191 protein-coding genes, 1 pseudogene and 2 riboswitches (1 of these 194 cut by a window edge) are annotated in these 217,368 nt (G+C 37.6%); of the genes and pseudogenes, 27 read left to right on the top strand and 165 right to left on the bottom strand.

The genetic code is table 11. The features are described 5' to 3' along the window. The 25 genes from ISU02_RS04085 to ISU02_RS04205 all read right to left on the bottom strand — a co-directional run. Positions 1-600: the 5' end (the start) of a hypothetical protein gene (locus tag ISU02_RS04085; RefSeq protein WP_194700514.1), read on the bottom strand. Its footprint begins 1,416 nt before the window's first position; 600 of the gene's 2,016 nt are visible here — the first part of the coding sequence; it begins with the start codon at positions 598-600; its stop codon lies beyond the left edge, outside the window. A gap of 67 nt (positions 601-667) precedes the next feature. Beyond that, a complete protein-coding gene (locus ISU02_RS04090; protein WP_194700515.1) occupies positions 668-1,249 on the bottom strand; it encodes a hypothetical protein in 582 nt (193 codons plus the stop codon). Next, on the bottom strand, positions 1,246-1,590 hold the full coding sequence (locus ISU02_RS04095; RefSeq protein WP_194700516.1) for a PadR family transcriptional regulator: 345 nt from the start codon (positions 1,588-1,590) through the stop codon (positions 1,246-1,248). Before ISU02_RS04095 ends, ISU02_RS04090 begins: the two co-directional genes overlap by 4 nt. Before the next feature lie 96 nt (positions 1,591-1,686). Next, positions 1,687-2,208 (bottom strand): hypothetical protein, encoded by a 522-nt coding sequence (locus tag ISU02_RS04100; RefSeq protein ID WP_207736178.1) that lies wholly within the window; start codon positions 2,206-2,208, stop codon positions 1,687-1,689. Further along, positions 2,205-2,597 (bottom strand): DUF4320 family protein, encoded by a 393-nt coding sequence (locus ISU02_RS04105; RefSeq protein WP_194700517.1) that lies wholly within the window; start codon positions 2,595-2,597, stop codon positions 2,205-2,207. The genes ISU02_RS04100 and ISU02_RS04105 overlap by 4 nt, the downstream gene beginning before the upstream one ends. Before the next feature lie 11 nt (positions 2,598-2,608). After that, positions 2,609-3,481 carry a secretion protein F gene (locus ISU02_RS04110; RefSeq protein WP_194700518.1) on the bottom strand — a complete coding sequence of 291 codons (873 nt, stop codon included), beginning with the start codon at positions 3,479-3,481 and terminating at the stop codon, positions 2,609-2,611. Positions 3,482-3,496: 15 nt separating this feature from the next. Next, positions 3,497-4,426 carry a type II secretion system F family protein gene (locus ISU02_RS04115; protein ID WP_194700519.1) on the bottom strand — a complete coding sequence of 310 codons (930 nt, stop codon included), beginning with the start codon at positions 4,424-4,426 and terminating at the stop codon, positions 3,497-3,499. Beyond that, positions 4,419-5,762, bottom strand: a complete 1,344-nt coding sequence (locus ISU02_RS04120; protein ID WP_194700520.1) for a CpaF/VirB11 family protein — start codon at positions 5,760-5,762, stop codon at positions 4,419-4,421. The genes ISU02_RS04115 and ISU02_RS04120 overlap by 8 nt, the downstream gene beginning before the upstream one ends. Then, on the bottom strand, positions 5,759-6,589 hold the full coding sequence (locus tag ISU02_RS04125) for an AAA family ATPase (protein WP_194700521.1): 831 nt from the start codon (positions 6,587-6,589) through the stop codon (positions 5,759-5,761). The genes ISU02_RS04120 and ISU02_RS04125 overlap by 4 nt, the downstream gene beginning before the upstream one ends. Then, entirely contained in the window at positions 6,579-7,418 is an 840-nt protein-coding gene (cpaB, locus tag ISU02_RS04130; RefSeq protein WP_194700522.1) for a Flp pilus assembly protein CpaB, read from the bottom strand. Before cpaB ends, ISU02_RS04125 begins: the two co-directional genes overlap by 11 nt. Before the next feature lie 27 nt (positions 7,419-7,445). Next, positions 7,446-7,943, bottom strand: coding sequence for a prepilin peptidase (locus ISU02_RS04135; protein WP_194700523.1), 498 nt, complete (start codon positions 7,941-7,943; stop codon positions 7,446-7,448). Then, complete coding sequence (locus tag ISU02_RS04140; protein WP_194700524.1) at positions 7,924-8,679, bottom strand: hypothetical protein; 756 nt, start codon at positions 8,677-8,679, stop codon at positions 7,924-7,926. The genes ISU02_RS04135 and ISU02_RS04140 overlap by 20 nt, the downstream gene beginning before the upstream one ends. Positions 8,680-8,683: 4 nt before the next feature. Further along, entirely contained in the window at positions 8,684-9,007 is a 324-nt protein-coding gene (locus tag ISU02_RS04145; protein WP_194700525.1) for a hypothetical protein, read from the bottom strand. 11 nt (positions 9,008-9,018) lie between these two features. Continuing rightward, positions 9,019-9,228 carry a mercury transporter gene (locus tag ISU02_RS04150; protein WP_194700526.1) on the bottom strand — a complete coding sequence of 70 codons (210 nt, stop codon included), beginning with the start codon at positions 9,226-9,228 and terminating at the stop codon, positions 9,019-9,021. A 15-nt stretch (positions 9,229-9,243) separates the two neighbouring features. Next, positions 9,244-10,080 (bottom strand): conjugal transfer protein TrbL family protein, encoded by an 837-nt coding sequence (locus ISU02_RS04155; protein ID WP_194700527.1) that lies wholly within the window; start codon positions 10,078-10,080, stop codon positions 9,244-9,246. A 78-nt stretch (positions 10,081-10,158) separates the two neighbouring features. After that, positions 10,159-10,389: a DUF6133 family protein gene (locus ISU02_RS04160; RefSeq protein WP_228727715.1), complete on the bottom strand. Its 231-nt coding sequence runs from the start codon at positions 10,387-10,389 to the stop codon at positions 10,159-10,161. Between the two features lie 71 nt (positions 10,390-10,460). Beyond that, positions 10,461-10,859 (bottom strand): DUF6262 family protein, encoded by a 399-nt coding sequence (locus tag ISU02_RS04165; protein WP_228727716.1) that lies wholly within the window; start codon positions 10,857-10,859, stop codon positions 10,461-10,463. Continuing rightward, positions 10,852-12,387: a tyrosine-type recombinase/integrase gene (locus tag ISU02_RS04170; RefSeq protein WP_194700528.1), complete on the bottom strand. Its 1,536-nt coding sequence runs from the start codon at positions 12,385-12,387 to the stop codon at positions 10,852-10,854. Before ISU02_RS04170 ends, ISU02_RS04165 begins: the two co-directional genes overlap by 8 nt. After that, positions 12,388-14,646, bottom strand: coding sequence for a site-specific integrase (locus ISU02_RS04175; protein ID WP_194700529.1), 2,259 nt, complete (start codon positions 14,644-14,646; stop codon positions 12,388-12,390). It abuts the gene before it with no gap. Further along, entirely contained in the window at positions 14,639-15,799 is a 1,161-nt protein-coding gene (locus tag ISU02_RS04180; RefSeq protein WP_194700530.1) for a tyrosine-type recombinase/integrase, read from the bottom strand. Before ISU02_RS04180 ends, ISU02_RS04175 begins: the two co-directional genes overlap by 8 nt. Before the next feature lie 210 nt (positions 15,800-16,009). Continuing rightward, complete coding sequence (locus ISU02_RS04185) at positions 16,010-17,680, bottom strand: IS1634 family transposase (RefSeq protein WP_194700531.1); 1,671 nt, start codon at positions 17,678-17,680, stop codon at positions 16,010-16,012. Positions 17,681-17,969: 289 nt separating this feature from the next. Next, complete coding sequence (locus ISU02_RS04190) at positions 17,970-19,616, bottom strand: methyl-accepting chemotaxis protein (RefSeq protein ID WP_194700532.1); 1,647 nt, start codon at positions 19,614-19,616, stop codon at positions 17,970-17,972. 45 nt (positions 19,617-19,661) lie between these two features. Beyond that, positions 19,662-20,879 (bottom strand): diguanylate cyclase, encoded by a 1,218-nt coding sequence (locus tag ISU02_RS04195; RefSeq protein WP_194700533.1) that lies wholly within the window; start codon positions 20,877-20,879, stop codon positions 19,662-19,664. A gap of 57 nt (positions 20,880-20,936) precedes the next feature. Next, the gene (gene hcp / locus ISU02_RS04200; protein WP_194700534.1) at positions 20,937-22,562 is read right to left on the bottom strand and encodes a hydroxylamine reductase; all 1,626 of its coding nucleotides are present in this window, start codon (positions 22,560-22,562) and stop codon (positions 20,937-20,939) included. A 21-nt stretch (positions 22,563-22,583) separates the two neighbouring features. Next, positions 22,584-22,898 carry a cupin domain-containing protein gene (locus ISU02_RS04205; protein WP_194700535.1) on the bottom strand — a complete coding sequence of 105 codons (315 nt, stop codon included), beginning with the start codon at positions 22,896-22,898 and terminating at the stop codon, positions 22,584-22,586. A 91-nt stretch (positions 22,899-22,989) separates the two neighbouring features. Between ISU02_RS04205 and ISU02_RS04210 the strand changes: the two genes are divergently transcribed. Continuing rightward, complete coding sequence (locus tag ISU02_RS04210) at positions 22,990-23,652, top strand: Crp/Fnr family transcriptional regulator (protein WP_194700536.1); 663 nt, start codon at positions 22,990-22,992, stop codon at positions 23,650-23,652. A gap of 67 nt (positions 23,653-23,719) precedes the next feature. Here the strand turns inward: ISU02_RS04210 and ISU02_RS24240 are convergent, their stop codons facing one another. Genes ISU02_RS24240 through ISU02_RS04245 form a run of 7 tightly spaced genes read right to left on the bottom strand, consistent with a single transcriptional unit; the run spans position 23,720 to position 28,691 of the window. After that, on the bottom strand, positions 23,720-24,106 hold the full coding sequence (locus ISU02_RS24240; RefSeq protein WP_323985010.1) for a DUF6133 family protein: 387 nt from the start codon (positions 24,104-24,106) through the stop codon (positions 23,720-23,722). Positions 24,107-24,164: 58 nt separating this feature from the next. Then, the gene (locus ISU02_RS04220) at positions 24,165-24,512 is read right to left on the bottom strand and encodes an Mbov_0395 family pilin-like conjugal transfer protein (RefSeq protein WP_194700537.1); all 348 of its coding nucleotides are present in this window, start codon (positions 24,510-24,512) and stop codon (positions 24,165-24,167) included. Next, positions 24,502-26,571: a VirD4-like conjugal transfer protein, CD1115 family gene (locus tag ISU02_RS04225; RefSeq protein ID WP_228727717.1), complete on the bottom strand. Its 2,070-nt coding sequence runs from the start codon at positions 26,569-26,571 to the stop codon at positions 24,502-24,504. Before ISU02_RS04225 ends, ISU02_RS04220 begins: the two co-directional genes overlap by 11 nt. Positions 26,572-26,585: 14 nt before the next feature. Next, the gene (locus tag ISU02_RS04230; RefSeq protein ID WP_194700539.1) at positions 26,586-27,035 is read right to left on the bottom strand and encodes a hypothetical protein; all 450 of its coding nucleotides are present in this window, start codon (positions 27,033-27,035) and stop codon (positions 26,586-26,588) included. A gap of 19 nt (positions 27,036-27,054) precedes the next feature. Next, on the bottom strand, positions 27,055-28,014 hold the full coding sequence (locus tag ISU02_RS04235) for a relaxase/mobilization nuclease domain-containing protein (protein ID WP_194700540.1): 960 nt from the start codon (positions 28,012-28,014) through the stop codon (positions 27,055-27,057). 5 nt (positions 28,015-28,019) lie between these two features. Next, positions 28,020-28,376, bottom strand: a complete 357-nt coding sequence (locus ISU02_RS04240) for a hypothetical protein (RefSeq protein ID WP_194700541.1) — start codon at positions 28,374-28,376, stop codon at positions 28,020-28,022. 6 nt (positions 28,377-28,382) lie between these two features. Further along, on the bottom strand, positions 28,383-28,691 hold the full coding sequence (locus ISU02_RS04245; protein WP_194700542.1) for a MobC family plasmid mobilization relaxosome protein: 309 nt from the start codon (positions 28,689-28,691) through the stop codon (positions 28,383-28,385). A 219-nt stretch (positions 28,692-28,910) separates the two neighbouring features. Between ISU02_RS04245 and ISU02_RS04250 the strand changes: the two genes are divergently transcribed. Both ISU02_RS04250 and ISU02_RS04255 read left to right on the top strand, forming a co-directional pair. Continuing rightward, positions 28,911-29,372 carry a MarR family winged helix-turn-helix transcriptional regulator gene (locus ISU02_RS04250; RefSeq protein ID WP_194700543.1) on the top strand — a complete coding sequence of 154 codons (462 nt, stop codon included), beginning with the start codon at positions 28,911-28,913 and terminating at the stop codon, positions 29,370-29,372. A gap of 88 nt (positions 29,373-29,460) precedes the next feature. Next, on the top strand, positions 29,461-30,792 hold the full coding sequence (locus ISU02_RS04255; protein WP_194700544.1) for an MATE family efflux transporter: 1,332 nt from the start codon (positions 29,461-29,463) through the stop codon (positions 30,790-30,792). A gap of 127 nt (positions 30,793-30,919) precedes the next feature. On the opposite strand, the gene ISU02_RS04260 is transcribed toward ISU02_RS04255, so the two are convergent. The 12 genes from ISU02_RS04260 to ISU02_RS04320 form a co-directional block, all read right to left on the bottom strand. Then, positions 30,920-31,624, bottom strand: coding sequence for a radical SAM protein (locus ISU02_RS04260; RefSeq protein ID WP_194700545.1), 705 nt, complete (start codon positions 31,622-31,624; stop codon positions 30,920-30,922). A 13-nt stretch (positions 31,625-31,637) separates the two neighbouring features. Beyond that, a complete protein-coding gene (locus ISU02_RS04265) occupies positions 31,638-32,342 on the bottom strand; it encodes a B3/B4 domain-containing protein (RefSeq protein WP_194700546.1) in 705 nt (234 codons plus the stop codon). Between the two features lie 12 nt (positions 32,343-32,354). Further along, positions 32,355-32,669 (bottom strand): DMT family transporter, encoded by a 315-nt coding sequence (locus ISU02_RS04270; protein ID WP_194700547.1) that lies wholly within the window; start codon positions 32,667-32,669, stop codon positions 32,355-32,357. 75 nt (positions 32,670-32,744) lie between these two features. Next, positions 32,745-32,837: riboswitch (guanidine-I (ykkC/yxkD leader) on the bottom strand. A gap of 178 nt (positions 32,838-33,015) precedes the next feature. Continuing rightward, positions 33,016-33,720, bottom strand: coding sequence for a hypothetical protein (locus ISU02_RS04275; RefSeq protein WP_207736179.1), 705 nt, complete (start codon positions 33,718-33,720; stop codon positions 33,016-33,018). 57 nt (positions 33,721-33,777) lie between these two features. Continuing rightward, on the bottom strand, positions 33,778-34,191 hold the full coding sequence (locus ISU02_RS04280) for a DUF6075 family protein (RefSeq protein WP_194700549.1): 414 nt from the start codon (positions 34,189-34,191) through the stop codon (positions 33,778-33,780). Between the two features lie 12 nt (positions 34,192-34,203). Further along, positions 34,204-35,166 (bottom strand): DUF3991 and toprim domain-containing protein, encoded by a 963-nt coding sequence (locus ISU02_RS04285; RefSeq protein ID WP_194700550.1) that lies wholly within the window; start codon positions 35,164-35,166, stop codon positions 34,204-34,206. Then, on the bottom strand, positions 35,163-35,429 hold the full coding sequence (locus ISU02_RS04290; RefSeq protein WP_194700551.1) for a hypothetical protein: 267 nt from the start codon (positions 35,427-35,429) through the stop codon (positions 35,163-35,165). The genes ISU02_RS04285 and ISU02_RS04290 overlap by 4 nt, the downstream gene beginning before the upstream one ends. A gap of 12 nt (positions 35,430-35,441) precedes the next feature. After that, on the bottom strand, positions 35,442-36,149 hold the full coding sequence (locus ISU02_RS04295) for a JAB domain-containing protein (protein ID WP_194700552.1): 708 nt from the start codon (positions 36,147-36,149) through the stop codon (positions 35,442-35,444). Position 36,150: 1 nt separating this feature from the next. After that, complete coding sequence (locus ISU02_RS04300) at positions 36,151-36,399, bottom strand: hypothetical protein (protein WP_194700553.1); 249 nt, start codon at positions 36,397-36,399, stop codon at positions 36,151-36,153. A 44-nt stretch (positions 36,400-36,443) separates the two neighbouring features. After that, positions 36,444-43,394: a DUF6908 domain-containing protein gene (locus ISU02_RS04305; protein WP_228727718.1), complete on the bottom strand. Its 6,951-nt coding sequence runs from the start codon at positions 43,392-43,394 to the stop codon at positions 36,444-36,446. Beyond that, positions 43,387-44,409, bottom strand: a complete 1,023-nt coding sequence (locus tag ISU02_RS04315; RefSeq protein WP_194700556.1) for a ParB N-terminal domain-containing protein — start codon at positions 44,407-44,409, stop codon at positions 43,387-43,389. The genes ISU02_RS04305 and ISU02_RS04315 overlap by 8 nt, the downstream gene beginning before the upstream one ends. Continuing rightward, complete coding sequence (locus tag ISU02_RS04320; protein ID WP_194700557.1) at positions 44,402-45,184, bottom strand: ParA family protein; 783 nt, start codon at positions 45,182-45,184, stop codon at positions 44,402-44,404. The genes ISU02_RS04315 and ISU02_RS04320 overlap by 8 nt, the downstream gene beginning before the upstream one ends. Positions 45,185-45,360: 176 nt before the next feature. On the opposite strand from ISU02_RS04320, the gene ISU02_RS04325 reads away from it, so the two are divergent. Further along, complete coding sequence (locus tag ISU02_RS04325) at positions 45,361-45,576, top strand: helix-turn-helix domain-containing protein (RefSeq protein ID WP_194700558.1); 216 nt, start codon at positions 45,361-45,363, stop codon at positions 45,574-45,576. Between the two features lie 22 nt (positions 45,577-45,598). Further along, positions 45,599-47,770 carry a KAP family P-loop NTPase fold protein gene (locus tag ISU02_RS04330; RefSeq protein WP_194700559.1) on the top strand — a complete coding sequence of 724 codons (2,172 nt, stop codon included), beginning with the start codon at positions 45,599-45,601 and terminating at the stop codon, positions 47,768-47,770. A 221-nt stretch (positions 47,771-47,991) separates the two neighbouring features. Here ISU02_RS04330 and rlmD read toward each other — a convergent pair whose 3' ends face one another. Beyond that, the gene (gene rlmD, locus ISU02_RS23840) at positions 47,992-50,070 is read right to left on the bottom strand and encodes a 23S rRNA (uracil(1939)-C(5))-methyltransferase RlmD (protein WP_228727719.1); all 2,079 of its coding nucleotides are present in this window, start codon (positions 50,068-50,070) and stop codon (positions 47,992-47,994) included. A 434-nt stretch (positions 50,071-50,504) separates the two neighbouring features. On the opposite strand from rlmD, the gene ISU02_RS04340 reads away from it, so the two are divergent. Then, positions 50,505-53,873, top strand: coding sequence for an efflux RND transporter permease subunit (locus tag ISU02_RS04340; protein ID WP_194700560.1), 3,369 nt, complete (start codon positions 50,505-50,507; stop codon positions 53,871-53,873). A gap of 9 nt (positions 53,874-53,882) precedes the next feature. Continuing rightward, a complete protein-coding gene (locus ISU02_RS04345) occupies positions 53,883-54,959 on the top strand; it encodes an efflux RND transporter periplasmic adaptor subunit (protein WP_194700561.1) in 1,077 nt (358 codons plus the stop codon). A gap of 183 nt (positions 54,960-55,142) precedes the next feature. Here ISU02_RS04345 and ISU02_RS04350 read toward each other — a convergent pair whose 3' ends face one another. The 5 genes from ISU02_RS04350 to ISU02_RS04370 form a co-directional block, all read right to left on the bottom strand. Further along, positions 55,143-55,943, bottom strand: coding sequence for a M55 family metallopeptidase (locus ISU02_RS04350; RefSeq protein ID WP_194700562.1), 801 nt, complete (start codon positions 55,941-55,943; stop codon positions 55,143-55,145). A 76-nt stretch (positions 55,944-56,019) separates the two neighbouring features. Next, positions 56,020-57,093 carry a mandelate racemase/muconate lactonizing enzyme family protein gene (locus ISU02_RS04355; RefSeq protein ID WP_194700563.1) on the bottom strand — a complete coding sequence of 358 codons (1,074 nt, stop codon included), beginning with the start codon at positions 57,091-57,093 and terminating at the stop codon, positions 56,020-56,022. 11 nt (positions 57,094-57,104) lie between these two features. Further along, the gene (locus tag ISU02_RS04360) at positions 57,105-58,559 is read right to left on the bottom strand and encodes a serine hydrolase (RefSeq protein WP_194700564.1); all 1,455 of its coding nucleotides are present in this window, start codon (positions 58,557-58,559) and stop codon (positions 57,105-57,107) included. A gap of 9 nt (positions 58,560-58,568) precedes the next feature. Next, entirely contained in the window at positions 58,569-60,077 is a 1,509-nt protein-coding gene (locus ISU02_RS04365) for a serine hydrolase (RefSeq protein WP_194700565.1), read from the bottom strand. Positions 60,078-60,187: 110 nt separating this feature from the next. Next, a complete protein-coding gene (locus tag ISU02_RS04370; RefSeq protein ID WP_194700566.1) occupies positions 60,188-61,759 on the bottom strand; it encodes an ABC transporter substrate-binding protein in 1,572 nt (523 codons plus the stop codon). Positions 61,760-61,943: 184 nt separating this feature from the next. Here ISU02_RS04370 and ISU02_RS04375 point away from each other — a divergent pair, with 184 nt between their 5' ends. After that, complete coding sequence (locus ISU02_RS04375; RefSeq protein ID WP_194700567.1) at positions 61,944-62,516, top strand: helix-turn-helix domain-containing protein; 573 nt, start codon at positions 61,944-61,946, stop codon at positions 62,514-62,516. Between the two features lie 97 nt (positions 62,517-62,613). Here ISU02_RS04375 and ISU02_RS04380 read toward each other — a convergent pair whose 3' ends face one another. The 38 genes and pseudogenes from ISU02_RS04380 to ISU02_RS04560 form a co-directional block, all read right to left on the bottom strand. Further along, on the bottom strand, positions 62,614-63,798 hold the full coding sequence (locus ISU02_RS04380) for an amidohydrolase family protein (protein ID WP_194700568.1): 1,185 nt from the start codon (positions 63,796-63,798) through the stop codon (positions 62,614-62,616). A 35-nt stretch (positions 63,799-63,833) separates the two neighbouring features. Continuing rightward, positions 63,834-64,211 carry an oligopeptide/dipeptide ABC transporter ATP-binding protein gene (locus ISU02_RS24445; RefSeq protein ID WP_407646413.1) on the bottom strand — a complete coding sequence of 126 codons (378 nt, stop codon included), beginning with the start codon at positions 64,209-64,211 and terminating at the stop codon, positions 63,834-63,836. 123 nt (positions 64,212-64,334) lie between these two features. Further along, a pseudogene (locus tag ISU02_RS24450) lies at positions 64,335-64,823 on the bottom strand (ATP-binding cassette domain-containing protein); the annotation flags it as partial. Positions 64,824-64,833: 10 nt separating this feature from the next. Then, a complete protein-coding gene (locus ISU02_RS04390) occupies positions 64,834-65,838 on the bottom strand; it encodes an ABC transporter ATP-binding protein (RefSeq protein ID WP_194700570.1) in 1,005 nt (334 codons plus the stop codon). Positions 65,839-65,846: 8 nt separating this feature from the next. After that, entirely contained in the window at positions 65,847-66,734 is an 888-nt protein-coding gene (locus ISU02_RS04395) for an ABC transporter permease (protein ID WP_194700571.1), read from the bottom strand. Positions 66,735-66,746: 12 nt separating this feature from the next. Next, positions 66,747-67,676: an ABC transporter permease gene (locus ISU02_RS04400; RefSeq protein WP_194700572.1), complete on the bottom strand. Its 930-nt coding sequence runs from the start codon at positions 67,674-67,676 to the stop codon at positions 66,747-66,749. A 23-nt stretch (positions 67,677-67,699) separates the two neighbouring features. Beyond that, positions 67,700-68,731: a mandelate racemase/muconate lactonizing enzyme family protein gene (locus ISU02_RS04405; RefSeq protein WP_407646407.1), complete on the bottom strand. Its 1,032-nt coding sequence runs from the start codon at positions 68,729-68,731 to the stop codon at positions 67,700-67,702. A gap of 459 nt (positions 68,732-69,190) precedes the next feature. Then, on the bottom strand, positions 69,191-70,039 hold the full coding sequence (locus tag ISU02_RS04410) for a carbohydrate ABC transporter permease (RefSeq protein ID WP_194700574.1): 849 nt from the start codon (positions 70,037-70,039) through the stop codon (positions 69,191-69,193). Further along, positions 70,039-71,010, bottom strand: coding sequence for a carbohydrate ABC transporter permease (locus tag ISU02_RS04415; RefSeq protein WP_194700575.1), 972 nt, complete (start codon positions 71,008-71,010; stop codon positions 70,039-70,041). The genes ISU02_RS04410 and ISU02_RS04415 overlap by 1 nt, the downstream gene beginning before the upstream one ends. Before the next feature lie 79 nt (positions 71,011-71,089). Continuing rightward, positions 71,090-72,487 (bottom strand): ABC transporter substrate-binding protein, encoded by a 1,398-nt coding sequence (locus ISU02_RS04420; protein ID WP_194700576.1) that lies wholly within the window; start codon positions 72,485-72,487, stop codon positions 71,090-71,092. A 249-nt stretch (positions 72,488-72,736) separates the two neighbouring features. Then, positions 72,737-74,827, bottom strand: a complete 2,091-nt coding sequence (locus ISU02_RS04425) for a glycoside hydrolase family 3 C-terminal domain-containing protein (protein ID WP_194700577.1) — start codon at positions 74,825-74,827, stop codon at positions 72,737-72,739. Between the two features lie 67 nt (positions 74,828-74,894). Further along, positions 74,895-75,896, bottom strand: coding sequence for a LacI family DNA-binding transcriptional regulator (locus tag ISU02_RS04430; protein WP_194700578.1), 1,002 nt, complete (start codon positions 75,894-75,896; stop codon positions 74,895-74,897). A 406-nt stretch (positions 75,897-76,302) separates the two neighbouring features. After that, entirely contained in the window at positions 76,303-76,533 is a 231-nt protein-coding gene (locus ISU02_RS04435; protein WP_194700579.1) for a thioredoxin family protein, read from the bottom strand. Between the two features lie 91 nt (positions 76,534-76,624). Beyond that, a complete protein-coding gene (locus ISU02_RS04440) occupies positions 76,625-77,593 on the bottom strand; it encodes a permease (RefSeq protein ID WP_194700580.1) in 969 nt (322 codons plus the stop codon). Positions 77,594-77,602: 9 nt separating this feature from the next. Continuing rightward, the gene (locus ISU02_RS04445) at positions 77,603-78,016 is read right to left on the bottom strand and encodes an arsenate reductase ArsC (RefSeq protein WP_194700581.1); all 414 of its coding nucleotides are present in this window, start codon (positions 78,014-78,016) and stop codon (positions 77,603-77,605) included. A gap of 123 nt (positions 78,017-78,139) precedes the next feature. Continuing rightward, positions 78,140-79,195, bottom strand: coding sequence for an ACR3 family arsenite efflux transporter (arsB, locus tag ISU02_RS04450; protein WP_407646409.1), 1,056 nt, complete (start codon positions 79,193-79,195; stop codon positions 78,140-78,142). A 4-nt stretch (positions 79,196-79,199) separates the two neighbouring features. After that, a complete protein-coding gene (locus tag ISU02_RS04455) occupies positions 79,200-79,589 on the bottom strand; it encodes an ArsR/SmtB family transcription factor (RefSeq protein ID WP_207736180.1) in 390 nt (129 codons plus the stop codon). Positions 79,590-79,755: 166 nt separating this feature from the next. Beyond that, positions 79,756-80,055 carry a hypothetical protein gene (locus ISU02_RS04460; protein WP_194700583.1) on the bottom strand — a complete coding sequence of 100 codons (300 nt, stop codon included), beginning with the start codon at positions 80,053-80,055 and terminating at the stop codon, positions 79,756-79,758. A gap of 44 nt (positions 80,056-80,099) precedes the next feature. Next, positions 80,100-81,251 carry a DUF2201 family putative metallopeptidase gene (locus ISU02_RS04465; RefSeq protein WP_194700584.1) on the bottom strand — a complete coding sequence of 384 codons (1,152 nt, stop codon included), beginning with the start codon at positions 81,249-81,251 and terminating at the stop codon, positions 80,100-80,102. Between the two features lie 11 nt (positions 81,252-81,262). Next, positions 81,263-82,369 (bottom strand): AAA family ATPase, encoded by a 1,107-nt coding sequence (locus ISU02_RS04470; protein WP_194700585.1) that lies wholly within the window; start codon positions 82,367-82,369, stop codon positions 81,263-81,265. A gap of 76 nt (positions 82,370-82,445) precedes the next feature. Continuing rightward, positions 82,446-83,240, bottom strand: coding sequence for an RNA polymerase sigma factor (locus ISU02_RS04475; RefSeq protein WP_194700586.1), 795 nt, complete (start codon positions 83,238-83,240; stop codon positions 82,446-82,448). Between the two features lie 82 nt (positions 83,241-83,322). Then, positions 83,323-83,556: a hypothetical protein gene (locus tag ISU02_RS04480; RefSeq protein ID WP_194700587.1), complete on the bottom strand. Its 234-nt coding sequence runs from the start codon at positions 83,554-83,556 to the stop codon at positions 83,323-83,325. Positions 83,557-83,662: 106 nt separating this feature from the next. Continuing rightward, a complete protein-coding gene (locus tag ISU02_RS04485; protein ID WP_194700588.1) occupies positions 83,663-84,922 on the bottom strand; it encodes an Nramp family divalent metal transporter in 1,260 nt (419 codons plus the stop codon). 276 nt (positions 84,923-85,198) lie between these two features. After that, a complete protein-coding gene (locus ISU02_RS04490; RefSeq protein WP_194700589.1) occupies positions 85,199-85,450 on the bottom strand; it encodes a hypothetical protein in 252 nt (83 codons plus the stop codon). 150 nt (positions 85,451-85,600) lie between these two features. Next, positions 85,601-85,765: a FeoB-associated Cys-rich membrane protein gene (locus ISU02_RS04495; RefSeq protein ID WP_194700590.1), complete on the bottom strand. Its 165-nt coding sequence runs from the start codon at positions 85,763-85,765 to the stop codon at positions 85,601-85,603. A 1-nt stretch (position 85,766) separates the two neighbouring features. Continuing rightward, on the bottom strand, positions 85,767-87,734 hold the full coding sequence (gene feoB / locus ISU02_RS04500) for a ferrous iron transporter B (protein ID WP_194700591.1): 1,968 nt from the start codon (positions 87,732-87,734) through the stop codon (positions 85,767-85,769). A 252-nt stretch (positions 87,735-87,986) separates the two neighbouring features. Further along, the gene (locus ISU02_RS04505) at positions 87,987-88,199 is read right to left on the bottom strand and encodes a FeoA family protein (RefSeq protein WP_194700592.1); all 213 of its coding nucleotides are present in this window, start codon (positions 88,197-88,199) and stop codon (positions 87,987-87,989) included. Positions 88,200-88,402: 203 nt separating this feature from the next. Continuing rightward, entirely contained in the window at positions 88,403-91,276 is a 2,874-nt protein-coding gene (locus ISU02_RS04510; RefSeq protein ID WP_194700593.1) for a hypothetical protein, read from the bottom strand. Beyond that, positions 91,273-94,173, bottom strand: a complete 2,901-nt coding sequence (locus ISU02_RS04515; RefSeq protein WP_194700594.1) for a glycosyltransferase — start codon at positions 94,171-94,173, stop codon at positions 91,273-91,275. The genes ISU02_RS04510 and ISU02_RS04515 overlap by 4 nt, the downstream gene beginning before the upstream one ends. Continuing rightward, positions 94,170-96,152, bottom strand: coding sequence for an oxygen-binding di-iron domain-containing protein (locus ISU02_RS04520; protein WP_194700595.1), 1,983 nt, complete (start codon positions 96,150-96,152; stop codon positions 94,170-94,172). The genes ISU02_RS04515 and ISU02_RS04520 overlap by 4 nt, the downstream gene beginning before the upstream one ends. 102 nt (positions 96,153-96,254) lie before the next feature. After that, on the bottom strand, positions 96,255-97,139 hold the full coding sequence (locus tag ISU02_RS04525) for a GGDEF domain-containing protein (RefSeq protein ID WP_194700596.1): 885 nt from the start codon (positions 97,137-97,139) through the stop codon (positions 96,255-96,257). Between the two features lie 23 nt (positions 97,140-97,162). Then, positions 97,163-97,516, bottom strand: coding sequence for a Na-translocating system protein MpsC family protein (locus ISU02_RS04530; RefSeq protein ID WP_194700597.1), 354 nt, complete (start codon positions 97,514-97,516; stop codon positions 97,163-97,165). 355 nt (positions 97,517-97,871) lie between these two features. Continuing rightward, positions 97,872-98,366 (bottom strand): flavodoxin domain-containing protein, encoded by a 495-nt coding sequence (locus tag ISU02_RS04535; protein ID WP_194700598.1) that lies wholly within the window; start codon positions 98,364-98,366, stop codon positions 97,872-97,874. 150 nt (positions 98,367-98,516) lie between these two features. After that, positions 98,517-99,683, bottom strand: a complete 1,167-nt coding sequence (locus ISU02_RS04540; protein ID WP_194700599.1) for a PAS domain-containing protein — start codon at positions 99,681-99,683, stop codon at positions 98,517-98,519. A gap of 26 nt (positions 99,684-99,709) precedes the next feature. Then, positions 99,710-100,051 carry a DsrE family protein gene (locus ISU02_RS04545; protein WP_194700600.1) on the bottom strand — a complete coding sequence of 114 codons (342 nt, stop codon included), beginning with the start codon at positions 100,049-100,051 and terminating at the stop codon, positions 99,710-99,712. A 10-nt stretch (positions 100,052-100,061) separates the two neighbouring features. Beyond that, on the bottom strand, positions 100,062-101,105 hold the full coding sequence (locus ISU02_RS04550) for a GNAT family N-acetyltransferase (RefSeq protein ID WP_194700601.1): 1,044 nt from the start codon (positions 101,103-101,105) through the stop codon (positions 100,062-100,064). A gap of 93 nt (positions 101,106-101,198) precedes the next feature. Beyond that, positions 101,199-101,756, bottom strand: a complete 558-nt coding sequence (locus tag ISU02_RS04555; protein WP_194700602.1) for a GNAT family N-acetyltransferase — start codon at positions 101,754-101,756, stop codon at positions 101,199-101,201. Between the two features lie 2 nt (positions 101,757-101,758). Continuing rightward, on the bottom strand, positions 101,759-102,022 hold the full coding sequence (locus ISU02_RS04560; RefSeq protein ID WP_194700603.1) for a DUF2164 domain-containing protein: 264 nt from the start codon (positions 102,020-102,022) through the stop codon (positions 101,759-101,761). Between the two features lie 202 nt (positions 102,023-102,224). Here ISU02_RS04560 and ISU02_RS04565 point away from each other — a divergent pair, with 202 nt between their 5' ends. Further along, the gene (locus ISU02_RS04565) at positions 102,225-103,217 is read left to right on the top strand and encodes a hypothetical protein (RefSeq protein WP_194700604.1); all 993 of its coding nucleotides are present in this window, start codon (positions 102,225-102,227) and stop codon (positions 103,215-103,217) included. Positions 103,218-103,500: 283 nt separating this feature from the next. Here ISU02_RS04565 and ISU02_RS04570 read toward each other — a convergent pair whose 3' ends face one another. The 12 genes from ISU02_RS04570 to ISU02_RS04630 form a co-directional block, all read right to left on the bottom strand. Next, entirely contained in the window at positions 103,501-104,460 is a 960-nt protein-coding gene (locus tag ISU02_RS04570; RefSeq protein ID WP_194700605.1) for a hypothetical protein, read from the bottom strand. Between the two features lie 3 nt (positions 104,461-104,463). Beyond that, positions 104,464-105,555 carry an ABC transporter substrate-binding protein gene (locus ISU02_RS04575; RefSeq protein ID WP_194700606.1) on the bottom strand — a complete coding sequence of 364 codons (1,092 nt, stop codon included), beginning with the start codon at positions 105,553-105,555 and terminating at the stop codon, positions 104,464-104,466. Positions 105,556-105,591: 36 nt separating this feature from the next. Continuing rightward, positions 105,592-106,389, bottom strand: coding sequence for an ABC transporter ATP-binding protein (locus ISU02_RS04580; protein ID WP_194700607.1), 798 nt, complete (start codon positions 106,387-106,389; stop codon positions 105,592-105,594). Continuing rightward, complete coding sequence (locus tag ISU02_RS04585; protein ID WP_194700608.1) at positions 106,389-107,399, bottom strand: FecCD family ABC transporter permease; 1,011 nt, start codon at positions 107,397-107,399, stop codon at positions 106,389-106,391. Before ISU02_RS04585 ends, ISU02_RS04580 begins: the two co-directional genes overlap by 1 nt. Before the next feature lie 31 nt (positions 107,400-107,430). Beyond that, a complete protein-coding gene (locus tag ISU02_RS04590; RefSeq protein ID WP_194700609.1) occupies positions 107,431-108,078 on the bottom strand; it encodes an Ig-like domain-containing domain in 648 nt (215 codons plus the stop codon). A gap of 265 nt (positions 108,079-108,343) precedes the next feature. After that, positions 108,344-108,862, bottom strand: a complete 519-nt coding sequence (locus ISU02_RS04595) for a PDC sensor domain-containing protein (protein ID WP_194700610.1) — start codon at positions 108,860-108,862, stop codon at positions 108,344-108,346. Positions 108,863-109,012: 150 nt separating this feature from the next. Continuing rightward, positions 109,013-109,570 carry a GNAT family N-acetyltransferase gene (locus ISU02_RS04600; protein ID WP_194700611.1) on the bottom strand — a complete coding sequence of 186 codons (558 nt, stop codon included), beginning with the start codon at positions 109,568-109,570 and terminating at the stop codon, positions 109,013-109,015. A 296-nt stretch (positions 109,571-109,866) separates the two neighbouring features. After that, entirely contained in the window at positions 109,867-110,232 is a 366-nt protein-coding gene (locus tag ISU02_RS04605; protein ID WP_194700612.1) for a DUF1304 domain-containing protein, read from the bottom strand. Positions 110,233-110,255: 23 nt separating this feature from the next. Next, entirely contained in the window at positions 110,256-110,969 is a 714-nt protein-coding gene (locus tag ISU02_RS04610; RefSeq protein WP_194700613.1) for a DsbA family oxidoreductase, read from the bottom strand. A gap of 51 nt (positions 110,970-111,020) precedes the next feature. Beyond that, the gene (locus ISU02_RS04615) at positions 111,021-111,461 is read right to left on the bottom strand and encodes a MarR family winged helix-turn-helix transcriptional regulator (protein ID WP_194700614.1); all 441 of its coding nucleotides are present in this window, start codon (positions 111,459-111,461) and stop codon (positions 111,021-111,023) included. A 414-nt stretch (positions 111,462-111,875) separates the two neighbouring features. Beyond that, entirely contained in the window at positions 111,876-112,526 is a 651-nt protein-coding gene (locus ISU02_RS24245; RefSeq protein ID WP_194700616.1) for an alanyl-tRNA editing protein, read from the bottom strand. Between the two features lie 391 nt (positions 112,527-112,917). Next, complete coding sequence (locus tag ISU02_RS04630) at positions 112,918-115,596, bottom strand: metallophosphoesterase (RefSeq protein WP_194700617.1); 2,679 nt, start codon at positions 115,594-115,596, stop codon at positions 112,918-112,920. 152 nt (positions 115,597-115,748) lie between these two features. Between ISU02_RS04630 and ISU02_RS04635 the strand changes: the two genes are divergently transcribed. Further along, positions 115,749-117,092 carry an MATE family efflux transporter gene (locus ISU02_RS04635; protein ID WP_194700618.1) on the top strand — a complete coding sequence of 448 codons (1,344 nt, stop codon included), beginning with the start codon at positions 115,749-115,751 and terminating at the stop codon, positions 117,090-117,092. Between the two features lie 123 nt (positions 117,093-117,215). Here ISU02_RS04635 and ISU02_RS04640 read toward each other — a convergent pair whose 3' ends face one another. From ISU02_RS04640 to ISU02_RS04695, 12 genes are all read right to left on the bottom strand, one after another. Continuing rightward, positions 117,216-118,868, bottom strand: coding sequence for a BCCT family transporter (locus ISU02_RS04640; RefSeq protein ID WP_194700619.1), 1,653 nt, complete (start codon positions 118,866-118,868; stop codon positions 117,216-117,218). Between the two features lie 464 nt (positions 118,869-119,332). Next, entirely contained in the window at positions 119,333-120,133 is an 801-nt protein-coding gene (locus tag ISU02_RS24250; protein ID WP_194700620.1) for a MerR family transcriptional regulator, read from the bottom strand. A gap of 51 nt (positions 120,134-120,184) precedes the next feature. Beyond that, positions 120,185-120,796: a GyrI-like domain-containing protein gene (locus ISU02_RS04650; RefSeq protein ID WP_194700621.1), complete on the bottom strand. Its 612-nt coding sequence runs from the start codon at positions 120,794-120,796 to the stop codon at positions 120,185-120,187. Positions 120,797-121,166: 370 nt separating this feature from the next. Then, positions 121,167-121,751 carry an ANTAR domain-containing response regulator gene (locus ISU02_RS04655; RefSeq protein WP_194700622.1) on the bottom strand — a complete coding sequence of 195 codons (585 nt, stop codon included), beginning with the start codon at positions 121,749-121,751 and terminating at the stop codon, positions 121,167-121,169. A gap of 6 nt (positions 121,752-121,757) precedes the next feature. Continuing rightward, a complete protein-coding gene (gene glnA, locus ISU02_RS04660) occupies positions 121,758-123,095 on the bottom strand; it encodes a type I glutamate--ammonia ligase (RefSeq protein WP_194700623.1) in 1,338 nt (445 codons plus the stop codon). A 32-nt stretch (positions 123,096-123,127) separates the two neighbouring features. Then, positions 123,128-124,384 (bottom strand): ammonium transporter, encoded by a 1,257-nt coding sequence (locus ISU02_RS04665; RefSeq protein ID WP_194700624.1) that lies wholly within the window; start codon positions 124,382-124,384, stop codon positions 123,128-123,130. Positions 124,385-124,678: 294 nt separating this feature from the next. Beyond that, on the bottom strand, positions 124,679-126,472 hold the full coding sequence (locus ISU02_RS04670; RefSeq protein ID WP_194700625.1) for a PAS domain-containing sensor histidine kinase: 1,794 nt from the start codon (positions 126,470-126,472) through the stop codon (positions 124,679-124,681). A gap of 310 nt (positions 126,473-126,782) precedes the next feature. Then, positions 126,783-128,300, bottom strand: coding sequence for an alanine/glycine:cation symporter family protein (locus tag ISU02_RS04675; protein ID WP_194700626.1), 1,518 nt, complete (start codon positions 128,298-128,300; stop codon positions 126,783-126,785). A 178-nt stretch (positions 128,301-128,478) separates the two neighbouring features. Continuing rightward, on the bottom strand, positions 128,479-129,843 hold the full coding sequence (locus ISU02_RS04680) for a sigma-54-dependent transcriptional regulator (RefSeq protein ID WP_194700627.1): 1,365 nt from the start codon (positions 129,841-129,843) through the stop codon (positions 128,479-128,481). A 2-nt stretch (positions 129,844-129,845) separates the two neighbouring features. Next, positions 129,846-131,834 (bottom strand): transporter substrate-binding domain-containing protein, encoded by a 1,989-nt coding sequence (locus tag ISU02_RS04685; protein WP_194700628.1) that lies wholly within the window; start codon positions 131,832-131,834, stop codon positions 129,846-129,848. Positions 131,835-131,861: 27 nt separating this feature from the next. Continuing rightward, positions 131,862-132,644 carry an MBL fold metallo-hydrolase gene (locus ISU02_RS04690; RefSeq protein ID WP_194700629.1) on the bottom strand — a complete coding sequence of 261 codons (783 nt, stop codon included), beginning with the start codon at positions 132,642-132,644 and terminating at the stop codon, positions 131,862-131,864. A 163-nt stretch (positions 132,645-132,807) separates the two neighbouring features. Then, positions 132,808-133,659 (bottom strand): GNAT family N-acetyltransferase, encoded by an 852-nt coding sequence (locus ISU02_RS04695; protein ID WP_194700630.1) that lies wholly within the window; start codon positions 133,657-133,659, stop codon positions 132,808-132,810. 298 nt (positions 133,660-133,957) lie between these two features. Between ISU02_RS04695 and ISU02_RS04700 the strand changes: the two genes are divergently transcribed. Further along, positions 133,958-134,644, top strand: coding sequence for a YjjG family noncanonical pyrimidine nucleotidase (locus ISU02_RS04700; protein ID WP_194700631.1), 687 nt, complete (start codon positions 133,958-133,960; stop codon positions 134,642-134,644). 135 nt (positions 134,645-134,779) lie between these two features. After that, a complete protein-coding gene (locus ISU02_RS04705; RefSeq protein ID WP_194700632.1) occupies positions 134,780-135,610 on the top strand; it encodes a DegV family protein in 831 nt (276 codons plus the stop codon). A gap of 121 nt (positions 135,611-135,731) precedes the next feature. On the opposite strand, the gene ygiD is transcribed toward ISU02_RS04705, so the two are convergent. After that, complete coding sequence (ygiD, locus tag ISU02_RS04710; protein WP_228727721.1) at positions 135,732-136,547, bottom strand: 4,5-DOPA-extradiol-dioxygenase; 816 nt, start codon at positions 136,545-136,547, stop codon at positions 135,732-135,734. Positions 136,548-136,615: 68 nt separating this feature from the next. Then, on the bottom strand, positions 136,616-137,596 hold the full coding sequence (locus tag ISU02_RS04715) for a Gfo/Idh/MocA family protein (RefSeq protein ID WP_194700633.1): 981 nt from the start codon (positions 137,594-137,596) through the stop codon (positions 136,616-136,618). Positions 137,597-137,859: 263 nt separating this feature from the next. Between ISU02_RS04715 and ISU02_RS04720 the strand changes: the two genes are divergently transcribed. From ISU02_RS04720 to sstT, 4 genes are all read left to right on the top strand, one after another. Continuing rightward, positions 137,860-138,858, top strand: a complete 999-nt coding sequence (locus ISU02_RS04720) for a lipoate--protein ligase (protein WP_194700634.1) — start codon at positions 137,860-137,862, stop codon at positions 138,856-138,858. A gap of 541 nt (positions 138,859-139,399) precedes the next feature. Then, positions 139,400-140,755: a short-chain fatty acid transporter gene (locus ISU02_RS04725; protein WP_194700635.1), complete on the top strand. Its 1,356-nt coding sequence runs from the start codon at positions 139,400-139,402 to the stop codon at positions 140,753-140,755. Between the two features lie 289 nt (positions 140,756-141,044). After that, positions 141,045-142,424, top strand: a complete 1,380-nt coding sequence (locus tag ISU02_RS04730) for a sigma-54 interaction domain-containing protein (RefSeq protein WP_194700636.1) — start codon at positions 141,045-141,047, stop codon at positions 142,422-142,424. Between the two features lie 240 nt (positions 142,425-142,664). Next, on the top strand, positions 142,665-143,909 hold the full coding sequence (gene sstT / locus ISU02_RS04735; RefSeq protein WP_194700637.1) for a serine/threonine transporter SstT: 1,245 nt from the start codon (positions 142,665-142,667) through the stop codon (positions 143,907-143,909). Between the two features lie 146 nt (positions 143,910-144,055). On the opposite strand, the gene ISU02_RS04740 is transcribed toward sstT, so the two are convergent. From ISU02_RS04740 to ISU02_RS04750, 3 genes are all read right to left on the bottom strand, one after another. After that, positions 144,056-146,323, bottom strand: a complete 2,268-nt coding sequence (locus tag ISU02_RS04740; protein WP_194700638.1) for a M56 family metallopeptidase — start codon at positions 146,321-146,323, stop codon at positions 144,056-144,058. Between the two features lie 3 nt (positions 146,324-146,326). Beyond that, the gene (locus ISU02_RS04745; RefSeq protein ID WP_194700639.1) at positions 146,327-146,689 is read right to left on the bottom strand and encodes a BlaI/MecI/CopY family transcriptional regulator; all 363 of its coding nucleotides are present in this window, start codon (positions 146,687-146,689) and stop codon (positions 146,327-146,329) included. A 210-nt stretch (positions 146,690-146,899) separates the two neighbouring features. Next, the gene (locus tag ISU02_RS04750) at positions 146,900-148,093 is read right to left on the bottom strand and encodes an aldo/keto reductase (RefSeq protein WP_194700640.1); all 1,194 of its coding nucleotides are present in this window, start codon (positions 148,091-148,093) and stop codon (positions 146,900-146,902) included. A 330-nt stretch (positions 148,094-148,423) separates the two neighbouring features. On the opposite strand from ISU02_RS04750, the gene ISU02_RS04755 reads away from it, so the two are divergent. After that, complete coding sequence (locus tag ISU02_RS04755; RefSeq protein WP_194700641.1) at positions 148,424-149,080, top strand: TetR family transcriptional regulator; 657 nt, start codon at positions 148,424-148,426, stop codon at positions 149,078-149,080. A 122-nt stretch (positions 149,081-149,202) separates the two neighbouring features. Here the strand turns inward: ISU02_RS04755 and ISU02_RS04760 are convergent, their stop codons facing one another. The 3 genes from ISU02_RS04760 to ISU02_RS04770 all read right to left on the bottom strand — a co-directional run bounded on the left by ISU02_RS04760 (position 149,203) and on the right by ISU02_RS04770 (position 154,701). Further along, positions 149,203-150,522: a pyridoxal phosphate-dependent aminotransferase gene (locus ISU02_RS04760; protein WP_194700642.1), complete on the bottom strand. Its 1,320-nt coding sequence runs from the start codon at positions 150,520-150,522 to the stop codon at positions 149,203-149,205. 330 nt (positions 150,523-150,852) lie between these two features. Next, positions 150,853-152,613: a putative bifunctional diguanylate cyclase/phosphodiesterase gene (locus ISU02_RS04765; protein WP_194700643.1), complete on the bottom strand. Its 1,761-nt coding sequence runs from the start codon at positions 152,611-152,613 to the stop codon at positions 150,853-150,855. 12 nt (positions 152,614-152,625) lie between these two features. Next, positions 152,626-154,701 carry a methyl-accepting chemotaxis protein gene (locus ISU02_RS04770; RefSeq protein ID WP_194700644.1) on the bottom strand — a complete coding sequence of 692 codons (2,076 nt, stop codon included), beginning with the start codon at positions 154,699-154,701 and terminating at the stop codon, positions 152,626-152,628. A gap of 272 nt (positions 154,702-154,973) precedes the next feature. On the opposite strand from ISU02_RS04770, the gene ISU02_RS04775 reads away from it, so the two are divergent. After that, entirely contained in the window at positions 154,974-155,297 is a 324-nt protein-coding gene (locus ISU02_RS04775; RefSeq protein ID WP_194700645.1) for a helix-turn-helix domain-containing protein, read from the top strand. An 84-nt stretch (positions 155,298-155,381) separates the two neighbouring features. Here ISU02_RS04775 and ISU02_RS04780 read toward each other — a convergent pair whose 3' ends face one another. From ISU02_RS04780 to ISU02_RS04825, 10 genes are all read right to left on the bottom strand, one after another. After that, a complete protein-coding gene (locus ISU02_RS04780) occupies positions 155,382-156,752 on the bottom strand; it encodes a sodium:solute symporter family protein (protein ID WP_194700646.1) in 1,371 nt (456 codons plus the stop codon). A 73-nt stretch (positions 156,753-156,825) separates the two neighbouring features. Beyond that, positions 156,826-157,506, bottom strand: coding sequence for an MBL fold metallo-hydrolase (locus tag ISU02_RS04785; protein WP_194700647.1), 681 nt, complete (start codon positions 157,504-157,506; stop codon positions 156,826-156,828). A 284-nt stretch (positions 157,507-157,790) separates the two neighbouring features. Beyond that, entirely contained in the window at positions 157,791-158,261 is a 471-nt protein-coding gene (locus ISU02_RS04790; RefSeq protein ID WP_194700648.1) for a YbaK/EbsC family protein, read from the bottom strand. A 92-nt stretch (positions 158,262-158,353) separates the two neighbouring features. Further along, positions 158,354-158,899, bottom strand: a complete 546-nt coding sequence (locus ISU02_RS04795) for an SF0329 family protein (RefSeq protein ID WP_194700649.1) — start codon at positions 158,897-158,899, stop codon at positions 158,354-158,356. A gap of 112 nt (positions 158,900-159,011) precedes the next feature. After that, entirely contained in the window at positions 159,012-160,853 is a 1,842-nt protein-coding gene (locus ISU02_RS04800) for a 6-bladed beta-propeller (RefSeq protein ID WP_194700650.1), read from the bottom strand. A 42-nt stretch (positions 160,854-160,895) separates the two neighbouring features. After that, positions 160,896-161,774: an intracellular short-chain-length polyhydroxyalkanoate depolymerase gene (gene phaZ / locus ISU02_RS04805; protein WP_194700651.1), complete on the bottom strand. Its 879-nt coding sequence runs from the start codon at positions 161,772-161,774 to the stop codon at positions 160,896-160,898. Next, positions 161,771-162,949 (bottom strand): acyl-CoA dehydrogenase family protein, encoded by a 1,179-nt coding sequence (locus tag ISU02_RS04810; protein ID WP_194700652.1) that lies wholly within the window; start codon positions 162,947-162,949, stop codon positions 161,771-161,773. The genes phaZ and ISU02_RS04810 overlap by 4 nt, the downstream gene beginning before the upstream one ends. A gap of 23 nt (positions 162,950-162,972) precedes the next feature. Further along, a complete protein-coding gene (locus ISU02_RS04815) occupies positions 162,973-163,632 on the bottom strand; it encodes a 3-oxoacid CoA-transferase subunit B (protein WP_194700653.1) in 660 nt (219 codons plus the stop codon). After that, complete coding sequence (locus tag ISU02_RS04820) at positions 163,619-164,383, bottom strand: CoA transferase subunit A (RefSeq protein WP_194700654.1); 765 nt, start codon at positions 164,381-164,383, stop codon at positions 163,619-163,621. Before ISU02_RS04820 ends, ISU02_RS04815 begins: the two co-directional genes overlap by 14 nt. Before the next feature lie 287 nt (positions 164,384-164,670). Further along, complete coding sequence (locus tag ISU02_RS04825) at positions 164,671-166,074, bottom strand: sigma-54 interaction domain-containing protein (protein WP_194700655.1); 1,404 nt, start codon at positions 166,072-166,074, stop codon at positions 164,671-164,673. A 251-nt stretch (positions 166,075-166,325) separates the two neighbouring features. Here ISU02_RS04825 and ISU02_RS04830 point away from each other — a divergent pair, with 251 nt between their 5' ends. Further along, a complete protein-coding gene (locus ISU02_RS04830) occupies positions 166,326-167,000 on the top strand; it encodes a YczE/YyaS/YitT family protein (protein WP_207736182.1) in 675 nt (224 codons plus the stop codon). Positions 167,001-167,181: 181 nt separating this feature from the next. Here the strand turns inward: ISU02_RS04830 and ISU02_RS04835 are convergent, their stop codons facing one another. After that, entirely contained in the window at positions 167,182-167,928 is a 747-nt protein-coding gene (locus ISU02_RS04835) for a permease (protein ID WP_194700656.1), read from the bottom strand. Continuing rightward, positions 167,925-168,401 (bottom strand): permease, encoded by a 477-nt coding sequence (locus ISU02_RS04840; RefSeq protein ID WP_194700657.1) that lies wholly within the window; start codon positions 168,399-168,401, stop codon positions 167,925-167,927. Before ISU02_RS04840 ends, ISU02_RS04835 begins: the two co-directional genes overlap by 4 nt. A gap of 105 nt (positions 168,402-168,506) precedes the next feature. Here ISU02_RS04840 and ISU02_RS04845 point away from each other — a divergent pair, with 105 nt between their 5' ends. Further along, positions 168,507-169,163 (top strand): Crp/Fnr family transcriptional regulator, encoded by a 657-nt coding sequence (locus ISU02_RS04845; protein WP_194700658.1) that lies wholly within the window; start codon positions 168,507-168,509, stop codon positions 169,161-169,163. 42 nt (positions 169,164-169,205) lie between these two features. On the opposite strand, the gene ISU02_RS04850 is transcribed toward ISU02_RS04845, so the two are convergent. From ISU02_RS04850 to ISU02_RS04865, 4 genes are all read right to left on the bottom strand, one after another. Further along, positions 169,206-170,036, bottom strand: a complete 831-nt coding sequence (locus ISU02_RS04850) for a 4Fe-4S binding protein (RefSeq protein ID WP_194700659.1) — start codon at positions 170,034-170,036, stop codon at positions 169,206-169,208. A gap of 36 nt (positions 170,037-170,072) precedes the next feature. Further along, positions 170,073-170,420 carry a EutP/PduV family microcompartment system protein gene (locus ISU02_RS04855; protein ID WP_194700660.1) on the bottom strand — a complete coding sequence of 116 codons (348 nt, stop codon included), beginning with the start codon at positions 170,418-170,420 and terminating at the stop codon, positions 170,073-170,075. An 18-nt stretch (positions 170,421-170,438) separates the two neighbouring features. Then, positions 170,439-171,857, bottom strand: a complete 1,419-nt coding sequence (locus ISU02_RS04860; protein WP_194700661.1) for a YfcC family protein — start codon at positions 171,855-171,857, stop codon at positions 170,439-170,441. A gap of 83 nt (positions 171,858-171,940) precedes the next feature. Next, a complete protein-coding gene (locus ISU02_RS04865) occupies positions 171,941-173,146 on the bottom strand; it encodes a M20 family metallopeptidase (RefSeq protein ID WP_194700662.1) in 1,206 nt (401 codons plus the stop codon). Positions 173,147-173,408: 262 nt separating this feature from the next. On the opposite strand from ISU02_RS04865, the gene ISU02_RS04870 reads away from it, so the two are divergent. Beyond that, positions 173,409-174,581 (top strand): PucR family transcriptional regulator, encoded by a 1,173-nt coding sequence (locus ISU02_RS04870; RefSeq protein ID WP_194700663.1) that lies wholly within the window; start codon positions 173,409-173,411, stop codon positions 174,579-174,581. A gap of 161 nt (positions 174,582-174,742) precedes the next feature. Here ISU02_RS04870 and gtfA read toward each other — a convergent pair whose 3' ends face one another. The 12 genes from gtfA to ISU02_RS04930 form a co-directional block, all read right to left on the bottom strand. Beyond that, positions 174,743-176,164 (bottom strand): sucrose phosphorylase, encoded by a 1,422-nt coding sequence (gene gtfA, locus ISU02_RS04875; RefSeq protein ID WP_194700664.1) that lies wholly within the window; start codon positions 176,162-176,164, stop codon positions 174,743-174,745. 292 nt (positions 176,165-176,456) lie between these two features. Beyond that, entirely contained in the window at positions 176,457-177,422 is a 966-nt protein-coding gene (locus ISU02_RS04880) for a tRNA-dihydrouridine synthase family protein (protein ID WP_194700665.1), read from the bottom strand. A gap of 219 nt (positions 177,423-177,641) precedes the next feature. Further along, entirely contained in the window at positions 177,642-179,381 is a 1,740-nt protein-coding gene (locus tag ISU02_RS04885) for a methyl-accepting chemotaxis protein (RefSeq protein WP_194700666.1), read from the bottom strand. Between the two features lie 586 nt (positions 179,382-179,967). Next, a complete protein-coding gene (locus ISU02_RS04890) occupies positions 179,968-180,825 on the bottom strand; it encodes an AraC family transcriptional regulator (RefSeq protein ID WP_194700667.1) in 858 nt (285 codons plus the stop codon). A 178-nt stretch (positions 180,826-181,003) separates the two neighbouring features. After that, positions 181,004-182,053: a 16S rRNA (cytosine(1402)-N(4))-methyltransferase RsmH gene (rsmH, locus tag ISU02_RS04895; RefSeq protein ID WP_194700668.1), complete on the bottom strand. Its 1,050-nt coding sequence runs from the start codon at positions 182,051-182,053 to the stop codon at positions 181,004-181,006. A gap of 121 nt (positions 182,054-182,174) precedes the next feature. Next, positions 182,175-182,699: a hydrolase gene (locus ISU02_RS04900; protein WP_194700669.1), complete on the bottom strand. Its 525-nt coding sequence runs from the start codon at positions 182,697-182,699 to the stop codon at positions 182,175-182,177. 96 nt (positions 182,700-182,795) lie between these two features. Further along, the gene (locus tag ISU02_RS04905) at positions 182,796-184,586 is read right to left on the bottom strand and encodes an ABC transporter ATP-binding protein (protein WP_194700670.1); all 1,791 of its coding nucleotides are present in this window, start codon (positions 184,584-184,586) and stop codon (positions 182,796-182,798) included. Next, on the bottom strand, positions 184,570-186,300 hold the full coding sequence (locus ISU02_RS04910; protein ID WP_194700671.1) for an ABC transporter ATP-binding protein: 1,731 nt from the start codon (positions 186,298-186,300) through the stop codon (positions 184,570-184,572). Before ISU02_RS04910 ends, ISU02_RS04905 begins: the two co-directional genes overlap by 17 nt. 276 nt (positions 186,301-186,576) lie before the next feature. Continuing rightward, entirely contained in the window at positions 186,577-187,854 is a 1,278-nt protein-coding gene (locus ISU02_RS04915) for a M20/M25/M40 family metallo-hydrolase (protein ID WP_194700672.1), read from the bottom strand. Positions 187,855-188,055: 201 nt separating this feature from the next. Further along, the gene (locus ISU02_RS04920) at positions 188,056-188,481 is read right to left on the bottom strand and encodes a Fur family transcriptional regulator (RefSeq protein ID WP_194700673.1); all 426 of its coding nucleotides are present in this window, start codon (positions 188,479-188,481) and stop codon (positions 188,056-188,058) included. A 50-nt stretch (positions 188,482-188,531) separates the two neighbouring features. After that, positions 188,532-189,338 (bottom strand): metal ABC transporter permease, encoded by an 807-nt coding sequence (locus ISU02_RS04925; RefSeq protein ID WP_194700674.1) that lies wholly within the window; start codon positions 189,336-189,338, stop codon positions 188,532-188,534. Then, positions 189,325-190,008: a metal ABC transporter ATP-binding protein gene (locus tag ISU02_RS04930; RefSeq protein WP_194700675.1), complete on the bottom strand. Its 684-nt coding sequence runs from the start codon at positions 190,006-190,008 to the stop codon at positions 189,325-189,327. The genes ISU02_RS04925 and ISU02_RS04930 overlap by 14 nt, the downstream gene beginning before the upstream one ends. Positions 190,009-190,115: 107 nt before the next feature. Between ISU02_RS04930 and ISU02_RS04935 the strand changes: the two genes are divergently transcribed. Beyond that, a complete protein-coding gene (locus ISU02_RS04935; RefSeq protein WP_194700676.1) occupies positions 190,116-191,054 on the top strand; it encodes a metal ABC transporter solute-binding protein, Zn/Mn family in 939 nt (312 codons plus the stop codon). A 291-nt stretch (positions 191,055-191,345) separates the two neighbouring features. Here the strand turns inward: ISU02_RS04935 and ISU02_RS04940 are convergent, their stop codons facing one another. From ISU02_RS04940 to pdxR, 13 genes are all read right to left on the bottom strand, one after another. Beyond that, positions 191,346-192,845 (bottom strand): DEAD/DEAH box helicase, encoded by a 1,500-nt coding sequence (locus ISU02_RS04940; RefSeq protein ID WP_194700677.1) that lies wholly within the window; start codon positions 192,843-192,845, stop codon positions 191,346-191,348. Between the two features lie 120 nt (positions 192,846-192,965). Next, positions 192,966-193,430 carry a hypothetical protein gene (locus ISU02_RS04945; protein ID WP_194700678.1) on the bottom strand — a complete coding sequence of 155 codons (465 nt, stop codon included), beginning with the start codon at positions 193,428-193,430 and terminating at the stop codon, positions 192,966-192,968. Between the two features lie 104 nt (positions 193,431-193,534). Then, a complete protein-coding gene (locus ISU02_RS04950; protein ID WP_194700679.1) occupies positions 193,535-194,455 on the bottom strand; it encodes a C39 family peptidase in 921 nt (306 codons plus the stop codon). A 1,138-nt stretch (positions 194,456-195,593) separates the two neighbouring features. Next, the gene (locus tag ISU02_RS04960) at positions 195,594-196,019 is read right to left on the bottom strand and encodes a triose-phosphate transporter family protein (protein WP_194700681.1); all 426 of its coding nucleotides are present in this window, start codon (positions 196,017-196,019) and stop codon (positions 195,594-195,596) included. Between the two features lie 51 nt (positions 196,020-196,070). After that, positions 196,071-197,195 (bottom strand): aminotransferase, encoded by a 1,125-nt coding sequence (locus ISU02_RS04965; protein ID WP_194700682.1) that lies wholly within the window; start codon positions 197,193-197,195, stop codon positions 196,071-196,073. After that, the gene (locus ISU02_RS04970) at positions 197,195-198,247 is read right to left on the bottom strand and encodes an ornithine cyclodeaminase family protein (protein ID WP_194700683.1); all 1,053 of its coding nucleotides are present in this window, start codon (positions 198,245-198,247) and stop codon (positions 197,195-197,197) included. Before ISU02_RS04970 ends, ISU02_RS04965 begins: the two co-directional genes overlap by 1 nt. A 257-nt stretch (positions 198,248-198,504) precedes the next feature. Continuing rightward, positions 198,505-199,989 (bottom strand): aminotransferase-like domain-containing protein, encoded by a 1,485-nt coding sequence (locus tag ISU02_RS04975; protein ID WP_207736183.1) that lies wholly within the window; start codon positions 199,987-199,989, stop codon positions 198,505-198,507. A gap of 174 nt (positions 199,990-200,163) precedes the next feature. Beyond that, the gene (locus tag ISU02_RS04980; protein ID WP_194700684.1) at positions 200,164-200,751 is read right to left on the bottom strand and encodes a thiamine phosphate synthase; all 588 of its coding nucleotides are present in this window, start codon (positions 200,749-200,751) and stop codon (positions 200,164-200,166) included. Further along, entirely contained in the window at positions 200,748-201,959 is a 1,212-nt protein-coding gene (gene thiH / locus ISU02_RS04985; RefSeq protein ID WP_228727723.1) for a 2-iminoacetate synthase ThiH, read from the bottom strand. The genes ISU02_RS04980 and thiH overlap by 4 nt, the downstream gene beginning before the upstream one ends. Continuing rightward, a complete protein-coding gene (locus ISU02_RS04990; RefSeq protein ID WP_194700685.1) occupies positions 201,956-202,729 on the bottom strand; it encodes a thiazole synthase in 774 nt (257 codons plus the stop codon). Before ISU02_RS04990 ends, thiH begins: the two co-directional genes overlap by 4 nt. 30 nt (positions 202,730-202,759) lie before the next feature. After that, positions 202,760-203,569 carry a sulfur carrier protein ThiS adenylyltransferase ThiF gene (gene thiF / locus ISU02_RS04995; protein WP_194700686.1) on the bottom strand — a complete coding sequence of 270 codons (810 nt, stop codon included), beginning with the start codon at positions 203,567-203,569 and terminating at the stop codon, positions 202,760-202,762. A 4-nt stretch (positions 203,570-203,573) separates the two neighbouring features. Further along, positions 203,574-203,768: a sulfur carrier protein ThiS gene (gene thiS, locus ISU02_RS05000; protein WP_194700733.1), complete on the bottom strand. Its 195-nt coding sequence runs from the start codon at positions 203,766-203,768 to the stop codon at positions 203,574-203,576. A gap of 102 nt (positions 203,769-203,870) precedes the next feature. Next, positions 203,871-203,975: riboswitch (TPP riboswitch) on the bottom strand. Between the two features lie 107 nt (positions 203,976-204,082). After that, a complete protein-coding gene (pdxR, locus tag ISU02_RS05005; RefSeq protein ID WP_194700687.1) occupies positions 204,083-205,477 on the bottom strand; it encodes a MocR-like pyridoxine biosynthesis transcription factor PdxR in 1,395 nt (464 codons plus the stop codon). A gap of 114 nt (positions 205,478-205,591) precedes the next feature. Here pdxR and ISU02_RS05010 point away from each other — a divergent pair, with 114 nt between their 5' ends. The 3 genes from ISU02_RS05010 (at position 205,592) to ISU02_RS05020 (ending at position 207,811) form a co-directional block, all read left to right on the top strand. Next, entirely contained in the window at positions 205,592-206,527 is a 936-nt protein-coding gene (locus ISU02_RS05010; protein ID WP_194700688.1) for a DMT family transporter, read from the top strand. Positions 206,528-206,679: 152 nt separating this feature from the next. Further along, positions 206,680-207,138, top strand: coding sequence for an Lrp/AsnC family transcriptional regulator (locus tag ISU02_RS05015; RefSeq protein ID WP_194700689.1), 459 nt, complete (start codon positions 206,680-206,682; stop codon positions 207,136-207,138). Next, positions 207,128-207,811 (top strand): LysE family translocator, encoded by a 684-nt coding sequence (locus tag ISU02_RS05020; RefSeq protein WP_194700690.1) that lies wholly within the window; start codon positions 207,128-207,130, stop codon positions 207,809-207,811. The genes ISU02_RS05015 and ISU02_RS05020 overlap by 11 nt, the downstream gene beginning before the upstream one ends. 351 nt (positions 207,812-208,162) lie before the next feature. On the opposite strand, the gene gltA is transcribed toward ISU02_RS05020, so the two are convergent. Continuing rightward, positions 208,163-209,542: an NADPH-dependent glutamate synthase gene (gene gltA / locus ISU02_RS05025; protein ID WP_194700691.1), complete on the bottom strand. Its 1,380-nt coding sequence runs from the start codon at positions 209,540-209,542 to the stop codon at positions 208,163-208,165. Beyond that, the gene (locus tag ISU02_RS05030) at positions 209,532-210,386 is read right to left on the bottom strand and encodes a sulfide/dihydroorotate dehydrogenase-like FAD/NAD-binding protein (RefSeq protein ID WP_194700692.1); all 855 of its coding nucleotides are present in this window, start codon (positions 210,384-210,386) and stop codon (positions 209,532-209,534) included. The genes gltA and ISU02_RS05030 overlap by 11 nt, the downstream gene beginning before the upstream one ends. 561 nt (positions 210,387-210,947) lie before the next feature. Between ISU02_RS05030 and ISU02_RS05035 the strand changes: the two genes are divergently transcribed. Beyond that, a complete protein-coding gene (locus ISU02_RS05035) occupies positions 210,948-213,080 on the top strand; it encodes a carboxylesterase family protein (RefSeq protein ID WP_194700693.1) in 2,133 nt (710 codons plus the stop codon). Positions 213,081-213,387: 307 nt separating this feature from the next. Then, entirely contained in the window at positions 213,388-215,514 is a 2,127-nt protein-coding gene (locus tag ISU02_RS05040; RefSeq protein WP_194700694.1) for a methyl-accepting chemotaxis protein, read from the top strand. 85 nt (positions 215,515-215,599) lie between these two features. On the opposite strand, the gene ISU02_RS05045 is transcribed toward ISU02_RS05040, so the two are convergent. Continuing rightward, complete coding sequence (locus ISU02_RS05045; RefSeq protein WP_194700695.1) at positions 215,600-216,598, bottom strand: GGDEF domain-containing protein; 999 nt, start codon at positions 216,596-216,598, stop codon at positions 215,600-215,602. 30 nt (positions 216,599-216,628) lie between these two features. Continuing rightward, positions 216,629-216,889 (bottom strand): hypothetical protein, encoded by a 261-nt coding sequence (locus ISU02_RS05050; RefSeq protein ID WP_194700696.1) that lies wholly within the window; start codon positions 216,887-216,889, stop codon positions 216,629-216,631. Positions 216,890-217,368 lie beyond the last annotated feature (479 nt).

Raw genomic sequence — 217,368 nt, forward strand, 5'->3', positions numbered from 1 at the left:
CACTTTGTTTTGATATTGACCATCTATTTTGATAGGGAGAATTTCTTCAGCAGGATAACTCTTTCTTTCTCCACCAATGGTAAATGTGATGCTTTCGACCAAACCTTCTCGAGTAGTCCCTTTTTGATTTGCAAAAGCATCAATAAAATAGTTCAATGTGGCGGTATCGCCAAAGTAGGACTTCACAGAACCAATATTACCACCATTTGTAATTGGTATTGGCGGAGGATTATCTACTAAAACCATAGGACTGCTGTTTGGTACTAATGCACTTCCACTTTGATAATTGACTTTGTTTTCAACACCATAGAAAACTCCTGCAGATACTGAAAAATTAGATGGTTTAACATATAGAGGTCTATTGCCAATCATCGTCCAATCTGAGCTTATGTTTGAATTCTTATCCGCTTTATCTGTCAGCCCGACATACACAGATACTTTGTACATATATTCACTGCCACGGTAGAAACCTTTCTCATCTAGTGCACTGTTAGTATTACCTGAACCTGTGTCCGCATTATCATCGGCATATGCAGGTAACATAGTAACAAACATTGCTAAAGCAAGGAATATCACTAGCAAATTTTTAGTTTTTTTCATCAGTTTCATCCCTCCATAAAAAAAACAGCCCCTCATTATAAGAGACTGCCTAAGTTATTATATTCAATTAAAATTTATCGCCTGTACCAGGAACAAAATCACTTAAGTCTGATCCATCGATTTCTACAGGCTTCCCTGCATTTTCCGGATTAGCAAAAGGATTTTCTGACGGTGAAACCAGATTGCTTTCGCTTTCTTTTATTGACTCTGTTTCTGTTGTTTCTTGGGATTCATTGACCACAAAAACTTCCTCAGATTCAATTACTAAATCTTCTTCTTCGTACTCTGGCACATTATTCATGTCTTCCAAGTCATCATTGGTTTCCGGCATGTCCTTTGGCGCTTCCAGCTTTGGTTTTTCAGGTGGTTCAGGCATCGGCTCATCAATAGAAACGACGGTGTTATCATCATCTTTTACTTTTGTCTCAGTGTCCTGAATTTTAGGTACTGCAACAACACCCTCAGGTTCAATCACTTCTTCAATCGCCTCTACAACAGGAGCTTTATCTTGATTATCAGATAGTATATTGTCTTTTGTAACGTTCTCTGTATTCAACTTCGAGAAAATCAAAGCACCAAATATCAATGCAGCTATGGTTAAAGATGTACCTGTAAGCAATGCAACTTGTTTTGAATTCCATTTTTTCATATTCCATGACCTCCTTGGGTTTCATTCATAATCAACTTAACTTCTTCTAATTTTTCTTTCAGCATATCAACTTCAATCTGAAGAATATTTTTACCTTCTACAGTTAATTGATATGTCTTCTTGTTTCTCTCTTGACTGCTTCCATCAATCTGTTCTATAAGCATGTTTTCCAATAGCTTTTTAAGTGTTGGATACATGGTTCCAGTTCTTACTTCAAGTCTACCTTTTGTTATATTTAAGATCTCTCTCGTTAGTTCATAGCCACTCATTGGCTCTTTAGATAATGCCAACAAGATATAAAAACTTGGTTCATTTAGATTTATAGATTTTTCATTTTTCAAGTTAACCAACTCCAATAACGATATGTATAATTTATACATGTTTTATATATACATATTATCATTAGGAATTCTATTTGTCTATATATCGCTTGATTTTTAAAACTTAGGACTGTATCCAGCATTGACTTTAAGGCGAATCTTCATTGGTGGTAGGTGTTCCCACCCAAAGGATAAAGGCACTAACAGTGTTACCCAGGCTTCTGATTCAAATCTATTGTCATTATCTCTTGTCGCAAAAGGTGCATTGTTAATCTGAACATCCAAATCGTATAAACGATATTCTAAATATCCACCTGAATATTTAGTTCCATTAATTAATCCTAGTTTATTACTCAATTTCATGAATACCGCACCAGAATCAACGCGTTCTTCCCAACTCCCTGTTTCATTACGTTGATAACCACCTGAATACCCTTCTCTTAACCCATTATAAACTTCATCATAGTTTTCAGTGGCTATAGCGATAACCGAGGATTGCAAAGCATCTCGAACGCCACTTGCTATCATCTGTAATCTAAAATATTCGCTAATCACTGTGAAAAGAAGTATCAGACACAATGCAACGACTATGGCATATAACGCCGCATTGCCTTGTTTGTTTTTTAGGATTTTTATCACTTGTGATATACCTCCGATCTTCCTGTTGCTTTTGCGGTCAAGGTAATGGGGAAGGAACCAAATTCAAAAAATCCAATGTCTACGGGTAAGGTTAGAATCACGCTAAACTCTTCGTTGAGGTCAATATTCCCTGATGCAGACCAACTCACTGTTGGATCAACCCCAAGATTTGCTCTGAGTTCATTTTTCTTAGCCGTGGTTTCTGAGCCAATGCACCCTTCAATTTCAGCTACACGTGCAAGCTCATTTGCAAATGTATTTAGATCATTCTTTACCATAAAAACAGGATAGACCTTAACTGCCATAGCAATAACCATCATGGCTACAAGAACGACAACCACCACATCAATATAACCTTCGCCTTTTTTTGACTTCCAAATTTCTCGCATTCCACCACCACCTAAAATAATTTTCCAAGGGTTTCGATTATTTCAACAAACATCACCGATAAATACATCATTAAAAAGCAAAAGAGCATCGCAAAAGAGTATTTTCTAATCTTTGCAGGTCTTTTCATGGCAATTGTTTTTAAGCGTTGTAATTCCAGCTGTTTCAAATCATGAGCTAGCATTTGAAAGTAAACCACACCATCATCACCTCTTAATACGCCAATAAGTCCACGTATCATTTCTGAGATTGATGAACTATTTAATCGTGCTTCCATTCTTGTAAGAGCTGATTCATAACTTCCTGATTTCATATCTGCCACTGTAATTTCAAGTTCGGTTTTAAAACTAACGCCTGCGTTTTTCTTGTAGATTTCTAAGATATTCAGTACATTTCGATTAGCTTTTAACTCCTGTGATAGTGTTGAAACAAACCTTGGTAATTCAAATTCAATCTCTTCCCTTCTTTGTCTTACTGCTTCATCAGCACTTCGTATTTCCTTAAAATAGACAGCTACTGCTAAAAACAACACGATCGGAAATATCATTGGAAAAATAAATAAAGCAGGGATTATAAGAATCAGCATCATCCCTGCCTTTAACCACGCTCTTACAACAAATGTTTCTGGTGATAGCTTGATATTCGCTGACTTTAAAGTTGCTGTCAGTTTTCTTTTGCTATAGTCTGTAAGACGGACTAGTTTTGATAGTCGAATCGACCATTCATTAACGAGCACCTCAAAATTTTTTGACTTTTTTCTTTCTCTTTTATCTATGACATGAACAGCTTTAATCGTTCTTCCTGAAGGCAAGTTCAATGTGTCCTTCAAAATCAGATACACACCTACAGAAAAGAATATGGAAAACAACAATAATATCTGAATCATCTTATCCCCCTCTTTCTATCTTTTGTATTCCACAGGTTTTGATAATTTCACAACGGCTGCCAATGATATGAATATGACAATACTGCAAATCGCCAGTACAAATTTTCCGATGCCCGTGAACATCAGGGTATGATACCAATTTTTGTTGAGCATATACATGAGCGGTATGTTACCCACTAACAATATAGCCATGGTTACAAATTCCTTAACGGGTTCATAAAGCAGATAATCAAGCTCTGCTGAAACCATTCTCATATCGGATAGTTTAGACACGATTGGGGTTAATGTGATTTTGAGGTTCTTATCTTCTTGGCAATCAATCAGGGCATCCAGCCATTCATGAAATACTGCACTTTCTATCTTAGGTTTTAAGCTTTCAAGAGCCAATTTTATATTGGCATTTATGAATTTAGTTTGTGTTAGAAAAGCATAAAACACGTTCTGAACGGGTGGATTGATGTAATTTACATTTTCTTCAATGGCTGTAATTATGCTCTCACTTCTTAGGTATGATGTAGTAATAACTGACAAAGCTGTTTCAAGTTCACCATTTAGTCCTTTTTTCCATTTTGACGCTATGAATTGAACATACCAAAAAGGAAGGAGTGAAAAACCAATCGCTAGTACCGGCACTAGGAACATATTACTCAAAGTGATAGCCATAAAAAAGCCGACGGTCATAAATACCAGAGATAATATGACAATCAGCATAAACAAATTTTCCTTATTGGTCATTTTTAATATGTGTTTGGTTTCATCAATGAGCTTTTTAAGCCCTCGGCTCTTTTTCTTGCTTGTCAGTGTTTTAATTTTTTCATTTAATGGCAGTTCTTTTGTAATGCTCTTATTAAAAACATCTGATGCCATTTCAAATGGCGAAAGGTCCAGTATTACAAAGAAACCCACAGCCATTATGATGAAAGCAATAAATAATAAACTATTCATGATTTCCACCTCCTCTAAACCGTTCTAAAAGGTTACTTGGCATACCGTTTTCCAGAAGTCGCTTTTCAAGTGATGGTGATATATCATTGATCTTTTCATACTTTCCAACGATCTTAAGTTTGCCATCACTAAAAGCATTATCAGTTACATTAAATTTATACAAGGTTCTAATCTCCCGTGATCCATCTTCCATGATTTCGCATTCAGTAATTTCCATGATATGCCTAGAATTATCTTCTAACTTTTTTGAAAAAGCAATGATAGGAAATGCTTCCGTAACCAGATTATAAAGGGTTCTTTCATCCATATCATAACGTTGTTTACAAAGGGTAACCATTCGATAGTAAGTGGCAATACATGAGCTGGCGTGAATGGTAGTTGTTACACCATGACCTGTTCTAGCCGACTCTTGTGCAAAAAAGGCTTCTTCCGATTTCATCTCTGCAACACAAATATAATCAGGATTCACCGTAAGTCCGGTTTCAAGGAGTTTGACCATGGTAATATTCTGTTTAGGATCATCGCTGTGACGTGTTACAGTGTGTATAACATTGTTGATAACTTCACCTTTTTCATTTTTCTTCACCAAGTTAAATTCTCTTGTGCCATTTTCAATGGTATACAATCTCTTGCCATCTGGTAGTGTAGAAAGTATCCAACTCATGAGTGTCGTCTTCCCACTTGATGTTGCGCCTGTTATGCATAGACTTTCACCATATCGGTGTGCCAATGACAGAAAGTCTAGCATTTCCTCACTTGCTGTATTCTGTTTGATGAAATCCTCTTTAACCAGTTTCTTTGGATTGACAATACGAATCGATACTGCAACACCAATCGCTGGATCAATAACACCTTGTCCTAAAACAGTGATTCTAATGCGTTCCGACAAATGTCCCACTACAATAGGCTGTGATTGGTCAAGAATCATACCGCTTTTATGAAGCAGTCTCCTTATAACGTCAATCGCATGTCCAGGTGAATTAAAGGTTTCTGCGATTGGCAGAATCTCACCACTTGAATAAGTGACCTTAATATCATTCCATGCGTTGATATTGATTTCTTCAATGTCACTGCGAAACAAGTACTTAGTTAGGAATGAGTATTCAGCCATTTCGGAATATAGGGTTTCTACTAAATCATCCAGGCTTAACCCCTCAACTGCTAAGGAATAGTCCATCAAATATTTTGTGATATAGGACTTCATCTGTTCTCTTTGATTTTCACTGTCATGGGATATTAAAATTGCATACTTCCCCGATATATATTCCTGTACCTCATGAAGAATATCAGAAAAATCCCGGATATTCTTTGCTGATTCTAAAAATGATCCGCTCATTTATGCATCACCTCTTTTTTGAAAAAGCCAATTTTTCTTAAATTCTTTTTAAGTGGGTTCTTTTCCTTATTCTCATACACTTCTTCACTAAAGAACAATGCGTCCATAAGGTTTTGAAGCTGTGTATTGTATCCCTCACTCTTTTTATCTGTTAGTGGTTCAAAAAGTCTCGCTTCAAGCATTTGTCGTTGAAGTTCCTCACAGTGGTCGAGTTCCTTTTGAATACCACCAAAACGATTCCCGACACTGTCTTTAGGCATTTCTGATTTTACATCCGATAATACCTTGATATGATTGGCCACATTGTATTTTTTCTCCCCTAATAATGGAAGCGAAGCATCGTAGAAACTAATGGCCTTTAAATCTGGCGAAATCAAGCGAATAACCTGATCTGATAGTTCAAGTGCTCCCCTTGATAAAAGATCATGATGAAACTGGCTGCTGCAATCCACAATAATATGATCCGCAAGATGTTTGAGTAGAATGAAAAAATCAAGCACCCTCTCTTTTCCATAATCTGCGTAGGTTCTAATGTTCTCTCCATGCAGATAACTTAATATACTTAGGTTCTTTGTGTTTGGAACCGGTATGCACTTTTTCAAGATGCTTTCTTGTGAAATTTGGATAGAAGACAACAATGCCCCTAGTGATTGATCTTTTGTCTCTGTAAAAGGAAGCACTGTATGAATCGCTGGCACATAGGAATCTGCCATCACCAATATGACACTTTTATTTTTTTTAATAAGCTCGTTTGCCATCTTGATGCTGAAGGTCGTTTTACCACTATCAGGGTTTCCCCACACGGCAATAATTTTATTATTCTTCATCACTTACCCCCAACTTTCCATCAACGTCCTGATCGCTCTCCATCGTTCTATCTTGATGAATGGCATCCGCACCAATAATCTCTGTTTGGGCTTCTTCACTTTCAGATAAAATCAATCTCTGCTCATCCAAGAACTTATCCGCATTTTCTTTTGTACCACGATACACAAAGATCACATGAATTTTGCCCTTTGCCTCCATTTCGGCAAGGCGCATCGCTTGTTCATTTGTCACCTTTAGGGTTATTGTGGATGGCAATTCCTTGTCTTTTTCAATGGCTTCTTGATCGATCTCATATTCATCCGTATCAAGACCAGTGCCAGCTGTTACCGCTAAAACTTCTACATATTGAAGGTCTACGGGACTTACTGTTTCTCGCATATCACCAAAATCAGAAGCCATGAGGGTTACAATATCACCTTGTTCTAGCTTTCCTGATAAACCAGCTGCAAAGCTTTTAATACTGACCGATATCGCACGCTCACTGCCGTCAAATTCAGACAAATACTCATAATTTTCAAGGGGCTTATTAGAAATTTTAGAATTCAAAATATAATCACCCGCATGTAATTCTGTTAAGGCATATTTTCCTATGATATTCTCATCTTGTCGCAGAACAGAATCTGGCAAATTGTAGCCACCAATTTCAACTGTTTCTACCACTTTCTTTGTGATAAGTTCTCCCTTTTGTATATTTTCTGTGACTCTTACAACTGAAACTTTCTCTGAAATTGCCCGATTGAATAGCGGTGTCAAACCAAAGCAAATAATAAGAGACAGCACAATACTGGCTATCCCTAGAACAGTTCTATTTCTTAATATTTTTTTCATTACTGATATTCCTCCATATCTTCTTTGTTATTTAACTATGAAATGAGCTATCAAGCAGCCTGCTCCAAGATATGGAGCTAGTGGGATGCTTTTATTCAGCATTTTTCCAAAAATCACCCGACAAACAAAATGACCGATAATTGCCAGTACCAAACCCAATATGCTTGCCACACAACCTGCTTGTAAGCCTAAGTAAAAGCCACAAGCACCCATGAGCTTGACATCACCACCACCGATGCTGTTTTCTTTGAGAAATGCCATCATTAAATAAGGGAACGGAACGATCAACAGCCCAGTGAGTGAATCCATCAAGTCAATTCCAATAAACGCAATCATTATAACGAGCACATGAATCCAGTCTGGAATTGTCCTTGTCTTAAAATCAATGAAACCTGCAACAACAAGAACAGCACCAAATAGAACAATCTTGATCGTCGAAACAGATTCACTAAAAGCGATTATTAATGAAATCATACACATAAGTAAGCCGATCAGAATAACTTTTTTAGATTTCCATTTCTTCATCCAACACCTCGCCTATGATTGTTTTCATAGAATCTTGCGACTGCTCATTTCTATCTTCAATCAATGTTTTTTCTGGCATTGCCATATAATTCTGTATAAATTGTAACTTTATTTGGGGTTCTGCTTCATATAGCTTGTCAATCAACTTTCGGGCTGTTAATGCATACAGACTAGCTTCATATACCTTGTATTCTTGTGAAGCATAATCAATCGTATAGGACTCTAGCGCTTCATGCATACTTCCAATAACTTTGTACGTACAGTCTCCGAATGCAGCGATTTCGAGATAGTTCTTTAACTCATGACCATCTGATTCTTCAAACCATCCCATCGTATCCTCAACAATAAACTCTTTATACACATCTAGTTTTAAGATTTCTTGACTGGCTCTATAGATGCACCATCCTTCAGGGTCCATGAATTCAAGTTGTTTAAACCGGACTTGATCATCGTATCCCAACGTCCCACGTATCGCTTCATCAAGCATTTTGTCTACACGCTCAGATATTGTCTGTTTTTGTTCATGTAGCTCCCATTTTGTTGCTTCAACCAAGTAAGCCTCTTCTTGCAGTTCTTGTACCATTTCACTTAATTTGCTATTCCTATTTTTGAGTTCTGAGATTTCCAGCAACTTGATATTGATTTCATCTGATAAATCATCTATAAGCCTCGGATTATTAAAAACCATCATCAGGGCTTCCAATGACTTTTTAACCTTTTCTATCATCTTATCCATAGGTTCATCTCCATTCATCCTGATATTTGTATGGATAGAATTTCTGTGATCGAGCGAACCGAATCATAAATCCAACCTGATCTACAACGGAGATGTTAGAACGATCTTTGGTGAGCATCATGACACTCCCTGCAATGGCTACAAGAATCGTTACAACGCTAACTACTGTATTCTTAGAAATCAGATAGTACAGGACATCAAGAATACCAACGATTATGGTTGTCATAATCGTTTTAAACAGTTCTTCTTTGCCAAAGCCATCAAATATCTCAACCCTGGTTTTAAGTCCTTGTGGAATATACAACGGATTTTTTCTTCTTTCTTCCATACACACCTCCATCACATGTAGTAACTCATGACTAGATCTTTAATCTGCCAGATACTCTCTGCCAAAACATAAAAAACGACTGCGTTTTTCATCTTCTTTTTATAGCTAGCACTTTGTTCTTCATCAATGCCTAGATGAATAAAGCAGAAAACCACTCTTAAAACTGCGCCTACACGAATCAACAGGATAAAGGCATCCGCCATTTCTTTTAATAGCTCCACGGCTTCACCCTCCTTCTATTTTTTAAATACCGCTTTTCCCATTTGATAGATTCGAGCAGTTGAATAAATGCGGTTCATCATGCCGCCACCGTTTCCACCAGAAACAATTAGGAATTCTTGTAGGAACTTCGGCGTCCTTAAGGCTAATAAAAGAGCTGCCAATCCCCAAAACACATGGGCATTGAGCATTAACGCTACGCCTAGCTTTGCCAAAACAATCTGCACTAAAACAGCGATTGTACTTTGAAAAAACTTTTGAATGTAGGTTCTGAACACGCCATTGTCCTGATCCATTAAGCCAACACAGGCAAGTGGTAATCCGATTCGAAGAATCAATATTTCCAGTCCCCGTGTCAGGAACTGGACATAAAGCATAAAGAAGCAGATAAAAAAGATGATGGAAACAATGCCTGTAAATATCCCCGCACTTGTAATCCCTGTAATAATGGAACTAAAATCCGTTGCCATGTCATCAGAAACCGTGGTAATTAATTCGTTGCTCAGATCTTCAACTACTTCAGCTAACCAGCCATATAAGGTCGGAAAACTAACAGCAATAGCAAGAGACTTGAAGAATCCTGTCAGTAGCAAAAGAGGGTCAATCTCAGCATCCCCTTCCGTCCATAAAATATATCGCTCAAAGCCTTTTTTTAGAAATTTTAAGACAATAAGAGAAACTCCAAACGAAAAGAAAATATCAAATATGCTGCTTATGCCACTGGTTCCAAGGAGTGTATCCATATAGTCTTCTGCATGAAGGGCAATGGGAACAAGTCCATCAAGAAGGGTATTCACATATGCCAGACAACCCGATAATATCGCTCCTATCAGCAGCATGATGACGTATTCCATTAATGTGCACCTCCCTCGCGATAAAGTATAAAGGGGCTAAAAGCCCCTCCTACCATCACATAATTCGTATAATAACGATTAGTTCACCGTCACACCACCACTATAGTTGAACATATCTTCAATTCTCTCTTGTAAAGTTGGCAGGATCACATCGCCAAAAAGTGCATACAAACCTGCCAATAGCAAAGCGCCAATAACAATTGAAATCAAAATTTTTACTGCTTTTCTGTACTTTTTCCGATTAACACTATAATGCTCAAGCCACCTAATCCTTGTTGCCAAACCTCTGTTTTTCATTGAAATAATCATACTTACACCTCTTTCTTTTTATTAAAAAAACACGACTATAGTTTTCTATAATCGTGTCAATTTTTTATCTTCTATTTTTCTATGTTTTCTAGCCTTTGCATCAACAAAAATAATCTGCCCCTTAGAAGCTCGCATTCATTTTTATATTCTGCATTTTCTGTTTCTAGTTTCTTAATATACGCCTCTCTATCCTCTGATTTTTTCATTAAATTAGATATTCTAGTCGGCTTATTGGTTTTAATTTTACTTCTTTCCTTTTTTGATTCTACAATTCCCTTGTCAATAAGAATATCCCTAACATGTTGCTTGGCAAAAGTTGATCTAGATAGTCCTGTATATTCAATCAAATCTTTGATTCTGATATTTGCACCTTCATTGGTTAAATCATTTATTGCTCTTAAAACTTTATTCATGGTTTCTTGTCTTTGTAAGGCTTGTTTTTCTTCTATTACTCGTGGCAGTTTATTCAACCAGATCACCACCTGTTACAGCTATTATTTTATTCACGACTCCCTGGAAAAGCTTAGCATTCTTTCTAGCATTTTGACTGACCATGGGCAAGTTTTCAAAATGTTCTATTTTCTTTTCCCAAGAAATAACCTGGCCTTTAAAATAATTAAGGTTTTCATGATCTGGTGCAAAGTGTTTGCAATCTAAACAACTAAACATATCACTTTTACAGCCTATAATATCGGTACAAATACCACCATTTACTCTATGCGCTCTAATATTACGAAGTAATTTTTTCTCTAATGCTTCTTCCATATTTAAAATACGCCCATTAAACACAATGTATTTATCATAATTATCCGTTTCACCCAGCACATCCTTTTGCTTACTTAAAATAACTTCTGGATTTTGATCCATATGTGTATAGGATTCATAAATCATTTTACTACCATGGTGCCCTGTCATTTCTGCTACTTGTGGTATTGTAAACCCTTGAATAAGTCTATCCGTTATTCCATTGTGTCTTAGCATATGTGTCGACAATTTAAATATTTCCCCGTTACTATCTGTAATGTTTTTTTCTCTGCAAATTACTTTTAAAAACTGATTTACAGGACTTATTTTCGTCGTTCGATAATTGTTTTTAAAAAAACACCTACTCTCATCATATCGCACATACTCTTGATAGGAAAAAAGTATATCTTTCTCGCCTTCCTTCATATGCTTTTGAATGCTTTTAGAGCAGGCTTGTTGTTCTTTAATTAAGTCAATCAAATAGGCTGCCATACCTTCATATTCTAATCTGATGGTTCGAATGATAGGCTCTCTATGTCCACCATTTTGCTTCCATGTAGGTATAAACAATTGATAAGCTCCATTAAATGATTTTAGACAATCAATATTCATACCAACAACTTCACCAATCCTTGATGGTATTAACCTTAAAATCCAATAAATACACCTAAACCTCAAATCTATAGTGTCATCCTTAAAGGCAACATCTAATTGTTCAGTAATGTTCTTAGGGATATATTTATCATCATATCGTTTATAATAGCTGTATGGATTGTTATCAAATGGGTTCTTATATTTTTTACCATCAAAGCCTTGCATTGTTCTTAAAAAATTATTCACATTGGACCATTTAGTGCTTTTAGTTGCCATGCTGCTATATTCATTATCAAGATATTCTTTATACCTTATTGCCGTGCTGTGTGTGCATTTTTCTATATGAAAGTTTTTATACTCTACATCGATTATTTTAAAGAATAATCCCAAGTCATAAATATGGGCTCTGATTCCCTTAGGTGACTTCCCGTTTAGCATTCTTATTACCGAAAAAAACTTCACCATCTCTTTATATTTATTAGGAATACCTTCAAATCCCAAAGTATATGAAGAGCTATATTCTGATGCAATTCTTACTAATTTATCACAATTCCAAGAATCAGCTTCAAACTCAATATCAGTGCCAACATTGCTTAAAAAATCTTTATATCGCTCTTTCTTAGCATCATCATAATTTTGAACAACTACCACTGAATTCATTTATTTAACCTCACTTTCTTCAATTTTATTTACAATATTTTTGTAACCAGCTAGTAGGTTCATTTCTTTCTGGTACTCTTTAAAATTCTCATAGTTAGTGATTTGATTTTCATTGTAAATATGAATTAATGTGTCAACAATTGTCTGTTGTTCCTTTAAAAATTCTTTCCAGTAGGGGAGATACCTTTTACCGGTACAAAGCATTTTACAATTTATACAGTTATACAAACTGCTTCTGTTATTACAACCACCATCGGCTAATTTTTTCATGCAATAGCCAAACTCTACACGTCTTTGTTCTAGCCTAAAATCCATATATAAAAGTCTTCTTTCTTCTTCTGTAAATTCTTCAAGTTGTTCATGATCTATCAGCAAATCAAACTGTTTTTTAAAGAACTCCGTATTCATTTCTTCAAGTTTTTTAGCCCTCACTTCGGCATAATATGTCGCTGCTGTATTTCTATTAAGATGTCCTAGCCAGTAGGCTAATTCTTCAATAGTAGCCCCGTTTTCAATGAGTGTAACTGCTAATGTTTTTCTATATTGTCTATTGGTAAAGTTCCAAAGTTCTCCTTCACTTGAGCGGATATCATACATTTCGATCAACTTATTAATCATAGAAATATAATAATTCATATTTATCATATTGGGTTTATATCCCTGTCTTTTAACAAGGAATATATACGGCAACGCACAGGCTCTTCTGAGCTTTTCTGTTTCTTTAGCAAAGGCCACTATCTCATCTGCTAAAGTTTCTGTAATCATAATTTTATGGTAGCTTGGCACCCCTTTCCTTTTCTTGGCTGATAATATTTTGTGTGGTAAATATTTAAGTTGTTTTAATCCTTCATATCGAGAACTTTCAATACAATTTTCTTCTAAAAATAACACCTCTTTTGTTCTTAATCCTGTTTCTGAAAATATTTTATAAATTAACTTGTAGGATGGATTCAACTCTTTAACATGTGGCTCTAGTTTAACAATGATTTCATTAGGTACTATGAGGGTGTTTTGAGTATACTTTTTGGGGTTCACAAATACATAGCTTTTAAAGTGGTTTATATGGGGTCTAGGACTTTTTATGTTCTCATCTCTATGTTCTGACATGAGGTACTCATTAAAGACCTTTAATCGGGAAAAAGTGTTCATAACTCTCGTTGTACCGACTTTGATACCATTATCTTCATACATCATTTTTTCTAAGTTATTGTGTAGTTTTTTTACATCAATTTCATCAAGATCTGCCATAAATTTTATTCTTGGATTATCTTTTGTAAGCATATTAAGAGCTGGTGCAATTTCGGTGATAAATCTATCCTTAATATTCTTTTTAAAGCTTAATCTATGTTTTAGGTACCACTTCACTTCTAATCTTAGGGACGGAGATTCAATAACACTAAAATCCACTTTATTAAAATAAAGGGATGGACCATGTTTTGCATAGATGATCCATATATCCTTATTGATGTTTAACTCTTTATGATTTTCAGCCGGAAATTTATCGTACTGAAATGCAAACTCTTCAGATACAGCATCTTTTAATAGCTTTGTAAATATCATGTCAGCTGTACCTGATCTATATAAATCGGTTGTTGGGTCAAATATTAAGTTCCACATTTGTCTTTGACTAATTCGTTCACGTCTTTTAGTAAAACCCTCTGCAAATATTCTTAGGTATATGTTTAGCGCCTCAAGACCAACTTTTGTAGCATATTTCGTCGTTCTCACAAAACCTATTCTTGAAGCTATTTCTCCTAGCCCTTCGCTAACATTTATTTTTTCTGAAATTTTCGCTATCCAAAAGCTTGAAAACTCATCTTCTAAAACATCGTTAAGAAGTCTCCTCTCCTTTAAATCAGAAAGAATGTGCATAAAATTATACGTTATTTCAATTTCATCATTCTCTAACATGGTTTCAAAAACATGGGCAATTCCAACTTCTTTGCTTAATATTTTTTCATCTAAATAAAACCAATGTTCTGTGTATCTTATAGAAAAATACCTAAACATCTCAACAAAGTCATCTCTGAAAGCATTAAATCCTATTTCTACAAACGACATCCCCCCAAAGTAATCAAACATCCTGCATAAAGGGGTATTATCCAATCGATATGATTTAATCTTTAAAATTTGTTTATATTCCAGTATTTTCGATTTCATATGGTCATCAGAAATTTCACGCTTGTGCCACAAGCTGACCTTCACATCATCTATTTTCCATATGGCTGATGCTGTCGTTAAGCTTAATTTTTTAATCATTTGACTGATCCTCCTTGTGCAGTTTTTGCATAACGCTTCTCGCAATAATTTCATTATTGTGATTTCTGTAGTGCTCTATGCTTTCAGGAGAACGCCAGCCCATTGTTTCTAAGACATGTACATCTGTAAGATTACTTTCTGGATGTGTTGCTTGATATTCTAGTAACTCCATTACCTTGGTGCTTCGACCACTATGTGTTCTTATTTTTTTGCTATCAATTCCAACTTTTTCACAACATCTTTTTAGTATTTTTAGGTAATTCCTATATTTAAGGGCTTCACCTTGATGCTTTCCACTATTTAAGTTGATAAATACGTAATCATTCACATTCATACTTTCATTTTCTGCGACCATTCTTTCTAAAAATAGGTATTGATCAATCAAATCCACTGTTTTCTTTGGAAGGGCAACAATCCTTAAGTGACTTTTATCGCCTTCAATAACGGTTTGTTTCCCTTTAGATCGACTAGGCCGTATTAAACCTTCTAAGGCATCATAATTATCAAGGGTCATACTCAGCACTTCATCTATCCTAAAACCTTCTAATGTTAATCTAAAGATACATTCATCTCTAAGCGTATTGAAACCACGGCATATCAGCTTTTTCTCGTCTTCTGTGTACCATTTTATGTATTCTTTGGATAACTTTAATCGTGGCAAATACCTGTCAATGATGTACTTATAATCATAGTCATATATCTGTCCATATAAATAAGAATGCCTTGCTCTTTGGGTATTTTTCTTTTTAAAAAAGCGCATATTGCTTTCATAATTGTTGTCTAACCATTTGTAAAATTCTGTTACAACCGTCACATAACTATTTAAGGTGCTATAAGATAAACTGCTTTCTAAACTTCTAATCTTTAAGCCCGTTAAATCACCATAAACTAACATGTCCACAAACTTTTTGACATGGCTATTATTGGCTACATCATACGTAATATCATAGGAATCCAACCAATTAAGATAACCAACCAGTTTCTTTGCATATTCCTTGCCGGTGGATACCGCTCTGATGCTTTTGGCTTCAATAAATTGATTGATTTCTAATACAGGCAGCAAGTCTTCAATAACCATGTGTCTTACGACTTCCCCACCATCGCTCCTTTCGAATCTAAACCTTACCACTTTGTACTTTTTCTTTTTTTGCATAAAATTACCTCCTAATTTGTATTTTAGGAGGTAAGCTTACCATCAATTCATGTTAACTACTATAATTAAACGTCTCAATAATCCTTTCTTGGAGCATCAGTAAGATTTCACTCATTAATTGCAAACTTCCTAATAAAGTGGCTAGGGTTTCTAAAACTCATATTCCGCTGAATATATCACATCATTCTAAGAATTAAAATTTAAGTTTTTTTAACGATCGCAAACACCACGAATATAGATGTTTTCAGGGATTTCCAAGTGCCTAAGAACTGTCTTGATGTTATCATCAAGCGGCTTAGTGAAACCACGCTCTGTAACATCAGCCATGGCTATTGCAGCGGTTTGAACACTGTAGAAGATACGATAAATTGCTATCAGTGACGGTTTTGCCATCTTTACTTTACCAGGACCTATAATAATGGCATTCTCTTTTTTTAGTTCGCGTCTGACCACATGCTCCGCTACACTAAGAATCACCATGAGAATCAGCATGAGATAACCGATAGCTTCAACACGATGGATTGAGTCAACATAAAGTGAATTTACGAACTGAGGTGATTTTAAGAACTGAAACTTGCGCTCAACTGCGCTTTGAGACTTGTATTCTTCAAGAATCCTCTGCGCTGACATTCCAAGCTTTGTGGATGCCACAACAAAAACACACTCGCGCGTGATCTGTTCTTCAATCAAGGTTTGATGAACTGATATGCTGCTTTTCACTAAGTAGTTGGACACTGGTGTTTCGTCTTTTCTAGGACGACCTACCGATCGCTTTTGAACCGTTTCAATGGTTTGTTCAATACTGTGGAATTTAAGCTTTCTACCTAATTCTTGATAGCATTTGTCTATTTCAAGGCGTGCATCATCTTCGCATGCAAAAATCCGTTTTTCAAGTTTAGCAAGTGTCTTTTCAAGGGCATCGTATTCTTTTGTCACTTGTTTAAGAACGGTTTTCTCCTTGCTTGGTCGAAGTGCTTCAGAATAGCAACCGCCTAGCGAAAGAGGAATACCTTTGTATTCACAGGTTGCGTCGAGCAGTTTATAGACTGATGGCTTTGTTGTCGTTTCAATCTCGATAATAGGCAAGGTTTTAAGTTGACTTGCTACAGTTTCAATGACTTTTTTAGCTTCGATAGTTTGATCTGTCATACGTGTTATGACATCTATATCCATGGACTTGGCTTTTTTCAAGAATTCCTCGGTAAAGGCAGCACTATCAGCGATGTAGAAAAAATCTTCTTCGATATGTCCAAAATCTTTCCGAAGCTGGCTTGCACGATCAAGGTTATCTTTGTTAAATTGCTTGTCACTGGTATTACCTGAGAGGACTTGTCCTTCAAAGGCGACACCTTGGGTAGTCCCGAGTGAGAACATGATTTGCTTTTTATCAAAACGCTTTTGCTTTGAGTATCCAAACGTGATTTCAACACTTTCAAGTGAGCCATCCTCTACTTTATACTCTCCCCACATCACTTTGGAGGTTGTATCAAAGTTGACATTAGTCAGTTTAATGCCATATCTTTTGAAAGCAGATAAGGACACTTCCGATAGTATTCTTGAGCCACCATATTCATACATGGCATCAAGAAAACCACCAAACCGATCATCATTCAATTTTTGTACATCTATCGGATGTCCTAAAAGTGATTCTAAGTCTGCATTTTGAAAGTATTCACTAAGTCGTGAAAGTGGATGATGCTCATCTGCCATGTTCATAAGCAGTAGCTTTGCAAGTGAGCCATAAGGAATTTCCGCTGGTCTTCCTGATTGCTTTTCTAATGCTGCATTAAAAATTTGATCAACATTTATTTGTTCACATAAGCCTACTATAAAACCGAGTTTTCCATCATGATATGGCGTTATTTGACTAAAATCGAACATACGTTACACCTCGAATTGGTTTGATATTGTATATATTCGAGATTAATTCAGAAAATCCTTTTGAATTATTTGGAAATTCATTATTTTTTCATTTGGTAAATTTAGTTAGGCGGAATATGAGCTAAAACACATTTTATGTACAAAAAAAGTAGGACTCTACGAGTCCTATACTGATAAATACTATAGAAAATATTAAATTAGTCGACAGATTCTCTTCCATAAAAAGTCCTGTTTTTTAAAAATTATTCATTCTAATCTATATTATTAGAAGCTCAAAACACTGAAATTACTATATTTTAAACTTACCAACAATTTTTGTGAGTTCATCTGCCATTTCATTGATTGAACTTATGTTTGCCGAAACTTCTTCAAAAGAAGCCGTTTGCTCTTCCACAGCTGATGCTACATCTTGAGTATTTCCAGAGTTTTGAACAGCAACACCTTGAATATCCTTTGCCGAGTGAGTAATTATATTAAACTCATCATTTACCTTAGTTGAAATCCCCATTATTTCCTGAGATTCATTCAAAGTAATTGTAGATACATTCAAAATCTCTTTAAGTTCAACTTTTAGTGTATCCATAGATTGTTCTTGAATTTTAGTTTTATCTACCAGTTCGTCCATAGATGTTTTTACATTAATGGTTTTATCGCCTATATTCATAACAATTTCACTAATTTTTTTGGCCGAAACCGAAGTTTCTTCAGCTAGTTTCCTTATTTCATCTGCAACCACTGCAAAACCACGTCCAGCTTCTCCAGCTCGCGCAGCCTCAATAGATGCATTAAGGGCTAGTAAATTTGTTTGAGAGGATATGTTATGAATAAAATCCACAATGGCCTTAATTTCTTCTGAAGATTGATTTAAATCTTCAACGGTATTAGATGCTGACTTTATGGAATCTACAAATAATGTGAGTTCATCTGATTGATTTGACACTTGTCGATCACCTTTGAGAACAGACTCTTGAGACTTTTCTGAAGATTTAAGTGTCTGATTTGCCTTGCGAGAAACATTTTCAATATCCATTTTAATTTTTTCAACTAATTCATTCAACTCATCAAGTTTATTATTTTGGAGTACCGATCCTTCTGCCACATCCATAGATGACATTGCAATCATCTCAGTAGATTTTGTAAGTTCTTCTGTTGTATTTGTGATAGCACTCATATTCTCAGATAATACGATTGATATCTTTGAGATTTCTTTTACAATTTCATGAATATTACCTATAAATATGTTGAAATAATGAATCATTTCAGCGGTTTCATCTTTGCTCTTAGTATCAATCCGTTTGGTTAAATCCCCGTTGCCTTCAGAAAGCGCCTTTAGATCTTTAATCAGACCATTAATAGGGCCCCTAATGCCTTTATTTAAGAGTGCAAATGATATTAGACCAACAGCTAATGCAACCATCATCAAAATACTATTGGTAACTTTAGCAGCAGTGACCTTTGAACTTGAATATTCAGAGTAGCCTGTTACCATATCGTTGATAAAATTTACATAACCTGCAACTTCAGAATTGATAACCGTCAGTGCTTCTTTATCCTGACTACTTAAAATACGCCCATATGCGTTTTTATAAGTATCATCCCATTTTTCTACTATTTGTGTTAAGAAATTTTTTGTCTCTTCATGTGTTACGACGGATAAACCTTTTTCAGTATTACCTTCTATAAGATCGTTGGTAATCTCATCAAAAAGATTCATACTCTCTTCAAGAATTTGTTTGCTTTCTTGGTCATTTGTACTCACGACAATATTAGCAAGTTGAGCCATCTTATAACTTGAAGCACGTAACTTTCCTGCATTATTTACAAAATTCGCATCGCTCTCCATGGCTTGATAGGTCATATAATTGATCCCTACGATTGCCATAGTAAAAATTATTAGTAGACCGAATGTAAGTAATAACTTATGCTTTATTTTCATTTTGAATTGCCACCTTTCATGTCTGTTAATTATGTTGTTCTAAATTTAATGCCCTTCTGATTTGATTATTTGAACATTGAGTTCTTCTTTAATGTATTTTTTTTCAGCGTACATTTTATCATCTGCAGATTTAATTAATAATTCCACCTCTGATATTTCATCATTTCCATAATCAACAATGCCATGACTTACACTGATCATATATTTCCTGTTTTCTTCTATGTTAATTTGGTCATATCTGTGTTTAATTCTCATCCATACTTTTTCAGCCGTTTCACAATCTATACCATTAAAGACGACAAGAAATTCATCTCCACCCATTCTAATGATAAAATCTTCTTCACGAATTTCGACTTTTATGCCATCAACCGTGCTTACAATCAGTTCATCTCCAAATTGATGGCCTAATTGATCGTTAACTTCCTTAAGACCGTTGATATCAATAAAACAAAGACTCAGTTTCAAATGTCTTCTATTATCATATTGGGCCATCCGACTAAGTTTGGATAGACCGGCCCTTCTGTTAAATGTCTTTGTGAGCTGATCGTACATCATCTCGTTAAAATACTCACTCATCTCAGATATTTCATCTGTATCCATGTTTTTAAGTCTTTTAGAAACTTCATCATCTACAAGTGATAAAGCCTTCAATTCTCTCATAAGAATCTTTAAGGGTTTTCTTATGCCTTTATAAGTAGAGATAAAAGAGTAAAAGGTAACTACAATTATGACCAATACCAGACCACCATTGATTATAAGGGCTCTTGTTATTTTTTCTCGAGCATATATAGAATAAGATGAAACCATCTCGTTAATATCGTTAACAAAAGCATCAATTTCACCATTGATTTTCTCACAGGACTTGTCTTTTGGCATGCTATTTACAATACTAAAATATGCAGGTTTGAGTAAGACATGCCACTCATCTGATATAGTTTCCAGTCTTACAGAAAAACGTGGATAATTATTTGAATTTGAGTTCATATCTTTTCCATTTAATAAGGTTAAAGTTGTATCAAACTCATCTATTCTCATTTTTAATTTCGAAGCCAGATTATCTTTCTGGATTTGATCATTTTCTAATATAATTTGATTTGATATTTGAGCCATATTATAACTCAGCATTCTCAATCTTCCCGCTTGGTTAATAATATCTGCGTCGTTTTCCATGCTCTTGTATGTCGATATATTTATAAAAACAATGACAAGCGCTAGAACAACTAAAATTCCATGCGTAATCAACAATTGATTTTTAATTTTCATGAAGTCCCCCTACGATTTAGAAAAGCAGCCCCAGACACTGAGGCTGCTTTTTAAAAATTAAGCCATGAAAAGTTTAATATCATCCTCTACAGTTCCAATACCTGCAATGCCAAATTTCTCAACGAGAACTTTCGCAACATTTGGTGATAGAAAACCTGGTAAAGTTGGTCCTAAGTGAATATTTTTAACACCAAGTGACAATAAAGCTAATAATACAATGACAGCTTTTTGCTCATACCAAGCAATATTATAAGCAATCGGGAGTTCATTAACATCTTCTAATTCAAATATTTCTTTTAGTTTAAGTGCAATAATGGCTAATGAATAAGAATCGTTACATTGGCCAGCATCTAGAACTCTTGGAATACCACCAATATCTCCTAGGGGCAGTTTATTATATCTATATTTTGCACATCCTGCTGTAAGAATAACCGTATCCTTTGGTAGTTTTTCAGCAAATTCTGTATAATACTGACGGTCATTCATTCGACCATCACAACCTGCCATTACAAAGAACTTTTTAATGGCTCCAGATTTAACCGCATCCACCACTTTATCAGCTAATGCAAATACTTGATTATGTGCAAATCCACCAACAATACTACCTGTTTCTAATTCTTTAGGTGGTTCAGTTGTTTTTGCTAACTCAATAATCTCAGTAAAATCTTTTTTGCCCTTCTCGTCCCCTATTATGTGTTTTGCCCCTGGCAATCCAGCAGAACCTGTTGTAAAAATTCTTTCTCTATAGCCCTCTTTTCTAGGTGGCACGATACAGTTTGTTGTGAACAATACCGGACCATTAAAAGAGAAAAATTCATCTACTTGATGCCACCAAGATCCACCGTAATTTCCTGCAAAATGATCATATTTCTTAAATGCAGGATAGTAATGTGCGGGTAACATTTCACTGTGAGTGTAAACATCAACACCAGTACCTTGAGTTTGCTCTAATAATTGCTCCAAGTCTGTCAAATCATGACCTGAAATTAAAATACCTGGATTGTTTCTTACACCTATATCAACACTTGTGATTTCTGGATGTCCATATTTTGAAGTATTGGCTTCATCAAGAAGTGCCATAGCCTTTACACCGTTTTCACCAGTCTTTAAAACTAAAGCAACCAACTCGTCTGCTGTCATATCAGTCGTTATTTTATAGAGTGTTTCATACATAAATTGATAAATTTCTATATTCTCTTTATCGCCATTAAGTGCATGTTCAGTATATGCTGCCATACCTTTTAACCCATATACAATCATTTCTTTTAATGATCGTATATCTTCATCTTCCGTAGCCAAAACACCAATTTCTTTTGCTTTTTCTTGCATTGCATCATCATCGGTGTATGTAAATTTCGCTGCATCAGAAAAATCAATTGTTGGAAATTTAGTACGTAAGTCGTCTCTTAAAGAAATTACTTTTTTTATTTGATTAATGAGTGCTTCCCCATCAAAGTTTGCATTTGTAATCGTCATAAACAAACTGTTAAGCAGTTGGTAATTTACTTCTGGAATGTCCTCAACTTTTACATTTCCTTTTACGACAACTTCTGCTAATCCCTTTGTGGCATAAATCAAAAGATCTTGAATTCTTGCAATATCTTCTGTTTTACCACAGACTCCACGGATTGTACACCCGGTTCCTCTGGCTGTTTCTTGACATTGATAACAAAACATACTCATAATTTTCCTCCTTAAATTTTTCTATTTTGTTGGGGCTGGTGCTTTAACTACAATCAGTTCAAGTACTTCAGCATCCAAATTTTTAACATTCATTTTAATGTTAAATGGTATTTTAAGTACTGTTCCCGTATCATAATGGCAAACCTCTTGATCATCTAGCCCGATGGATAATTTACCCCTTAATACAGTCATATAAACAGTAGAATTGGAAAAATGCTCTGGCAATCCTTCATCTTGGTTAAATACCATATGAATATAATGGACATTTTCGTCCTGAATTACTTTTTCAACCAAACGGTCATTTCCCATTGTTATTTTAAATATCTGCTCGATCATTCTAATCACCTTCCTTTTCACAGTTACCTATAGTATACTTTATTTAGCAAGTTAAAACTGTAACAGCTGTTACAAATTATGAGGAGGTCAAATGTTTTTAGATGTAAAACTTTTGTTAAACAATCCATTATTCAAAGACATGGATTCCAGTTTATTATTAAAATTAATTGATTTTGATCACTGCATCATAGGGAACTACAAAAAAGGATCACTTATTGTACAAGAAGGTGATCCTTGCAGTTCTATTGGCTTTGTTCTTTCTGGTGTTCTAGCAATTCAACAGTTTACACCTACAGGAGAAGTTCTGACTATTAAAATGTTCGATACAAACGATGCATTTGGAACAGCTCTATACAGTTCAAAAGCCCCTCAATATCCATTTACGCTTATGACTATGAAAGATAGTAAAGTACTTTATATGCCTTTTGAACAAGTTAGAAAACTTTTAAAAAATAGTCCAATATTCAATGACAATTTTATTGATTTTCTATCGTCTCGAGTTCTAAATTTTAAAGAAAAGATACAAATGCTTCAATACAAAGACGTTCGTTCAAGGCTAATGCTCTACTTATCAAAAGAATATAAAAATAGTGGCTTAACAACCTTCAAATTACAACACTCAAGGTCTTTGATTGCAGATATTATTGGTGTAGCTAGACCTTCTGTTTCACGAGAATTAACGAATATGGCAAACGATTATCTCATACAGGTTTCTGGTCAGAAAATAACACTCTTGAAGCCAGAGTTATTTTAAGCGCCTTCAAGAGTGTTATTTGGCAATAGGTATACTCTATTCAAATACTGTTAATTAGAAAATCAATTTAACTACCATAATTAAACATTTCCATAATTCTCTCTTGAAGTTCAGGTAAGACAACATCGCCTATTAATTTATAAAGACCCATTAGAAGCAAACTTCCCAATACCACAGCTGTTAATATGGTTATTGCTTGCGATACTGTTCCTTCACCTCTTTGATCTAATAACACAACTTTGCTTCTATTCATTAATTCGTTTGCTCTAAATCTAACCCTATTCATTTTATTATTCACCCTCTTTCTTAGCGTAGCAATTCTATCGTAGCAACGAAGTACAGAAAAAACAGCAGAATCGACCATGCCCTCTCCGCTATTTCCAGCAAGAATTGTTCTTCCGTTAACCATCACTTTTACCGTTTCCAAATGTACTCTGTTCATTAACTTTTTCATTTCACGACCTCCATAGATTTAAAATTCATTTTTATTTTTAATCAGGACCTGCCCACGATTAAACGTAATAGCCAATAATTAGATTCAGTGTCGCCGAAGCTAAAACTGCTCCAACAACTGAAACAATCACCGTTACAATACGGTTGTTCCATTTTTTCTGATCGATTTCATCTGCCGCACTTCTTCTAATAAAGAAATAGATAATCAGCAAAACACCGACAATGGGTGCTAAAACCATTAACCAAGTCGTTACGTCTTGAATTAAATTTTCAGTGCCTTTCACAATTTGGCTTTCTTGAACCGTATCTGCCATTACCGGTATGGTTGACAACATCATTGCTGACAATGTTCCAACCATAACCTTTAAAAGTCTTGTTACTTTCTGTCTTAGGGGTTTATGCTTCATCTTTCTCACCGCCTTTCATATTTCGCATATAGACAAAGTTTGATTTTTCTTCTTGGGTGTAATACTCCCAAATATTCCATGTATCAATGGCATTATGGGATTTTCTCTGGTGTCTTTTTCTTTCTCTTTCTTCACGCACCTTTCTGTTATGTTCTTTGTCACCAAGTCCGAATAGGGCATTAAAAAACCACTTCGATAAATCTGGCAATTGCATCATTGCCGGATGATTTCTCGAAGTGATTAATGTGTAAGGTCTATTGATTCGTCTAATTTCATCCACTGTTAAAAGTGCTCGATGCGTTAGATTTACGCTGTGCGAACTCGATGGATTCGAATATTTGCCATGGGATGAACTCAGCGAATAGGTGGATACCGTGTAATTCCCTAGTTTCTTTGATATTTCATCCAGGGTTCCTAGATCATCAGCTTGAAGATAAAGCCAAGTTTCACAATTGGATTTAATTGTACCAGCGACTTCTTTGCCATATTTCTCATCCAGTTGCATAAAGCTTTGAAGGAATAAGTTAAACCGGATACCCCTTCCACCACCAACAGTCAGTTTGTTGGCGAAGTCTGGAATCTTTACAAAGTTTCCGAACTCCTCAAGCATGAAGTTGACTCTTCGCTTTAAGCGTCCCCCTCTCTCATCTGCATTTTTCACCAGTTGCATATAACACTGATTCACAAAGAGACTGGCTAAACTATAGTAAGTTGTCTTTTCATCAGGAAGAATAATGAACAGTACCTGCTTGACTGTTCCCATTTTCCTAAGATCAAAGTCACTGGCTTCTGACATGGAATGGATCAGAGGATTTGTAAACAGCCTTAATGTTGTCAGTGCTGAAGTATAGAATGATCCTCTGGTCTTACTAGGAGCCACTTCACTAATGGCAAGTAATGCTTTAGCCGGATGATTTGCCGGCATATTCTTCATGTATTTGACGATCGGCATTGTGCCGTCCACCACTTTACACATCTCACTGATAAAGAAATAGACATTGCTCATATTCTGGTATCTTCTGTCTTTGCCATTGCGATTATCATAAACCACTGCCATTATGGCACTGGCAATAATACTGGCTTCACCATTAGTCCAGATTTTTTCGTTGTGACTATTCTCTGGTACGAGTGCCGCTGTCAAATCCCATGTAGCATCCACTGCTTTGGGAATATCATTTTCATCAATGGCATCAATAATTGGCTGCAAGAAGTTATAGCGATCACTCTTAAGAGGATTCTTAAAATCAATACAAGTCACCTCATAGCCAAGAGCAACCAAATATGGATAAGTGTAGGTGAAGATTTCACCTTTGGGGTCACTTATGACCAAACTCTCCTCTGAAAGTCCAAGCAGTCCGACGGATTGAAGTACAACTGATCTTGTTTTCCCTGATCGAGTAGCACCAATACAAAGACTATGGGTGTCTTCATCAATATAAAATATCTTTTCTGTATCTCCCTCTTTCTGAAATCCAACTACAATGCCGCCCTGATTTAGCTGGGATATCGGATGTTCCTGTGCATCGGTTTCTGACAAATCTTTTTCATTTGATGCTTCATTCCTTTCTTCTGATTGGTTTTGAATGTTTTTCCCTTCAGATAAGTTTTCTTTTTTTGAACTGTTTTCTTTTTCTTCATCCTGTTTAATCCTTTCCATTAATATTTGTAGATCATACTTCCTAAGCCTAGTCGATTTAAACGCTTTATTCTTTTCACCATCAGTCAGCCATCTTGCTGATCCAAATTGCATTTGTCCCGCTCTGACCGGCGTTGCAATATCTGGTGTGATCGCATCTAAATCTGACTGATAGGGTTTCATATTTGCCAAGTAAAAATATATAGAACATAAAAGAACAAAACCTTGTAAATAAAGAAATAGCGACAAATGTTGATCACTTGCCGCCATACTTTCAAAACAATATTTAATTGGAATAAAGGTGAGCACTTTCATTTTTCCTGACAATAAAAAATGTAGATTCGTGGAAAAGTAAATATTCATCCATAAACCTACAAGAAAAATCAGTGCCGATATCATCAGCTTCAATTGTTTGTATTTCAATTTATCACATCACCTCACAGTTCAATCCCATCATCAGCAACCATCTCAAGATCTTCAAGTTTCTCATGACGCAAAATCTCCGGAACAATCAATTCAATTTTTTCAAGAATTGAACCGATGGCTTTTTCATCCTTGTAATTCAAATTGCCATTAAGCCCAACATAATTCACTAAACTTGAATGGATTAATTTTAAATCCGTTTCACCAAACATACGATTGGCATTAATAAGTCCTGTGCGTTTGGCAAAATCCTCTTTTGCAGTTTCAATACTAGAAAAATAATGCCCCAATGTTACTGATTTACCATCATATGTGTATTGCCAGGTCACAAATTCAAAACCGTCTTGCATCTCTCCCATCGCCAGAACATATCCATCATGTTCTAGTATTTTACGGTATCCATCTTTTAAACCATCCGCCTGCAAGGGTTTAAGTTGATTGTAGAATTCCATTAGTTTTGTCATTCAATCATCCACCTTTCATTTACATACTATTTTCACTTTCTTTGTCCCAGTTAAGCCCTTTGCCTTTCTTTGATTCTTCAATTTTTTCTTTTAGTGCTTCTCTTTCAATCGTTGATAAAGGATAGTTACTCCTGCTCGCATCCAACTGATTATCCATCTTAACAAGTTGAACTGCTGATAGAAGCATTTCCATTTTACTTCGAGATATTCTAGCCTCCATTCTTTGACTGTTCAATTCAAAAGCTTTTAACAGTGCTTCCTTTGTAAAGTGTTCCGGTGGATACAGCTTTCTATTTCTGCATTTTTTCCCTTCCGAATTGGTAAAAGTGATATATTTTCTGGTATCACTCCAATCCACTTGATAGCCTAGTGCGTTCATATTAGCTACGAATTCTTCTTTACTTCTGGCAATCCATTTCACTTTTTTCACTGTTAAATAGAGTTCATACTTCCAACTATGACTGTTTTCTTTAGAACGGTATTCACCTCGATTAACGCGACTTCCTGATTTGCCTTGGGTAAGAATCAGTCCGTATTTTTTGCAAATTTCATCGGAGTTGTCTTTCATCATTTGAAGCTGTTCTGCACTCTGTTTCCATTTCATACCGGTCTCCATATTAACGGTATTTACAACAAAATGCGTATGAAGATGATCTCGATCTGTATGAACTGCATAGGCAACTTGAAAACCTTTGAAAGCTTCCATTTGCACCAGCTCATCAGCAATCTGCTTAACCATTGCAGGTGTCACTTTATCATATGGCGCAAAGCTCTGAGTAAAGTGGATATATTGTCTGCCTTTTAATTTGCTGTATTCTGACTTTGTCATAAAAAACTCGTTATAGGCTGTATTAATACCACAGTTATGACCACCTTTTAAAGTTTCTTCTGTTTTAGCTGGATTGGTAATGTATTTCAGAACTCTTTCAAGGGCAGATAATGTATTGTTTTTTCCGTTAATGAATTCAATAACAGCCATAAGCATTACATCTCATCTAACGCATCTTCTAGTTCATTGGCTAAATCTTTCAATTCCTCAATCATCTTTTGACTGAATTCAGATTTCACACCTACTGCATCATATAGATCAGATAATGCTTTAATCATCTTGTCCGGATTCTCATTGAAAAGTCTTGATTGCCTGATGTCTTCAGATAGAAGAAAGTCTTGACCTTTAGCATATTCTCCCTTAATTACTACATCCACTGCATAAGAACCTTCAGTAATGCCTATGGTTGTATACTTTCCATCTGTCGGCAATTGATTAAAATAATCAGCGGCTTCCTGAAGATCATCTTTCCACTCACAGCCATTCCCATAACGATAAACATGGTATTTCATACGTCATCACCTCTTCCCTTTTACTAATTTGCATAACTCATCCCATAATCCTGTAAAGGCTTCTCTGGCCTTCGTTAGATTAACTTCCTTGATTTTCCCTTGATGGGCTAATACCGTTAACTGGTTTAAGTTGTTGCCGATTTTAGATAACTGATGATTCATTTCTTTAATATCATCAAAAAAAATAATCTCCTTGTCCAGTGCGGACAAGGAGACATATCTGCTGATGCTCAAATTTGCTTTTTTCGCTTTCCTTATTATCTTTTGATATTCTTTTTCTGTAACTCTTAAGTTAATGCGTTTTGTTTTATTCAAAGTACTTCCTCCCAACAAATTTAAATTTTCTTGTTTAGTCTCATTTTAATATCAGAAATTGTATATTCTAGATTACAAACTGAATCTTTGTACCTATCTAATACTATTCCGATTAAAAATTCAATTCAAACTCCATTAATAATCAATTGACATTAATCCGATATCGGACTATAATTGAATTGTCCGATATCGGATTATGAGAATTAGAAAGGATGACTTATGAACAATTTAATATTTGAAAAATCAATTTTATACAATCAACTTTTTAAAGAACTTGATCAATTGTATCGAAATTATGCAAAAGACAGTGGATTATCAGATACTATGTTTTGGATTCTATATTTCATTCAGGAGCAAAATGAAGCCTATACGCAAAAAGAACTCTGTGATATTTGGTTTTATAGCAAGCAAACCGTCAACTCCGCCTTGAAAAATCTTGAAAGCCAAAACCTAATTAAATTAACGCCTTCACCAAATAATCGCAAGAAAAAACAAATATTTTTAACGCCATCTGGTAAAGAACTTGCTACTAAAATAATTGTTCCCTTAATGAAAGCCGAAGAAAGTGCTCTTTCAAAAATGGGCGAAAAGAGCTTTGATGAATTTTTACGACTTACAAAAGAACATATTAATCTACTAAATATTGAAATGCAAAAAATATCAAATACACTATCAAAATAATTCAATCAAGCTGTATATCAAGTGCGCTAGGTTATTTATAACCGAACGCCCTTTTTATTGCATTAAAAAACTACTGGAGGAACAATCATTGAGAATACAATTATCCGATCATTTTACTTATAGAAAATTATTGCGCTTTGTTATATCACCAATTCTTATGATGATGTGTACATCTTTGTATACTATTGTGGATGGTTTTTTCGTATCAAATTTTGTAGGCAAAACATCGTTTGCTGCAGTAAACTTAATTATGCCAATAGTAATGGGAATTGGTTCGATTGGCTTTATGATTGGAACAGGTGGCAGTGCAGTTGTTTCAAAGACTTTGGGAGAAGGTCATTCCAAAAAGGCTAATCAGTACTTTTCCATGTTAGTTTATAGTGCTATAGTTATCGCTATTGCATTTTCAATTCTTGGGATTGTATTCCTCAGACCTATCTCTACTTTGCTCGGAGCTACCGATCAATTACTAGAAGATTGCATCATCTACGGACGAATTATATTTATTGCCATGCCAGCTTTTATTTTGCAGAATATTTTTCAAAACTTTTTTATTACCGCTGAAAAGCCCTCATTAAGCTTGAAAATATCAATTATAGCAGGAATTACAAACGCAGTATTAGATTTCATATTTATGGCCGTTTTTCATTGGGGAATTGTTGGAGCCGCCATTGCTACAGGAATGGGACAACTTGTGGGAGGCATTATTCCAATTTATTATTTTTCTAAAAGAAATGATAGCCTTCTAAAACTTACAAAAACTAGATTTTCTAAAATGATACTTTTAAAATCTTGTACAAACGGTTCCTCAGAAATGGTGACAAACCTCTCCACTTCACTAATAAGCATCCTCTATAACTTTCAACTAATGAAAATTGCTGGCGAAAACGGCATTGCTGCATATGGTATTATTATGTACGTCAATTTTATATTTATGGCGATATTTTTAGGTTTCTCTATTGGTACTGCGCCACTTATCGGTTATCATAACGGAGCAGCCAATTATTCTGAGCTAAAAAGTTTATTTCGTAAAAGTCTTACGTTAATCGTTATATCGGGTCTAGTTCTTACATTTATTGCTGAATTATTCGCTATTCCTCTTGTAAAAATCTTTTCTGGATACGATTTTGAACTATTTAATATGACTTATCACGGTTTCAAGCTATACGCAATCGCATTTATGTTTATGGGGATAAATGTTTGGGGCTCAGCATTTTTTACCGCGCTCAACAACGGCATTGTTTCTGCAACCATTTCTTTTTTAAGAACATTTATATTTCAAGTAATTGGTATTTTCGTATTGCCATTATTATTTGGTGTAAATGGTATTTGGTTGGCCATTATATTTTCTGAATTATCTGCTTTACTTGTTACCATCGCATTTTTTATTAACAACAAATATAGATATTCATATGCATAATCGGGGGATCTCCTTAGATCCCTTTATTAGTGCCAAATAGGTTTTTTTATTCCAATTAATGAAGATAAAAAAGATGCATTGCATACAAACAAAGCACCTTTTCATAGTTCTATATTTTCCGACTAACTTATCTTTTGTACAATCCATTATCATTTACTAACTCATTTTCAATACGTTTCAACACATCGTTCGAGATACCAAGTTTTTTCTCAAAAATTCCATCCAGTGTCATGACAATAATTTCGTCAGGTTTAATCATTCTTATCATCTTAGACATTTTCTCAACAGCTTCAGTGTTATCATTATACCCTTTTATAATTGTTACTTCTAAAATGAACTTGCCTCTATAATTATTATTGAACATGGCCATATTAAAAACGTGGTCTTCCAGAGTATACCCATCTATCGGTCGCTGCAGTTTTTGAAAATCAGCTTCATTAACTACTTTTATTTCTCCAATGACCTCATCACATTTTTCTGCAATAACTTTGTATTTTGAATCATTCAGTAAGTACCCGTTAGATAATAGTTTTACTTTGATACCTTTTGATTTAATACAATCAATAATCTCATCAATCTTAGAATGAACAAGGGCTTCACCAGCAGAATTTATAAACACCAACTCGGGATTTGTAGATTCAATCTTCTGCTCCAGTTCTTGTATACATTCTTTTGTGTTATCAAACTCTTGCACCTCGTCAGTTTGATTCTTTGACCTGCCAATAGGGCAAAATATGCAATCAAAGTTACAATATTTTTCAGGAAGAATATTTACTTCTAATACATTTTTACCGTTCTCAACATAAATATCTTTATACTTAAACTTGTTCATAATATCTCCTTCATTAAAACTCGATGTATCGATTATTAATATCTAATACAAACACTTTGCACTTTGCTACAAGTTTATGTGCAACATTTTCCTGCAAATAAGCAAGTGCTGAATTAAAATCTTCTTCTCTTTCAGAATCAACGGATTCAATGCATAGAAAAGCGTTTTTAGTTTCTTCTGTTAGCATTGTTCGAACGGCTTCTCTCCAGTTCCAACATCTGCAAATAGCGCCTGCATCATCTTTATAAATTAGCTCATCTTCCAACGGTGGCTCACTCTTTTCACTACCAAGTGTAACGAAATCTTCATTACCCTCGGCAAAAGCAAGTCTTACATCGCCATCAAACTTATCAATATCCTCTCCACCATTGGGTAATGCATATCTCATTGAACAGGAATTATATATATCAACTAAAGGATTAATTGTTCCTACTGCATTACTTTTACTAACTCTCTTAAGTAGAGCTTCTATGGATGATCGAGCACCTTTTTTTGTTTTAAACTTCTGAAAAGCCTCTCTCCACACTTTTATGACTCTGTTTCCGCTTAATGTATCAGAATTCAGATGCTTAACAGCTTGTTTTTGTGCATCTATTAGCATCTCTGAATAAGATTGTTTGTTATCGTATACATTGCTTAAATTTTCTGCAATTACTATACCTATCTTAGCTTGAGGAAATAGCTCCCAAAACGAATCTTCAACAATAAATTTTCTCATAATAAACCTCCATTAACTACATATTTTTAAACCTATTACGCCGAATACAATACAAAATATACTCAGCAGTTTGAATCCTGAAATCACTTCTCCAAATAACAAAATACTCAATACCACGGTTCCCATAGTGCCAATTCCTGTCCACATTGCATAAGCCGAACTTAAGGGTATTTTCTCCGATGCTAAAGTAAGAAAATACACGCTTAGTAGCATAAACACTATGGATAGAACGCTAGGTATAAGCTTAGTAAATCCATTTGTATATTTGATTCCAACAGCCCATACAACCTCTGATATACCCGCTAAAAATAGATAAAACCAGTGCATAATAATCTCCTTTCTTTCTGTGGAGATATATTATTGTCCGATAAAAACAAAAAAGCCTAGGAAATATAATAATATATCTCCCAGGCTTTTATCCTTCCGTGTACACATTGCTGTGCGTTTTCTCTCGGACCTGCTAGTAAATACTACGGAACCCTAGAAAACTTTTTACTGTATTAAATTAAGACCATACTACTAAACAATATGGTTTTTGTCAACATTCTAATTGTACAGTGTTGTAATTTCAGGGTTTGGGACATCGTCCCAAGTACTTATAGGGCATGGGAGACTCCCATCGAGCACAATGTCATACATTGTGGAAGCTTGCCCTCATGAAAGCAGAGCTTTCCTATTCGGTCTTTGGGGTATTGAAAAATAAGTCATCACGCTCTGACTCAAACATTAAATATTTGAATTGACCATTTCTCTTGTCATCAAACTTGCTGTAATCATGCCATTTCAGTTTATAACTTCCAGTCAAAACAATAGGTTCTTCTCTATTCTTCATTGTTCCAACACCTGTATGCTCTGCCCATGCCATACTGCCTGTGACAACACCACCATCTGCAATACTAAATTCGGCACAACAGGTATTTTCTCTACTGTCCTTTTTCCAATAACTCGGATCATTTGTAAGCATAATGACATGACCATTCACAAATTTGTCGTGATCATGAAGGACATTTTCTACTCTAAATACATCTTTGAGTACATCATATTTCCCCAAATCTTGAGCCCCATGATTTTTCAGATGAAATTCTTCTGCATCAAATATAACGTTCTTTTTCAAAGTCTTATATTTCAATTCGATTGGGATGTATTGATCTTCACAAATCACTAGCATATCAATATGATAAACCTTATCGTCAATTTTATATGCATATTCAAGGCGAACCTCAACATCAGGATATTCACGTTGTATTTCCCATGCTAAAGCAAACTGAAAATCAGCTTCCGAATGAAATATTTGTCGCTTTGACTTTAACTTGGTCATGATTAGATTCATATCTAGTTTTATTGAAATCGCCCCCTTTGTTAAGTTTAATTCAGCCAATACTATTTTCTCATAAATATAAAACTAATTCATCAACTATTGTAAACTTCTGTAATTTTATATAAATTCAATTTCCATATCTTCATCCAACTCTCCAGAAATTTGTTTTCCAATATCCCCGTTAAATCTCATATCAATTCCACCTTTGGCAATTAGAAAATTCTTTCGATCCAAGTTATAAAACAAATCTCTTGGTGTTGTGTACTCATCTTCATAGCCATTAAAAAGATTATAAGCAAGTCTGACTAATGCCTTACTGCTAGAACACAAGTCCACTTGGTCAGTTGATAGTACTTCTGGATTGATTTCATGATTCTTAAAATCATATATATGCTGCCGTTTTACAAATAGATCTTCGTTACCACCAATGATATAAAAGAGCGACATTCTCTCTAAATCCTTTGGATGGGTTCGATCTTTAAGAATCATATTTTGAAAATTATACGCATGATCTTCATTTAAAAAATACATTGCTGCCTCCTTTCAAAGCCCCATTTCTTCTTCAGTATCCCGTTCTATCTCATAATAAGTCTTCGGTTCTCTTAATTGACTTTGTTGTAAATTGCTTTTTATCATCAACAGATCTTCATTAAAATCCTTACCTGTTGGGCTATGCCTTAGTAGCTTATATTTCTCATGATATTTTTCATTAAACTGCTGACAGGCAAAATGTCCTGCTTCATCATTGTCGAGGCAGAGCATAATTCTATTGATTTCTGGATGTTGCTTTAAGTAATAATCTAGCGCTCGATCGGCAACACCTCCAAGCGATAGCATATGATGTTCAAAAGATTCAATTCCATGATATTGGAGTAAGGTTAAATAGCTCATCAGATCAATAGGTGATTCAAAGACACATACTGTCGTACTGCTTCCCTCATAACAAAAAGGAAATGCCTTATCCGAGTTTTTTACATCTCCTCGATAGGAATTTCCCCTTGTATTAGTACTACGTACACTGGCATACTTAGCCTCATGTCTTTCATCATAACCTATGAAGACACAGCTCTTATGAGCATTTTCATATAACTTATCCTGAATGATAAAATCATAGACGACTTCTTTATCAATTCCTCTTGACTGAATGAGATAAGCTATGACGTGTTTATAGGTATCATTTTTATCCGGCAATACAAATGGTCCTCTTTCTTTACTTAATGGTTTTGGCCTTGGTGTAAAATCACTTTTTTCTACACTAAGAAGTGTATAGACTGCATCGACCCAGTTCTTTCCTTCCACTTCCATAACAAATTGAATTGGACCCCCACCAACATCTCTAGAAAACCAATTCCATTTAGCTCCGGTTGCGTCGATGTAAAGTCCACCATATTTTTTGACTTTATAGGAATTGCCCACCTTTTTAAGTGTAAGTCCTATTTGCTCAGCATAGGCAATGAGATTGATACCGTTAGCTTCATCAATTTCAATTTCTGTATAACGCTTCAAAGGTTAGCACCCCCATCTAAATCACCAAAATTTATTGTTTCAATTTCTCCATCTAAGGCTTTAATGATGCGTTTTAATACCCCTATTCTTTCATGTTCTTCATTAGCAAGTTCCAGTGATTTATGATGTAGCAAAAAATCTTTTGTGCCATAATCTAAAATATAGCTTTTTATCATATACTTTGATCTGCCTTTTGTACCAAGAATCCAGGTAATGGTGTCTGCGTTGTTTTCTCGAATATGTTCTAACCTCTCTTGATTCATCGGTTCCCCCTCCTACAACTCCATTTCTTCATCCAATGATGCAAATTCAACTTGTTTTTCTTCAGCATCTGTCAGCTCAATAGGATCATAATTTGCAACATCCATTTTATCGCCTGGCAACACCCCTTGTTCAGCCATTGAACTATAGCTATAACCACCCACGATAATGTGATCAATTACATTGATATTTAGTGGCTTGAAGATATCGACTATCCGTTGAGTTAATGCAATATCTTCACGGGAGGCTTTTAAACTTCCTCCAGGATGATTATGAGAAAGTAAAATACTACTGCAATCATTCGCAAGAGCCATTTTAAGGATGTCTCTTGGATATACAACTGCCATATTAGTTGATCCTTGCGACACTGTTTTTAATTCGATAATACTGTTGCTGTTGTCTAAAAAAGCAACTAAGAATCTTTCTTTGTCTTTCACTCCACCAAGTAAAGAAGCAAAGTATTTACCAGCATCGTCTGGAGATTTAAAAGTAATTTTCTCATTTTCTTGATTCAGCTTCAGCACATTGTAAGAGGCGATAAATTCGTTAAGCTTATTGATTTTATCAAGCTGCCTTTCACTTGGTTCAACAACACCTGGATGTTCTAATACATTGAATGGGTTATTCTCTTTAGCATAACTTTTCAATTTGCTCATTGGAATTCCGGTCAGTTTATTTAAACTCTGAAAAAAGCTATCCGAATGATTTTCATGAGTTGCCATCTTACAGTCCCCCTTCCATAAGTGCTATTGATTTTGCCTTTGTTTCAATCACTTCTTTGAGTGCTTTAATCCTGTCTTTTTCATCTTCCTCAATTTCCAAAACGTCAACACTATTAAAGAGAGCCTCGATACCTACTTTTTCAATTACTTCAATCACGTTCTGCTCAGATCTATCCGAAAGTTCCAGTACCTCGCACATCAGCTCTATAACTTTTTCTTGTTCTAAATTTGGGATCAATTGTCTAGTCAATAGATTTCACTCCTTCCATCAAAAAAACAGAGGTTACCCCTCTGCTACACTGTCATTTCTTCGTCATCTTCAACGATTATATTTTCACTGAAATCATCTTCACTCACGCCTATACTGTCATCTCCTTTATCCATGTCTAGTTCAGCATTAAGTTCAAATTGCCGCTTTAGCTTCTGTGTTAATGTTTCCTCATACATAAATGGTTTCTCCCATTCTTCTTTGGATTGAGTCATATTCCTTTCATACTCATCAATCTGGTTTTCTGTTTTTTCAATGCGTTTCTCAAGACCGTCTAAAAGGTTTTCAAGTCTCACCATATTCCCGTGGGGACTATCTCCGAATTCAACTTCATATTTCTGCTCTGCATGAAGAATCATCTTATGCTGACCAAAAAAATGATTCTTTAGGATTAAGAGATCAAATCCATTAAATGTGCCCACATGAGCTTCTTTTTCTGGTTCAAGTCTTGATAAAAGCACTTGAAGATACGTACCTGCTTTTTCCCTTTCATCAAAGAATTTGCCATCAATATTGATTTGAAACTCATCTGTCTTATTCATGCCGCGCCTGCTGATATCTTTAATCAATCCTTCAAGACGTTGTTTCGCCTGTTGAATCAGCTTTGGATATTTATAAGTGAAATTATCTTCCATGGCATACCTTCTGCTGTTGTATTCAGATTTTAAAAGACTTAAACGACTGACTTCATTATCAATATCCATCTTTTCTTTAATTAAAGGATTTCCTGTTGCCAGGGCTTTTACTTCTGCAAAAGATAGTACCGTTTCATCAATATCCTCCGCGTTTCTTGCAACAGATTTACTGGTCATAATTTGACTGATGAAGCGTTGTTTGTTCTCAACAATTTGCCATAAATAGCTATCAAATGTTGATTTTGTAACGTATTTATAGATGTTTACAGCTTCATTTTGATTCCCTTGCCTTAAGATTCTTCCTTCCCGTTGTTCCAGATCACTTGGTCGCCATGGGCAATCTAAATGATGTAGGGCAATTAATCGGTCTTGTATATTCGTTCCTGTTCCCATCTTGGCCGTTGAACCCAGAATTATCCGTTTGTTACCACTACGCATATCAGAAAACAAGGTTTCTCTTTGTGCTTCACTATTGGCATCATGTATGAAACAAATTTCCTTTTCAGGAATACCTCTTTTGATCAATTCGTTTTTAATGTAAGGGTAAATAGAAAAACGCCCATCTGAATTAGGCGTTCCTACATCGCAAAATATGATTTGTGTTCCCTTGAAAGGATTGCTCTCCTTGTATTCTTCAAAAACCCTCTCAATACATTGGTTTACTTTGTTATCGGGGTCATTGGCCACATCCTCGTAAAGCAGTCTTGGATCAAGTCCCAAAAGTCTTGCCTCATTGGTTATCTTAAGCATGTTATCGATCCGTGGATCAACCATGCCATTTCGAATGTCACTTGCCCTATCAACGAAGCTCTCCATAATTTCTTTTGTAAATTCACTGGACTCAGCTGAAATCAACTTATGCTTGTCTCCTTTTAATTTTGGAACTGGTAAATTAAGCATATCCGCTGTTTTTACATCCGCCATATTTTTGAAAATTGTCATGAGCTCTGGCAAATTCGTAAACTTAGCAAATCTGCTTTTATACCGATAACCCGTTCCTTCCGGAGCTAGTTCAAGACTGGAAACCACTTCTCCAAACTGAGCTGCCCATGCGTCAAAATGGTGGATGCCTCTTGACTCAAGTTCTTTATTTTGAATATATCGCTGCATCACATACATTTCCGTCATGCTGTTACTGATAGGAGTTCCAGTCGCAAAAATGACCCCACGGCCTTGATTAATTTCTTGGATATACTGAGTTTTCATGAGCATATCCATGGATTTCTTACTTCTCGTATTGGATATCCCTGCAACATTTCTTATTTTTGAAAATACAGCACAGTTCTTAAAATAGTGAGCTTCATCCACATAAACACAATCGATCCCTAGCTCTTCAAAGTTGATGACATCATCCTTGGGACTATCATGAAGCCGTTTGATTTCAGCTGTTAATGACAGTTTGAGCTTTTCCATCTGCTTGATACTCCAATTCTCACCATTGCTCCTTTTTGCATCAGCGATGGCAGCAGAGATATCACTGATCTGCCTATGAATCATTTCTTCCTGCCGTTCTTTAGAAACCGGAATCTTTTCGAACTGCGAGTGCCCCATAATAACAGCATCATAAGCCCCGGTAGCAATCCGACTGACGAAACGTCTACGATTTGATTTTTGAAAATCTTTCTTGGTGGTGACTAGAACATTAGCTGATGGATAAAGCCTTAAAAATTCGCTTCCAATATGCTGTGTTAAATGATTTGGTACAACAAGAACTGCTTTATTAATCAGTCCCAATCGCTTTTGCTCCATACAACTGCCAATCATTTCGAAAGTCTTACCTGCGCCTACTGAATGTGCTAGTAGCGTACTGCCACCATAGATAATTCTTGCAATGGCAGCGGTTTGATGGTCTCTTAATTTAATATCTGGATTCATACCTGGGAAGTTTAAGTGACTGCCATCATATTCTCTCAGGCGGATATTGTTGTAGTGCTGATTATAATAACTCACATACTTTTTACGTCTTTCTGGATCTTTAGATAACCATTCTTTAAAGGCTTGTTTTAGCAGGGATTGCTTTTCTCTCGCCAGCATGGTCTCCTTTTTGTTGATGATATATTTTACTGTATCACCATCTTCAATACGATCCTTAACCGTAGAATTTCTAAGATTTAAACTATCTTCCAGGATGTAGTAGGCATTGATTCTTGAAGTTCCATAGGTTTCTTTGGCTGAAACAGAATATCCATCCAATCCTTTGTTCTCAATACCGAAACTGGCGTTGTAATTATTGTAATGCACTTTTATTTCGTTTCTTCCGCCTGTATTGTGATAATATCTTGGTGTTTTCAAAGTTTCATAGATAAACTGTTCATAATCTGTGGCTTCAATCCATGTGGTTCCTAACCTGACATCAATATCACTGGCCTCAAGATCAATGGGTTGTACTTTTTCTAGGGCAGGGACATTCTTTGAAAAGAGTTCAGGATTCATATCCGCAAAGACCTTGGCAAATTTAAGCTTTTGCCTTACATCCCCAGAGAGATATTCATCAGCAGTTTCCCAACCTCTTAAAGGATCATTTTCATGATACTTTTCAGGGTTTAGATAGATGTCTTGTTTAAGCTCCTTAATGATGATTTCAGGTTCCTCATCATAAATCCCAGCCATAAATGGGATATCCACCATACCTTTTTCATTTAAGGACGCTGTTAATGCTTCAAATGCTGAATCTACATCCGTTATGGATTCATAAGGCTTAATGGTTCTTTTGGTGAACATATCTGCCTTTGTGACATGATGATCTTCATCCTCCACTTCCAGAGAACATAAAAGCGGATAGTCATTGTCATCACGGAATGCGCTGGCATTGGATCTTGAAGTAATATAACCAAAGTCTTTAACAAATGTATCATAAGTTTGATTTAACTGGTCTTGAGCCTTTTCAAGTAATTCTTTTGTGCAGCCTTCGGTTTGAAGTGTAATGATTTCTCTTGTAATCTCCCGAATTGCCATCATGCCTTGAATCCGTTCAAGGGTTTTACCGGTATAATCCATTCGTCTCATCATAGAGTTTTCACGGTAATAAAGTTTGTCATCAATAAAGGCATAACAGTAGTTCTTATACTTAGGATCAGCAGGGATGTCATTGCTATCCTCTTTTTTTGCCTGCTCGTAATAGCCGATTTCAGCTTGAAGATGAGAGACTGCTTCAGATAAAGCTTCTTCCAGATTAAAGTTACTATCTGTATTTACACATGTCGTATAACGACTGTCTCTACCAAACATTCTTTCATCAAATACCATCTCACCAAGCATCATATGGGGATGGTCAATGAAATATTGATTGACGGGGACCCCATTTTCATTATCTGTTACCGATAGCCAAGTTGGTATTTCCACCGACCGACGTTCTCTCTTTTTTAGAAAGAGGATATCTGCTGTTACATCGGTATTGGCATTTTCCTTAAAAGCTGTATTAGGTAATCGTATTGCGCCTATCAGCTCAGCTCTTTCAGCAATATACTTTCTGACAGCTTGATCTTTTTTGTCCATGGTTCCCTTACTGGTAACAAAGGCAATGATGCCACCAGGACGTACTTTATCTAATGTTTTTGCTAAGAAATAGTCATGGATCATGAAGTTATGCTTATCATAAAGTCTGTCATATACTTTATAATTACCAAAAGGGACATTGCCAATGGCTACATCAAAAAAGTTATCTTCAAACTGTGTTTCTTCATAACCTTTAATTTGAATCTGTGCATTCTGATAGAGCTGTCTTGCAATACGTCCTGATATATCATCCAGTTCAACACCAAAGAGTTTTGACTTGTTCATAGAGTCAGGAAGGTGGGAAAAGAAATTACCAACGCCCATGGAAGGTTCCAAGATATTTCCTTTCTTGAATCCAAACTGATCAAGTGCCTGATAAATGCTTTGAATGACAACAGAAGATGTATAGTGAGCATTGGGTGTTGAGGCTTTTGCACTCTCGTATTCTTCTTGTGACAAGAGTTTTTTTAATTCACCGTATTCATTACTCCAACCACTTGCACCGATATCAAAGGCTTGAGGCATCCCACCCCAACCAACATATCTGGCTAAGATGGACTGTTCTTTGTCAATAGCCATACGGTTTTCTACCTCAATAACTTTCAACGTTTTAATGGCTTCAAGATTGGCTCTGAACTTGGTTTTCACTCCTCCAATCCCGATTTCGTCTTCAGGTGAAAATTGATAATTAATTTTTGTAGGACGTTCCTGTTTTTGATTTTCATCTTCAACTAGACCAGTAGGTTCGATTTGAATTATACTTCCCTCACCATCAGATTCTATGTCTGCTTCTAAAGAATGATCATGAATCTCCTTCGGTTCTATGTCCAATAAATCATCTATTTCTGAAAGTGTTTCAATACTGATTTCATGACCTTTATCATCAAATGTTGGTTCTATGTTCTCTTCATCAATATCCTCTGAATAATAGGCCTTATAGACAATGTGGCCTTGACTGACAATATTCGATAACCAATTTTTGAGAAAATTATTTAGTTCATCTTCCAGATCAGGATTAACCAATTCATTCCCCTGGTACGCTTCATGATAGATTGCCATATTATCTTGTTTGAAAGTGGCTGCTGTTAATGTCTTCTGATTCTGATCAACAATGAGTTCCATATCCGGATCACTCATCAAATCTCCATTTTGCTCGTAATAATGAGATAAAGAAATTCGATTCTCATAAAGCGTTTCAATAACAAGATCCATAAATCCAGATGCTTTCAGCTTCATATAACGATAACGTCCGTTTAAAATGCCAGGTGCAATCTTCATTAACTTTTTATAATTTTCATGTCGAATATCTTTTTCAACGTAATTGATATCAAATAATGTTGGTTGATAAATAGATTTTCTAGTTGGTGGTTTATCGTTTTTATAACGGGGTTCAAAGTATTTACCATTCTGCATTAAGGCATCTATCCCGGAAGCAACTCTAGACCATGACAAATGAATTTCTTTATCTGATTTGTATAGCTCAATGGCAATCCCTTTACTATCGTGATTTTCAAAACCACTTAGATCCTCAGAGAATGTAACAGAACTACCGCCAGTACCATATTCATTTTTTAAAAAGTCTGCCTTTTCTTTTGCTGTATGTTCTTCTGAAAAGAAATCAACAATCCGCTGTTTGCCACCTTCAAAGCCAGATCCTCTTAATAGTACCGTTTCAATCAGATCATCATCAGTAAACTCCATTAAAAAAGAGCTACGCTCTGGCAGCTCTAAATCTTTTTCTATCTCTCCTTGTAGATGATTTCCCGAAGAACGATTTCTTCCACGCTCGTTCTGATCATCTCCCTGTGACGATAAGCCTGATAGGTGTTGGTCGGGTCCTGTATCGGTTCTTTTTGTAGCATTTGCTCCTGAAGCATCTCCATCCTCTCCCACGCTTGCTGATTCACTTGATGCATCAGAGGAAGTAGTGTCCCTTCGGTCAATAGATAATTGTACCGATTGATGTGTTCTTCTTTCAGGTAATTCATTGCCATCTGCCCGTATTTCCCTAGCGGTTTCTTGTCGTAGTTTTCCTCCCTCGATAGTTGAATCTGAGGATGATAAATCCCCTGTACTTCCTGATAACTGAGTTCCACGGCTTTCATTAACATTCACACTCCTTTTTTGATTTTTAATGTTTTTTATTTCTCTTTCAATTTCTCTTAAAATCTGTTCTGATATGTTACTGGTCAGATAGCCTAATCTTAGGATTAATGCTTTCGTATCAAAATCTGTTACTGTATTAAATGGGTTTATACTACTTAGATTAGGTTCTTCAATACCAGCTCGAATAGATGTCATATACTCTACACTGTCCATAAGAGACTGCATAAACTGCTTTTTAACGCCTTCAATGGGCAGTCCCAATAATTTGGTCTCAGCCAATTCTTTTTCAAGTTCATGCTGTACATCTGAAGCATAGGCAAGGACCGATTCATAGGTCCGCCTTGCAATCCATTCTGACAAGGTATTCGTTTTAAAGCTTGCCAATAATTGTGATTCTACTGATTCATTTAATTGCCACACGTTTGGAATAGTATGGGGATGGCCATGGGTATCTTCAATATCAAACAGATATTTTAATTTTAAATAAGCACTTTGATCATCGAAGACTGCAATACTCTTAGCACCTCTGTTAATCCACCTGCCAATGCGACGGTTCCAGATTTCCATATCAGCAACTAAAGTAGCTTCAGGTCTTTGGGCATATATAAGTACGGCATTATTAAAACTGTGCTTATATATCCTTGCGTGAAAGGATAGAAAGTCTTTCCAGGACTGCTCATCTTGCATGATTTCTTTCAAGATGTAGTCATAAATTTCCTTAATTTCTGTCAGTCTACTCAATCATCTCCTCCCCCTCCTCAATGTCATGTGATCGGTTTTTCATCTGGCTAAAGTAAAATTCCAGAGCTTTTTCAATTGTTTTTTCAATAGCCTTCTTGTCATCATTTGGATTAAAATACTTAGAAATGATTGTCGGTTGAAGCTTAAAAGGTTTCACTTTACCAGTGCTTTTTAAAACATCACCACTAATGATCTGCTTCGCAGTATTCCAGTTAAGCTTTTCTTCTTTTTCATATCTTCTTAAAAGAGCAGCTTTCTTCATATCTACCTTAAATGTATCTTCTGAGATAATAGCTTCAATCATCTCCTGATTTTCTTGTGATAAGTATGAAAGATCTACACCAGCTCTCATGGCGATTTTGCCTTCGTCAACCAAATTCTTTAATTCTGTATTTAAATAATTTAAACGGATATATCTTGTAATCGAACGAGGAGATAGTCCGTATTCTTCACCCACTTTATCTCTCGTTTTTAACTTGTGGTCCATTGGGCCACAAGTTTCATCCATTGCTAAATCAGGGGCTTGTGACAATTTTTCAATTTCTTCGAGAAGGTCATTCCTTACTCCTTGATTTTTCATCGCATTATGTCTCGTCGCGATTACTGTGGCTCTCTCAGAATGTGCTAAGTCAGTAAATGAACGTTGCATTAGATTGGTTTCTGTAACAATGAGTGTCGCTTCTTCCTCAGTAAGACCCTCTTTAATAACAGTTGGAACCTCAGTTAAACCTGCTTCTTTTGCAGCATTAACTCTGTTGTGTCCAGACAAAATTTCATATTTATCATCTACTTTTCTGACTACAATAGGTACTATTACCCCATAATTTTTTATGCTTTCAACCATATCGTTGAAGCGTTCCCCTTCATAAAGTTTGAAAGGATGATTTCTAAACGGTACAAGATCCGCAAGTTTTAATGCTGTAGTGCCATCCTTTTTTTCTGATGGCTCCTTGTTATAGTCATCTCCAAATATGGAGGCAAAGGTTTCAACTTTTTTCATTTTCGTTTTATCCATGGTTAATCAACTCCTTTGTTAGTTCCTGATAAGCAATAGCGGCTTTATTCGTGGGCATATAATCTACAATACATTTGCTTTGAAGATTGGCTTCCCCAACTTTTACTGATTTGGGAATTCTAATATCAAACACTTTGATATGTTCACCATAGGCTTCGTCCACCATTTCAATCATGTTCTTGGACAAATTGGTTCTTTCATCAAACATCGTGAGAAGAATACCTTCAAACATGATACTTGGATTAATCCTTCTTTTGATCTTCATAATGGTATGAAGCAGCAGTTCAAGACCTTTCACCGACAGGTACTCTGGTGTAGCTGGAATCAATACACTGTCGCAAGCAGCTAAAACATTTAATGTCATCAAACCCAAAGATGGTGCTGAATCTACAATGATGTAATCGTAATCGTCTCGAAGCTGATCTGTAATTGTTTTTAAAACATATTCTCTGCTCATGGTACTGACCAAGTTCATTTCAATCGCAGACATTTCAATACTACTTGGAATAACATCCACGCCATCCCTATTTAGTATGTAGCTCTCTTTTGCCGGAAGATCATCCTCATTCATAACAGCCATCATCAAATGGTATAGTGTCTTATCAAGCGTTTCTGGCTTTTCAATACCGAAACAGTCAGTCATAGATGCCTGGTTGTCAGTATCAATGGCAAGGACTTTGTAACCTTCCTTCGCCAAAATCGTTGCTACGTTCCTGCAAGTCGTGCTTTTTGCTACCCCACCTTTTTGGGATGCTACAGCTATAATTTTACTCATGATATTTTTACTCCTTTCTGATATTCACTTTATAATGTGATAATACATTTTTAAATTAATCCAATCAAGCTTTCAATTATTTTTAATCCATTACATCAAATCATCAACTCATGCTACGATTTAATTGCAGATGTTCACTAATAGGTGTATTATTTAACTTAGGCAGGTGATAATTAATGAAATTAACGATGGGTGAAAAAATCCGTATTTTACTTAAAAGAAAGAATGTAACGATCATAGAACTTAGCAATCGGCTTGGCACCACGAATCAAAACATGGCGAATAAGCTCAAACGAGATAACTTCTCGATGAACGAATTGGATGCTATAGCAGAGGCGTTGAATTGCGAATTTGAGGGGTATTTTGTTGATAAGAATGGAGAAAGGATATGATTTAAAATGAGGAGGTGTTAAAATGTTTAATCCTGAACAACCAATACAATCATCTGAAGAAGATTTGCTTAATCGTCACCATTTTGCAAAAGCACTTAGTCAGTCAATTATTTCCTATAATTCTGATGAAAGCATTGTTGTAGGTTTGTATGGTCCTTGGGGATCTGGAAAAACTTCTTTGATTAATCTAATAACTGAGGAAACCGAAAAATGTAACCAAGAAAAAAGTAAAAACGAACAAACCATAATTATTAGATTCAATCCATGGAACTTTTCTGATCAGAATCAACTTATTGCTCAATTCTTCAAAGAGCTTTCGCTACAACTAAAAAGAAAAAACCATGCTGAAGATGCCATAAAAGCTGGAAATAAACTTGAAACGTATGCACAGTTCTTTTTACCGCTATCTCTAATTCCCCAAGTAACAGCACCCGCATTACTTCTTTCCCAAATTTTTAGTGGTGTTGGAAAATCTGCAGCTAGCTGGGGGAACAGGAATCAAAAAGACTTATTTGAGATTAGGTCTGAATTAAATACTTTGCTTAAACCACTTAAAAGCAAGATACTAATTATTATTGATGATGTTGATCGCCTTAATAACACTGAGATTCGGCAAGTGTTTCAACTAATCAAATCTCTTGGTGATTTTCCAAATACAATATATGTTGTAGCTTTTGATAAAAATATCGTTGTTAATGCACTCAAGAAAGTCCAAGAAGGGTCTGGGGAAGAATATTTGGAGAAGATGATTCAAATACCATTTGAAATACCACCAATTTCACAAAACGATGTAGAAAAACTACTCTTCTCTGAAATCGATAAAATAATTAAAGATATTCCGGAAAACAAATGGAATAGTACATATTGGGGAAATATGTATCATAGTGGTATTAAGTACTTCTTTAAGAATTTGCGTGATGTTACCCGATATATAAATTCACTCAGATTTGGATTTGGTATTGTAAAACACGAAGTTAATCCAATTGATTTTATTGCATTAACTTGCCTGCAAGTATTTACACCAGACCTTTACAATGGCATTCGTTCTAACAAAGATATATTTTCTGGTGTATATTCAGGTTATGGAGATAATTCTCGACAGAAAGAAAGGGATAAACTAACTTGTGATAAATTACTCTCTGAGGTCAATGAAATCTACTCAGGATTTGCACAAGAGTTTTTAACAAGGCTATTTCCAAAGTTAGATGCTATATATGGCAATATGAATTATGGCTATGATTGGATTGGCTCTTGGAGAAAAGAAGGACGTATATGTAGTCCAGATATATTCGATGTATTTTTCAAACTACAAATTCCAATAAGTGATATTTCAATATCAAAGCTTGAAAGAATTTTACTACTTGATTTTAAAAAAGAAAAATTCCACGATGATATTGTAAATCTAATCTCCTCAAATGAGATAGTTCGCTTTCTTGAGAGAACTGAAGATTATACATCAGAGGACATTGACACAAATAGTATTGGACCAATACTGGATGCACTTTATGATTTAGGTGATACAATTCCAGATAATCAAAGTCATCACTTTGGGATGATTGACATTCCATTAAGAATTTTTAGAATAACATTGCAACTTCTAAAACGTATAGAGAATAAAGATAATCGATTTTCACTATTAGAACATGCTTTCTTAGAAGCTAATAACAGTATAAGCGTTATAGTTGAATGTGTGTCTCTACTAGGTCATGATCATGGTAAGTTTACAGACAAACCCGCTAAACCAATAGACGATCAGTTAATTGATTTGAACGCTCTCAATCAACTCGAATTAATAACAGCTAATAAAGTTAAAGATTGGGTGAGCAATTCAGGATTATTTAGGATAAAACGACTTCCTTATGTTTTGTATAGACTTAAAGAGTGGGAACCAGATCTTGACTTAAGAGCATTTGTAAGCGCATTAATACATGACGACCTTGATTTAATCAAATTTATGGAAACTTCATTATATCGTACTACTAGTCAAGGAATGTCTGATTATGTTGCAAGAGTTAATTGGAATATCAGAATCGAATCATTAAAGGATTTCATAGATGTAGAAGATGCCAACAATAGACTAAAAAAATTCAAAATGTCTAATGAATATTGCAAATTAAGTGATAGACATCAACTAGCGCTAGATACTTTTCTAGATACTTTTTCTGGAAAAATCAACGATGATTTCGCTTTCTAGACACTAAAAAACCCTAGATTCTAATCACTGAATCTAGGGCATTTTACTATCTAAATTTCCAATTTTAACTCTCAAAACCGACTACCGGTAGACGTGTTCCCACGTACCATGTCATATAACGACTTTAATTCTGATACTACTTTTTAGGTCTTTTTGATGGTAATTTTCGCTATTTTTACTGAAACTAAAGAACTCATAAAAGTGCTTGAACTCTAGTAAAATCAAGGGTTTCGGCGTTGTAGTTTTACCACCGTCTCTACATGCCACGTCCCCGGGAACATGTCCACAGGCTGAATCTCTTCCACCTTGTAACCACCTGCCACAAGCACTTTTAAGTCCCGTGCTAAAGACAGCGGATTACAAGAAATATAGACCACTTTCTTTGGTGATAGCGTCACCAATGCGTTTAAAAAGCGCTCATCACTGCCGCTTCTCGGTGGGTCCATAAAGACCACATCCAGATGCTCACCTTCTTTGGCCACATCTCTCATAAAATCACCAGCATCGCCATTGTAAAATCTTGCGTTTTTAATGTTATTGCGTTTTGCATTTGAAATGGCATCTCTCACCGCATCATTGTTGAGTTCAATACCCACCACGTGATTGGCTTTGCGACTTGCGATTAGAGAGATCGTACCGATACCACTGTAAGCATCCAGTACCACTTCTTTGTCCCTTAAATCTGCCATTTCAATTGCTTTATTATATAAAATTTCCGTTTGGATTGGATTCACTTGATAAAACGATTTGGATGAAATTCTAAAAACCGTGTCACAGAGCGTATCCTCTATGAAACCTTTGCCAAATAAAACAACTTCTTTATCACCTAAGACCATACTGGTCTTTTTAGGATTCACATTTTGAACGATGGTCTTGATCTCTGGATGTGCCTCAGTAAGCGCTTTGACAAAGTGGTTCTTCTCTGGAAACATCGGACTCACCACGACAAGCACCACCATCACTTCACCACTCACATGACCCGTTCTAATGAGCACATGACGTAAAAAGCCTTTTTCAGCATCTTCATCATAGGGCATCATTTTAAACGATGGCATCAATTTCCTGATGGTCTCAATGATTGCGTTAGCACGCTCATCTTGAATGAGACAATCCTTCACTGAAACCACATTATGTGACTCTTCTTCAAAGATTCCCGATATGATTTTACTTTTAAAACCCAACGAGAAAGTAGAATGCACCTTATTGCGATAATGGGTTGGATTTTCCATACCAATAATTGGCGACACTTCGCCATATTCAGATAAAAGTGCATTCACTTTAGATTGCTTAAAGTGAAGCTGACCCGCATAAGATAAATGTTGAAGCTGACAGCCTCCGCAGTTGGCTGAAATCTCACAAGGAGATTCTACTCTGAAAGCATTGGCTTCTTTGACTTCTAAAAGGTTTACAAAACGTTTTCGACCCCTTGTGATCATTTCCACTAAAACTTCTTCGCCTTCAATTACGTTACTGAGAAAATACTTCTCCCCTTCTATTGTAACGATGCCTTTGCCATCTTGTGTCATATCAGAACACTTAACTATAAATCTTCTGTTTTCATCATCTTGAAAGGATGCGTCAGAGACTTGTGTTGCACCATAACCTTTGGACTTTCTTGGCCCTTTCTTGGATTTACTGCGATTCCATTTTTCTCTTTGAGGTGCCTCTATAGACCGACGAGATTCTGATGTTGAACTCGCATCTGAGCCAGACTTCACCTCTTTGGCTTTATATGGGTTGACTTTCTTAGTATATACATCTTTTGAATATCCTGATTTTTTAAAATCAGAATTCTTTCGATCTGATTTTTGAACATCCGATTTCTGACCTTTAAACGATTTGCCACCCTGTTTTTTAGAGTTTGAGCCAGGTTCTGACTGCCCTGATCTCTTGTCGAAGCCTTTAGCCTTAGATTTATCTGCTGGTTTATCTTCTAATCTGCTTGCTGATTTGCTTGCCGATTTACCTGCTGGTTTGCTTGCCGATTTACCCGATGGTTTCCCATTAGACGTATTCACCCATTTATCCGCAGATTGCTCTGTAGGTTGATTTGATGCTTTCACACCCGTTCTGCCAGCCGAAACTCTTTTTCTACGATGTGGCTTTTCTGATTTTATAAATCCTGATTTTGAACGCTCTGAACGTTCACCGGTTGATTGATCTTTTGACAAGGTTTCTTTTGATGATTTCCCTTTTCCAGATTTAACATTCGATGCTTTGTGCTTACTCGATTTTGGCGTATTAAATCCCATGCCTCTGCTTGAAGGCTTGCCATTTCCTTGTTGTGTTCCATTACTCATATGATTCACCATGATTTTCTCTAGAGAGTTATTTAACGTTACCCTTTAGTATACGCTATTCCTCATGCTTTTACTACATCTTTTGACGCGCATTTTGATTCTCCACAACTTTTATGGCCATAATGGTGCGATTTTGATGTATTTTTTTGATTTTAGTGTATACTCTTTATTATAGTTTTTAATAGGCGCCCAGTACGCCGCCTCTAGGATGCATTTAAAGTATTTGCACTAGATCACGTACATCATAATCACTTTTTTATGGATATTAATTTGTAGATATTAAAGGGACTAATTATGATATTGGATGTCTAAAGGTTAAAAATCGACTAAAGTGAATTTTTCTAACACCATTCTAATCTTTTTTTAATCAATTTGGGGTAATATTATTCATATTATTCATAAAGACTTAATATTTAATGTTTGGGAGGCACTACATGAATCAAAACGAAGAATTACAAAGCATACCCGAGCTTCAACAGCCAAAGAATATTTTAGGAAGGTGGGCTGCTTTTTTTATTGATCGATACAAGATTGTTTACTTGATTTTAGTTGCAATTGTTATCGTTGGCGTGAGCGCTTACTTTGGGCTCCCTAGAGAGTTGAATCCTGAAATTGTCTTGCCCTATGGACAAGTCTTTGTCATGTATCCTGGCGCTGCACCAGAAGAAGTTGAAACACTTATAACAGATGTTTTAGAGACAAAGCTCGAAGAAATTGAAGATGTTAAAATGCTGTCCTCATTTTCCTCCTCAGGCGCATCCAGCGTATGGCTTGAATTTGAACAAGGTGTGGACATGGAAAAGAAGATGAATGAAGTTCGAGAAAAGGCAAATTCTGCCTCTTTGGAATTTCCAGCCGATGCAGAAACACCTGTCGTCTCATCACTCGAATCCAACAACTCACCGATTATGATCATCAATCTCTCAGGAGATTATGATCTCGTCACCCTCAAAAGCATTGCAGAAGATATTAAACTCAGGCTTGAATCCAACAGCGATGTTTCCGAAGTTCTCATCATTGGCGGTCTTGAAAGAGAAATTAAAGTACATGTCAGTCCCCAAAAACTGGCTCTCTATGGCATTTCTCTAAACCAAATTAAGAACAGTATTGCACTTGCCAATTTAAACTATCCAGGGGGAACCGCCAAACTGGATGAAAAAACGTATAACATCAGAACTGTGGGCGAATTGCAATCTGTAGATGCACTAAATGATGTCATCATCGCTTACCACGGTGCAGGGCCTATTCGCATCAAAGATGTTGCCGTTGTGGAAGACGGTTACAAAGAAGTAGAGTCCTATTCAAGAATGTCCATAGGCCTTGATTCCAATCAACCTAGCATGAAGACCGCAGTGGCACTCTCTGTTAAAAAGAAGGAATCTGCAGATATCATTAAAACCAGCAGTATTGTCCGAGAAATTATCGACAGCGAAAAGGGCACTTTGTATCCTGAAGATCTTCAAGTTGAAGTCAGCGGTGACACGGCTGACTTTGTCAGAGACTCTCTTGGCGCAGTTACAAACAATGCGCTTTCGGGATTGTTCCTCGTTATCATCGTATTATTCTTGTTCATCGGTCTTAGAGAAGCGGGCATTGTTTCCATCGTTATACCATTAGCTATTATGATGACGCTCTATTTTCTCAATCTCATTGATATGACCTTGAACACCATTACGCTATTTTCAATGGTTCTCGCCGTGGGCATGCTCGTGGATAACGGTATTGTCATCATGGAAAATATAGACCGGCTTAGAAGCATGGGCATTGATGCTAAACTGGCTGCCGAAGCGGGTACAAATCAAATTGCACCTGCCATTATGGCATCCACGCTGACAACACTTGCGGCATTTTTCCCGATTGCACTGACGCCAGGTATTATGGGAGAATTCATTCGCTCCATACCGATTACAGTTATGTTAGCACTTGGCTCATCTTTTCTATTAGCGGTTACCGTAACGCCAGCCCTTTGTTCTAGGCTACTGTCTAAGCAGCATGAGGTGACTTTGGCTACGCCTAAAACGAGATCTCAGATTTCCAAGGTGCTTTCCGTGCTCCTTATTGTTGTTCTTTCAATGCAAGCTTTTAAAGATGACAACAGTTATGGTTTATTGTCTTTCCTATTTGCAATCCTCTTTGGAGGACTCATGTTTGCAAAAGTTTATCTTGGCAAAAAGAATAAAGGGCATCATCCGATTATAGAAGGTTATGGCGAAAGGCTCTATAAAATCGTCAGTAAAAGGTCTAAGAGATGGACTGTTATCATCGTGCTTATACTTGCATTCGTCACAAGTCTATCTCTAATTCCACTTGGGCTCTTGAAAGTGGAAATGTTCAGTCAAACCGATTATGAACGCCTCTATGTAGATATTAATACGCCAAAAGGTTCGACACTTGAACAAACCAATGCAGTGGTCTATAAAGTGGAAAAAGTATTGTTTGGCTACTCTGAAATTAAGACATTTGTTTCTAATGTAGGTATTACAGGTGCTGATAGCTTTAATTCTTTTGACGCTGCATCCGGCGGCGGCACACCAAATATCGCCAGAGTCACCATTGATCTTTGTAAAGAAGAAGAACGTTCACGGACTTCTATGGCACTTGCTGCGGAGCTCAGAGAAAAACTCAAATCCATTTCAGGTGCAGAGATCACTATTATCGAACTTGAAAGTGGCCCTCCAAGTGGCGGTCCAATTTCAATTGGCCTCATTGGGGAAGATCTCAATGAAATGGAAGGCGTCGCAAATGATTTCCAAAGCGTTCTTGATACCATACCGGGAACACGTGATACTGGAACATCCCTTTCCAGTGGCGGTCCTGAACTTGAAATATTTATTGACAAGGAAAAAGCGGCAAAATTTGGCCTTGATGAATTGACCATTTCATCGACAATCCGAAATACGGTCTCCGGCATTAAAGCCACAACTTATAGAAGCAATCAAGATGATATAGATGTCATGATCTATTCTGGTATGGATGATATCCACACTAAAAGGGATCTTGAATCACTTTACTTTTACAACAACGTTGGACAAGCTATAAAGTTTAGCCAAATCGCTCGTTTCCAAGAGAGTGAAGTTTCAGCCATGATTCGCCACGAGGAAGGAAAACGTCGCGTGAATATTACAGCTGAAACAGAAACAGATGCCAACACAGTGGAAATAATTGATCAGTTCAAAGCCAAGATTGCTGATTACAAATTGCCAAGTGGCGTGACAATCACTTACGGTGGAGAAATTGGCGATATGAAGGATTCATTTTTAGATATGTTTACCAACATGCTTATTGCAGCTATTCTGGTTTATCTGATATTGGCCGTTCAATTCAACTCGCTGACACAGCCTTTTATCATATTATTTGCTGTTCCGCTTGGGTTAATCGGCGTTATGCCGGGTCTATATCTCACTGGAAATAATTTTGGATTTCTCGCGTTCATCGGTGTAGTCGCCTTGGTTGGTATTGCAGTCAATGATGCCATTGTACTGGTGGATTATATCAACTATCTCCGCAGAAATGGCTACGAACTCCTCGATGCGGTTAGAGAAACCGGTAAAACTCGGTTTATGCCAGTACTTGCAACAACTATAACAACAGCTGGAGGTATTTTGCCCCTCACACTTAAACAAGAATTTTTTGAGCAAATGGGATTTGCGCTGATCTTCGGATTAATGATGTCCACTATATTGACATTGGTGGCAATTCCAACACTCTATACGATGTTAGAATCATTTAAACTCAATAGAATGAACAAAAGAGAAAAGAAAAAAGCAAGAAACGATGCAGCTCAAAATGCTGCAACAGTTTAGGAGGTCAATATGAAACGTTTTTTACTCATTGCCACATTAATGATTGCACTGACTGGATGTTCATCACAGCAGTCTGATACTGTCTCTCAGGAACCAGTCGAAAAAACGGTTGAGACCATTACAGTTGAAACAGATATTATAGGAGAAGCAGAAATTGTATCGGATCTGACAGTACCCGGACAGGTCAAAGCAGACAAAATTCAGTCAGTCGTATCCATTGTCAGCGGTCAAATTAACTTTATGGAAGCTGAAGTCGGAGATCGTGTTAAAACTGGAGATACACTTGTAAAACTTGATGATACGCTTCTTCAAATTAAGAAGCGCCAAGCTGAAATTGGGAACAAACTTTATAAGCTCTCTTTGGACTCGGCTCAACGTACTTTTAACAGAACGGATGAACTCTATAAATCTGGCAACGCAACTCAGTCTCAATTTGAAGATGTAAATGACCTTCTGACAAAAGCTCAATTGGATTATGCCAATGGAAAAGTCAATACGGATGAGCTCAATTATAATATGAATCACATGACTGTAAAAGCGCCTATGGATGGCATGATCTCAAAAAAATATCAACAGCTTGGCGTGTCGGTTGGCCCTGGCACACCACTGTACGACATTGTAGATATCACAACGCTCACTGTGGCATTCGGTGTCACGGAAAAAGATATCAATCGGCTTAAATCCGGACAATCCGTATCCGTCAATCTACCCACTCTGGGCATAGAAAAAACAGGGATCATCAAAGGGATCAGCCCCCTCTCCGATTCCGATCAAACTTACCCTGTAAGGGTGGAAATTGAGAATGACGATCTCAGCATAAAACCGGGTATGTTCGCAGAACTTAAAATCGTCACAGATGCACCGCGAAAAGTGATTGCTCTGCCTAAAGTTGCAGTCCTTCATGAAGAGGGTATCGATTACGTCTACCTTGTAAATGGCACAACAGCAACCAAACAAACCATTAAACTCGGCTCACCGTTTGAAGACCAATTCGAAGTACTCAGCGGTTTAAAACCAGGTGATCAAATCGTAACCTCAGGTCAAGCCTACTTAGAAGATGGCAATACCATCACGATCTCGCAATAGCATTGTGAAATCGTTACAGTTGAAATCAATATAAGTCAACACCTTAAAAAAGGATTTTATACTTTAATGAGCTCCCACCAAGCTAGATTTTAAATCTAACTTAGTTGGGAGCTCACCTTTTTTCAAGCACAAAATCCTTTTGGATTTCAGTATCTATTCATTGTTAAAGTCTATTTAATGATATTAAGCCGCAAATAAGAAAAAGCGCATGAGTTCATAAAAATCATTCGTTGTAAAGTTCACAGTGAAATCACTTTTTAATTTTGCGCCTGGAAAATGTGACATTTTCACTGCATCAACCGCCATTTTAAAGGTTATATCCAGCTGAAATTCCGATGGCATATCGGGAATAGAGCCTTTGTAATCTGATTTCAGTACCTTTTCAACCTCACTTTGTATTAGATGCACTGCTTTTCGAGGGGACATGTTAATCGTCGCACCACCCCAGCCATCTTTTACTGCCACAGTGCTGATGTTAGGGACTTGACTCTTAGCTGCCTCACACAAAACTTTATCGCCACTGATAAAAACAGATGGCACACCATAGTAAGCCGCTGTATACATGCACAATGTGAATTCACTAAAAATCTCTCCATTTAACTTTGTCTCTACTATTTTTCTGCCATTTGCCGTATGTGATAAGGGATTGCCTTGCACCATAGCCGCTGAATGATAACCAATGTATATCGCCGCATCAAAGGAATCATCTAAGCCATACATCATAAATTCCGGTGTTCCTGACCATCCTCTAATCAACACAGCATCTTCAATCAAACCATTGGGATCGATATTCGTCCCCAACTCATGTGAATCCTTCACAACAATATGAGTTGCCCCAGCATTTTTTGCCCCAATACAAGCTGCATTCACCTCTTGAGTCATTTGTTTAGTACTCGCTGTATAAGAAAGTTGACCTGAAAGAACTTCTTCTGCTCTTGTTGTGCCGCAAACGCCTTCAATATCTGTACTCAAAAATACTTTCATTGCATGCCTCCTTCTTCTCAAAAATGGATTGGTGTCTAAAAACTTTTCCATTTAATTTGACTCAAAATGGCTTATATTAGAACGATATATCAATACCAAGACCAGGTTTATCAAGAAGTGTAAATTGATCTTTGTCTCGTATAAAGCCACCCGTGATCCCTGTCTTGTCCTCATAAAACATAAAACTATCACAGTCCGCTTCAGTAATATTCTTGCGTGCCGCAATCAGGCTAAGTCCTGCTGTAATACCGATCCTCGTCTCCATCATACAGCCGACCATACACTGAACACCACTTGATTCTGCAATGTCACTGATCTTTAATCCTTGGAACATGCCACCACATTTCATCAATTTAATATTTAAAATGTCCGCACCACCTGCTCTGACAAATCTCTGGGCATCTTTGACGCCGTGAATGGACTCATCTAACATAAGCTTAATACCAGTTACTTTATTTCTCAAAAGTGCAGCACCCTCGCAATCCCAATACGGAAGACACTGTTCCACAGCTTCCACACCACTTTTTTTAAACCCCTCAATGGCCTTCAATGCTTTGGCAACGTCGTAGCCTTGATTCGCATCTACTCTAAGTCTGATATCTCTACCTACTTTACTTCGAATTAATGAAAGCGCATGCACATCTTGATCAGGATCAAGACCTGCTTTTATCTTCAAAATACCGAAACCATTTTCTTTTACATGGCGTTCAGCCATGTCTGCCATGATCTCTGGCTTATCAATACCAATGGTGATATCGTTCTGTATAACCGTCCTAAAACCGCCTAAAAGCTTGTGAATAGGTTTCCCAGTTGCCTTACCCATGATATCGTACATCGCCGTGTCCACTGCACACTTTGCCGATCCATTCCCATAGACAGCTTTATCCATAAAACTGTGAATATAATCTATATCAAAGGGATCCACGCCAATGAGTCCTGGTTTAAGTATCTCCAATACAGATATGACACTTTCAGCAGTTTCTCCAGTAACGGGTAAGAAAGGCGCGGCCTCACCATATCCCACTATCGATTCATCTGTTGTCACTTTGATAATAATATTTTCCATAAAATAACATTCTGTAAAAGCAATTTTAAAGGGCTCATAGAGTTCAAGCAGTTGCTTTTCCCAAATAATATCTGTAATCTTCATGTTTCTCCCTTCTAAAACGCGTCTTTACGCTCGAAATAAATCTTTTCCTCTGTTTCATAATCAAAACTTGCACTGAATCCAGTTACCTCGCCCTGTGGATTCGTATGCAGTTCCATTTCAAAAATAATGCCCTTCAAAAGCTGGGGCAGATCAAAAGTAAATAGTAGATGTGCATAATGCTCTGCTTTAAAAATACAATCATACATCTCAAGTATCAAATTACCCTCTTTTGTATCTACATCCACAACACCATATCCCGGATTGATATAGCGTCCACATGCTTTCTTAAGATCAATAGGACATGCCGAATTTTCTGGTTTTTCAGCTAATTTAGTTTCTATAAAAGCCATTCTTTTTTGCATTTCTTGATCAAAATAGGCCTCAAGGATAGTGCCCCAATCTTCTTTGCCCCCCAATAGATGTTCATAAGCGATAAAGCGCATAATAACCGCTGCCATGGACTGACCGGCATTGGTCAATATGGCACATGCAGCACCATCATCTGGTAAAATGAACTGATAAGACATAAAACCGTCTATATCACCACTATGCCCTACTGCTCTATGACCACGAAACATCTCTGTATTCAGGCCAAGACCATACCCTTTTGCTGCCAAGATGCCTTCCAATGGCTTGGGTACAGGTTGACGAATGACCATTTGAGTTGTCATCATCTCCTGACACATCTCTTCTGATAATATCTGTATGCCATTATAACGCCCTTTATTGAGAAGCATTACGTTCCATTTGGCTAACTCGGAAGTGGACATATAAAGACCTGCTGAGGCCACAGCGCCAAGCATATTCAAGTAAGGCACCATTTCCATTTTTCCCGTTATAGGATCTGGCTTATAGGGCCGAGCGCAATTGCCAAGTGCAATCGCTTCTTCTGTCGAAAAAGCCACTCGAGTAATGTCCAAAGGCTCAAAGATATTCTTTTTCATAATCTCTTGCCAATGTGTCCCAGCAACTCTTGTAATCAGGCAACCTGCCAGCACATACATATGATTGCTGTACTGCCATTTATACCGCAAGGGTTGATTGGGTTTTAGATCAGGCAATATGCCTATGATTTCATCTTCAGTCATCGTCGCAATGCGCGGATAGCAAGACAAATCATGTCGCTGTATGCCACTTCTATGACAAAGTATATCTCTAACCGTTAAATTTTCTGTCACATAATCATCATACATTCTAAATGTAGGCATCAGATCTATCACTTTGTCATCAAGTTTAAGCATCCCCTGATCTACCAAGGTACACAGAGTTCCTGCCACTAAGGATTTAGTACACGAAGCAATTCCGTATAGTGTCTCTTGATCCGCCATTGTACCAGTACATACATCACTCATGCCACTGGAGAAGTGCATATATTCGTTATTTGCGTACAGTGTCATACTGAAAGAAGGGATTTCCATTTTCTCTTTTAATTTCACTAGATGTTGTTCTAATTTTTGCAAATCCATCTGGGTCTCCTACTGTCTCTCAAATCTAATTTTGCTCTCTTTTATACCTTCAAAAGTAATTTCAAATGCAATGACATTGCCTTGAATATCTATATCTAGATTGGTCTCAATATACGTATTTGGGGTCAAATTCGTAGGTTCTAAAAAGAAATGTTGATGGGCATAATGAACGGCACTAAAAGTGTGTGTTCCAAATTGGATTACCAATTTGTCTAGATCCGCTTGAATCTCCATAGTGCCATAACCTGGATGACGATAAGTCCCCTCTGCACGTTTGAGTTCAACTGGACAAGGTGCGTTGTCCGGCTTCGAATGCTTGGCCTGTTCAATCATTTCGAGTTGTTGCTTTGTGACGCCATCTAAGAAAGTCGATATTTTTTCAAGCCAATCTTCGCCGCCACCAAGACAGTATTCTACAATCATATAGCTCATAATCGTAGCTCCACTATGATCGCCAAGGTTAGTGAGGACACTACAAGCAATGTCTTCCTCTGGCACAATCGTTTGATGCGCCGAAAACCCATCGATGTGACCACTGTGATAAACCATTCGTCGCCCTCTAAAAATTTCCATTTCTAAACCGAGTCCATAAGCTCTATTTTGAGTAAAGTCCTTAAGAGGTTCGATAATCGCATTATCACGATACATCTGTGGAGACATCATTTGATCACAAAGTGCTTTAGATATAATTTGCTTGCCTTCATAAACACCACCGTTCAATAACAGTGCATCCCATTTTGCCAAATCTGCAGAAGACATATAAATACATCCTGCCGATCCCATCACGCCAATATCCGCATGCGCAACAGCATCTATTCTATCGCTTTCTTCATTCAATATATATGGTATTGCACAGTTGTCATCCGATATGGCATCAGAGGTTGAAAGCGCCACACGATCTATCCCCAAAGGCATTAGAATATTCTTTCTGAGCACATCTCGCCATGTCTCCCCAGATACCCTCTCTATGAGATAGCCTGCAAGCGCATACATATGATTGCTGTATTGCCATTTATATCGAAAAGGCTGCGTCAAAGGTAAATATCTGAACATCTCAATGACTTCTTTTTCAGTTAAAGTGTCCAATCGAGAATACCATGAGAAATCATGTCCTCCAAGTCCAGAACGATGACACAGTATATCCCTAACCGTGAGATGATCTGTTACATAATAGTCTGCCATTTCAAATTCCGGTATATAGTCTCTCACTCGGTCCTCTAGACTGAGCATGCCCTTGTCTATTAGAGTACACAACGCACCCACAGTCAGCGACTTTGTACATGATCCAATCGCATAAAGCGTATTGTGATCCGTTTCTATTTGTCCGTCTAGGTCACGATAACCATATGATAAATGGGTGTATGTACCCTCTTTATAAAGAGTAACGCTATAGGCAGGGATTTGGAATCTTTCCTGTGCTTTATCCAGTAAAGCCTTAAGCGATTTCATATCTACTTCTGATGCGATTTCATTGCTTTCCATTTCACTAGATGCTGGTATTTCATTCATCTGTAACATTCTTTTTACTCCTTACTTAACCCGAATTATTCAGCATTTTTCCTGAATAATTCGGGTTGAATTCTATTTCACATCACATTCACAGTGTAAAAGCTATAAATCATCTTGGATTATTTCCATTTTAAATTGTATAAGCTATCATCTCTCACACTTGGCTCAAAACTTAAATCACTATTCCAAGCATACATGTTGACTTTGTTGAAGAGGTAAATATAAGCACAATCTTCATCCACAATATCAAGGACCTTCTCATAAATTGCAATCCGCTCTTCACCATCCATACAAACTTTAGCTTCTGCAAGTAAAGCATCGACTTCAGGGTTATTGTACTGTGCCATATTTAAATTGCCAATGAACTTAGAATTATAATAATTGTCTAAATGATCCATGCTGAGATTGTTGTTTTGCCCCATCGTCAACATGTTAAAACCACCTGTAAAAGCGTTTTGAACAACGACATTTCCTTCTAGAGAAGATACTGTACTGGTTATCCCCACATCTGCCAATTGTTGTTGTACAATTACTGCGATGTCTGCAAAATAGCTGCCGGCAATCGCTTGGATTTCACCAATATCCACACCATCTGGATAACCTGCTTCAGCCAATAATGCCTTAGCTCTCTCAGGATCATATGCAAATTCAGAAACGACATCAACATAGTCGTACATTAGTGAAGATGCTGACGAATAAGTTGGAATGCCTTTGCCATCCATAGCCATATTGACAATATCATCTCTATTGATTGCACAAGCAATCGCCTGACGCAAGAGCTTGTTTTTGAAAAGCTCTGATTGTGTATTCATTACCATATAGGATACATGTGCACTGCTGATTTCTGCTGTATCTATTGCCGAGTCAGACTTTAGATCATCCCAGTTCGGGGTATTTACCGATATGGCTAAATCAATTTCACCTGACTTTAATGCCGTGTAAATCGTATTTTCATCGTTAATTGGATATATTTTTATGGTTTTAAGTGCCGCTTCACCTAAACGATAATCTGGGTTCGCCACGAGGGTTACAGATTCATCCAATGTGTACTCTTTTAACATGAACGGTCCTGTACCACAGGTGTTAAAACCAAGCAAGCCATTTTCATCTTGATTTGCTTCAACGAATTTCTTGTTTACAATGAAGAGACTTGAAACCTTATCAATAAGCCCTGGGGTTGGGTCCGTAAAATGGATTGTAATACTACTATTTTCGTCATCTGCATCGATGCTTTTAAAAGTAGGCAATGCTTCTCCTATATAAGGGCTTGCAAGCAAACGGTCAAGAGAGAACTTGACATCTGTTGCCGTAAGTTTATCGCCATTAGTGAAAAACACGTCATCTCTAATGTTAAAAACAGCAGATAACCCATCTTCAGATACTGAATAACTTGTGGCGAGCACAGGTACTTCATTCATATCTTTGTCTATTTTATACAAGGTCTCATAGATTTGAGCACAGATAATGACCTCTGTGGTGAAAGTCGTATTATGAGGATCAACAGATGTAAATGTATCTGACGTACGCATATTTAGATCCGTTCTCTTAGCCTCGCCTTGCTCGTTTGTCTTTGTGTTTGAACCCTTTTGATCTGAATCTGCCCCCTGATCACCCCCACAACCAGCAAGAGAAAATACCAATGCAATAACCAACATAAGGGTTAAAATACGCTTAAACTTTGTTTTTTTCATGATTCGCCTCCATTTACTTTTATTGTATATTTTTTTACTACAAGTTAAATTATATTTATATTACCTCATAACACGCCATTTGTCAGCTGTTTTTTAACTTATAGTTAAATTTAATGTCACAATACTTGACAAAGATAGGATAATACGCAATTATATATATATATTATGAAAAGGCGGAGTATATATGAAATACGACTTGATAAGAAAGCTTAGAAAAGCAAATAAACTTACTTTAGTTGAATTAGGTGAAAAAACAGGCTATACGCCAAGTTTTCTCTCTCAAATTGAAAGGGGCTTAAAGGAACCATCTCTTGAAGCCATGCGCAAAATCGCCAATGCTCTTGACACTACAGTCATTGCTCTTCTTGAAGATGACAATACATCTACAGCAGAAAGAGCAAATGAAAATGGTGCTTATGCCATCATTCGTAGTAATAACCGCCGCAAGTTTACGATTGACGATATTCCTGGCTATGAGTTGATCACACCTCAAACTGCTGATAGCAGTCAGAAGTATGCCATGTACGGTTTGATCAGCACTTTAAAACCCAATGAATGGTCCAATAAACAACTTATTCGCCATGCTTTCGAAGAATGTTGCTACATTATCCGTGGTAAGATGAAAGCCTTTATAGGCGATGAAAGTTGTCTACTGAGCACTGGTGACAGTTTTTATATTAAGGGGTTTGTACCTCACAACTATTTAAATGTAGGCGATGAAGATCTTGTCATCCTTGCATTTCAATCCAAAATGTAGCTTACTCATATTAATTTCTTGATTAAGTCCTTATCTATTCTTGCCTATCCGTTCAATTGCATCTGTTATCCTGCTTGCGTCCGTGATCACATTTGAGTCAGTTGACACGTTTGCCATCTTGATAGACAGCAGATACACGGGTTAGCGCTTCAATATGCTCTAGAGGATTTCCATCAACGACGATAATGTCTGCAATATAGGACTCTTTTATCTGTCCAAGATTTTTAATGCCTAGATAATCTGCGCCATTCTTTGTTGCGCATTCAATTGCTTCTAAAGGTTTAAGACCGCATTTGACCAAATAAGCGCACTCAAGTGAAACCGGTGAGGCCCCCTCAAATTGGATACAATCTGTATCCGTTCCAGTTGCAATTCTCAAACCTGTATCGTATAACTGCTTTAAATTTTTCTGATATATTTCTACGCTCTCTTTTAAATACTTCACTTGACCCTTTAACATCTCATCTGTGACAGCCTCTGGTTTTTCAATCAGCTGATTGTATAGATAATTAAACACAAGAACGGTCGGTACCCATGTGATGTTCTGTTCTTTCATTTGAATGGCCTGTTCTTTAGTGAGATGCGTTCCGTGTTCAATAGAATCAAAACCCGCATCGATGCACATCTGTATAGAATCTCCATATCCAGCATGGGCTGCGATCTTCAGACCAAACCGATGTGATTCTTCTGCAGCGGCATTTAGCTCTTCTTGGCTCAATTCCTGCCCTCTGTATCCTTCACTGGTCAATACTTTTATACAATCTGCACCATTTTTTAAGTTTACTCTGATCGCCTTTCTTATGGCATCTACACCATCCACTTCGAGTACGCTTTCACTGTTGGGATCTGCACCGTGTCCCCCTGTCATACAAATGCCCTGAAGACTTGTAAAGATCCGTGGTGCTCTAATATGTCCATCTGCTGAAGCTTTTTTAAGTGCTGTCCCAAGACCGTAGGAAGATGACACATCTCTAATCGTTGTAACACCTTCTTTAAGTGTTTCGGACATCTTGCCGGCAGCATATAGCGTGCACAGTGAAGCACTATTATATTTTCCAATATACGAAGGATCTTGTGCCCATCCCAGATGCACATGAAGGTCAATCATACCAGGCATGATTGATGATCCGGGAAAATGTTCGATGGGCTCATCTGGATATTTCTTTTCCACATCACAACGCTTACCCACCATTTCAATGACGCCATCAACGATGTACACTGCACCATCCTCTATAACCGTTTTCCGATCGCCTACAATTAATCGATCTGCACTAATAATCATTTTCCCCTCCTGTCTCAGTTCTGATTCAACATTCCTTACTTTTGATTAAACAGCTCTTTTCTATGACACATACAAAAGTGCCCCTCGCCTCTATCTGAAAAGTCAGGTTTTACTTGATCACACTTGTCTATGCGATAGGGACATCTCGTGGCAAATCGGCACCCCTGTGGCATATCGTATGGAGATGGCAAGTCCCCTTCAAGGATGATGCGAGCTTTGTTGGCCTTCTCTGCTCTTGTAAAAGCAGGCGATGCAGATAAAAGTGCCACCGTATACGGATGCATTGGACGATCAAATATCTGTTCTCTCGTGCCATATTCAACAATTTCACCCAAGTACATCACAGCGACTTCGTCACTGATAAACCTTACAATATTCAAATCATGTGAAACAAACAAATAGGTGAGCCCCATCTCATCTTGCAAATCTTTAAGCAAATTTATAATTTGTGCTTGTATAGACACATCTAGAGCGGAGACGGCTTCATCAAGGACAATGAAATCAGGGTTCGTTGCAAGCGCACGGGCAATGCAAATGCGCTGTCTTTGGCCGCCTGAAAACTGATGCGCATAACGATATGCCTGATCGGGGAAAAGACCACATAACGTCATGAGATCATTCACCTTTGCCTCCAATTCATCACGGCTCTTTACCATGTTATAGGCAACCATGCCCTCAGAAATCAGATCATAAACATTCATTCTTGGATCAAGCGATGAAAACGGATCTTGAAACACCATTTGCATCCTCTTGCGCATTTCTCTACGCCTTTCCGATGACGCTGTGGACATACTTTCACCATCGAAGATGACCTCTCCCTGTGTCAATGGATTTAATCCGAGCAGTACTCTGCCCACTGTTGATTTCCCACAGCCTGACTCTCCAACAAGTCCAAGTGTTTTACCCTTTTTTATAGAGAAGCTTACGCCATCCACCGCTTTAACATTGTACATATTGCGGTTAAAAAATCCAGATTTAATAGGATAATATTTTTTTAAATTCTTTACTTCTATAAGTTCACTCATAGTCCACGTCTCATTCCTTTATATATTGCCAACAAGCTACGGTATGTCCCGGAGCATATGTTATCGCCTCAGGGAAACTTTTACGACACTGGTCCATAACGGCCTCACATCTCGGATGAAAAGGACATCCCTGTGGTTTGTTATTCAATGAAGGCACATTTCCTGGAATTACAGGCAACCTGTCTTCAACCATTTCGCCATGAGGGCGAGAAGCAATTAGACCTATTGTATAGGGGTGTTTAGCTTTTTCAAACATCGTATCTGTATCTGCACACTCTACGATCCGTCCACCATACATAACTGCGACGCGATCACTTACTTCACTGATAACGCCCAAATCATGCGTTATAAAAATATAAGAACAGCCAAACTCACCTTGAAGTTCTTTCATCAGATCAAGAATCTGTGCCTGAATGGTCACATCCAGAGCGGTGGTTGGCTCATCGGCTATGATCAACTTGGAGTTGGTGATGAGCGCCATGGCTATCATAACGCGCTGACGCATTCCGCCTGATAGACTAAAGGGATACCGCATCAGAACTTCATTGGGATTTGGAATCTTAACCTTTTCAAGATAATGAGCACATTGTTTAAGCGCTTCCTTCTTACTGATTTTCACATGAAGCCTCAATGCCTCGCTCATTTGATTGCCAATGGTATAAAGTGGATTTAATGCCGTCATGGGCTCTTGAAAGATATAGGCGATTTCCTTGCCTCTAATCTCTTGAAGTGCTTTATCTGACAGTGACAGTGTATTGACATCCTCAAAGCATATTTTGCCATCTTCATAGATGACATTATTCCCTTGAATCAATTTCATAATGGACATACATGTGATGCTCTTGCCACAACCAGATTCCCCAACGATGCCCAAAGTCTCCCCACGATACACTTTAAAAGAGACATCTTCCACGGCATTTAAAATCGCCTTATCCGTCTTAAAGTTAACCCGTAGGTGCTCTACACTGAGCAATACTTCTTTTTGATTGTCATTTTCTTTTCGAATTGTATTCATAACACACCTCAAGTTCTTAATCTGGGATCTAAAGCATCACGAAGGCCATCACCGACTAGATTCAGTGATAAAGCACTAAGAGCAATAGCTGAACCAGGAAATATCAAGAGATAGGGTTGCTTAAACATATAGTCCTTTGCATCATTAAGCATTGCGCCCCATTCTGGCGTTGGCGCCTGAACGCCCATGCCTATAAACGAAAGACCCGCTGCAGCAAGCATCATACTCGCGACATTCATACTCGCTTGAACCAATATTGGTCCCATTGCATTCGGTAGAATATGTCGAAACATAATCACGCCATTTCTACTGCCACACATGCGAGCCGCATAAATGTATTCCTGCTCAACAATGGATAGAATCACCGATCGTACCACACGTATATAACCAGGTATGCTAATTGCTGTAATGGCTATAATGAGATTCGTCATATTGGCACCTAGAGCGGCTACCACTGCCAGAGCAAAAAGCAATGGCGGTATACTCACTGCCACATCACACAGGCGCATCACGATGGTATCGAATTTCCCACCAAAATAGCCACAGCATATGCCAATAAAACCACCAATTAAAACAGAAAAAAACGTTGTCAACACGCCTAAAGATAGTGAGCGTCTACTGCCATGTACAATTCTAGCAAACACATCCCGTCCTAACCTATCTGTTCCAAAAAAATGTTGGCTGCTTGGATTTTGAAGGCGTTCAGCACTGCTTTGATCAATTGCAGCATCATAGGGGATAATCCAATCTGCAAATACCGCCACTAAGACAAAAATCATGAGTATGATCAACCCCAAAACGGCAGCCTTATTTTTCTTATAAAGAGACCAATTTTCAAAGAATCGTTCTCCCTTACTTTTACTTTTAATATATTCCGTCTTTTCAATTTCTTTCATATCCCTCACCTCTTATCCTATTGATCTCTCACGAATTCGAGGATCAATGATCGCACATAGAATATCCACAAGAATCATAATCAGACAGAAAGCTAAAGAAAGCAACACCGTAGACGACATTACAACAGGTATATCCTTAGCTCTAATTGCTGTGAGCATATAAGTGCCCATACCCGGTATTGCAAAGACGCTTTCTATGATAACAGTTCCCCCCATAACGGTTCCAGCACTCATGCCCATAACCGTGATCACAGGCAAAATAGCATTTTTCAATGCGTGTTTCCAGTAAATTCGATTCTTGGAACAACCTTTAGCAGTGGCAGTTCGGATATAATCTTGTCTTATTGCATCGAGCATTGTACTGCGTGTCAGCCTCAATAAGGAAACACTTGTCGCAACGGTTAGAGTTGCCACCGGCATTACAAAATGCTTAAAGGAAGAAGCCCCAAAGGTTGGAAGCCAACCGAGCTTTAACCCAAATACATAGATCAATATCATGCCCAGAAAAAATCCAGGTATAGATGCAAAGAGAATTGCAGTCACTGAACTGAATGTATCCACCAGAGAGTATTGCCTAACAGCGGCTAATATTCCCAGCGAAATGCCAATAATAGAGGATAGTACAAAAGCAGATAAACCAATTTTTAAAGTATTTGGAATTCTGCTGACAAGTTCCTCAGTAAATGGCCTTCTCGTACGATATGAAGTGCCCAGATCACCATGACTCAAATCTATACAGTACTCCCCAAAACGTGTAAAAAAGGGTTTATCATAGCCTAGTTCATGATTCAATTGATCCACTTGTTCCTGTTTTGCGTTCATGCCCAATATTTGACGTCCTGGATCTCCTGGTGTAAGATTCATAATACTAAACACGATGAGGATGCCACCAAGCAAGGTAGGCACAATAAAAAGCAATCGCTTAAAAATGTATTTTAACACTGTTTTTTCAACCCCTTTCAATTTTAGAAAGACAATTCAATACCTAACCCTGGCTTATCCAACAATGTAAATTTGTCCTTTTCTCGTTCAAATCCGCCAGTAATTCCCAACTTTGAATTATCAAAGAACATAAAACTATCACAATCCGCTTCAGTGATATTTTTGCGCGCTGCAACCAGACTTATGCCAGCAGTGAGAGCAATCTTTGTCTCTAGCATACAGCCAACCATGCACGTTACACCACTGGCTTCAGCTATATTGTTTATCTTAAGACCCTGAAGAAGGCCGCCGCATTTCATCAATTTGATGTTGAGGATATCCGCACTGCCTGCGCTTACAAATCTTTGAGCATCTTTAGTGCTATGAATGGACTCATCTACCATCAATTTTATCCCCGATACATTGGATCTTAGAAGAGCAGCGCCGTCGCAATCCCAATATGGCAAACACTGTTCTACCGCCTCAACACCGTATTTTTTAAACCCTTCTATAGCATACAACGCCTGAGCAACATCGTAACCCTGATTCGCATCAACTCTGAGTCGAATATTTTGACCTACTTTTTTTCTAATCAATGCCATTGTGCGAATATCTTCATCCGCATTGATGCCAGCCTTGATCTTAAGAATATGGAATCCCTCTTCTTTGACATATCGCTCTGCTATTGTACTCATTTCTTCTGGGGTACTTATGCCAATGGTGATATCATTCTGTATTGCTCGCCGACTGCCTCCTAAGAGTTTATACACTGGCAAACCTACAAATTTGCCCATAATATCATAAACCGCAATATCTATTGCACATTTGGCCGAGCCATTGCCATAAACTACCTTATCCATATAACTGTGAATGGATTCAATATCAAAAGGATCTTGCCCTATTAGGCCGGGCTTTAGCAATTCTAGTACTGCGATGACACCATCTGCAGTTTCACCCGTTACAGGTAAAAAAGGAGCTGCTTCACCATAGCCAACGATACCTTCATCAGTGGCTATTTTTATGATAATATTGTCCACATAGTCAAACGCCGTAAAAGCAATCTTAAATGAATCCATTAATTTTATCCGCAATTTCTCAAATGTTACATTTGTTATCTTCATATGATCTATTTTTGCCCTCCCCCAAGTTATTTCGGATCATTTGGTAAAACGTCTTTAATGTTGAATTTATTAAACAAATTTATTAAACAAACACAACAATTTAACTATGAGTTAAATTATATTTATAATATACTATGCGCTTTTCATTGTCAACATCGTTTTAACTCACAGTTAAATTGATTACACCTCTCAAATCCAGTCCATGAGCGTTTTTCTTTCAAAAAACACATATTGCAGAAAAAATCTATATTATAGAAGAAAAGACATATGACCTCATAACCTGAAAAAAAACATCACCAACTTTTAAAGCGTCGGTGATGTTTCTTTTTTTTATTTTTGCATATGATTCTTTTTCATATGAATTATTAATCTTTTGAATAGCCTCTAATAAGCTTGTATTATAGACTTTCTGAGTTATCCTTTTACACTGCCGAGTGCTACCCCTTCTACAATGTATTTAGACAATAAGAAGTAAACAATAAATATAGGTAAAACCGTCAGTGCCAATCCAAGATAAACAGCACCATACTCAGTTTTATAGATATCTCCTCTTAAAAGACTTACCATAATAGGCATGGTATATTTTTCACTCTTAGTCAATAAAATCAGAGGTAAAAATAGATTGTTCCAGCTTGAAACAAATGTGAAAATAGCTTGTGTAGCCATTGCCGGTTTCATAATTGGCAAAACGATTTTATTAAAAGTATAGAATTCACCCGCTCCATCAATGCGTGCAGCTTCCACCAATTCCAGTGGCAACGATGCCAACATAAACTGTCTCATAAAGAAAACAGCTGCTGGTGTTGCTATTGTCGGCAAGATTAATGCAAGGAAATTATTCGTCAAACCAATTTTATACATGAACTGATAAAAACCGATACTTGAAACTTGCGCTGGGATCATCATAACTGCCATGATAAAAGTAAAGAATGAACCTCTTAGTTTCCAATTGTATGCTACCAATGCATACGCTGTTAATGCTGAAAAATAAATTGTAAATATTGTCGATGAAGTGGAAATAATAGTCGAATTTATTAGACCCCTTAAAGGATCAAAAGTTTTTCCAAGTAAAATTTGAACATTGCTCCATAAAAATTTGGAAGGTATAAATGAAAGTGCATCTTGTTGTATTTGAAAAGTACTTCTTGTGGCATTGACAATCATAATCCAAAAAGGCAATATACTCAAGACAACTAATATGCCGCATACTGTATAAGCAATAATCTTAAAAAGAATAGATTCACGTTTCTTGTTCTTTTTCATTATCCTCTTGCCTCCTGACTCTTTTTATATTCTTTTCTCATTTTTCTATTTAATTTACGTCTTTCTATTTCATCTTTATCTCGGAGTAAATAGAATAAAATGGCTGAGAAAAAGGCTATGATTAAGAACATAATCATACTTGCTGCAGCGGCCCGATTGTAGAGATAACTGCCACTAAATGCTTGGTTATAGATGAATACGCTTGTTGTTAAAGTCGCATTATCTGGTCCACCTTGCATGAACATTTTCGGAATATCGTACATGTTCAAACCACCGATTAAACTAGTAATCAATACATAGAGTAAGATCGTCTTTAAATTTGGAAGTGTAATATATAAAAAAGCTTGCAATCCTGTAGTACCATCGATTTCTGCAGCTTCGTAGATATCTGGGCTAATTCCTAAAACACCTGAAACGAGAATAATCATCGTATAACCATACCACATCCAAAATTGAATAAAGGAAACAATCGCCCTAGATGTGGATTTACTGATGAGAAAATAAACAGGTTCATCAACGATACCAAGCTTTAACAGTAAACTATTTACTGGACCCACTGGATATCCGAATAGCGAATAGAATAAAATAGCGATACTTGCCGCTGTAATGATGTTAGGCAAATAAAAAATAACTTTAAATAGTCCCTTTCCTCTTAATTTATTACGTCTTGATGTGAACCATGCGGTTAAAACCAATGCCAATAATATCTGAGGAATGAAGTTCGCAGTCCAAATAACAAAAGTATTGTATAGAGACTGTCTGAAAGAGCCATTATTCAAGATCAGTGTAAAGTTATGAAAGGGATTATCGAGAATATGCCACGTCTTTGCGCCAAGACCCTTAAAATCCGTAAAACCTAATAATGCTGTATAAAGAATAGGATATAATGAAAAGATGAGAAATACTGCTGCAAATGGAATACTAAAAATATATCCGTATTTTGCATAGCTGACGCTTTTTTTGCGTTTCAATGACAGGTCACCTCCTTAAAATAATTGGGATAGGTACACCCTATAGGATGTAACCCCTATCCCAACTTGTTCATTTCTATTAGTCTACTATGATATCAAGATTATCGCTAATCATTTGTTTAAGATCTTTAATCGCGTCTTCTCTAGATTTTTCGCCAGCAGTATACGCTCTAACTTGATCTCTCCAATACATATTGATTGTTTCATCATATTGAGTCAAGTTTTTACCATTTGCAAATTGATTTGCTGGGATAAATACCTTAAACATATCTTGGCCACCTAAGAATTCAAGTGCGCCATCTGATTTAGCCATAACTGTACCAGAAGCAACCGTATCTTTTGTACCGCCTGGACCATTTAGTGTGCCATTAGCCCACATATATTGAAGGCCTTCTTCTGTTGTATCCAATGTAATCCAATTGATAATTTGACCAACTGCATCTTTATTTTCTGATGAAGCAGATCCAAGAACCCAAGTACCGCCCCAGAAGAAACCTACTGGAGGATCACACACTGCCCAATCACCAAAAGTATCGCCGCTATTTCCTGCAAGAACATAGTTGATCAACCATGCTGGACCGAAGAAACCAAAGATTTTCTTTTCGCCTGCATCTTTCATATCAGCATACCAAGCATCTTGCCAGTCTTGTGTATCGTTATGGTAGCCTTTGTCTTTAAGTTCTTTAGATAGGTCTAAGAATGCCTCACGCTTTGGATCCATAACGAATTTACCATCTTCTACCCAGCCCTTTTCTGAACTGTTTTCAATTGCATGCCATATATCGCCATCACCTGAAACGATACCATAGCCTTTTGCTTTTAAGTCTGCTGCTGCAGCATAAAATTTATCCCAGCCTGGTCCAATAATTTTTGCAATTTCGTCTGGATCATCTGTTCCCCAAACATCTTTTGCAATTGAACGACGATAGATATAAGCGCCACCAGTTGCTTGGTAACCTAATCCTACTAAATCACCATTTCCATTAGTTCCAATATCCACAGTGTATTGTGCGATATCAGCTTCTTTAAGCGCTTTGTCAACGTCAATTCCTAAATCTTTATAAGGTGCAGCGAATTGTGCAGCATCACCTTTTGCATATTTGAGCACAAACGCAGCCTCTGCTGCATAGATATCTGGTGCATCTTTGCCGCCTGATGCAAGCGCTTGGTCAAGTGCCGGTTGATATGCACCTTCAGTTGTTGCAATAATTGTCGAATTGATTTCGTATTTTGCTGCAAAATCTGGATGCATTTCCATGTACTTGTCAATCATTTTTGGCACTTCATCTGTAAATGACCAGACATTTAATACAACCTTTTCCGTAGATGCTGGTTCTGACGCTGGCTCATTTGCCTCTGGTGCCGGTGTACTTGTCTCACTGTTGTTTGGTTCACTAGTCGGTTGATCGTTAGAGCCACAAGCTACTAAACTGAACATCATCATAACAATCAACAATAAACTTAATGCTCTTTTCATAAGGTCCCCCTTGTCATTTGAGATAAATTTTTTATGTAAATCTGAATCTTTGAGAAATGAAGCCTGCACAAATGATCTTAGCGACTCTTACTTTCGATGAATCCTTTAGATAAAAATCACTAAAATCAACTCTGCCACTCTATTTCTTAAAACTCAGAAATCCACACGCCTTTAATTGTTGAAACTAAACTCTACTAAGCTGACACACTACCTATAATCTATATTGCTCGTCCTGTACAACGCCACTTCTTACAATTCAATTTGGCAAGCTGAGCACTTTCTACCTGTTAGTTTTTCGCTCAGATCATCAGGCTGATTGACGCCAACATAAAGTGTAAACAGATTGCCATCAACAAAACTTACACCTGCATCATTGACAACTTCAAAAGCTTTTTCAGAAATTTGAATTTCTAATTCCAAAACTTCATCTTGCTTTATATGAATCCGTTTGAACCCACATAACTTGTGATTTCTCACCTCATGTTCGGAATTTTCACACCTGATGTAAAGCTGTACCACTTCATCCGTGTCATAGTTGCCTTGATTTACAACAGTGAATGAAGCTGTTTTAGAATCCAAATCAAATTTCAAATCCTTACAAATTACATCCGAATATGTCAATCCATAGCCAAACGGATAAAGGACATTGTTCTCTACATATCTATAAGTCCTATTTTTCATGCTGTAATCTTCAAAATCTGGTAAAAGTTCAGTGCTTTCATAAAAAGTAACTGGCAGCTTTCCAGATGGTGAAACTGTGCCGAAGAGTATATCTGCCAATGCTTTACCACCCATTTGTCCAGGATACCACGTCTGAATGATAGCATCTGCTTGATCACCCAACACATTCATTGCACTTCCAGACGCATTGACGATAACCGTCGGTTTATTTAAAGCCAAAATTTGCTCTACCAGTTTTCTCTGACTCTTAGGCAAATATAAATTCACCTTGTCGCCAGCGGCAAAGGCATTGCCTGTATCGCCCTCTTCACCTTCTATTGTGGCATCCAGCCCTACGCATAAAATCACCACATCCGAATGCTGAGCTGCCGTCACTGCTTCAGAATAGCCATCACCTGGTTGAGCAAGCGGTTGCAATAAAGCGCTGAACAAGTGACTGCCCTCTGAATAATATATTCTACCTTTAAAAGTGTTTCTGATACCGTCTAAGAAAGTCCAATACTCATCTGCAGTACCATAGTAATTGCCTCGCAGCGCTTCAATACTCGAAGCGTTTGGACCAATAACAGCAATTTTGTCAATTTTATTTTGATCCAACGGCAAAAGGCCGTTGTTTTTAAGTAAAACCATAGATTTCTGAGCACATTCTAATGAGTATGCCTTATGTGCCTCAGAACTTACTTGTTCATATCCAATGTCATCAAATGCACAAGTTTCGTCCAGCATGCCTAATCTGATCCTTGTTCGCATCAATCGTTCAGCAGAAGCTGTGACAACCTCTTCGGATACCAAACCTGCTTCAAGTGCCTCAAGCAAGTGTTGATAAGTGTTTCCGCAGTTTAAGTCACAGCCCATATTTAAGGCTAATGCTGCGGACTCCGCTGGTGTACTTGTAATTTTATGATGTGTATGAAAATCCCTTATAGCCCAACAATCTGATATGAAGTGACCATCAAATCCCCAAGCCTTTAATTTGTCCATCAGATAATCACTGGCACATGCGGGTTCATGATTCAAACGATTGTAAGCACCCATAACGCTCTCAACTTGAGCTTCTTTTACAAGTGCTTCAAACGCGGGAAGATAAGTCTCATTTAAATCCTTATCATTGATCTCCGCATCAAACTGATGTCTCACATTTTCAGGGCCACTATGACCTGCATAATGTTTTGCACATGCTGCCACTTTGAGAACAGGTTGATCCCCTTGCAGTCCCTTTGCAAATCGAACCCCTAATCTTGAAGTCAAATACGGACATTCGCCATAGGTTTCTTGACCTCGTCCCCATCGGGGATCTCTAAATATATTGATATTGGGTGACCACATGGTCAAACCCTTGTAAATGCCACAATCGCCCTGTTTCTTACTCGCGTTGTATTTAGCACGCGCTTCTGTTGCACAGATATCTCCCACATTGCCAATGAGGTTTTCATCAAAAGTTGCAGCAAGTCCAATGGCTTGTGGAAACATGGTTGCTGTTCCAGCACGTGCTACACCATGAAGTGACTCATTCCACCAGTTATAAGCTGGCAATCCCAATCGCTCAATCTCAAAAGCGTCATATCTGAGTTGACTTACCTTCTCTTCAAGCGTCATTTTAGAAACAATATCTTCTGCACGTTCTTGTGGTGTTAACTTGGTATTTTGATATTTCTCCATCACTATATCTTTCTCCCTTAAAATTATGGACTTATTGAAATATTGCTGATTATTACTCTGTTCGTCTCTATTTATCCAACTTTCGACAGGTGCCCCCTGCCACAAGTTCAATGCCAACAGTCGTTTCTGTCTTCGTAATCTTTTTGGTTTCAATCATTTTGATACATTTAAGAGCTGCACCTCTGCCAAGACCTCTCATATCTTGTTTAACTGTGGTCAATCTTGGATGAAGCATCTCACCGAGTTCAATCCCATCAAACCCTGCCACCGAAATATCTTCTGGCACTCTTATATGTGCTTCTCTCAATGTTTTTATGCCCCATAATGCACCATAATCATCTGGATATATAATTGCAGTGGGCAAATCACCCGACTCAATAAGTGCTTTAGTAACTGCTATCGTCGTCTTTCGATCATAATATTTCGAATTAATAATGCGTTCACGTAAATTTTCTTTTCGAATAGCGTCTCTATAACCATTGATGCGTTCATATGTTACTGCCGTAAGATGCCCATTCATATAGACAATATCTTTATGTCCTAGCTGAATTAAAAATTGTGTTAGTATGTTCAATCCTTTATAGTTTTCAGAGACCATACTGCTTACATTAGGTGATGAATAATCAATTGCAACCACAGGAATTTCGCTCTTCATGAGTTCTTGAACTTCCTCTGATTCAAAATCAATACAAGCTATAATCACACCATCTGTTTTCTTCATTCGGCAATGTTCCAAGTAAGTTCGCTTTTTATCACCCCATATTCTGGAGATGAAGGTCAAGTCATAACCACTCTTCTCAGCCTGTTCTTTGACAGCTTCCAAAATTTGAGCAAAGAAATAATGCGTTAAACCGCCCTTGCTTTCATCTTGAAATAAAACCCCTATTGTCCATGTTTTTTTTGTACTCAGTGCACGTGCTTGTGTGTTCGGAATGAAGCCCATTTCATTCGCCGTTTTCAAAATGCGTTGTTTCGTCATAATATTGATATCTGCGTAATCATTAAAAGCCTTTGAAACAGTAGCACTGGAACATCCACACGCCTTTGCAATATCGTAAATAGTAACCATAGTTAATTCTCCCAACCCTAATTTTTTTTGAATTTTACCATAATTACAGAGAAAAAGGATACCCTATTCAAACATCTCCGAAATCGCTTTCGGTGATAGTCAAAAAAAAATATGAATTAAGACAAATTCTCTATGCATCGATCTATTTCACATTTTCGAAACCGCTTTCGTTTTTATTATTATACATTCCTATTTTACAATCGTCAAGAGTTTGTTTACATTTCATTCACATAATATTTGCCATTTATCTTCTTATCTCTGTAATGCTTACATCTAAAAAAGCCCATAAAAACAACTCTATACGTTGCAATTATGGGCTCTATGCTGTGCTATCTAAAGCGCTCTGTACAGCCTCGATTCTGTGACTGCAAGCTCTTCTTAAGTCAAATTGCATTGATTTTCTTAATTACTTTAATATTTTGGCAATTTCCTTAACCGTTGCAACTCTCCCCATCACTTTAACCTCTTCATCAATGACCAGTGCAGGGGTTTTCATAACGCCATATGCCATAATTTCTTTAAAATCCTCCACCTTTTCCACAGTTGCCTCAATGCCAGTTTCAGCAAGTGCCGCCTTTGTGTGCTCCTCGAGCTTCTTGCAGTTTTTACATCCTGAACCCAATACTTTAATAATCATTTTTTTACGCCTCCATCTCTTCTTATTTAACTTATTCTTATTTTATCACAAATCGCTAAATGAATAGGATCATTGATTTAGCCATATCTTATCAAATGAGCCAATGCGCCAATTCGTTAAACAGGTACCCCACTAAAATAATGGCTACACCAGTGATGCTCACAAAGGTTATAATGAGTTTCGGTTTAATGACCTTTTTGAGCAAAATCATTTCAGGCAAAGACAATGCCGTGGTTGCCATCATAAAAGCCATAGCTGTGCCAATACCAACACCTTTCATTATAAGCGCTTCAGCAATTGGAATCGTACCCAGTGCATTTGAATAGAGTGGAATACCAAATATAACAGCTACAATGACGGCAAGTGGATTCTCTGGTCCAGCATACTTCGCCAAGAGCTCTGCAGGTGCCCAACCATGAATGAGTGCGCCAATGCCAATACCAATTAACAAATAGATCCAAACACGACCCACAATATCCTTTACATTCTGAATTGAAAAACGAATGCGGTCATTGATCGTCAATGCTTCAAGTTCCACTTCACGCGAACTCATTTCATAGACATAACTTTCCACTTGATTTTCCATCTTCAAGCTACCGATGAATATACCACCTACAACCCCCACAACAACACCAGTAATCACATAGACCAAGGCGATTTTCCATCCAAAGGATGCCAGTAAAATTGCAAAGGCCGCTTCATTGACTATTGGCGAGGTAATGAGAAAAGAAAACGTTACACCCAAGGGAATCCCTGCTTCGACAAATCCAATAAAAATGGGTACAGATGAACAAGAACAAAATGGGGTCACAATTCCCAAGAGAGACGCCATAATATTTCCCGTAATACCACCAAATCGCTCCAATATCTTCTTGGTACGCTCTGGTGGGAAGAAACTTCTTACATAAGAAATTGCAAAGATCATAAGACCCAATAAAATTATAATCTTAATACTATCATATATAAAAAAGTGGATACTGCCTCCAAGTCGAGTTGCCACTGGCACTTTAAAAACATTTTCAACGAGGAGCGTTACCAATTGATCTAACCAATCAAACATAAAGACCTCCTACGCCAATGGTATTTCTCCAGATTTAATTCGAGCCACGAGCTCTAGGACCTTTGCCTTCACAAGGTCTCTTGTTACACGATAATCTTCTATAGGGCCACCTGATGGATCTTCAAGGCCCCAATCTTCTGAATATTGATTGGGCACAAAAGGACAAACCACATTGCACCCCATTGTAATTAAAAGATCCAACTGCTCAGGAATATCACTTAATAATTTGGGATGATGACCACTCATGTCAACTCCGGCTTCTTCCATAACCGCCACAGCAAGTGGTTTTACTTCTGGATACGTTTCTGTTCCAGCGGAATATACCTCAAGCAAATCACTTCCCAATTGTTTGGCCCAGCCTTCTGCCATTTGACTTCTGCATGAATTGTGCACACACACAAATGCAACTTTATATTTTTTCATTTAAAAGATCACCTCTATTTTCTTCAATCGATTTTATTTTTTTATCCCTAAACTTTTAATGCCGATAATATTTTACATTGTTAAATCTTCTAGTTCCAAACACTTTTAACTTTCTAAGGCTTTCTAGCTTTTAAACCAATGTTGTGTATTGTTCGCTATTTTTACTAAGGTCAGCATGACAGGCACCTCCACAAGCACACCGACTACAGTGGCAAGTGTTGCACCAGATTCTAACCCGAACAGAGAAATCGCCACTGCAACAGCTAACTCAAAAAAATTGCTGGCGCCAATCAGAGCCGCAGGTGCTGCAATATCATCTTTAAGTCGCCACGCTTTTGCCCAGAAATATGCAATTCCAAAGATGAAAAAAGTCTGAAGAATAAGCGGTATTGCAATTAGAAAGATATGCACCGGATTATTCAGAATCGTTTCTCCTTGAAATGAAAATATGATAATCAGAGTCAAAAGTAATCCCATGATTGTCGTCTGATCAAATTTTTTAAGAAACACCGTTTGAAAATATGATATGCCTTTGTGCTGGATAATATATTTTCTTGAAAGATACCCGCCTGCAAGTGGAATCACCACAAAGAGCACCACAGACAAAAATAAGGTCTTATAAGGCACCACGACATCTGAAACCCCCAGCAGAAAAGCGACAATAGGCGTAAACGCAAACAGCAGGATGAGATCGTTTATAGCCACTTGAACCACTGTATATGCAGGATCGCCTTTGGTTAGATGGCTCCATACGAATACCATAGCTGTACACGGTGCCGCTCCCAATAAAACAGCTCCAGCCAAATATTCATTTGCAAGTTCCGGTGAAATAAAGACTTTGAAGACAACTTTCAAAAAAAATGCGGCAATCAGATACATTGTAAAAGGTTTTATAAGCCAGTTTGTGACACAGGTTATTGTAAGTCCCTTCGGTTTTTTAGTAGCCTCAACAATGCTGTTAAAGTCAATTTTGAGCATCATCGGATAAATCATCAGCCAAATAAGCAGTGCAACTGGAATAGATACATTTGCATATTCAAAACGGCTTAGAAAGGCCGGAAAAGCAGGCACCCATTTCCCAATGAACACACCTACTAGGATACACAACGTCACCCAAAGCGTTAAGTATCTGCCGAAGAGATCCATTTCTTGTGATACTTTTTCATTCTTCATATGCATGTCCTCACTTCAATTTAGTTGCGCTTAAAACTTTGATGACATTGAGTTTATCTTCTGTGATCATTTGGCAAGTAAGATCACTGTCTTTATAAGTTGAGAGTTTTTCGAGGTCCATCTGATAAACAGATTCCTCTTCAAATTGTGATTTTAAGTACTCCAGAAGCAATCCATGTGATGCTTTAAAGGATTCGTCAATCACATATCTCACCCATTGTGCTTCCTTTGTCGAAACTATAATCCCAGCTGACTTTAATTTGCCCAAATGCCTGGATACGTTGGACTGATTCATGTCCAATAACACTTCCAGCTCGCAAACACAGAGCATTTGATTTGCCAGTAAATTAATGATTCTAAGTCTGTTTTCATCGCTGAGTGCTTTTAAAATATCAATCATCAAGATTGCTCACCTTCCCATTTTTTTTGCTCTTGGCATCACCTTTATTTCATGAGTCTATACCAAAAACAGTGTTACTATATGAGTATATTTGAATATACTCATATAGTAACACCGTTTTTGAATTTAGTAAAGATAAATTTCAAATAAAAGTCAAAATCATTTTTTAAAATTCAATGGTATCATAGAGGTTTGCGTGTGTTGTCGAGCAATTGATGACCAAATTACCTTTGACCTTTTGACCTTGTGCCCTCAAAAGGGATACAAATTTTTCATACATGCCCTCATTGAATTCATAAGTCCTTTTAAAGTTAAAGTCCAGTTTCACCTCCCCAGTTGAAATGGGGTCTGGAATAACGGACATATGCTTCATAATTGTCATCAAGGGATGATTTGGCGTCAAAATCATTTCTCCAAAGGCCCTCTTGTGGATCATCAGAGATCCCCCAGTTATTCGATAAATCATTCGTGCACTCCTGTCTATATAATAGGACCTCATCCTATAGGGGATTATTGCATCTGAATCACATACCCCATATGTTCTGGTATTTTACTCTTCTTCGTAAGAAGCCATAGAACATGCCCGTTGATTTTCTCTGGGAAAATCCCTTCTCCATCTGTAAAAATTATAATGAGCTTATAGCGGTATCTGCATGCGACTTCAAATATTGGCCGATAATCCGTGCTCCCTTGCTTTTGCCTCTCATCATTCTGAATAAACTGTTCCAATGATATAGGCTCTGAACATGTCTGGTCAAAACGACTTGTCCAGAACTTCGCGTTAGTGATATTTTTAAGTAACTTCAATTCGTTTAAAAACGACGTCCATGTCTCCATGGGAATAGAGCCGCTTTCATCTATGGCGACAAAGGCTTCAATGCCCAGTTGTCGACGCTTCCCGGGCATCATATCAAAGCGCCTTGACATTTTTTTATAAGTGTTTCTTTTGGAAATCCTACCCCTGCCAGTGATAAATTTTTTAAGTAAAATACGCCAGTGAATATGATAGGCGTCGAAAATTTCATTTTGTACTTTGCTCAACATTTCAGGCACTTCATCTTGATCTTTCTGCAAATCCATAAACTCGGAGAGTTCACATTCGATGGCGCTCTGCTCAGACGTTGACAATTCTAATGCATTTACCCTGTTGATAACGCGTTTCTCCTTCGTCGGTAATTTTAAGATCAGTTCTTGTTCCAAGTCATCGAACAATAAGGGCTCATCCAATTGAGATAATGCATCATAGTAATACTCCACAGATTTCTTTTCCAGTAAACACAGCTTATAACTCGCATTTAAAAGCCTAACTGTCACGCTGTTTTCAAGTTGCTCTTCTGTATCTATCAGTTCATTCACAGCCAAATCTGCACTCACTGACCAAAGTACTTCGTCACGTTCACCGCGTCTAAAATGATGCAAAAGTATAATATGACCTAGTAGATGTATCCAATTTTTTAATCTGATTTCATCCGACTGTTCTGCATACCATATTGGATTGATCCGGACAACCAAACGCTGATCATATTTAAGCATCATAGATGTTGCTTGTTCACCTATTTGTATCTCTAATTTCATCAACAACAGGCCATAAAATGGATAACGTAAAATCAAAACCATTTGATCCTTTTGGATCTGTTCTGCTATAGGTTCATTCATATGCATAATTCACTCACCTATCCTTCAAATGCCAAATGCATCATTTGATCGCTTATCTTGTCAAACACGCTGGAGTTTTGAGTTAATATCGTATAATTTTGAGGCATATCCTTTATTATCGCCTTAAAAAACATGAGCTGGTATTCATCAGGCAAATCTAAAAGAAACGCATCCAAGTTTGAGATAATGGCTTTTATTTGCACTGGCAATGCACTTACCACTTCCCTTTGAAGCTTTTGGATGCAGCTTTTAATCAAATAATGCAACCATTCTATCTGCCTTTTTTCTATGATGTTTAATATTCCACTGCGCACCGTCTTATAATCTGTAAGAATCGCCTCAGCATTGGGTAAATCTCTCATGCAACTGTTTTGAAAACTATAAAAGCTTGCAGTGGCCTTTGGTCCAATAATGCCAGATATGAGTTCTCTTAACAGGTGACTTTCTAGCCCAGACTGATTTAGAAGCATTTGTACTTGTGTCCAGCCCCTTGGTGTTGGTGACTTGGAAAAAACCGTGCTGTCGCCATTTCTTTGGACAACTAACAGCATTTCAGGCATTTTTTTCAAAAATTCTAAAACAAGCGCATTGGGTGAATTTAATCTAGAATAATTTATATAATCTTCCAAATTAGCGGTTATCTCAATTGCAATAAAGCGATCCAGCATGGCATCATCCAGTGCATTGACCATGTAGTTCAGTGCATCGGGATTCATCGTAACACCAATTGACCAGCCCTCTGCCATCTGATGTCCATTGAGTTTTTTTTCAAGCAAGAGTGGGTAGAGCACTGAGATCGTATCACTTGGCACGCGATTGATTTCTTCAAGGACTAAAATGCCCTTTTCAGCACACTGCCCTGCACGTATCGCTTGTTCTGTGGGTAAAAATCGAGGCGGCAGATACTGAGTCACTTGATGTGCCAAATTTTTATCTGGCAGTCCCATAAAATCTGGCCCTTCAAGTGCAGCCGCATAAAGACCTATATAGCCAATTCCAAGTTCTTCAGCTGCTTGTTGAAAGGCGGATGTCTTGCCTACGCCCCTTTCACTGATCAATGCCGCCACACTGTTCGTATGGAGATACAACGCTTTTATACATGATTTTGCTTCACTTATTCTCATAAAAAAACCTCTTTTCAATTATGTCTCTTTAAGCCTTACACTTAATTAGAGTCTCCAATTGAAAAAAGGTTACATTTTAATCCGCTGTATAATTTAAGAGTTTGTATTTTTTTGAAGCCATTAAGACTTTCACATGTGCCTTAAAGGATTCATAAGGTTTAGGAACGACTTCAGTGTTATAGAGTAACATGACTTTATAGAGCGCCGAAACCTCTTCTTTAAATGCGGCTTTGATAAGCGCTTCTTTCTTTTGAATAATTTTTATATCCGAATTCTCAATTTTAAGACCTGTCTCCAGCGCATATTTAATCCAACTGCTACATTTGCAGGGGTTATCCGGATTAATCAAAGAACATTTTCCCTTTACATTGTCCGTGATAAAAGTTCTCGCTCTGTGCAAGTAAACTTTCACTGTACTCGGTTTTATCTGGAGTATTTCTGCGACTTCTTCAGTTGAAAAATCAAGCACCACACGCAACGTAAAAACCGCACGCAACTTGGAAGAGAGACAACTCATAAAGAGTTGCAAACACGCTTCTTTTGTAGCTGTATACATCACTTCATCCTCCACTGTTCCAAAACTGTTTATATACCCATACACTTCTCTTATGGTCAAGTCATTGCTTTCAGCATACTGATCTACAGGCATTTTATTGATTTTTTTAAAGTAATGCTTGGATTCATTTAATACAATTTGGTAGAGCCAAGTTGCCACATGACTCTCTTCTCTGAATTGATCATAGGCCTTATAGGCATTTAAAAAGGCTGTCTGTAGGACATCCTCAGCATCTTGAAGGTTGCCTGTCATCCTGTAGGCCAAGTTATAGAGTTTCGTATAATTTTGTTCATAGACAGTTTCAAATGCGACCATCACAACCTCCCGATACTAATAATATTCTTTTATTTTCTCAAAAAAAAGCTATGATGTAAACACCATAGCCAGTTGTGAAATACTACATTCTTAGATCGAGTTCAGAAGCATATGCATCCATCCATTGAAGTGCATTGCCCTCCATTGGCTTCTGAATTTGAATGAGAAAGCACGGTTTACCTTTGTCTGTAACTGTGATCCTTTGCAGACCACCATTTCTTTCAAGCAATAGTTTTTTTAATGCGTCTGGATTCCCGCTAGCTAGGTCAACACATTCCACTAAAGCTTCGAAACTGACAGTTTTTAAACCATTCATAGCTTTGCCTCCCTTATTTAACTGAGGTCTACTTTATTTCATTTTAAGACCTATTTCTATTATATCCTTTTTATCTCTCATTAACCAGATGTAACCTAATAAAGCTTCAATTAAAAAAACTCATAAAAAGCATGAAATTCAATACAGCCAAAACAATGCCAATACCCCATAGCAAAATTTGATCTAAAATAGAATTTCTATACTTACCCATTACCTTTTTAGATGAGGTCAGATAAATTTGCAGAAATACCGTAACAGGCAGTTGAACGCTTAAAAGCATTTGACTGTAAATCAGACCTTTAAACGGGTCTGATATTAAGAATATAACCGCTGTGGCCAAACCCAATATAGTGGTCACGCCCACCTTGGTATGCATATCTTTAATATCATAAGGTTCATTGAACATACCTGAAAAAATCGATCCTCCAGCCATACCTGCTGTAATTGTAGAAGCAATCCCTGCAAATAGAAGTGCAATTGCAAAGATTAAACCCGCACCATTCCCCACTAGAGGTGTTAACATCTCCTTCGCCTGTCCGAGTTCCGTTACTTCGGCATGATGTGCATAAAAGGTCGTCGCGGCTAATATGATCATTGCACTGTTAATAGCCCATCCCACCAACATGGAAAGAAAGGTGTCGGTGAATTCATATTTCAGTTGCTTCTTAATGACTGCATCGTCTTCTAAATTCCATTGTCTGCTCTGAATAATTTCTGAATGCAAAAATAAATTATGCGGCATGACAACAGCCCCTAGTACAGACATGACAATTGGCATTGAGCCTTGTGGGATTTGCACATGCGTCCAGCCATAAGCGGCTTCTGACCAGCTCACATGCACCAAACTGAGCTCATATAAAAATGACAACCCTATAATTGAGACAAAACCGATAATCCACTTCTCCAGTTTCATATATGAATTTGAAAAAAGCATATATAGAATCAATGCCAAAATAACCACTGCGCCCATTTTAACAGGCACTTTGAATAAGAGTTCCAGTGCAATTGCGCCGCCCAATATCTCTGCCAAAGCGGTTGAAATAGCGGCAATAATCGCCGTTATCAATATGGGTTTTGCGAGCCATCCCTTTAAATTTTTATTTGCAGATTCAGCAAGACAATCCCCTGTGACGATTCCCAAATGTGCCACATTATGTTGTAGCATAATCAACATTAAAGTGGATAAAGTGACCATCCATAGTAGCTTATAACCGTATTGCGATCCAGCGGCAATATTGGATGCCCAGTTACCGGGATCAATAAACCCCACAGTTACCAAAAGTCCTGGACCGATAAATTTTAAGAGTTCAATAATACCAAAATTAGGTTTATGATCTTTATTTTTGAGTTCTTTAATGATTTTCATATGAGTGCTCCTATTTTTCATTTTGATGTCGTCATAGCGAATACTTTATTAGAGTACGCTATTTTTATTAAAACAACAAGATTTGAGCCGAAAACTGTGAAGAGGAATGTTCAACCTCAAACAGTGTCAGCGAAAATTGTTTTGAGACATCGGGAGATGGCTCAAATGTTGTTACTCTGTAAAGGCTACAAAAAAGCAATCACTACATATTTCTATGCTCGTGATTGCTCAAAATGACTCCATATGGAACCGTTTTAGACTTAGGGGCGCATCAAACTAAAATATCATTTGTTCGACTTTTATAGACTCTAGAGCACTTAGCTCTGTTATCATCGCCTTGATTTCATCTTCTTTATTTTGTATAAATTCCAAAATAATGAGTCCGTTTGAACTGCACTGACCCTCCACAGAAGCCTCGTGAAGCCCCAACCTTGTCTTGATAATACAACCATGCTTTGTCAAAAGCTCTTGTACTTTTACCGCTTCCTGTTCACGATCCCCGACTTGGATGCCCATAATAACTCTCATATAAATACCTCCAAATAATTTTTATGACAGTATTTGAATACCCAACTCATAACCGTTTTAAACTCTGGTCTATAACCGAAAAATACATATGCAATTAAGTCCCCATAATTTTAATTCACTAGAATTTCAAAGTTCTAGAATTCTAATGCTCTATAGTTTTAATTGAACAGGTGCTTCTTCTATGCTGTGACATTGCTTATTTAAACCACAGCCACTACAGCCGCCACATTTACTGTTTTTTAAATCTCTCTGTGTTCTTTTAGCCGCCCATATGAGTAAAGAAGCGATTAAAATCCCGACGATTATGGTTGACATATTATGCCTCCTGTCCTATCTCACTTAATTGAGACAATTCTAATCTCTTGACATCCGCTCTTCTAATGCCCAAATAAACACCGCCAACAACAACTGCAAGGACTATCATTGCTGGGATAAAACCTTGTGCGAACTCTCCGTACACGAGCAATGTTCCCACTTGTGTAACAAGCAGTGCCAAGGTATAGCCAACGCCAAATTGAAAACCGAGTGCTCTCCCCAGCCATTTTTTTGATCCCAGTTCAGAATTCATTGCACCAATTGCCGCAAAGCAAGGGGGTGTGAATAAATTAAAAACAAGAAAAGCATAAGCTGTAACAGGTGTAAAAAATTGTGTGAGCACGCCTCCTGGCATATGCAGCGCATCTGTACTGCCCACTGCCAAGAGCACAGCAAAAGTCGCAACGACGTTTTCTTTGGCAATAAAACCCGTTATAGTTGCCGCCGCCAATTGCCAGCCTGCAAATCCTAATGGGATCAACAATGGTGCAATTATAGAACCAACACCCGCTAAGATACTGGCACTTTGAACATCCACTGCTTGTAGATTCCAGCCGTAAGCCTGCATAAACCAAACCAGAGTATTCATCACAAGAATAATAGTGGACGCTTTATAAATAAAAGCCTTTGCTTTATCAAGCATTTGAGTAAAGGCATATTTAAGGCTAGGCATTTTATATTCTGGCAACTCCATTATAAACTGTGAGGTATTCTCCCAGACGAATAATTTTCGAAGTAAAAGCCCTCCTATGACAATCATAAAGATTGCAATGACATACATGCTTGGCCCCACCCAGCTAGACTCTGGGAAAAAGGCAACCGAAAATAGAGCTATAATTGGCAATTTTGCACTACAAGGTACAAACGGTGTTAAAATTGTTGTAATGCGTTTTTCGTTGAGATCCTCTATAGTCCTGGTTGCCATTATGCCTGGAATCGCACATCCCGATCCAACAATCATCGGAATAATAGATTTACCTGAAAGACCAATCTTTTTGAGATATCGATCCATAACCACTGCAACTCTCGCCATATACCCACTATCTTCAAGAAGTGACAGGCAAAAGAAGAGTACCATAATAAGAGGTAAGAAACCAACAACCGCACCGACACCGCCGATCATCCCATCCACAATAAGCGCCTGCATCAACGGATGGACCCCTATGCCTTCAAGCAATTGATTTGCCGCTGTTGGAATTGTTTCACCAAAGAGAATGTCATTAAAATAACCTGATAAGTAGCCCCCTAAACCTTCAATTGAAAAGGCATAGACTGCCCACATCACCAGAAAGAAGATGGGGAGACCTAGATATTTATGTGCCACTATTCGATCCACTTTATCCGCAAATGTCACTTGGCTGGATGCCACTTTTTTAACGATAAATTTAACGACTAAATCATTGATATACTTTTGACGATCCTGATCATTACTAAAACTCTTTACGCTTTTTCCTCTATTCTCCAAATCGGAGTGCATACTCGCTTCAGAAGCCGCTTCAATCAATTGTTTCAATCCTTTTTCTGAAGTGGCTGTTGTTTCGATAATCTTGCAGTGAAGTGATTCTTGGAGTCCTACAACATCAATATAATCCCCCTTTTTATTGACCAAATCCATCTTGTTGAGTGCAACGACCACTGGAATGCCAATCTCAATCAATTGTGTTGTAAAAAATAAACTTCGACTCAAATTGGTGGCATCAACGATGTTAATGATGACATCAGGCGATGCACTGAGCACAAAATCTCTTGTAATAGCCTCTTCACCTGTAAATGGTGCAATGGAATACGCCCCCGGAAGATCCACCAATTTTATAGAATTATTCTTAATTTGATATTGTGCCTTTAGATCAGACTCTTTCTTATCTACAGTAACACCTGTCCAATTGCCTACATTCTCCCGTTTACCTGTCAAGGCATTGTATAAAGTTGTCTTTCCCGAATTTGGGTTCCCTGCTAATGCGATTTTCATTTTTTCCCTCCTCTTAGCAATGAAGTCAGCATATATTCATAAATTAACTACGAATAATCTCAACTTCATCTGCAAATACTATTTGTGATCAAAATGTTTATACTAGTTTAATAGAACTCACGATTCTAGAATGGGCACTTTCTAGACAAAATAAATTTGCGATAACGATAATCATTATCATTAAAATGGCAAAAAAATATACTTTTACATCCGGTTACATTTTATTGAAGTGCATAAATCCATTATCAGCTCTCAATCTATGATAATGGATTTTGCCAAAGATTCGTCTATGGCGTATCTACCCTCTTTAATATTGATAATATAATTGCCTCCCAAAATAGAAATCAAAGTAATCGACTCCCCCTCAAAACACCCCAAACTAAACAGGAATCTTCGATTTTTTTCCTTGCCTTCAATCTTGACAATATTGACAGTTTGTCCTACTTTTGCTTTCGTTAGAAACATCAAATCACCTCTTTCTAGCCTCTATTAACCGTTTAAATACATGTACTCAATAATATGTTTACCGTTCTACTTGATAAAGATTATCATAATCATTTGCAAGAGTCAATACTTCTCAAGCCTTTTAAAATAAAAAAATGCTATACAAACCATTTTCAAAAGAATTTGTATAGCGTTTTTTCAGATTTACATGAACACATCTCTTTTTATTCAATTTGATCAAAGTATGCGCCAATATTGATAAAGCCACGCTTTAATCGCGTTTTAAAACTAGGCACATCCCAAGTTTCCAGTGGTAAGTTCATATCCACAAGACGCATCTTGTCCTTTTGAACTCTCAATCCAATCATTTCAATTTGAGTGGTTTCTATTTGATCTATTTTGTCTGGTATAAAGACACGTGAATCCCAGAGAATAGATCTCGACGATGGATCAGATATCCCCAAGAGCCCGTATGGAATTCTTATGACAATTCGATGGTCCTCTATCCATATGCTATTTTGTGGTATGGACAAATCGCCTATATTGAGCTGGCTTAAATCCACGGTCAATTCTGGAACATAATTACCCGCTTTATCTGTGTTTTCAGGATTGACAAGCTGATTGAGGTGCTCAAAAGTCTCAAAGTCTTCTGGAATAGATTTATAATGTCCTTTAAGCCAGTTGTAACTCGGCGCAACTGATAAAGTGGGAGATGTATTAATCTCTATGAGATATTCAAAACTCTGCTCAGCTGTGGCACTCGAATCTTTCTCTGTATTTAAATCCAAAGCAATTTGGATCCCTTGGCTTAAATCTGGTTTTGTTTTAAATTGTAATTCTAGATAGATATGAGATGCATTTTGACCTGCGTTGACATATTCTAAATCCAAATACGGGCTATTGCTCGTAAATATGTTCTTATATTCTGGAGCCAATGCCTCATAGGCGAGCAAGCCATAATTTTGCTCAGGATCTAAAGTATTGTGCCATAATACTTGTCGCTCGTAAGGGATCATGTAAAATTCTGTCGTCCAAGTTTTCTTAGCCCATTCATCCATCCATTCAAAAATAATTGCACCGGAATAATGCTCATTGATAATGGCATCTGTCATGCGTATGATGAAATCAGCTTGCTCAGCCTCTGAGAGGCCACCGTGATTTAAGCCATCCGGATTGAAATGCGATGTCACCGCACTAGTTGATATGCCATATTCTGCTACAACAGCTGGATAACGATGATTTTGATTCATAAACGCCTCCAAATAGCCTCCGTATCTAAAAACACCTTCGTCATCGTGATAAGAGGCATATAATTGTTCGTTGTTCATGAAATTAGGATAATTCGGATATATATGGTATGCACCAAAAAAACCGTTAACCTGCTCTGTATGGATACCTATGTGATCAATATTCACCGACACTTTATCGTTAAATTGCAGACTTTTATCGCCGTTTATGTTCCACTCACTATCATGTGATAGTGAATCTAAAGTCGGCCAATTTACAATGCCAATCAAGGGATTGCCCTTATAAAATTCAGATTCTATATTTAAAGTATAGTCACATGAGGCTGCAAGCCATGCTTCAGTAGGTGATGCATTCTTCTCAGAATACATATATTCGCCCTGAAATTGGTAGCCTTCATTGAGTGCATTCGTCTCAATTACTTCTTCAGGTTCCATTTCACGTCCCACTAAATATCCTAAAAGATATGGAGAGACGTCATACGCGTAAAGACCATATGCTCGATAATCTCTCTTGGGAATTTCAATATTCCCATGGATGGCATGAACAGCGTACTCAATTTCTCTTTTATAGACTTGGTTGTATGTTTCAGCTAAATAGTTCAAATCCTCTGGATTTTCTTCTGGCCAAATCTCTTGTAGAAGATATATGGGCTCCGATGCTTTTTGATTGTATTCATAAAGCGCTTGATAAAAATTGGGCGGCAAAAGCGTATAAATTCTTATGGTGTTGATGCGAAGTGCCTCCATCTGGCTTAACCAGTTTAAATAAGTGACTTTATCCTGTGGAAACTCTGTAAAAAACTTGCCTGGGAGTGCCACTCCCAAATTAACGCCTTTGACAAAAAACGGATTTGTATCGCCTGTATTATCCCATTTAAAGATTGTTTTATCTTGAATTGTAAATTCTGAAGAGGTCACTTGTATTGCATGCTCTTGATCTTGTGCTAGTTCGATAACGTGTTCAAAAAATGGCACTGTAAGCTGCCAAAATACCTGCTCTCCTGTGAACTTCTCATAAATTAATTTATGTTGCATCATCCAAACGATTAAATCATATTGGGGTTCTGCCAAAATCGAATTCGAAGTAAAATTACCCGCTAAATAGTAACCATTAAAATAATTTCTAGAAATGTGATATCCTGCTGGAAATTCATTTGTCAATTGGAATTGTGCTAGTTTTGCTTGCCCCTGATCTGTTGTCTTTAAATTGAATTGCGCAACGATTGGCACATCACCTTCTGTTATTTCAAAGACACCATAGTAGGGGATTTGTGTTTCACTGGCAAATTCATCTGAACTGACCATCAGGGTACCACTGTAATCTTGCCCTTTAATCAAAACAATGATGTCTTCTTCATTACTGATAATGATGCCTTCACCATAGAATGGCCATTGACCTTCATGTTTTTGGCGATATTGAGAGATGATCTCAGCAGGAATATTCTCAATTTCACTCAACTCTTGATAGGTTTTTCCCACAAAACGACTGCTTCTCACACCAGTCAGATAATTGAGTTTTTCAGAAAGATATTTACTGGCATTCACTTGTTGATAAATAGATTCGAATACGACAATATTATGATTTATGTCTTCGCTATGATCCAATTCTAAAAATTGCGAATCATTGATGAGCAAAAGATCGGGGTTTTTATCTGAGTCCCTTGCCCTGATTTTAAAATGATCCAGCAGCCAAATTGAAGCATCTTTTTTTTCACCATACTGTTTGATGACAACTTGGGAATCCGGTTTATTTTGAAAGGTTATTATTGGTATCACAATAAGGAGTCCAATCATAAATGTAATTAGAAATACAAACCCTTGAGCTGCCTTTGAAATCCATCTGTATTTCATGATTCAATCCCCTTTCTTTTGATCTTGCCCCATCCGGATTGTCCAAGCATTAAATTGAATTGACCCTCTATACGCCAAAAACTTACCAATTGTCGAACTCCAAAGTTCTCTAAAATTGCATAAAAGAGCATCTTCATAACATCCATAAATCTATAATAGTGTTCTTCTCGTTCCGCAATCAACAGGGCCGTAATGGATACCAAAACGCCTAGCAAGATAGTCGTTATAAATAAAAGTAGTGCAATCTTCTCGTCTAGTATGCCCAAAATTGCCGCCAAGACAACCATAACATAGCCTTGCATTTCAATCATTGGGCCAAATGCTTCAAAGATCAAGTAATAAGGCAAAACAAAGATACCGGTACTTCCATACCGTCTATTGAACATCATTTTTCTATGAAAATACAAAATATCAATCAATCCTCTATGCCATCTAAACCTCTGATTCTTTAAACTTTTCAGATCCTCAGGAACCTCCGTCCAGCAATTTGCATTAAAGGCATACAATATTTTATAACTGTGATTGATTTCTCGCATCATTCGACTTATTCTGACAACGATTTCCATATCTTCCCCAACAGTATCTTTCTTATATTTACCTCTTGTGGTTAAGTATCCTCCCACAGAAATAACACGATCTTTTCTAAATAGGCCAAACGCACCTGATATGATGAGCAAACTATTCATCTGTTGCCAGCCTAACCGACCTGCCATAAAAGCTCTAATGTATTCGATGGTTTGAAATCTTGCCAAGATATTCTTGGACAAAACAACTTCTGTAATCAAACCTTGATCCACTTTACAGCTGTTAATAGGACACACATTTCCACCTAATGCAGGTGTCTCTTTACTCTCATCAATCGTTAGCGAGGCCAATCTCAACAGTGACTCAGGCTCTAACAACGAGTCTGCATCAATGCCACAGAAGAATTCTTTATTGGCAACATTTATACCTGCATTTAAAGCATCTGCCTTCCCACCATTATTTTTATCGATGACCACGAGCTTCGGCAATGATGCATTGCGATAAATACCTCTAATTGGAACTGTATCTAAACTGATCTGATACTGATAATCCACACGGATCAATTTAAAGGCTTCAATCAACCGACGCAGTGTTTCATCGTTACTGCCATCATTGACAACAATCAATTCGTAATCGGGATACTTTAAATTCAAAAGCGAGCGCACACTTGAGACGATTGACTTTTCTTCGTTAAAAGCTGGGGCAATAATAGATATAGATGGAATCATTTTATGCCTAAAAAGCATGGATATATTTTTAAAGTTCCAAAGCTTTGCTTGTTTTCTCACGTTAGCATAGGAAAAGCACATTAATATCAAATAGGAAATATTAATGGCCACCGAATAATATGCCAGTATATAATTAAAGCCAATGACATATTTTTTTAAGAATAATCTCGTTCCCACTACACCGATTTCATTTGAATATTTTATAAAGAACAAAAGAGGATAAGCTAAAAAGCCAATTAAAGTGAACATTAGAACCACTTTGGCAAGTTTCTTATCTTTTAAATGAACCTCAGATATTTTATTGAGTTCGAACGGTTCTGTGCCCCACTTTTCGATTATGCGTCGATTTAGATATCGCCTTAACTCCAATCCAATTTGAGATTCAGGATCTACTCTTTCCTTTAATATTTCAATAAGCATATTCTCTAGATCAAAATCTCTATTTAAGTTCATAAAACCAATGAGCTCATTGATCTTGCCATTTAATATGATCTCCCCTAAAATCTCCTTAGCGTAATGGGGATGCTTGCTGTTGAGTTTTAAAATATAGTACTCAATTTTGTTAGAAAAAATTTGTGCCATTCTCTTTTTTATATCCATATTGGATTCAGCAAAAAATGACTCTTCCAATATGTATAAAAAGCGCGGATTATGCTCTATCATCTTTGTGATGACTGCAATTAGAGTTTTCTCAAAATCCGCTTCATTTAAATGAGCGAGCAATATTTTAAAATGCTCTGTTCGATTCACTTTGGAGAGCGCCCAAAATGCGTTGTTTTTGATTATGACATGATCATTTTCATAATATTTGGCCTCCGAAAAATCAATGAAATAATAATTGGATAAAGTTTTACAGGACAATGTCAATAATTTATTAAAATCTTCATCCAGATAACTTATTCTATATTTGGTCTTGTTGCTTTTTATTTGTTCTAAATAGTATGCTTTAAGTGCTTTATACTTTGTTTCATAATCATCGACAAAACGGAATAGGTATCTCTTGGTGTCTTCATTGAAGTTTTCAGCAGCATATTTCAAATTCAACTCAATAAGTTCTATATCATTGGTCTCATACAATGCCAACAGATAGGGTTGAACTAAGTAACCAAACTCAAGAATATTGGAGATGGCCTTAGTGCGATACCATTTATGTGTGCCTATAAGTGCCTTGGTCATAACCTCAATTGATTTTGGATTTCGGATATCTGTTAACGCGTTTGAAATATATATTTTGACTGAATAGTCCTTTTCATGCATCAATGCGCTTTCAAGTGCCATTCTCGCATTTTCGCTTCCAATGAGTCCCAAATATGTACAAGCTTCTTTTCGCCTAGTCTTAGAAATAGATTTCAACTTCCTGATCTCAATTTTCTCAATTTTTATCAGTTCTTTACTTTGAAGATGTTGCTCTAAATCCTCCATGATCAAATTTTGTTTGATTTCCTTGATTTCGCGCAAAGAATCAAATGTCCCTTCAAAAGAATGATCCACAAGGGACAATACCGTTGCCAGCCTCTTATTATTTCTTGTATAAATTTCTTCTAAGCTCGAAAACTTATTGCCAATGATCCGCATCATCAACACTGTAATAAAATAAAGAATAACGAGCATCAATACGATTAAACCATTCACATGAATACTCATTCCATTAGTCCTTTCAACTTTTTATTGACAATACCTAGAAGTTCAGACAGCAAATACGGTTTTTTGATATAATGAATCACACCTAATGCAAGGGCTCTGCCAACACTTTCTTCATCTTTTTGATGTGACAAATAGATCATGTCTATATCCTTTGTTTTAGAGCTTTTTTGAAGAGCTTCCCTCAAGAGAAAACCATCCATCTTATCTAAAATGATATCTGAGATAATCAATTTAGGCAGATGTAGTCTCGCAAGTTCAAGACCTGTGGTACCGTCACTTGCAGAAATCACCTCGATATTGAGTTCTCCAATAAAGTTCTTTAAAACTTCAAGATTTATAATGTCTGAATCTACTAAGAGAATTTTTTGAGTTTGATTCGACTCTTGCTGTACCCCACCTGTATAACAGAAGTAGTTTTTGCCCCTCATCTTTGCAATGCGCAGACGATTTAAAGCTTGCTCCATATAGTTTTTAATGGTGAGCTCATAGGAAATGGCATCTAGTTCTAATTCTTCTGCAAATGCAGCTCCAATTGAAACAGTCAGCTTTCCTAAAAAATTTTCACTGAGCTCTATTGCATTTCTAAACGATTCTACTAAGGTTATTAAGTCATTGGGATCATAACCCTTTAAATAGAGTCCAAAATCCGTCTCATCAAGTTTAAATACAGCCTGTTCTCCAAAAGTTTCTTTGAGCATATAGGTCATATTAGTGAGGACTGCCTCATCTTCTTTAGCCCCATACTTCAATTTATAATTTGAAAAGTCATCAATGCTAATGCATATGAATGCCCCCACATTTCTCCAGTCCTCTTCATTTAACTCTTCAAGTAAAAGTGTCATCAAAAATCGCTCATTAAAGAGGCCTGTTACGGGACACTTTACAAGCTTTTCGCTGACATTTTTTATAGTTTGATCTAATGATTGGTTGATCTCAATCAATTTTCTATTCTGAGCATCTACCTCTGCCAAACTATGAGTCATAATTTTAGGCAGCTCAAGATCATAAATAACACACAAATTTCGAACAAAAGGTTCAATGACAGTTAGCCAAATCATCCCTTTCACTTCTTGGATTTTAACAAAGATATGTTGCCACACCTCTTTAGGATCACCGCTGTATGCAACAACTTCATTTTGATCATTCAAGGCAAATACTTTCATTGCATCATAAATCTCTCGAACTTCTCTCGGGGGATACAATGTAATCAATCTTTGATAGACTTCATTAAATACAATTAAATAGCCGCCCTCTTTCATCAGATTTTTTTTAATTGGACTCAGAAGTGTACCGCATTCCAGTGTTCGAAGTGCTTCAATATACTTTTTTATATTTGTCTTTATAATTGCTCCATGTTGTGGCAATATCATTTGAATATCATAGAACATCAGCGTGTCCATCACAGGTCTTAGTACAGAGTTTGAAGGCATGTAGTGTTCATGAAAAGTCAACATTTTTCCCAAGTAATCATCATCTGCATAAATCGTTCTATTATAGCTGAATGCACCAAATAGATCACTTGAAAATAAAATCTTGTTGACCCGATCGTAGCTTGCAAACGCACCCGCAAAATGCAAATAGGGCGTCAATATAAATTCTAAAACTCTGCCATTGCCGAAAGTCAATTGATTGTCATGTTCCTCTATTAAATAATAAGGGGACTGAATTCCGTAATATTGAATTAGAGTCATCGTCCTCCAAGTCGTTACGACTTCCGCCTTTAAGCCAACTGCTTCAAGTAGGGGAATCTGAGAACAAAAATCAGGATCTTCATGATGTACAACAACATACTTAATTTGATCTAACGACACAATAGAGACCACGTTCTCTAATACTTGCTCAAAATCAAGTTTTGATCCAGGATCAAATAGCACTGCCTCATTGCCATCAATCAGTAAATACGGATTACAATCCAAACCGTTATGCATCTCGATATTTCCCACATGAAAAGTATCTGCCTTTAACTCAATATAACTCATCTCTTCCCCCGTGTTGATTTATTTGATCTACTTATCCATATGTACCCATATTATTACAAAAAAAAATAATGCGACTAAAAAAACTTCTCGAAAAATGAATTTTCAAGAAGTTTCATCTAAATACGCTATGATCGTTTTATTTCTACCCTCGCTTTTGGCTTGCAGTAAACATTGGTCTGCCATTCTAATGAGGTTTTCATAATCTCCAATATGGCCCTCACAGACGACAACACCAAAACTACAAGTTAATCTAATTTCAGGAAATTTAGGGCCGAAATGCGCCAACTCAATTTGACTTTTAATATGTTGCATGATGGATTCAATATTATGGCTATTTAAATTTTGTAGTACAATTAAAAACTCTTCGCCACCATATCGAGCTACCCAATCACTTGAACTTCTTATGGTATTTTTGAGGAGATTCGAAAAATTAATAAGGACTCTATCACCCACATCATGTCCATAGAGATCATTAATTTGTTTGAATTTATCAATATCAGCCATTACAATAGCCAATGTCCCTTTTTTATAATAACTATGCATTAGATCAAGTGGCAATTTCTGAGTAATATATCGACGATTAAATAATCCTGTCATCTCATCAGTAATGATCATCTGATTCATGCCTTCGATTATAGCAGTTATGTCTCTGTTATCATGCTCTTCTGTTTCTTCAAAGATATTGCTACCATCAATTTGATCTGTCAGTTCAACAACAAATTTACGATTACCCTCTTGAATTGGAAAACCATATATAATATAGCTTTTCCCTTCTAAAAATTCTAGTCTAGTCATTTTACGATTTTCCTGCAGAACTTTAGCGCAAAAGCAATCTTCTTTCAATCTGCATAAATGATTACAGGGTTTCCGCTCCAATTCATTTTGACAGTCCAGCGTATAAGTGACTTTTTCATCAAAATCTACAATTCTTATATGTTCAAATAAGGGTTCATATCTTTTTTTTAAATTTATAAGCACCGATTGCATTAGATTTCTCCCCACAATTCATTTTAAAGGATAGAGCTTTCACTTTTTAAAATCACTTGGAACTTATTATTGTCTATATCAATAACATGATCCACATATTTAATAGGTTGTTGCATTTCTTGCTCAAGTTCATCAATAAACTCATAAATGACAATCCCGCCCACACGACTGTATAAATCTGTCAACAAAGTCGAGGCATTATCCAAATTTTCATAAACAAACCTCTCAAGTGGTGAAAAAACCAAGGCAAAATTGATTATAATGTGCTTATCCTCAATCTTTACATAAATATTTTTAGGCCCCCGCCCTCCAACTCTCTTAATATGTCCCACATATTTAGAAAGAATCAGTCTTTCATACTCCCTCTTTGCGTTCAAATTACCCTCCTTGGATCTGAAAATCTCTATTAGAGTCCATTCTAATAAAAAAAATAAAACCAATATAGTTGTATACTATATTGGTTTACATAAAAAGCTGAATTACTCCTCTTTTATAGTCTAACCGAAATATTCTATTGGTCTTATGCATCTTCAAGGGACTTAGATATATATGTAAATTATATTCGATTTATCCTTTTATGTCAATTGACCTAAATGGTTCTTTATATTGTTATTCTCACATTTTTTCTGTATATTTTTAAATATATTACACTTTGTTAACATTATTGTCCTATGACTATGGTCTTGCTCTTAAAAAAAGAATAGAGACCAAAGCCCTCTATTCAATAGTTCTTTATATTATATCAGTATTAATGATTTTCGCCAAGCCCTCAATTGCTTCATATTTAGGATTCGGTAAAAGTTGACCCGTTTTTTCACTATTTTTGATCATCATCTTCGTAATCGTTCTATGGAGAAATTTCATCTTATTGAGATCCAATTCACCGCCAAATGAAACTCGAACCCTAGAGTGTTCAATTATAGCCTTTGGGAAAGCATGCTCTAAATAAGTGCCTACATTGGCTTCAATGCCACAACATAAAAATATGAAAATAGGGTGTTTAATCATTTCAGCTTCATTTGCTTCGCAAAACTGCTTCATTTCTTTTTGAATTTGTCCCATATAAATGGATGCCCCAATGATTAATTTATCATATTGCGTCAAATCAACATTTCTATTTTGCATTAAATTAAGGCATTCCACTTTGTCTTCAATCTGTTCTCCAAGCTTTTTTGCCATACGCTCTGTTAACCCATAAGTTGATGTATATAATATTAACGTGCTCATTGTTCGCCTCCAAATTTATAATGATCTATTATAGATAATATATTACCTTTTAAGATCGAGGTCAACACTTTTAGCCCATTCTAACCAAACTCTAACCTTAAATGGGTTTATTGCAGATCATCCCGTAGAATGTCCTTAATTAATTGCGGATTACATGAGTCTCTTCTCACCTTTTATAGAGATTATTTCATCCACAATTTGACTCACTTCAAGCGTACCTATATACACTCCCGCTTGATCTCTCAGAGCAAAATACTGAATCCATACCTTATGCGCTTTATAATTAATCCAAAAAACGGCTTTTTCTCTTGCGCCAGATTTAAACGCTTCAATAATTTCAAGCACCTTATCCACGCTTTCAGGCGGATGACACTGTCTAACATCTCTGCCCAAAACCGCTGTTGATCTTGGAAAAATACGCTCTTGGGATCTCGAGAAATAGCGTACTTTGTCTTGTGCATCTATAAAAGTCAAATCAACAGGAATCGCTGAAAACAATGACTCTAATTGCTCATAAGTCAAACTGCCTGTTTCAGTTTTATAGATACCATCTTTAACGGAAAAAGATGTCACAGCATCTGGTAGAAAAACTTCTGGCTTTTCAATAAAAGGGAAATCATATTCAAAGCTCTGCTTATACATCGCATTCCATTCAGTGTGCTCCAAAACCTCGCTTGCAACGGGAATCAATATCAATTCCTCTTTTTTGAGCACGCCAAGCATGCTGAAAATTAACATACCCAGTTTCTGGTTGATATCCTTCTCACTGGATGTTACATTTCCTAGAATTTCAATGGTCTCTCTGATTTCCTGTCTAACGCGATCGTGAAGAGACCACATTATAGAAAGGCCTTGAAATTTAGGCATACGTTTTTCAAGATATGGAAAGAGTATATTTTCCTTTTTTAAATAGTGCTCATTGAATAACTTCAGTTCAGAAATAGCCTCCAAAAGCAATACTCTGTTTTCAACACAGTTTTCCAATTTTATAATTTTTTTAATCGCTTCTATCTTCATGACTAAAGCCGCATTTTCAGCCAATAGATTGTTGATAAAATCATCCTCACTCGGCTTTTCCCACGCATAGTTAATCAAGCTTTTATAAAAGACATTAATGACTTTATCCAGACATAAAAGGATAGATTTTGGCTTACGCCCTTCTTGGAGGAGATGATAAAAAATATCAAAAACTTCACTGGGTTTGACGTGCTCAATATCTGAGCAATACTGATCATATAATGCCTTCCCGTCTCCACCATCAAGGAGGCTCTTTGTATATTCAATTAATCGCTCAACGCGTTTTTCATCAACAGACATCGGAAACTCCTTTTCTTTTCTCATGTTTAAATTGTCAACAAATTAGATTTTGTTTTGAGAAGTTCAGTTAGACCTTCTCCCCAATATTTAATCTCAATGCCCATTGCACTCAGATTTTCTGAAACGTTCAATTGATCCGCACAAGCTTTGCAGGCAGAAAATTTTACGCCCTTTTGAATTGCAAAAGCAACAAGTTCTCTAATATTTTCATTCTCAGCGATCAACGATGCTGTTGACCCCCATATAATTATGGTGATCTCTTCCCACCACCCATGAATTTTGGCATTTGTGCCATACATAAGCACCATTTTTTCAGCTGTAACTGGATCTGCATTCGTCCATAGTATATAGAGATAATTTTCGTTCACTTTGTCCTCCTCAATAAGTAGATTGCTTCGTCCAATCTAATTTATAGTAAAATTTAGGAATCATTCTATCCGTTTTCAAAAACGAGGCAATTTCACCACTATAAATCGCACCCATTTTTTCATAAAAAGCTTTAGCTTCTGGATTCGTCACAAATGTAATCACTTCTATCTTCAGTAAAGAGCAGCGCTTTAACATGTGATTCCAAAGCACACGACCAATGCCTTGCCCTATAAGATCTGGTCTCACATAGAAGAATTCCAACTCACAAAATCGCCCCTTGAGTACAAGACTATAGAATGCGACAATTTGTTCCTCTCTCAAATAGACGTAAGTTGGATTCTCAGAGATATACTCTGCATCCATCGCATAAAAGGTCTTAAATTCATTTAAAAAAGCTTCATCATATCCCCAATGCGCTTCTGACTGAGCTGCCAACTCATTGAGCTCTAAGAACTCATCCGGCTTAGCTTCTCTAAAGCACCCTTTTTCATCCTCTTTGATCTCAGCAATTTGCCGCATCAGCTGTTCTGGCATGACGTTCTGTCGCCTAAGTTCCGCCTCAATGCTCATCTGTTGAGGCTTGTGATGTTTAAAGTAATCGCCAATCCGTTTAACTTTCTCTTCACGATTTTCCATGAGCCCGTACAGGACAAACCAATCTTCAAGAGATGTCAAAGGTACTTCTGTACCCATTTCACTCCAAACAGAGTGAATATACTTTTTATCAAAATGATATCTAAATTGTCCCTGGCTTGTATTAATCGTCAATTCCGCCATGACATCTATATCGATATCGTCGATAATGAATTCGTAAAAGTAAGGTGTGCTATACTGTTCAGATTTCTCCCAAGACTGCTTTTTGCCCAATGTCTCCAAAATATGATCCACTTTTTCAACATCGTCAACTTGAACAATCAAATCAATATCCCGTGGTGGTTTATCTAAAAGATCGTAGTAGTCAAGTACAATTGACGCACCCACCGCCCATGTGACTTTTGCTTCATTCAACTGCGTTGCTATTTTAAACAAGACTGTTTTCAAATTGGATTCCATTATCAACCAAATACACCTCCCCTGCAAGTCTAAATACTTTAAATAAGACGCTCAATCCCGATGAATTATATTTACACGACTCTCTAACTCTCCTCAGAAGGCAATTGAGACTTCATCCATGCTTCTACACCAAATATAGTGATCATAGCCCTCTCCCCAATAATCCTTCACAATAATATCCGGGTTACCCAATTTGCCAGTCCATATCTTTTTAGCTTTCGTATAGCCGCTATCCAGTGTAAAAGTCTTTACACCGCGTCCTAAAAGAACCAAATACATTGCATTTAACATCGAAGATCCAATACCACGATTATGTTGATCTGGATGTACAAACACACTTCCAATTTCTCCATAAGTCGAGTAGACCCCTTTTGAAAGTTCATTGATCAAGGCGCCAGCGGGCCCATATGCAATGGTTCCAATAATTTTTTGATCCTTTTTAGCCAACAAAAAAAAATACGTTCTTCCTTCAGAATCTAAATCGCTTTGCACAAATTTCATTTTCTCAGAGACTTCATCCGTGACAAATGCCTCTATATCCTTTAGACCTTCATCTATTAGAACACTGTGAATACACCGTGTAAAAAATTGCTCGAGTTCTTCTAAATCAGCTTGCATTGGCCTAAGCAATGCGATTTTATCCCCACTCATTTTTAACGTCCTTTTTTATAAAGTAAATCATAGTCATAAGAAATTTCTTCAAGCCTCTTTTCAAACCAATATTTCGAATCTGACAAAGCTTTGTTATAAGTCACTTTTCCAAGCGTTTCAAGGAAAAAATCAAGAATCATATCTGCCGCTATTGTCCCCAGCTCTTCCTCTCTTTCCGTACTAAAAAAAGTCTGGATCTCTGCTATGAGGGTTTCCCTCTCTTCTTTTTCAAGTGTAATCTTATCTAATAATGCCCTTTTTTTCATGTAGCTGTCTCCCTTTCTTTTATAGTACTTTATAATGCTTTGCAATACTATATATATCCACCTTATGTCTCATACTATCAAAAATAGGATATGAAGTAAACATGACCCACGCACTATTCTCATTATTTCTGGACCGTGGTACTATTACTTTATTAAAAGAGATCTGTAAAAGGCTCATAATTTTTTTAAGGGAGGTCATAAAATGATAAGCAGAATTTATGTGAATCAAAAAAATCTACTCTTACTTATTATTCTAGGCATTTCATCACTCTTACTCTGGGGATGTTCAAACAGTTCTAATGAATCCCAAAATCAACCATCGACCACTTCCACTGAACAAACTAACTCAGACTTAAACCCTATGTACACCATAACTGGCATTGTATTTTTAGACGCCAATGGAAACGGCATTATGGAATCAGACGAATCTGGACTGCCCGATATTACCATTAAAAATCAATTTAGCGAATCACACACAGATTCAGATGGTCAATTCATACTTGAGAGTCAACAGGGCAACGATCTCATCAGTGTTGTACAGAATTCATTGCCACCAGGATTAATGCTTACCACCTCAAACGCGTCACAAGCTTTTACCGTTAGTGGTCATATTGAATCTGATCCCATCGGTTATACTTATCCTGTCCCAGATGCACCTTCGTATACATTTAAGGATACCATCACAACAGATTCAACCTATGACAATTACTATTTTGAACTTCAAATGTCAAATGCAGGCCAACTGAATGAAACCATGAAATTATGGGTGATCGGTCAAAGCATGAAAGCTGAAACACAAGGCTTAATCACCTATTACAATCATGAAAATGGAACAATGGGTGTCTATGCTGCCGAAACAAATCAAGTGGTTATTACACCTATTATGGAAGAAATGCCTATTGTAACACCCTTTACTTTTGTAGATGAACTCGATGCACAAACTTTTGATGAGATCGCCTATAGAGGCGAAGAAGATCTAGATGACAAAGAAGTACTCGTCTTCGAAAACACTTCGCCTGGTTTTGAAGCCACTTATTATGTATGGAAAGAACATCCTATGATTATTAAAATGGAAACCAAAAGCGGCTCATTTGAAAGCAGTTTCTATTTTAAAGATTTATCACTGGGCACAGTGACGCCAGACGATATCACTTATCCAGCAGGTGCAGAAGTCTTGAATCTAAGCGGACAATAACATGAAAATGACTGAACGAGCAGCATGATACAATAGGAATACACATCATCTTTTGATGTCTCAAACCCATTTTCAGGGATGATTTTCCCGACGAATACTTCGGCTTAAATCTTTCCGCTCAAATCTTATCGTTTTAAAAAAGCACCACCCTAAACTGGGTGGTGCTCTTCTATAAATCTAATCATTATCCGTTTAAAGCTTCTTTAAGATATATTGAATATCCAGTCAATATATATTCAATATCAACCCAATATCTATTCAATAAAAAACGATTGCATTCAAATTAAAGTTGATCTAAAAGGCACTTAAAAGCATGTGCAGTCCAACGCCTATAACTACAATTTGCGCAGACTTTTTTTTCATCAATGCACTCTTCATAGACATCTCTAACAAAGTGCTTACAATGTTTATTTTCCCCATCATCCTGTTTTTGCTTGATTTCCATTTTGCGAATGGCCTTCTTTTCAAGCGCCTTATATGCCCCTTCTGAACCCAAGACGAACAGAGTGAATTGACCATCTCTCAAAATGGTCTTGCTCTTACTTGTAAACAGAATATCGCCGCTCTCGACAATTGACAGGCTATCTCTATGCCGAATGACATCAACTTCAGGAAGCGCCATCAGTGCTTCTACACTGTAAAGCCCTTTGTCCAATGATTTTAAGCTGGCTTTCACCTCGCCATCATTCCCTGAAAGTCGCAATCCAACACCTGCCATAGCGCCAATCACACCGCCGCCGGTCCCACCATGTTCTGAAAGATGGATGCCCAATGCACTTGCGAGGCCGTATGCATCTGATTTGGTTTTAATAGATACTTTCGCCTCCATGCCAAACTGTATCAACTTTGAATGTACTTCTTCATCTGGATTGAGCACCACACATAAACCCGGATCTGAACCCTCTGCCCTGTACTCAAGTATGGTATCGGTTGCAATCCTTTTAATTTGCTCGTATGATTCAGTCCATAGATTGGCCTCATTTTCAAATACCTGTGTATCAGATTTGTCAAGCATATCCAACGTATTGACCATATCACTCCTGCTCTGCTCTACTACAAAACACATGCTACTGTTGTGGGATGTATATGGGATATCTTCGTGGATAAGCAACTGGTGTCTTGTGGTCGGTGTACAGACCAATTCCAGTTCTTCTTCAATTTTTTCCTTGATATAATCTGCTACGGTTCCCGTTCCAATGGAATCTATATTATCCGTATCATCAATACACACGTATATTCTCATGACTCACTCTCCTTGATCTGATAAATCCTTATTCAATCGCATACCGCGTCCATCAATAATGGAATCATAAGCTTCATCTGTCAGTTCATATTCAAATAAATCTCGATAGAATGCCTGGGTATACGCTTTTAGATCTAAAGTTTCACACGCCTCTGGATATAGGGTTTTGGCTACCCACATCATTGCCAATGGCGTCTCTATGGATGTGGTATGTCCCCATCTGGAAATACCTGTCGGCATGATATAGACACGATGATTTTTAACCGCATCAATCATTTGCCATTGATCCTTTTCAAGAATGTATTGATCTACACCATCTTCATTGCAAAAAATCACCTCTGGATTCCATGCGATAATCTGCTCTAAAGAAGCATAGTATTTATCGTTGTCCTGTATCAGTTGATCCTTTAACGAAACTTCTAAGCCCCCTGAAATCTTCATGAATTCTTCCGGTAATGAGCCCAAAGGTACCGTATTCGTGGCTTCATTTAAAGCATGGTATACACGCAACCGCTGCTCGGCAGGTATATCTTTAATACAGTCATTTACGAGAGCCCTGATCTCATCGTACATTGCATTGTAAAGGGCCGCTTCTTCCTGTGCATTAAAGACCTCACCCAGCATCATCACTAGATCTTGCTGTGTTTCAATGGAATCAAATTGCGTGACAATAAATGGTATTTTATATTTGTTAAACTGCTTGACCAGGGCATCATCTGCGTACATATCACTTGGCATAATCACTAAATCCACATTTTGCTTCAAAAGTTCTTCAAAGTTCACTGCTCCACTGACTTTTACCAAAGCAGCTTCTTTTATACTTGGTGCAATCTCATGAAGCAATTTATCGCGCTTCAAGCCATTGCTCACTGCCACAATTTTATCACCAGATCCGAGCATAGTCATAATGTGCCCCGTATTGGTAAACAGACAGGCAACGCGTTGTGGTTCCAAGGGTACACGTACTTCTCTATCCATGGAATCCACGATGACTTTTGAGTTTTCATCATTGAGATCTGAAGTATTGACAATATTGCTACAACTACTCAAGATCATGACAACCACCAAAATAAATATCGAAAGTTTCGCTTTCATGCCTTTATCGCCCCTTTAAAAAAATAGAAAATTGTCTCACATTGTGATTACAGTCCGGCCTTCATCCCCATCGTCCAGCGTATAAGGTAATATCTTCGTTTTCACATCATAAATCGCCTCTATATTTTGCTCAAGAACAACTTCTTTTACAGAACCTTGATATAAAATTCGACCTTTTTTGAGCATAGCCACTTGAGTTTCAATTTTATGCCGATCAAAATACAGTGGATGATTAATCTCGTGAGAACTCATAATGATGGTCTTATGTTTTTCTTTAACCAAATACGCCACTCTTTCAAGCAATATTTGCTCATTTTTCAAGTCTAAAGAGGCCGTGGGTTCATCCATCAAAATGATATCTGTGTCCTGCACATAAGCTCTTGCAAAGAGAACCATCTTCATTTCTCCGCCACTTAACTGCGTATACAGCCGATCTTTCAGTGCCATAATTCCCATCAGTGAAAGTGCTTCATCCACTCTGGTCAAGTCTTCCTTCTTGGATCTCTCATAGGCTTTAAGATATGGATTTCTGCCCATGAGCACAATTTCTAAAACCGTATACGGGAAATGTTCTTCATGATTTTGAGGAATATAAGAAATATACTTTGCCCTTTTTGAAATTGAAATTTTATTGATTTCATCCCCATGAACTTTAATCAATCCCTTTTGAGATGGATAAATACCAAGAATGTTGTCAAGCAACGTCGTTTTACCACTGCCATTATTACCCAATAGACAAGTAATCGTCCCCTTTTTAATCATGAGTGAAATATCTTTAAGCACATTTTGAGTTTCATATGCGAAAGTCAGGTTTTTAATTTCTATAATGGACATCACCATTTCCCTCCCTTCGTTTTCTTAAGCAGAAGGATGTAAAAAGGCGCTCCGATTAATGATGTCAATATCCCTATCGGAATTTCTGCAGCAGTTAATGATCTCGCCAGAATATCAATGCAAACTAAGAAACTCCCGCCTAAAAAAAAGGATAACGGCATCAGCTTCGAGTGATCATTGCCAATAAGCATCCGTATAATATGTGGAATGATAAGGCCTACCCAGCCAATGGTGCCTGCAATACAAACAGATGCCGCAGTAATCAGAGAACATGAAATAATTAAAATGCCTTTTAATCGCTTCGTATGAACACCAAGACTCGTGGCTTCTTTATCGCCCATGGAAAGGATGTTAATCTGTCTTCTATAGTATAAAATTACAGGCACACCAATTAAAACAGGCAGCCAAATAAATTTTAATTCATCATAACTGACATTGGCTAAGCTTCCCATGAGCCAGAACACAATCTCAGGCAATTCGTCAAACGGATCGGCAATGTACTTTCCAAAAGAAATCAGGGCAGAAAATAGAGATGATACAATCACACCACCCAAAATGAGCATAATTGTCGATGATTGTTTATAAAAACCACCAATGGCAAATGCCATCCCCACCGCAAGGAGGCCGAATGCAAATGAAAATATAAGTGTTGTAATAGAACCTTGGTTAAAGAGAATAATCGCCAAAACTGCTCCAAAGCCAGCACCTGAATTGACACCTAACATCCCTGAATCCACTAAGGGATTTCGAAACACGCCTTGCAAGGTTGCACCGCTTAAAGCCAAACTCCCTCCAATTAAAAAGCCAATAATTGCACGCGGAAACCGAATCAGCCAAACAACGCTGGTCTCCACGCTTGAAGCACTCGTTTTATGAAAGAACGTCGATTGAAAGACATCTATCAGATTAAGTGGATATCGCCCCAGAGCTAATGAAAGCAATAATAGCAGAACTGGCGAAATATATATCAATATCATAATAGACCATTTTTTCGTTTTGCCACCTGTCATTATGCCCATCCTTTAACGCCGTGCGCTTTGTCTATTTCTTATTTTTTCTTGTAATAGCCACACCAACAATGCCCAAGACCACGATGATGCCAAAGATCATCATAGGCGTATTGGATTGAGTTGATTCATCGGTTTCAGCTGATTCAGCAGGTTCAGTTGATTCAGCGGGTTCAGCGGGTTGAGTGGCTTCACTGGATTGAACTGGTTCCGTAGATTGAGCTGAAAGTGTTGTAAAATCAATTACAGTCTCAGCACCTAATTTGCTCCCGTTTTTTGCAGTCAATTCAGGCGAAATAACGAGTTTATAACTTTTATTTTCTTCAAGAGCAGCCTTGCTTTGAACTGTAATGTCATTTTTAATCGTAGGATCAACTTGATCATCGCCCATAATCACATCAATTGCAACTTCTTTCCCTTCATTATCTAGAAGTTTGAAACATGTCATATTGTTTTCAGAAACCTTCATATTGACAACATTGTTGCTAAAAGTCATTTCAATTTTACCTTCTGTGCTTATGTCCACAGCGCCTGATTCAGGATTTGAAGATTCAAGTGTTAAAGGTGCATTGCCCCCACCGCCGCCAGTACCATTACCCCCGCCTGCAAATACAGGTACACAGAGCAGTAATAAACACAAAGTTAAAATGGATATAGATTTTTTCCCCACGTTGATACTCATATAATCCTCCTCTAAATCTTTTGTGATAAAACCATTATAGTTGGATTTTGAAATTCTATTAGATTTCGAAATTCTAACCAATAATCTTAATTATATATTTTTCAACTCAAAAAAACTAACTGAATTTTCTAAAAATCATCTCTAAATCACTTCATTTCCCCTTAAAGCGCCAAGTCCTCCTTTTAAACCGCCTTTCTAGATCCTCCAAAATAAGTATACCCATAGATCAGTCTCATATCACAAAAGCCTTTTGAAAATAAAACAACTATTCTATATAAGCGTCTATCCCCAATACACCTATGATACCATTTTCATCATACACTGTAATGCAGATTGTCTGAATCAGTCTATGGTTTGTTAAATCCGTATAGGGCTCAGCATAATAGATCCCTTGTGCCATTGCGTTTAGATAAAATGGTCTTTCTCTAAAATCATAATCTTCAGGGAAGGATTCTTCGGGATACATATAGAATCTCCCTGTTTGGCTCCCGTAGTATGCATACTGAACTTCAATGTTCTCGTTCAAGGCAAGTTCGGTTAATGCATCTCGTATTTCTTCATCAGAAGTTGCCATTGCAATTTGATTAGCACCTGACGTGGCAAGATCTAAAAGTAAATCTGACACTTCTGACGATACATATGAATCCACCCTATTTTCATCTCCAGAATACACTGACTCATAGAGGTTCACATCACTCTCCACATGAGCTGTCTCCAAAGGCTTATCTACACTTGTGTGAATTGTCATTGCCACCAAAATTGTTAAAATAATTTTGCTTATCATCCGTCTCTCCTTGTCAAAAAATATTTCATAAAGGTCACAGTATCTCCTGCTAAGTCTTCTCTGCTTGGATAATGAGAAGAGTCCACACCCTTGATGATAAAATTATTCTTTTGATAAAATTGTAATCATGTGTCTTCCGCTTCACTTATTTTATATCAAGTTGTTATACCATTCTTCCTTGAGAATCCCATAGCTGATTGAATCATAATACTCTTGCTCTACTATACGCGCTTTTCTGTAAACCGCTTCTTTCTTAAACCCTAAATGCTCTGCCAACTTCATCATTCTGTGATTGCCCGACCAAGTGGTAAGTCCCAGCCTAACAAGCTCTGGATGATCTGCAAACACATTATCTATCCAAAGGCTCAAGGCTTTTTTGCCAATGCCTTTGCCCCAATAGTCTTCATTAAAAATAACAATCCCTATTTCCATCCAGTTGGTCTCTTCTGATTTCCAGTACCAATTGACAGTTCCTATGATTTCATCCGTTTGTGCATCTGCAATTATTTTTTTTTGATCCAATGGATTTTGTTCACCTGACTCAAATTTGCTTCTAAGAAGCGCTATATAGTTTTCTAGCCCCTCCAAGGTATCCTTTTTAAAATAAGGTCCATTGAATTTATGAAAAGCTCTATCAGGATGGTTCAACTTAAAATAGGCCTCTAAATCTTCTACTTTCAAATCTCTTAAAATAATACTCATCTGCATATTTCTACTCCATTCTCTCTTTAAGTGATTACTTAAGATTATATCATTTGTATAAACGTTCTCCAAACGCTATTGATATCGCTGCGTGGTGCATTTGGACAGACTGGTGATGCTTCAAACTTATAGACAAAAAAAGCTGAGTTATGAGATAGATACTCACAGCTCAACTTTTTTCATATGATTATCAGGTCATAATCACATTGACCTTCAACTATAGAGGATACATTAACTCTCAATGGAATACATTAAGTCGATATGCTTAGCCCATTAACAGAATTCACGTTACTCTTTTTAAATCACTTAAAAATAAACAGCATAACCGCCACAAATATTGCCGGTAAAGCTTGTTTAAAAAAAATAGACTTTGAAGCAGACAATGCGCCAAAAATACCAGCTACAATCACACAGCCCAAAAAGAAAAAGGCGACGTTATATGACCATACGATATCTGTAATAAAGAGTGACCAAATTAGACCAACAGCTAAAAACCCATTGTATAAGCCTTGATTTGCAGCCATGCTTTTTGTCTGTTCCATAAAACTTGGGGTCGCATCTTTTACAATATTCAGCCCCTTCGTCGTCCAAGCAAACATCTCAATCCACAATATGAATAAGTGTTCCAATGCAATTAACAAAACCAATCCTTTTAATACAGCTTGCATGCCTTGCCTCCTGTGTATGTCGTTTAAATATTACATTGTCCATCAATGCAAATACCTTTTGACTCATTATTTGAAGTGCCTGATATTTCCGATTCTACCCTGACTTCATCCGTTCTAATCTGCTTTAAACTCTGCAAGAATACAGCTGTGGGTTGCGCACCTGATATGGCATACTTGCCATTGATCACAAAATATGGCACACCACTTATATTGAGTCTTCTGGCATCGGACTCATCTCTTCGAACAGCATCTCTATACTGATCCGAATTTAAAATTTTCATAGCTTGATCATAATCCAATCCGACCTCTTTTGCTAAAGAAGCCAAAACTTCATAACTAGATAGATCTTTACCTTCAGTAAAATACGCTCTTAAAAGCCTTTCAGAAAATTTATCCTGTGTGCCTTCTGCATTGGCATAATGTGCCAATCTATGTGCGTCAAACGTATTCGTCGGTTTCATAGCTTCAAAATCATAAATCAGCCCCATTGATTTGGCTTGTGCTGCAATTTGTGTGTTATTAGCTTTGGCTTGATTGACTGTAATACCATATTTCTTGGCAATAAGCTCATGAATATTAGCATCATATGATTTGGGTGCATTGGGATCGAGTTCAAAACTTTTAAATTCAATCTCTATCTCAGATTTAAAATCCAGTTGCTGGATTGCTTCTTCCAGCCTTCTTTTCCCGATATAACAAAACGGGCACACATAATCTGACCATACTTCTATTTTCATAATTGATCTCCTTTTGAATTCAATGGACCTCATAATAGGCCACTGAGATGTTTAAAGTGACTTATCCGATTTTAAATTTATCAATACTTGATCTAGTTGCCTTGTTAACTTTTCAATTTCTTCAGCTTCAATTGTTTTCAGCATTTTATCTAGAAATGTCATTTCTATATTCTTAAGCGCCTCTACAATATACATGGCCTCTGGCTTAAGCGAAATGTAAATGCTGCGCTTATCCTCCTTGCAGTAAGTCTTATCGATCAGCCCCATGTTTTCATATTTGATTAAAATATCCGATAGAGATGATTTCGATATGCCCCATGCAGCCATGATTTCAGTGAAATACATCGGTTGATCTGCTGTTGAAAGGATATAAAACAAAGGGATATGATTGACCATAACGGGTAGATTCATTGTCCTAATTTTACTTTTGATAAAAGAAACGGATATGGCATTAATTTCATTGATTTTACTTAACAAACATGAAGTTTCCATAAAAGCCTCCATTTATTTCGTCCGTGTACGAACTAATATTACCACATGTTTGTAACGATGTCAAATCTATCGTCATTTCATTTTTACTTTTAAAGGCTAAAATCTCATAGAAGTCACAATTATATGCGGCTGATTGCCTCAATGAAAATCCCTGTCAAACATCGTATGTTTCCAATTTTTTTGTTAAAAAACACAGCAATCTCTCGCCAATAGAGCTCACTGTGTTTTTAAATTCATATCTATCATGGTGTAAAAGTCCCAAGCCATAATCCAGTTTCATTGGATAAAAGTTGTGACTGAGTTTCATTTTGTCTGATAATATGGTCTTTTACTTTTGTCTTTGAAATCTCATAGACAATCCCCGATGAAGCAAGCAATGAAACTATAATAATTGGAATCAATATAACTAAAATTTTAGTTCTGCGTTTTGAGCAGAATCTCTATGCGCTCTTTACCTTTTCCAGTGTTGCTTCTCTTAAATCGAACGGCTCCAATTTCGCCTGTCCGCTTGATGTGCGTGCCACCACATGGCACTTTTGCAAAACCATCTATACGCCAATAGCGAACTTCATTTTGAACATCGCTAAAATTACTCTCTATTTCCAAATTTGCTTCTACTAATTGAGCAAACGCCCGATTGAGCTCAGGAAATACGCTATTGATATTGCCGTCCCAATAGAAATCAACTCTGGCTTTATCTTCACTGATGTTAGCACCTATTTTTTCAGGATGGTTATAATTTTGATAAACCCATTCCAGAACAAGTTCTGCCGCAAAATGAAGCTTCATCAATTTGTACCTCTTGTCCCAGTCAATTTCAGTATGTACTAGGTCACCCACTTTAAGGCCATGATCTTTGGCGAGTTTATAGTAGATTTCCTTGTCTTCTTTTCTGGCCTCCAATACCTCTAAGCCATTGATGGTCCCTGAATCTGATTGTTGTCCCCCTGAAAAGGCAAATAGAATCGTCTCTTTCAAAGTAATGATATCGTCTTGAACAGATGTCACAGTTGTCTCTAATTGCTCTAAATAGGGGTCTTCCCAAAATTTCTTTACACAAGCCACATTACCACCTCTTTCATTTAATAGTCAATTTTTAATGAAACTAATCATTTCAGGCCCTTCTCAATTTTCAACTCAAGCTCACATGAAGTCATAATTTTCTGGACAATGAGTTTTCAATTCGTTTATGTAACGCATAAGCAGCCTCTGTTTTACCACTGCCAAAGGAACCATTAATCCAAATAATCACGTCAAGACCAACCTTCTATTTATTTTGATACCACCTCTTTTATTATAACAATTCAAGCTCCCACAATATACCTCTTTTCACAAAAAGAAACCTATCCTTAATAAATGAAATCATACATCTTGAACTCACTTAAACTCGGATAGGTTTTTTACAAACTGTAGATCATGGCTAGAAGTGTCAAATTATCAGATTTATTTTACACCCTTAATTCGGAATAACAAGGCTTTGTCCGACTTGAATTAAATTAGGGTTCTTAATATTCCCTATATTGGATTTCAAAATGGCTTCCACAGTTGTGCCATATTTTTTAGCGATCTTCCAAAGTGCATCCCCAGGCACAACGATGTACGTCAATTGACTATTTTTTAAATTGGTCACAGTCGCTTTTGAAATACCAAATTGATCCACAATATATGGCTTGCCTTCATTTTTACTTTGATCAATTTCGTAGACAACTGCTGTCAGTTGATCCGCATCAACAGTGATGCCTACAAAGTTTTGAATTTGACTGCGCACAGGTCGGCTTGAGTCACTTGCATCAGGACCATAAGTTGCCGCGTGATTTTCATCTGCCAATGCAAACAAATCATAATAAGTTGAGTCCATCTCTTTATTTCTATAATAAACTTTCGGTCCCGCTGTTGCTGGAATCATATAAATTGTGCCCTCTGGTTGATTATAATAATCAATTGATTGTCCATTCAAATTTTTCTTGCTTATAGATGCTGCGACTGCTTTGCCATCAGCAATGGGTTGTGTTCTCGCATAAATATGATCATGTCCCTGCAATACAAAGTCCACATCTAAACTTGCTAACAATGGCGCAATCAAAGTTCTCACACCATTATCGCCCATAATATCATCATCAGATGCATGATTGGAAGTTGTGTAAGGCCCTTTGTGCATAATCAATATGATCCATTTAGCGCCTGCTTTTTTTGCTGCACTAGCATCTGCTTTCAACCAATCAACTTGTGCTGGTGTCAAATCTGCAAATTCTTTTGAATCTTCATTCGTATTTAGGACGATAAAATGTGTCCCTGCATAATCTACAGAATAATACGCACCCGTTTCTGTTGATGCACCTACTGGTGAAGGGACATTAAAATGCTCAATAAACGCATTTTTCTGCTCTTCGTGGTTCCCAGCCGCTGGCAAAATGGTCGTATTCATAAAATTGTCTTTAGAATACTTGAACATATTATCCCACTGCGTTTCATTTAATCCAGTGTCTACAATATCCCCATTAATTGCAATGAATTTTGCGTCTTCAATGGTTTCAAATGCCTTTTTAATGGTCTCTCCCGATAAAATACATTCATCTTCAGATTTTGCCTGAGTATCCGCAATATCTATAAATGTAAATGCACCCGTGGTGTTAGCAGTCTCAAAAGTTCCTATATCACTCCACAAATTAAGCGATTCATCGCCTACCCTATAAGCGTAAGTCGTACCTGCTTTGAGTCCAGTGGCATTTGCCTTATGAACAACGGCCATTGGAAAATTAGGCGCATGAGTAGAAACGGTGTAATTGCCTTTAAATTTTAATGCCTTTTCAAAATTAGGATGCTCATTTGTTTGCTCTACTACTTGTACATCACTGTTTGCAGACGCCAAAGTCGTGTACCATGTGAAACCTCTCGCGCTCGTTGTATCTCCGAAAAAGGTCACTGCCACTTTTTGAACGTCACCTTTAACAGCACTAGGATCAGGTACAATAATTTCTTTCTCTCCTGCCGAAGCACTGGACAAAGCTTTCATGGACATTTCAAACCAAAGATCTGAACTATCACCACCATCTTGATGCACTTCAACTGCTATGGTATTTTTGCCATCTCTCAATGCCGAAACTGGAATTTTAATCGTTTCTTCCTTAGGTTTAAATTTAGCAGGTGTTACATATTCAATATTGACATCATCGGCAATGCCTCTACGAAATAATTCTTTTCCATTAACATAGACCACTGCACCGTCATCCACATGAATATAAGTTTCGAGTTCAGCGTAGCCAGATATCACGCCTGCATCAATTGTTTTTCTAAAATAAGTGGTCATGTGCTTATTTTCTGCATCACTACCGTAGTCAACTTGAGTTGCAAGCGGTAAAGTAGGGTCTGTTTCTGAAAAATCATCCCCATATCCCAATGGCGCTTTTCCCTTTTTCCAAGACGAGTCATCATAATTTTCAGAAATCCAGTCTTTGCCTAAAGCCTTACCTGTATCTAAATACTGCCACTCTGCATCTTTTTTCAAAATCGTTTTATCTGCTTGAATACCTTTCATAGACATTTCAAACCAAAGATCAGAGCTATCGCCACCGTCTTGATGTACTTCAACAGCAACGGTATTCACGCCATTATTGAAAAGTGAAATTGGAAGTGTCAAGGTTTCTTCTTTAGGTTTAAATTTACCAGGTGTGCTATAGACTACTTTTTCTGAATCCTTTATGCCACGTCTAAAGGCTTCTACCCCATTCACATAAACCACAGCAGCATCATCCACATGTATATAGACTTCCACAGCAGCATATTTTTCAATTTGATCAATGTTTGCAATCCCTCTAAAATAAGTGGTCATGTACTTTGATTCTGCATTATCGCCAAAACTCACTTTTGTCTCAAGGGGTAAAGTTGGATCTGTTTCTGAAAAATCATCGCCATATCCCAGTGGCGCTTTTCCCACTTTCCAAGAAGTGTCATCAAAATTTATATCTCGCCAGGTAGTGCCTAAGTCTATACCGTTATCAAGGTATTTCCAATCCGCATCTTTCTTGATAAATACACTGCTGTCTTCAGTTGCCATCACAATGTTGTTCACCCCAAATGTGCCCACTGCAACCATTATAACAAGGCACAATGCTACAATCTTTCTCCATAAATTCATACAATTCTCCTTTGTATACGTTATACAAGGATTATAGAATAATAACGGCAAAAAAGTATTAGGTTAATGTAAAGACTCTGTAAGTTTATGGCTTATGTTGCCCTCTTTATGGGTATAAGATGAGATAACTTCTCATTTAGAAGGGAGATTATATGACTGATGTCGATTTGACACAAGGTGCCATTATTTCACATGTGAAAAGGATTGCTATCCCTGCAAGTGTTGGGATGCTCTTTAATACACTTTTTAATGTTGTTGATACGTATTATGCCGGCAAACTCAGTACAGATGCACTTGCAGGCATGACCATTTCATTTCCTATTTTTTTCATTATCATTGCGCTCAGTTCAGGTATTGGCAGTGGTGCCACGGCTCTAAATGCCATTGCTTTAGGTGAAAAAAACAAAAAATATTTTCACAGCTTGAGCTATAATGCAGTGTTCTTTGGTTTATTTTTAGCCGTATTAATTGCTCTGGCATCGCCTTTAATGGTGCCTTTTCTCTTTGAGCTTTCTGGTGCCACTGGCCTCTCCAAAGCACTTGGCATACAGTATACAAATGTCATCTTCTGGGGGTCTATTTTTTTCATTCTCAATTCAGTACTCAACGCCATGTTAAATGCTCAAGGAGACACCAAATCCTATCGCAATTTTCTCATCATTGGTTTCTTCATGAATTTAATTCTAGATCCGCTCTTCATCTTTGGGTGGTTCGGTCTGCCACAACTTGGCACAATTGGTGTTGCACTTGCCACCGTTATCATACAAGTATTTGGAACACTTTATATGCTCTATCGCCTTAATAAAAGCCCCACATTTGAACTTCAAGCATTCAAAAATGCGCATTTTAATCTTGAAGTCATGTTTCAATTGTTTAAGCAAGGCTTTCCAGCAAGTCTCAATATGATGACAATTGCTCTAGGTGTTTTTGTAATCAACTTCTATGTCTTAAAATATGCAGGTTCAGTGACCATTGCCGCATATGGTGCTGCAATGCGCGTTGAACAACTTATACTATTGCCAGCGCTTGGTCTCAATATTGCTACTTTAACAATAGTAGGACAAAACTTCGGCGCTAAAAATTTTGAACGGATCTTTGAAACTAAGCAAAAAACGCTTCGAATTGGCATTGGTATGATGGTCTTTGGTGCACTTTTAATATATCCACTTGCACCCCATATTATTAGCCTCTTTAATAATGACCAAGCTGTTATCATGGCTGGCACCCATTATCTTCGAATTGAAGCTTTTGCATTGCCAACTTATATTATTTTAAATATCTTGATTTCCGCTTTACAGGGCATAAAAAAACCAAATTTTGCAATATACATTGGCATCTACAGACAAATATTCATTCCAATTACACTCTTTTACTTTCTTGGCACAGTTCTAGATATGGGCATTACAGGTGTATGGTGGGGCATTGTACTCAACAATTGGAGTGCTACTATCATCGCCTACTTCTATACAAAACGTGTAATGAAAAGCTTAGGCTAGCTTCTATCAACTCTCCTTACGCGCATATACGGATTATATGCACAAAAGGCATACCTCAGTGTGAATATACTCCTACTGGGATACGCCTTTTTTTTTATAAAATAAAGTTTTCATATCAAGTTACTAAGCAGTCACTTGATCCTCAACTGCCTGATCCTCATATTCTTCCATCATTGTTTCAAAATGATCTAGATCCTTAATATATTTCTGACGTTTATATGCTTTTTGGACACTTCGAAGCAATAAAAAACTCATTATGATCAGAATGATTGCAAAAGGCAATCCAGTTGCTATAACAGCTGTTTGGAGTGCTTTAAGCGCTGTTTCACCGCCAATGAGCAGTAGTACTATCGCTACAAGGCCTTCCATACTCGCCCAAAATACTCTCTGTGTCACTGGTGAATTGAGTTTTCCCCCTGATGTAATGTTATCCACTACGAGTGATCCAGAGTCACTCGAAGTAACAAAGAACGAAATGACAAGTACAGTACCTGCTAACGATAATCCTGTTTTAATGGCGCCCTCTAATAGAGGCACATTTAAGTTCTGAATCATTTCAAATATTGCTACAGGTAGATTGTTGCCAACGGTTTCAAACAAAGCTCCTGAAGTCAGCCCGTTAATATGCATTGCCGTCCCTCCAAATACTGTCAGCCAAATAAATGAAAGCAATGAAGGTACAATTAAGACAGCCAATACGAATTCTCGAACAGTTCTCCCTTTGGAGATTCGAGCAATAAACATGCCCACAAATGGCGACCAAGAAATCCACCACGCAAGGTAAAACACAGACCAACTTGCCTGCCATGTACTTCCATCTGTGCTGACAAAAAATGAGGCATTAATAAAATTATTCATATAAAGTCCAAGTGAATTGCTAAATAATTTCACCAAATAACCTGTAGGGCCCAAAACAAAAATCACAGCTAAAAACAAACCTGCAAGTTTGATATTGAGTTCAGATAAAATTTTAACGCCTTTATCAAGTCCTGTCACAACACTTATAGTGGCAAGTCCTGTTATCCCCACAATTAATAGGACCTGAGTCATTACACTCACATGGATTCCAAACAAATAGTTCAATCCACTGTTAATCTGCTGAACACCCAAACCCAATGATGTTGCAAGACCAAATAAACACGATACCACTGCTAAGATATCAATCATGTCACCCCAAAATCCAAATATTTTGTCCTTTAATAAAGGATAAAATACCGATCTTAAAGAAAGTGGCAATTTTTTATTGTAGGCAAAAAATGCAAGCGAAAGAGAAATCAATGCATATATACCCCAAGGGTGTAGTCCCCAATGGAAAAAAGTTGTGGCCATTGCCTGTGTATCCCCCATGTTGCTATTAAAAATAGGGGGCTTTTGCATCAGGTGATAGAGGGGTTCGCCCACTGACCAGAACATCAGTCCAATACCCATTCCAGCTGACATCAGCATGGAATACCAAGAAAAATTACTGAACTCTGGTTGAGCGTCTACTCCACCAATTTTTACACTCCCAAGTTTTGAAAAAGCCATAATTAAACTTACTAAAATAAAGAAATTACTGCTGAGTACAAATAGCCAGTCAAAATTGGATACGATAACTGTATTTATAATGCCAAACACTGTATTTGCTCTATCTAAATCCACGAAGGCAAAAAGGGCAAAAAGAATGATGATCAATCCTGCTCCAATAGAGACCGCTGGATTCAAATCTAGCCCATATTTAGTGAAATTTCGACTGAATAGTTTCTCTTCAGCCACTGTTTTTAACTTTTGACTCATTAAAATGTTGCTCCTTTCACACTTGGTTAGAGTGTCTAAATCCAAAAGTTGACCCTATGATGTGGTTTACAGCAAGTACGCTATACAGCATAGGGTAAAGGGTTCATGCGAAATTGGATTTTGACACTCTAACTATACTTTCAATCTTTTCAACTGCACAAATCTACAAAAAAAGACACTCTAACACTTTGATTAATCAAAGAGTTAGAGTGTCTAAGTTTCGACAATTATGCCTCACTTTATACCATCATTGATAGTATAGCGCATGTCCTTGCGAACCTGCACAGACCCCAGTTCTTACAAGCATTTTTAGGCATCCTTTCACTTCTAGTATAGAAGACTTACGCTAATCTACAACTATAAATGCATATCACCGCTCGTAATCTAAGCTACTCCAAATGCTTACTTCATGTTGAATTACTTCTTATATTATACCACATGATGCAAGCTGACGCAAATAGGGCTTATTTAATGGGAATCAAAATTTCTGTTTCATACTTTTCAGGATTGCCTTTCATAAGCATGCCTGGACCTTTTCGGTAAACTTCTCTGCTCGGCGTGTAAGTTTCTAGCTTATTTGCTTTTATATAGTCAGTAATAATTTTATAACTGTTGGATAAGTGTTCATAAGGACCCACATGGACATATTTCACGCATCGGATCTCTGGCAACATGCGCGTTTTCACCTCATCCTTTTTAACCTCTTTTTTCACTGGAACAGCCACTTCAATATCTGCATCCGCTTCCATGTAATCTTCATCATAATACAGTGAGAAGGGTGCGCCTTCGGCATTCATCCCAGCTGCTTTATACAATTTGCCAATATAAATACCTAAATCCTCATAACGTCCTTTATATCTTAAACAAGCCACTTTTACTGCTGGCATATTAACGATTTCAACTTCATATAATTTGGACACCGCTTTGACCTCCTTCATATAATTCACTTCTTTTATCAGCGCCTTTTGATCCCTTTTGATCATAGTCACCTGTGTTTCCAGTTGCTCATGCTTTTCAAGTAAAAAATCTGCTAAGTCATCCATATGATCAATCCTTGGAAGCACTTCAAGCAGTTCTTGTATTGAAAAATTAAACCGTCTCAACGTTTTGATCATCATAGCCTTTTGAAAATTTTCATCATCATAGTATCGATAGCCAGTAGCTTCATCTATCTTCGCAGGCACTAGAAGTTTAATTTCATTGTAATATCTTAACGTCTTCACAGATAAAAAAGTAATCTTAGAAAATTCTCCAATTTTGTACACTAAAAGTCACTCCCTATTTTCAACATCACTAAAATACTATTTTTAAGATGCCTATTTTACAGTGTATCTTAAAACCGTCTTATTCTTTTCTGGTGCAGTTTTACGAACGTCTGTAATGTAAATTTCTCTGTGTTCATGTGTGGTCCGCTCCAGTCCATTTAAATTGCAAAAAGCACTCATCTTTTCAAAGCTTTCCGGCTCATTATCATAAGGACCTATATGAAGCATTTGGACACATTTTTCTTCAGGATACTCTTTAAAGGCCATCTCTGGTATCAAAGGATTTTTTTTCTTCTTAAATGCACTTTCCATATAGATTGGCGCCCATTTCTCAGTCAAAAAATCCGGTTGTCTAATCATCAGATCAAACTTCAAATTATTTTTATCAAATTCTCTTAACTCAGGATTTATAAAATCCCAAACCCCTTCAAGCGGATAAACCGTATACTCATAATAGCCTTCAGGGACATCCGAATTTTTATACGACATCCTAACGGCGTAAGATACGGCATATAAAGCAGCGATGTATTCTGAAAAAAAAGCATCATTTGGATTCCCCTCACCACTTAATACCATGTACTTCATCGCAGGTACTTTGATGATTTCTGGTGATGTTTTTGGTACGTAAAGTGATTTCTCATGTTTCTTCCATTCTCTCTTCATTTTTTCAGCTCCTCTCTATGTATAGCTTACTGCCTCCAGCGCACTGGAGAGTCAAGGACTAATTATTCAAAATATTAAATTATTTACGCCCTATATACTATTATACCTTGAATTTTGATTTTCACTTACAATTAATACGTTTATTCTTTTTCAAAAAAAAACATCCTAAAATCAGGGTGTCAGGGTTCTGATCTTAGAATGTTCTTTTATTTTATATTATATGATTTAAGGAGTAAGATGTTTCCATCTTATTGAAGAGTTTGAACTTCATTTGTATATATTTTGAGGTTTTATTATATCAAGTGTATCAAGTTTATTGTTATAAGTTTCAATTAAATTATCCTTTCTTAAGTCATACTCAGTAAGGATGTCAGGACTTTCCTGAGTATTTCTTGAGAACGGCTCGAGCAATGGCATCTATTTTTACAGAATGATCCATGCTTTTTTTTCTCATGTACTGGTAGGCTTGCTCTTCACTGAGCTGCCATTTCGCCATGAGTATTGCTTTAGCTCTTTGAATCACATCATCTTTCGGCATATCCTTCTTTTCCCGTTCGCGGATAGCCGAAATTTTCTTTTCCTCTCTAATTTGCGATAAGGCAGTCGCTATTACAGTTAAAAAGTGATTTCGATCCAAGGGTTTTTGTACATATCTACCAAGCATCGTTTGAGAAAGTAGGTGTCTAAAATCATCATTTACAGAGTCCGTCATTGGAACGACCTTTGATAAATGATCGACCTCGATGATATGAACCATCTGGGTTGTATTAATCCCCCTTAACGCAACATCTAGCAAAATCAGGTCAGGCAGAACTTGACGTGCCAGACGAATTGTCTTATATGGATCTTTAGCTTCAAAGACCGCATATCCTTCTTGCATCAGCCATGTACAAATTTGAGTTCTCACAGTTGTGTTCTGTTCAGCTACAACGATTTTTGAGCGAATAGCCTTCATAATGGCTTAAAACTTTCTCAAATAACGATCTAGTTCCCATTTTGACACATACTTTGAATACTCATTCCATTCATACATTGCGGCTTCTTTAAAACGTTTGTAGGCATGCTTGCCTATTGCTTCTTTCATCAAGGGACTCAGCGAAAAGGCTTCTACCGCTTCACAAAGTGTTGATGGTAGTCGCTCCATTCCAAGCGTCTCTATGTCTTCATCGGTAATATGGTAGAGATTGCTTGAAATAGGTTCTGGTGGGCGTTTATTTTTCTTTATCCCATCAAGTCCTGCTTTTAAAGTAGCAGCCAGTGCCAAATATGGATTTGCACTAGGATCAGGACTACGGAGCTCCAATCGTGTAGATTTCCCACGACCTGCAGGTACCCGGATGAGTGGACTTCTGTTGGATAAAGACCAAGCAACCAGAATAGGGGCTTCGTAACCAGGAATCAATCGCTTATAAGAATTCACGGTTGGATTCGTGAGTGCTGTAAATGATCGAGCATGTTCCAGCAACCCACCAAGAAATGCATAGGCCTTATCAGAGAGCTCGATTGCATCTTCTGGATCATAAAAGACATTTTCGCCATTTTCACCAGATAATGAGATGTTGAGATGCATGCCAGAGCCACTGATCCCCACAAGAGGTTTCGCCATAAAAGTTGCATGTAAACCATGTCTTTGAGCAATGATCCTCACAACCATTTTAAAGGTCATGATGTTATCTGCTGTTTTTAAGGCATCTGCATATTCAAAATCAATTTCATGCTGACCTGTAGCCACCTCGTGATGCGAGGTTTCGATCTTAAAGCCCATGGATTTAAGAGTCATGGAGATATCATTTCTTGCATTGCCTCCCATGTCCATTGGTGCCAAATCGAAGTAGCTTGCTTGGTCGTGCACTTCCAGAGACGGATTGCCAAATTCATCCGTATGAAAGAGAAAGAACTCGCATTCAGGACCGACGTTCATAGTGTATCCCATGCCTTCGGAATCCTTTAATGCCTTTTTTAGAATATATCTTGGACAACCTTCAAATGGTGTGCCATCCATTTTATAAACATCACAAATCAAACGCGCTTCTCTTGGGGAAGAAGTCCACGGGAATACCGTGAAAGTAGCAATGTCTGGCATCAAGTACATATCGGACTCTTCCACTCTGACAAACCCATCGATACTGGACCCATCAAAGGTAATCCCGCCATCAAGTGCTTTGTCAATTTGGTGTGCCATAATCGATACATTTTTAGTAATGCCTGTGATGTCTGTAAACTGAAGATGAATCAAATCCACTTCAAGTGCCTCAATCAAATCCTTCAACTCTCTCTTTTCATCGGAAATAAATGACATTTTGCCTCCTGTAAAATGGTAACTACTTCAAATTAAATTGTCGTTTGATTTACCATTTTTTCTTTTTTGATTTCAAAGTCTGCATATCCGACCATGCCATGTTCCTCAATGTCAAGGCCAAGCGTTTCTTCTCGAGCACTTACTCTGAGTCCCATTGTCATGTCGATTACCTTAAAGAGTACAAATGAGCTGCTTATTGTCCAGAATGCTGTTGCCGAAACACCAATAATTTGTGTTGCTAAAAGACTGAAATCGCCGGTGTAAAGCAATCCACCTTCAACCGCAAACACACCTACCATCAAGGTTCCAAATACACCGCAAGCACCATGTACTGCAAATGCACCAACAGGATCATCAATGAGTAATACTTCGTCAACAAATTTTGTAACATAAACAACAATTACCCCTGATAGAAGACCAATGACAACTGCAGCTTCCATGCTTACAGCATCTGTTCCTGCTGTAATACCTACAAGTCCTGCAAGTGCACCATTTAAAGTCATTCCTACATCAGGTTTTTTATGTCTAATCCAAGTGATCGCCATTGCGCCAACGGCTCCTGCTGCTGCAGAGAGGTTCGTCGTCATGAAGATGTGTCCCACAAGTGTAGGGTCCCCCATAGACAATGTCGAGCCTGGATTGAAACCAAACCAGCCAAACCATAGAATGAAGACACCAAGTGCTCCAAGAGTAATACTATGACCTGGTATAGAGTTAGATCTTCCCTTTTCATATTTTCCAAGTCGAGGTCCAATAACTTTAGCACCGACAAGTGCTGCCCAGCCGCCAACAGAATGAACTACTGTGGAACCGGCAAAATCATGGAATCCTCTAGCTGCCAACCAGCCACCGCCCCAGATCCAATGACCTACAACGGGATAGACAACTGCACTAATAACAAAACTAAAAACTAAATATGAGGCAAATTTTGTTCTTTCAGCCATGGCACCAGAAACGATTGTCGCCGCTGTTGCACAAAATACTGTCTGGAAAATAATAAAAGCTTCAACTGGGATTGTAAGTCCCAAATGTTCGTAAGTGCCACCTGAGAATAAATTGACTTTACCCACAAAACCTAATATGTCTGTGTTGAACATCAATCCAAATCCAAATAGCCAAAAGATTAAAGAACCCACTGAAAAATCCATAAAGTTTTTCATAATAATATTGCCTGAATTCTTTGCTCTTGTAAATCCTGTTTCTACCATTGCAAAACCAGCTTGCATAAAAAATACTAAACAGGTTGCAACTAATACCCACATCGTGTCAATTGATCTTAATGTATCCATGCGAATCCCCCACTTTCTAATTTGTTGGCTCATAACATGGACAGCTGTCCTAATTGCTCATAAAATCACTGTGACTTGGCCTATGACTGCATATAAATAATAAAAAAGACGTCATCAATGAAAGAGAAATTTTTCTCTTTTTTTTGAAGACGCCATTGCCTTAATGTTTAATTTTATGAGTAATTATACTGTATACAGGTTTAATATTTACTGATTATAATACAGACTTTTATCTTTTGCAAGTCTTTTTTAAAAAAAAATCATTTTTTTTTTGCACACAACTTTAAAATGCATTCACTGTGTTATCGGAAGCGTTATGTTAAAGGCAACCCCTTTGCCGTATTCATTCTCTATATCAATTTTTCCCCTATGCTTATTGACGATAATATCATATGCCATACTCAGTCCCAAACCACTTCCAGACCCTACTGGTTTAGTTGTGAAAAAAGGGGTAAAGATGCTATTTTCTGCATTTATACTAATACCACCGCCAGTATCTTGTATTTTACAATAGACATTTGATTGATCTGATTTTGTTTCAATATATAGCTTTCCTGTATTGGATTGTGAATTGTGTTTAATGGCATATATACTATTCAAAACCATATTCAACAATACCTGATTGATCTGACTCCCTATGCAAGTTATCAGAGGGATCTTCTCAAAATGTGTTTTCACTTCAACGAATTGCTTCAGCTCATTATTAGCCATCATCAATGTATTTTCAATGCCTTCATTAAGATCATATTGGGAAAATTGTTCGCCTTGGTCTGCTTTTGAAAAAGCTCTTAAACTGTTTACAATTTTTGAAACTCTCAGAAGTCCCTCATCTATATCACCCAGGAGATCTTCCAAATCTTCAATGATTTCTTCAATAAAATATTTTTCTTGAAGTTCGTTTATTCTATTTATAGGGCCTTCGGTGTTGGCTTTGCCAATGACACTGTTTTTTAACGCCTCATAGGATTGATATATTTCTCCAAGTACGCCAACATTTTGCTTTAAGATATCAATATTGCTCAAAACATAGCTTAAAGGATTGTTAATTTCATGTGCGACACCAGCGGCTAGCTGACCAATGCCCACCTGCTGCTCTCGTTGTATGATCTGTGACTGAGCTTTTCTAAGCAGTTCAAGCGTAGTCTCTAATTCTATGTTATACTCTCGGAGTTCTGCCTCAGCACGGCGCCTTTCAAAGGCATGACTAAAAATCTCTGAAGTCACTTTTAAAAGCACCACGTCCTCTTCAGTCCATTTGCCAACGTCATCTATGCCGTCAAAACCGATGAACCCTTTGAGCTCCTGCTTCATTAAGATCGGTAAAACCAACACTGACTTTACTTTTTGCTGCTCTAATACTTGTTTCTCCAGACGCGCTTCTTCTGGCATTAAACTGACATCTTTTATGTTAATGATCTCTTTCTTTTCAAGTTTCTCCATCCACCAAGGGAAGAGGTCGGCAGGCATGTTTTTTAAATCATCTATCTGAGACTCAACACCTTCCTTACACCATTCAAAGGTATTATTCATATGGTTTTTATCTGCATCAAATTCAAAAATATAAGCTCTACTTGAATTGCTAAAACGGCCCATTTCCTCTAAAGAGGCATTGATCACTTGATCCACATCACTTATTGTGATGAATCTTGAAGACAATGAAGCGATAAGTTGCTCAAAATCCAATTGATGACGTACCTTTATTTCAGTTTGCTTACGACTTTCAATAGACCAGCTCATCAAAGCTGCACCAATTAACATTCCCCCTTCTACAATAGGCGTAAAAGAAAATTCAAACCACTGAGTATTCCCGTAGCCTGTTAGATCAATATTTAGCTCAAAAGTATTTGCTGTGCCCTTTAAAACATTTTCAATCTCAGCTATCAAGATGGACTCTTCAGAATTCATAAAATAATCCATTATAAAACGACCCGTTTCCAATTTTAAGTTTGAGTAGCTATTAAACAGCTTTTCAGCGTGTTCATTAAAATATTGGATACAACCCTTCGCATTTAAGATTACAATAGTTTGAGTAAATGCATTCAGAATACTTGATAATTTAGATTGACACACTAAATCTATTTTATTCATAATCATACCTCATCTATCCATGTATCACATATTACCATTTTTAAACTCAACTTTCACCCTACAGTGAATTTTATACCCATTTACCCAAAATTAAACTAAAAAAAGACTAGGTCATGATGCTGAATATCATTGACCTAGTCCATTTAAAAGAAGAGATTATACATTGTTTAATTATGAATCTTAGCGGCAGAAATCAACTTCATATCCCCATTCTCCTCTATGTCCATCTTATGCAGTTCATAGAAGAGATCTCATAGTAGACATTTGCCTAACATAGGGTTTAACGCTTGACATCCGTCTCTCTAACAGATTATGCCACTTTATTCTTTTTTGCTTCTTTTTTCTCTGCTTGCTCCTGTACTTGTCTTTGTGCAGTCGCCTCATTTTTCTTTAAGTTTTTCATCCATAAATCTGCATTTTTAATGCCCAGTTTTTCTGGGTTAAAAACAGGATTCATGCCCAGTTTCTTTTGAGCTTCAAAATCTCTAAGTGTTGCAACGCCAATTTTAGTCAAAAGTAAAATTGCAACGATATTCAACCAAGCCATCAAACCTACGCCAACATCACCTAGAGCCCATACAGCACCTGCTGAATTGATAGCGCCTACAAATGTCATAACAAGTAAAGCTATTCTTGCAATATTAAAGATTAATTTATGATTTTTAGAATTTCTAAAGATGTAAGCCACATTTGACTCTGCATAATAGTAGTAAGCCATTAAAGTTGTAAAAGCAAAGAAGAACAATGCGATTGCAACAAAGCCTTTACCAAGTCCAGGCATAAAAGAGTCAAGTGCCATTTGTGTAAATGCAGGTCCTGGAGTCACACCTGGAATATTTTCCACAAGCACGTTCCCTGCTGCATCATAGATATTGTACATTCCTGTAATTAGGATCATAAATGCAGTTGCAGAACATACAAATAATGTATCCACATATACTGAGAACGCTTGAACTAAACCTTGTTTAGCTGGATGTGTTACTTCTGCAGCACCAGCAGCCATAGGACCCGTACCTTGTCCTGCTTCATTGGAATAGATACCACGCTTAACACCCCACATAATTGCTTGTCCAATAACTGCACCTGTTGCCGCTTTAGCACTGAGTGCATGAGAGAAGATTAAAGCGAAAATTGAAGGAATTTGACTAATATTTAAGATGATTATGATCACTGCAACAATAATATAAGCAATTGCCATAAACGGCACGATTACTTCTGCAGCTTTACCAATTCTCTTTACACCACCAAAGATGATTAACCCCAACAATGCTGCAACGATACCACCTGTTACAGGTGCTGGAATACTAAATGCTGTATCCATTGCAGTTGCAATACTATTTGCCTGTACGCCAGGTAAGAAAAATCCACATGAAATAATTGCTGAAACTGCAAATAAAACGGCATACCATTTTTGTCCAAGGCCTTTTTCAATATAGAATGAAGGCCCCCCACGGAACTCACCATCCATCTCTACTTTGTACACCTGTGCCAATGCAGCTTCTATATAAGCTGATCCTGCACCTAGAAACGCAATTGTCCACATCCAGAATATCGCTCCAGGTCCACCAAACCCGATTGCTGTTGCAACACCAGCGATATTACCAGTTCCCACACGGCCACCCAGTGCCATTGCAAAACTTTGAAAAGATGAAACCCCATTTTCTGAACTGTTGTCTGTGAACAATTGTTTTACCATGTCCTTAATAAGTCTCACTTGTGGAAAAAACATGATCAGCGAAAAGAATACACCTGCACCAAGACATAACCACACTAAATAATTAGACCAAATTAGATCATTAAGCACACCGACGATATCATTGAATGACATTTCTTTACCCCCTATATAATCTTCTTGAATGACGTCTACAAATCACCATGAGTTCTCATAGCAACCTGCGTATTATATAAGAGCAATTGTCATGCCAACTTAATTTATTAAGGTTTTTCAACATTTATGTAATATAACTGTCATATAAAAACGAGAAATTAACTTCCCGTTTGGAAATTTATTTCTCGTTTTTGATTTTAAATCTTTCAGTATCAATTTCAAGTTCTTGAATTTTATTAAAAAGTTGTCGCCTTGTGATATCCAAAAGCTCAGCTGCTTGAGTGAGATGACCTTCAGTGTGTTTTAAAATGCGTTCTATATACTGTTTTTCAGATTGACTGCGAAAAGCCTTTAAAGTATGAATTTGAAATTGAGTTCTATTTTTTTGATCTAGATAGAGATCTTCTTTCTTGAGAACGCCATCTGAAGACAGTACGATCAATCTTTCTATCATATTTTTTAGCTCTCTTATATTTCCTGGATAGTCATATTGCAAAAGATAATCCATCAAATCATCGTTAACTGATTTAATGGTCTTTTTCATATCGTTTGCAAGTCTTGCAATGAAGAAATGAACCATTTGTGGAATATCCTCTCTTCGCTCTCTGAGGGGAGGAATTTCAAGTGCAAAAGTACTGATACGATAGTAAAAGTCTTCTCTGAACAACCCCGTTTGAATCATCTCTGAAATATTGCGATTGGTTGCACATACAAGTCTAAAATCCACGTCAATCAATCGATTTGACCCAATTCTTTCAATCCGTTTAGTATCTAATACCCTGAGCATCTTCACTTGCATATCCAGTGTGGCGTCGCCAATTTCATCTAAGAAAAGTGTCCCGCCTTCAGCCGATTCAAACTTGCCGATACGCGTCTCCGTCGCTCCAGTATAAGCGCCTTTTTCATGACCAAAAAGTTCTGACTCCAATAGAGTCTTTGAATACGCATGACAATTGACAGGCACAAAATTCTTATCTCGTCTAAATGACTTTTCATGGATATAAGCTGCAAAAGCTTCTTTGCCTACACCCGACTCGCCTAACAATAAAATATTGGCATTGCTATCAGCCACTTTGTCAATCATGTCTATGATTTTTTTCATTTTTGTATTCTTAGACATCATCAAATACTGCCCTTTGACGGCCGGTTGACTCATTTTAAGGGACAATTCTGCTATCTTTTTAACCTTCTTGACCTCAAACAAGAGTTCTTCAGGATCGTGAGACTTGATGTAGTAAGAAAAAGCGCCCTTTTTTATCGCATCTATGGCATTTTTAATACTCCCATAACCGGTGATGATGATCACCTCAGTATCCACATGATCCGTTCGAATCTTTTTGAGCAGTTCAAACCCATCGAGATCTTGCATAAAGAAATCACTTATTACGAGATCATAACTTTCCTGTTCAAGCATTTCAAGTGCATCCAATGAACTGGTTGTCGTTTTAACCTGATACGATTCGCCTTCGAGAATCAGCTTTAAAACATCACAGTAATGTTGCTCGTCATCTACAATTAATATTCTAAATCCACTGTTTTGCATGGTTACGCCTCATTATCTTTCTTTAGATGAATTTTAAAGATTGTACCTTTACCTACTTTTGATTTCACTTCTATTTTGCCGCCAATTTTATGGAGCTCATTATAGACAATATAGAGTCCTAAACCTGTGCCCTCTCCAACTTCCTTAGTAGTGAAAAAAGGATCGAATAATTTTGCTTTTGTACTTTCTTCAATACCAATGCCAGTATCAATAACGTGAATTGATGGGCCAGCGGCACCATTTTTAAGCCAAATGGTAAGTTGTCCACCATGCGGCATGGCATCTAAGGCATTGTTAATCAAATTGATCAGTATATGTTTCAATGATTCCTCTTGGATATTGATTTCAATATCTTCAAGGATCAATTGGCAGTTCATATGACTTTTACTCATGAGCTTTTCATTTAATTGAATGACATTCTCTATCACTGATTTTAGGTGAATCAAGTGTGCCGAATCGTCTGATAACCTTGAAAAATTGAGAAGATTGTCTATAATAGACGATGCTTTGTCCACCGATTCCTCTATCACTGAAAGAGATTGAGTGATTAAATTTTCATCCTTATGATTTCGCTTTAATAGAAAAGCGTAATTTCTTATAAGTCCCAGCGGGTTTCTAATTTCATGCGCAACGCCTGTGGCCAGTTGTCCAATGGCGGCCATTTTGTTGTCATGAAGCAGATTTGCTTCATTCACTTTTCTGTCCGTCACATCTTCGAACATGAGCAAAGTAGTCTCTTCAAGCTGATCTTCATATTGGATATGGTATGGCATCACCCAAAAGGTCCTACCTTTAATAATCTGTTCATTGCCTTCCCTCAAAACAAGCCACTGTTCTCTTGTATGAGCGTTAATGCCCGGAATCAGAGATCGAAGCTCTATGTCTGACGTCGTCTCTGCAATGCCAAAGAGTTCATAGAAAAGTGCATTTGCCGATAGAACTCTCAAATCATTAGTGACAACCACAATCAAATGACTTAATCCATCTAAAATTGTCTGTAGATTATTTTTACTCATTTTAAGTGCATTGGTTTGTTCATCCACCGCTTTTTTGAGTTCTAAATTCCAGATCAAGATCAAAACGACAATTATGAGCACAAACATTGCAACGCCAACCACAATAATTGAAAATTGTCTAACGCTGTTGTCATTGTCAATTGGCGTGGAGATACCGAACCATTTCTGTTGGATTTTATTGATTGTTTTTTTCTGATTAAGCGCATAAATACCTTTGTTGATAATCATTTGGAGACGTTTTTCTTCAAGGGGCATACTCAATACCATGGGCAGTTCATATAGCGGTTCATCCACAATTCTAAATTTTTCAGATAGGTCATACAAACCCATAAAATAACTGATAACGGGCTCGTCACCCACAAGGGCATCTACTTCCCCATTTAATAAGGGTTTTAGATTTTTTTCGTAATCTGCACCTAAAAAGTAATTTATGTTTTTTACATTTCTCTTCAAGTATTCATGTACATAGTCGCCCTTTTGCACCGCTACGCGTTTGCCTTCAAGGTCTCCTGCGTTGTGAATGCTATTATCACTTTTGGGCACCAAGATGACCCCTCTTTGATAATAGATTGGGTCAGAAAACAGATAGATTTCTGAGCGCTCCTTTGAAGGATACATATCACAAATGTCAGCTCTTCCCTCTTTTAACGCTTGTAGCGCATCTTCCCAGATCATGGGTTCAAACTGTATCTCTGTCTCGAGTTCAATGGACAGCGCTCTTAGGTAATCAATTCCAATCCCCTTATATTGTCCTGTCTCTTCGTCAAAATATCTGAGCGGTGGCGAATTGTTATCTGAGGCATAAATAAGCGGGCTATGCGCCTTTAAAAAAACTTTGTCTTCAAGAGTCAAATGATGCACACCAAAAAAATATTGAAAAACATTCATATAATAGGTAGATGTCGTATATTGATCTAACAATATTAGAAATATGCTGACTAATATTGTGCCCATTAAAATTATTTTACGTCTCATTGAACCCCCAATTTCAACTTCTAAAAATTATAATAAAAATCTCAAATTGCTATTATGCCATCTTTCAAATGACCAATCAAATTGCGGGATATTTTTTTCGCGATCTGCCTTAAACGCTTCAAGGCTTTTGAAATAGAGAAGATAATCATCGACCACGGTCTTAAACAACGATTGATCACTTATGGGCATGCCATGTGACAACAGTAAAATATGCTGGCTTCTCTCTTGAACTAAATTTAAACTATGGAGATAGCCTTGGATATCGCCATCAATTGAGATGTATGGATATGTTGTCGTGTGTTCAATGTCTCTCATGATGAGGTCACCGACCAATAGATATTGATCATTTATTTCAATCATTATGCTGTCTATGCTGTGCGACTTGGAATCCATAATTTTGAGCATATGAGGTCCAAAAAACAGAGTTTCTTGGTCTTTGAGTAAATGTGTAGGCTTTACATAGTGCGTCTTGGGGTCCCACTCCTCAGAGCATCGTTTAAAATTATCTTGATAGTGTTCAGAAGCATAAATTTTATTTGGATTAAACACGGAAATCCCTGCAGAATGATCGGGATGATAATGTGTTAAAAGAACCTCTGTAACTTCAATTTCACGCTCTAAGAGAAAGTCCGCAATTACTTCTGCTTGAAATAGATAACCTGTATCGATCAGCATCGCTTTGCCCTCAAAATAGAGCAAAGTAATATTGACATCTAAATCTGGATTTCTAAAATCTTTAAGTACAAATTGCTCTATATACTCATCCAGTATGATTCTATTCTTCAGTAATTCATTTTTTATTTTCGTCATTAATATTGTGACCACACTCTCTTTCTAAACGATTTAATTCCCAGTAGAATACATTTTTACTGTGTATAGGCATATTCTATCATATAAATCGGGAACAATTATACTATATGTTGCATTCTCTCCAAAGAATTTAATCAGCAATCACGCTATATTTGGGTCAGCACTACCTTGTCAGTGCTTTATACATTTCAAATTGGTAGAGATCAAGGCGTTTAAAATGATGCGCATTTAAAAAGCCGATGGTCTCTGGATTACTCACAAAACTCATGTGAATAACCTCTAGAGCCAAACGCTTCTGTGCATAAGCAACCATTGCAGTTGCAAGCCCCTTAAGCCGATATTCCGGTTTGACCCACAGTTGATAAATTTTACCTTTCTTATCTAGGGTTAAGAATCCCCTCAATAACCCTTTATCATCAAAGTTTCCAAAGTGCATCTTGTCTGGAAGAGTACTCACATAGGCAAAATCATTCTGCCAATTTAAGGGTTCAAGATGGTCTCTGCCAACGAGATCTTCTATGTTTTTATCTGTAATACATTGTACATCATGATTCAAATTCAAGGGTATTGTTGGATCTTTCAACGAATAATATAAGAGCTCATTCACTTTTTCATAGCCAGTCTTTTCATAAAATTTTATAGCACGATCATTTCCTGCGAGAACTTCCAGCATCATCTGTTGACAATTTGCTTCTCTTGCCATTTGTGTATGCATCTCCATCAATTGCTGACTGATCCCCTGTCCTCTATACTCAGGTGCAATACAAAGAGCGCCGCACCTCATTGTCTTAATCCCATTAAACATTCTGATCCCACCCATGATAAGACCTATTGGATTCTGATGATCAAAGGCCACTATTGTAAGTTCTCTCTGATTGCCTTCTGGTCCAAAAAATCTTTCGTAGAATAAGGCTTCCGATATTTCAAGTTTTATCATATAATCTGAGTACCCTATACTAAAAGCTTTATAAATCTCCAAATCAGATGCTTTTAAACCCTTTACGTAATCTATCATATAACCTCCAAATTTTTCATTAACACAATATTTTAGCTCTCTATAATACGCATACACAATAAATGGTAATATGATTTTCCCATTGTGTCAATTTAATGTCTTAATTGCTTGATCAAAACATCCTATGTGATGCCCTTTGAAAGGTTAAAGAGTACTTTTTAGGATGCGTCAAAAATGATATACTATAACTCCAAATAAATGTATCTCTAAATAAACGACGACCCAAAATAGTCCAAATGACAAAGTTAAATGAACTCTATTTATTTGGCAATACGAATTTTAACCCTGGGAGGACTCTATGAAATATGAACTGATTTTATTCGATGCGGATGAAACGCTGTTTGATTTTAAAAAATCAGAACGCGTCGCACTTGAAAACACGATTACCGACTTGGGGTTAACCTATGATGCGATGTATCATTTGCCCTTGTATAAAGAAGTCAACACACGCATTTGGAGAGAACTTGAAGAGGGAAAAATTCAACAATCTCTGCTAAAAACAGAACGTTTTAGACGCTATGCCGATCGTCTCAATATTGAAATTGATGCTTCTAAAGTTTCTGTACTCTATGAGAAACATCTCTCCGAAGCCTCTTTTTTATATGACGAGAGTCTATCTGTAATTCAAGCACTGCATTCCAAATGTCAACTGGTTATCATTACCAATGGTCTCACCTCTGTTCAAAAAAACAGAATTGGGCAATCTGTAATTGCGCCCTATTTTAAAACCATCATCATCTCCGAAGAAGTTAAAGCGGCAAAGCCCAATCGAAAAATATTTGAAATTGCGCTCGATTCTGTTCATTTCACGGATAAAAGCAAAGTTCTTATTGTCGGCGACAGTTTAACTTCTGACATACAAGGTGGTATTAACTTTGGCATTGATACTTGCTGGTTCAATCCAAATCATCGTGAAAACAAAACGCAAATCAGGCCCACTTACAAAATTGCTGACCTTTATGAATTGTTGGCTCTGTTGCGATAACACCTCATCACCACATCCAATTGACCCCAAAGACATTTTTTTCACATCATACGGCTTTCTTTCAATAAAATCAGGGTTCATATTGGAGCGTTATGTGGTATACTAGTCGTATATTTTAGATGAAGGAAGTGCCATATGAGAATAGTTGCAGATAGCAGTTGTGATTTAAATGAACATTTGAAAAAGAGTTTAGGTATAACTTTAGTCCCGCTTACCATTACAGTAGGGCAAGAACATTTTAAGGATGATGCCAATTTAGATGTTTCTAAGATGATTAACGCCATTGAGCATTGTAAAGAAGTGGCAAAGTCTTCGTGTCCATCCCCGCAAGAATTTATGAACGCTTTTAAAGATGCAGGTTCTGTTTTTGTGGTTACATTGACCTCTGCACTGAGTGGCACCTACAACAGTGCCATGTTAGCGAAAGATTTATATTTAAAAGAGTATGGCGACAAATTCATCCATGTATTTGATTCAAAGGGTTCATCCGTAAAAGAAACGCTTATTGCAATGGTCATTAAGGCGCTAATTGATGAAAAGCGCACTGAAATGGAAATCGTAGAACATGTCAATGCTTATTTAGAGAAGCAAAAATTCTTCTTTCAACTGGGATCGCTTGACACAATGATAAAAAACGGACGCATTACTAAATTAAAGGGCATCATCGCCAATGCACTCAACATTAAACCGATCTTATACGCCAATGAACATGGCGAAGTTGAACTCTATGAAAATGTCAGAAGTGAAAAAAAATCCATCCGCAAACTTGTGGAAATCATAGGCGAGCACTGCGATGACTTTTCTGACCGAATTTTAGGCATTTCACATTGTGAAGCGCTTGAAAAAGCTGAAATGCTCAAAGCTGAAGTGGAAGCCCGATATAATTTCAAAAAAATTGTCATTGTCCCAACAGCTGGATTGAGTAGTGTCTATACAAGTCGAGGTGGTCTCACCATTGCCTTTTAACATTTACGCTAATTTTATGTAAATATCAAAATATATAAGCGCTATACACAGGGGGTAAACTTATGTGTATAGCGCTTATTTCATGTTCGCATGCGTTTAGTGCTCAGCCTTTTTTGGATGCTCAGCTTTGGCTTTTTTTAATGGATCGCCACAAATAAGACGTCATTGAAAGCGATCCGGCCACACATTGATCATTAAACACTTCAAGGCTATCATCCTCGTCAGAGGCACCCAGCGCGTATATCAAGGGCAAATAATGCTCAAGTGTGTAGAAAGCTTGCTTTGAGGACTCTCCAGACTGTTCATAATGGATGATTTTTTCTATATTTCGATTTGAAATATGGGCTTTAACATACGCATCAAAGGTCTCAGCGTAAGGATATCCTCCCAGCATATTAAAATTCACATGATTCAAGTTGTGCACCACATTCCCACTGCCAATAATGAGCACATCCAATGCTCGAAGAGATTTTAATTTTTGTCCAAGTGCATAATGCGCTTCAATCGTTAAATGAGAATTTATACTCATCTGATAGACGGGTATATCTGCTTTGGGATAGAGTTTCGATAAAACAGACCACGTCCCGTGATCTATCCCCCATGAATTGTCAATGACACTTTCCATTTTTAATAGCTTTCTTGTGATCTCCACCATCTCTGGAGACCCTTTCGCAGGATACTTATACTCATAAAGTGATTTTGGAAATCCATACATATCATAAATTTGTTCTGGATTTTCAAGGTTAGAAAATCTTGTTTCAGGCGTATACCAATGTGCAGATACACACAATATGGCTTTGGGCGTGGGTAGTCTTCCCCCTATTTCACGCCATTTTTGTGTGAATACATTATCTCTAATGGCATTCATCGGTGAACCATGACCTATAAATAACACTGGCATTTGGCTTGGCATCTCTATCACCTCTCTTTTAAACATTTTTACCACATATATTAAACAGAGCCTTTAGATTTTTAGTTTAGGTTCAATAAAAAACAACTGTCGCTTTACGATTCAATCTTATTGTATTTTAAGCCAATTTCGCGTCTTACTCGATCCAATGTTTGAGTAAGCGCCAAAGTAAATTGATGTGTCACCCTATCGTTTTCTAATTTATGTTGAAGAATGTCCTTACAGACTGCACGCGCCTCATATTGATAGCCTGTATAAAGTGACTCTGATTTATGAAAATGCGTTTCTTGATCCGCAGAAATGAGAAAGGCTTCCTGCGCCATCCAAAATGAAGGGATCTTGATTTTACCCTTGTCACCATAAATCACCAGATCATTTTCTAATTCAAGATAAATGGAGGTCTTCGTGACGGCCAGTAAACCATTTTTATATAAACTCGTGACCAAAGTCGTCTCATCCACGCCAGTTTTAGTAAATTTTGAAACTGCACTGATTTTTTCAGGCACACCACCTGCTATGGCATTGGCCATGAACAACGGATATATGCCCACATCTAGTAGTGCTCCCCCACCTAAATCAGGGTTCATTAATCGACCACTTGGATCTTCACTGCCATGAAATCCAAAACTGCCTTCTATTAAATGTACTCGACCTATTTTGTCTTCTTTTATCCATGCTAATGCTTGCTCTACCGCTGGCAAGAATAATGTCCATAGTGCTTCCATCACATATTTTTGATTCCTTTGTGATGTTTCTAAAACCATTTTGGTTTGGGTTTCATTCATTGAAAAAGGTTTTTCACAGAGCACATGTTTCCCTGCATTCAATGCTTTCATCGCCACCTCAGAATGCAACACATGTGGTGTGGCAACATAGACGACATCAATGGACTGATCTGCAAAGAAATCGTCCTCATCACAATAACAATTCAAAATATCATGTGTCTTGCAAAATGCATCTGCTGCTGCTTTACGCCTGCCATATACCGCAACAATATGGCCTTCTTCCACAGCTTTAAAATCACTTGCAAACTTGTCTGCTATTGCCCCGATGCCATATAGTCCCCATCTAATCATAACGACCTCCTCTTTTATTTTATAATTATATACCCATCATACCCTTTTGTAACTGCATTCACTTCACAATTAGAAAGTTTCTTTTGAAATAGTGATTCGAGTACTTTACATGGGTTCTAAAGGCGTCTGAAAAGCCACTCAAAATGTCTAAAAAAATTGCTTTTACGATGTCTATTTGTAGGCATATCTTTCAATATGGGTATATAGTAAAAGCACTCTAATGTGTGTTAAAATAATCTATACTACTGTTTAGGAGGTCTAAATTGAATACTACTACTAAAATTTACAGATCACAATCCACTAATCCTTGGTTTAATCTTGCTTTAGAAGAAGAACTTGTAAATAGTGTTTCTAAAGATGAGATCATACTCTATTTATGGCAAAATCAGAATACCGTTGTCATTGGTAAACATCAAAATCCTTGGCGAGAAGTACTCATTCAAGATTTGGAAAATGATCAAGGCAAGTTGGCACGCAGACTTTCCGGTGGTGGTGCTGTCTTTCATGATTTAGGCAATTTAAATTTTACATTTGTTATGCATAAATCTCATGAAAACTTGGAAAAACAACTTAAAGTCATCCTTGATGGTGTCAAAGCTTTAGGAATTGATGCACAATTCTCTGGTAGAAATGATATCTTAGCCGAAGGACGTAAATTTTCAGGCAATGCCTTTTACTATGGCAAAGAGAATTACTACCATCATGGCACACTGCTTGTTGATGTTGACATGAAAAAATTGGGACGTTATCTCAATGTATCTCTAAAAAAACTCAATGCCAAAGGTGTTGAATCTGTAAAATCACGCGTCATAAATCTAAAGGACTTAAACGATAACCTCACCATTTCAATGACCATCGATGCCCTTATCGATGCCTTTGAAAAAGAGTACGGCAAATGCGATGAAATTACGATGATCTCAGAAACAACTGCTTCTAAAGAAGCTTTAAAGAGATACCATTACTATGCCTCATGGGATTGGCGATTTGGAAAAACCCCCAAATTCGATGTCACTTTTGATGAAAAATTCACATGGGGAGAAATCGTTCTCAACTTCACATTAAAAGGCGGCCTCATAGAAGAGACAACAATTTATTCAGATGCCATGTCAACACAATTTATTGAACAGCTTCAACCTCTGTTTAACGGTTTAAAACTCCAAAGTAAGCCCTTGATCACCGCCCTTGAGGCATTAGAACAATACGACTCATTAAAACCTATGCTCGCTGATCTAAGGACATGGTTTGACAGCTTCAACTTGTAGTGTATAAAAAAATTAACACTTTTTCTAATAATCGTGTAGCAAATTGGGTACACAAAAGAATTATCGTGCTAATTCCAACACGACAATGTACCCTTTTGTCTACACTTTCGTTATTTATTTATCAATTTCTCTTCGGATTTGCTTTTTCTTGCCTTTCTATTTTATATTTTGAGCACGCCTTTCCATTGGAATTACTCAATTCTTCAATTTCATTGAATGCACCATCAATTTTGGCATCATTCTTGCTTTTATAAAGAGTGTGAGGTTCAAACAGTTGACGTTCAATAAGTGGGTTTGTCAGAGGGCTTTCTTCGTCAACTGTTAGCACGATCTATAGATGTTGAATACAATTGAGTTCAGTTTTATTCAACTCATAGAAGCATCAAGGAATGGCTCCGCTATTTGTAGTGTCAAAACATTACTTCGGAATTTGACTCAGTTATGAACAGACGACCTATATAAAAAAGAAAAAGGCGATGTTTAGGTGCAAATTACCAAATGTTTTGAAACACTTCACATTAAAGGCATAGGAGGGATTTTTATGTTTAAAAAATTAACACGCGGATGTGTTAAACTGGTTCAAAATTATTTACCAGATCCTTTTTTATTTGCAGTTATTTTAACTTTAATCGTATTTGTTGCGGGGATGGGCGTTACTGCACAAGGTCCTATGGCTATGATTAACCATTGGGCTGGCGGTTTTTGGACATTACTCGAATTCTCCATGCAAATGGCACTTGTACTTGTAACAGGACACACGCTTGCAAGTACACCCATTGTTAAAAAGGGCTTAAATGCGCTTGCAAAACCGTGTAAGACACCACTTCAAGCAATCGTTGCAGTTACTTTCGTCTCTACTGTTGCTTGTTGGATCAACTGGGGATTTGGTCTTGTGGTGGGTGCACTTTATGCACGTCAACTTGCTAAGGAAGTTAAAGGCGTTGACTATCGTCTGCTCATTGCTTCAGCATATTCTGGTTTTATCGTATGGCATGCGGGTATTTCTGGTTCAATTCCACTAAAACTTGCCACAGCAGGCCCTGGCCTTGAAAAAGTGACGAAGGGTGCCGTCATTGATCCAATTAGTACTTCCATGACTATTTTTTCACCGTTTAACTTAATTATTGTTGCCATTATATTAGTTACTTTACCTTTTGTAAACCGAGCAATGCATCCTTCTAAAGAAGCTGTTGTGGAAATTGATCCAAAACTACTTGAAGACGATGCAGTTCAATCAGAAGCGATTCAACACGGCAATACCTTTGCTGATAAAATGGAAAACAGCATGATCCTATCCATGCTTATTGGCTTAATGGGTGTCGCTTACATTATTTACTACTTTGCTACAAAAGGATTTGAACTCAACCTAAACATTGTAAACTTTTTATTCTTATTCTTAGGGATTATTCTTCATAAAACCCCTAGAAATTTTCTAGATGCTATTTCAGCAGCAGCCAAAGGTTCATCGGGTATTATTCTTCAATTTCCATTCTATGCAGGTATCATGGGCATGATGACAGGTGGTAATTTAGAAACTGACGTTTCGCTTGCTGGTGCGATTTCTCAAGCTTTTGTCTCAATTTCCACACCAACAACTTTCCCACTCTTTACTTTTTTAAGTGCAGGCGTGGTTAACTTCTTCGTTCCATCTGGTGGAGGGCAATGGGCTGTTCAAGCGCCTATTATGATGCCCGCTGGCGCTGAACTCGGTGTGAGTGCTGCTAAAACAGGTATGGCAATCGCATGGGGTGATGCATGGACCAACATGATTCAACCATTTTGGGCATTGCCAGCACTTGGAATTGCCAATCTCGGTGCGAGAGATATTATGGGATTCTGCCTAATTGATTTAATTTATGCCGGTTTCATTGTTGCAATCGGACTCATGTTTTTTTAAAATTTCAATCTATTAATTTAAAGCTGACCTCACAAATTGAGTAAAATCAAAAGATATAAAGTAGCATTTGTGCCATTTCACAAGGCTTCAGATCAATTCTTTAAAAAACTAACAGCTCTAGCGATGTTGTTAGTTTTTTTATGCTCAAATTTAATTTTGTATATGGGCTGATTGGGAGATGTATGATATAGTTAAACTAATAACAAAGTATTGTTCTATATAAATCTATCTTTATGCATCTATATAAAACAATTTTCTTGGACTAATATATTCAAATAAAGGCGGTTCTATGATAAAGTCTTACGAACAATTAAAATGGGAAATGGATATTATTGATGAATTTATTGAAAAAGCTTATGAGGGACTGATCATTGTCGATCCAGAGGGTAAAATTGTAAAATTTAAATACGAAAGACTTTTGGATGTTAAAGAAGAAGAAGTTATTGGTAAGCATGTCACTGAAGTCATTGAAAATACACGGCTTCATATTGTTCTAAAAACAGGACAACCTGAAATTGGAGATATTCAAACGATCAAGGGTCATAATGTGGTCACCTCTAGAATCCCAATTATTCGCAACGGTGTCACCGTAGGTGCTGTGGGCACGATTCTCTTTAAAGATATTTTAGAAGTTCAACACATGGCAGAACATATTGACCAAATGAAACGCCATGTGAAAAAATACAAGCAAGATTTAAAAAGACTTAATGTCGCGAAATATACATTTGATCAAATTCAAACAAGAGATAAAAAGATGCAAGCTACAATTGATCTCGCAAAAAAAGCGGCTCTTACAAACTCCTCTATTTTTATTGAAGGTCAGAGCGGTACTGGAAAAGAATATTTTGCGCATGCCATTCACGAGGCCAGCTATAGAAAATATGGCCCTTTTGTAAAAATTAATTGTGCCAGCATTCCAGCGAACTTAATAGAGTCTGAGTTATTCGGTTATGAACCTGGCGCATTTACTGGTGCTTCTAATCATGGTAAAATCGGAAAATTTGAACTTGCCAATGGCGGTACCCTCTTTTTAGATGAGCTCAACTCAATGCCTTTTGAAATGCAAGGTAAACTACTGCGCATTGTTGAAGAACGTGAACTTGAGCGCATTGGCGGCAATCAAAGAGTGCCTTTAGATATTCGCTTTATTGCAGCTTGCAATGAGGATCTTTTAAGACTTGTTAAAGAGGGGAAATTTAGAAACGATCTCTTTTATCGACTAAACGTTGTTCATTTGAAATTACCCGCTTTAAAGGAGCGTAAAAAGGATATCAGTATGTTTGCAAATCAAATTCTGACGAGCTTTTCACTGGAATATCCCAAGTGTCCAAAAATTTTTTCTAGAGAAGCCATGCATAGTCTCGAAAATTACCATTGGCCAGGAAATATTAGAGAACTTAGAAATGTCATTGAGTCTGCCATTAATCAGGCCACTGGCAATACGGTCACTGTTGCGCACTTGCCTGAATTGGTGCAAATAGATGAGCCAAAAGTAATTCCAATAGAGACGCCAGAAGAAGGCGATTTAAAGACCATCCTCGATCAAATTGAAATCAAAATCATCTTAGACGCCATTAAGCAATCCAACGGCAATAGAAGTGAGGCAGCAAAACGTCTAGGCATCCATCGGACAGCACTTTATAAAAAACTCAACAAATATAATACATGATAAATGCCAATATAACACACGATGAATCTTATTAAATTTTACCACCACTGTCCGCGATACAGGGGCATCAAGGCCAAACAAATTAACCTTTCAGGCAAGCACGTAAAAAATTAAAAAAACTTAACATCTTTCTTTCTCAGAATTCTATAATATGCTATGATAATTTTGCTGTCTATGAACTGCATTTAGATCGAAATTCATGCTCAATACAGCGATACAATAAAAAGTCGGAGGCATATTATGAAAAATTTATTGGCGCGTTGGCATAAACTCAGCCTCATTGTGCGCATTATCATTGGATTTGTTCTGGGCATTATCTTAGCTTTGACAATACCAGCTTATGCAAAACCCGTTGGCATTTTTGGCGTACTCTTTGTTGGTGCATTGAAATCAGTTGCACCTGTTCTCGTGTTCTTTTTAGTTATGTCGGCAATTTCCTTGCATAAAAAAGGTCATAAATCAAATATGCAAAAGATCATTGCACTTTATCTATTGGGCACTTTTTTAGCAGGTTTTGTGGCTGTTATTGCAAGCTTCTTATTTCCCGTCACACTTATATTAGGCGATAGTATCAACAGCATAACACCGCCTAGCGGCGTTACTGAAGTCATCAAAAATCTGTTGATGAACATCGTCGACAATCCGATTAAAGCTCTGTACAATGCCAATTATATAGGCGTTCTTGCTTGGGCTCTTGTGATGGGATTAGCACTTCAACATGCCCCTGACACAACTAAAACGGTCATTGCCAATATTTCAGATGCCATTTCCCAGGTGGTTAAGTGGATTATAAACTTCGCGCCTCTGGGCATCATGGGATTGGTCTTTGACACAGTCAGCACTAACGGGCTCTTATCGCTGTGGTCATACTGGCATCTTCTAGCAGTCCTTGTGGGCAGTATGCTCATTATTGCATTTATTGTCAATCCAATTGTTGTTTATCTTAACATTCATCAAAATCCCTACCCCCTTGTTCTAAAATGTTTAAAAGATAGTGGCATCACGGCTTTCTTCACAAGAAGCTCCGCTGCAAATATTCCTGTCAATATGGAACTCTGTGAAACATTGGGACTTGATGCAGACACGTATTCTGTTTCAATACCGCTTGGTGCAACCATTAATATGGCAGGTGCGGCGATTACGATTTCGGTTCTTACACTTGCAGCTGCAAACACATTGGGTATTCATGTGGACTTTGCCACTGCAGTCATTTTAAGCATTTTATCAGCGGTCAGCGCCTGCGGTGCTTCAGGTGTGGCTGGAGGGTCACTGCTTCTCATTCCCCTTGCTTGTAGCCTCTTTGGGATTCCAAATGATGTGGCCATGCAAGTTGTCGGTGTTGGTTTTGTCGTCAGCGTCATTCAAGACTCATGTGAAACCGCTCTCAACTCCTCCACAGATGTAATCTTTACTGCAACTTCTGAATTTGCACAATGGCGTAAAGAAGGTAAGCCAATTGTCATTCATAAAGAAACAGATAAATAAGACGAGAAATAATCCCCATAACCGGCCTCTACAATCAGCGAACTGAAGTTGAGATGACCGTCTTGGGGATTTTTTTATAGAAAATAGAATAAGACGTCCACACGTATAGCTTCAGTTTCATATCTGAGTCATAACTTAAAAGGGTCTTAATCTGTCAGCGGTATTCTTGTGTCATCATAATCTGTTATTAAAAAGATGCCATGTAAGCCATATCTTTGCAGATGTGCCACGAGATTTTCTCGCTGCAAATCTCTTAAATCGCTATAGTCACTATAATGTTTTATGATTTTTTCAGAAAGCCCTTTAATGGGTTTATGGGTAATCGGCGTTACACAAAAGGTCTCTATTGAAGTTGTAAACTCGCCGCCGTCACGAGCTGTTTCATATTTTAGCAGTTTATAACCGCCGTCTTCTTCCAATTGATAGGTCAATGCAACTGGCACGACACTGCCTGCATCATTTTTAACTTCTGTCTCACTTAAGGTGTAAAATGCATCATAGATGGTTGTAAAAATTTTAATTTGATTTTCTTCTTCAGACACCATATGCACTCTAACTGCTGGTATGAGAAACTGTACACGATTCTTGTAATTCAACTGATTTTGTATTTCAGTCTTATAAACTAAATCTAAGTAGAGATCTTCGCCTAGATATTCGAAATCTGGTATTTCAGTTATATTTAAGGCAACTGTTTTCCCTTCACGGAGAGATAGCAAAAGATAAGCACTTCGCATGTGTTTCTCAAAGTCTGCCTCGCCCAGTTCATCTCTCTTTGCAATTGCAAAAGTGACAAAGTGATCATACCAAGCCTGACCCGTTTCGAAATGCTCATCAAATTCACCATTACATAATACTTTGCCAACGTTTGCCATCAAATGCCCTTTTAAACCCAATTGCCCACCCTTTTCAAACTCGATAAAACAGTATGATAGAGCAAGATCGCCATAACTGAGTATCTTTTCATACACATCCGGATGCGCTTCTATATAGTCATTGGGATTAGAGCTCGTTGCAGGTGAAGACATCATCTCATTGAAGAGCATATCGATGTCCACGTTCACCACATTGACAGGTGCTTTTACAGGTTCAGAAGTACTTTGAGCCTCAACTTGCTCTCCGTAAGGTTCAAAATAGCTTCTACTTATAATTAAGGACTTCATGGCGTCATAATCTGCTTCTTCTATTTCATAATAGCGCCATTGATCCTCATATAGGATCATTGCTAAAGTAGGATCACTTTCGTATAACCGGATCTCCGATCTTTTGTCTGAATCCATTAAATTCATCAAGCTATATGAAGGGATCAATTCTAGAGGTGATTTTACTTTCTTCACATTCCAATGCGTTTCATTGATCCAATTAGCGACTTCTGTCCCGCTTATTCGCGTATAGCCCCCGTACTCAACTGCATCTATTTTAATCTTCTCTTGTTCATAAACACTTGTGATCAACATCTCTGGTTTCAAATAGACTGAATCCTGTTCTTGAGATTTAGCTGTCGTCAAAAGACTTATCCCCAACACACCAATGGCTATGAATGCGACGATCATCGCCCAAAATGGCGGTTTTTTATAAGATAAGATGTTCTTTATGCGCTTTACAGTTGCCTTTTCTCCAAAAGTAAAAGGGCAACTTCCTAAAATCCTATTTTTCCCAGCAAAAGAGAGTAAAGATTCAGAATAGGAGACTTTGATATCATTTCCTGAATGATTAATCACCCCTTCATCACATGAGAGCTCCATATCTCTCTCCATCAAAATATACGCAATCCACACAAATGGATTAAACCAATGGACACAAGCAACGAGAAATGCAATCGGTTTGATAATATGATCTCCACGATTGATATGTATCTGCTCATGCTTTAAAATATAATCGCTTTCCATGGCATCCAGTGATCCCGTCAAATAAATACGATTTCCAAAGACAAAGGGACTCTTAAAAGCATCTGTTTTATAGACATTGTCAAATAATCGAACAGCTGTCTTCAGTTTCATATATGTTTTAGCACCTGTAAAAATCATGTAAACTACCAATAAGTTCAGACCCCATATCCAAATTTTACTGCCAACCGAGAGATATACTTGCATTGGATTAACACTTGTGAGAACATCAGTCGGTACAGGTGGTAAAGCATTATTTACAGAGTTATTTAGAAGATGAATACCACTATGAATCGCTGGCACTTTTGCGTATCCAATATCCTCTGGTATCGTCTGATGATTGATACGCACCAAACTGATAATACTCTCAATTTTAAATGGATTAACCAATCTAATCCACACGACACTCCAAAGTAGATAGGCATACACTTTCGGCAATCTTTGGATCAAGAATCTAATCCCAATGACCACGAGGATCACATAACTCGCTGAAAGACTCATATTGAGAACATTAATAAAAATCTTTTCCATACTCTATACCTCTCTATACTTATCAATCAAATTTTGTAACGCTTCTATTTCCTGTTCGGTCAATTTTTCATTTTTTGAAAAAGCCGCTAAAAATTTAGGCAGGGAACCTCCAAATGTCTTCTTTACAAACGACTTGCTCTGGGTTGCCTCATAATTTCCCTTGGAGATCAAAGTGATGATTTTACCCTCTCTATTTTCAAACACGCCCTTTTCAATCATGCGTTTCAACAGGGTATACGTTGTTGATTTTTTCCAACCAAATTCTTCTTCACAGAGCTTAATCAACTCAGAAGAGGTCAACGTATTCTGATGCCATATGATCTCAGCCAAATTCAATTCCGCATCTGTTAATTTAAGATCGCTCAATAGAATTACCGCCTTTCCAGTCTACGTCTTGTAGACCTTTTGTAGTTAGTTTACAACTTGTAGACTCAAATGTCAATATATATTTTGACGCTGTTTGAGGGTGAACATCCCTCAGCACAGCTTTCGGCTCAAATCTTGTTGTTTAATTAAATAGGCTGCTTAGAGTGTGTGTTTACACTTTAAGCAGCCTATATTCATTACAGTGATTGCCTACCGTTTCATTGCCTTTTTTGCCATCCATATAATCGGTTTGTCAAAGATGCCTTCTAAAGATTTCGATACATTTTTAAGTTCTTTTCTGATCTCTATATGCTGAGGGCAGTGCGTCTCACATTTACCGCAATTGACACATTGAGAAGCAAGACTTGGATTATCTCCCATGACGCCGCCACCTTGCGCAAGATACATGATCTTTGCCTCCATACCGCCAAAATAAGATTTACTGTTAAACTTTTCAAAGCACATGGGAATGTTGACGCCAGCTGGACAGGGCATACAATAAGCACATGCAGTACAGGGCACCTTAGTAAGTGCAACAAAGACATCTCTCACCTTAGAGATATCCCCTAATTCTTCAACCGATAAATGATTTGGAAACGCCGTACAAGCGGCATCAATATTTTCTTGAATGTGTTCATCTACATTCATTCCCGAGAGTACGCAAGTCACTTCTGGATGATTCCAAACCCATCTCAATGCCCATTCAGCAGAGCTTCTCTTTATGTGACTTTGATCCCACACTTCTTGTGCGGCCTTGGGCATGCGTCCAGCTAAATTGCCCCCACGTAATGGTTCCATCACAAATACTGCAATATCTCGCTCAGCTGCATATCTTAAACCTTCTATGCCAGCTTGAGTGGTTTCATCCAAATAATTATATTGTATCTGACACATTGCCCAATCATAATCATCCACAACTTTTTTAAACGTATGGATATCACTGTGAAAGGAAAATCCCGCATGCTTTATTTTGCCTTGAGCCTTAGCATCATCCAAAAATGCCAACACCCCAAGATTTTTCATACGCTCCCAATCTTCTAAACTCATAATACCATGCACCAAATAATAGTCTATTGAATCTATCTTGAGCTTCGCCATTTGCTCGTTTAATATTCTATCCATATCTGCACGCGTTTTAACAGACCACGGAGGTAACTTAGTGGCAATTTTAACTTGATCTCTGAGCGCTTTGTCACTAAAGACTTTGCCTAAGAAACTTTCACTGCCACCGCCGTGATACGGATAAGCTGTATCAAAATAGTTTACGCCTTGCTCTATGGCAAAACGCATTTGCTCTTCTGCTTTCTTTTCGTCAATTCTACCCATTTTCGTTGGAAATCTCATACAGCCATAGCCAATAGCTGAGATTTCATCCCCAGTCTTTGGAACCTTACGATATTGCATCTTAATCTAGACCTCCTTTTATTATAAATCATGCTAAAACGCGTCAAATTATTGTGATCCATTAAATATTGTAAATCATCAACAACTGTAAATCCCAGAATATCATTTTTTCATTTCTATATAACTTACTTTGTGTAAGTTATGTTCAAATAATATCATTTAACTTACACGACGTCAACTATTTATCCAATATCTATCTCTATGTAACTCATTTAGATTTGATTAAGTGACATTTCCACGGGAAAACGTCTATATTATTTTACACATTGTATGTTATAATGCCATTAGATAGACCCGTAAAGCGTTTATAAATTCAATTCGGAGGTAAGAATGAACTTTCAACGCGCTCGATCAGAGGACCAAATTCAAAAGAGAATTTCAGAGATAGTGAATGCTGCATCCGTAATTTATGATAATGGTGGATATGAAGCATTGAATTTTAGTAAAATTTCGGAGTATACTCAATTCACAAGGCCAACCATATACAAGTATTTTTCAACAAAGGAAGAAATCCTTCTTAAATTGATGCTTAGCGATATGGGAGATTGGATAGATCAGCTGATGTCCTCTTTTAAGATAAACAAACTCTATACCATAGAAGAAGTTGCAGAAATTTTAAGTCACACCTTATCCAATGCCTCGCGTTTGGTGGAGCTCTTCACCATTTTATTTACGATTATAGAAAAGAACGTTTCTAAAGAGTCTCTCATTGCTTTTAAGACCACTATGTTCGGTTATCAAAGCGTACTCTTGGATTTGTTTTCTCAACTTTTCCCCAAAGCATCACAGGAACAAACTGACCATTTTATAGAGACTTTGTTATCACTTGCAATAGGCCTATACCCTATGTGCCATTTAAGTAACACTCAATTTGAAGCCATATGTAGTCTATTTGACAATTATACTCCCCCGGAGTTTAAAAAATTGTATCGTCAAAATATCTATCAAATACTCTACTGCCTACAAAACGACATACACATTGATTAAAGGCACTTTTTTTGAAAATGTATAGCCATAATAAAAATATAGAGCTATAGTATATAAAAAAGCACGTCCCACTTTTATAAGTTTAGACGCGCTTTTTTTTAAATTTTATCTCATGGACAAACTTATGCTCTCTGAGATTCAAATTGCCTTAACAATTTCACAAATAATTCAGGAATTTTAGCCAAATTATCTGGTGTTTCAACAAATGAAATACGGAATTGCGTACTGCCTGGATTTGCTTCTCCAGCTTTTATATTGTAGAAACCGCTCATAGGTGCAACTAATAATGTCGTTTCAACACCATCTATATGAACCGCACCTTCACCTGCACAATAGAGCACAAAATCAATCGCATCAAATCCTGGTTTAACAACATTTCTAACATCCACAACTGTATAGATGGATGCATCCGGACTTGAAACAATCAACTCTGGTTCATGCTCTTTTAAGCCTTCATAAACCATCGTAATTTGTTCCTTGTAATAAGTTTTGATCTCATCACACCAGCCCATAATGTCTTTTTTACTTTCATGAGCAAGTGCACCGAAGATGTATTGACCAATCACGTTTGCGCACAGATTTGCTGTGTACTCTGCAACCGATCTATTATTGAACTCTGGGCTGTCTGTAATCACAGCACCAATTCTCAAACCGCAAGCATTCCATACTTTGGATGCTGTTTCAATACTGATTCTTCTGCCTTCGATTCCCGGAACCATATCATCAGATAAACCCCAGATGCTCACAAGATCTTTACCTGCCTCATAGTATAATTCACGGTAAGCTTCATCGCTGATCATCCACATATTGTACTTTACACATAATCTTGCAAGAGAACACATTGTATCGTAATCATAGTATTGTCCCGTTGGATTATCATAAGGAATGACTAAAAGCGCCCCAGGATTATTTTCTTTTATAACAGCTTCAATTTTATCGATCTCAGGAAGCGTGAACTTTCCGTTTTCTTCTAGATGTCGTTTTACAGTTACAGTTTTGCGTCCGATTCTTTCTGCAAATGAAATGTAGTTTGTATATGCAGGATCGATCATCATAAGTGGTTTTTCACCAGTTCCAGCAGGACCACATACCCCTACTAATAACAATTCCATACCTGCAGATCCACCATCAGTTACCTGAACATGTAATTTACTAATATCAAATCCTTCACATTCCAAAATATTTTTAAAAGCATTTTGGCACTCTGTAGTTCCAGCAGTTGTAGAATATCTGACAACACCTTTATGGAAAGGACTTTCAGCAGCAGAAAGATTAAACATTCTTTTTTGCATCGCTGGATTTGTTGGAAGCGAAACGTTGCCTATGCCTACATTAATAACGGCTTCAGGCTTAACTTTGCGTTCTTCATACTTCATCTGCGCTAGACGGACAGCAGACGGCTTTCTAGATTCAAAGTGCGCGGAAAGAATTGGTTTACTCATAATACATCTCCTTAAATTATAATTATATTCAAGCACAATGCTTTACGGATTTTGCATACTTTTATACAGTATACTCATTTTATATTCTACCATTAGTCATCCAATTCTTCATTCATTTTATTCGGAAATACACGAAAAAACAAATTAATACAGATAATTAACATAATTTTGAACATCTCTTCACAAATCATGCTGTGTTTTACGAAAAAACACATAGAAAAAGTAAATCTGCACATCTTTTTAAGCTCTTCAATAGAGCGCCAAATACTTGTTTCACACTAGAATCATTGAGGCCTTATCACATGTGATTCACGCTAATTTCAAACTTTTCTATAAGAGTTTTTTATCAGCCCATTTCTTATGAATAAAAAGACCCGTTAATTCAGCATCTTGAGGTCTGCCAAAATGATAGCCTTGTATGTAATCGCAATTCAGTTCATTCAGCAACTCTACTTGACTATTATTTTCAATCCCCTCAGCCACAATCTCCAAGTTGAGATTGTGAGCTGTGTCTATTATGGATTTCACAAGTAAAAAATCACGTCTACTTCGCTCTATATTGGATATGAATTTACGGTCTAATTTAACCTTATCGATGGGCAATATGCTCAGATAACTGAGTGAGGAATAACCCACACCAAAATCATCCAGAGTCAATCCAAAGCCCAGCCCTTTTAATTTTTCGAGTACCGCCAAAGTGTAATCAATATTCTTAAATACTGCTGTTTCAGTTACTTCAAAATCAATTATTGAGGGATCAATCGGATATTTTCGAAGCAGTGATTCTAGAAAGACAATCAGATCTCCTGTCACCAATCCCTTTGCTGACATGTTTATTGAAAATTTGATATCAAGTGATCCCGATAATGTCCACGTTTTAATTTGCTTAAAGACATTCTCAAAAATCCATTTTTCAAGTGCTATGATCTGCCCTGAGTTTTCGGCGATTGGAATAAAACTTTCTGGTGAGATGAAGCCTTTCCCTAAGTGGTTCCATCTGATCAATGCCTCTAATGAAGTCAGCTTACCTGTCTTAAGATATACAATCGGTTGATAGTACATCTCAAACGATTCCTCTTCCAAACCCTTTCTAATTTGATTGATCATATGCATATTATAATATACTGATGATCCCAATTGTTGCGAGTAAATCACATATTGATCTTTCAGATTTTCTTTTGCGCTATGAAGTGCTGTACTCGATTTTCCAATCAAATCATGAAAAGTCTGTCCATGATGTTCATATATTGAAACCCCTATGCTGCAGGAGATTCTAACTTCACTGTTTTCCATAAAGCACATATTTTTGCTTTCATACAAGACTTCAGCCAATTCTTTTTCAAGTTCATTTATGCCTCCCGAAAATTCATATATGATCAGAAATTCGTCTTCATTTATGCGTGCAACGGAATGCTGATGCCTATACCTTTTTGACAAAAATGTTGCAAAATTCTTAATGAGTTCATACCCAATTTCATGCCCCAAAGTGTTGTTAATATAGCCAAAATTGTCAATATCAATCTGTATAAAAGCAATTTCCGAATTGAGCTTCAAGTTTTTGATTGTGAGCTCAAAATCACGCTTAAGTTTATCTTTATTAGATAACTGAGTGAGTTGATCATAATGAGCTAAACAGTATAGTTCCTTTTTCAAAGTGTATTTTTCAGTGACATCAATGTGATAACCAATGATATGGACAATCTCACCGCGATCATTTTTTATAGCTCTGCCTCTCGACAACAACCACTTGTATTGCCCATCACGATTGATCACTCTGTACAGATTTTTATATTTTTCTTGCCTAAGATTGATAAATTCTGTCCAAACTCTTTCTGCATCTTCTCGATCCTGTGGATGAATCTTATTTTTCCATGAGTCCAATGTGAACTGTTCTCGCTCCATCTCAATACCCAAATGAGATGGATGCCTTACTGAAACGCTAATTTGTTGGTCCTTTACATGCCAATTCCAAAGATCATCCACAGAGTCTTCTAATAAAAGATTATAATTATCTGAAATGCTATTGATATCGGAACGCGCTTCAGGTATTTCAAATATATGGTCTCTATCTATTAGATTAATTTTTATCACTGCACACATCCTTTAAATTTTAAATTGTGCTACGAGTTGATTTAACTCTAGAGCCAATTTTGATAATTGTTCATTTGCATGAGCTATTTCTTCAATTGCAGAAGTTTGTTCTTCAATTGCAGCGGTTGATTCTTCTGTTGCAGCAGCGTTTTCTTCAGCTATTGCAGACAAGCTTTGCATGGATTCTTGAACCCCTTTATTATGTTGCTCCATTTTCTGACTCAATGCACTGATGATCTCAATGGCCTTTTCTGCCTTTGTCATGGCATTTGAGATTTGAATAAACTTCTGTTCTGTTAGTTTTACGCTCTCTTCTTGCCTTTCAACCACTGCAGATGCGGCTTGCATGCTCTCCACAGCCATTTTGGAGTCATCTTTTAATTGATTGACAATATCATCTATGTCTCTCGTGGAACGCGTAGATTGCTCTGCAAGTTTTCGGATTTCATCTGCAACTACGGCAAAGCCCTTGCCTGCTTCTCCAGCCCTTGCTGCTTCTATTGCTGCATTTAGAGCGAGTAAATTCGTCTGCTCTGCTATTGATGCAATCAAAACACTTGCTTCACCTATTTTGCCCGAACTCACATTGGTCTTGAGAATGCTCTCATATACGGTACCTGCAATTTTATTATTATCCCTAGTATTTTTGTTTAACATGTCTATGATCTTTAAGCCTTCAGTAATGTTTTCAGTGACATTGTCTGAAGCTGCCACAAGATGTCCGATATTGACCTTATCATCTTCAATTAAATTACCAAGCACATTCAATTTATCTGCTCCAACTGTAGTTGTCTGTGCTTGTTCATTTGCACCGATAGAGATTTCTGTTATCGTTTGTGCGATTTCTTCTGCAGCAGAAGAAGCATGATGTGATGTTGCTGTGAGTTCTTGAGAAGCGGCAGAAACTTCTTCTGAAGTTGCCAGTATATTTTTAAGCATAGACCTCAAATTTACGTTAATACTGCTGATCGCCCTCGAAAGTTCTCCAATTTCATCCTTTCGACTTAAATCTTTTTCTGAGATGTCATGAGATATATCGTATTCGGCAATGTACCCTGCATTTACAACGATATTCTCAAGGGGTTTGACTATAGATTTAGAGACAAAATGCAATAAGATATATGAAATCAAAGTGATTACAGTCACTGCAACTATGGATACCATTTTAAGCACTTCAATGTCTGAATAGACCTCCGATTTATCGACTTCAATAACCAGACCCGCAAAATGTTTTCCAATGTTCACAACGCCTAATGAACCGTAAACCGTTTCTCCTAAATAATTATCATATACTCCTGTATAAGTATAATTTAAATCTCCAGATTGAATTGCTGGTGCTAAGAGCTCCACTGCTTTGGTGGCAATGCTCTTCTTAAGTGCTGATGTCTCAGAATATTCTCCCACACGCATTTCAGTCAAAAGCAATCCCTCTGGATTGATAAGATAAGCATTTCCACTTGTACCAATTTTCTCTGTTCCCTGATGAATAATTGCATTTAATTTATTTTGATCAAAAAGAATATTTAAAGAACCGATGACTTTCTTGTGAGATGTGTCAAAGATAGGACAACCCAAGACAATTGAATTATTGCCAATAAAATCAGAGTAAAAGAGTTCTGACCAAGTTTCATGCCCTGCCAAAGCACCAAATACATAATCTCTTTCTTTCAAATCAGCATTTACCAATGCATCAGGATAATTTATGGAAAAGATGCCTTTTCCCTTACCATCCGTCAAAAAAATGTCCGTGTACTCATATTCATCTGCTGCTAGCTTGAGATATGCCTCTATCTTCTGCTCTGCTTCTATTTTAGACGTTTGACTTTCAATCGTACTCGTCATCGTTTCCACATTTTTGATAATGCTATCTGAACTGGAAAGTACTTTGCCATCCCCCAGACGGCTTTTAAAATAAGATAAGAGTTCATCTTTTGCTGTTGTTGCAAATAATTCATTGGAACGATGTATAGATTTTTCCAACTCCTTGACAGCCGTGTTAAAAATCATCATACTGATGAGGATTATTGGTATAATCCCTGTTAAAGTAAATATTGCCCCCAATTTTGTTCTCATCTTTAAATTCTTCATTTTTGTTCTCCTTATGTCTTTTTCTATTGCCCCCTATTAACTACAACTTCCTTTTCTAATTCTTATGCCATATATATTATGTATAGCTCTATCTATCTCGATTTACATAAACTGCTTTTTGGAATTTAACGATTGATTTCAAATTGTTATTTTAATATGATTATACGCTTACTAAAATAATACCACATTTAACTTATAAGTTCTATATTAACTTTTCAATTACTGGGTATTTATACTATTTATTGTTATTCTATATCTATAAGGGGGGAACTATGGTTTTAGACTATAAACTAATTGGAATTCGTATAAAAAAATTTAGAAATTTACGGGGATTAACACAAAATCAGCTTGCAGAATTACTAGATATTTCCAATGTCTATGTGAGCCGATTAGAACGTGGAACTGCCAAAATAAGTTTGGAGATGACTTATAAAATTGCTATTATTTTAGATGTGCCAATTGGTATGCTCTTAACGGGGGTAGATCAGGAATCTCATGATTATTTGGATTTTGAAATTAACAATTTATTAAAGCAATGTTCAAGTGATAAAAAAAACCTTATATATGATCTCATAAAGGCTGTAATGGCACACTAAAACAAATGCCATCTACCTATCTGAAGTTGCCGATAAGCGGATGGCATTTCACTTTATATGGGGCGTCACTTATGTGATGCTCTTTTAGTCATTATTTGTACTCTTAATCTTACCATAAAAAATAAATATAATGATTGAAATAAGCATCCCGATATAAACTGCCGTTTGCATTGGGAAACCAAGTACAATCCAAAGTAGACTCGCAAGAGGACTCAGTGCAATTGCAAAGACGCCCACTTTAGGATTAATGCGATCATTAAAATAGAGTGCAACCATGACGGGAATAAATATAGGGACTGCTCTAAACATCATGGACATAAAACCAAAGTTTAGAATCATAGAATCTTTACTTAAGGTCGTTATCATCACAGTTAAAACGCCAATCAAAAGAATGACAATCCTCATAAATCTCATTTGTTGTCCATCTGATGCCGTTTTACAAAAACCCTTTTTATACAAGTCTCGGGTAAAAATTGTACTGATACCAAGTGTCAATCCAGCAGCAGTTGCTAAAGAAGATATGAGAATCGTAGCAAGCGTGATCCCTGCCAAAGTCTTTGGTAAGTAAGTCACAACAAACAACGGAAAGGCATTCGCCGGTACGATATCCGGTTGATTAACTCTCATGAACATCCCCACCAATGTGCAGACAATGCCAATGGGTAAAACCAGTGCTGCTGTGATCACGCCACTTGCGTATGCAACTTTCTTGTTCTTACTTGCCATTACCGTCTGAAAGTAATTTTGAGTGGCCAAAACGCCCACCACAGTGGATAAATAAGCACCTAAATCCGATATGCCTCCACCATTGAAAAGATTGTACCAGTAAGCATCCGTAAGTGTATGCCTAATACCAGAGATGCCGTTTAATTTGAAGAGGATATAGCCGCCTGCAATCATACTGGTGCCATATAACAAGAACATTTTTAAGGTGCCCACCATGGCACCACCCCAAAATCCACCAAAGATCACATAGGCGATAAGCAAAACGACCACCATTATTGTAACCAGTAACCCCTGCATATTAAACACCGTACTAAAGAGCGCATTACAAGCAAGAACCTGACCGTTGATATGTATAAACATCCCAAATGAAAGGGCGATACCTGCAACAACACTGGCCTTTTTTCCAAATCCCATCTCTAGTATCTGGGGTAACGTCTCTACTTTTTTTTCTTCTATGAGCTTGCCATAGACAAAACTTAACAGTATGCTCGCCGTACAAAGGCCTAAAATAAACCAAATAGCAGCATAACCTCTCGTGTAAGCCAATTGAGCTGTACCAACAGTAGATGCACCTCCTATGATCGCTCCCATAAGCGACCCCGTTGCTGCAAATGTGCCCACACCGCTACCGGCAGTTATAAAATCATTGGAACTCTTAATCTTGAATTTTGACAAATATCCCAATAGTGCTGTGACGAGTAAGGTTATTGTTGCACTGAAAATAATCATAAGTCTACCTATCCCTATTTCTATTAGATTCTATATCGTTCTACATTTATGCAATCATAGTCTAGAGAGTTTCCTATGCTATAATGCCACCATGGTAACAAATAACTTGATCTGCCTCACGAGCTAAAATTTTATTTAAAGAAGCTTCTGCCTCCTTTAAATCCAGCGTAAATTGAGGATTGGCAATGACTGGCTTTCCATTTTCGAGCGCAATTGCATCCCCTGTGATTATGGTTTTAAGGTTTTGAACATATACCGAAATGTGACCTGGTGTATGACCTGACGTTTCTATTATGGTACAGCCTGCCACATGATCCCCCTCTTTTACTTTATGATCTACTGCCACGGGTTTAACTGCCCTTAGAATATCGCAAAATGCTTCTCCAAAGGCCTTTTGTTCTTCTGGCAAATAAGCTTGCATCTCTTCTGCCTGCGTCAGCCTTAAGGATTTCAATTCACCAGAGATATAAGGGGCCTCTTTTTCACTTGCCACCACTAGAATGTGAGGATACTTGGCTTTGAGTTCAGCTAAAGCACCCATATGATCATGATCTTGATGTGTTATGAGCACATGCGTTAAATCATCACATTTTAAACCTTTAAGGTTCATTTCTGCTTCAAGCTTTTCTAGAAATCCCGTATAGCCACAATCTATTAAAATCATGCTGTCATCACCTTTTACCACAACAGGGTGGATGACATCTTCTATTTCGCCAAATTTGAATTTAAGATCTAAAATAATAAGCTTTTCCATTATAAAATCACTCCTAATGATAATCTGCTCAGCGTGTCTCACAACTGGGCTTTACAGGTTAATACTCACAAGATGAATTATATCGCTCTATTCTATTTTATGCAATAGAGATAAGCGATCTGAATGATTAAACCGCTATGTTGTCAACTGCAAAAAAGACTCAGTCCGATTGGATTGAGTCAGAAATATGGTAACTATAATGCGCTTTGTATTGTCTTATGAATTAAATCACTTATTTATCCTAAGTATACTCTAGCAATTTACAAACTTGGAAAATCGCAAACTTACTCTGGCAATTTACAGACATCAATCCAGTTCAAACTTTTAGAGTATTGCTCCAACTCTGGAATCGTCAGTTCAATTGCGCTATTGGCACTCCCACAAGCGGGAAAAACCGTTTTAAACCGTTTAAGAGATTCGTCTAAATAGACTTCAACACCCTCTTTAACCCCAAATGGACAAACGCCACCCACCGCATGCCCCACTAAGGGTTCAAGTTCGTCATGTGCAAGCATTTTGGCTTTTTTACCAAATTTGAGTTTATACTTAGCGTTGTTTACTTTTGCATCCCCAGCAGCAACGATTAAGACCACCCTTTCATCCACTTTAAAAGACAGTGTCTTAGCTATACGCGCACCTTCACATTGCAGGGCTTGCGCTGCAAGTTCCACAGTTGCACTGGATACATCAAATTCTTGAATCTTATCTTCAAGTCCATATTGACTAAAATATTTTTTTACCACATCAATTGCCATGTCTATATGCCTCCAATTTTTTATATAGATTATCATAATGCACTTTTGTTTTCAATGAGATATTCGAGCATTGTCCAAAAAAAGATTGATAATTAATACACGATATGTTCTGCTTTCAACCTCAATTCATAAAAGTATCTGAGCCATTCCGGTTGTTCTTCTAAACGATCACATGCATCTATAAGCGTTCTCTTGCCCACCCTTCTGTCCAAAATCGCCAACAGTCGGATCAACGGATTTTCTGAATTCAAACTTACTCTAATATTTTGATTCAAATAGCATTCAATGGCATCTGTAAACTGCCAAACATCAAACAGACCTTCTTCAAGTCTTATGGCATCAACACATTCTTCAGCTTCGGTATTGGCTTCATCATTTAAAAATACTTTACCATTCCAAACGCGACGCGATACATGCCGTTCCGCCTTAATGCGCTGCTCCACTTCTCTTTGGCCCCTATAATATCTGAAGATATCACCCTGAATAATCTCCTGATCATCCACGAGGATTGTCATTCTGCCCGATTCATCATGTGCCTTTCTATATTTCGTCACAAAGTATTTTACACGTCCACTAAGTGCAGGACAGAGTAGATCTGTTTCAAGCCTCTTCTTAATGCCACTCCACGATTGAGGCATAAGCATCCCTCCCTTATCTAAAAAATTATATCATAAAAAAGCGCAAAAACTTGCTATAAAACAATTTATAAACAAGCTGTCACGCTTTTTAAGGTTGGCATAATTTTTAAAGTTACTTGATAAATTTAATGACTCTGTTGAGTAGACCATCCGCCACATAGACTTCGCCATTAGCACCACAGGCAATCCCTTGAGGTGAAAAGAAATTGCCCGAGCTACCGCTAAAAATACCCCATTTCTCCACAAATACTCCATCAGATGTAAATTTTTGAACTCTGTTATTAGAGCTATCCGTTACATAGACATAATCATTGTCATCTATTGTAATGCCAATTGGCAAAAATAAGTCGCCATCTCCAAATCCCCAGTTATCCAGCGGGTCTACATTTGGGACACCTCCATTTGTACCCCATTTTGTTATGAAGTTTCCATGTTTATCGAACTTCTGAATCCGACTGTTCGCTCTATCGGTCACATAGATATTATCTTGTGAATCGCTGGCAATAAAGAAGGGCTGTCTAAACTGGCCGTCTTGCATGCCTTCTGTTCCCCAACTGTCTGCATAAATACCCAATGGACTGAATTTGACAATTCTATTCCCACCTGTATCTGCCACATAAGTACAACCATCACTGGTTGTGCAAACGCCCACAGGGAGTGTTAAGTGCCCATATCCAAAATTTGAAAGCCAAGTCCCATTTTTAGAAAATACCTGAATTCTTGAATTACCAGTATCTGCAATCACAAGATTATCATAATACTTATCGTAACATATCTGTTTTGGCACTGTGAACTGCCAATAGTAAATACCATATGACATAGGGCCGCCATCGCCACCATTGCCACCCCATTTATCCACCAAATTGCCACTAGAATCAAACTTTTGAACTCTATGATTGGCTGTATCCGTCACATAGGCGTAGCCTTCATCATCCACAGCAACACCTGTTGCACCTGAAAACACACCATCATTCGATCTAAGCTTGCCAAAATTATCCACTAAAGTAGCGTACGTTGAATAACCGCTAAACTTTAAGAGTTGACTGTTCCCCGTATCGGAGACGATAAACTTCCCATCGCCAAGCGGTAACACTTGACACGGAAAAATAGGTTCTAATTTAACCAGTCCAATTGTTGTTGAGTATTGATATTGATGATTGGCGTCATATTTTTTGATCTTATGATTAAAAGTATCTGCAATATAGACATCGCCATTGTCATCTAAATTAACACCTCTTGGATAAAGAAATTGATAATCTGAATCACCTGCTGTACCCGTTCCGATCTGCTCAATAAAGTTTCCATTTACATCCAATACTTGTACTCTATTATTGAATGTATCGCAGATATATACGCGATCACCAGCAGTAGACTGCTTTATCGCAATACCTTGAGGCAGTCGAAATTGGCCTTGAGCAGTGCCCCTTGTACCATACTGATATAGAAATGCGCCATTCTCGTCAAAGACTTGGATTCTATCGTGAAATTCATCACATACATGATATCGGTTTTGGCTGTCTATTCCAATCTCCCTTGGAAGGCCAAACTGTCCATTGCCATTGCCAAACGATCCCCATGAAGTGATGTAATTCCAATTGGCATCAAATTTTTGAATTCTATAATTCGCAGTATCTGCCACAAGTATGTTGCCATTGTTGTCAATTGACACACCAAAAGGTGTATCAAACTGACCGGGAGCACTGCCAAGTGTTCCAAACTTTTGTAAAACGGTGCCATTTGAGTTCATCTTAACAATTCGATGATTGCTCATATCTGCCACATAAATATTCCCACTGCTATCTTTCGCCATAGCCACTGGTGAGTTAAAGTAAACTTCTGTTGCCCCTTCTGTAACTTCCCCAAGAACATCAGCCACATTAGCCATTGTAATTTGACTCAACAACAATAAAATCAGTCCTAAAACAGATACACTTTTCAATAATTTTCGACTCATCTTATCCCCCTTTTTATTTCGCTTTAAACGGATATCATAATTTTAAGATTTATCCACTATGGCATTAACCATGATTTCATGGGCATCTACCATTGGCGAATGTCCACAATTGGAAGCGACGATTAGACGCGCATTATCCCCAATAGATGCCCTGAGTTCTTCTGCCTCTTGCACAGAAACAAGCAAGTCCGAGTCCCCTTGAATCATCGTAACAGGTACCTTAACACGCCAAGCCTCATTGGTGCCCATAGTAACACCGTTGTAATAATCTGAGATATTAAACGAATTAAGGCCATGATAGATGTCTATTAAATTTTTTTGTTTTAGACTCTCCCTAATATGTTTTTCAAAAATATCTGGTTCAGGCATGTTTTTATTGTAGATCGCCATTTGCCATACTTTTTTATAGTACACTTCGTCATGTTGGTTTAATGCATTTTCAAGTGCCATTTTTGAAGGTTCTAACATGATCTCTTGTTTGGATGTCAAAAGTCTTTTTTCACCTTCTTTTGTCACTTCATAAGAGTGATATCCTGAAACACCTGCTGATGCAATTAAAAAGAGACGATTCACATGATTTGGATAACTCGATGTAAAATAGAGACTTACTGCACCGCCTGTTGACCATCCTAGGAGATCAAATCGCTCTAAATTAAGTGCGTCCACAAAGAGTTTTAAATCCCCTGCAAGATCTCTTAACGTATCGATCGGACGATTATAGGTACTGTCCCCGAATCCCCTCATATCAATTGCATACGCATTAAATTCATCTGGTAAATCCTGAATGATTTCTTCATAGAAAATGGAACTTGCAAGATTACCATGTACCAATAAAATAGTCTTTGCCCCGCCTTCAGAGTGTCTATACGATAATCTCTCGCCATTTTTGAGTTCGACTGATTTCAATTCAATTTTTCTCATTTATCTTCTGCCCTTTTTCCCTTCTTTAAAATGTAATTGCCAATCACCATTTTGATGACTTCACTTGTGCCAACACCGATGTCCATAAGTCTTGCATCTCTGCTGTACCGTTCAACTGGATTGGTTTTTAAATACCCATGTCCTCCCATAATCTGAACTGCTTCATAGCAGATTTTCTGGACCGTTTTGCCAACGGCAACTTTTGCAACTGAAGCTTCAATGGCATAATCCTGTCCAAGCTCACGCTTTACGCAAGATTGCTCTAAAAGCGCTTTACTGCCTTGAAGTAAAATATGCATATCTGCAATTTTTTCTTGTATGGCATACAGCGTTGCAATGGGTTTGTCCTGGACTTTTCTATCATTGGCATAGTTTACAGCGGCTTCAAATGCCGCTTCTGCAATCCCAATACCCATAGCCGCCATGCCAAGCCGTCCACCCACAAGACCATAGAGAGCGGCTCTAGTGCCACCTTCAATCACATCTTCAGGTCGCACAGTGGCCTTATTAAGTATCAAATTCGTCGTTGAGGAACTTCGACATCCCATCTTGTCTAATTTTTCTGTAACTTTTAGGCCCTCAGTTTCTTTACTCACGATAAACAATTGATGCTGTGGTCTAGAACTTTTCATTTCCGTTAATGGCTTTTCCATGCATGTCACCACAAATAAGTCCGCCACAGCACCGTTGGTTACAAAATACTTCGCACCATTTAGTACCCACAGATCATCTTGTTTTTCTGCTGTCATTTTGAGTCCCATGGCGTCAGATCCTGCGGTGGCTTCACTAATGCTGTAAGCAGCAATTTTGTCCCCTTGAATCAGTGGTGTTAAATACTGATCCTTTTGCATTTGAGTGCCGTACTTTAAGATAACGTCTATTGCCATCCAGTGAACGATCAGCAATAAGCTGAGCCCGGCGCTTTCTTTTGCAATTTCGCTGATGACGCGCATGGCCGTACTCACCTTAAAACCACTACCGCCATATTGAGTTGGATATGCAACGCCAAATAGGCCTAGTTTTCTCATGGCTTCAAACAATTCCACTGGACAATGATTGTCTTCATCAATAGCCTTGGCAATGGGTGCTAATGACTTTTGAACAAACTCAATTGTATTTGAAATCATTTGCGCCTCTAAATCATTCACTTGATTATGATATGCCTCTGTAGACATGATTACCTCCCTCATTGTGCCCATTAAAGTGTCATTTCTTTAAGTGTGCTGGATACGATGAACTCAGCCTCTGTGATATTTTGAATATCCTGAACAGATAATCCTGGGTAGACTTCACGTAAAATCAGCTGACCTGCATCTATATCAAAGACCGCTTTTTCTGTAATGATGGTCTTGACGCACCCCTTACCCGTCAGTGGTAGTTCACAATGTTTCTTAATTTTAGAATTGCCCTTTTTATCAGTATGTTGCAAAGTTGCTATGATCTTTTTAGTGCCGTAAGTCAAATCCATGGCGCCTCCAATCCCAGGCCACCACATGCCGTTGCGTTTAACTGCCCAGTTGGCAATATTGCCTTCTTGATCCACTTCAAGTGCCCCTAGGATAGTCACATCAATATAACCGTTTCTCATGGCGCCAAGCGAAGTCGCAAGCGACATACAGGCCCCGCCATTTAACAGTGTAACCGGTTCAGAACCCGCATTTGTAATATCTGAATTGCAAGTGTTATAGCTAGGGCGTGCACCAAATCCAAACGCACCATTTTCAGTGTGCATAATGAGTGTTACCGACTCAGGCAAGTAATTCACCGCTTGAGTGGGGATGCCAAATCCCAAATTGGCAACTTGACCATCTTCTAATTCTTGCGCTGCTCTTCTGGCAATAATTTCACGAACGTCCATTGATATCCTCCTTCACTAATTTTCCACGATCAAGCCAAACCGACTTGTACAGTTCATCTTGTTCATCTATTTTTTGGCCTTGGACGACAGCATTGACAAAAACGCCCGGACAACCAACCCGCTCTGGCGCTATTGTGCCCACTGGTACGATTTCATTGACTTCAGCGATTGTGTATTTCCCCGCCATGGCAATATCCATATTGTTATTGAGACTGGTCCCTCTAAATTCTAAATTGCCCATTGTATCTGCACGCCACGCTTTTACAATGGCAACTTCAGCTGTGAGAGCAGGTTCAATAAAACATTTAACCCCATTCACTTCAACCACTTCTTTGGGTTTTTCTAAATCTGGAAACAGCCCTTCTGCATCTAATATGCCGACGCCCACTGGCACGAGAACACCTCCAAGCCCCATGGCACCTGCTCTAACCTTCTCTATCCAAGTCCCCATTGGGAAAAATTCTTTTACCAACAGTTCGCCTGCCAAGTAAGCCTCTGTGGATTCAGCTGAAGTCCCCACATGTGTGGAAATCAGTTCCTTCACTTGTTTGTTCTTATACAGCATTGATTTTCCGAAACCACTCATCCCCGGTGTAACTGCGATTAAAGTTAAATCCTTAACGTTTCTCGCCACCAACTTCTCAATAGAGACAAGGGGCGAACCCGCATCAATAAATCCACCTAACATAAGTCTTGTGCCATCTTTGACAACACTTAAAGCTTCTTCAATTGGCATTACTTTTGATTTCATATAGCACCTCCATTCAGTCTTGCCATTATCAAATTGCAATATGTATGCCAAAAGACATAAGGTCACTATAAGGCTCTTTTTTAGACAAAAATCAGATTATCAAGATCTTTTTATGTTGCCACAGGGAACACTTTTAGTGTACAGTTGTTGCAAAAAGGAACAGACTTTAATCCATTTAGATTAAAGTCTGTTTCGCACAACCTCTTCTCCCCTATGCTATAACGTATACTTCTGTAGACGACATCATGTAGCAAAGGATTGTTCAACTTTTGACACTCTAGCGCTTTTTACTTCAAAGCCATATTCAAGCGCTTCATTTTTTTATAGAGCACTGTTCGATTAATTTCAAGCAGTTCTGCCGCTTTTGTTTTGTTCCCATTGCATTTTATCAGTGCCATGGAGATCATTTGTTTTTCGGTATCCTCAATCAAATTATTTAGAGCAGTATTCAGATCATCTGTGGGGTTCGAATCATCATTTAAACGCATTGTAGGATGCAGAATTTGTGCATCGGCACCTGATTTATCCCACGGCACTTTAGTCAATTGATTCACATCTATGATGTCCTCTTGAATGAAGTTTGCCGCCTGTTCAATAAAATTTTCAAGTTGCCTAACATTCCCTGGCCAATGATAAGCCATAATTTTAGCCATGGACTCCGGTGTAAAACCTCTATGTGTCGTGCCAAGCTTTTGAGTAATCTTCACAAGAAGGCCTTCTGCATACCTCGGAATATCCGTCTTGATATCTCGAAGTGACGGCATATTGATTTCTAAAACTTTTAAACGGTAATAAAGATCCTCACGAAAAGTACCCGCTTGAATCATTGCTTTAAGATCTCTATTAGTTGCCGCAATAATTCTAACATCCAGTTCAATAAAAGTGTTGCTCCCCACCCTTTCTATTCTTCGGTCCTGTATGGCTTGAAGCATTTTAGCTTGCATATAGAGCGGCATATCTCCAATTTCATCTAGAAAGAGCGTCCCACCATTTGCCGCTTCAAACTTGCCCGGTTTGCCTTCTCTATTGGCTCCGGTAAAAGCACCTGGGGCATAACCAAAGAGCTCCGATTCCAAAAGATTTTCAGGAATTGCGGCACAGTTGACCTTTACAAAAGGCGCATGACTTCTTGAAGAACGATTGTGAATGGCTTCCACCATGATGGTTTTACCTGTGCCGCTTTCTCCAGTGACCAATAAATTTGAAATAGACCGAGATGCTTTTCTCGCCATTTTTTTAACGAGTAGCATGGGTTCTGTCTCACCTATAATATCCATACAAGTGTGAAGCTTACCATCTGTTAGACTCAGTTTTCTTGGCAGTATGCGTTCTGCAAACTGATTTGCCGCTTCCATAGTTGGAAAAGCAGTTCTCAAAATAGAGCCCATCCATTTTGCTTCAACATAAAAGGGCGTTTTATGAACAACGATCTGGTGACACCCTATGGTTAACGTTTTGCCCCATTGTGCTTTGGCACTTTTGAAATGCAATTCAAAAGTGCACTGAGGCATGAGTGTTTCTATGGAACTTCCTTCTATTTCGGGAGCAGGCTTTTCCAAAATGCGTTCAAAATATGAATTGCAAAACAGAATCTCACCTGTAATGCTCACCACCATAATGCCCTCATGACTATTTTCAACCATGTTTGATATCAAGTTTAGCACTATATTTTCTCTACTGATTTCACACATTAGCTCTCTCCAAATATATAGATTCCATCCATTAAAGGTTTGTGGTTACTTTTAATTTACTGTTTTTAGAATAATCTGTAAAGTCTTATTACATCACCAGCAAAAAAATCTTTACGCAAAACTCCGAATTCTGCGCCTGAAAATTTATAAGCGGATGAAATCAGTGATGTGACAATACTCGGATTTAAAAATTTATGTCTTCCGAAAATATGAGATATATCATTTTTTTTTTATTTAATTTGCGTTAAACTTTGATCAGAATAAACTTTAAGAAAGAAGGTGGTTTTATCCATTACATTGCCAGACTATTCAAATCATATCTATTTTATACCACATCTGCTTTTGGGATCAGTCTAACCATAAAAGCCAACGTTGGAGTGAGTAGCTTTAACTCCATGAACATTGCCATAGCCAATGCCGCTGACATTAAGGTGGGCACCATTACGACTTTTATCAATATGGCCTTTTTATTGGGTTTCATGATCTTGACGCATTTTACACTGAGGAAAAAATATATGATCCAAACGCTCTCGGTCATTTTATTTGGCATGCTCATTAATTGCTTCACCTATACGGTTCTGAAAGACTTAATAGTGGAAAATTATGTATTGCGGCTCTTGCTCATTAGTCTTGGGACAACCATTGGCGGGTTATCCGTGGGCATGATTATCAGTTATGATGCCATTACTTTCCCAATTGAAAGTTTTTGCCTTGCCATTGCTGAGCGAACCAAGTTTACCTTTGTCAAATTGAGATATTTTATCGATATTTTTTCAGTTACCATTTCACTGATTGTATCCTTTTCTTTTGCACTCCCGCTTTATGTTCGAGAAGGTACAGTCATCAGTCTCCTCATCTTATCTGCTGCCATGAACTTTTCGAAAGAGCTGTACAGTCGATATACACTTGGAAAGGTGACAACCTAAACTGTGATGACAGGCCTGACCCGTTCTCATCCTACTGATTATAGATGACCTCACATGCCGTCCCTAATCTCGAAAAATACGAATGATTTAAAATACCATTCAATTATCTTTTGCTCTGATAACTGAATGGTATTTTATGTTTCTAAACGGTATTTTATGCTTTTAAACTAAAAAGACAGTCTTATTCTAAACTGAGTTGCATCTCTATTGCTTTTACAGGACATCTATCAGCGACGTTATTAAGGCTTTGAACGAAGTCGTTGTCAGTCAACTTAGTGTCAATTTCGTCAAGCAACGACGTGATCAACACCTTTCCATTATATTCAAAGAGTTCTGGCATTGCTTTTACGCAGAGCATACATTTGACACAAGTTCGCTCGTTAATTTGAATCTTTTTAGATACGACGCGCTCATTTTCTTGGCTTTTTATATGCTCAAGAACCTCTTGTTTGGATACAAATCGCTTTGCAAGTCTCCCCATGACTACAATTGCAATTACCGTACAAGCCCATCTTATACTCATGAATTTAAACCCTAAAAATTTAGCCTCATTGGCCAACATTGGCACTTTAACAACAGCCCAAGCACTGATTATAATCACAATATTTTCTATACTGGTACCCTTTTTTATGAGCGACAGGCTTATGGGGAAAGCGGCATAGATCGGACCAGCTGAGATACTCCCGAGTATTATACTCATCACATTTCCTTTTAAGCCCGATGATTCTCCAAGATGTTGCTCTATAAAGGGCTTAGGCACCCAAACCTCTATGAGCGCTGTCAAAACAAGAATCACTGGCATAATCTCAAGCATTTCCTTGATATAGTACCATGTGTTAAACAGGGATTCTTGTCCTTTTGCAGGAAATAATACAAATAGGCTCACATATAAAATAGCAACGCCTATTAACACTCTAAATTTTTTCATCTTAAAATCACCCCCATTGAAAATGCAATAATAATGGCAAATACAAAACTCAAACCGTTTCGTACTAATGTAAATTTGAGTCCAAAAGCTTCTTTTTCAATGGGAAAAGTTGCAATTCCCACCATTGTTAAAGTGGTTAAAAAAGCAATCGCCGGAAGCACACTTGCACCGAGTTTGAGAAAAGAGGCCACCAGTGGAAAGGCCACAAATGCGGGAATAATGGTTACACTGCCAAGCAATGCACCAGCAACGGTGGAGAACAACTGATTTGAAGAACCCAGTACGCCTTTAATCAACTCGGGTGGCAACATACTGAGCATGAAACCGATTAGAAATAAAATACCCACAATTTGAATGAGCATATTTTTAATCATTTTAGATGCCATGCCAAGTGCACTCTTTGTCTCTAAAGGCTTTTTATAAAGCGAAAAAAGTAATGCGATTAAACTTACACTCCATAATCCTACTGTCATATCGACACCTCACTTTAATATTGATTACTTATTAAAACAATCATATACTATACTTAAAAAGAAAAGTGTTACCTATGATACACTTTTGAGCAAGGGGGAATTTATATGAAAAAAGCTTATCTTGATGTCCTTAAATCGTCTGATCTCTTCGGTGACTTTAGCACCGCTCAACTTGAAAGCATTATGAAAAAGGATCACGTTTCCATCAAAAGTTTCAACCCCCAAAATATAATTCACCTAGAACTTGAAACCTGTACGCACCTAGATTTTATACTTGAAGGAAAAGTCATTATTCAGCAGATCGACATCAATGGCAACTTACTTACAATGACTGAATTCTCTGCTGGAGATAACATTGGGGGCAACGTCTTATTCTCACAGGCCAATTTTTACCCGATGACGATCATAGCCTTAACCGATGTCGTCATTATGCAGTTTTCTAAAGCCCTAGTGCTTAAGTTCTGTCAAACCAATCAAAATTTTTTAGAAAATTTTCTCATGAGCCTATCCGATAAATCTTTTATTTTGACTCAAAAAATTAAGGTACTCTCAACGAAAAGCATCAGAGAAATGTGTCTTGATTTTATTGAAAGTGAATATAAAAGACAAAACCAAAATCCAATTATTTTACCCCTTAGTAAAAAAGCACTTTCAGAAAAGCTCGGTATCCAACGCACCTCTTTATCAAGAGTTCTGACACAATTACAGAGTGAAGGCTATATAGAATACAGTGGACGGTCTATTAGGATTTTAAAAAAATGATGTTGTATATGTAAAAAAAGCCATTTAAAAAAGGCAATTTCTTTAACCTTTAGTAAATGGCTTTGGTATTTTAGCTTCACAGGGTATCCCAACTTGGCATTTGCCACAACCATATCGGGGTTTATATTTTTCTTCTATCTGATCCACGTAATCAGAACATAAAATATGGTCTTTTCCTGTTTGAATATCAATTGCATCCACAGGACACTTTTTAATACAAGCACCGCACAGAGTGCAATATTCATAAATATCCTTATAAGCTCTTTGAGTTTTCTCTAAATTTAAATTGGTAACGATACTGCCAAATCTGCCTGCCATCCCCTTTTCTGTAATGAGTCCTTTAGAAAGGCCAAAAGTTCCAAGCCCACAAACAAATGCCGCATGTCTTTCCGACCAATTGCTTGAAAAAGGCGTTATAGAGGCTTCAAAATTCTTAAAAATCTTAAATTGCTCGTCCAAAGAGGGGATTCTACTGATATACCCTTCGGATTCAATTTTATGATTTAAATATTCACACAACTTACGAACGGCAAGTTGCCCTTCGATGCGTCCGTGCAACCAAGCCTCTGACGGGAACAATTTATCCACTCTATTACTTTCTCTTACGGCTTTCGTAAAGGGTAAGAAAAATGATATAACCGTTTTTGCCTCAGGCAACCACTCCTTAGGGGACATAAAGGATTCACCGATCACCGAGGGCCCTTTAAATGATGAAAAGTAGGCATCTTCTGCATCACCAAATGCAAAAATAGGTTCTTCAAAGATTTTTAATCCCACTACTTTTTCAGAAATCGCAATCTCACTTGTAATGTAATTGGCTTCTGTCTGCTCCATAAATTGCCGAGCTTCTCTGATCAAGGCCTCTTTATTCATATTTTATTCTCCACCTATTCATCCAATCTCCTGCTTTTAAAATTGGTCTTCATCCCATGCCAATACATCTTCCGGCTCTCTTAAGTGCTCAAAAATCTGCCATAAACCTTCACCAGTGTAAGCACTCACTTTATAGATTATATCACAACCAGAAAGTTTAAGCCATTCTTCATCCATTTCGGGATTGGAATCTGGTAGATCTACCTGTGTTACGATACCGACGACTTCTCGATTGACACGAGGCGTCAAATTGGGCGGATATAGTGAGTACACATCCGTAGCACTGATTAAAAGGCCCGCCACATCCGCTTCATAGGTGTAGAGCGCAAGTGCTTGTGCCAATGTCACCTGTCTTCCTAGTACCGTTTCTTGTATAATTCTCATCCATTTTTCTGCATCAATTTAGAAAGGTCCCCATTTTATACTCTGTGCAATCGTCACTAATATACCGCCAAGAAGATACTGCAGTACAACTAATGGTATCATCCATTTAGCCCACTTGTTCCATGGAATTTTAGCTAAAGCGAGACCAGCCATAAAATAACCCGATGTCGGAGTGAAAATATTGGAAATACCATCCCCTAATTGATAGGCCAATACAGCGGTTTGACGCGTTACACCTACCAAATCTGACAACGGCGCCATAATCGGCATTGTCACTGCTGCCTGACCACTTCCAGAAGGCACCACAAAGTTTAAGAAACATTGAAATATATACATGCCCACAGCTGCTAAAGTAGCAGGTAACTGAGAGACGCCAGTGGACGTCGCATAGAGAATCGTATCTAAGATATGGCCTTGTGTTAAAATGACTAAAATTGCTCTGGCAAATCCCACAACCATTGCACCCCCAGCAAGACTCGCCATACCTTCAATAAATTTCTCTGAGAATCCGTTTAGACCCATGTTCGCCACAAAAGAAACGACAATGGCCATGCCAAGAAAAAGAGCAGAAATTTCTTGAATATACCAACCGTACTGCATAACGCCAAAGACGAGCAAACCAATGGTGGCCAAAACAATCATAAGAATAAACTTATCTTTTAGAGTGAAGGCCTTGAGGACACTTAAATCGAGAACGTCTTCACGCGTTTGATCAAACTCATGCATGATACTGATCTTGGGATTTTTCTTCACGCGTCCTGCATACCAATAGACATAGGAGATGGCCAAAGTGGTCATACAGATGTAGACAATAATGCGAAAGCCAATGCCCGAAAATAAAGGCAATTCTGCAATGCCTTGTGCAACACCTACTGTAAAAGGATTTAAAAATGCGCCTGCAAAGCCTGCCCCTGCACCCACTAGTACCATTGCAATCCCTGTTATTGAATCAAATCCTAAAGCAATTGCCAAGGTGACCATAATCGGAATAAATGGCAGGGTTTCTTCTGCCATTCCAAATACAGCACCACCAAGAGAAAAGGCAACCATGACGATGGGGATAATGGCTCTTTCCTTGCCCGACATGGTTTTGGTTATTTTACCTAAACCGGCTTCAATGGCGCCTGTCGATTGAACAACAGAAAATGCGCCTCCCACAATGAAGATAAAAAAGATAATTTGAGCCGTCTCCACCATCCCTTGTGGAACAGATTTGAGATAATCAAAGAGGCCAAGTGATGTGGATTCAATATATTGAAACGAATTGGGATCTACCACTGTTCGCCCACTGGCATTTTCAATCATATCGTATTGGCCTGCTGGAATAATATAAGTTAAAAGGGTACAAATAGCCATAAAAATTAATAAAATAGCATACACATGTGGCACTTTAAACTTTTTCTTTTTTTCATTTCCTTGATTTGAATTAATACTCATTATTTCCCCCCTACTTAAATTTTTATAATAAAGATGACATCTCACTGATCTCCATCTCTATTTACAACCCATTGACCTGAGTGTTATCTGCAAAATTCAATTGCCGTCATTGCATAAATTAAAACTGCAGGTCTGATCTGTGATATTTCCAGAAACTCATTTGCAGAATGAGCGCTTTCCAAATCCCCTGGCGCAAAGACAATTGTTGGTATTTTGGCGTAACGACTCAATAGCCCCCCATCACTCCAAGCTTGAAAATACGTCTGCTTAGGTTTATTTTGAGTGATTTGCTCTGTCGCTTTCGTGACGATATCAACAATGGGATGATCCTTTTCAATCTCCATAGCCTCATGGACATAACCCTTTTTCATGAGACTCACATCTAATACTTTCAGCGTACATCGAAAATTTTTATCTTCATCGTGTAATGCATCCAGAATATCTTGATATTCTTGTACAACTTGGTCATAACTTTCACTGGGAACCCATCTACGATCAACCTGCAGGCAACACGCTCCTGCCACCGTGCTCGGTTGTGTACCGCCTTGTATTAAGCCATAATTCATAGAAGACGTGCCGATAATAGGATGTGTTTTACTCTCGATCTTTGGCATCAGTTCCGAATCTACGCGTTGAATAAATTTCACGGCCTGACCGATGGCATTAATCCCTTCTTTTTGTTTGCCACCATGAACGGTTTTGCCTTGGAAGTCAAATTGAAACCATTCAAGGCCTCTATGAGCTATGCAAATATTTAATTCCGTAGGTTCCCCCACAATAGCCGCGTCTGCTAGTATACCCGATTCTATGAGGTGAATCGTCCCTTCGCTTTTATTTTCCTCGTCAATGACACCTGCAAAGATCACATCTCCCTGTAAAGCAATATTTGCCCGCTTTAATGCGACCATACTTGCAATCATACAAGCCAGAGGCCCCTTCATATCCACCACACCTCGCCCTTTTAGCTTGCCATCCTCTTCAATTACTTCAAAGGGATCACCGAGCATATCATAAGGGGGGACTGTATCTAAATGACCAGTTAACATCAAGCGCTTACCATTGCCTTTGCCCTTTAATCTCGCAATCACATTGCATCTACCATCTATTACGGGGATGATTTCAGCTGGGATACCTGCCGCCACAAAGAAGTCGTGAATCCATAGCGCCACAGAAGTCTCTTGATTTTCAACACCTGGATAGCTAGGTCTTTTGACCAATTCTTTTATGATATGGATGATCTCAGCCTCCGATATGACAGATTTTAATTGATCGATTATTTCAGTAGCCATTTTTTCTCCTTTCATCGTTGATTGTATGCCAAAGGTTAAAGATTAAAGATTGGACAAACCTCTATCTTCATGAATACCTTGTGTTCAGATCGTTTAAATGCTCTCAGAATAATCATATAGGAGTTTCTATTTTTTTTCATCTTGCGAATTGTCGGAATTATTTGAATATTGTTGTACAATATGTATAATAGAATTGGATTCTCTCATAATTTATCCAATAAGCAGACTCATACAGCCTTTAGAGAAGGGAGCACTGGACTAAATGGGATTTAAAATCAAAAATTTATTAGAACTGGATATGCTAAGAGATTCGGAAGTCATTTGTGGCAATGAACATTTGGACAATGAAATAATTTGGATTAACATGTTGGAAATACTTGACGAACTGAATTCATTGCAGGTTGGCGAATTATTGATAACCACTGGCTACAATTTAGACAATGAAGAATTGCATAAAAATTTGATCTACACGCTTCATAAAAAAAAGCTTGCGGGCTTAGCTATACAACCTGGATACTATATTGACAAAATTCCAGACTACATTAAACAACAAGGTGAGAAATATCATTTTCCCATTATACAGATTCCTAAAAAAATAACTTTTTCACATTTCACGAGGGTTATTATTAAGAATATCAACAATGGTAAAGCAAAACATAATATCGGTGAAGAGAGTCTCTTAGCAGATTTTATTGAAAATAAAATGATATCAGAAACAAAACTAAATGAGCTCATCGAGTGTGGTTTTAATGAGCCCTACAGTTTGACAGTTATGATCTTTTCCATAGAGCAAGCAGATCATGGTTTCATATTGGAATCTGATACCGAATACATTCTAGATTGCTTTGATTCCCTACTTTCAAAAATTGCCTCTAATTACTTATTTGAAAAGTATCAAGATCATCATGTGATTTTGATAAGGACCGATATGATCTCAGGCTTCATCTACAAAATGCAGGAACTCATCTCTACACTTTCTGATAGCAATCCCAATTTCTCAATGAATTTGGGCATAAGCAGTCACACCAATACTTTTTCTTCAATATCAAAATTGTATATTGAAGCCATGATGTCACACGATATTCTAAAAACCATTCAGGCCAAAAAAGGCGTATGCAGTTATGAGCACGTGAGTTTGTTTCAAATGCTGGGACACGACAATGCAAGCGAAAATATATTTCGATTGCTCAATGAAACCATCATCCCCATTATGAACTATGATGCCATTCACAATTGTGACTATGTAGAAACGCTCAAAATTTACTTTTCAAATAATTATAACTTGTCAGTCACAAGTGATAAGCTCTTTATCCACAGACATACGCTGCGCTATAGACTTCAAAAGATTGAGGCCATTTTTAATATTGATCTCAAGGATGCGCTCACATTATTTAAATACTCCATTGCACTTCAATTAAATAACTTGTACCATTAGCTTGCATCGTCCACTGATATCACTAACTTACATCATCCACTTGCATTCTACGCTTGCGCCTTCATTTCGCCCTTAATTTCATAAAGTAACTTCTAAGGATATCCATTAAAAAACCACCTCCATTGAGAAGTGGTTTTAATCCTGTTTATAAGCTATATCTATTAATATTCTGTTGCCTTAATTTCAAATTGCTTCGTCACAAAATCTGCGATAAGTTCCGCAGAGTGTTCACCATATGTTCTCTTAATATGAATCCGATGTGGCTCTGACGCCACCATTTCAAAAGTACCGTTAAATGCTGGATGCGTATTCCTAAATTTCATTAAATCCACAAGGCTTTGGACAACGGGTCTTTTAACTTCTTGATGAATTTCTTCAAGTGTGTAGTAATGCCGATTGATGTTTCTCCCTTCTTTTGTTGTCTCTAGCAATTTCAAATCATTTTTACCTGCAAGAAGACCAACATAGTAAACTTGGGGAATGCCTGGTGCAAAGAATTGAACTGCACGAGAAAGTAAATAAGCGTCATCGTCATCGCCCAATGCTGAGTAATAGGTGCAGTTGATTTGATAGATATCCAGATTATTGTAAGCTGCCGTATTGTATATTTTCTTAACATTGGCGCCAAATTTAAAGATGGCCTCTTTTGTTCTCTCTATTTCATCATCGGGTAACAGGTCTCTCACATCCACCACACCGATGCCATCATGTGTATCCAATGTTGTAAATTGCTTATGTGGACATATTTTTAAATAATGCTGTAAATATTGAGCATCCCCATAGTATATTGCGTGGATTAAGAGCATTGGCAAGGCAAAATCATAAACGTAATAATCTCTGCTTTCAATCTTCTTTTGCATCGTATAGTGCTCATGTATTTCAGGGAGCAATTCCACTTGATAGGGTTTTAAAATGTCTGCGCATTCGTCTAAAAACTCCCAAATATCGGGTTCGATGAAAAAACAGCTTGTCCCTGCTTTTTTAGTGGCATAGGCAAATGCGTCCAATCTGATAAGCGCCGCACCGTGACTGCAAAGATCTGTCAAGTTATCTTTTATAAATTGCTTCGCCACATCTGACTTACAATTGATGTCAATTTGTTCTTCACCAAAAGTACACCAAACTTTTTCCACAGTGCCATCGTCAAAATGAGCGTCCACATAAGGCGCCTTGGGCTTTCTCTTGTAAATAGCATCCACTTCTTCTGGTGTTGGTTCTCCATTGGCCCAAAAATCTTTGTATCTGATGAATAAATCCTTGTACTTGGATTGATCTTTGTACTTAAGAAAGTCTTGATAATATGTACTTTGAGCTGAAATGTGATTGATCATGTAGTCAAACATTAAATAATAGTGCTCTGCCAATTTCTCAACATCACGCCAATCTCCAAAAGTTGGATCAACTTCATGGTAGTTTATCGGTGCAAATCCCCTATCCCCTGAAGACGGAAAAAAGGGCAGAAGGTGAACACCACCAACGGCTTCATTGAAATACTGCTCTAGTATGGCATACAAATCTTTCAAATTGTTCCCCATGGAATCTGAATACGTAATTAGCATTACTTTATTTTCAATTTTTTTCATACGCTATGCCTCCCTATATGTATTTTTAATTTACTTTTATGTCGCATCACTCTGTGCTTAGCATGCTGCTTATTATTGCCATCAGTACACCCTCTATGTTGTAAAGCACTCTCATCACCTTGATACCCATATATTCTGCTTAAAATCTTTTCATCTAAATTTGAATTGCTCTATTCTAAAATTATAAAACCGACTGCCTAAGCATTAGATTTTTAGTCTAATTTTTAAGCGGTCGGTTTATCTTTTAACCCCTACAGGGCACATTTGCATGCTTTCTTATTTCTATAAGGCACTATTGCGAATATCCAGAGTGAACATCAATTTCTTGTTCTTCAAAGAGTCTTTCAACGACAGCCTCATAATCGACAAAAGATATTGCCGCTCTAATGACCTTCAAATAAGTCTCGTTATTTGTAAAACTCTGAATCAAATAGTACCAGATTTCTTTCATCTTGCTCAAAACATTCCGCTCCACCATAAGGCTTTGTCGATATCCAGCATAGATATCGTCGTGAAATGCTTTCAATACACTTTTATCTATTTTGGAGTACGTCTTAATCGCATTTACTAGGTCTGGATTTGCGAGCAAACCTCTTCCAAGCATCATGGCTTTTACCTCAGGAAAGGCATTTGTAAACGTTGTATAGTCCGATACTGTAAAGATATCGCCATTGTAGCAAAGGGGATTTTGACTCAAAGAAAGCGCCTCTTTAAACACTTTCAAATTGGGTTTATTGTGATAAATGTCCGTCTGTATTCTTGGATGAATAATGAGTTCCTTAACGGGATAGCGATTAAAGATCTCAATAAGCGCATAAAACTCATCTGGATGTGTCTTACCCAATCTTGTTTTTATCGAAAATGCCACATGCTGCGCGATCTGACTACTGTAGACGTCATCTAAAAAAGCATTAAGCGCTTCTTTATGGGCTAAAAATCCTGAACCCCTATTTTTAGAGACCACTTTTTTAGAGGGACAACCCAGATTGAGATTGATTTCAGAATACCCCATTTGATTGATTTTTTGAGCTGTATGGATAAAATCAGAGGCATTATTGGAAAGAATTTGAGGCACCAAAATCAGCCCATTATTATTTTCTAATAGAATATCGTCCAAGTCTTTTGTGGAGAATCCCTTCTTTTGATCAGAAACAATAAAGGGAGCGAAGTATTTATCAATATACTTAAAATTCGCCTTATGTGCATTTCGATAAACATGGCCTACAACACCTTCCAGCGGCGCATAATAAAATTGCATCTATTTAATCACTCCTGTAAGTTCACTTTAAAATAAGCAATGCCATCAGCATCTCAAAGTTTATACCGACAACATTGCTTATCTATCTTACAATGAAACCTCTAAAAGAACAAGTTAAATTTGGCACAATTTATGTCCACATCCACTTCTTTCCCATTAAATCTCTTCTCCTGATTTACCTGCTTCAATAAATCTACAAATTTTTAGCAGGCCAAAATTCTAAATTTTGAACTGTTTGATAATTTCCTCAAGTTCCTTGGAAAGCATATCCAGACTTGCCGTTTGTTCACTGATTTCCATCATACCGGCAAGTTGTTCTTCGGTATTGGCAGAAACAGCTTCTGTGCTTGCAGAAGTTTCTTCTGTTGACGCAGAAATACCTGTCATGGCGTCTACAATATATTCTTTCAATTTGAGCATCTGCTCCACATCTCTATCAATATTGACGAGTTCACTGCTCAGATCTCCAATACCCTTTGCAATGGCATCAAACTGTACTCGAGTTGATGACACAGAGCGATTCTGTTGATCCGTCACCTTCTTGAGTTCGCTCATTGTCTCCACAGAAAGATGTGAATGCGCATTGATCTCATTGATGATGTTTTTGATTTCACTCACTTGATTTGCAGACTGTTCTGCCAGTTTACGGATCTCATCTGCCACAACCGAAAATCCTCGTCCAGCTTCACCAGCCCTTGCCGCTTCAATTGAAGCATTCAGTGCCAAAAGATTGGTCTGTTCAGAAATACCAGTGATGGCATCTGTAATCGTATGAATTTTACCTGTACTGTCCGAAACATTGGCAATCGCATTGCTGATCTTTTCAGTGGCAACATTGGTAGCTTCAGTGGCATTTATGAGTTCTTTAACCGTTTCTAATCCTCTTTTGCTTTGCTCATCTGCATCCAATGCAAGTTTATCTACGGTATTGGTGGAGCGTTTTACGCCATCGATATTTCTTGAAAGCTCACTGACTTTGCCCACGGCTTCCTCGGTAAGTGTCGCTTCTTCGTTGACCGCCTCGGCAACCTCTCCAATTGTCTTGGCCACTTCATTGATGGCATGTGTCGTCTGGTCTGTTACTTCAACCAGTGAACCTGCAAGTTCAGTAACTACGCTAGATGAGGCTTGCATCGCAATTACGAGCTCCCTAACATTGTGAAGCATTGTATTATATGCAGATGCCAATATGCCAATTTCATCATTGGTGTCAACGTGAATTTCTGAAACCATCAAATTATTCTTTGAAACTTCCATGAGGGATGTTGAAATCGCTTTAATTGGTTTTGCAAAACTCCCGGAGAACAACGTGATCACAAGGAGCCCTAAAATCAATGATAGTATGAGCACAAGGAAAATGACCATGAGAATGACATCTGCACCCTTGTTAAAATCCTCTACATATGCGCCTGAACAGACGACCCATCCCCAATCTGAATCCAACTCCTGATAGGTCACTTTCTCCCCGATCTCTTCAGAGTTTGGAAGTGTCCACGCATAAGTTACAAAGCCCCCGCCATTTTCGGCTACCTTAATTTGAGCTTGAACAAGCTTAAACCCAGCGTCACTTTTATCTTCAACTTCCCATACATTTGTGCCTTCAAGTGAGGGATGCATGACTTCAACCCCATCTATGGAATATGCAAAAAAATAACCATTTGGCCCGAGATCAATATTTTTACTGATGGGGCGGCTATTATCTGCATCTTTAACGCCAAGGAGCATTACTCTAATTTCTTCTTGTGCTTCTTCAAGTGAAATTGTGCCTCTTTCAACTTCCACTTTTTTGGCATCAATAAGCTGCATCACCTGCCTAACACCGTTCTTTAAGATGGTTTCACCTTTTAACGTCAACTGATTTTTTGCGAAAAAATAGCTTGTTACACCTATGGCAACCACTGGAATGATCAAGAGTAGACTTGATATGACAATCAGTTTTCGCCTAATGGATAGATTCAATTTTTGACCCCCTTTATATTCTATATAATGATTTGATATAAAACATTATAGCATTTAACATAAAATTAACAAACTAAAATAATGTTATAATATTAATTATTTTATTGTATTATTTTTTTTTTCATAATTGCTTCGCCATCATACTAACAACATTTGAGTCATATGTCATGACTCAAAACTATTTTCGCTGACGATTTTCGCGGTTAGTACCCCGCGTAAATCTTTTGGCTCAAATTTTGTTGTTTATAAAAAAACTGGACCTTCCATCAAAGAAAGTCCAGTTCGATTGTTGCCACTTGTGGTACTGTATCAAATAAAGCATCTACAAGATCTCTTCTCGGTCTTTGACCAAGTGCACAGATCACAGTTTCCCCTTTAATAAGCACTTCGTTATCCTGAGCGTCTTCACACAATATGCTATGTTATAATCAATCAATTTATGAAATGAGGGACATTATGCGAACTTTAAAATATGCCATTTTAGGTCTTTTAAGTCGACATTCTATGGTATTCTCAAAACGTCACAGAGGATGATCAGCCTTTATTGGCATACACTTGCTTTTAATTTTTTTTGAAAATGAACTGGTTATTGTTCTTCCTTTTTAACGACAGCAATCCATACTTCAAATTTAGCATCCTGTGGATCAGGATTTAGGTAGACTTCTATATCTGGTGCATTGCCATACTCATAGCCTGAGGTAGGCAGCCATTCTGTTACAATACGCTTCTCTAATTCCTGAATAGATAGATTTGTGCCTTGACCTTCAAAGATCGCCCATGTTGCCTCAGGCACTGTGTATTCTTCTAAATCACCAATTATCGGGCCATTAGATGCCACTGCAATATAGTAACGCCAATCCTCAAGTTCATTACACGAACATACCCCTAAGAGGCCTCTGGGTTTGCTGTCCATCATCGCCGCTAACTTTGGAATTGTACCCTCCGTTACAGCTTTATCCCACATGGCAGGTACAATTTCAAAATTCTTTTCGATCTCCCTATCCAGTGGTGCTGAAACCCCTACTACTCTAAAGGCATCCTTTTTTTCAATCCTGTAATTCATCTCACAATCTCCTTTTATCGTTATTCGGAAGCTGATTGGAGGATATGCTTTGAGGTTTACACCAGATGCTTTTGCACTGGAAGGTGTAATGCCGTGCACACTTTTAAATGCGCGATTAAATGCGGTTGGTGAATCATAACCATACTTGAGTCCAACATCTATCACTTTTTGCTTACCACTCTGAAGGTCCACAGCAGCAAGTGACATCTTTCTTCTGCGAATGTATTCTGATAAAGGCATATCCGCAACATATGAAAACATTCTTTGAAAATGATAAGTACTACAACAAGCTAATTTCGCGGCTTCATTTATGCTTACATCACCTGTTATATTTGCTTCAATATATTTTATAGCATCATTTAATCGGTTAATCCACTCCATCTCCTGCCTCCTATCTCATAATACGCCACATCAAAAAGTAAAACCTCTCTTTATCTGTACAATAAAGAGAGATCTTTTAACACCTCTTAAACCATTAGAGCTCTAATTTCTTATCATAGATTATCTCTGAGGCATTATTGCTCATGAATCATTTTTCACGGATTGTTTCTCGTGTATACTATGCCTTAATGGCCCATCGCATCTTGGTTGAACGTGCTCGACTGTTGATACTGCACTCTTCTGCTGATGGTCTAATGATCTCTTGCGCGATTTCACTATAAACGCCATCACGCAATAATTTTTTAAATGATTTTTTGACCAGACGATCTTCGCCTGAATGAAAGGAGAGAATCGCCACACGCCCACCTTTGGCAAGTACATTTGGCAATTTTTCTAAAAAGGCATAAAGCACCTCAAACTCACTGTTGACATCAATTCTAAGTGCCTGAAAAGTTCTCTGACATGATTTTTTGACGGCTTCTTCTGGATTGCTCGCTGGTACTGCTTTAAGCGCATCTGTTATCACTTGTCTGAGTTCTTTGGTCGTTTGAATACGCCTGCCTTTTTTAACGGCAGTAACAATCGCACGTGCAATTTCCTCTGCATAGGGTTCATCTGCATTTTCTAGCAGCATACCATACAATTCCTCTTGTGAAATTTTCTTTAATCGCTCTGCAGCAGAAATCCCCTTCTTTGGATTTAATCTTAGATCCAAAGGGCCTTCTGTTTTATAAGAAAAGCCTCGATCTGGATTATCAATTTGCATGGATGAAACACCGAGGTCAGCTAAGACAAAATCAAGTGGACCTGATTCTGCTACAACCTGATCTATATTGGCGAAGTTTAATTGCTTGATGGTTAAAATTTCTGGACCATATCCAAGCTTTTCTAGTCGTTCTCTGGTACGTGGCAGTTCAATAGGGTCCACATCCAGTGCATACATATGCCCTTTTGACTCTAAACACTTGAGCATTTCAAGGGTATGCCCACCATAACCCAATGTCGCATCAAGACCTGTCTGTCCCGGTTTAATTTGCAAGAAATCCAATATTTCTTTAACACAAATTGAAATGTGCATCCCTGCAGGCGTACTCCCCTTTTGTATAACATGCGCTATTGTATCTCCATATTTTTCTGGCTGTAGTTCTTTATATTTTTCTTTATAAGTCTTTGGGTGAGTTCCTTTATATCTGACACGTCTCTTATGTGTTTTTTTTTGATCTGGCATTTTACAACCTCGCTATTCATTTTGATTTTATAAACCGAATACGCTATATCCAGAATACTCTCTAAATCATACCATAGTAAGCATCCACTTTAAATGCCAATTCACAAGTCGCTGTTGTAGTTTAATTCTTATCTTTTTTAATCTTAGTAAATAACACCACATAGTTCTTACCGTAATGCTTTGCGCATTTGGGACAGGTTGTGTAAAACGCCATAAAGTCATCCGTCTCTAAACCTTTGCCATTCGTTTTTTCTTTAAGGTCCTTCATCCATGTTGGCATTTCTTTAAATTCACCTTCATATACGCTTGTAAAAAAATCGCCAGAAAGTTTAGTGTTTTCCAGTCCTTGAACTTCTTTTTCGACTAAAAAGTAATGTTCTGCTTTCCACGCACTCAAATCACGAGATAAAATTAAATATTTGTCTTTTACATCTGCACCAGCTGCTGTAATCTCATTCATTGTCTTTGAAAAAACCTTGCCCATATTCAGTGGCATATGCAGCATACTTTTAGTGAACACTTTTACAAATTGATAATTTTCAAGGTTCATGATTTGATCATGCCATTTTTCTGGGTGAAATCTCGGGCAACAGCCGGTTTCATTATCCGTCAAATCCATTTCCGGTAGTTTCTTTAAAACTTCCATAACACACCTCCATTCTATGAAATTTTTTACCCCTTTTTAATCTCGCTACTCTGATAAAATACAATACCAGGTGTTTCGTTTTATATGCCATCACCGCTAGGCTTTACTCAGCATCTGATGGTAATACCCCTGTTGACGCATAAGACTTTCATGATTGCCCTGCTCTATGATTTGTCCATCCTTTACAACGAGTATGAGATCAGCGTCCCGGATGGTGCTCAACCGATGGGCAATGATCACTGAAGTCCGTCCTTTTTGAAGCTCAGTCATGGCTTTTGTGACTTCCTTTTCCGTCTTTAAATCCACACTACTGGTGGCTTCATCGAGAATTAGGATTTTAGGATTTGCCATAAGTGCCCTTGCAATGGTAATGAGCTGGCGTTCACCTTGACTGATATTCAGCCCACCAAAAGTCAACTTGGTCTCATACTTATGAGGTAATTTATTGATCATATCATGAACCCCGGTGAGCTTTGTGGCAGCTTTGATTTCTGCGTCAGTGGCATCGAGCTTGCCATAGCGAATATTGTCATAAATCGTGCCACTGAAAAGATATGAATCCTGCAATACAATGCCAAATTGACTTAGATAATATGCATAATCATACTCTAATATATTTTTACCATCCACACGGATTTGTCCCTCATTTGCTCTGTAAAAATTGGAAAGCAAATTGACAATGGAAGTCTTACCCGCACCTGTTGGCCCCACAATCGCCACACGTTGACCCTTGAGAAGTTCAAAATTGATATCTTTTAGGACGGGGACATCTGATTCATATCTAAAAGAAACCGATTCAAACGCAATATGCCCTTCAACTGGCGGTTTTTCAGTACTGAACGTTTTTATTTCCTCAACTTCATCCAAGATTTCAAAGACTCGCTCTGCACCTGCCACAGCTGACATCAAACTATTATAAATAAACGCAAGCTCATTGAGCGGACGTACAAACTGTCTCGAATAGGCTATAAAACTGGTGACTACCCCCACTGTCACATGTCCCTTTATCACCAAATAACCGCCTAAAAGCCCCACTATGGAAAACGTCAAATTGTTGATGACATTCATCAGCGGCATCAAGAGGCCACTCCAAATTTGAGCCGCTCGACCATAGTGATAGGCCTCTTTATTTGCTATTTTAAACCGTTTGAGCATGTTGTCCTCATTGCCAAAGGTTTGAATGATATCAAGGCCATAGACCGTTTCTTCCACCATTGCATTTATTTTACCCAATGCCTTTTGCTGTCCTTTAAATTGATGGATGGTTTTCTTAGAAATCATTTTAGATAAACCAAAGATAAGGGGCACACTGAAGAGTACCGCCAATGCCAAAATAGAGTTCATCCAGAACATCAACACGGTAATCCCTACCACCGTATAGGTACTTCTCAGAAAAGTAATTGTTGCTTGAGTCATGACACTACTCACTGCATCAATGTCATTTGTAAAACGACTCATGATATCCCCATGAGCGTGCTTATCAAAGTAGGCAAGAGACAGAGACTCCATCTTCTGAAAGAGTTGAGTTCTAAGCTTATGGACGACGTTTTGAGAAGCTTTTGTCACCATAAACTCACCCAACCAATTTAAAAATGAAATCAACACATAAGTACACAGTAACATTACAACCAGTGTGGTGAGCAATAATGTCTCTTCGTTTATAATGGCATCGGTGGCCCTTCCGATCATATAAGGCACGGTGATTGTGCCTGTCGTAGCAACGATCACCATAACCACAGCCGAAACAAGTGCTTTTTTCTCAGACATAAAAGTTTCTAAAAGTCTCTTTAAGGTCTCTTTGAGTGATTTAGGCCTCACTTTGTTTCCAAATCGGCTTGACGCTCGGGACATACCACCCATATTGCCCTTTTTAGAACTTTGAGTCATGGTCACCACCTCCATTTTGTCCAAGTTCAGCTTGATATATTGCAAGATAAATTGGAGATGTCTCTAGAAGTTCTTCGTGAGTTCCAAAAGCTTCAACTTCACCATTATTGAGTATAATGATACGATCAAGATCCATTACAGAACTGATTTTCTGTGCCACGACAATTAAGGTTAAATCTCCCAGATCTCTCAAATGTTGCTTAAGCGCTCTCTCTGTCAGCACATCAAGCGCACTGGTGGAATCATCTAAAATCAATATTTTAGGCTGATGAATAATCGCTCTTGCTATGGATAGACGCTGTTTTTCACCGCCTGATATGTTGACGCCATTCTTTCCAATAAGCGTTTCAAGCTGATCAGGCATTGCAGTGACGAATGGCTTTGCCATTGCAATCTCAAGCGCACGCCACATCTCTGCTTCAGAGGCGTTTTCAGAGCCATATCTTAAATTATCTGCAATACTGCCTGTAAAAAGCATATTGTTTTGAGGGACATAGGCAATGTTCTTTTTCAAAAAATCACTGGAAATTTGATCTAAAGGGATGCCGCCGATCTTAACTGCTCCTGATGAGGATTTTAGAATCCCATTTATGAGTCTGATCAATGTCGTTTTACCTGATCCCGTACTACCTAGAATACCAATGGACGCGCCATATTCTATATTAAAATTTAAATCTTTTAAAGTCTCTTCCCCTTCACCAAATCGAAATGAAACGTTATCAAATGTCAGATGAAGTGCTTCTGGCATTTGAACGGCTTTCATCTCTTCTATATCCTCATAAGCAATCACCTCTGAAATTCTTGCGGCAGACGTTTTCGCCCTTACAAACACATTAAAAACACGTGTAATGACAGATAATGCAAAATAGAACTGTGTCATGTAATTGATAAAAGCCACAATCTCTCCAACGCCAATTTCACCCGAGTGCACCCAGGCACTTCCCTTGTAGAGCACTGCCACAATTGCCATATTGACTATCAGTAAAATCACAGGGCCAAAAGCTGCCATGATTCGCATCGTTCTCGTGGTAATCTGTCTTAAGTCATCACTTATTAAGTGAAATTTTTGATTTTCATAATCAAAGCGATTAAAGGCTTTCACAGTTCGAATGCCACTTAAAAATTCCATAGTGTTCTGGTTTAATCGATCCACAACCTTTTGAATTCGAGCGTAAAGAGGATAGCCAATCTTTAAGTTTACGCTCACAAGCACAATTGCCAAGGGAATTACCGCAAGATACACGCTTAAAAATCGCCTATTGAGATTTAAAACCATAATAAAACTGCCAATTGCAAGTAAAGGCGCTTTTAAAAAAATGCGCATAAGACCATTGATGAAGAGTTGAACTTGAGTCACATCACTGGTCAATCTGGTAATTAAGGACCCTCTTTCCATCCCCTCTACTTTGAGCATGGGAAAAGTCAATAATTTTTCATAGAGCATTTCTCTGAGTTCCATTGCAATGGAAAAAGAAACATTGGAAGAAAGCCAATTGCGCATTAATGCACCAACCATACCTATACACGTCATACCGAGCATTAGTCCCCCATAATGTGCGATAAGTGCCATATTTTCTTCAACAATGCCTTGATCAATTAGCTTGGACACCAGCATGGGCTGCATCAGATCCGAAAAAGTCTCAAGCCCAAGAAATGCCACAGCCATTAAGAAAGAACTCCAATGTTTTTTTATAAACTGTCCATATGCTTTCAATACTGCCCCCTCATAAAGACTTTATATAATGCATAAATTATATCATTTTTCTCTCTGTCTGCGTTATTCATGTGCCCATTTTTAGCCATAAATTTTCTTGGCGTCTGTAAAATGCTACCTTGTTGCATTAACAACATTTGAGTCATCATTCGATGCCTCAAAACGATTTTCGCTGACGCTGTTTGAAGGTGAACATCCCTCAGCACAGCTTATGGCTCAAATCTTGTTGCATTAATAACAAAGGGACATTGCGATCACAATGTCCCTGAATAAATTCTATTTTCTCTTTTTCAATATGGGGTTCGATATGCCTTTGACACCTAAAAGTGCCAAAGTCGTTAAAAAGTGTTTTTGAGGTCCTTGGTAAGAGCCCTTGGGTTCATACCATTCCTCGAGCGTATGAACACCACCTGCCCTGCCGCCAAAACCCACTTGTATTGCAGGAATGCCAAGACTAATTGGGTAATTCGCATCCGTACTCCCCGCTTCTGCCACTTCATAAGCATGTCCTAAGAGTTCAGCTGCGATACAGCTTACTTGAACAATGGGTTCCGAAGGCTCTAGTGCTCCTGAAGGACGATCACCGATCATTTCAAAATGTACAGCAACCGCATCACGTTGCCACCTGTTATTTTCTTGTTCTACTGCAGCCTTTATCTTTTCAACAATTTCCGATTCCAATGACAATAGGGCATCATGTGCATTGGATCTGATATCCAAAAGCATCGTTGCATGACCTGCAATGGAATTGATGGATGTACCACCAGATACCACGCCCACTGTAAATGTCGTCTTAGGATGTTCAGGCGGCACCAGATCAGATATGCTTGCAATTGCTCTTCCCATAGCGTGAACAGCGCTAGGATTTCCAAAATCATTAAAGCTGTGTCCACCTTTACACTGATAAGTCACACGATATCGATGACTCCCAGTCCCCTTATATCTGACTCTGCCTATGTAACCTCCATCAGGCGTCATGTACCCATCAAAAGGTGCATTGTCTCTAAAGAGGTGTTTTATGCCCTTTAAATCACCTTCACCTTCTTCACATACGTTACCACAGACCACAAGTGTTCCCATCAGCTCTATGGATGCAGATTTTATTGCACGCGCCACAGCAAGAATTTCAGCTAATCCGCGTGTGTTGTCCGATATGCCCGGTGCACATAGCCTTTCAGCTTCATGGCGCACTTTTGTATCGGTATCCAAGTCAAACACGGTGTCCAAGTGTGCAGACAAGAGCAATACAGGACCTTCTTTATCCCCATGAATAAACCCTAAAACATTTCCAACTTCATCTATCTGAACATCTTCAAGTCCCAGTTCTATTAACCGTCTTTTAAAATCGATGCCCCTAGCTTGTTCATGATGAGATGGCGCATTAATTTCGCAAATCTCAATTTGATCTTGTATCGTCACGTTATCTGTTGCTCTAATGCTTTCAAGAACAGCTTCAACCTTTGGGTGTTTTCTCAGCACTTCCATAGTTGCCACAATGTCTGGTGAAAATTGATTTTGATCTCCATTTTGATCTCTATTTTGATCCAAATTCATAGGTCTGCTCCTCATATAATTGTATTGGCAAGGCATTGAAAAAAAAATTCTAAACGACACCTTGCAATCTATTTTAACATTTTTAATCGGCTCAATACAATTTATCTCAGGCATAAGCGTCACCTTTTTTATCAAAGCATGGCATATGAATTCAAATATATTTGCAATTTGAAAGTCTCTTACAAGAGCTCGCACCGCCCTTTATTGTTTACAGTCTGAACAATAGCCATATAACTCAACTTTGTGGCTCACGATATCAATATTTAATTTTTCTTCTAGATATTTTCCAAACTTTTCAATTGGGCATTCATAGATAGGGATATTGCGTTTACATTTCAGACAAATCAAGTAATGTTTATGCTCCATGCGATTTCGCTCATAGAGAGCCTTATTCATATCTCCAATATAATTTTTAGTTGCTAATCCTTTAACTGTAAACAGCTCCAAAACTCTGTATACCGTTGACAAATTCATTGAAACTTCTGCTTCCAATATTTTCTGATAAAGTGCTTCAGCGGTTAAAGGCTGCTCTGAGGCATTCAGCAATTCTAAAATAATTGCCCTCTGTTTAGAGTACTTTATACCAACATTGATAAAAACCTTTTTACATGTTTCCATTTGTTTCATAGAACGGGCTCCCTTCATCTTTAAATCACTTTACATCTACATCGCTCAAATCACTTCTGCCTGATATGATCTTTGAATTTTTGAAAGACAATGACACAGAGCAAGGTTACCACTGACATGATTGCCGTCACACCACCTGGTGCCGCATCCATGTAGTAAGAAATAAACAACCCGGAAATAAGGTTGATCATGCTGATTAAAATCGAAAATGCCAATGTCGCTTTAAAACCCTTATTGAGTTGTAAAGCTGTAGCTGGTGGCAATGCAATAAGCGAGCTCAGTACAAGCACGCCAACAATCTGTATTGAAACCGAAATCGTCGCCGCCACGAGAAGTGCAAAAATGTAGTTGATCCACTTGACTTTTACACCTGCAATTTTCGCACCGTCTTCATCAAATGTGATAAAAACCAACTGATTATAAAAGATGGCAATCACAGCTATCGAGAATAAACTCAGCGCTAGAACGGTCCACAAATCCACACGTGTTACGGTTAAAATACTGCCAAATAGAAATGTCTCAACATTGGCATGTGCGTGTCCAGAGCTGATAATCGTTATGGCAATACCCACCGAAAGTGACAGAATCACCGATAGAATTAACTCTGCATATTTTTTATAGTATGTCCTCAGAATTTCAATCAATACCCCAAATACGGATGTGGTCACAAAAGCACTTATAATCGGATTGTAACCCAGCATCAATCCAATGGCCACACCTGCCAAAGAGGAATGGGCCAAAGTATCTCCAATCATGGAATATCTTCTCAAAACTAAAAACATCCCCACCACAGGACAAAGAATAGAAATCAAAAGCGCTATTATAAAAGCATTTTGCATAAAGCTATATTGAAACATTGCCTCTACCTCCTGTGCTGGATTTCACATAATCATTGATGTAATCAACGGGTTTGCATAGATGTCCACCGCCATTTTTCAAATGATAGATATGAGAAGAATTATCCATTGCGGCCTTGAGATTGTGTTCAACTGAAATCACAGTAACTTCCTGCTCAACATTGATTTTTTTAATCAAACGATAGATTTCGTCTTGGCTGTTTATATCGATGCCACTGGACGGTTCGTCTAAAATCAGTAAATCTGGCTGTCCCATTAATGCACGTGCAATGAAGATCTTTTGTCTCTGCCCCCCAGACAAAGTGCCTATGAGCTTGTTTTTAAAGGCGCTCATATTCACGATTGCCAACGCGTTTTCAATACAGTTCTTGTCTTTAATCTTAAGTGTCTTGCGATAACTGTCCAATATCTCATAGACTGTAATTGGAAATTGTGTGTTCAAAGATTCAAACAATTGGGGAACATATCCAATTCTTGAAAAGTCATTTTTAAGATTGCCAGCAGTAGGGGGAATCATCTTTAAAATTAATTTCATCAAGGTACTCTTACCTGAACCGTTTTCACCCAGTACTGAAATGTAGTCTCCTCTGTTGACGACTAAGTTTATATCATTTAACACATACATCGACTGATTAGAATATGAAAAATATAGATTTCGGATTTCGATCATATCTTATGCCTTCCTTAAAACTATTTTGTTGACAGGTCACTCTATATATTATATTATAATTGCAAATGCGAACCATTTGCAACTAAAATATTGAAAGGAGTTCAAAAATGTTAAAAAATTTAGCTGTTATTTTACTTACAATAAGTCTTTTACTCACACTTTCAGCTTGCAATAGCAATGTCGACAAAGATGTCTCACCAGCTCCATCAGAGGCTTCGAGTACCGAACAAGGCAAGCTCAACGTAGTCGTCTCCTTTGATGCCATGAGAGAATTTGCCATAGCAGTAGGCAAAGATAAAATCAGCGTCCAATCGATTATTCCCGATGGTACTGAACCGCATAGTTTCTCACCTAAAGCATCTGATATTGAAACTTTAAATACGGCTCAATTATTTGTTTATAGTGGAATGGGCATGGAATCTGCTTGGGTGGATAAGACATTGGATGCAGTTGAAAACAGCGATCTTGTTGTGGTAGAAGCCTCACAAGGGGTTATCCCAATTAAATTTGCAGATGCAGAAGCTGAAGAAGATCACAGTGAATTCGATCCTCACGTTTGGCTCAGTTTAAAAAATGCTGAGATAGAAGCGGGTAATATCAAAAAAGCGCTCATAGAAATTGATCCTTCTAACGAAACCTTTTATGAGACCAATTACTCTGAATTTCAAGCTCAATTAGAAACCCTGTATGATGATTATGCCACTAAACTGAGTACTGTATCCAATAAAAATTTTGTGACGGGACATGCGGCATTTGGCTATCTTTGCAGAGACTTCGGGTTGACACAAAATAGTGTTCAAGACGTCTTCGCAACTGGTGAACCCAGTGCCAAAAAATTAAAAGAACTCGTGGAATACTGTATTGCAAACAATATAACGACAATATTTGTAGAAGATATGGTAAGTCCAAAAGTCTCTGAAACACTTGCCAATGAAGTGGGTGCAAAAGTGGAAGTTATCTACACGATCGCTTCTCATGAAGATGGTAAGGATTATATCACGCGCATGACAGAAAATCTAGAAAAGATCTACGAAGCTCTAAAATAATGGCTCAAATCTTGCGTACAACATTCTAGCCATCTCTCGATGACTCGAACCGATTTTCGCTGACGCTGTTTGAGGGTGAACATTCCTCGGCACAGCTTTTGGCTCAAATCTTGCATACAACAACATTTGTATCATCTCCGATGCCACAAAACGATTTTCGCTGACGCTGTTTGAGGGTGAACATTCCTCGGCACAGCTTTTGGCTCAAATCTTGTTGTTTTAAAAAAAATCCATTGGAAATAGGTTGTATTGCCTACTTTCAATGGATTTTAATTATTATCAAATGGAGGGTTAGCCGCGTTTGGCACGATAGAGTTTACCTCTCATCTTTTTGGATTCAAATCCTTTTATCACAAGTCTTTCTTTCCCATTTAATATGCCAATACTTGTAATCTTTTCTTTCATGTCAATTTTACCAATATCTTCACTGACTATGCCGTTCATACTTTTAATCGCAGATAAAATATCACTTCTTTTAAGATTGCTATTGCCCACACCTGCATTGATTTGGATTCTGACTTCAATGCTCTTTTGTGGACTTGCTTTATATCTATTCTTTGCGTTTTTCTTTTCCGAACTGATTTTGGGCTTTTTCTGCACATGACCGCCCTTGCAAGGTATCTTATAGCCAAGAAATGCTTCTAGCGCATTAAAACGCTCCATCTCACTTGGAATCACCAATGTAATGGCAATCCCATGTTCGTCTACACGCCCTGTTCGACCAATTCTATGCACATAGTTTTCATGATCAAATGGTACACCATAGTTGATGACATGCGTAATGCCTCTCACATGCAGGCCGCGTGCAGCTAAGTCAGTTGCAATCAAGGTTTTATATTCGCCTTTTTTAAAGGCTCTCATCTTTTCCATCCGAAGACTTTGTGCCATCCCGCCATGTACGGCGCATGTGGATCGATCCCATTTTCTCATGATCTCAAATAAATTGTCCACTTGCTCTTGTGTATTACAGAATATAATTGTTTTCTCCGGTCGTTCGTGCTTGATCATTTTCTTCATGAAATCCACTTTTTTTAAGCCATCCACAGCATAGTAGATCTGTTCAATTTTCTCTATATTGGGCACGTCTGATTCAACTTCAATATATTGTGGATTGATCATATACATCTGACTTAAAGTATGGACCTCTTCTGGCACCGTGGCAGAAAAAAGAAGTGTTACCCGATCAAGGGGTAATTTCTTGATAATCGCTTCCAGTTGAGCTTTAAAACCCATGATCAGCATTTCATCGGCTTCATCTATGACGAGATATTTTATATCACTCAGTTTAACATTTTTATTTAAAATATGGTCCATCATTCTACCTGGTGTTGCAACGATCACATGTGGATTTTGCTTGAGTTCTTTTCGCTGTATCTCCATGGGCTGTTTCCCATAAAGTGCACAAAATTTAAGCCCTTTATATTTGCCAATATCTACGATGTCTTCTTTAACTTGAACTGCAAGTTCTCTTGTTGGAGCAAGTATTAACGCCTGAGGTCTCTCAAGCTCCACATCTATTTTTTCGCAGATGGGGATGGCAAAAGCTGCCGTTTTCCCGCTACCTGTTTGTGCCTTCACAATTAGATCCTGTCCCTGTAAAATCAACGGCATTGTAATCGATTGAACTTCCAGAGGCCTAGTAAAACCCAATGCGCTCAACGCGCGTTTGATTTGGTGATCCAGTGGATAATCTTTGAATTTTTCAATACCGTTTCCCAGAGCTTCATTCATTGTTTCTTGCTTTCCATTTATTATTTCTTGTTCTTCATTTATTGCTTTTATTTCACTCATGTTCTAGCCTCTTTCCAAACCTGATGAACCCATTCTATCTCAATAGATACTTACTAACCACATAGTTTAACATAGTTTTGAAAAACATAAAAGGCTTTTATGATTTGAGAACAGCATTTTCTAGTGTTTTGGAAATGGGGACCCCTCAACACCATCCTTAAATCGTATATATTTATGCGAACTATCTTCATATTCAACAACCCAGTACATGTAGTCAACAATATTCTTGTCAGCATAAAACGGACGCAATGTCATGATATATATAGATATTACATCCAAGTCTTCAGCAGTAGAACTTGATTTTACATTTTCATAGGTAACACCTTCACTCCCATCGACTAGAAAAGTGCCTCTTCTGTAAACAAATATGACATACTTCAATGCTCCAGTCTTCTTGTCATTTCCCCAAAATGCATGATCTTTACCAATAGAGGTGTGATTGGTAATGCTAATAGCATATCTATAAGACACATACATTTCATTCGTTTTGGAAAAATACATAACATCCTCTGCAAGATATCGGCATTTGGTAAACGAAATCAAAAAAATAAAAAATATTACAGTCAAAATGATCCATTTTTTCATGGTCAACTCCTCTTATTTGATAAATTCAGCGTAAATAACAAACAACTCATAAATTCACAAAATAAATATAGCTAGGAAATGATTCCCTAGCTACAAAAAGAACTCTAGTTAAATCTGAACGTAAATATTGACCAAAAATTCATATCTGAAACATCATTTGACCAACTTCTATAAACGTTTGTTGATGACCATAGGTCATGAATTATATAAAAATCATCACCAACTAAATCTTGAGCGTAACCAACAAAAGTCACATAATGAAGTCCATAGCGATATGAATCATCGTAAAGTATTGTCCCTGGACGATTATTATTAACTTCAGTTTTTAATATACTTATATCTGAATTTGATATTGAACTGTATCGTAATACAATTAAATTAGTCACAAGGTGACTTGTTGTATAGTTACGCACCCCTTCCTTATAACTATCAGGTAGAGTGGCAATATCACCTAAAAAAGGAAAACAAGACAGAGCACTATATAATTTATTATATAGTATTTGCTTAGTATCAGAATCAGATACTAAATTAGGGTATCCATGAGAATCCCAATATTTGACCAAATTCATTGCAGACACAGGTCCACAACCAATTGTTGGAGGATTGTTAGTTTCAGCAGGGACACCTGGTATTACGTTTATATTTTGCCAAATACTCCTTGGACTTACTAATATGCCATCATTCAAAGTCGAATTCACAGCGCTAAGACTATCATTATTTAAGACATCAACTTTAGTTATTGTTCTATTATCGTCTGATGAATAAAAATAAGTACCAGCATCGTATATTAAATTTATTTTCTTATTCACTTTTTCATTAATAGACTTGATATCTACATCTTTATGTAATATATTTTGATATGGCGACTCTCCTAATGCAAATTCAATAACTTTTGTTTGACCGTTATCTGTGATAATATAACCAATAATACCATTTTTATTTACTACCGAGTAGAGCATTTTATTTGCATTTCTATCTAAATCATACAAAACAGCATCAACCCTAATTGTAGCATCTGACCACATTCTAAAGTCTTCAATCTTCGCAATTTCATTTTTAAAATTGGAAATAACCTCTGTAGGTTCTTCAGATTCAGCAAATGCAAATGTACTTAGTAAAAAAATAATGTGAATAAAAATTAGTATAAACTTTTTTCATTTTAACATATCCTCCCTAGATAATCTTAATTAAAGCTGTTGATATTTCTCGCCTCTCTATTCTTATTTTTTCCATTCAACTCCATATATACCACATAAATTTATTAATGTCAAATTATAATGTTGAAATTAAAAAGCAAAGCTACTTATTAAATTTTATTTTATAATTTGAATTCCGTTCCTTAAATCTCATAACCCACTGAATTGAGTATAAAATTAATTTGATTATGATTTATTTAATAAAACCCATATTAAATAAATCATAAGGTATTTCAAAGTCCTTCATAATGGTTTTGATATCATACATTATAAGTTAATAATAGCTACATAATTATTGTAGAAGTCACAACAAAGAAGAAAATACAGTAAATAGCTTGAAGTAAAGGGTCTGGACAACATTTTCTGCAATACTAGAATCAACATGAGTATTAACAGCAAATATCCTAAGGCATATAGTTGCACCCAACAATAGTTGTATTAAAATAGGTACTTTGTCTACCTCGTCATTTAACTTCTTTACGCTCTACATTTTTATGCACGTTATGATAGTGAAGTTTGTCTAAGGCTTGTTTTGAAAGCTTAGCTTTGACCTATTCTAATTGTGTCATCGAGATAGCACGTGCTTTGGCTTTGTCTAAATTCGCCACTGCTATTTCATAAGACGTTTGAGCAATATGAATTTGTGCCGTTAAATCTGAAGCTTCAAATATCACAAGCAATTCTGCCAGCAAAAGGTGCAGACAAATCTACCACTTGTTCTTTACACGCTAAGTGATAACCAGAAACTCATTCTGACGTTTTTCCTGATTCAATACTAGCATTTTAATTCGGGCCAATACTCTGATTTGCAAAGCCTGACAATCTTAAAATCGCTGTCAAACCTATTGCTAATGTCATTTCACCAAATCCGCCTCTAATCGTTCGTATGCGAATATTATTGATTTAGTTAATCTATTTAACCTATTCACATTGACGCCTTTTAGATTCTATCTGAATTTAAATCACTTTACTTTCTATTAATCAAATATAGACCGATTAAACATAAGACAACGCCAAATACAGTAGATATATCTATTTTGTCTTTGAAGAAATATAGACCTATGGGGATTAAAAGCAACGCCACGATCACATTAGAAAATACACCGGCAACACTAACCGCCCATCCCGATCGATAGACCAACAAAAACCCCATTTCTAACCCCACTATTGCGATTCCAAGCACATAACTCGCCCAGTTTAAAGTTTTGAGTTCCACGAAAACACTATTTCTTTCCATTGGAAATACAAATAGCAAGAGTCCAGTGGCCATCAATGCCGTCATATAGGTCATCAGCATTGAAACCACAGGATTGGACTGCCCCGATATTGACTTTTGAGAAATATGATAGAATAAACTAGAACCAATCACTAGAAACATAGAGACATATTGCAATATTGTGTTCCTCCTTAAAAGACTTGTTTTAAATGATGACTATAGACTGTTTTATGAACTTAAGTTTCTATAAAATCGTCCAATTCTATTAAGCGCTTCCTTAAGATTCTCTGAATTATTGCCTATCCCCACTCTAAAATGACCTTCAATGTCAAGCGTTTCTCCGGGTACTACCAGTACATGCGCCTCATCCAACAATCTTTTGCAAAATGTATTCGAATCCATTTCCAAGTCATATTTTAGGACAATAACCGGTCCAGCTTTCGGCTTGACAAAACTAAATCCGGTGTTCTCTTTTAGCCATGCCTCCACAATTTCAAGATTTTTCTTTATGATGCCTACGCTTCTGTCTATGATTTTATCTTTATTTTCAAGTGCCATCGCCGCGATATAATCATCAATCATCGAACAACTGATGTGATTATAATCACGCACTTTATTGACGCCTTTTATCACTTCTTGATTGCTACATACCCATCCTATTCTCAACCCTGCAAGAGCGAAAGTCTTGGACATACTGCTGGTACTGATGCCTTTTTCATACAAATCTACAATGGATGCTGTAAATCTTTCACCTTCATAATTCATCCCTCTATAGGCCTCATCCGATAGGACATACGCATCCACTGAACTTGCGATTTCAACGATTTCTTTAAGCATCGATTCATCTAGAGATGCACCCGTTGGGTTATTGGGATTCGAAAAGCTTATGAGCTTTGTCTTGTCATTTACAAGGCGTCTAAGTGCTTTAAGATCAGGTAAAAAACCATTTTGGGGATCAAGATATAGTTTATGCACTTTGGCACCGATTGACTCTGGTACAGAATAGTGTTGCTGATAAGTTGGTAAAATAGTGATCACTTCATCTTCTGGTTCTATAAGGCTCATAAGCACCAAATAGTTGGCACCAATGGTGCCGTGCGTTACGGTAATCTGTGAAGCTGAAACATTTTTATACAAACTTGCGATGCCCCTTTTTAAATAATCAGACCCCTCAATAGCACCATATGTGAGTTTCATCTCCATAATCTGTTTGGTAAACGCCTCTTTACGACCACAAATTTCAAGCAATTCATCCAATCTCAGAGAGTCCACACAGCTCTCTGCCACGTTAATTTCACATTTTGTCTCATAAGCATCCATCCATCTTTCAACTTTAAAATCTTTAATTTTCATTATAAGTCTACCTCCTGGCCAATGTTTTTTTCTTTTGCAATATCAATTGCCAACTTCGAAACTATTAAGTCTTGAAGTGCGATCCCAGTTGAATCAAATATCGTTATTTCAGAATCGTTAGTCCTACCCACTTTTTCAGATAAAATCAGCTCGCCTATTTCACCCATGATGTTGTCTTCACTTATAGTGCCTGTCTTTAATGCGATTTCTAGTTCACCCACATTGATCGCCTGAGCCATATCGTCTACAAAAATTTTAGCGTCTTTAAGAATACAGCTTTCTATTTCCTGTTTGCCCTGCAGATCAGATCCCATACAGCTTATATGAACACCCTCTTTTAACCACGATTTCATAATAAGAGGCTTTCTTGACGGCGTGACGGTTATGATGATATCGCTTTGGCTAACGGCTTTTTCCAATGAGGGTTCTGCTATAAACTGCACTTCAAATTTAGCTTTAATGCGATCATAGACTTCATCATCCGCCTGAAATGAGCTCAAGAATTCAAGGTTCAAAATGTCTTTAATGGTGGATACAAATTTTACCCCCTGCTCTGCATTTCTAGGATTACAAATGCGCACACGCTTAATATTTTGCATTGCAATTAAGGTGGCTGCTATCTGAAATGCGGCTTGATGTCCAGTGCCTACAATTAATAAATCTTCCGAACGCGCTCTTGCTAAAAATTTGGCTCCAATTGCGCCAGCAGCACCCGTTCTCATTCCCGTAACATGCTCTGCGTCAAGAATGCCAATGGGTGCGCCTGTTTTCATGTCGAACATCAACGTTGTTCCAAATAACATGGGAAGGTTCTTGTCTCTATTCTCAGAAAACCAAGATACCACTTTAAGACCGTATACATCATATTCATTAATATAACCAGATTTTATATCCATATCTGCTATTTCCGGTTGAAATTCATGGAAAATTAATGGCCATAAGCCAGCTTTTTGCCTAGCTTTTAAACAATAGACTTCCTCTACTTTCTCCAAAACTGAAATCATATTAAGAGATGCTTTAACTTCATGTTTATTCAATACCTTAACCTTCATAAACGCCTCCTCAAATGCTTTATAAATAGGTTTCCAATTTAAGCTACTTTTTATGATTAACATGATATTACACTTTGAAAAGAAGATACACCACATAACAAAAAATATCGGCCCAACAAAAAAATAGATTCAAAAAAAAATCTACACATAAAACAGTTCGGTTCTCTGGAGATCCCTCAAATGTTTTACACATAGATTCATGAAGTTTCGTATTTAATCCAATTTAGTGTTGGCTTAAATTGAGTGCCCGATTAAGTTTAGCGGTTACTCAAATTTAATTTGATCATGCGTGCGAGTATCATCAGCCCTTGCTCTAAATCCTGTAAACTCGCATAAGAAAATGAAATTCTGATGTTCTTATTGCTGGAAACATCATAGATATTGCCCGGATTGATGACAACACCCTGTCTGTAACAAGACTCAAATAGACGATACATTTGAATATTTTTGTTCAGTGTGAGCCAAATGTAAAAACCACCAGCAGGTTTTTGCCATGTGGCTATGTCTGAAAAATATTGATCCAAAATCTTTAATGTGAAATCGCGCTTTATCTTTAGCTCATGTCTCAATGATTTAATAAAAGATTGATAATAGCCTTTGGCTAAAAATTCATAACACATCCACTGAGAAATGGAACTGCTGCCATAATCCGTCTGCATTTTAATATCCGCTAACCGATTGATGACCCTTTCACTCCCTACAATCCATCCCACTCTCATACCAGCGGATAAGGACTTTGAAATACTCCCCATATACAAAACAGTTTCATTTTTATCCCCTGCTTTGATAGGCGCAGGGGGCTCTTCATCTAACCACAGTTCTCTATAGGTGTCATCTTCTATAATGGGCAATCTTTCTTTCTCACATAAAGACAAAATAGCCTTTCGCCTTTTGACAGACATCAAAACGCCTGTGGGGTTTTGAAAACTGGGAATGGTATATAAGAGCTCTGGCTTTTTCACAGAAGCTTTTCTAAGGAGATCCGCCACAATTAAACCTTCACCATCCATTGCAACACCTGTGAAATTGATGCCATGAGATTCAAATAAAGTGAGAGATTGAATATATGTGGCTTGTTCAGTTAACAGGGTTGCCCCTCTGCGCAATATGCCCATAGAGATTAAATGCAAAGCCTGGAGCACACCCGAAACGATCAAAACCTTATTGGGATTCACATCGATTCCCATGGGTTTTAGATATTTGCAGACCTCTACTCGCAGCTGTAAGAGCCCCTTTTCTTCTTCATAACCCATGTAATTTACATCCATCAGCAAATGATCATAGATGGATTTCATATATTGCACTGGGGACATCTCAGGGGCAAGTTCTCCAGCTCCCAATCTGATCATCTTTGAATCCAAATTGAGCTCATTGATGATTTTAATGACATTGAGATTTGGCTTTTGATACCCGCTTTCAATATATTTTTCCCAATTTGGAGGTGCTTTGGAAGCCAAAACAGACCATGTGTTATTGACTATAATCGTGCCTGCACTCTTTTTGCTCTCTATAAGCCCCTCCGCTTTTAAGGCCTCATAAGCCTCAAGCACTGTACTTCTATTGACATCAAAAGCATTGGCCATTTCCATCTGAGTGGGCAGTCTATTCCCAATGGACCAGTCACCCAATGCAATTTTGTCTTTGATAAAATCAAAAATTTGCTTATGCATTGGGACAAGAGATTGCTTATCCGGCTTCCAATGGATTTGCGCTATATCAACTTTTGTCACTTTATTTTTCATAAGATCACCTATTGCTATTGAATTCAATTGCCTCGATAGAACACGTAAAATCATCTGCGTCAAAGACATTTACAAAGAGTAGAGTGCATCAAATGATGTAACTCATACCGTTTAATTATATCATTCAATACCTTGAAATAAAGAGATCTTTTTTTGTATGCGTTTATTTATGGATTACAGAGCTTTATACTTTCGAATCAACGCTTCCGGTTCAGGACTGTTCATCACGCTGGACATGATGCAAACACCCTTTGCACCCGCTGAGATTAAAGCTTTATGTCGCTCTGGTGTAATGCCCCCTATCGCCATAACTGGAATAGATGCATTAGAACTGATCTCTTTTATAAATGAAAGGCCTCTTGGTGCAATAGAGCTCTTGCAGTCCGTTCGAAAAACGTGCCCAGCGACCACTTGGGTTGCCCCTAAAAATGCAGCTAATTGCGCTTCTCTTACTGAATGTACTGCCACACTGATGATTTTAAATTCATCCAGCACGCGATATTCAGAGATAAATTGGTCGAATGGCAAGTGAATATAAAGATGGTTAAGCTTTTTCGAAAGATGAATATGAGAATGCAACAAGAGCCTTGTATGATGTTTTGAAGCTATGTCTAGACATCGAATTGCTAGCTGCTCATAGTCATAAGCATCAAGATGCTTTGCCCTGAGTATGACTTGATCGGGTTTGCCATTGCAGATGCTTTCAAATTGTTTTAAAAAGGAAAACCCCATTGATGCCTGATCCGTCACACAGATAATCATCTGTCATCTCCTGTGTTAAATCCTCCTAAAGCAATATGATTCGAATAGACCGGTTGTAGACCCTTTAAGAGAATCATAGAGTGAATTTCAGCCACACTTCTGGGATCAGAGATCTCAAATTGTTCATCCCCTTTAACTTCCTCCACGTGTCCACCTACGCCGACGACAACACCTGCAGATATTTTAGTGGCACATACACCTACAGTATGATCTCTAAAATGTGCATTTTCTCTGGTGGATATTGTAATGCCTGCATAGGGCATAAATAATTTATAGGCGAGCATCACTTGAAATAATTCGACTTCTCCAACGCCATGGGTCTGCTTTTCCTCATGGTTGATATAAGGTCTGATTCTAGGTAAGGAAAATGCAATTTCAGCGCTTGGGTATTTTCTTTGTATCCAATAAGCATGCATTCCTGTTGCAAATGCATCTTTTCTAAAATCATCCAGTCCCAAAAGTGCGCCAAATGAAACCCCATACATACCTCCCATCAATGCCCGTTCCTGAGCATGAAAACGATAGGGGAAAACACGCTTTGGCCCCGATAAATGAACAGATTCATACTTCTCAAGATTATAAGTTTCCTGATAGACAGATACAAAATCAGCGCCACACTCATGTAAATAACGGTATTCATCTGAATTGAGCGGATAGATTTCAATCCCAATGGTTGAAAAATAAGTCTTAGCTATTTTAATGGCCTCCCCAATATACTGAATGTCTGATTTTTGACGCGATTCACCTGTCAGTAGCAGAATTTCTTTTAAACCTGTTTCTGAGATGGTTTTGAGTTCAATACGAATTTCTTCAAGTGACAACTTGCCGCGTTTGATCTTATTTTTACAATTGAAACCGCAGTAAACGCAATGATTTTCACAATAATTGGATATATAGAGCGGTGTAAACAATTGAACTGAATTGCCAAAGTGTTTATGCGTCAAGGTTTTTGATTTTTGTGCCATTTCTTCAAGATAGGGCTTTGCAGCAGGAGAGAGTAAGGCCGCAAAATCGCTTGGATCTAAGCGATCTTTTGAGAGTGCATATGCCACATCATGCGCCTTATATTGTTCAGCATCATAGTTTGAAACCATCGAAAGCACCTTTTCAAAAACATCGGATTCAATTTTCTCCATGTTTGAAAGATAAGACATTGGATCTGTCTTCATCTTTTGGGTTATCTTCATCTTTGAATTTGCCTTCATCATAAGATTTCACCTAAGAATCCTGTCAATGGACTAGAGGCTTCTCCTCTCCGCTCTAGGACTCTGCCAAGACCTGCTAAATAAGCCGCACGTCCAGATTCAATTGCCAATTTAAATGCAGTTGCCATTAAAGCGACGTCTTTAGCTGTGGCAATGGCTGTATTTGCCATAACTGCCGCACATCCAATTTCCATAGCTTCACAGGCTTGAGATGGTTTGCCAATCCCTGCATCCACAATGACTGGCAGTTCTATCTCATCTATAAGCATCTCTATGAAAGCTTTTGTAAGAAGACCCTTGTTACTGCCAATCGGAGCGCCCAGTGGCATCACAGCTGCAGCCCCAGAACTGACGAGATCGCGTGCAACATTTAAATCTGGATACATGTAGGGCATGACAATAAATCCCTCTTTTGCAAGTGCTTCTGTTGCTCTAAGTGTTTCATAATTATCTGGCATCAAGTATTTAGAATCTCTGATGACTTCTACTTTGATAAAATTGCCACATCCCAGTTCACGTGCTAGTCTTGCAATCCTAACGGCCTCTTCAGCGCTTCTTGCCCCAGAAGTATTGGGTAAAAGCGTAATCCCTTTTGGCATGAAATCTATGATATTTGCTTCGCCATTTTTGTTGGCACGTCTCACGGCAATGGTTGCCATTTCAACGCCGCCGTTTTGAATCACAGCATCGGTCATATCCAGTGAAAACTTACCTGAACCCAGTATAAATCTGGAATTAAATTCATGTCCACCTATGATCAATTTATCTTTCATAATATCCCTGCTTTCTCGACTTTTGTCATACTATACGGTCTCTAAATTAAGTAACAATCTCAATATCATGTTGGCTTGATGCCCTGCGCAAATATGAACTCTCGGTGCCATGAGTCCATTTTCAAATGTGGCTTCTGTTACCATGTCACCACAAATATAAAGATTTTTAAACTTTTGAATCGTCTTAATGGTATTGGCACTTGAAAATCCTGCCATACCTGAACCTGAGACAATTTTAACATTTGGATTTTCGTTTAATAGGGTATTGATGAGCATTGCTTTCTCAGTTGAGCTGTCAAATGCCTCACAGACAATTTCACAATCCGCAATCATCGAAAGCGCATTTTCTACAGTCAACTTTGTCTGGATGGATTCCACTTTTGTATAGGGGTTGATCCCTTTGATGATTTGTTTCAAAGCCTCAGATTTGGACAGTCCAAGATGCTGTATGTGATAAGCTTGGCGATTGAGATTACTCGGTTCTACAATGTCAAAATCAATGAGTTTTAAATATCCCACACCTGTTCTGGCAAGCATGATGGCCACGTTGGAACCCAAGCCTCCCAAACCTGCAATACAGACCCTTCCCTGCTTGACTTTGTGATGAACTGCGGGTGTATTCCTCGCCATCAACATGGATTCTAAAGTGCTTTCGTCTGGCATTTCACCTCTTTTGATCAATACGACATTATCGCCATCTGCCAAAGCATAGCTTGCCTCTTTATTAAACCCATTCACAATGATGACATCAGAGTCACTCTGAATTTCGCTGATCAACTGCTGGATTGTCCTCGAACCTGTTTCAAAAGTTTTTCCGTTTAAAGTGATTTGAGTTTGCATGTAATCAACCTCCTCCAACGAAACTCACCACTTCGAGCCGTGTGGAATCCTCTATTAATGTATTTTCATATGCGGACTTTGGAACAATTTGACCATTCATTTCAGTGGCTATTCTGTTCAGATCATAGCCTTCACTTTCAAGAAATGCCTTTAGTGTCATCGATGCTCTTAATGGGTGTAAAGTGCCATTGATAAACATTTTGATCTCCTCTCTAAAATTGATCTTCTCCATTTGAAACGCGGACAGATCGCCACCTAATTGACATAAAAAAAACAGATGCCTCAAAAGGACATCTGCAGTTTCAAATATAATCAAGTTTCCTACGTTGGCATTATCCAAATCAGGTACGGTCGAAGTTCAATTACTTCCTCTCAGCCTGAAATACAAGCTCCCGAGAATATTCAATTTTTAGTTATTCATTTGTTTTTTAATGCATCTGCACTAACTCGTGTTTATTATAGTATAAAAAAAATTATTCGTCAATTCTAATAGGGGGCCTTTATTTAAAATCACTATGTCATAATCATGTTGTAGAGTTTAGAGACACTTTTAGGAATGTCTTCAATCTTCAAATGGCCATATCCCAACATCAGCTGATCCAAGTGATCGCCTTTAACAATACAATAGTGCTCTATTGGAAACACGCGAATACCTGCATCTTGACTTTTTTTCACGAAGACTTCATCGAACTTAGCACCATGAACTTGCAGAACGAGATGCAATCCAGTCTCATCACCTAATATGGTACACTGCTCTCCAAAGTATTTATAAATAGCTTGCGTTAATGCCAAACGCTTTTTTTCGTACAATCGACTGATTTTTTGAATATATTTGTCTAACTTTCTCTGTCTTAAAAATGCCGTCAATGCCGCTTGCTCTACGATTGGGTTTTGAACATCAAAGTGCTTTCTCAAATACATCCAATTAGCCTGTAACTTTGGCGGCAATATCACAAAACCAATTCTCAATGCAGGATACAAACTCTTGCTAAATGAGCCCGTATAAAGTACTTGTTCACTATCCAAAGCATAAAGCGGACTCACCGCTGCCCCTCTATATCGAAATTCGCTGTCATAATCATCCTCTATAATGTAGAAATGCCTTTGTCTTGCAAGTTTAATCAGCTCTATTCTCCGCTCTGCCGTGAGAATACTTCCCAGTGGAAATTGATGTGAAGGCGTGACATATACAGCTGAAATATCATGACCATTCAATAAAGATGTCTTCAAACCCTCTTGATCCACTGGGATGCTTAAAATAGAATTGCCACTACTCTCAATCACTTCCAGAAGCCCTTTGTGACAAGGATCTTCCACTGCAAAAGGCACACCCTCTTTGGACAACATGGTCACCAGAATGCTAAGGGCTTGTGTCGTGCCAGAAGTGATAAAAATATCTTGCGGTTTTGCAGACAAGCCTCTTTTTCTAAATAACCAATGGCTTATTTCCACTCTAAGCGCCTCATAACCAGCCGTCCCAAAATAGCCTAAATCATTGTCGCTTAACTGCTCAAATGCCTTGTACATCATCTGATTCCAAACGTAACGTGGAAAAAGACTCACATCGGGTTGCCCAGTTTTAAAATCGACAATAAAGCTTTGCTCACTCCCTTGAATCACTGGGAACAGCACTTCCTCATAATGCTTCTGATGTTTTTCAAGGTAAAGTCCTTCTTTGACCCTTGTTGGCGCACCTTGGCGCGTCACAATAAACCCCTCTGTTTCAAGCATGTCATAGGCTTCATTAACCGTGCTTCTTGATACCGACATGTCTTTAGCCAACCCTCGACTCGATGGCAAAGCTTCTCCAGATTGAATCTTGCCCTCTAGAATCAAATCTTTCATCGCATAAAAAAGCTGTCTTGACAATGAAATTTCATTTTCTCTTTCCAATTTGATTTGCCACATACGCCCTCCAACTGGTATGTAAATTATAAAGTTTAACTGGATATTGTAACGAACCAGTTTTAAGTGTTATTATTCTACCATATTTACAACCCAAAATAAAGGAGGCAATAACACTTGGAAAAATTTAAAGGTAGATTCTATTTAGCCGTTGGATTCATATTTGCTGGTACTGCCGTCATCGCCGCACGTTTTGTATCGGGTTTTCTTGGGCCCTTTACAATTACAGCGGTAAGCTTACTTGCCGCACTTGTGATATTAGTACCATTTAATTATTTAAAAATTCAAGCGGCTCTAAAGCTCATGAAAAAAACAGACTGGCTTATGATCAGCTTGCAAGCTTTTTTTGGCATTTTTTTATTTAGAGCTTTCCTGCTTTTTGGTCTTCAAAAAATCAGTTCAACTGAGGCAGGCGTTTTGATCGGAACAGCACCGATACTCACAAGTATTTTAGCGTATACTTTACTTAAGGAAAAAGTAACTTTAAGGACAATCATAGGTATTTTATGTGCTGTTTTAGGAATCATCTTGCTACAAGGGGCACATTTCTCAAATTTTACATTAAGCCAATCCATTGGAACCATACTTGTATTAGGCGCAGCTGCTTGTGAATCTCTCTTCAATATTCTCTCTCGCTTTCACAGCTTAAATAAAGCTACTGGCAATATGGATCGCATGCCTCCAGTTGTTCAGTCCCTACTTGTTTCTGCAATTGCCTTTATCTTTTGTCTTTTACCTGCTCTGGCAGAACATCCTGTTTCATCATTAATTGCACTTGATTGGATAGGGTGGCTTTCACTATTATGGTATGGCCTTTTCGTCACAATTTTATCCTATGTCCTATGGTATGCGGGTATTAAAAGGTGTACTGCCCATACCGCTGCCGCATTTTCCGGTTTAATGCCATTTACATCGATGATCTTATCGCACTGGGTTCTATCGGAAAGCATCACCTCTTTACAATGGATTGGCGGTGGACTTGTCATACTTGGGGTGATTATCATAGGCATTTCTCAATCATATGAAAGTGAAACGCCAGAGTTTCAAACTTAAAAATTTATATAATTCTGCCCACATTCAGTATAAATTCAATAATTTTTTAGGTTTTCATCCCATCTTTCCTCACATTTAATTGAATATTTGCGAATATGTTTACAAATATAATGCCAAGTCATATAATATAGCCAAAAGTGAGGAGGGTTACAATGGATAGGATTGATTTTGATATTTTAGCGATTTTAAATCAAAATGGTCGTGCAACTGCAACTGAAATCAGCAGGCAAGTCAATTTATCGATCCCAGCGGTTTCAGAGCGTTTAAGAAATCTTGAAGACTCTGGCGTCATAGAAGGTTATGCTGTGAAGATCAATCGTAAGGCACTCGGACTGCATTTGATGGCATTTATCTTCGTCTCTGTCGATACACCAGATCATACTGAAAAGTTTAGAGAAGTGATTACCACTTTTCCAGAAGTCCTTGAATGCAATCACATCACTGGCGAATACGGGTATCTCCTAAAGGTGCTTCTTGAAGATACTGAGGCACTTGAATATTTCATCAGCAAAAAACTCAAATGCATTGCTGGCGTTCAAAACTCAAATACGACTATTAATCTATTGACTCTAAAAGAAAGTATCAATCGGGTGATGTACAATGATTTATAAAGGCTTTCGACTGGGGATGGTCCTGCAATTGGCGATTGGACCCGTGTGTCTCTTCATATTTCAAACTTCTGTTAACGCAGGTTTCTTTAATGCTTTTCTCGGTGTTATCGGTGTTGTCTTGGTAGATGGCCTGTTTATACTCTCCGCTATTTTAGGACTCGGGGCTCTTCTTGAAAAAAATAGATCCCTTAAATCCAAATTAGGTTATTTAGGTGGTACAATCTTAATTATTTTCGGGCTAAGCACTGTTATCAATATCTTTGGCATTGCCATGATCCCAAGCTTTAGCCTTAACACTAAAACGACTTCAAATATCTTGATTAAAACGTTTCTCATGACTTTGTCCAATCCCTTGACCATTATCTTTTGGGCTGGAATGTTTACTGCAAGTCTCGAAACAGAAAACTTAAACAGCAGACAAGTTTATGAGTTCGGACTGGGCGCATTATCTGCTACATTGATCTTCATGAGCTCTGTCGCTCTATTAGGCAGTTCATTATCTATATTCATATCTGATTTTTTTCTTAAGGGACTCAATTTATGTACGGGGTTATTCTTGATTGGATTCGGTATAAGATCATTAATTAAAAATTATAAGGATCAGAATTATAAGGATCAGAATTATAAAAATCAGAATTATAAAAATCAAACTCATGAAGTTCAAAATCGATAAAGGGATACTCTACCCTCTTGATATTAAATAAACCCAATATTCAAAAAAATCTACATCAAACAATATAAGAGTCATAACAACATTTGTGCCATCTCCGATGACTCAAAACGATTTTCGCTGACGCTGTTTGAGGGTGAACATCCCTCAGCACAGCTTTCGGCTCAAATCTTGCATACAACAACATTTGTGTCATCTCCGATGACTCAAAACGATTTTCGCTGATGCTGTTTGAGGGTGAACATCCCTCAGCACAGCTTTCGGCTCAAATCTTGTTGTTTAAAAAAAGAGGCTAAATGATCATGTCATTCAGCCTCTATTCTTTTAGACGCGTGTTTTTTTTTAATTTACATCTTACAATTCGCGTTTGCTCATAAAATCCTTGTGAATCTCATAAGCACACTGCTTACCTGCGCCCATAGCGTTAATAACCGTTGCAGCACCACTCACAGCATCACCACCTGCATAGACAGCCATATTGCTTGTACGCCCGGATTCATTGGTTTCAATAAGCCCTCGATTATTAATGTCAATTCCCAACGTTTTTATCAAAGGATTCGCCAAGGTCCCTATGGACATGATCACGTTATCAACTTCTATAAGGTGTTCAGAGCCTTCCACTTCATGTGGGCGCCTTCTGCCATTGGCATCTGGTTCTCCAAGTTCCATCTGGATACACTTGATACCAGAAACATATTGTTGCTCGTTCCCAATGATCTCCAAAGGATTGCATAAAAACTTGAACTCAATAGCCTCTTCTTTGGCATGTTCTACTTCTTCTCTTCTCGCAGGCATCTCCTCTTCAGATCGACGATATATAAGATAGACATTTTCTACACCAAGACGTTTTGCTGATCTTGCAGCATCCATCGCCACGTTACCGCCACCTACGACAGCAACATTCCGACCCAAATATAAAGGTGTATCGCTTTTTGCTTCATATGCTTTCATCAAATTAACTCTGGTTAGAAATTCATTTGCTGAATAAACCCCTAATAAATTCTCACCTTTAATATTCATAAATCTCGGAAGTCCAGCACCTGTCCCAATGAAAATCGCTTTAAAGCCATCATCTTCAAGGTCTTTTAAATCCAAAGACCTGCCAATGACCACATTTTTTTCTATTTTAACGCCTAGTGTCTTAAGCGCATTAACTTCTCGATCGACAATTTCTTTAGGCAACCTAAATTCTGGAATGCCATATCTCAAAACACCGCCCGTATCATGCAACGCTTCAAAAATGGTCACATCATACCCAAGCTTAGCCAATGTGCCTGCACAGGACAACCCCGCAGGTCCCGACCCAATAATTGCAGTTTTAATGCCCTTAGACTCTTGTGGGACCACCTCTAAAACATTGTTATGATTGTCTGCAACAAATCTTTCAAGCGCTCCTATGGCAACGGGTTCGCCTTTAATTCCTCTGACGCAAAGCGCTTCACACTGTGTTTCTTGGGGACAAACACGTCCGCAAATTGCTGGCAATGAAGTGTATTCTGACAGCGCTTCAAATGCCTTATCTATATCACTTGCCTTAATCTCATGAATAAACTTAGGAATATCAATCCCAACTGGACACCCAGCTACACAAGGCTTATTTTTACACTCCAGACATCTACTCGCTTCAAGTTTTGCCTCTTCAAGCGTATAGCCTAAAGCAACTTCCTGAAAATTAGTAATCCTTTCTCTGGGATCTTTCAATTTCATATGTGTTCTCTGGATATTATTTGACATTTTCAATCTCCTTCAGTAAACGACAGTCTTTATCCTCTTCCAAATTGTGAACAGGTTGATTCTTAAATATATTATTGCGACTTTGAGCTTCGTCAAAATCAACTAAATGACCATCGAATTCAGGACCATCCACACAGGCAAATTTAGTTTCGCCACCAACTGTCAAGCGACATCCCCCACACATGCCAGTACCGTCAATCATGATAGAGTTCATGCTGACAACTGTTTTAACACCATACTTTTTAGTTACTGCTGAAACATTCTTCATCATGATGATCGGCCCGATAGCAAAGACGCAATCGATATCTTTGTGTTCTTCTAAAAGCGTTTCCAGACCGGTGGTCACAAATCCCTTTGTGCCATACGATCCATCATCTGACATGAGTACCATCTTATCAGAATGACTGGCAAATTCTTCTTCAAGGATAACTAAGTCTTTATTTCTAAAGCCCACAACAGAAAACACTTCCGTATTTTGTTCTGCCAGAGCCTTCACAACAGGGTAGGCAATGGCACATCCAACGCCGCCACCTACGACAATGGCTTTCTTAAGATGCTCTATCTCAGAGGGTTTTCCCAGTGGCCCCACAAAATCATGAATAAAGTCACCCTCTTCTAGGTTATTTAAATCCATAGTCGCCTTTCCAACCACTTGATATATAATGGTGATCAACCCATCTTCTCGATTATAGTCTGCAATTGTAAGTGGAATGCGCTCACTGTTTTCATGAACTCTGAGAATGATAAACTGCCCCGCTTTTGCTTTTCTTGCAACATATGGTGCTTCTACTGTCATCTTAACCACAGCCGTAGCCAGAGTCTCTTTTAACACTATTCTATACAAAGAAATAACCTCCAATTTTTTATTTTATATTTTAATTTTTCTATTTTTACCGATTTATATTTTTTATACTTAGATGTCCATTGTGACATATACGCTAAAAGATTGCAATATGAAACGATTATCATTTTTTGCATAATTTGATCTCAAATACACATCATTATGCATCAATATACATACTTTTGAATAATAGCTTTCATAAATAATAGCATTTTTTATCCCTACTCACAAGACTTTGAGTGAATATCTTCCCAACGATCTTCCTATATATTAAACAATCTTCTTACATATTAATAGAAGAAAAATGTATTTAGTGATTTTTTATTTATGACTTTTTAGTAATAAATAGCCATTAATATCCATTGACGCACAAAATTTGATGTGATATCATTTCATTATTAAGTTCATCGTGAAACAGTGGATTGTGACTGCAAAAGCGGGCAAGACCATAATTTAAGGACAATTTATTTTGTCTTTAAATTGTTGGTCTTTTTTTGTGTCCTTTTTAGAATTGTTTCCTTGAACGATGAATGCTTAAAAATATGTATTAGGGAGGCGTTAAACATGTTAAAAAGAAAAATATTCACTTTAACACTTGTACTCATGCTACTGCTGTCAGCCATTACAGCATACGCTGATACACCCCCTCAAACTGGGGACATTGAGGGGAGATGGTCTTTCAGTATTGTCAACAAATGGGCAGAAAAAGGTATTATCAGAGCAGATGCAGATGGTACTTTCAAGCCAACTCACTTGGTAACAGGGGCTGAATTGAAAAGCCTACTAAAAAATGCATTTAATTTGGATGTAGTTTTAGAAGACTCTTCTATCCATGTGACCAGAGAAGCAGCTGTTAAAACGATTGCCGATGCACTTTACTCAGAGTTATCTTCTAAAAGCTCGACTGGCTTTCTAGATGATTCAGATATATCTCCAAATGCTAAAAGTGCTATTATCAAGGCGTCTTTAGAAGGTCTCGTAAATGGCTATCCAGACGGCACTTTTAGACCTAACGAACCATTGACCTTTGAACAAGCCATTGCCATAATGGATCAAATTGCAATGAAAGATTTAAAATATACGAAAGGTATTTTACAAACAACTGCTTATGGTCAGGTTGAAGGTCAATTGTCAAATGATGATCAAAGCATTGAATGGCTTGGCGTTCCTTATGCTGCACCACCGGTTGATGAGCTTAGATGGTTGGCACCTCAACCCCCTAAAAGCTGGACTGGTGTACTTGAAACAAAAAACTATAAAGAAAAATCTATGCAACTTAGCGGTAAAGACGTTATAGGTAGCGAAGATTGTCTCTATATGAACATATATCGTCCAAATACAGCTGCAACGGACCTACCAGTGCTTGTGTTTGTTCATGGTGGCAACAACCAAACAGGCACCAGCCAAGATTTTAAAGGCGAAAAATTGGCTGCAGATGCAAATTGTATTGTGGTTTCCATTGATTACAGACTAGCTGCACTGGGTTGGGTTAACTTGCCAGCTCTAAAAACAGGTGATCCATTAACCGATTCAGGGAATTTTGGTTTACTAGATATTCATGAAGCTCTCAATTGGGTAAACGGCAATATAAAAGCCTTTGGCGGCAATCCTTATAATGTAACAATCTCAGGACAATCTGCTGGTGGTCGTGACGTTATGGCTATCTTGATTTCACCAATTTTCAAAGGCGATTTCCAAAAGGCATTTGCAATTAGCGGTGGTATGACGGTTACAGACCCTTCTGTCGGTCAAGAAATAGATGCCAAAGCTTTTGCCGCTTTAGTGGTGGAAGATGGTGTTAAAGCAACAGAAGCAGAAGCTATTGCATGGTTAAACACGGATGCACAAGACGTTAAAAATTATCTCAGAGGTCTATCTGGGGAGAGAATCGCACCGTTGATGAATAACGCTGCCATTAGAATGACTGTATTTCCTCATCTCTTTGCAGACGGCTACGTCCTACCGAAAGAAGGATTTGCTGTACTTTCCACTGGGCATTACAACAAAGTGCCTACTTTGCTTGGCAGTTGTAAAGATGAATTTTCAGTATTCGCAGGAACGGATCCAATGTTCGTCGCTGCACTCTTTGGAGGTACTTTGGCAACAGATGAAGTTTTATTGCCGCAATATACGTTCGCAAACACTTATGGCAGTATGCTTTACACCGGTTTTAATGCGGATCGTTCTGCTGAAATCATGGCCGATGTTACGGGACAACCGGATGTATTCGCTTATCGCTTTGCATGGGGTGCAGATCCAGATGTTATTAGTCCTGGACTTGGCAGTGTTCTCGGTGCTTTCCACGGCATTGATATGGACTTCTTAAAAGGGCGCTACGATTCCTTTGTAACCACCAATTATACCGATGAAAATCTCAAAGGAAGAGATGCACTTGTGTCTGCTATGCACACCTACTTGAAAAACTTCTTGTATACAGGCAATCCTAACGGTGGTGACCTTCCAGTTTGGAATGCATGGTCTAATGCCGAAAACGCAGACAAGCTGATGATCTTAGATGCGGATAAAAACGAAGTAAAACTTAGAATGACTTCTGATTACATCATCGAGTCGGAAGTTTTCAAAGCGATTGATGCAGATCAAACCCTTCCAGCAGATCAGAAGCAAAACATGATTTCTAACATCATGTCTGGTCGATTCTTCAGTGAATCGTTTGATGCACATTATAATCAAAAATAATAATCGTCGAATATAGAAAACAACATTTGAGCCCTCTTTCGATGTCTCAAATGTTGCTTTAATAGAGAATCCCTCAATGTGAAAAAATTCATTTGAGGGATTTTTTATGCATACAATTTCATGAAGTAATCAACTCAGAAAAGGATGTTTTGTGCGACAGTTTTGTCTCACTTCAAGCAAGTAATGACAATGCTTACAAAGAATTTTACATATAAATTGACTTTGGATTTTTTATATCATATTATGTACTATAAGATAATGCTGAATACAGCAGTTTGACAAATTTTATTCAGGAAGGGGTTATTAAATGATCTTTACTAAAATACTAAAACCGGGCATATCACTGATTAACAAATTTAACTTACTCACAAAATTTATCATCACCAGTTTTATCCTTTTTATTTTATTAGGCATCAGCCTATTTCAATTTTTTTCAAACAATCAATCCAGCACTGTTTTTAATGAAAAAGAGTATATTGGCGTCGAATACGCCGCGCTTTCAAAAAAATTGCTTTACGATGTAGCTGAAAGTTTAAAAGCTAGGCTTGAGAACGATCAAACTAATATATCGCGTCTAGATTCAAATATTTTAAGCCACTTTGATGCACTGAATCAAATAGATCAGCAGTATAATCATACATTGGATAACACCGCTTCAAACATTATGGTATCTAGTACTATAAAGGATTGTCTATCATTATATAAAGGAATCATCGCAAATTCAGATACGCTCTCAAAAGATGATCTCGCCAATCAATACGAACCTTTGTTTGAGGGGATCAACAGTCTTCATACCAACATCTCTGACAATTCAAATTTAACCCTTGACCCCGATCTTGACTCCTACTATCTTATGGATACCGTCATGTTCAGGAATTTGGCATTAACTGAAAAATTATATCGTTTAGACTTAATATTAAATGATGCCATCCAAAGTAAAGTAATCTCAGATCAAACTCGCAAAGAAGCGATCATTCTTACAACCCAAATTTCAACGCTTGTAGATAATATTAATGGTGACATGAAAACAGCTATTGCTTTTAACGATTCAAAAGAAACTCGAATTTTAGAACCTATAAAAGCGGAATCACTTACATTCTCAGAGGCTTTTGATACATTGCTCTCACAACTCGATGAAGATCTCTCCTTAAATCAAATGAGTGCATTAACAAAATCAATGGAAAGTGCCATTACGTTGAATTCAAGCTTTTACGACTCTCTTTCGGATAAACTTTGGCAACTTTGCTTTATCCGAACAGAAGACTATCGTGCGCAAAATAAAATGGTTGTGGTTTCCTTAATGCTTTCACTCCCAATACTGCTTTATATTTATAGTGCTTTCGTCTTATCCATCATGGGAGCTGCAAAAGTGATCAACTCTGGTTTAGATCGAATTACTTCGGGTGATTTAACTTATGAGGTTTATCTCAATTCAAGAGATGAGCTCAATACCATCAGTCTCAGTATCAATAAAATGGTAACTGAAGTCAAACATGTCATTCTTGGCATTATGAATATTTCCACTCAAACTAAAAATTCATTTGAAGGTATCGATCGGAGCTTGCTCACACTGGATGAAAATATTGCTAAAATTTCAAACACACTCGAAGCTATTTCCAGTGTATCAGAGGAAACTGCGGCTTCAGCTGAAGAAATGAATGCCATCTCAGAAGAGCTGGCCGATACAGTGGAACACCTCGCTTCTGATACAAAATTGAGCAACACGATTTCTGTCAATGTCTCCAAAAAATCTAAAGAGATCGTGATGAGCTCAAAAATGGCCAAAGAAAAAGCTGAAGATATTTTAACGCACTCTAAGTCTGAACTCGAAAAGGCTTTACACGATGTTGAAGCTGTAGATCAGATTCATATGCTCTCTGATACAATCATGCAAATTACTGTTCAAACGAATCTGCTTGCACTCAATGCAGCCATTGAAGCGGCTCGTGCTGGAGAGTCAGGCAAGGGATTTTCAGTTGTAGCCGAAGAAATAAGAAAGCTTGCAACAGAATCCAAAGATGCTGCTAATTCGATTCAAGAATTGACAGACATTATAGTGACCTCAGTAGGGCAACTTCGCAATGCATCTCAAAATGTTATCGATTTCATTAGTAAAGAGGTCATCTCAGATTACACCGCAATGGTTGGCTTCGGAGAGGACTTTAATGACAATGCTTCTCAGATTTCAGAGACAACTCAACGCATTACAGATTCAACGATTCAAGTGGCACATTCCATTCAGGTGCTTTCTAAAGCAATTAATGAAATCTCCTTAGCCAATAATGAATCTGCTAAGGAAGTCCAAATTGCTGTGTCTCAAATCAATGAAATTGCTGAAGAATCTCACAAAATTGTCGGCAATACGGCCGATGTCAGTTCAGATATTAAAAGTCTTATGGATAATGTCAATAAATTTCAAATTTGTGCACAATAATCTCTAAGAAAAGCTACAACTTCAATGTGCCTTATTCGTGGGCTCACTGATATTGTAGCTTTTTTATAATCCTTCATGGAAATCTCTAAGTATCTTTCTTTAATTTTTCTTTATACAATTCTAGATCTGCATCAATTAGAGCTTGTGATGCGTTATCATAATCCTTAAGCGATACCACGCTCATACTCACTCCTGCGGTCTCTTCATAGAGAGAAACATAGTCTTTAAACAACTGCTTCACATTTTCAAGTTTTTGAGTTAGTTCATTTTTATCCCCGTAATATATAATTGCGAATTCATCCCCACCCCAACGACTGACGACGTGTTTTTCAGCCTTGAAATTATTTCTCAATATTCCAGACAATTCTTTAAGGACATCGTCTCCGATGGCATGTCCATGCCTATCATTTATGCGTTTGAAATGATCCAAATCTATAAAAATGAGTTGAATATCATCATTATTATCATTCTCTATGGCGAGTCTCATGGATTTATCAAACATTCTTCTGTTGTACAGGCCCGTAAGCTCATCGAAAGTCGCATATTGAGTCATCTTTTGATTTGCTTTTTCATACGCCTTGGCAAACTGTAAAAGCACTAAAAAGGACATGATCATTAACAAGGGAATCTGAATCATTCGATCGACAAATTGATTCCAATCGCTGTAAACAGCGATCAATTCCGGATGATAATACTCTACGATATGCATAATCATAAACATAACAATCAGTGCACTGACCAAAAAATAACGCTTCCAGCCATCAAATAAATAGGTAATCGCTATTAGAAACAGAAAAATATAACCGATTGTATTATTACTACTGCCGCCTGAATTCGCAAATGAGAAAGGCAGGAAACCAAATATCATGAATGCAAACACGCCAAACATCATGTGAGTCGTGTATTTTTTGTCTTTAGAGAAAACTAGGGCGATGGTTAATATAAAGACAAGAACAATCCATTTAATACTAATCCAGATTGGAAAACTAGAGATAAAATTGCCAATAATGCTCAAAATGGATAAAATGATGCCCACTATTAAACTGGATTTATAGAGCTTTAACTGAATATCTGACAGTTCCATGTCGCCTCCAAAATTTATTGTATATGCCTCCTACTCGTAATAGAATTGTTGAGGTTTGCCATGACTAAAATTTCTAAATTCATCGTTAAAAATAATCATATCCGGTACATTCTTTAATTTCTTTTCAAATAGGATAGGCACTTTTTTCGGTGATGTATACCCAACGATCCAAATATTATCATAATGAAGAGGAACCTTCGTGTTCCAAAAAACCGCTCTTGGTTTTTCACGATCTGTAAAAGTATTAATCGCTTGAATTTTTATTTTTCCCTTTTGGACTCTTTTCCCCAATGTAGTGCCTCCGAGTAGATTTGCGTTCTATATCATTATATCATTTATGCTTCAAAGTAGTGATATTAATCTTTAACGCATTAACAACATTTGAGCCATCATTCGATGTCCCAAAACGATTTTCGCTGACGCTGTTTGAGGGTGAACATTCCTCAGCACAGCTTTCGGCTCAAATCTTGCGTACAACAACATTTGTGTCATCTCCGATGACTCAAAACGATTTTCGCTGACGCTGTTTGAGGGTGAACATTCCTCGGCACAGCTTTCGGCTCAAATCTTGCATACAACAACATTTGTGTCATCTCCGATAACTCAAAACGATTTTCGCTGATGCTGTTTGAGGGTGAACATGCCTCAGCACAGCTTTCGGCTCAAATCTTGCATACAACAACATTTGTGTCATCTCCGATAACTCAAAACGATTTTCGCTGATGCTGTTTGAGGGTGAACATGCCTCAGCACAGCTTTCGGCTCAAATC

The sequence above is a fragment of the Fusibacter ferrireducens genome, from assembly GCF_015352425.1.
In the GTDB taxonomy this organism is placed as follows: domain Bacteria; phylum Bacillota; class Clostridia; order Peptostreptococcales; family Acidaminobacteraceae; genus Fusibacter_A; species Fusibacter_A ferrireducens.

Bases quoted from the DNA above. Each gene is read 5' to 3' on its own strand.
- ISU02_RS04170 (WP_194700528.1), bottom strand. From the start codon at position 12,387: ATGAATTCAGTGGTAGTTGTTCAAAATTATGATGATGCTAAGAAAGAG.
- thiF (WP_194700686.1), bottom strand. From the start codon at position 203,569: ATGCAAACTCAAATCACTTTAAACGGAAAAACTTTTGAAACAGGTTCG.
- ISU02_RS04260 (WP_194700545.1), bottom strand. From the start codon at position 31,624: ATGAACAAGTTTAAGTATAAAGATATTTATGTTGAGAACGGTAAAAAT.
- ISU02_RS04420 (WP_194700576.1), bottom strand. From the start codon at position 72,487: ATGAAAAGAGCATTAAGTTTATTGTTGATTGTTATGATGATGTTCAGT.
- ISU02_RS04840 (WP_194700657.1), bottom strand. From the start codon at position 168,401: ATGACAGTAGGATTATGGAGTGTAAGTTTAATCGCATTACTTTTTTCG.
- ISU02_RS04970 (WP_194700683.1), bottom strand. From the start codon at position 198,247: ATGAAGGTTAAGGTATTGAATAAACATGAAGTTAAAGCATCTCTTAAT.
- ISU02_RS04540 (WP_194700599.1), bottom strand. From the start codon at position 99,683: ATGTCTGTTGATGAAAAACGCGTTGAGCGATTAATTGAATATACAAAG.
- ISU02_RS04700 (WP_194700631.1), top strand. From the start codon at position 133,958: ATGAAATATGAACTGATTTTATTCGATGCGGATGAAACGCTGTTTGAT.
- ISU02_RS04435 (WP_194700579.1), bottom strand. From the start codon at position 76,533: ATGATTATTAAAGTATTGGGTTCAGGATGTAAAAACTGCAAGAAGCTC.
- ISU02_RS04890 (WP_194700667.1), bottom strand. From the start codon at position 180,825: ATGGAGTGGATTAACCGATTAAATGATGCTATAAAATATATTGAAGCA.
- ISU02_RS04975 (WP_207736183.1), bottom strand. From the start codon at position 199,989: ATGAAAAATAAAGTGACAAAAGTTGATATAGCGCAAATCCATTGGAAG.
- ISU02_RS04445 (WP_194700581.1), bottom strand. From the start codon at position 78,016: ATGAAAAAATATAAAGTTGCATTTGTGTGTGTGCACAATTCATGCAGA.
- hcp (WP_194700534.1), bottom strand. From the start codon at position 22,562: ATGAGTATGTTTTGTTATCAATGTCAAGAAACAGCCAGAGGAACCGGG.
- ISU02_RS04365 (WP_194700565.1), bottom strand. From the start codon at position 60,077: ATGTTACAGATGAATGAAATACCAGCATCTAGTGAAATGGAAAGCAAT.
- ygiD (WP_228727721.1), bottom strand. From the start codon at position 136,547: ATGTTTAAAAGAGAGGTGATAGAGATGCCAAGCCAAATGCCAGTGTTA.
- ISU02_RS04460 (WP_194700583.1), bottom strand. From the start codon at position 80,055: ATGATTTATCGAATAACTGGGGGATCTCTGATGATCCACAAGAGGGCC.
- ISU02_RS04210 (WP_194700536.1), top strand. From the start codon at position 22,990: ATGTTTTTAGATGTAAAACTTTTGTTAAACAATCCATTATTCAAAGAC.
- ISU02_RS04845 (WP_194700658.1), top strand. From the start codon at position 168,507: ATGAAAAAAGCTTATCTTGATGTCCTTAAATCGTCTGATCTCTTCGGT.
- ISU02_RS04535 (WP_194700598.1), bottom strand. From the start codon at position 98,366: ATGAGCACGTTAATATTATATACATCAACTTATGGGTTAACAGAGCGT.
- thiH (WP_228727723.1), bottom strand. From the start codon at position 201,959: ATGATGAAGGCAAATTCAAAGATGAAGATAACCCAAAAGATGAAGACA.
- ISU02_RS04855 (WP_194700660.1), bottom strand. From the start codon at position 170,420: ATGAGAATTATACAAGAAACGGTACTAGGAAGACAGGTGACATTGGCA.
- ISU02_RS04900 (WP_194700669.1), bottom strand. From the start codon at position 182,699: ATGGAAGTTTTAAAGAAACTACCGGAAATGGATTTGACGGATAATGAA.
- ISU02_RS05035 (WP_194700693.1), top strand. From the start codon at position 210,948: ATGTTAAAAAGAAAAATATTCACTTTAACACTTGTACTCATGCTACTG.
- ISU02_RS04680 (WP_194700627.1), bottom strand. From the start codon at position 129,843: ATGCAAAACAGTGGATTTAGAATATTAATTGTAGATGACGAGCAACAT.
- ISU02_RS04185 (WP_194700531.1), bottom strand. From the start codon at position 17,680: ATGTTCGATTTTAGTCAAATAACGCCATATCATGATGGAAAACTCGGT.
- gltA (WP_194700691.1), bottom strand. From the start codon at position 209,542: ATGTCAAATAATATCCAGAGAACACATATGAAATTGAAAGATCCCAGA.
- ISU02_RS04675 (WP_194700626.1), bottom strand. From the start codon at position 128,300: ATGTCATTCAATGATATCGTCGGTGTGCTTAATGATCTAATTTGGTCT.
- ISU02_RS04480 (WP_194700587.1), bottom strand. From the start codon at position 83,556: ATGAATGGTTTAAAAACTGTCAGTTTCGAAGCTTTAGTGGAATGTGTT.
- ISU02_RS04510 (WP_194700593.1), bottom strand. From the start codon at position 91,276: ATGAAATACAGATGGATTTCAAAGGCAGCTCAAGGGTTTGTATTTCTA.
- ISU02_RS04330 (WP_194700559.1), top strand. From the start codon at position 45,599: ATGTTTAATCCTGAACAACCAATACAATCATCTGAAGAAGATTTGCTT.
- ISU02_RS04925 (WP_194700674.1), bottom strand. From the start codon at position 189,338: ATGTTTCAATATAGCTTTATGCAAAATGCTTTTATAATAGCGCTTTTG.
- ISU02_RS04715 (WP_194700633.1), bottom strand. From the start codon at position 137,596: ATGATTAGATGGGGACTATATGGCATCGGGGCAATAGCAGACAAGTTT.
- ISU02_RS04920 (WP_194700673.1), bottom strand. From the start codon at position 188,481: ATGAAACAAATGGAAACATGTAAAAAGGTTTTTATCAATGTTGGTATA.
- ISU02_RS04850 (WP_194700659.1), bottom strand. From the start codon at position 170,036: ATGAATAAAGAGGCCTTGATCAGAGAAGCTCGGCAATTTATGGAGCAG.
- ISU02_RS04315 (WP_194700556.1), bottom strand. From the start codon at position 44,409: ATGGATAAAACGAAAATGAAAAAAGTTGAAACCTTTGCCTCCATATTT.
- ISU02_RS04270 (WP_194700547.1), bottom strand. From the start codon at position 32,669: ATGCACTGGTTTTATCTATTTTTAGCGGGTATATCAGAGGTTGTATGG.
- ISU02_RS04205 (WP_194700535.1), bottom strand. From the start codon at position 22,898: ATGATCGAGCAGATATTTAAAATAACAATGGGAAATGACCGTTTGGTT.
- ISU02_RS04190 (WP_194700532.1), bottom strand. From the start codon at position 19,616: ATGAAAATAAAGCATAAGTTATTACTTACATTCGGTCTACTAATAATT.
- ISU02_RS04725 (WP_194700635.1), top strand. From the start codon at position 139,400: ATGTTTAAAAAATTAACACGCGGATGTGTTAAACTGGTTCAAAATTAT.
- ISU02_RS04570 (WP_194700605.1), bottom strand. From the start codon at position 104,460: ATGAGAATATACGTGTGTATTGATGATACGGATAATATAGATTCCATT.
- ISU02_RS04670 (WP_194700625.1), bottom strand. From the start codon at position 126,472: ATGAATAAAATAGATTTAGTGTGTCAATCTAAATTATCAAGTATTCTG.
- ISU02_RS04525 (WP_194700596.1), bottom strand. From the start codon at position 97,139: ATGCAATCGGTGCTTATAAATTTAAAAAAAAGATATGAACCCTTATTT.
- ISU02_RS04155 (WP_194700527.1), bottom strand. From the start codon at position 10,080: ATGGAATACGTCATCATGCTGCTGATAGGAGCGATATTATCGGGTTGT.
- ISU02_RS04550 (WP_194700601.1), bottom strand. From the start codon at position 101,105: ATGGAATCCAATTTGAAAACAGTCTTGTTTAAAATAGCAACGCAGTTG.
- ISU02_RS04790 (WP_194700648.1), bottom strand. From the start codon at position 158,261: ATGGCAATTGATGTGGTAAAAAAATATTTTAGTCAATATGGACTTGAA.
- ISU02_RS04945 (WP_194700678.1), bottom strand. From the start codon at position 193,430: ATGAAAAAATGGATCATTTTGACTGTAATATTTTTTATTTTTTTGATT.
- ISU02_RS04145 (WP_194700525.1), bottom strand. From the start codon at position 9,007: ATGGAAGAAAGAAGAAAAAATCCGTTGTATATTCCACAAGGACTTAAA.
- arsB (WP_407646409.1), bottom strand. From the start codon at position 79,195: ATGCATATGAAGAATGAAAAAGTATCACAAGAAATGGATCTCTTCGGC.
- sstT (WP_194700637.1), top strand. From the start codon at position 142,665: ATGAAAAATTTATTGGCGCGTTGGCATAAACTCAGCCTCATTGTGCGC.
- ISU02_RS04380 (WP_194700568.1), bottom strand. From the start codon at position 63,798: ATGATTATTAGTGCAGATCGATTAATTGTAGGCGATCGGAAAACGGTT.
- ISU02_RS04240 (WP_194700541.1), bottom strand. From the start codon at position 28,376: ATGAAATACCATGTTTATCGTTATGGGAATGGCTGTGAGTGGAAAGAT.
- ISU02_RS04905 (WP_194700670.1), bottom strand. From the start codon at position 184,586: ATGACTCAAAGTTCTAAAAAGGGCAATATGGGTGGTATGTCCCGAGCG.
- ISU02_RS04820 (WP_194700654.1), bottom strand. From the start codon at position 164,383: ATGAAATCAAAAGTAATGCCAATTGAAGAAGCTTTAAGTGTTGTCAAA.
- ISU02_RS04965 (WP_194700682.1), bottom strand. From the start codon at position 197,195: ATGAAAATTAAAGATTTTAAAGTTGAAAGATGGATGGATGCTTATGAG.
- ISU02_RS04395 (WP_194700571.1), bottom strand. From the start codon at position 66,734: ATGAAAGAAATTGAAAAGACGGAATATATTAAAAGTAAAAGTAAGGGA.
- ISU02_RS04575 (WP_194700606.1), bottom strand. From the start codon at position 105,555: ATGAAAGCGAAACTTTCGATATTTATTTTGGTGGTTGTCATGATCTTG.
- ISU02_RS05015 (WP_194700689.1), top strand. From the start codon at position 206,680: ATGGATAGGATTGATTTTGATATTTTAGCGATTTTAAATCAAAATGGT.
- thiS (WP_194700733.1), bottom strand. From the start codon at position 203,768: ATGTTTATCAATGGCACTTTACACCCATTAAGAGCATCGATGACACTA.
- ISU02_RS04520 (WP_194700595.1), bottom strand. From the start codon at position 96,152: ATGAGTTATATTGAGTTAAAGGCAGATACTTTTCATGTGGGAAATATC.
- rlmD (WP_228727719.1), bottom strand. From the start codon at position 50,070: ATGAGTAATGGAACACAACAAGGAAATGGCAAGCCTTCAAGCAGAGGC.
- ISU02_RS04140 (WP_194700524.1), bottom strand. From the start codon at position 8,679: ATGGATAAGATGATAGAAAAGGTTAAAAAGTCATTGGAAGCCCTGATG.
- ISU02_RS04555 (WP_194700602.1), bottom strand. From the start codon at position 101,756: ATGAGTGGGGATAAAATCGCATTGCTTAGGCCAATGCAAGCTGATTTA.
- ISU02_RS04755 (WP_194700641.1), top strand. From the start codon at position 148,424: ATGAACTTTCAACGCGCTCGATCAGAGGACCAAATTCAAAAGAGAATT.
- ISU02_RS04490 (WP_194700589.1), bottom strand. From the start codon at position 85,450: ATGAGAGTTATTATGGGCATCCAAGTCGGGGATCGTGAACAGGAAGCG.
- ISU02_RS04865 (WP_194700662.1), bottom strand. From the start codon at position 173,146: ATGGCTACTGAAATAATCGATCAATTAAAATCTGTCATATCGGAGGCT.
- ISU02_RS04430 (WP_194700578.1), bottom strand. From the start codon at position 75,896: ATGGTTACTATTTACGATATTGCAAAGGCGTGTGGATGTTCCAGTGCT.
- ISU02_RS04355 (WP_194700563.1), bottom strand. From the start codon at position 57,093: ATGAAGATTACAGATATTATTTGGGAAAAGCAACTGCTTGAACTCTAT.
- ISU02_RS04640 (WP_194700619.1), bottom strand. From the start codon at position 118,868: ATGAGTCAAAAGTTAAAAACAGTGGCTGAAGAGAAACTATTCAGTCGA.
- ISU02_RS04940 (WP_194700677.1), bottom strand. From the start codon at position 192,845: ATGAGTGAAATAAAAGCAATAAATGAAGAACAAGAAATAATAAATGGA.
- ISU02_RS04475 (WP_194700586.1), bottom strand. From the start codon at position 83,240: ATGGTCGCATTTGAAACTGTCTATGAACAAAATTATACGAAACTCTAT.
- ISU02_RS04280 (WP_194700549.1), bottom strand. From the start codon at position 34,191: ATGTATTTTTTAAATGAAGATCATGCGTATAATTTTCAAAATATGATT.
- ISU02_RS04815 (WP_194700653.1), bottom strand. From the start codon at position 163,632: ATGGACGTTCGTGAAATTATTGCCAGAAGAGCAGCGCAAGAATTAGAA.
- ISU02_RS04615 (WP_194700614.1), bottom strand. From the start codon at position 111,461: ATGGAAACTTCATGTTTGTTAAGTAAAATCAATGAAATTAATGCCATA.
- ISU02_RS04220 (WP_194700537.1), bottom strand. From the start codon at position 24,512: ATGAAGCATAAACCCCTAAGACAGAAAGTAACAAGACTTTTAAAGGTT.
- ISU02_RS04740 (WP_194700638.1), bottom strand. From the start codon at position 146,323: ATGGAAAAGATTTTTATTAATGTTCTCAATATGAGTCTTTCAGCGAGT.
- ISU02_RS04105 (WP_194700517.1), bottom strand. From the start codon at position 2,597: ATGCGAGAAATTTGGAAGTCAAAAAAAGGCGAAGGTTATATTGATGTG.
- ISU02_RS04690 (WP_194700629.1), bottom strand. From the start codon at position 132,644: ATGACGAAAATAAAAAATGAATTACTGAAGAATAGAATCATACTGGAT.
- ISU02_RS04250 (WP_194700543.1), top strand. From the start codon at position 28,911: ATGAACAATTTAATATTTGAAAAATCAATTTTATACAATCAACTTTTT.
- gtfA (WP_194700664.1), bottom strand. From the start codon at position 176,164: ATGAAAAAAATTGAAAATAAAGTAATGCTAATTACGTATTCAGATTCC.
- ISU02_RS04630 (WP_194700617.1), bottom strand. From the start codon at position 115,596: ATGAATTTATGGAGAAAGATTGTAGCATTGTGCCTTGTTATAATGGTT.
- ISU02_RS04115 (WP_194700519.1), bottom strand. From the start codon at position 4,426: ATGAATAGTTTATTATTTATTGCTTTCATCATAATGGCTGTGGGTTTC.
- ISU02_RS04650 (WP_194700621.1), bottom strand. From the start codon at position 120,796: ATGAAGAGAGAATGGAAGAAACATGAGAAATCACTTTACGTACCAAAA.
- ISU02_RS05040 (WP_194700694.1), top strand. From the start codon at position 213,388: ATGATCTTTACTAAAATACTAAAACCGGGCATATCACTGATTAACAAA.
- ISU02_RS04560 (WP_194700603.1), bottom strand. From the start codon at position 102,022: ATGAAAAAAAGGGCATTATTAGATAAGATTACACTTGAAAAAGAAGAG.
- ISU02_RS05045 (WP_194700695.1), bottom strand. From the start codon at position 216,598: ATGGAACTGTCAGATATTCAGTTAAAGCTCTATAAATCCAGTTTAATA.
- ISU02_RS04505 (WP_194700592.1), bottom strand. From the start codon at position 88,199: ATGTTTCTAACGAAAGCAAAAGTAGGACAAACTGTCAATATTGTCAAG.
- ISU02_RS04135 (WP_194700523.1), bottom strand. From the start codon at position 7,943: ATGAAGAAATGGAAATCTAAAAAAGTTATTCTGATCGGCTTACTTATG.
- ISU02_RS04360 (WP_194700564.1), bottom strand. From the start codon at position 58,559: ATGGATTTGCAAAAATTAGAACAACATCTAGTGAAATTAAAAGAGAAA.
- ISU02_RS04120 (WP_194700520.1), bottom strand. From the start codon at position 5,762: ATGAGCGGATCATTTTTAGAATCAGCAAAGAATATCCGGGATTTTTCT.
- ISU02_RS04605 (WP_194700612.1), bottom strand. From the start codon at position 110,232: ATGCAAGCTGTATTAAAAGGATTGGTTTTGTTAATTGCATTGGAACAC.
- ISU02_RS04425 (WP_194700577.1), bottom strand. From the start codon at position 74,827: ATGGAGAAATATCAAAATACCAAGTTAACACCACAAGAACGTGCAGAA.
- ISU02_RS04915 (WP_194700672.1), bottom strand. From the start codon at position 187,854: ATGAATTTGGATCAAAATAGAGATCAAAATGGAGATCAAAATCAATTT.
- ISU02_RS04180 (WP_194700530.1), bottom strand. From the start codon at position 15,799: ATGCAAAAAAAGAAAAAGTACAAAGTGGTAAGGTTTAGATTCGAAAGG.
- ISU02_RS04320 (WP_194700557.1), bottom strand. From the start codon at position 45,184: ATGAGTAAAATTATAGCTGTAGCATCCCAAAAAGGTGGGGTAGCAAAA.
- ISU02_RS04785 (WP_194700647.1), bottom strand. From the start codon at position 157,506: ATGGAAAAGCTTATTATTTTAGATCTTAAATTCAAATTTGGCGAAATA.
- ISU02_RS04455 (WP_207736180.1), bottom strand. From the start codon at position 79,589: ATGATTGATATTTTAAAAGCACTCAGCGATGAAAACAGACTTAGAATC.
- pdxR (WP_194700687.1), bottom strand. From the start codon at position 205,477: ATGTGGCAAATCAAATTGGAAAGAGAAAATGAAATTTCATTGTCAAGA.
- ISU02_RS04860 (WP_194700661.1), bottom strand. From the start codon at position 171,857: ATGAGTATTAATTCAAATCAAGGAAATGAAAAAAAGAAAAAGTTTAAA.
- ISU02_RS04665 (WP_194700624.1), bottom strand. From the start codon at position 124,384: ATGGATACATTAAGATCAATTGACACGATGTGGGTATTAGTTGCAACC.
- ISU02_RS04835 (WP_194700656.1), bottom strand. From the start codon at position 167,928: ATGAAAAAATTTAGAGTGTTAATAGGCGTTGCTATTTTATATGTGAGC.
- ISU02_RS04230 (WP_194700539.1), bottom strand. From the start codon at position 27,035: ATGACAAAACTAATGGAATTCTACAATCAACTTAAACCCTTGCAGGCG.
- ISU02_RS04470 (WP_194700585.1), bottom strand. From the start codon at position 82,369: ATGAGAATAAGTGAAGCAAAATCATGTATAAAAGCGTTGTATCTCCAT.
- ISU02_RS04405 (WP_407646407.1), bottom strand. From the start codon at position 68,731: ATGGATTCATTTAAGATTGCTTTTACGGCGTTTGACTATGTGGACAAT.
- ISU02_RS04235 (WP_194700540.1), bottom strand. From the start codon at position 28,014: ATGGCTGTTATTGAATTCATTAACGGAAAAAACAATACATTATCTGCC.
- ISU02_RS04090 (WP_194700515.1), bottom strand. From the start codon at position 1,249: ATGAAAAAATGGAATTCAAAACAAGTTGCATTGCTTACAGGTACATCT.
- ISU02_RS04350 (WP_194700562.1), bottom strand. From the start codon at position 55,943: ATGAAAGTATTTTTGAGTACAGATATTGAAGGCGTTTGCGGCACAACA.
- ISU02_RS04705 (WP_194700632.1), top strand. From the start codon at position 134,780: ATGAGAATAGTTGCAGATAGCAGTTGTGATTTAAATGAACATTTGAAA.
- ISU02_RS04465 (WP_194700584.1), bottom strand. From the start codon at position 81,251: ATGCATATGAATGAACCTATAGCAGAACAGATCCAAAAGGATCAAATG.
- ISU02_RS04810 (WP_194700652.1), bottom strand. From the start codon at position 162,949: ATGTCTACAGAGGCATATCATAATCAAGTGAATGATTTAGAGGCGCAA.
- ISU02_RS04340 (WP_194700560.1), top strand. From the start codon at position 50,505: ATGAATCAAAACGAAGAATTACAAAGCATACCCGAGCTTCAACAGCCA.
- ISU02_RS04495 (WP_194700590.1), bottom strand. From the start codon at position 85,765: ATGTCAACCATAATCGTCGGGATTTTAATCGCTTCTTTACTCATATGG.
- ISU02_RS04870 (WP_194700663.1), top strand. From the start codon at position 173,409: ATGGGATTTAAAATCAAAAATTTATTAGAACTGGATATGCTAAGAGAT.
- ISU02_RS04800 (WP_194700650.1), bottom strand. From the start codon at position 160,853: ATGAGTCGAAAATTATTGAAAAGTGTATCTGTTTTAGGACTGATTTTA.
- ISU02_RS04265 (WP_194700546.1), bottom strand. From the start codon at position 32,342: ATGAGAAAATTTATTGTTGAAGATTCGTTTTGGGAGCTATTTCCTCAA.
- ISU02_RS04655 (WP_194700622.1), bottom strand. From the start codon at position 121,751: ATGAAGGCTATTCGCTCAAAAATCGTTGTAGCTGAACAGAACACAACT.
- ISU02_RS04195 (WP_194700533.1), bottom strand. From the start codon at position 20,879: ATGAAAATTAAAAATCAATTGTTGATTACGCATGGAATTTTAGTTGTT.
- ISU02_RS04125 (WP_194700521.1), bottom strand. From the start codon at position 6,589: ATGAAGAATAATAAAATTATTGCCGTGTGGGGAAACCCTGATAGTGGT.
- ISU02_RS04750 (WP_194700640.1), bottom strand. From the start codon at position 148,093: ATGCAATATCGTAAGGTTCCAAAGACTGGGGATGAAATCTCAGCTATT.
- ISU02_RS04160 (WP_228727715.1), bottom strand. From the start codon at position 10,389: ATGATTATTTCAATGAAAAACAGAGGTTTGGCAACAAGGATTAGGTGG.
- ISU02_RS04565 (WP_194700604.1), top strand. From the start codon at position 102,225: ATGATAAGCAGAATTTATGTGAATCAAAAAAATCTACTCTTACTTATT.
- ISU02_RS04760 (WP_194700642.1), bottom strand. From the start codon at position 150,522: ATGAGTAAACCAATTCTTTCCGCGCACTTTGAATCTAGAAAGCCGTCT.
- ISU02_RS04485 (WP_194700588.1), bottom strand. From the start codon at position 84,922: ATGAAAATCATTAAAGAACTCAAAAATAAAGATCATAAACCTAATTTT.
- ISU02_RS04775 (WP_194700645.1), top strand. From the start codon at position 154,974: ATGGTTTTAGACTATAAACTAATTGGAATTCGTATAAAAAAATTTAGA.
- ISU02_RS04515 (WP_194700594.1), bottom strand. From the start codon at position 94,173: ATGAGTATTCATGTGAATGGTTTAATCGTATTGATGCTCGTTATTCTT.
- ISU02_RS04375 (WP_194700567.1), top strand. From the start codon at position 61,944: ATGAAATACGACTTGATAAGAAAGCTTAGAAAAGCAAATAAACTTACT.
- ISU02_RS24240 (WP_323985010.1), bottom strand. From the start codon at position 24,106: ATGAAAAAGTTAATGAACAGAGTACATTTGGAAACGGTAAAAGTGATG.
- ISU02_RS24445 (WP_407646413.1), bottom strand. From the start codon at position 64,211: ATGGGGCTCACCTATTTGTTTGTTTCACATGATTTGAATATTGTAAGG.
- ISU02_RS04695 (WP_194700630.1), bottom strand. From the start codon at position 133,659: ATGATAGATTACGTAAAGGGTTTAAAAGCATCTGATTTGGAGATTTAT.
- ISU02_RS04935 (WP_194700676.1), top strand. From the start codon at position 190,116: ATGTTAAAAAATTTAGCTGTTATTTTACTTACAATAAGTCTTTTACTC.
- ISU02_RS04610 (WP_194700613.1), bottom strand. From the start codon at position 110,969: ATGAAAATAGAAGTATGGTCAGATTATGTGTGCCCGTTTTGTTATATC.
- ISU02_RS04930 (WP_194700675.1), bottom strand. From the start codon at position 190,008: ATGATCGAAATCCGAAATCTATATTTTTCATATTCTAATCAGTCGATG.
- ISU02_RS05020 (WP_194700690.1), top strand. From the start codon at position 207,128: ATGATTTATAAAGGCTTTCGACTGGGGATGGTCCTGCAATTGGCGATT.
- ISU02_RS04780 (WP_194700646.1), bottom strand. From the start codon at position 156,752: ATGATTATTTTCAGTGCAACAATAACCTTACTCGTCACAGCACTATTG.
- ISU02_RS04370 (WP_194700566.1), bottom strand. From the start codon at position 61,759: ATGAAAAAAACAAAGTTTAAGCGTATTTTAACCCTTATGTTGGTTATT.
- phaZ (WP_194700651.1), bottom strand. From the start codon at position 161,774: ATGAGAAAAATTGAATTGAAATCAGTCGAACTCAAAAATGGCGAGAGA.
- ISU02_RS04110 (WP_194700518.1), bottom strand. From the start codon at position 3,481: ATGATTCAGATATTATTGTTGTTTTCCATATTCTTTTCTGTAGGTGTG.
- ISU02_RS04590 (WP_194700609.1), bottom strand. From the start codon at position 108,078: ATGAGTATCAACGTGGGGAAAAAATCTATATCCATTTTAACTTTGTGT.
- ISU02_RS04580 (WP_194700607.1), bottom strand. From the start codon at position 106,389: ATGTCCATTATAGAAATTAAAAACCTGACTTTCGCATATGAAACTCAA.
- ISU02_RS04950 (WP_194700679.1), bottom strand. From the start codon at position 194,455: ATGTGGTCAGATGCTACAATTAGGGTTGATGCTGTTTTGTATGATTTA.
- ISU02_RS04980 (WP_194700684.1), bottom strand. From the start codon at position 200,751: ATGATTATCTGTGTGACGGATCAGGCATCAATGGGGTTTTCCTTTTTA.
- ISU02_RS04175 (WP_194700529.1), bottom strand. From the start codon at position 14,646: ATGATTAAAAAATTAAGCTTAACGACAGCATCAGCCATATGGAAAATA.
- ISU02_RS04390 (WP_194700570.1), bottom strand. From the start codon at position 65,838: ATGAATACAATTCGAAAAGAAAATGACAATCAAAAAGAAGTATTGCTC.
- ISU02_RS04585 (WP_194700608.1), bottom strand. From the start codon at position 107,399: ATGACAGGTGGCAAAACGAAAAAATGGTCTATTATGATATTGATATAT.
- ISU02_RS04290 (WP_194700551.1), bottom strand. From the start codon at position 35,429: ATGAATCAAGAGAGGTTAGAACATATTCGAGAAAACAACGCAGACACC.
- ISU02_RS04440 (WP_194700580.1), bottom strand. From the start codon at position 77,593: ATGTTTGATTGGTTAGATCAATTGGTAACGCTCCTCGTTGAAAATGTT.
- ISU02_RS04770 (WP_194700644.1), bottom strand. From the start codon at position 154,701: ATGAAGAATTTAAAGATGAGAACAAAATTGGGGGCAATATTTACTTTA.
- glnA (WP_194700623.1), bottom strand. From the start codon at position 123,095: ATGTCATTTATTTCCGATGAAAAGAGAGAGTTGAAGGATTTGATTGAG.
- ISU02_RS04990 (WP_194700685.1), bottom strand. From the start codon at position 202,729: ATGAAAGATAAATTGATCATAGGTGGACATGAATTTAATTCCAGATTT.
- ISU02_RS04825 (WP_194700655.1), bottom strand. From the start codon at position 166,074: ATGTGTGAAATCAGTAGAGAAAATATAGTGCTAAACTTGATATCAAAC.
- ISU02_RS04730 (WP_194700636.1), top strand. From the start codon at position 141,045: ATGATAAAGTCTTACGAACAATTAAAATGGGAAATGGATATTATTGAT.
- ISU02_RS04635 (WP_194700618.1), top strand. From the start codon at position 115,749: ATGACTGATGTCGATTTGACACAAGGTGCCATTATTTCACATGTGAAA.
- ISU02_RS04880 (WP_194700665.1), bottom strand. From the start codon at position 177,422: ATGCAATTTTATTATGCGCCGCTGGAAGGTGTTGTAGGCCATGTTTAT.
- rsmH (WP_194700668.1), bottom strand. From the start codon at position 182,053: ATGCCAGATCAAAAAAAAACACATAAGAGACGTGTCAGATATAAAGGA.
- ISU02_RS04685 (WP_194700628.1), bottom strand. From the start codon at position 131,834: ATGAGACGTAAAATAATTTTAATGGGCACAATATTAGTCAGCATATTT.
- ISU02_RS04325 (WP_194700558.1), top strand. From the start codon at position 45,361: ATGAAATTAACGATGGGTGAAAAAATCCGTATTTTACTTAAAAGAAAG.
- ISU02_RS04345 (WP_194700561.1), top strand. From the start codon at position 53,883: ATGAAACGTTTTTTACTCATTGCCACATTAATGATTGCACTGACTGGA.
- feoB (WP_194700591.1), bottom strand. From the start codon at position 87,734: ATGAAAATCGCATTAGCAGGGAACCCAAATTCGGGAAAGACAACTTTA.
- ISU02_RS04410 (WP_194700574.1), bottom strand. From the start codon at position 70,039: ATGAAAAAGAACAAGAAACGTGAATCTATTCTTTTTAAGATTATTGCT.
- ISU02_RS04600 (WP_194700611.1), bottom strand. From the start codon at position 109,570: ATGCAGATGAGTATTATTTTAAGAGATTTGAAAGTAGAAGATTTAGAG.
- ISU02_RS04795 (WP_194700649.1), bottom strand. From the start codon at position 158,899: ATGCCTCAATCGTGGAGTGGCATTAAGAAGAGGCTTGAAACAGATCTA.
- cpaB (WP_194700522.1), bottom strand. From the start codon at position 7,418: ATGAAAAAAATATTAAGAAATAGAACTGTTCTAGGGATAGCCAGTATT.
- ISU02_RS04595 (WP_194700610.1), bottom strand. From the start codon at position 108,862: ATGATAAGCAAAATTATTTTAACAATTTTGGTGGCAATGACAATTCAC.
- ISU02_RS04295 (WP_194700552.1), bottom strand. From the start codon at position 36,149: ATGGCAACTCATGAAAATCATTCGGATAGCTTTTTTCAGAGTTTAAAT.